Raw genomic sequence first — 226,742 nt, 5'->3', positions numbered from 1 at the left:
ACACCAAGTCGGCCAAGGACGACAAACTTGCCGGCGCCGCCAAGGACGCCGACGCCAAGGGCGCCGACCAGACCGACAGCAAGGACGCCAGCGCGACCCCGCCGGTGACGATCACGCCGAATGCGGCCGCGCTGATCACCGCCCAGGTCACGACCACCGCGACCACCCCGAACGCCGAGGGCGACGCCGCCGGAAGCGCGAACGGCACGCCACTGGCGATCGCCGCCGCCGCGGCGCTGAAGGCCAAGGCCGATGCCGGCACGACGACGACTCAGACCGCTCCCGCCGACCAGACGGGGACCGCCGAGGCGACCCAGACCGGCGTTGCGGCCGATCCGAAACTCGCCGCACTGGCAGCCCAGGCCAACGGCGCCAAGGCCGACGCCAAGGCGGGCGCCAAGACCGACGCGACCGCCAAGTCGGACACCAAGGGCGAGGCCACCACCCCGACGACCGCGCAGGCCGCGGCCGCTCAGGCTGCAACCGCCAATGCCACCACCGGAACGCCGGTGCCGCCGCAGCCCGGCCAGACCACACCCGATGGCCAGCCGGCCGGAGACGCGAAACTCGCCCACGCGCTCGCTGGCGCGGGCGACGATGCGCCGCCGAAGGCCGGCGCCTCGCACCTGAAGCCGGACGCGGCGCTGCCGCAAGCCCAGGCGCAGGCCGATGCCAACACCATGCTGCCGCAGACGCCGATCGCGGTGCCCCAGCATCTGCAGCCGGCGGCCACCACCGGCGTCAATGCGGCCGCCGCCTCGCAGCTCACCGCGACCAACGCCGCCAACGCGCCGGTGCCGGTCGAAGGGCTCGCCGTCGAGATCGCCACCCGCGCCAAGGGCGGCGCGACCCGCTTCGACATCCGTCTCGATCCGGCCGAACTCGGCCGCATCGACGTGCGGATCGATGTCGATCGTCACGGCCAGGTGACGTCGCATCTGACGGTGGAGAAGCCCGAGACGCTGCAGATGCTGCGCCAGGATCAGACCCAGTTGCAGCGCGCGCTCGACGACGCCGGTTTGAAGACCGGCGACGGCGGCCTGCAGTTCAGCCTGCGTGACCAGTCCTCGTCCGGTCAGCAGGGCCAGCAGCAGGAGAGCGGCCGCAGGTCGCAGCGGCTGGTGATTTCGCAGGACGAACTGCCGCCCACGCCGGTCGCGAGCCGCGGCTACGGCCGCATGCTCGGTACGAGCGGCGGCGTCGATATTCGAATCTGAGGAGCAACGCGCATGTCCGTCGATTACACAACCGCGACTACGCCGTACTCGGCCCCGAATCCGAACTACTCCGCCGACAGCGCCAAGTCCAAGACCAGCTCTACCCCGGGCATCGCGGACAATTTCCAGACCTTCCTGACGCTGCTGACGACGCAGCTCAAGAACCAGAACCCGACCGACCCGCTGGACACCAACCAGTTCACCCAGCAGCTGGTGCAGTTCGCCGGCATCGAACAGCAGCTCAAGTCCAACGAGTCGCTGAGCTCGCTGGTGCAGCTGCAGACCACCGCACAGGCGACACAAGCGATGAGCCTGGTCGGCGCCAACGCCATCGTCGATGGCAGCAAGGTGCAGATGACCAAAGGCAATGCGATCTGGTCGCTGTCGACCGACAAGCCGGTCAGCGCTCAGGTTTCGATCCAGAGCGACACCGGCCAGACGGTGTATTCCGGCAAGTTCACCATCAATGCCGGCAAGGATCAGGCGTTCAAGTGGGACGGCCGCGGCAACGACGGCGCCCAATGGCCGGACGGCAACTACAAGCTGTCGATCGTCGCCACCGATGCGTCGGGCAAGACCGCCACGGTCTCCACCCAGATCCAGGGCACGATCGACTCCGTCGATCTCACCCAGACGCCGCCAAAACTGTCGATCGGCGGCCAGAACTTCTCGCTCGATCAGATCAACAAGCTGGTCCGGGCCGCCACATCGAAGTGACGATGCCGCGCGCCCGGATCTGCCGGGCGCTTACTGCTCGATCAGCTTGTCGGCGAAGTAAGCGATCGTCTTGCGATACACCAGCGCGCGATTCCATTCGCGCATCGCTTCGAAATTCGCCGAGCCTTCCTCATAGGAGCCGCCGGCCTTCCAACCGGCGCTCTTCAGCAGATTGGCGGTCGAGGCCAGCACGTCCGGCACGCTGTGGCGCAGGTCGACGTGGCCGTTGCCGTCGTAGTCGACGCCATACTTGATGTAGGACGACGGCAGGAACTGGGTCTGGCCGATTTCGCCGGCGTAAGCACCGACCATATCGCGCAACGTCAGGTCGCCGCGCTGCAGGATCTGCAACGCCGCCAGCAGTTCGCCCTGAAACAGCTCGGTCCGGCGGCAGTCATGCGCCAGCGTCGCCAGTACGCGGAACACCGGCAGCTTGCCCATGTCGCCCTTGCCGTAATCGGTCTCCAGGCCCCAGATCGCCACCACGATCTGCGGCGGCACGCCGAACTGGCGCTCGATCCGCGACAGCAGCGAGGCGTGGCGCATCAGCATCGCGCGGCCGGCCTTGATGCGGCCGGCGCCGACCCGGGTCGAGACGTATTGCTCAAAGCTCTTGTTGAAGGTGCCACGCTGGCGGCGGTCGAACGCCAGCACGCCGGGGTCCTCGGTGACGCCGCCGAGCGCCTGCGAAATCACGCCCTGCGAAATTCCGGCCTGGGCTGCATCAGCAGAGAAGCTGGCAATGAAGCTATTGAAATCGCCGCCGCAGCGGGCGGCCTCCGCCGGCGCGGTGGACAGCAGCGCGCCGCCGAGGGCGCAGGTGACGAGAGCAAGGCGCAGCTTCAACATCTGAATCGTGTCTCCAAGCAAGGGAAATGGCGAGCGGAAAGGACGGCGTACCGAACCTGAATGCGTATTGATGCGTATTGCTATGACAACCGCGCGAATCTACCATTTCATACTTGCGGTTGCGAGGCGGGACCAACAGCGCCATATCTGACCCGACAAGTCGGCCCCGAATCCAGGGACGCTGGCGACAAGCTGGCGAACCATCGTTAGCGAAGGGAAGAACATCATGCCGCGCCGGAGTGCCTTGCTGGGCCAACCGCTGTTTCGCCTGCTGGCGATCAATCTGGCGATCGGTGTGATGATCGCGGCTTTGCTGCTCGGCGGGCTGCTGTATCTCAACCCCGGCCATCTGCGCGATCTGATCTTCGCCGACGACTCGCCCGGCACCGCGCTCGGCCTGCTGCTGTTCGGCTTCGTCGTGACCTTCGGGTCGGCGGCGATGGGCTCGGCCATCATGGCGATGGGCACCGATCTGCGCGGCGGCGGCAAGGGCGGCAAGAAGCTGGAATTGCCGATCGAACTGATCCCCGGCGCCAAGGCGATTCCGGTCCGCGCCGAGCATGGCGCCCGCGCAGTGCGCCGGCACGGCAGCCTCTGAGCCGGCAGCTTGCGGCGCCCTCCGGCGCCGCAGCGCTCCACCTCTCCCGATCCGCACGGCCCGCGCCATCGCGGCTCCTCTGGCATCAAAACCGCGCCGATGAGCCATCGGCGCGGTTTTTTATTGGCATCCCGGAACTGTTGCGGATCACCGTGGCGAAACGGCGGCTGAACGCCGCCGCCTCATCCCATTCCCAGCTCAGGCCGCGCGGCGCTGGTGTTTGCCTTCGCGGATCTCCTCGATGATCTTGGCCGAGAACGCCTCGAGGTCGCCCGGGTTGCGTGAGGTGATCAGGCCGTTGTCGGTGACGACCTGAGAATCCTCCCACTTGGCGCCGGCGTTGATCACGTCCTGCTTGATCGAGTGGTAAGACGTCATCCGCTTGCCCTTGGCGATGCCGGTTTCGATCAGGAGCCACGGCGCGTGACACACCGCCGCCACCGGCTTGCCGGCATCATAGAACGCCTTGATCAGCTTCAGCGCGTCCGGATTGACGCGCAGCAGGTCCGGATTGATCTGGCCGCCGGGCAGCACGATCGCGTCGTAATCGTCGGCCTTCACCGCGCCGAGCTGCTTGTCAACCTTCACCGGCCGGCCCCAATCCTTCATGTCCCAGCCTTTGATCTCGCCCTGTTCCGGCGAGACGATATCGACCTGCGCTCCGGCCGCCTTCAGCTTGTCGCGAGGGGTTTCCAGTTCCGACTGTTCGAAGCCGTTGGTAGCCAGAATAGCGACGCGCTTGCCATCGAGTTGGCCTGCCATATGTGCTCTCCATGTCGTTGATCAGCGCCCCGCTGAGTAATCGCAGGCACGGATGATCGTTCCGCGGGGAACACAACAGATGAGACGCTGTCAGGGAGCGGTGAAGAGCAAGGCCCCGGAATTGAGAGGGGCAGGCAGAACCCAGCAACGGGTATCCCTGCGGTTACGGCTTCTCCTACAAATCGAAGCGAGGAGCCTCGAAGTGCCAAGATACCAACTCGCCGGAATCGACCAGCGTTATCCGGCCCGATAACACCGCGGATTGCCGCGCCTCTTCCGAGAATGACGACGTCGTCACGATATAGCCGTGGTAGGCATTCTGCTCTTCGATGACCCCCTTGAACTGCTGCACGACGGGCCGCCCGACCCGATTGTCGGGCGCGTTCCGTTTGCACTGTGTGACGATGAGGCCTTTCGGGTGGACTGCAAATCCATCGACGCCGAGGTCGTTGGACCTCTGGGTGACCCATGACTTGCATCCCGCGCTCTCAAAGAAGCTCATGACGTGGCGTTCGAACTGGAAGGGATCCATCTTCAGCAGTGCGGCGTGGATGCCGACCCCTTCCTGGGGTGTCGCGAACCGGACCGGGTCCACCGGGCGTTCACGCATTGCGGCTTTCATTCTCCAGCTGGTCTCGCGCAGACGCTCATCCTTGATGATGATGTCGATGACCTCTGCGATCGCGGGCCGCGCCGCGGGATCCCTGATGATCGCCTCGATGATCGATGTGATCCCAGCAGCGCCGAGGAAGACCAGAAGGAGGACTGGAACGCCGATCGCACCGCCGAATGCAGCCAGTCCAGCGGCTTGACCTCCAACGAGAGGGACAGCGGCCAGGGTCGCCGGGATGGCAACTTTCACGGCGATAGGAAGATTCGAGTGCCTGTAATTCTGAACTGCCTCAGTGACGCGAGCCGCAACGAACTTCACCACGGAACGGGAGTCGACGAGACCGGAGAGACGCCTGATCTTGTCCGAAACACTCAGGTCGCTCGCAACGATATCTCGCGATTGCCCGAGCCACCGGATCGCCTGCAGGCGATCGTCGGCACTCCCCAGTCGCTTGACGGAACTTGCGAAGACATCGACAGCCCACTGCCTTACGGCATCTTTGACGAAATTGAACATCGAACCACATTTGAAATGAATTGAAATTTTGCGCAGATACTAATTAGTTCAAAAATGAAATGACGCCTGAGATCATAACGGCGGCCTCAGAGTTCCGCCAGCAGTCTCCATATGGATCGCGACAGACGCTGACGCTGCGATCCGCCTGAATCCCGGATCCGGTTCGCCGCATCCGGGCTACGAACTACGTGCTCTTCACCGCGGCCGGCCAGAACATCGTCAACCATACGCTCGGCTGGTCGGTCGCGGTGGCTTCGACGCGGTGGCGGCAGTGGGCCGGGATGTCGATCCAAGTGCCGGGGATGAGATCGACGGTGCGGTCGCCGTCTTCAAACCTCAGTACGGCCGAGCCCGCCAGCAGCACCACGAACTCGTCTTCGCTCTGATCGTACCAGAACCCATCCGGACTCGACTGGCCGAACGAGACGATGCGCTCGACGCGGATGCCGCCGCGCGCCAGCAGGGTGTCGAGCACTTCGTCGGGGCCGGCGGGCGGCAGCGCGCTCAGCAGATTTCCGTGGGGTGCGTCCATCGTTCTCAATCCTCGGCGCGGAATTTGGCGCCGATCGGCGCCGGCCGCCATCCGTCTTGCGATGGAGCTTGTGTTTCGCCGCGCGGCGTTTCATACCGCTTTTGCCCGCGCCGGCCGAGATGCCCGCGCGCCCCGCCCCGCCGGCCTCCCCGCTCCCGACCAACGGACGATGCGGCCGAGTTCCGCCTTTTGTCCGGCGTCAAAGCAGACGCAGGTGAAACGGCGTCGGATACCGGCAGGGCGCGGCGGATCGCTTGGCCGGCGGTCCTCTCACTCAGCCACTGAGCCTGGAGCTTTCCGTGCGCCCTGCCGTCATTGCCGCGACCGGCCTCTACACTCCGCCCGACAGCGTTTCGAATGCCGAGCTGGTGGAGGCGTTCAACACCTATGTGGCGAACTTCAACGCGGCGAACAAAGCGCGGATCGAAGCCGGCGAGATCGAGCCGCTGCAGCCGTCGTCCTCGGAATTCATCGAGAAGGCCTCGGGTATCAAGTCGCGCTACGTGGTGGCCAAGCCCGGCATCGTCGATCCGGAGATCATGCGCCCGATCATTCCGGAGCGCTCCAACGACGAACTGTCGATCCTCGCCGAGATGGCGGTGACCGCGGCCGAACAGGCGATCGAACGCTGGGGCAAGCCGCGCGAACGGATCGGCGCGGTGCTGTGCGCCTGCTCCAACATGCAGCGCGCTTATCCGGCGATGGCGATCGAGGTGCAGAACGCGCTCGGCCTCGGCGGCTTCGCGTTCGACATGAACGTCGCCTGCTCGTCGGCAACCTTCGGGCTGAAGACCGCGGCGGATTTCGTCGGCGGCGGCTCGGTCGATGCGGTGCTGATGGTCAATCCGGAGATCTGCTCCGGCCATCTCAACTTCCGCGACCGCGACAGCCACTTCATCTTCGGCGACGTTGCCACGGCGGCGATCGTCGAGCGCGCCGACGATGCAGAGGGCGGCTGGTCGATCCTCGGCACCAAGCTGAAGACGCAGTTCTCCAACAACATCCGCAACAACGCCGGCTTCCTCAACCGCGCCTGGCCCGAGGGCCGCGACAACGCCGACAAGCTGTTCGTGCAGCAGGGCCGCAAGGTGTTCAAGGAAGTGGTGCCGCTGGTCTCGGAGATGATCATCGAGCACGCCCGCGAGATCGGCATCGATCCGCACGGCCTGAAGCGGATGTGGCTGCACCAGGCCAACATCAACATGAACGAGATCATCGGCCGCAAGGTGCTGGGCCGCGATCCGACGCGGGACGAAAACGTCATCATTCTCGACGACTACGCCAACACCTCGTCGGCCGGCTCGATCATCGCCTTCCACAAGCACCAGGATGACATGGCGTCAGGTGACCTCGGCCTGATCTGCTCGTTCGGCGCTGGCTATTCGGCCGGCACGGTGTTCGTGCAGAAGCGGTAACAGTCTGGCGTCGCGCGCTCCCCGTCCTTGCGAGGCGCGAAGCGACGAAGCGATCAGAAGCCAGGTACACGGCGTCGCTGGATTACTTCGCTCGCAATGACGATGAAAGTCCGCGCGCCCCTCGGCTTGCGTCCTCAGCCGCTGCGCTTATCTCCCGAGCATCGCCATCCGTCTCGAGGAGACCACCATGCCGCATCCCGCCATCGCCAAGGATCAGGTCGCCGTGGTCACCGGCGGCGCATCGGGAATCGGCTTTGCGGCCGCCAAGCGGTTTCTGCAGGCCGGCATGAAGGTGGCGATCGCGGATCTGAACGCCGATCACCTCGCCCGCGCCGCCGAGCTGCTGGCGCATGTCGCCGGCGGCGGCGCCGACGACGTGCTGGCGAAGGAAACCGACGTCGCCAAACCCGACCAGCTGGAAGCGCTGCGCGCCGCCGTCACCGCGCGGTTCGGCGGTGTCGACGTGGTGATGAACAATGCCGGCATCGAGCCGCCGAGCACCGCGCTCGGCCCGCGCGAGGCCTATGAGCGCATCCTGGCCGTCAATCTGTGGGGCGTGATCCACGGCTCGCAGATCTTCGCGCCGGACATGATCGCGCGCGGCCGGCCGGGGCTGATCATCAACACCGGCTCCAAGCAGGGCATCACCACGCCGCCGGGCAACCCGGCCTACAATGTTTCCAAGGCCGGCGTGAAAGCCTACACCGAAGCGCTGGCGCACGAGCTGCGCACCACCGAGGGCTGCGCAGTGACGGCGCATCTCTTGATCCCCGGCTTCGTCTTCACCGCGCTGACCGCGCGCGGCCGCAGCGAGAAGCCAGCCGGCGCCTGGACCGCCGAGCAGACCGTCGACTTCATGCTGGCGCGGCTCGACGACGGTGACTTCTACATCCTGTGCCCGGACAACGACGTGCCCCGCAGCCTCGACGAACGCCGCATCGCCTGGGCGGCCGGCGATATCATCGACAACCGCCCCGCACTGTCGCGCTGGCACCCGGCCTGGGCCGACCGCTTCCGGGCGTTCGTCGAGGGCAAGTAACAAGCCACGACGCGAGCGTCGTCCTGAGCCGCATGCCGGCTCAGGCCTGCGCCGTCGCCACCGCGTCAGGCGCCGACCCGGCGCTCGAGTCGAACAGCACGAAGCGGTTGCGGCCGGCGCGCTTGGCGGCGTAGAGCGCCGCATCGGCCTCGGCAAAGGCGGCGTCGATCGAGCCGCCCGAGACCACCCGGCAGGCGCCGATCGAGACCGTCAGCGCGATGTCCTGCCCGTCGTCGGAGCGGATCGGCGCGGCGTTCATCGCGGCGACCATCCGCGCGCACAGCTCTCGCAGGGCGTCCGCATCGCGATCCTCGACCAGCACGACGAACTCGTCGCCGCCCCAGCGGCCGCAGCTGTCCCGCTCGGTGAGCAGCGGCGCCAGCCGCCGCGCGGTTTCGCACAGCAGCCGGTCGCCGGCCAGATGGCCGAACACATCGTTGACGTCCTTGAAGCCATCGAGATCGATCAGCAGCAGCCCGGCCGACCGCGGCGCCAGGGGCGAGGCGGCCAGCCACTGTTCGAACACCTGGGTGAAACCGCGGCGGTTGGGAATCTCGGTCAAGAGATCGATATTGGCGAGACGCCGCAGCTTCTCGGTCCGCTCGTCGACCAGATCCTCGAGCACGCGGGTATGGTCGCGCACGGCGTGCGCCATGCCCGACAAGGTGCGCGACAGCCGGCCGATCTCGTCGCTGCCTTGGTCGACGACGATATTGTCGAAGTCGCCGTCTTCGACCCGCCGCGCGCCCGCCTCGACGGTGGCGAGCCGATCGAGCACGACCCGGCGGAACAGAATGGTGACGAGCACGACTGCCGCCGTCATCATCACGATCAGCAACAACGCGATCGGGGTGAACAAGTGGCGATCGATGATGGCGTCGATGTCCATCAGCGTCACGTTGAACCAGCCGAGCTGGTCGAGATAGCCGACCCCGACCAGAAACTCGCGCCCCCCGATTTTCATGAAGCGGGATTCGACCGCCGCCGGGCCGGCGGAGACGCGGCGCATCATGGCAGCGAGTTCGGCAGCGTCGGCGGGACTGTCGACCTGCTGGAAGATCGTCTTTTTGGTCTTGGTGTCCTTGGTGAGACTGTGGAAATCGACCATCCGCGGATCGCGATGCGCCTGGATGGCGCCGGCATGATCGACGAACATGCTGGTGACGCCGGTCTGCGGCAGCGCCACCACTTCGCGGATGAATTCGGTGAGGTCGACGCCGGTGCCGATCACACCGAGAATCTTGCCCTGCTCGCTGATGACGCAGTTGATCCAGACCTTGGTGACGGCGAGGTTGTCGTCGCGGTCGACGTTGAGCTGGCAGGGCTGTCCGGCCGCGATCGTCTTGAAATACCAGCCGTCGCGCGGATTGTCGTGCTTGACCTGATAGCGAAGCTGGTTGCCGGAATAGTCGTTCTTGGCGTCGTTGAAGTAGTAATTGCCGGACTGGTCGACGACGAAGAAATAGCTCTTGTCGTGAAACGACAGCCGGTAATGCTCGAGCTCGGCCAGCCCGCGTTTGGCCTTCTCGGGATCGGCCTCGTCGCGAGCCCATTCGCGCACCGCCGGCGACCGGGCGACCGTCTCGGCCAGCGAGACCTCCCGGATCAGCGCCTCGAGGCCGCGGTAGCGGTCGAACAGCACCTGCTTCTCGGCGAACAACGTGCCGAGCGCCACCACGGTCTTACGGGTCAGAAATTCGAACGCCACATAGGCCGGCACGGCGACCAGCCCGAACACACAGACGGTGACGACCAGAAACCGCGTCTTGAGGCTGGTGGCAATCTGATTCCAGAGAAAGCGCATCGGGCTTGGTGTGATCTCCGCCGAAACAAGCCGCCGTTCCGAGCGACCGCCGAACGCGGCTGCGCCGACTGAACCACATACAAGTCAGATCTGAAGGCTTCACTAATGGTTCACGCTGTGGTGCCGATCGTATCGATCATCGATCGACGCCGCCTCCACCAGACATCTCTACCGGATGCGCCCTCGCCGCCGGTGCGCGAACGAACGGCACCGGCGCGGCGGTTCGGCTCTACCCCGCGTGGTCGAACTCGATCCGGGCGGTGGTGCCTGGGCCGACCTCATAGGTGATGCGGCCGCCGATCTGCGCGGCAAGGTTGTGGATGATCTTGAGGCCGAGGCTGTTACCAGCGCCGGGGGCCTCGGCCGGCGTCATGCCCTTGCCGTCGTCGGCGATGGTGAAGACGATGCGGTCGCCGTCCTGCACCAGCCGCAGCGCGATGGTGCCGTGGCCGTCGGGAAACGCGTGCTTCAGCGCGTTGGTGACGATCTCGACGGCGATCAGCGACAGCGGCGTCAGCTTGGTGAGATCGAACTGCACCGGCGGCATGTCGACCGTGAATCGCACCTCGCCGGCACCCGCCGCGTCGCCGAGATTGGCACACAGATCCTGAAAGAACTCGCCGACCGGCCTTGTGACGTTGGCCGGGTCGTACAGATGGCGGTGGATTCGCGACATGACGTCGAGCCGCACCCGGGCGTCGTCGAGCGCCGTCAGCATCGCGGCCGGATCGTCGCCGGCGCGCTTGGCGTACAGCCGCAGCATCGCCGAGACGAACTGCATGTTGTTGGCGACGCGGTGCTGCAGCTCCTGAAACATCGTGCGCTGCTGCTCGTACAGCCGCGCGGTCTCCTCGGCGTCGGCCCGCAGCCGCGCCGCGGCCAGGTGCATGATGTGGATCAGCGCGATGTCGACCGTGACGATGAACACGTAGAACGCCAGCGCGATCGTGGTCGGCGACGACAGGTCGAAGCTGAAGAACGGCGGGATGAAGATATACCACGCCGCCACCCCGCTCAGCACCGCACAGATGATGCCGGGCCGCAGCCCGAAGAAGAACGCGGTGAGAACGACGGCCGGAAAGAACGTCAGATACGGAAAGCCAGGCGGCAGCGCGGGATCGAGCGCGACCCGCAGCAGCAGCGCCGCCCCGGTGGCCGCCACCGCAGCCAGATCGCCGAGCAGCCCCAGCGACCGCAGCCGCCGGGTGGCATGAATGATGTCCCAGACTTTAAGTCGCGCCAAAGCAGGCTCTACGGATTCGGATCGTGTCGCGGCGAGTATGGCGGAAGCGGAACTGGAAGGACAGGCGGGTGCGGCGTGCAGCTTTGCATGATTCCGGCTGTCAGCGGAGATGCGTCGTCGCCCTGTGGTTTGGACGGCGCGGAGACCTCCTGCCTCGCGGCCCCTGCCGCCTTCCTCCGCGCCGACGCTGCCGCGTCCACCGCACCCCGCCCCGCGACTAGTGATGATCGCGAGCGGCTCCTCGGATTGGAATGAATAGGAATATTAACACAATTCACATACATTGGATGGATTGCTGAAGCAGATCCCAAGTCGCCGTCTAAGAGACCGATCGCCTCGGCCCATCGGCTCATTCGTCCAACAGCACTGAGAAGAAGGCCTGATTTCGCTTTTTCGCAAGGTCAACCAGCGTTTCGTATCCGAACGCTTGAATTAGAATCTCTTCGTTGTCTCGATAACGCACCCAAATCTTGGGATTCCAATCGTTTCGGAAGTCATGCTTCCGGAGCACTTGAACGAAGGTGGGCATTATGTCGGCAACGATAAATGCAAAGCGACGAACAACTGAAGTGAACGACACGTGCGATCCGTCCGTACGGGAGATTCCGCCAGCTGCAGTAGCTTTTTCCAAAGTTTCTATCACTTGGAGGACGGGGTCGGACTTGATATCGCCGAAGGCATAATCATTACGGCTGGGGCGCTTGAACTCGACAATCGTTATTGTCGAGCCGTCGGCGTCTCCTAGAATTAAGCTATCATCGTAAAAAATCAGGTCGGCGACTTTATCACCGGACTTCCTCCCTCTGCCGTGCATCGCGCGATCACTGGAGACATACGGCAAAAACGCTAGCGCATCGTCGATTAGCCAAAGGTTATGCTCAAAATATCCAGTATTTGCACCATCTCTAAAGCGTCGAAATACTAAATCATGAATAGTATCTTCGGGAGCTCGCTTTTCATCGACGCCGTACTTCCTCGCGGACTCTACAAGCTCAAGTATTCGCTTCCGGTGAATTACATATTCTGCAAGCGCCTCCTTCTTTTCTTTGTCCAACCTTCCGACTAGGTCTTTTATTGTCTTCTCATAATCGTCACGATTATTTGCCGCAGCTACGATCTGCTTCGTTAGGTCGTTTGTCGCCCTGTATCTTTCTATCGCCAAGTCCGAAATGAATTCTTCAGCCTTCCAATGATTCGGCTTGACGGCGACATATTCTTTCAGAGTCTTCCCACGTAACCCCAGACGCAATATTGGATTCTCTCTCAAAGCCACATTGAGCTGCGTCGATTGCTCCGTTTTTATCTTGTCAATCTGAACACTCTCTTTGCGTTGAACGACATCGCTCACCTTAGAAACAATGTCCTCAACGACTTTCGGCGCCAGATCGATACTGGTTCGAGCATCATTCAATCGACGTTCGAACGCGTCACCTCTAACTATCGCAATGACGATATATCGGGCGTCATTCTCATCCACAAAGGAAGGCACGCCGAGCTTTGTACTAAGATCACGCGGAGAACCAACGATCCGATCAGCAGCAGAGAAGAGTAAACAGTGACTTTTGAACCGCGAACTACGGGGAATTCGCGCCAAGGAATAATTGAGAGTCTCCAAGACCCCATCGATCGAGCACTCGAATGTCCCGTGATCGTACTCGACGAAGACGTTTCTGAAATGGCTAGTTATGTCCTCTGCAGCGCCTTCGCCCCACTGAATAGTAATCTTTGGAAGCCATCGATACAAGAAATAGGGAAGAAAGTGAGCTCCGATTTCATCGAGAGCTTCTGACGGTTTCATACCTCGGATAAGGTCATGCCATTCGGCAAGAGGTTGATTGTATTCGACGCACATCCCCGGACCTTCGAAATCAGGAGAACCGTCATTGAATTGAAATTCGCGATCCTGATTGATATCGAATCTAAAACACCTAATTGTCTCGGCTGCGAAAAACTCTGATCGGCTGGAATACAGTATTCTGGCGAAAACTTTGAAAGCGATAAATCGTCCGAATCCCCGGCCCTTCTCCTTCAGTTTGTGTCCTGTGAATGGAGTGCGAAAATTACTGTAATTGTCATCCGTTAAGCCAACTCCATTATCGGTCACGCTGACCAGAATTTTAGATGGCTCATTCGGATCTTTGATTCTGATTTTGACTTCCCCCTCTCTCGCGGCTTTCTCATCGTCCTGATCGAAGCGCGCGTGAATGCCATCCATCGCGTTAGAGATCGCCTCAAGAACTGGCAGTAGGAAGCCGTGCAAATCGTGCGCAAGATGAGTTCGACTAAGAACTGCGCGCATATCAGGCTTTATGAGAACGTCCGTCTTCAATGAATCCGCCATAATCCACTCCCGAAAACCCAAATATGACGCGCAGGCGGAAGTCACGCAACGGGGCACGCGGGGCTGATTGGCCGAAAGCATAATCCGTCGCGTTCGATTGGGCCTAACCCACCCTTGCGGCGCTACGGCGCTACGGCCAGCGAGCGTAGCCCGGATGGAGCGCAGCGTAATCCGGGACCTGTCGTAAATCCCGGATTTCGCTTCGCTGCATCCGGGCTACTAACTGCCGCGTCAGTGCTCACCTCGCCCTCACCCCGGCCCTCTCCCGCACGCGGGAGAGGGGGCGCGCTGCGGCTCGGGGTGGGCGCGGGGCGGATGGCGGTCGTTGGGCGGGGGGCCATCTTGCGCTGGTCGCTATCGCATCCCGTGCGGCTTGTTCCAGAAGTACTCGCGGTTGCCGAGCGCGCTTTCGGCGTATTGGTCGATCGACAGCATGATGGCCTGGACGTGGTGATAACACCAACCTTCGCGGGTCCCGAGACGCCGCACCTCGGCGAGCGCCTTGACGAAGTCGGAATGGTCGTCGGACTCCTCGAACCACTTGATCGGCGGAACGGCCATCACACTCTCCTCGCCAGCGGACCACGAATGAGCTTGTTGCGCCCGGCATAGGTCCGTCGCTGCTCCCCGGCCAGGCGGTCGCGATCGGCGCAGAGCTTGTCCAGCCGATCCTGCATCCTTCGCAGAATGGCCTCGGCGTCGTCGGTGCGGATGCCGGCGCGCTGCAGTTGGACAAGGTCGGCCTGCTTGCGGCGGATTTGATCGCGCAGCTGCGCAATCTCGGAACGGGTCTGTTCGAGGTCCATGAGGGCTCACCGTGTTGGGTGAAAGAACAAAAGCAGAACGCGGCGGAGAGTCAATGCCGCCTGACCGTCACGCCGAAACGCATGGTCTTCTCCTTGCGCCGGGAGGGAGGAAGACAAGCCGGTTGGCTCAGCGCTCGTGTCGCCCTCACCCCAGCCCTCTCCCGCAAGCGGGAGAGGGAGCGCGCTGCGGCTCTTCTCCCCTCCCCCTTGCGGGGAGGGGTCGGGGGTGGGGGTGCCACGGGCACGGTGCTCGCGTCGCCCTCACCCCAGCCCTCTCCCGCAAGCGAGACCTCTGCAAAACCTGACTGTTCTATCCAGATGTGATTCACTTGCGCTTAGTCGGAGGTGAACGGGATGGCGCAGGACAGTTTCATTGAGGCTTTGCTGCCGGCGGGCTTTGGGCGCAACGAGCGGCTGGAGCGCATTTCGGGCCTGCTCGATTGGGGCCGTCTTGCCGTCCTGATCCGGAAGGTGCGGCCGGGCGAGACCGGTCGGCCGCCCTACGAGCCGCTGACAATGTTCAAAGCCTTGTTGCTGCAGCAGTGGTACGGACTGTCCGACCCCGGTCTCGAAGAGGCCCTGCTCGACCGAGTTTCGTTCCGGCGCTTCTGCGGGTTCGCGCTGGATGCGCAGACACCCGACGAGACGACGCTTTGCCGGTTTCGCAATGCCTTGCAGCAGGCCGGCCTGGGAGACGCCCTGTTTCAGGAAGTTCTCCGGCAGCTCGAAGCGGCTGGATATGTCTTGAGGACAGGGACTTTGATCGACGCAACCCTGGTTCAAAGTTCAGGGCGGACGCCTGCCTCGGGATCGACCCCGCGCGAGGTCGAGAGCCGCTCGTCACACGATCCGGAAGCCAACTGGACAAGGCAGGGCCCCAAGCGCCAGCTGTTCTTCGGCTACAAGGCGCACATCGCAATCGATCAGGGATCGGGGCTGATCCGGGCCCGCAAACTGACCGGGGCGAAGACGTATGAGAGCCAAGTCGCCGACGATCTCGTCCTCGGCGACGAGAAGGCGGTCTATGCCGACAAGGCCTACGAGAAGCGTGCGCGCCGCCAAGCCCTCAAAGCTCGTGGCATCAAGGATCGCATCCAGCATCGTCGCAACAAACACCAGAAGACGCTGCCGCGATGGCAGGCCGTACGCAACAAGCTGATCGGGCGCGTGAGGCAGGCGATCGAACGGACCTTCTCGCAACTCAAAGGCCGCTACGGCTTCACCCGCATGCGCTACGCCGGCATCACCGCCAACGCATTCCACCTCGATCTAATCTCGATCGCCTACAACCTGCGAACCGCAGCCGCCATCCGCTGACCAATCTCCGGCCACGGCGGCCGAAACCGCCGCTCGCAGCCAAATCGCATCACGCCATCACCCCTCCAGCTGCCAACTCGCCAAATCAACAAGTTTCGCAGAGGTCTCGCAAGCGGGAGAGGGAGCGCGCTGCGGCTCTTCTCCCCTCCCCCTTGCGGGGAAGGGTCGGGGGTGGGGGTGCCACGGGCTCAGTGCTCGTGTCGCCCTCACCCCAGCCCTCTCCCGCAAGCGGGAGAGGGAGCGCGCTGCGGCTCTTCTCCCCTCCCCCTTGCGGGGAGGGGTCGGGGGTGGGGGTGCCACGGGCACGGTGCTCGGGGCGCCCTCACCCCAGCCCTCTCCCGCAGGCGGGAGAGGGAGCGGGCTGCGAATGGGCGGGCTTGGTACGGGAGTGGCGGGCGTAGCCGGGTTTAGCCCGGCAGGTCCCGGCGTAACGCGGATCGTATCTTTGCTCCGGAGTGTAAAGCGTCGCTTTACGGAAGACACCGCCGTCCTCTATCTTTCTGTCCATGAGAATTCGGAATGTCCTGCACAAGGGCTCCGGCGGCTCATCGACGAGGATGATGCTGGCGGGGTTCAAGCGGCTATCGCGGACAAGCTGCGCCGCATGATTTCGTTTCTGCAGGACATGGAGCGGGAGGACGAACTCCGAACAGTCCCGAGCTGGAAGGCGCACAGGCTGACCGGGGATCGCAAGGGGGCATGGAGTCTATTCGTCACCAAGAACTGGCGGCTAACCTTCCAGATCGACAAGGATGGGATCGAGATCATCGATCTCGACGACGAGGACTACCATTAGGACGCTTTGATGAGACCGACGATGCGGACAAAGACCGACCTGCGCATGAAAAGCCCGGTACACCCCGGCAGCTTCGTGAAGCACGAGATCATCGAACCGCTCCGGCTGTCCGTCACCGAAGCCGCGAAAGTCTTGGGCGTCACCCGGCCGGCGCTGTCCGCGGTTCTGAACGAGCGCGCCTCGCTGTCGTCCGAGATGGCGCTCCGCATCGAAAAGGCGTTCGGCGTATCGATGGACACTCTGATGCGCATGCAGAACAGCTTCGATATCGCCGAGGCGCGCAAGCGCGCCGGCGAGATCAAGATTGCGCGCTACGCGGGCGCGGCGGAATAGCAGCCCCGTAGGACACATACGCCGAAGGCGTCATGCGCCGCAGCGAAGATGATGGGTCGCGGCTTCGGCCAACTTATCCTGTGGCGCTTGCCGAGTCAGCGCTCGTGTCGCCCTCACCCCAGCCCTCTCCCGCAAGCGGGAGAGGGAGCGCGCTGCGGCTTGTGGTGACCTATGTGTCGCGCTGTTCGCGGCTGTGGAAGACGCGCAGGATGACGACGCCGTTGTCGCCGTGGGCATAACGGGGAACGTAGGTCCCACCCATGACCGGAAGGACCAGCTCGCGAAAATCCCTATCACGGATCGGGCGGCCAAATTCCGGGTAGTCGCTGAGGACTTCCGCCCGCTTTAAGATTTCGACGCCGATGCGCCGGGCCAAGGCGGGATGATGATCCTGAAGAAAAGCCGCGAAGCGGTTGAGGTCGGCAAGCGCAGGCAGCGACCACGAGAGCTTCATGGCGCCGGCGCTTCATTTCACCGGAAACGGCTTGTAGTCCGGCGTGCCCCAGGTCTCCAGCCATTGGGCGACCTGCTCGTGAGGGATCGTCGCCTCCTGGCCGGACTGAATCGCCGCCCATTGGCGGTCGAGGTCGGCGAGGTCTTCGGCGGAAATCTCGACAGGACTTTCCGACAGCGCCGTGAGGCTGGCGACCACTTCGGCGACCGAGATGCCCTGCGCATCGGCGCGTTCGCGCAGGCGGGTGGCGGTGGTCTCGTCGACCTCGATCAGCTGCCGCTTCGATGCCATCGGCTTGGCCTCGGCTTCATCAGGCGTGGAAGGTGGGCGCGGCGCAACTGCGCCTTTGCCCACCCTACTCTCGTTAGTTATCCAGGAAGCTCCGCAGCTTCCTCGACCGGCTCGGATGCTTCAGCTTGCGCAGCGCCTTGGCTTCGATCTGGCGGATGCGCTCGCGGGTCACCGAGAACTGCTGGCCGACTTCTTCCAGCGTGTGGTCGGTGTTCATGCCGATGCCGAAGCGCATGCGCAGCACGCGTTCTTCGCGCGGGGTCAGCGAGGCCAGCACGCGCGTGGTGGTCTCGCGCAGGTTCGACTGGATCGCGGCGTCGATCGGCAGCACCGCGTTCTTGTCCTCGATGAAATCGCCGAGATGGCTGTCCTCTTCGTCACCCACCGGGGTTTCGAGCGACAGCGGCTCCTTGGCGATCTTCAGGACCTTGCGGACCTTCTCCAGCGGCATGCCGAGCTTCTCGGCGAGCTCTTCGGGGGTCGGCTCGCGGCCGATCTCGTTGAGCATCTGCCGCGAGGTGCGGACGATCTTGTTGATCGTCTCGATCATGTGCACCGGGATGCGGATGGTGCGGGCTTGGTCCGCGATCGAGCGGGTGATCGCCTGCCGGATCCACCAGGTGGCGTAGGTCGAGAACTTGTAGCCGCGGCGGTACTCGAACTTGTCGACCGCCTTCATCAGGCCGATGTTGCCTTCCTGAATGAGATCGAGGAACTGCAGGCCGCGGTTGGTGTACTTCTTGGCGATCGAGATCACGAGGCGCAGGTTGGCCTCGACCATTTCCTTCTTGGCCTGACGGGCTTCGCGCTCGCCCTTCTGCACCGAGTGGACGATCTTGCGGAATTCGCCGATCTCGAGGCCGGTGAGCGCCGCCATCGACTGCACTTCCTGGCGCAGGTCCTTGATCCGGTCCTTCTCGTGGTGGACGAAGTTCTTCCAGCCCTTGGCCGAGAGCTTCGACACCCGGTTGAGCCAGCGCGGATCGAGCTCCGAGCCCTGATAGTTGCGCAGGAAGTCGTCGCGGGCGACGCCGTGGCTGTCGGCGAGCCGCATCAGGCGGCTCTCGAACGACACCAGCTTCTTGTTGATGTCGTAGAGCTGCTCGACGAGCGAGTCGATACGGGCCTGGTTGAGGCGCAGCGACTTCACCTCGACGATGATCTCGTCCTTCAGCTTCTTGTACTTGCGCTCCTGCGACGGCGACAGCTGCTCGTTCTGCAGCTGGTTGGCGATGTCCTGCTCCTGCAGCTTGCGCAGCTTCTTGTAGTTGTCGGCGATCTTGTCGAAGGTCTCGACCACCTTCGGCTTGAGCTCGGCCTCGATCGCGGCGAGCGACATCTGGTTCTCGAACTCGTCGTCGTCGCCATCGCCCTCGGGCGCGCCTTCGCCCTCGCCTTCGGCCGGCGCGGCGCCGCGCTGCTGCGCGGGACGGAACGGGGTGGCGGACGGCGGAGCCGCCGGCGGCGCGACGTGCGCGGGCGCACCGCCCTCGCCTTCGGCCGCGGCTTCCTCACCGGGCTCGCCGATGTTGTTCTTGCCCTCGGGGCCGGCGTAGGTCGCTTCGAGATCGATGATGTCGCGAAGGAAGATCTTTCCTTCGTTGAGTTCATCGCGCCAGATGATGATCGCCTGGAACGTCAGCGGGCTTTCGCACAGGCCGGCGATCATCGCCTCGCGGCCGGCTTCGATCCGCTTGGCGATCGCGATTTCGCCCTCGCGCGACAGCAGCTCGACGGTGCCCATCTCGCGCAGATACATGCGGACGGGATCGTCGGTGCGCTCGCCGGGCTCGGACTTCTTGGTCTCGGTGACGGCCTTGGCGGTGACTTCGACCAGATCGTTGTCGAGCTCCTCGTCGGCCTCTTCCTTGGCCTCTTCCTCTTCGGCCTCGGTGTCTTCCGCCTCGGACACATTGATGCCCATGTCGGACAGCATCGACATGATGTCTTCGATCTGCTCCGGCGACGTGGTGTCGGAGGGCAGCACTTCATTGAGCTGATCGAAGGTGACGAAGCCGCGCTTCTTCGCCTGCTTGATCATCTTCTTGACGGCCGCATCCGACAGGTCGAGGAGCGGCGAGGGAGCGTCGACGGAGTCCTTCTCCGGCGCGTCTACCTTGTCGTCCTTGTCCTTGTCCTGCACCTGAACCGTCTTCGCCTTGCTGGCCATCCACTGCTCCTGAACGCGCTCACGGACGAGGCGTCACCGCGCCGCCATGAAAACTTGCCTTATCGGGAGAGACGCACAAAGGGCGGCGCCCGCCTGCGCCACCCCGCACGATCCCGCTCGCTGGTTACCCAAATTGGTCGCCCGAAGGCCTTCTACCGGAATGCCGTTAAGCCCTTACTAACCCTGTTTTTGCAGCTAAATCCGGGGATTGGCGAGTCTTTTCGACTCGACACCCGCCCGGGGCCTTCCGCTGACCGCCTCACACGCTGCGCTGGAACCGGCCGGAGGATTCGCCGAATCCCTCGATCAGCGCCTCGGTCCCCTCGACCTGCGCCAGGCGCGCCTTGACGTCGTTCAACCACCGCATATTCGCCTCGCTGCCGTCTTCACCCAAAGCCAGCTCGGCATCCTTCAATTCCCTAAGTAAGGAGTGGGATTGTCGATGCAAGGCAACGAGTTGCTGCCACGTCGAAAGGACGTCCTCGCGCGCCGCCTTGGGGCCCGCCCCCCACACCGCCGAGGTCGTAATCGCCCGCTCAACCCGCTGCAATTGCTCGGATAATCCTGCCTTAACCAAATCTGCGCGGAGCTTCTCGGCCTGCTCGACCGGATCGTCGCCGCGGTGGTGATGCTGGGCGAAGGCGGCGATGATCGCCGCCCGCAGCCGGTGCGCCTCCGGATGGGCGAATTCCAGCGCGGCGATTTCCTCCAGATGGTCGTCGAGCAGCCAGGGGTGGTTGAGCAGCGAGATCAGGATCAGGGCCTCGCGGCGCGACATCGCCGAGCGCTGACCGCGCATGATCGGGCTGGCGATCAGGTCCGGGCTGGCAATCTGGTAGGGGCCGCGGCCCAGCATCGGCGTCGGTTGTCCCGGGCGCCCGCGCGGGGCAAACCCGCCGCCGCCCTGTGGAAAACCGCCGCGCGGGGCGAATCGCCGGCCCGAATCGCCCCCCCGCCGCCCCGGAAACCGCCCCCGAAGCCGCCGCCATAGCCCCCGCCAAATCCGCCCTGAGGGGCGAATGCGGCGCGCAGCCGGTCGGTGAGGTCCTGGCGATAGTGCTTGCGGACAATTTCGTCGCGGATTCCGTGGGATAGCTCGTTGATCCGGGCCTCCAGCGCCGCGCGCCGCTCCGGGGTGGCGAACATCCCGCCCTCCGCCTCGCGCGCCCACAACATATCGGCGAGCGGGCGCGCCGCACCGATCACCTCCTCGACCGCAAGCCGGCCGCCGGCGCGGGCGAGATCGTCGGGATCCTGTCCTTCAGGGAGCAGCGCAAAGCGCAGGCTCTTGCCGGGCTTCAGATGCGGGAGCGCGAGGTCGGCGGCGCGATACGCCGCCTTCTGGCCGGCGCGGTCGCCGTCGAAGCACAGGATCGGCTCGTCGGCCATCTTCCAGAGGTGCTGCAATTGCGCTTCGGTCAGCGCGGTGCCGAGCGGCGCGACGGTGGCCGGAAAACCCGCGGTGACCAGCGCGATGACGTCGACATAGCCCTCGACCACGATCACCGCGCCGCCGTCGTGCGCGGCTTTGCGCGCGGGCGCGTGGTTGTAGAGATTATCGCCCTTGTGAAACAGCGGCGTCTCCGGCGAGTTCAGGTACTTCGCCGCGACGTCCTTCTCCAGCGCACGGCCACCGAACGCGATCACACGGCCGCGCAGATCGGTGATCGGAAACATCACGCGGTCGCGGAATTTGTCGAACGGCACCGGAATATCAGGGCCCGCCGATAGTAGCCCGGCCTCGATCATGTCGGGCACCGGCACGCCGTGCTTGCCGAGATACTCCTTCAGCGCGTAGCGCTCGTTCGACGCGTAGCCGAGGCGGAACTTGACCTGCGTGCCCGGCATGATGGCGCGATCAGCGAGATAACCGCGGGCGCGCGCACCGGCGCGCGAGGCGAGATTGTCGGCGAAGTAATTCGCCGCCAGCTCCATCACGTCGTACAGCGATTTGCGGCGCTGCTCCTGGCGCGCGGATTCCTGCGTCTGCACCGGCAGCGCGACGCCTGCCATCGCGGCCAGCCGTTCGACCGCTTCCGGGAAATCGACACCCTCGGTCAGCATCACGAAGTCGAAGATCGAGCCGTTCTTGCCTGAGGAGAAGTCGAACCAGGCCTGCTTCTCGTCATTGACGAAGAACGAAGGCGTCTTCTCCTGCTGGAACGGCGACAGCCCCTTCCACTCCCGCCCGGCCTTCTTCAGCTTGACGCGACGGCCGACCACCTCCGACACCGACAGCCGGGCTTTCAGATCGTCGAGGAACTGCGGCGAGAAGCGCATGGGCTCGGGAGGTTTTAAGGGCTTCAGCAAACAGCGCTCAGCAGCGGCGCCAACCGACCATGGATATAGGCTGCCGGTCCCCATGGGTTAATGGGGCCGGAGTTGTCCAAGTTATCCACCGGTCGCTCCAGACGAAAAACTTCGTCCTTTCAGCCGGAAAGCCACGTGTGAGCCGCTCCGTCGTAGACCGATAGTTGTATTTGCGTGTAGTTGCGCGGTTGCACACGCATGTCATCACCTCGCAATATTTCGCATTGCGGCATGGGCGATACCCTTGTAAACCCGCGACAATTCGCAAGCGGAGCCGGTTTGATCCAGCTCATTGCTGCACCGCGCAAGCGGGATTGAACTGCCGCACCCTGCGCAATGCGGGGGAGTCGGGGGAGAACGATCAGCCAAGGCTTAAAGGGCTCACCCGCGTCGCTTCCGAAGTTCTGGGGCGTCGCGTTCGAACGATAAGGAGCCAGACCATGGCTAATTGTGCCCATTGCAATGCGCAGATGACGTCGCTCGGCGTAGAAGCCATCGACGGGGTGTACGAGATCCATTCCTGGAAATGCGACGACTGCGGCCACGTGCTCGATATCGCCACCGCTTCGGTCGAAGCCTATGACTTTCCGAGCTTCTGCCTCACCGAGCCTGGCGATCCGGATTGGCTGACCCTGCTGCCGCTGGCCGCCAATGCGCGGATCGAGCTGCACCTTACCGGCTAGAAGTCTTCAGGCCCTTTCAGCCGGAAAACGCTTCCGGCTGAAACCGCCCTGTTTCGATGCGCGGTAGCCGCGCCACATCCCAATTGAAATAGTACACGAACGCGTCGAGCTCGGTGCCGCCTGCCAGCGTCACGCGGGCGATCTCGCGCCGGTACTCCGCGCGCTGGTCGCGCGGGCCGCAGCCTTCGTAATCGTCGAGCTGCGCCAGCACCTCGTCCGGCCGATGCAGCCGGAACACTTCGCCGTGAACGCGATCGGCCGGATCATCCGACGGCACCAGGCCGGGATAATGCCGCACCAGATACAGCCGGCCCGGCATCGAAGCTGCCCCAAGAAACTCCGCATTCGACGATAGCAGCCGGGCCATCGGATGGTCGTAGCCGCGCATCAGCGTGCCATAAACGAACAGACGATCGGACATCATTCACCGCAACTTCAGCAAGTCGGGCCGAAGCTATCCAAACGTCGGCGGGATGTCATGCCCGGTTCGTGACGGCGAAGTTCAATCGTCTCGACGCGGCGCCGGCGAATCCGCTACCGATTCGGTGGGGCTCGGACGACAAAAGGCATAGGCAGGTTCGGTGATGGACGGCGTGCGCGATAATTTCCTCAGCCTCGATGCCGGAGAGCCTCCGGTGATCGAGCGCAATCAGAACGGACAATCGCCGTTCCTGCTGGTGTGTGACCATTACGGCCGCCGGATCCCGACGCAGCTCGGCGATCTCGGCCTGCCCGAAGCCGAACTGACGCGCCACATCGCCTGGGACGTCGGCATCGCAGGCGTCGCCGAACGGGTTTCCGATGCGCTCGGCGCACATCTAATCGCGCAGTGCTATTCGCGGCTGGTGATCGACTGTAATCGGCCGCCGAGCGCCGAGAGTTCGATCCCGCTGGTCAGCGAGGCGACGACGATCCCCGGCAACGACGGACTGACTCGCGAGCATGCCGCGGAGCGGCGGCGGCTGATCTTCGATCCGTACCACCAGCGGATCGAAGCGGCGATCGAAGATCGGCAATTGTCAGGCCAGCCGACCGTGCTGCTGGCGCTGCATTCGTTCACGCCGGTGTATCACGGCATGGCACGGCCCTGGCACATTGGCACGCTGTATCAGGACTGCACTGTGCTGCCGCCGCTGCTGCTCACCGAGCTGCGGCGCGAGCCGGACCTGGTTGTCGGCGACAACCAGCCTTACGCGGTCGCCGACGGCACCGACTACACCATCCCGGTGCACGGCACCGCACGCGGCCTGATCACCTCGGGCATCGAAATCCGCCAGGATCAGATCACCGACGAGGCTGGCCAGGTGGAATGGGCTAGCCGGCTCACACGCGTTCTGAGCGCGATCGGAGACACGCTGCGGCAACAGCAGGCGCTGCGATAGCGGGACCACCGCAAACCTCGCTGCGCCATTGCAAGCCGATGACGAAGCAATCCAGATGCGCCTAGCACTCGGGAGCCGGATTGCTTCGTCGGCTTAGCCTACCCACAACAAGGCAAAGGCCGCGCCTTATTTCGCCCGGCTGAGCGCAAGCCAGACGCCGCCGCCGATCATGAAGCCGCCGGAGATCCGCGACAGCAGCCGTGTGCGGTGCGCGGAGAACATCGTGCGGGCGCGGCCGGCGAGCAGCGCGTAGATCGCATCCGTCATCGCAGCGATCACCATGAAGGTGACGCCGAGCAGCGCCACCTGCGGCACCGTCTCGCGCTGCATGTCGACGAACTGCGGAATGAACGCGCCGAAGAACACCAGCACCTTCGGATTTGCCAGCAGCACCAAGAAGCCCTGCAGGAAGAAGCCGCCGCGCGGCGGAGGCGGCGGCTGATCGGTCGACAGACCTTCGATCGGCTTCCGGATCAGGCCGATGCCGAGCCAGACCAGATAGGCTGCGCCGAGAAACCGTACCCAGTCGAACCAATAGCCCATCGTCGCCATCAGCGTGGTGAGACCGGCGGCGACCAGCGCGATCACCAGACCAAGCCCGAGCTGCGCACCGGCGATGTTCAGCAATGCTGAGCGGGTGCCGTGACGCAGGCCGTTGGCGATCACCAGCGTCACCACCGGCCCCGGCAGCAGAGCGAGCACGATGCAGGCGGTGACGAAGGTCAGGTACATTTCGAGAGACATGGCATTCCCATTCACGCAACGATTCCAGCCGAGACGTTAGCAGCCCTGGGCGACTGCGACGACTGGCGAAAAGGCCGCGTCGCTGCTCGGTGTTGACATGCAACCTTTTGGTTGCCTATTATCGCCGCCATGGATGAGGTCTTCAAAGCGCTGGCGGACGGTTCGCGGCGCGCCCTTTTGGACCGGCTCCACGCCCGTAACGGGCAGACGCTGAGCGATCTCTGCGACGGCCTCGCGATGACGCGGCAGGCCGTGACCAAGCACCTTGCGATTCTCGAAGCGGCCAATCTGGTCGCCACGGTCAAACACGGCCGTGAGAAGCTTCACTACCTGAATCCGGTGCCGATCCACGAGATCGGCGACCGCTGGATCAGGAAATTCGAGCGCGGCCGGCTCGCCGCCCTCAGCGACCTGAAACGCAAATTGGAGACGCGCGATGAGTAAGCCGGAATTCGCCTACGTCACCTATATCCGCACCACGCCAGAGCGGCTCTGGCACGCGTTGACCGACGCCGATTTCACCCGGCGCTACTGGATGGACTGCACGCTGCGCTCGGACTGGACGGTCGGTTCGAAAATGACGATGGAGCGAGGCGGCGAGATCAAGAACCGCTGCACCATCGTCGAGTCCGATCCGCCGCGTCGGCTGGCCTACGATTGGGTCTCGGTGTGGGACCCGGCGATGCGCCAGGAGAAACCGTCGCGCGTCACCTACGAGATCGAGCCGCAAGGCGATCTCGTCAAGCTGACAGTCACCCACGAAGACTTCGACGAAGGCAGCGCGACATTGCCGAGCATCAGCTTCGGCTGGCCGATGGTGCTGGCCAGCCTGAAGAGCATTTTGGAGACGGGAGAGCCGCTGCCGTTCGCCGACCCGGCGCATGCCGCCGCGGAAGCCGCTCATGTGTCAGCGTAACCGCAGACGGAGCACAGCATGACCGATGTCAGCGGCTGGGTGCCCCACCGGGCCGGCCGGCGATCCTGTCGTCGCTGACAAGCCGGCTGGAAAGCGGTCGCGCCCCACAGACCACGAAGCAGCCGCCACTGAGGATGATCGCCGCGCTCCGGCCCGCTAGCGTCATCGTCCCCGGCGCGCCGGAGTGAGACCGGCGCGTGTCGATCTGGAGGCGTCAGCCTGTGGCGGCGCGCTTCGGCATCACCACAACGTTGCTGGTCTCGGACTCGCTCTCCGGCATCTCCGCGGCGACCGGCGCAACGATCTTTCGATACAGGTGCCAGGTGGCATGACCGAGCACAGGAAGCGTCACCACTAGACCGAGGAAATACGGCAGCGCCGAGAGTGCCAGCAGCACGACGATGGTGGCGGCCCAGCCGATCATCGGCAGCGGGCTCTTCACCACCGACCGAACGCTGGTCACCATCGCGGTGACGAAATCGACGTCGCGATCCAGCAGCAGCGGGAACGACACCACCGTCAGCGAGAACAGCACCAAGGCCAGACAAGCGCCGACGCAATTGCCGACCGCGAGGAATACCAGGCCCTCGTTGGTGGTGAGCACCGCGGAGATGAATTCCTGCAGGCTGCCGAACGACGCGCCGACCCCGAGGAACAGCGCGATCAGCAGCCGAACCTGGTACATCCAGATCACGAACAGGAACAGCGTGACGAACGCCATCCAGCCAAGTTCGCCGCGGCTGCGCATCAGGCCGATGATCTGCATCATCGACGGCCGCCTGCCTGCCTCGCGCTGCCGGCTGACTTCGTAAAGCCCGAGCGCGATGAACGGCCCAAGCAGCGCAAAGCCGGCGCCGAGCGGATAGGCCAGATACACCATATGGAAAGCCGTCAGACAGGCGAGAATCAGCAATCCGCCCGCTGCATAGAACGCGCCGAAAGCGAGGCCGTAGAGCGGCGCGGCCTGAAAGTCCCGCAGCCCCTGACCCAACGCTTCCGCAATGTCGCCGATCGTGATCGGCCGCACCACGGGATCAACCTTACCGGAGATCGACATGGTCGCTCCTCCCTGGTTCGTGGGCATCGTTCGTTATTAGTTGCATGTATTAAGGCGCGGAGTTCGACGACCGTCAATCAGCTTGGTAGCAAGCCGACCAATGCGAGCTATGCGCCTCGATTAGTTCCCGCCGCATCGCACAACTAATTCGCGTCGCAATAAGCGGGAAATTGGCCACTCACCGAGGCATTCGAACGGGTTTTGGCAATCTCGCCGACTCCCCCCGCTGCCAGCGCGGTCGCCGAACCTCCTTTCACACCGTCGTGAACACTCGGACGAGCGAATTTTGCGTCGAGATCGCTGCCTCTGATCGCGGGCATCCTCTGCAGTTTCCGAATGGAACCTGTTTTGCACTGCAGTGTTGCTTCGGCTGGCGCGGCGATGCCGCGCGCAAGAGCGTTTCCTCATGAGCACCCTGGACAGCCCCTCCTCCGCCAGTTCCGATTTCGCGGATCGCGACCGTCGTTCTGCAGATGCCCGGCCTGAAGCGACGCCTGCGCCGTCGCGATCGCCGGCTCTCCCTCCGACCGAACAGCGACGTCGCGACGACGACACCCGCGACCGCCCCGGCAGCGAATCGGACCGCCGCCCGAGCCCACCCGGCGGCCTTAAAGCGCTGATCGGTGGTCATCCAGTGGCGGCCAGCATCGGGGCGGTGCTGATCATCGCAGCGATCATCGGCGGCATTTTGTGGTGGCTGCATGCCCGCAACTACGAGAGCAGCGACGATGCTTTCATCGACACTCGCACGGTGCTGATCAGCCCGCAGGTGTCGGGCGCGATCACCGGCGTCAACGTCACCGACAATCAGATCGTCAAGGCAGGCGACCTGCTCGCGACGATCGATCCGCGCGACTACAAGGCCGCGGTCGATCAGGCGGCCGCGCAGATCCTGCAGGCGCAGGCTTCGATCACCGACATCGAGGCGCAGATCGGCGCGCAGCAGGCGCAGATCCAGCAGGCCAATCAGCAGGTGCAGGAAGCGCAAGCCGCGCTCACCTTCGCCACCGACGAGAACCAGCGCTATCAGGAGCTGGTGCAGAAGGGCGCCGGCACGGTGCAGCGCGCCCAGCAGGCGCAATCCGACTTCACCAGCAAGAAGGCCGCGCTCGACGCCGCCAACGCCGCCAAGCTCGCCGCCGACCGTCAGATCGACGTGCTGCGCGCCAAGGTCGAGCAGGCCAAGGCGCAGCTCAAGGCCGCGCAGGCGCAAAAGGAGCAGGCCGACGCCAATCTGCAGCGCACCGAGCTGCGCGCGCCGACCGACGGCCGCATCGCCAAGCTGACCGGGGCAGTCGGCGCCCTCGCCTCCCCCGGCCAGGCCATCATGGTGCTGGTGCCGCTCGATGTCTGGGTCACCGCCAATTTCAAGGAGACGCAGCTCGAGCTGATGCGGGTCGGCCAGAGCGTCGACATTCACATCGACGCCTACGGCAAATCGTATCCCGGCCACGTCAACTCCATCCAGGCCGGCAGCGGCACGGCGTTCAGCCTGCTGCCCGCCGAGAACGCCACCGGCAACTACGTCAAGGTGGTGCAGCGCGTGCCGGTGAAGATCACCTTCGATCAGCCGCCGGACGTCGAGCTCGGCCCGGGCATGTCGGTGGTGCCGCGCGTCACCGTCCGCCCGTAAGGCTCTCGCCATGGCCGACAGCGAAGGCGAATATGGCGGCGCCAATCCGTGGCTGATCGCGGTGCTGGTGTCGGTCGCGACCTTCATGGAAGTGCTCGACACCACCATCGCCAACGTCGCGCTGCGCTACATTGCCGGCGGCCTTGCGGTGTCGGGCGACGAGGCTTCGTGGGTGGTGACGACCTATCTGGTCGCCAACTCGATCGTGCTGTGCGCGTCGGGCTGGATCGCCCAGATGTTCGGCCGCAAGAACTTCTTTCTGGTGTGCATCGCGCTGTTCACGGTGAGCTCGCTGCTGTGCGGCTTTGCCTGGAATCTACAATCGCTGCTGCTGTTCCGGATCATGCAGGGGCTGGCCGGCGGCGGCATGACGCCGGTGGCGCAGTCGATCCTCGCGGCGGCGTTTCCGCCGGCCAAGCGCGGCCAGGGTTTTGCGCTGTACGGCATCGCCGTGGTGGTGGCGCCGGTGGTTGGCCCGACGCTCGGCGGGTGGCTCAGTGATAATCTGTCGTGGCACTGGTGCTTCCTGATCAACGTGCCGGTCGGCGTGATCACACTGGCGCTGATCTACCTGATCATTCCCTCCTCCGAAAAGCAGCGGCAGGAGCGCGCCAAGCTATGGGTGAAGGGGCTCAACTTCGACATCGTCGGCTTCGTGCTGGTCGCGACCTTCCTCGGTGCGCTCGAAGTCGTACTCGACCGTGGCCAGGTCGACGACTGGTTCGGCTCAACCTTCATCGTCACCTTCGCGATCATCTCGGCAGCGGCGCTGATCGCCTTCGTGCCGTGGGAGCTGTCGCGCGAGCGGCCGCTGATCGACGTCAGGATGCTGACCGGCCGGCAGTTCGGCACCTGCTTCGTGATCATGCTGGCGACCGGCGCGCTCCTGATCGCCACCACCCAGATCGTACCGCAACTGCTACAGGAGCGGTTCGGCTACACGGCGACGCTGGCCGGACTGGTGATCTCGCCCGGCGGCCTCGTCACCATGGTGATGATGGTGATCGTCGGCCGGCTCGGCGGCTCGGTGCAGCCGCGCTGGCTGATCGCGCTCGGCGCCACCATCGCCGGCGGCGCGATGATCGACCTGATGCGGATGTCGCCGGACGCCGACTACTGGTTCTTCGCGCTGTCGCGGATCTATCTCGGCATCGGCCTGCCGCTGATCTTCATCCCGATCACCACCGCGTCCTACGATGGCATCCCGCCTGACAAGACCGATCAGGCCTCGGCGATGATCAACCTCGCCCGCAATTTCGGCGGCTCGATCGGCGTCTCGATCAGCCAGACCGTGCTGGCGCGGCGCGAGCAGTTTCACCAGAGCCGGCTGAGCGAACACGTCGGATCATGGAATCCGGTGCTGCACGACACGCTCGCGCAGATCCAGGGCTATCTCGGCACCCAAAACGCCACCGGCAGCAAGTCCGGCAGTGCGATGGCAGTGGTCGGACAGATGGTCCAGACCCAGGCGGCGCTGCTGGCTTATCTGGACGTGTTCGTCGCGCTCGGGGTCATCGCCGCCCTGATGATCCCGCTCGCTTTGTCCCTACGCAGCGTCGACCGCAGCGCGAAGCCGGCGATGGGGCACTAACGAGTGCAGTGGCTACGATTCCGTCATTGCGAGGAGCGCAGCGACGAAGCAATCCAGCCCAGTACACTTGACTGGATTGCTTCGCTGCGCTCGCACTGACGGAGTCAGCAGCGTCAGCCACAAGCACCGTCATTCCGGGGCGCCGCGCAGCGGCGAATCCGGAATCTCGAAGAGTTCATCCGGGGTGGGTGCCGCGCACACTAACTACGGGATTCCGGGTTCGCTCGCTACGCGAGCGCCCCGGAATGACGTGCCCATGGTTAGGATCAACGAGCAATCGTCAGCGCCAACTAACCCGTCAGCGCCGCCTTCACCATTCCACTCGCCTTGCCAAAATCCATCTGGCCGGCGTACTTCGCCTTAAGGGCGCCGATCACCTTGCCCATGTCCTTGATGCCGGCGGCGCCGGTTTCGGAGATGGTGGCGGAGATCGCGGCTTTGACTTCGTCGTCGGACATCTGCTGCGGCAGGTAGGCCTGGATCACGGCGATCTCGGCACGCTCCTGGTCGGCAAGTTCGGCGCGGCCACCCTTGTCGTACAGCTCGACCGATTCCTGGCGCTGCTTGATCATCTTCTGCAGCAGGCTGAGCAGATCGCCGTCCGACAGCGGCGGCTTGCCCTGGCCGCGGGCTTCGATGTCGGCGTTCTTGATGGTCGAATTCACCATCCGCAGCGTCGACAGCTTGCGCTCGTCCTTGGCTTTCATCGCCTCTTTCACGGCGTTGTTGATGTCGTCGCGCAGCATGTCGGGCTCCTTCGTATCTTCGTCGGGACCGTCATTGCGAGCGAAGCGAAGCAATCCAGCGCTCCGCATGCGGGACTCTGGATTGCTTCGTCGCTGCGCTCCTCGCAATGACGAGGAGACGGTTTTCGCGCCTGATGTAGGCGGTTCAGCCGGCCGAAACAACTCTAGTTCCGCAGCCAGGCCGCCAGGGCGGCGGCGGTGGCGGCGGGCTGCTCGATCTGCGGCAGGTGACCGCAACCGGGGATGATCACCAGCCGGGCGCCGCTGATGCCTTCCGCCATTTCCTGCGACAGGCTGTTCGGAATGGTGGTGTCGGTGTCGCCGGAAACCACCAGGGTCGGACAGCCGATGGTCCCCAGCGTGGGCCGGGAATCGGCACGGGCGATGATTGCCCGCTGCTGGCGGACGAAGCCGGCGTCGCCGACGTCGTCGCCCATATCGTGGACGATCCTCTGCAGCGCAGCGTCCTCGCGGCGCGACGGGTGGACGAAGCCGGGATACAGCTCGTCCAGCACCGCGTGCAGCTGGCCGGCCTCGGCTTCCCCGATCTGCCGGGTGCGGCGCTCGGTGGCTTCCGGACTGTCGGGCCGGGCCTGGGTGTTGATCAGCGCCAGCTTGGCGACCCGGTCTGGCGCCTGACGCATGATCTCGAACGCGATGTAGCCGCCCATCGAGTGCCCGGCGAGCGCGAACCGCGCCGGCGCCTCGGCGAGGATTCGCCGGGCGATCGCCGCCATGCTGTCGTCGCGGATGTGGTTGGCGACCGTCACCGGCGAGCCGCAAGCCCATAGCGCGGGGAGGATTGGGGCGTAGATCCGCGGCGAGCCCGCCAAACCGGGCACCAGCACCACCGGCAATGATGTGTCCATTCAACCTCTCCCCGCGCACGATTCTGCCCCTGCGCCCGCCGCGAAGCCTAGGACAGCCAAATTCCCTGTCAAATCTCGTCCAAAAGCGGACAATTGGAGGGGGGCGGCGCTTTGACGTCGGCAACGCCCGCGACTATGTAGTGCGCTCATGACCAATTCAGCATCCCATCCCGCTTGGCCGGACCACAAGCCGACCGCGCTGCTCGTGCTCGCCGATGGCACCGTGTTCGAGGGCTTCGGCCTCGGCGCAGAAGGCCACGCCGTCGGCGAGGTCTGCTTCAACACCGCGATGACCGGCTACGAGGAGATCCTCACCGATCCGTCCTACGCCGGGCAGCTCATCACCTTCACTTTCCCGCATATCGGCAACGTCGGCACCAACGACGAGGATATCGAGACGGTGAACATGGCGGCGACGCCCGGCGCGCGCGGCGTGATCCTGCGCAGCGCCATCACCGATCCGTCGAACTATCGCTCGGCGCGCCATCTCGACGCCTGGCTGAAGGCGCGCGGCATCATCGGCCTGTCGGGCATCGACACCCGCGCGCTGACCGCGCTGATCCGCGAGAAGGGCATGCCCAACGCGGTGATCGCGCATTCGCCGAACGGCGAATTCGATCTGCACGCGCTGAAGGAAGAGGCCCGCGAGTGGCCCGGCCTGGAAGGCATGGACCTGGTGCCGATGGTCACCTCCGGCCAGCGCTTCACCTGGGACGAGACGCCGTGGGCATGGGGTGAAGGTTTCGGCCGGCAGGACAAGCCGGAGTTCAACGTCGTCGCGATCGACTACGGCATCAAGCGCAACATTCTGCGGCTGCTCGCCGGCGAAGGCTGCAAGGTCACCGTGGTGCCTGCCACCACCTCGGCCGAAGACATCCTGGCGATGAAGCCGGACGGCGTATTCCTATCGAACGGCCCGGGTGATCCGGCTGCCACCGGCAAATACGCGGTGCCGGTGATCCAGAAGGTGATCGAGACCGGCGTGCCGACCTTCGGCATCTGCCTCGGCCACCAGATGCTCGGCCTCGCGCTCGGCGGCAAGACCGTGAAGATGCATCAAGGCCACCACGGCGCCAATCATCCGGTCAAGGATCTGACCACCGGCAAGGTCGAGATCACCTCGATGAACCACGGCTTCGCGGTCGACAAATCGACGCTGCCGGCCAACGTGCAGCAGACCCACGTGTCGCTGTTCGACGACTCGAACTGCGGCATTGCGCTGGCCGACAAGCCGGTGTTCTCGGTGCAGTACCACCCCGAGGCCTCGCCCGGCCCGCAGGACTCGCACTACCTGTTCCGCCGCTTCACCGATCTGATGCGCGCGAAGAAAGCCGCCGCCTAACCGCGGCGGCCTTATTCATATCATCCTCTCAACTTGTCATTCCGGGGCGCGAGCGTAGCTCGCGAACCCGGAATTTGGTCCGGGCACAGTCACCGTTGGATTCCGGGTTCGCGCTTGTCCGCGCGTGGCGGAATGACGTGTATTAGGCGGGTGACGAAGGCGGGAACGCCCGGCGCTACGTCACGTTGTCTCAGCAAGCTGACGATCCTTCCCTGCACGCGCTGGAGACGCCATGTCGCTTGCCCGCGACCAGATCAAACCGCTTGCGCTGGTGTTCGATGACGACGGGCTGATCCCGAACAACCCGCTGCCGTTACTGCTCTACAAGCACGCGGTCGACATCGGCGGCCGCGATCCGGAGCAAGCGGTCGAGGATCTGTTCGAACGCAATGGCTGGGGCGATCGCTGGCGCAACGGGATTTTCGATTACCAGCATTATCACGCTACGGTGCATGAGGCGCTCGGCGTCGCGCGCGGCCGTGCGATGGTGCTGTTCGGCGGCGAACAAGGCGAAGCAATCGAGTTGACGCCGGGTGACGTCGCGGTGCTGCCGGCCGGCACCGGCCACAAATGCCTGTTCGCCAGCCACGACTTCTCGGTGGTTGGCGCCTATCCCCCCGGGCCCAAGATGCAGGTCACACGTCCTACCCCGGACAATTATCGCAAGGCGCTGCAGACAATTCCGAAGGTATCGCTACCGGAGACCGATCCGTTATACGGCAAGAACGGGCCGCTGCTGCGGCTGTGGGCGAAGTAAACGTCAGGGTTCCTCCTGCAGCGTCTCACAGAACGTTGGCACTTCTCTCCGCGAGCGGGGAGAGGTGGATCGGCGCAGCCGGTCAGGTGACGGAGCCTGTCCGCGAGGCCGAGAGTCGAAGATAAATTGAAGCTACAAGATCAGTGCGCGTGTCCCCCTCTCCCCGCAAGGGCGGGGTGAGGGAGTTTCGGTGCTGGGGGAAGGCTCTCTGGCAGCCTATTCAATGAGGGCCTGTTGTAACGGCCCTCGCCCCTTACGCCTCGTTGGCGCCTTCCTGGCGGGTGGCTTCGAACAGGAACCAGGTGCGCTTTTCGGTCTCGTCGATGAAGTTCTCGAGCAGGCCGGCGCTGGCCGCATCCTTGCACTCGTCGACGATCTCGTGCGCCTTGCGCATCGCGGCGGCGACCTTCTTGTTGTCGTTCATCAGCTCGCGCAGCATCTCGCGCGGCGGCACGTAGTCGTCGTTATTGTCCTGGATGGTCTGCAGCTTGGAGATATGGCTGATCGAGCGCAGCGTGGTGCCGCCGACCTTACGCACACGCTCGGCGAGCTCGTCGGTGGTGGCGAGAATCTGCGCCGACTGTTCGTCGAGCAACAGATGATAATCGCGGAAGTGACGGCCGCTGATGTGCCAGTGGAAATTCTTGGTCTTCAGATACAGCGCAAACGAGTCGGCGAGCAGGCCGTTGAGCGCAGTCGAGATCTTCTCCACCGATTGCGGCGGCAGGTCGGTCGGGGTGTCGAGTTCGGGGGCGACGGAGGCGGATTTGGCTTTGGTCACGATGAAGCGTCCTGCGGTGATGCGGTTGACGGAGGGTGAATGCAACGGTCAGGCGGGGCGGCCGCGGCCCGGTCGATCCAAGCCGGTTCCGAAATCTCGGTCTTGGATGTTTCGGCTGTGCATTGGTGTTTCCCGCGAAACACGTTAGACCCCTCGTCAACGCGCTGCGTCCGGTGGCGTTCCATTCATGGAACAGCCATGCGAAGACAGCGGCACTGCACCGATCGGCCGTGATTTGGCCGCGTTCGGCCTGGTTCGGCGGGTGTTTCGGGGTCACGGGATGGACGACTGGATCGACTATTACGACTCCACCCACACGATCTATGTCAGCAAACGCCATCGCGACGTGCATTTTGCCGAGATCGCCAGGGACATCATCGACTATATCCCCTCCCCCGGTGCAGTGGTGCTGGACTATTCCTGCGGCGAGGCGCTGTCAGCCCCCAGCGTCGCGGACGCCTGCGGCAAGCTGATCCTGGCGGAGCCCGCTCCCGGGGTGCGCGGCCGGCTGATTGCCCGCTACGCGCTCAACACCAAGATCCGGGTTCGCTCGCTCGACGACCTGCGCACCATGGCTGACGGGTCAGTGGACCTCGTGGTGATGAATTCGGTGGCGCAATACATGAAGCCGGCCGAACTCGACCAGGCCTTCGCGGTGATCCGGCGGCTGCTGTCGCCCCCCGGCAGCCTGGTGCTCGGCGATATCCTGCGGCCCGAAGTCGGGATGCCGCGGGATGTGCTGTCGCTGCTACTGATGGCGCGCCGCCACGGCTTCATGAAGGATGCGCTGTGGGGATTGGCGCGAACGGCGCTGTCCGACTACCGCGAGCTGCGCACCAAGATCGGCCTGCAGCGCTACAGCGAGGCCGAGATGCTGGCCAAACTCACCGCCGCCGGCTTCACCCCCCGCCGCGCCGACCGCAACATCGGCCACAATCCGTGGCGGATGACTTTTGTGGCGCGGAAGGCGGAGTAACTTCATCCGGCCCCGTCATTCCGGGGCGCTCGCAGCGCGAGCGAACCCGGAATCCCGACGTTGTTGGAAAACGAGTCGGTGCAAAACATCTCGGGATTCCGGGTTCACGCGCGAGAGCGCGTGCCCCGGAATGACGGAGCCTGTGGGCTACACCACCACGCTCAGCCGTTTCGCCGCCCTTGTGATGCCGGTGTAGAGCCAGCGGGCGCGGCTGTCCTGGAACGCAAAGCTCTCGTCGAACAGCACGACGTCATCCCATTGCGACCCCTGACTCTTGTGCACGGTGAGCACGTAGCCGTAGTCGAACTCGTCATAGGGCTTGCGCTGATCCCAGCTGATATCTTCGATGCCGCCGGAGAAACACTCCTGACGTACCGAGACTTTGGTAAGGCGGCCGCCGAACTCTTCATCGGGCGTCACCCGCATGGTGATGATCTTGGTCTTGATCGGCGAGCGCGACTTCACCCGCCACAGCCCGCCGTTAAACAGCGCCTTCTTGCGGTTGTTGCGAAGGCACACCAGCTTGTCGCCGCCGACCGGAAACGGATCTTCGATGTTCAGCCGCTGCCGGAAGCGCGCATTGTAGGCGCGGCGGGTGTTATTCCGGCCGACCAGCACCTGATCGGCATCCATCACCCGCTGCGGATCGAGCTGATCGCGCGTCACCACCTCGGTATCGCCATAGCGGCCGCGTTCGAGTCCCCTGCCCTCGCGCACGTCCATCGACAGCCGGACGATCGGATCGTCCTGCGCCTGGCGATGCACCTCAGTCAGCATCACGTCGGGCTCGGCATTGGTGAAAAAGCCGCCGCCCTGGATCGGCGGCAGTTGCGCCGGATCGCCGAGCACCAAGAGCGGACAGTCGAACGACATCAGGTCGCGGCCGAGCTCCTCGTCGACCATCGAGCATTCGTCGATCACGATCAGCTTGGCTTTGGAGGCCGGCGCGTCGTCCCACAGCTCGAAGCTCGGCTGTTCGACGCCGCTCTCCTTGGTGCGGTAGATCAGCGAATGGATGGTGGAGGCGTCGTCGCACCCCTTGTTGCGCATCACCAGGGCCGCCTTGCCGGTGAAGGCGGCGAACTTGACCTCGCCATCGACGCCTTCGGCAATTTCACGCGCCAGCGTGGTCTTGCCGGTACCGGCGAATCCGAACAGCCGGAACACCAGCGGCGTGCCGTTGCGGCCGGGCTTGGCTTTGAGCCAGGCGCCGACGGCTTTCAGTGCCTCGTCCTGGACAGGGGTGAAGGTGGTCATGGGCTTTCGGAACTGGCGCGGGGCGCCCCCGCGACTCGGCTGGCCGCAAGCTAGCGTCTGCGGGCGGCAGTGCAAGTCGGAGGGGCGTGCTGGTTCAGGGCTGGCAGCCCGTCCTGCTGCGCCGCAGCCGTTTGCCGCGGCCGTTCGGCTTTGGCCGCCTTGCCGCCGGCACGATCCTGCGCCAATGCTCGCACCTGCGGCCGCATGGCCGGTGACCCAAAAGGCGAGCGATGAAGCGGTTCGGGATGTTCATGTTCTACGTGGTCGGCGCGCTCGCCTGCGGCTACCTCGCGCTGTACGCCTACGCGATGCTGACAACGCCGAAGTTGACGCCCGGCGATCCGATCCGGATCTTCCGCAACCCCGACGCACCGAAATATTCGTGATCTGAATTGTCGTCATTCCGGAGCGCGCCACGCGCGAGCCCGGAATGACGCTGGACAGTAGCTGGTCTTTTGAGAGAGCGGCCCTCTCCGCCCCACCTCCTTTCAGGAGGAGGGGCGGAGGAGAGACCTTCCAGAGGGGGCCGGAGGGCTCTCTTCAGGGTCGCGGTAACATGAAGATGGCGCTCAACCCATCGACACGAAGGCGCGGGGCTCGCCGCCGCCGGCGGGCGGGATCGGCAGGCCGCCGTCGGCATATTCGTTGAGCTTGTTGCGCAGCGTGCGAATCGAGATGCCGAGGATGTTGGCCGCGTGGGTGCGGTTGCCCAGGCAGTGCTTCAGCGTCTCCAGGATCAGATCACGCTCGACGTCGGCCACGGTACGACCGACCAGCGCGCGAGTAACCTGCTCAGCCGCGAAGGTGGCATGCGCCACCGCCGGCGGGGTCTTGGCTTGATCCAGCCGGTCGCCGTCCGGCGTGATGATTGCTTCTGGGCCGATCTCATCGCCCTGCGCCATCAGCACCGCGCGGTGGATGGTGTTTTCCAGTTCGCGAACGTTGCCCGGCCAGCGATTGGTGGTGAGCACGCGGCGCGCTTCGGCCGACAGCGGCCGCAGCGGCACGCCATTGGCGTCGGCGTATTTCTTGGCGAAGTGCTGCGCGAGTTCGAGGATGTCCGCCGGCCGCTCGCGCAGCGGCGGGATCTTCAGATTGACGACGTTGAGCCGGAACAGCAGGTCCTCGCGGAAGGTACCCTCGCGGACCGCTTCCGACAGATTGCGGTTCGACGTGGCGAGGATGCGGATGTCGACCGGCACCGGGCTCTTGCCGCCGACGCGGTCGATCACCCGCTCCTGAATCGCGCGCAGCAGCTTGGACTGCAGCCGCACGTCCATCTCGGAGATTTCGTCGAGCAGCAGCGTGCCGCCGCTGGCTTCTTCGAACTTGCCGATACGGCGGGCCACGGCGCCGGTGAAGGCGCCCTTCTCGTGGCCGAACAGTTCGGATTCCAAAAGGTGTTCGGGGATCGCCGCGCAGTTGATGCTGATGAACGGCTTCTTGGCGCGATTGGAACGGCTGTGGACGTAGCGCGCGAGCACTTCCTTGCCGGTGCCGGACTCGCCGGTGATCATCACCGAGGCTTCGGAGCCGGCGATCTGCTGCGCCAGCTTCACCACCTTGGCCATAGCGTCGTCGCGGTACACCAATTCGCGGCTGTCGTTCGCCACCGCCGCCAGTACCGCGGCGATCAGCTCCGGATCCGGCGGCAGCGGGATGTACTCCTTGGCGCCGGCGTGGATTGCGGCAACCGCGGCCCGGGCATCGGAGGCGATGCCGCAGGCGACGATCGGCACGTGAATGTGCTCGGCCTCCAGCCGCATCACCAGGTCGCGAATATCGAGCGCGACATCGACCAGCAGCAGGTCGGCGCCCTTGCCGCCTCGCAACACCCGCATCGCCTGTTCGTTGTCGGCGGCGTGCGTGACCGACGCACCGTTATCGATCGCGATCTTGGTCGCGGTGGTGAGTTGGCCCTTCAGGGTGCCGACGATGAGAAGCCGCATGGATTGCTCCTAGATCTCCTGCCGCGCGAGTCTCGCGCGCTTCGCGTTTAAGTGTCCGCCTTGATGATTTCCGTCATGGTGACGCCGAGCTTGTCCTCGACCAGCACGACTTCGCCGCGTGCCACCAGGCGGTTATTCACATAGATGTCGATCGCCTCGCCGACGCGGCGATCGAGCTCCAGCACTGCGCCGGGTCCGAGCTTGAGCAGCTCGCCGACGTCCATCTTCGATCGGCCGAGCACGGCCGACACCTGCACCGGCACGTCGAACACCGCCTCGAGATCGGCGGCAACGCGCGAAATCTGTTCGTCTTCCTGGTAACCGACGTCGGCCAGCGGCGGCGCATCGGCACCGTTGAGGTCGGGAAGCGGCACCTGGCCGTCATTGTCGCCCATGTCTCACCTTCCTCTTGTCATCGGCCGCTGTTGCGCGACGCCATGTAGCGGCCCACCAATTCGTCGATCTTGGCCTCGACGGTGGCGCGCTCCAGCACCACGCCGCCGTCGGCCCATTCGATCTTGCAGTCGCCGCCGGCGATTTCCGGATCGGCCAGCAACACCAGACGCCCTGCGAAGCCGCTCTGCTTGGCGAGCAGCTCGATGCGCTCGCGCGCGGCCTCGTACACAGCATCATTGATCCGCACCACCAGATGCGGCGTCGCCACCAGATGGCGGAAGCATTCGCCGACCAGCGCAGTGATCTCGGCGAGCGGTTCGGCGGCGATCAGTTCGCCGCACAGTTTGCGCGCCGCGGCGATTGCGACTTCGACCGCTTCGGTCTCCATCCGGGTTTCGACACCGCCGATGCCGCTGGCGATCACGTGCATCGCCTGCGCGACCTGCTCCAGCGCCATCGCACTGCGCCGCTGCGCCTCGACTGAGGCTTCGTTCTGACCGGCGGCAAATCCGTTCTGATAGCCGCGCTGCTCAGCAGCAGCGACGGCCTGCGCCAGCTCGGCCGCGGCGATCGCCTTCTCGCGGGTCTTCTCCGGTGCCCCGAAATCGTCGTTGAACAGAAATTTCTGTGCGGGAGCGGCCATCAGTACACCAGTTCGTCGTCGGCGCGGTTCTTGGTCAGCACGATCTCACCCTTGGCGGCGAGATCCTTGGCGAGGTTGACGAGCAGCGCCTGCGCCTCGTCGACGTCGCGCAGCCGCACCGGACCGAGGGCGGCCATGTCGTCCATCAGCATCTTGCCGGCGCGCGACGACATATTGCCGAGGAAGAAGCCGCGGACCTCTTCGTTGGCGCTCTTGAGCGCGATCGCCAGCTTGTCCTTGTCGATGTTGCGCATCAGCGTCTGCGCCGAGCCGGCATCGAGCTTGACCAGGTCGTCGAAGGTGAACATCAGCGCCTTGATGCGCTCGGCGGACTCGCGGTTGTCCTCTTCCAGCGAGGTGATGAAGCGGGTCTCGGTCTGGCGGTCGAAATTGTTGAAGATTTCGGCCATCACCTCGTGGGCGTCGCGGCGGCGAGTCTGCGACAGGTTGGACATGAATTCGGAGCGCAGCGTCTTCTCGACGCTCTCGATCACTTCCTTCTGCACCGCCTCCATCCGCAGCATGCGGTTGATGACGTCGAGCGCCATGTCCTCCGGCAGGATCGCCAGCACCTTGGCGGCGTGCTCCGGCTTCAGCTTCGACAGCACCACGGCGGTGGTCTGCGGGTACTCGTTCTTCAGATAGTTGGCGAGCACCTCTTCGGAGACGTTGGAGAGCTTCTCCCACATGTTGCGGCCGGCGGGGCCGCGGATTTCTTCCATGATGCCGGTGACGCGATCGGCCGGCAGATATTTCTGCAGCAGCCGCTCGGTGGCGTCGTAGTTGCCCATCAGCGCGCCGGAGGCCGACATCCGCGACACGAATTCGAGCAGCAGATCTTCGACCGTTTCTGGCTCGATGGTGCCGAGCGTCGACATCGTCATCGACAGCTCGCGCACTTCTTCGTCGTCGAGCAGCGACCAGATCTTGCCGCCGTATTGTTCGCCGAGCGCGAGCATCAGGATGGCGGCGCGCTTCGGCCCGCTCAGCGGCTTGCTGGGCGCGCGGCCGCTCTGACGCTGCGCTAACGTCGCAACGACGGAGGCGATGTCATCCTGACTGGTTGCTGGGACGGGCGCGTCGGCCATGGCGGATTAGGTTGCGGGTTCGGCCAGCCATTGACGAATAATGGCGGCGGTTTCGTTGGGATTGCGTTCGGCGAGTTCGCCGACCCGGTGCACGGACTGGGCGTGAACCTGGCCTTGCACCTGGGCGATATCGATCATGCTGGGCACGCTGGCCGGTACCGGCTGACCATCGGCGCCGATCTGCGGCACGGTGCCGTCGGCCAGCGCCGGCAGGCCGCCGACGGCTTCCGGGGCCGGCTCGGCGGCGAGGATGCGCTTCACCAGCGGGCGGATCACCATGAACAGCACCACCAGGCCGAGCAGGAACATCACCCCAAGCTGGATCATGTTCATGATGTCGTCCTTGGTGAACTGGAACATCCCCATCAGCCCGGCCGGCTCCGGCAGCTTCTCGATCTGCGGCGCCTCGGCGAACTTCAGGTTGACCACTTCGATCTGGTCGCCGCGCTTCTGGTCGAAGCCGATCGCGGAGCGCACCAGCGCGGCGATGCGGTCGAGCTGCTCCTTCGGCCGTTCGGCATAGACCAGCTCGCCCTTGTCGTTCTTGGTGTAAGCGCCGTCGACCAGCACCGCGACCGACAGCCGGTTGACGCGACCGGCCTCGGTGACCTCGGTCTTGGTGACGCGCGAGATCTCGTAATTGTTGGTCTCTTCCGACTTCTTGCTGACGTCGCGGGCGCCGGCGCCCTGGCCCTGGTTGGCGCCGGGCAGCTCGTTATTGACGGTAACCTGGCCGTCCGCTGCCGAGGTCGCGGCGGATTCTTCGCGGGTCTGGCTCGACCGCAGCACGCGGCCTTCGGGGTCGAACTTGTCGGAAGTCTGGGTGATCTTGTTGTAGTCGAAATCGGCCGAGACCTGGACGCGGGCGCGGCCGGAGCCGACCACCGAGGACACGATGCCCTCGATCTGATTGCGCATTCGCTTTTCGAACGCGGCGCGGCGTTCGTCGCTGGTGGCGCCTTCGACCTGCTCGCCGCTGGCCGAGCCGTCAGCCAGCAGTTGGCCGGCTTCGTCAACGATCGACACCCGCTGCGGCTTCAGGCCGTTGACCGCGGACGCGACGAGGTGGCGGATGGCGCGCACCTGCTGCGGCTCCAGCGCGCCCCGCACGCGCAGCACGATCGACGCCGACGGCTCCGGCGCCTCCCGCGAAAACAACGGCCGCTCCGGGAGCACCAGATGCACCCGCGCAGCCTGCACCCGATCAATCGCCCGGATGGTGCGCGACAGTTCGCCTTCGAGCGCGCGCAGATGATTGATGTTCTGAACGAAGCTGGTGGTGCCGAGCGCGTCCGACTTGTCGAATATCTCGTAGCCGACGCCGCCGCCCTTCGGCAGGCCGCCTTCGGCGAGCTTCATCCGCAACCGCGTCACTTTGTCCTTCGGCACCATCAGAATCGCGCCGTCGTTGCGCATTTCGAACGGAATGCCCTGGCGCTCCAGCTCCTTGATGATGCTGGAGGAGTCCTCAACGCTGAGATCCGTATAGAGGGTCGTCATCTGCGGCTGCGACACCCGCATGATGACAAAGGCGAAGAATCCAACCAGCGCAACCGTGACGGCAATCATCGCCATCAGCCGGGCGGCTCCCAAGCCTTTGAGAAAACCCAACAGATTCTGCAAGAAACGCCCCTCGGATGCGCAGCACGACCGACCGGCGGGCTCAGCCTCCCCGCACGGCTAGGCAAATCTTGCCTATGGGATGGTTTCCATATGGTTAACGAGTCTTAACGGACTGCAAAAACCCTTGAAAATACTGAAAGCCGGCTTCCCGAAACGGGGCCGGCTTTCGTCAAATCGTCAAAACCTGGAAAGGATTTGTTTACTGGCGATACTGCTGGATTCGCGTGGTGCGCAGCCCGGCCAAACCGTGATGGTCGATCGAGAACTGCCAGGACAGGAATTCGTCCACGGTCAGCGTGTATCGGCTGCACGCCTCCTCAAGGGAGAGCAGACCGCCGCGGACGGCAGCGACGACTTCGGCCTTCCGGCGGATGACCCAGCGCTTGGTGCCGGGTGCAGGCAGGTCCGCGATCGTCAATGGGCTTCCATCGGGCCCGATCACGTATTTTACCCTCGGGCGGTGGGGCTCTGTCATGGCGTACTCACAACTCGCAAAGCACTCAACTCACACGATTAACCTAAGCGAGCCGGCTTAAAATTTGCCTAAGCGAGCTGCAGGATTGTTCAGGTTGGTGTTAGTAAAGCGGTAACGAATGGCCGCCGCCCAGAACGGCCCAAAACGCCCGGCCTGATGTGATTACGTGGTTGGCCGACAACCCGAAGGTTCGGCTTTCGAAGCAGCGATCGATCGTCTAGTGCTGACAGCATGAGTGACGACAGCGCGCCGGCAACGAAGCCAACCACCAACTCACCCGTGATTGCGAGCGACAGCTTGCATGCGGTCGCACTCGACGACTCCACACTCGCAGCAGTCGATCAGTGGGCCGCGAGCCGGTTGCTGTCGCGGGCTGAGGCACTGGGGCGGCTGGTGCAACTGGGGCTCAGCATCGCGCCGGGGGCGCGGCCGCCGCTGGCGATTGCGCCGGACCGCGCCGTCGAACTCGCCGCGTCACAGATTCATGCGCTGATCGATGCAGAAGCGCCGCCGGAAGAGCGCGACCGGCGGATCGCGCGGCTGGTCGAAGGCCCGCCGGAATTCGTCGAAGCGCGGGTCGACCTGCCGCGTCGCCGCGCCACCGATCTGCTGACGGACGACAACTCCGTGTTGCCGCCACCCGCGCCCGGGACGCCGCAGCGGCGCGCTACGGATCGATCAGCACTCCCGGATTGAGCATCGCCTGCGGATCGAGCTCGCGCTTGGCGGCGCGTAGCGCGGCGGCGAACAAGTCCGGCCGCTGACGGTCATACCATTTGCGATGATCGCGCCCGACCGCGTGGTGATGGGTGATGGTGCCACCTGCTGCGATCAGCGCATCGCTCGCCGCGTTCTTGATCGTCTGCCATTGCTCGAGCAGCTCGCCATGCCGGCCGAGCACATGAAACGAGAAGTACGGCGCCGGCCCGTCGGGATAGACGTGCGTGAAGCGGCAAGTGACTTCGCCCGTGATCCCGGTCGCATCAAGGATCGCCTGCTCGGTCGCCGACTTGACGCTGTCGTGGAAGCTCTCGAACCGCTCCCAGGTCATCGACGTCTCGAAAGTGTCGTTGATCAGCCCCGCGGGGGTCAGGAATTCGCGTGCATAAGGCATCCGGATGAAGGCGTTACGCCACAGCCCGGCGGCGCCTTCGAGATGCGCTGACGCGGCTTCCGCCTCCTCCTTGGTGCCGCCGTGATCGGCGCAACATTCCAGCGCACGCGCCATCCACGGCTCGACCGGATGATCGCCGCTCTCGAACGCCAGCACCATGATGGCAACGCTGCCGTCGGCGGCACCCGTGTTGTACGCCTCCTGCGGATCGAGGATGCGGCAGTTGGACGGATAGAGGCCAGCCTGCGCCACCGCGCGAACTGCGCGCGCCGCAGCGAAGAAGGTCGGGAAGCGCACGGACGCGCCGGCGCGAAACGTCGGGCGCGATTGCAGCCGCATCCATGCTGCCGAGATCACGCCGAGGATGCCTTCCGAGCCGACAAACATCCGGTCCGGGCTCGGACCTGCGCCGGAGCCTGGCAGCCGCCGCGTCTCGAGCACGCCGCGCGGCGTCACCACGCGAACGCTTTCGACGAAATCGTCGATGTGGGTGTAGAGGCTGGCGAAGTGGCCGCCGGAGCGGGTCGCGATCCAACCGCCGAGCGTCGAATACTCGAAGCTCTGCGGGAAGTGCCGCAGCGTGACACTGTGCGGCTTGAGCTGCGCCTCCAGCGCCGGGCCGTAAGCGCCGCCCTGGATCAGCGCCGCGCGCGAGGTGGCGTCGACCTCCAGCACCTTTCCAAGATGGCGCAAATCGAGCGTCACCGCCGCTTTGTAGCGGCTGCCATCGACCCGGCATTCGACGCCGCCGCACACCGAGGAGCCGCCGCCAAACGGCGTCAGCGCCGCACCGGCGCCGCCGGCCCAATCCATCACCGCAGCGATCTCGGCCTCGTCACGCGGATAGGCAACGACGTCGGGCGCCGCGTCGTAGTCGCCGACCATGCCACGGACGTAATCCGGATAGGATTTGCCGTAAGCATGGGCGGCGCGGTGATAGACGTCGACCGCGCAGATTTCCGACAGCGATTTCGGCGGCACAATCCGCGGCTCGCGCAGCTTGATGTCGTCGAGAGGTACCACACCAACAGTGTCGAAGCTGTCGCGGCCGAACTTCGCTTTGTAGCGGCCGAGCACGAAAGCCTGCTCGGCCTCGGTCATCCCCTCGCCTTCCCGACCCCAGCCGTAGTGCTTCAGCCGCGTGCCCATCGTCGACCTCCCGGTTGTTCGCCGGCGAGGTACCGATGCCGCGCCGATCGGCGGGGAGTGTGACGGGCAATGCCGAGGCCGGCAAGCCGGCTTGGCTCAGCTCGCAGCGTCGCGCACAGGTACCACCAGGATGTCGCGCTGCAGGCGGCGCAAGACCTCTTCGGTCACGCTGCTGAGCAATAGCCGCACTGCACCACGCCGCGCATGGGTCCCGATCACCACCAGATCCGGCCTCAATTCGGTGGCGGCTTCGATGATATCGGTGGCGGGGCCCGCCCCCTCCTTGACCACGGTCGAGTAGTCGACATCGTCGAGCTGCAGCGGCTCGAGGAAGCGCACCAGATCACGCACCGCATCGGTGCGAGTGTCGACGAGATAGTCATCGAGGCTGGTCTTGTCGACACCAGCGTAATTCAGCATGCCGGCGGCCGCGGCGTCGTAGACATGCATCACGATCAGCTTGGTTCGCTGCAGCAGACCGAGCCGTCGCGCGGTCTCCAGCGCCTGAGCCGAGCAATCGGTCAGGTCGACCGGCGCAAGGCTCTTGGCATAGGGGAGCGCCGGGTCGAGATTGGCCATCAGCACCGGCACGGTGCTGTTGCGGATCACCCGTTCGGCCGTAGTGCCGGCGAAGATGTCGCGCAGGAAGGCGCGGCGGTGGCTGCCGACGACGCACAGATCCGCACCATGCTGGTGAGCGGCACGGACGATGGCGTCGAAAGGCGTGCCGAGCAGCACCAGCGGCGTGCATTCGAGGCCAGCGAGATAAGTGTGTTCGCGGATCGCGTCGGCGAGCGCGGACTCGGCGAGTTCGACCTCGACGGCGACGATGTGCTCGGGCTGATCGTCATCGACCACATGGGCGATCACCAGCCGTGCGCCGCTCTGCCGGGCGAGAGCTGCGGCGCGGCGCACCGCACGATCGGAGCGCGCCGAGAAATCCGTGGCAGCGAGCACCACTTTCAGGCCGAACATCATATCGGGACGGGGCAGTTCGTTCATGATGAACCTCGTCGTTACTAAGGGCCGCGTGACCACACGCGATGGAAGCGGCGTGGCGGCATGGTGCCGTGCGCGCCGCGATGAAGCCGGTTACGGCTCGAGACTGCGTAGCGCGCCGATCCGGCGCATCACCCATTTCTCGAGTTCGAGCACGATCATCAGCGCCACGCCGGCGCCGATCACCACGGCGCCGTCGACCAGGGAGATCGGCGTGGTGGCGAATAGGCTGTGCATGAAGGGCGCGTAGGTGAAGGCGATCTGCGCGGCGATCACCACGACCAGCGCGGCCAGCACCGGCATGGTGCCGAGCGCACCGCGCAGCGAAATCGAGCTGGTGTGCAGATAGCGGACGTTGAACAGGTAGAAGATCTCGAACACCACCAGCACGTTCACCACCATGGTCCGGGCGGTGTCGAGCGACAGGCCCCTGCCGAGCGCGAAGAAGAAGATCGCCAGCGCGCCGACCGTGAACAGGAACGAGACGAAGAAGATCCGCCACACCAGGAAGCGCGACAGTAGCGGCGCGTGCGCCGGCCGCGGCGGCCGCTTCATCACGCCCGGCTCCGGCGGCTCGAACGCCAGCACCAGGCCGAGGGTGACGGTGAGGATCAGGTTGATCCACAGGATCTGCACCGGCGTCATCGGCATGGTGAAGCCGAACAGGATCGCGACGATGACGGTGAGGACCTCGCCGCCATTGGTCGGGATCGTCCAGGCGATCACTTTGCGGATGTTGTCGTAAACGGTCCTGCCTTCCTGCACCGCGGCGACGATCGAGACGAAATTGTCGTCGAGCAGCACCACCTGCGAGGCTTCCTTGGCGGTCTCGGTGCCCTTGTGGCCCATCGAGATGCCGACATCGGCCTGCTTCAGCGCCGGCGCGTCGTTCACGCCGTCGCCGGTCATCGCCACCACCGCGCCGGTCGATTGCAGCGCCTGGACAATGCGCAGTTTGTGCTCGGGATTGGTGCGGGCGAACACGTCGGTGCGACGCGCCAGTTCGACGAAGCCGGAATCCGGAGTGCGATCGAGATCGGCCCCTGTGACGACGTCGGGATGGTCGGTCAGATTGAGTTGCCGCGCGATCGCCTCTGCGGTCGCGGCGTGGTCGCCGGTGATCATCTTCACCACGATGCCGGCAGAGCGGCATTCGGCGATCGCTTGGATCACTTCGTCGCGCGGCGGATCGATGAAGCCGACCAGCCCCATGAATGCCAGCCCTTCGTCGAGATCGGCAAAACCGAGCTGGTCCGACGGCCGCGCCGGCGAACGCAGCGCAAAGCCGAGCACGCGCTCGCCTTCCGCCGCGGCACGCGCGATCTGCGCGGTCCAGAACTCCTGATCGATCGGATGCAACGCCCCGCCGGGGCCGACTTGCATTGCGCACATCGCCAGCAGCCGTTCCGGCGCGCCCTTCACGAAGATCACCTGCGCGCCGGAATCGGTGGCGTGGCGGGTCGCCATGAAGCGATGCTGTGCATCGAACGGAATTTCGTCGGAGCGCTTCCACGCCGTTCGTTCAGCGTCCGGATCGAGCCCCGCCTTGATCGCAAGCGCAACCAGCGCACCTTCCATCGGATCGCCATCGACGACGTGATGGCCATCGACGTAACGAAGTTGCGCGTCGTTGCACAGCAGCGCCGAGCGAACGAGCTGCATCGCCGACGCCACTGCTTCGGGGTTGTCCTTGCCATCGACGGTGAGATCCCCCTTCGGCACATAGCCGGAGCCGCTGACAAGGATGGTGTGATCAGCGGTGACGATCCGGCGCGCGGTCATCTCGTTGCGCGTCAGCGTGCCGGTCTTGTCGGAGCAGATCACCGAGGTGGCGCCGAGGGTTTCCACCGCCGGCAGGCGGCGGATGATGGCGTTGCGCTTGGCCATCCGCTGCACGCCGATCGCCAGCGTGATGGTGATCACTGCGGGCAGGCCTTCCGGCACAACGCCGACCGCGAGCGCCACCACGGCGATCAGCGCATCGGCCCAGGCATAGTCGCGCACCAGGGTGGCGAAGGCGAAGATCGCCGCCGCCGCCGAGATCGCCACCCAGGTGAACCGCTCGCCGAACTTGTTGATCTGCGCGAGCAGCGGCGTCGCCAGTTGCTCGACGCCCTGGATCATGGTGCTGATGCGGCCGATCTCGGTGCGCGCGCCGGTCGCGACCACGACGCCGAAGCCCTGCCCGGCCGACACCAGCGTGCCGGAGAATGCCATGCACAGCCGGTCGCCGAGCGGCGCATCCACCGCCGCGGGCTGGTCGTGCTTTTCCGAGGCCACCGACTCGCCGGTCAGCATCGCCTCGTCGATCAGCAGGCCGCGGGCGCGGGTGAGCCGCAGATCCGCCGGCACGCGGTCACCGGCCTCGATCATCACCACGTCACCGGGCACCAACTCTTCAGCCGGCACCACAACCCGGTGACCGTCGCGCCAGGCATGCGCGCGCGGCGAGATCATCTTCTTGATCGCGGCCAGTGCCTTCTCAGCCTTGTCTTCCTGGATGTAACCAACGATCGCGTTGATCGTCACCACCGCAACGATCACCGCGGCATCGATCTGGTGGCCGAGGAACCCTGCCGCGACCGCGGCCGCGAGCAGGAAGTAGATCAGCGTGTTGTTGAACTGCGACAGAAACCGCAGGATCGCCGAGCGGCGCGGCGGCTCCGGCAGCGCGTTGGGTCCGTAGCTCTGCAGTCGGCGTTTGGCCTCGTCGGTGCTCAGGCCGCCACGGTTGGTGGCGAGACCGGTGAGGACGCGATCGGCATCGATCGCGTGCCACATCTCGTCGGAGGCCTGATCGTTCGGGCCCTTGATGTCGGCTTGCAGCAGTTCGGTCATGGTGGGGATCTCGACGTCTTCGGCTCGACAGAAACGCTGCGGCCCCGAGTCGGAACGCCTCCCTTGAAGATGCGTCCATGGCCTCGGCTCCGTCCGGTCCCAGAGACGGGATCGGCCGCGCAACGCGATGTGCGGAATCGGAAAAATGCCGGACGGCGTTGCCGCTGCGATCAGGCGAGGAAAGGCTCAGCGCCTCGCGCCGTCAGACGACGGCTCGCTCGATCGGACTTGGCAACACACGGAATCGCGGCGTGGGACTAAGCGGCTATCGGCGGCCGCAGCTGCGGCGGCTCGCTGCGATCGAGCATCGGCTCGGCCAGCGGGAGATGCACGCGGGTGGTCTGATCGCAGCCGATGGTTCTGAACGACACCGGGCTCAGCGCATTGGCGCTGTCGGTAGTCATGATTTCCGGATCGTCGTTGAGATTGAGCGGCGGCACCGGCGGCGGCGTCTTGACGAAGACAAGCTCAGGCCGCGGCGCCTCGTGGGCCGAGGCGGCCGAGACGTTGCCAAGAACGAGCACAACGAAAGCGCAGACGCAGATCGCCGCCTCGAGCCACAGGCGCAATGCAGCGGACGTCGTCCGGCCGTCGCTATATCGTTCAAACTGCATCGTCAGGAAGCGTACCCCATCTGGATCAGGAGTGACAAAGGTTAGCTGCCGGCGATTGGCCGTCACATTGACCTCTATCAAGGGGTTAGCCGTTTGGATGCGGCGGGTGGTCACAGCCGGCAGAAGGTCGCGGCGGCTTTGGCCGGGTACTGCGGCACCGCGCGCCAGCCTGTCGACGGTGTACGCGGGCGCTTGACCGTAGCGGCTCGGGCGCGCAGTACGGCGGCTTCCGCAAAGGCAGATTCATGACCGACTCCCCTCAGATTTCGCGGCCGACGCCGACGCTGGCACAATTGCTCGACGCCGTGCGCTTCCTGACCATCCTGCCGGTGCCGAGCGCCGACCGCGCGCCGGAGCCGGACTGGCTGATGCGGGCGATGACATTCTTTCCGGTCGTCGGAGTCGGCATCGGTGTGGTGTCGGCGGCGGCGATGATCGTCGGCACCTCGCTGTTCGGGCCGACACTCGGGGCCCTCCTGGCGGTGACCGCCTCGATCGCGCTGACCGGCGCCTTTCACGAGGACGGCCTCGCCGACACTTTCGACGCGTTCGGCGGCGGCTGGACGGTCGAACGCCGGCTCGAGATCATGAAGGACAGCCGGATCGGCACCTATGGCGCGCTCGCACTCGGCATCGGTGTCGCTTTGCGGGTCGCGGCGCTGTCGCTGCTGCCGCTATGGGCGGCGCTGGCCGCGCTGGTCGCCTGTCATGCGGCATCGCGCGGTGCTTCATGCTTGGTCGCGCACCGGATGAACTACGCCGGCAACACCGCGGCGATGAAGGCGAGCTACGCCGACACCACGCTGCGCAAGGACGAACTGGTGCTTGGCGGGATCGCGGTCGCGCTCGGCGCGCTGCCATTGCTGCTGGTGTCGCCGATCGCGGTGGTGATCGGACTTGCCGCAGGCAGCGTCCTTGCCGCCGCCATGGCCGGCTGGGCCAAGCGGTTGATCGGCGGTTACACCGGCGACGTACTCGGCGCCAGCGAGCAACTATTCGAGATCGGCTTTCTGCTCGGCGTCGCGGCCGTCATTGCCGGATAGATCGGTCTTTCAAGTCCCCGCGTCATTGCGAGGAGTCAAGCGAACGAAATAATCCCGAAGCTCGGTGGACCCGACTCCTGGATTGCTTCGCTTCACTCGCAATGCCGGGGCCACAATCAGTGGCTGATCATCCAGGGCCGCGCGGTGGGGAAGCCCTTGGCGCCGCTCTTGGTGCGGGTCTGCAGCCGGGCCGGCTTTTTGATCCCCGAACAGCAGCTGCAGCCCGGCGCGTGTTTGGCTTTGTATTCGCCGACCGTCATTGGTGCGTTGCGGCTCTTCTCGTTGGTGGCGTGTGCGTTGCGCTGCGACGCCGGCATGCAGGAGAAGTTTGGCGCCGTGAGGATCACCCGCGGCGACGAGGTCTCGCAGGTCGGACAAAGCTGCGGATCGTCGCATTCGGCCATCGGCCGCAGATCGGTAAACGGCCCGCAGGCGTCGCACATATATTCATAAACAGGCATCGTCGTTTCCCTTGCGCTGACGATTTGTTCGGACCTGTGCGATGGGAGCGGGGCGGAAAGAACGCCCCGTCCCGCTCCCCGTCGCGCAGGGAAGTCTGTGAGCCTCGGCCGTACCCCTGCGTCATTGCGAGCGAAGCGAAGCAATCCAGTGCCTGGCACTGAGCTCATGGATTGCTTCGTCGGCTGCGCCTCCTCGCAATGACGTCAGGGGTGATCGGCCTGACTCGGAGTTCTTACTTATCCGGCGAGATCGGCATCTGGACGTCGCCCTTGATCGCCTTCACCGGACCGGCCGAGGTCGGCATCATGTCGAAGTCGAAGATCTCGGTCGGCAGCCATAGCGTGGCGCAGGCGTTGGGAACGTCGACGACGCCCGAGATGTGGCCCTGCACCGGAGCGGTGCCGAGAATCGAGTACGCCTGCGCGCCGGAGTAACCGAACTTCTTCAGGTACTCGATGGCGTTGAGACAGGCCTGACGATACGCCACGGTGACGTCGAGGTAGTGCTGCTGGCCCTGCTCGTCGACCGAGATGCCTTCGAAAATCAGATAGTCCTTGTAGTTCGGTGTCACCGGCGACGGCTTGAAGATCGGGTTCTTGATGCCGTACTTCGAGACGCCGTCCTTGATGATGTCGACCTTGATGTGCAGCCAGCCGGCCATCTCGATCGCGCCGCAGAAGGTGATCTCGCCGTCGCCCTGGCTGAAGTGCAGATCGCCCATCGAAAGACCGCCGCCCGGCACATAGACCGGGAAGTAGATCTTCGAACCGCGCGACAGGTCCTTGATGTCGCAGTTGCCGCCGTGTTCGCGCGGCGGCACGGTACGGGCGCCTTCGGCCGCAGCCTTGGCCTTGTCGTCACCCTTGAGCTTGCCCATGTGGGCGGTCGGCCCGAACGGCGGATTGGCGAGGCCAGGCACGCGGGTCGGGTTGGTGGCGATCAGCGCTGTCTCACGCTCGTTCCACGCCGACAGCAGCTTCGGATCCGGCAAGCAGCCGATCAGGCCGGGATGGATCAGGCCGGCGAAGTTCACGCCCGGGATGTGGCGCGAAGAGGTGTACATGCCCTTGAAGTCCCAGATCGACTTCTGCGCCAGCGGGAAGTGGTCGGTGAGGAAGCCGCCGCCGTTCTGCTTGGAGAAGAAGCCGTTGAAACCCCACATGCTCTCGGCCTTCGGGCCGATATCGAGCAGGTCGACGACCAGCAGGTCGCCGGGCTCGGCGCCCTTGACGCCGATCGGGCCTGACAGGAAGTGCACGATCGACAGGTCGATGTCGCGAACGTCGTCGGCCGAGTCGTTGTTCTTGATGAAACCGCCGGTCCAATCATAGGTCTCGACGATGAAGTCGTCGCCCGGATTGACCCACGCGGCCATCGGAATGTCCGGATGCCAACGGTTGTGGACCATCTCGTTGTCGTATGCGGACTGCGTGAGATCGACCTTAATCAATGTCTCTGGCATCGGAAGCTCCCCTTGTTACCAGTGGACGTGTGAAAACTAGACGGACAGATATTTCGCGACCTGCGCCTCATCGACGCTGGCGCGCGGCTCATCGCGAACGATTTCGCCGTTTTCGATCACCAGCACCCGATCGGCGACGTCGAGCGCAAAGCTCAGCACCTGTTCGGAGACAATGATCGAAAGACCTCGGCTGTCGCGGATGCGCTTCAAGGTGCGCGCCATCTCGCGAATGATCGACGGCTGGATGCCTTCGGTCGGCTCGTCGAGCAGCAGCACCTTCGGCTTGGTGGCGAGCGCGCGCGCGATCGCGAGTTGCTGCTGCTGGCCACCGGACAGATTGCCGCCGCGCCGCCCCTTCATCTCGAGCAGCACCGGGAACAATTCGTAGATGTCCGCCGGCACCTCGCTATCGCCGGAGGCCGCAAGCCCGGTTTCGATATTCTCCTTCACCGTCATGGTGGAGAAGATCATCCGGCCCTGCGGCACGTAAGCGAGCCCCTTTGCGACGCGCTCGTAGCTCTTCAGACCACCGAGCTCGATGCCGTTCATCGCGATCGAGCCCTTGCGCTGCGGGATGATGCCCATCAGCGACTTCATCAGTGTGGTCTTGCCCATGCCGTTGCGGCCCATGATCGCGACGATCTCATTCGGCGCGACATCGATATTGAGCCCGTGCAACACCTCGCTCTGGCCATAGGCGACGTGCAGATCGTTGATAGCGAGCATCGGGATCTCCTCTAATTGGCCGGAGCAACAAAGAACGGCGTCATTGCGAGGAGCGAAGCGACGAAGCAATCAAGCGCAGTGCACGGAGCTGGATTGCTTCGCTTCGCTCGCAATGACGGGGGAGAGGCGGTGCGCATCAGCAACCTCCTAGTGGCCGAGATAGACTTCGATGACCTTCGGATCGTTCTTCACCGTGTCCATCGAGCCCTCGGACAGGATCTGGCCCTGGTGCAGCACGGTGACCTTGTGGGCGATGTCTTCGACGAACTTCATGTCGTGCTCGATCACCAGCACCGAGCGGTCCTTGATGATGGTGTGGAGCAGTTCGGCGGTCTTGACGCGCTCGGACACGCTCATGCCGGCCACCGGCTCGTCGAGCATCAACAGGTCGGGGTCCTGGATCAGCAGCATGCCGATCTCGAGCCACTGCTTCTGGCCGTGACTGAGCAGATCGGCGCTCATGCCGAGCTTGTCCTTCAGGAAGATCGCTTCGGCGACCTCCTCAACGCGCTCGCGCACCGCAGCGGTGCGCTGGAACGCCAGCGCGCCGAACACCGAGCGGCCCTGCGGATAGGAGATCTCCAGATTTTCGAACACCGTGAGGTCTTCATAGATCGACGGCGTCTGGAATTTGCGGCCGACACCGGCCTGGACGATCTCGTTCTCCTTCATCTTGGTGAGATCCTTGCCGCGGAAGTGGATCGCACCGGCGGTCGCTTTGGTCTTGCCGCAGATCAGATCCAGTACCGTGGTCTTGCCGGCGCCGTTGGGGCCGATGATCACGCGGATTTCGTTCTCCTCGACGTAGAAGGACAGATCGTTGACCGCCTTGAAGCCGTCGAACGAAACCGTGAGCCCTTCCACGGCGAGCAGGAATTCAGGCGGTTGATGGCCGATCAGCATGGTGTCCTCCTCATTCCGCCGGGGCGCCGTCGGCCACCCGGCCGAACGACTTGCCGCCGGTAGGATCCGAACCGGGCTTTCGCTTGGAGATCAGCTTGCCGAACAGCGGCTGGACGTAATCGCGCCAGATGCCGGCAAGACCATTCGGGAAGATCAGCACCACCGTGATGAACAAGGCGCCGAGACCGAACAGCCAGAGCTGCGGGAAGGATTCCGAGAGCGAGGTCTTGGCGAAGTTGACCACCAGCGTTCCGTAGATCGCGCCGAAGATTGACAGCCGCCCGCCGACGGCGGTGTAGATCACCATCTCGATCGACGGCACGATGCCGACGAACGACGGCGACATGAAACCGACGTTGAGGGTGAACATCGCGCCGCCGACCGCCGCGAACATCGCCGCGAGGCAGAACGCGAAGATCTTGAAGTTGGCGACGCTGTAGCCCGAGAACCGAACCCGGTCCTCCTTCTCCCGCATCGCCACCAGGATGCGGCCGAGCTTGGAGTGGCGCACGAACAGCGCCAGCAGGATCGCGCCGAATAGGAACGCCACTTCGACGAAGTACAGCACCACCTTGGCGTGATCCGGACGGATGTCCCAGCCCTTCAGCGTCCGCAGGTCGGTGATGCCGTTGATGCCGCCGGTGTAGCCCTGCTGGCCGATGATCAGGATGGTCATGATCGCGGCGATCGCCTGGGTGATGATGGCGAAATACACGCCGCCGACCCGGCGCTTGAACATCGCCGCGCCGATCAGGAAGGCGAACACCGCCGGCACCACCAGGATGGCAATCACCGTGATGGTGAGGCTATGGAACGGCTGCCAGAACCAAGGCAGATGCGTGATCTGGTTCCAGTCCATGAAGTCCGGGATGCCCGGGGTCGACTGGATCTTGGTGTTCTCGACGCTGGAAGCTTCCAGCTTGAGATACATCGCCATGCAGTAGCCGCCGAGGCCGAAGAACACGCCCTGGCCGAGGCTGAGAATGCCGCCGAAGCCCCAGCACAGCACCAAGCCGATCGCCACAAAGGCGTAGGTCAGATACTTGGCGACCAGGTTGAGGCGGAAGACGTCCAGCGACAGCGGCAGGATCACCACCAGGAGCACGGCGAGGACGGCGAGACCGAGCAGATCGGCACGACTGAGAAAGCGCGGGCTTTCCATGACGGAGGCTCCTGTTACTTGCGGACCTTGAGGGCGAACAGACCTTGCGGCCGCACCATCAGGATCGCGACGATGGCGAGCAGCGTCAGCACCTTGGCCATCGAGCCGGACATGAAGAACTCCATGGTCGACTGCGCCTGGGAGATGCTGAAGGCCGAAGCGATGGTGCCGAACAGACTGGCGGCGCCGCCAAACACCACGACCAGGAAGGTGTCGACGATGTAGAGCTGGCCCGAGGTCGGCCCGGTCGAACCGATCATGGTGAAGGCACTGCCCGCGATGCCGGCGATGCCGCAGCCGAGGCCAAAGGTGAAGCGGTCGACCCGCTCGGTGTTGATGCCGACGGCGCCGGCCATCACGCGGTTCTGCACCACGGCGCGAACCTGGCGGCCCCAGCGCGACCAGAACAGCACATAGAAAACCGCGACGGTGATCAGCGCGGTCAGCGCCATCACGAACATGCCGTTGATCGGAATCTCGATTGAATCGGTGACCTGCTTGGAGCCGAGCATCCACTGCGGAAGCTCGACGCCGACCTCGCGCGCGCCGAAGATCGACCGGTAGGCCTGCTGCAGGATCAGCGACAGGCCCCAGGTCGCCAGCAGGGTGTCGAGCGGACGCTTGTAGAGATGGCGGATCAGCGCCCACTCCACCAGCATGCCGAGCGAGCCCGAGGCGATGAACGCCAGGATCATCGCGATGAAGAAGTATCCGGAGAACAGCGACGGCAAGTAGGCTTGGAAGAAGTTCGACGTCATCCAGGTGACGTAGGCGCCCAGGATCATGAACTCGCCGTGGGCCATGTTGATGACGCCCATCTGGCCGAAGATGATCGCGAGGCCAAGGGCCATCAGCACGTAGACGGAAAACAGAATGAGCCCCGCGAAGCCCTGCATCGCGAAGATCGCGCCGAGATCGCCAATCGAATATTCGCCGAACATGAGGCTGCCCCTGGATGGAATGGATCTGAACTCGGTGGTGGTCGGTGGCGCCCTCCCCGCTCTCGGCGTCATCGCCGGGCTCGACCCGGCGATCCATCTTCTGCGAGGGAAGATGGATGCGCGGGTCGAGCCCGCGCATGACGCGGAGTGCGTGGGAGCGCTCGCCGACGCTTACTGGTAGCCCTTCGGGAACGGATCGGGCTCGACCAGGTCGGCGGTTTCGTAGATCAGCTCGTACTGACCGTCCGCCTTGGCGCGACCGACGCGGGTCTTCGACCACAGATGGTGGTTTTCGTGGATCCGGACGTAACCTTCCGGCGCGCCCTTGAACTCGACACCCGGCGAGGCCGCGGCAACCTTGTCGATGTCGAACGAGCCAGCCTTCTCCACCGTCAACTTCCACAGCCACGGGCCGAGATAGGCAGCCTGGGTGACGTCTCCGATCACCGTCTTCGGACCCCACATCTTGTGGAATTCCTCGACGAACTTCTTGTTGTTCGGATTGTCGAGCGACTGGAAGTACTTCATGCAGGCGTAGGCGCCAGCGATGTTTTCGCCGCCGATGCCGTCGATTTCGTCCTCGGTCACCGAGATCGTCAGCAGCGTCTGCTTCGACAGATCGATGCCGGCCGCCTTGAGCTGCTTGTAGAACGCGACGTTCGAACCGCCGACGATGATCGCGTAGATCACGTCCGGCTTGGTCAGCTTGATCTTGTTGATCACCGAGTTGAACTGAGTGTGGCCGAGCGGGAAGTACTCTTCGCCGACGACCTTGCAGCCCTGCAGATGGTTCTCGATGTGCTTGCGGGCGATCTTGTTCGAGGTACGCGGCCAGATGTAGTCGGAGCCGAGCAGGTAGAAGCTCTTGGCCCCCTTGGTCTTGTTCACCCAATCGAGGCCGGCGATGATCTGCTGGGTGGCTTCCTGGCCGGTGTAGATGACGTTCTTGGACTGCTCCAGGCCTTCATAGAAGGTCGGGTAGTACAGCATGCCGTTGTACTGCTCGAACACCGGCAGCACCGCCTTGCGCGAGGCCGAGGTCCAGCAGCCCATCACCGCGGCGCACTTGTCGTTGACCAGGAGCTTCTTGGCCTTTTCGGCGAAGGTCGGCCAGTCGGAGGCGCCGTCTTCCTGGATGTACTTAATCTTGCGGCCGAGCACGCCGCCCGCGGCGTTGATCTGTTCGATCGCCAGCTTCTCGGCCTGCACCGAGCCGGTCTCGGAGATCGCCATGGTGCCGGTCACCGAATGCAGGATGCCGACCGTGACCTCAGTATCCGTCACCGCGAGTCCGGTCGTATTGACCGCAGAAGTTGCAGGCGCCTGCGCGAACGACGTCCGCGGCAACATCGTGAGGGCGGGAATCGCCGCCATCCCCATCAACAGTTTACGCCGGAGCGGCGAATTCAGGCCCGTCTTGTTTTCGTCTGACATTAACTACCCCTTCGTGGTTCGTGGGACGCGAGTGCAGTCGGGGAAACGATCGACGAATTCGGCGGCTGGACCGATACGCAAGATCACGTATGTTGCATCGCAAGATCGCGACGTAGGTTTTTCAGGCGGCGGGATCTTCGGTCCCAGTGCCGTAACAACGAGCGTGAGGCCGACAAATTACGCGCGCCGTGACGGCAAAACCGGCAACGTCGCCGGCGGATCGGCGCTAGTGTCGAGCAAACATGAGGAGAAGCGCGTGGCGGGGCGGCAGCGCATAGATCGCGTTCGGCGCCAGTACAATCAGTGGGTCGCCAACCAGACCCTCGAAGACTACGCGCTTCGCTTTACGGCCAAGAGTTCACGCCGTTGGTCGGCAGCCCGCGTCGCCAACACCGCGCTCGGCGCGATTTCGTTCCTGGCCCTGGAAGCCATCGGCGGCACCATCACGCTGAACTACGGCGTCACCAACGCCACCGCGGCGATCCTGGTGGTCAGCGTGATCATCTTCTGCTGCGGCTTGCCGATCGCGTACCACGCGGCCAAAGGCGGCGTCGATATCGACCTGCTGACGCGCGGCGCCGGCTTCGGCTACATCGGCTCGACGGTCACGTCGCTTATCTATGCCTCGTTCACCTTCCTGTTCTTCGCGATCGAGGCGGTGATCCTCGCCAACGCGTTGGAACTGTGCTTCGGCCTGCCGCTGCCGATCGGCTACTTCTTCAGCGCGGTGGTGATCATCCCGGTGGTGACCTATGGCATCACGCTGATCAGCCGGTTCCAGCTTTGGACCCAGCCGTTCTGGATTCTGCTGCACATCCTCCCGTTCGTCGCGATCGCAGTGAAGAGCCCGGAGTCGTTCGCCGCCTGGACACGCTTTGCCGGCGAGCAAGGCAGCCCGGATGGCAAGCTCGATCTGCTGCTGTTCGGCACCGCAGCCTCGGTGGTGTTCGCGCTGGTGGCGCAGATCGGCGAACAGGTGGACTTCCTGCGCTTCCTGCCCCGCGATCGCCGGGCCTCGCGGGGCGCTTGGTGGGTGGCGATGATCAGCGCTGGCCCGGGTTGGATCGTGCCCGGCGCGCTGAAGCTGCTGGCCGGATCGTTCCTGGCCTATTTCGCGCTCAGCCGCGGCGCGCCGCCGGATCAGGCGGCCGAGCCGGCGCACATGTATCTCGAGGCGTTCCGCACCGTGCTGGAGCAACCCGGCCTGGTGCTGGCGCTGACCGGCGCGTTCGTGATCCTGTCGCAGATCAAGATCAACGTCACCAACGCCTATGCGGGCTCGATCGCCTGGTCGAACTTCTTCTCGCGGTTGACCCACAGCCATCCCGGCCGCGTCGTCTGGCTGGTGTTCAACGTGCTGGTGGCGCTGCTCTTGATGGAGATCGGCGTCTATAAGGCTCTGGAGCACACGCTCGCGCTCTACTCCAACGTCGCGATCGCCTGGGTCGGCGCCCTGGTGTCCGATCTGGTCGTTAACCGGCCGCTCGGGCTGCGGCCGAAGCACATGGAGTTCAAGCGCGCGCACCTCTACGACATCAATCCGGTCGGCGTCGGCTCGATGACGATCGCGACCGTGGTGTCGATCAGCGCGTTCTATGGCGTGTTCGGCCCGACCGCGAAGGCGCTGGCGCCGTTCGTGGCGCTGGTGGTTGCGTTCGTCACCGCGCCGATGATCGCCTTCGTCACCGGCGGCCGGTTCTACATCGCGCGCAAGCCGAAGCGGGCTTGGCAGGGCGTCGAGTCGATCAAGTGCTGTATCTGCGAGCACTCGTTCGAAGCGGAGGATATGGCGTCCTGCCCGGCCTATGCGGGGCCGATCTGCTCGCTGTGCTGCTCGCTCGATGCCCGCTGCCATGACCTGTGCAAGCCGCACGCGCGGATCGACGCCCAGTTCACCGATGCGCTCGGCAAGATGCTGCCGCAGCGGGCTTACGCGCTGCTGAACTCGCAGGTCGGACACTATCTGACCGTGTTCGCGGTCTCGATCGGGTTGATCGGGCTGTCGCTGTTCCTGATCTATCTACAGGTCGCGACCGCCAACGAAACGCAGCAGATCGAGCTCGCCGAGATTCTGTGGAAGCTGTTCTTCGCGCTCACCATCATCGTCGGCGTGGTGAGCTGGCTGTTCGTGCTGGCGCGGCTGAGCCGACAGGCGGCCGAGGCCGAGACGCGGCGACAAACCCAGCTGCTGATGCAGGAGATCGACGCTCACCGCCAGACCGACGCCGAGCTGCAGCGCGCCAAGGAAGCGGCCGAGTCCGCCAACCTCGCCAAGAGCCGCTACGTCGTCGGCCTCAGCCACGAGCTGCGGTCGCCGCTCAACGCCATCAGCGGCTACGCGCAGCTCTTGGAGCAGGACAACACCCTGCCGCCGCGGCCGCGGGACCAGATCCGGCTGATGCGGCGCAGCGCCGATCATCTGTCCGGGCTGATCGACGGCCTGCTGGATATTTCCAAGATCGAGGCCGGACGGCTGTATCTGTCGCGCGACGAGGTGCGGTTCGGCGAATTCCTGGATCAACTCGTCGGCATGTTCCGGCTGCAGGCCGCCGCCAAGGACATCGAGTTCGTGTTCAAGCGGCCGCAATATCTGCCGCCGATGGTCTATGCCGACGAGAAGCGGCTACGTCAGGTGCTGATCAACCTGCTATCGAATGCCATCAAGTTTACCCAGGAAGGTAGCGTCCACTTCATCGTGCACTATCGCAACCCGGTGGCCGAACTCGAAGTGCGCGACACCGGCCCAGGCATTCATGCGGATGATCTGGAGCGCATCTTCGCGCCGTTCGAGCGCGGCGCGCTCGGTGCCGCGCAGCCACACACCGGCACCGGCCTCGGCCTCACCATCAGCAAGCTGCTCGCCGGCGTGATGGGCGGCGACCTTACTGTCACCTCGACGCCTGGCAAAGGATCGACCTTCCGGGTCAAGCTGCTGCTGTCCGAGGTCACCAATCCGACCCGCACCCGCTCGATCCGCGCCCCGGTGCTTGGCTATCACGGCGCCCGCAAAACCATCCTGGTGACCGACGACGATCCGGCGCAGCGCGGCCTACTGCAGGACACGCTGGCGCCGCTCGGCTTCATCGTGCTGGTGGCGACCGACGGTTATTCCTGTATCGACCTCGCCGAGCACTGCCAGCCCGACCTTTTCCTGCTCGACATCTCGATGCCCGGGATGGACGGCTGGACCGTGGCCGAAACGCTGCGAACCCACGGCCATCATAACGCGCGCATTCTGATGCTGTCCGCGAGTGCGCTGGAGGCGCACGGCACGCTGCTGTCGCAGCCGTTTCACGACGCCTATCTCATGAAGCCGGTCGACATTCCGCGACTACTCGAACTGATCGGCCAGTTGCTCAAGATCGACTGGATCTACAAGGGCGAGGCGAGCGCCGCGGCACAGAATGCCACCGAGATTCAACATCCGCCGATGCAGCACGTCGAGGAATTGATCGAGCTCGGCAAGATCGGCTACATCCGCGGAATCGAATCCAAGCTCGATCAGATCCACACCGATTATCCCGAGACTTGGGCGTTCGTGTCGCAGATGCGAACGATGGTGGAGCAGTTCGACCTCGATTCTTACATGAAGACGCTCAACACGCTGTATCGCCATGAACAATGATTTGAAAAAGCGCGATATCGCTCTGGTTGTCGATGACTCTCCCGAGACGCTGCGGATGCTGACCGACGCGCTCGACGGCGCCGGCATGACCGTGATGGTCGCGCTCGACGGCGCCGCGGCGATGCGGATCGTCGAACAGATTACGCCGGACATCATTCTGCTCGACGCGGTGATGCCCGGCATGGACGGCTTCGAGACCTGCCGAAGGCTGAAGCGCAGTCCCGGTCTGTCCGACGTGCCGGTGATCTTCATGACCGGACTGTCGGAGTCCGAGCACATCGTGCGCGGCCTGGAAGCCGGCGGCGTCGATTACGTCACCAAGCCGATCGCGATCGTCGAGATGCTGGCGCGAATCCGCGTGCATCTGAACAACGCCCGCGTCAGCCAGAGCGCGCGCGCAGCACTGGATGTTTCAGGACGTTTCCTGCTCGCGGTCGATCGGCTCGGCAAGGTGCTGTGGGCGACGCCGCAGGCCCAGAAACTGCTCGCCGCCGACGGCGCGCCGGAGGACGGCCTGCGGCTCGATCTGCCGAAGCCGTGGCTCGAATGGCTGGAGCAGGTGCACACCGGACTCGCCCAGCCGAAGATGCCGATGAAATCCTCGATGCTGCGCAACGACGAGCTGCGGCTGCAATATATGGGCAAGCTCGGCCCCAACGAATTCCTGCTGCGGCTGGGCCGAGACACTGCGACCGAAGCGCCGGCGCAGTTCTCCGCCGAATTCGGCCTCACCAGCCGGGAAAGCGAAGTGCTGGCATGGCTGAGCAAGGGCAAGACCAACCGCGACATCGCGCAGATCCTGGGGCTCAGTCCGCGCACCGTCGACAAGCACCTCGAGCAGATCTATGCCAAGCTCGGCGTCGAAAATCGCACCGCGGCGGCGGCGATCGCCACCAATGCGAGCCGGCGAGACTAACTGCTTAGCTCGGTGCGTCCGAGCCGGCCGGCGCGGGCTTCGATCTCGGCATTGAGTTCACCGCCGGCCAGCACCACGATCGCGGTCATCCACATCCAGATCATCAGGCCGATCGCGGCGCCGAGTGAGCCATAGGTCGCGTTGTAGTCGGCGAAATTGGCCAAGTAGTAGGACAGCGCAGCCGAGCCGGCGAGCCAGCTCAGCGTCGCGACTGCGCTGCCGGGCACCACCCAGCGCCACGGCGGCGCCGCGCGGTCAGCCGCGGTGCGATACAAAAGGCCGAGGCCACCGAAGGTCAACGCCGCCAGCACCGGCCAGCGCCCGACATCGACCACCACCGCAACCAGGCTGCCGAGCCCGATCCGCGCCAGCACGATCGGCGCCGCGATCACGAGGCCAATGGCGGCCAGCACCGCGCCAAGCGCGCCGAGCGTGAACAGCAGCGAGAACCCATTGAGCTTGAAGAAGCCGCGCTGCTCGTCGACGTCGTACACTGCATTCAGCGCGTCGATGATCGCCTTGACGCCGCCATTGGCGCTCCATAGCGCCAGCGACAGGCTGACCAGAAAGGCGAATCCGAGCTTGGTCTGGCCGTTCGCCAGCACCCGACCGACCTGATCCTCGATCACCGAGTAGGTGCCGGTGGGGACGACTGCGGCGAGCTGCGCGAGGTGGCCGCGGATCGTCCCCCCGTCGGTGAACAGCGCGTAGGACGACACGAGAGCTGTGATGGCGGGAAAAAGCGCAAGCAGCCAGTAGAACACCACTCCGGCGGCGACCAACGGCAGCCGGTCATCGCCGATCCGCCGGTAAGTGCCGAGCGCGATCGGCTTCCACTCGGCGCGCAGCACCTGCCATGGGGAGGTGAAGTCAGGACGCGGCTCTGCCGGGGCGCTCCTAGGAGTCGCGCGCCATCGTCGGCGCACAGCGAGGCTCGGCTCCGCGTTCATGTCGGATGCTTCAGGATGAGACTTGGATTGATAGACTAGGATTAGTGCGTATTGGACTCTTGCCAACGCTCCAGATCCGGCTTGTCGGGCGGGTTTTGGTCATCGACTTGCGAGCTTTGCCCCGGCTTTTTCCAAGGCTCGCGCGTGCCGCTCTTCATTGCGTCGCCGGGGCGATCGTCAGGCGCTTTGTCGTCGGCCATCGCCATCACTCCAGCCGGACGTTGTCTTCAGCTGCTTCGGCGACGCGCTTGGCCTTCTCGCCGACCTCGCGAACCGCTGCCATCGCGGCTTCCGGCGTCAGCCCCTGGCGGCGGGCTTCCTCAGCGGCAGCGCCGGCGACATCACGCGCCATCTCGCTGGCTCGTGCAGCCTGCTGCCGCGCGTAGTCGCGCGCCTGCGCCATCACTTCATCGCTGGTGTCGCCGAACAGTTCGCGCTCGGTCTCAGTCGCCGGCAGCGACGCGGCGATGCCAGCGCCGATCGCAACGCCGATTGCGCCAAGCAACAGCGGCTGTTCGTTGAACAGGTCGCCGAGTGTGCTCTTGGCGCTGTCGAAAAGACCGGCGCCGGTCTCAGGAATCGCACGTCCAAACTCGGCCGCCCGATCGAGCGCCTCGGCCCCGCGTTCCCGCGCCATCCGTGCCGTCTCGCTGGCGACACTCGCTGCACTGTCGCGCACATCCGAGAGTTTCTCCCCGACGTCGGCAAAGCGTTCGCCGACGCGGCCCATTGCGTCCGACGCGACGTCAGGCACGCGGTCGAGCCCGCTGCGCCGCACGATCCGCTCGGCGCTGGCCTTGGCCCGATCGCCGGTGAACAGCCACAGCAGCCCCATGCCGATCAGTGCGGTCGAGACGGGGTTGCGGCGCATCGCATCGCCAAGATCGCCGATCAAAGGCAAGCCATCCTTCTTAGTCATCGGATCATCTCCCCGGCCGCTTCCTTGTCGCGTTGCATTTGTTCGATGGTCATTTCAGGTTTCAACGTTTCGGGCGACAACCGGTTGGCGCCGAAGCCGATCAGCGCCGCCGCGATGCCGGTGGTGCAGCCGCCGACGATCAGATACGCGACCGAGCTGGAAAAACCGTGCTCGACCAGCGCCGCGGCAGCGGCCATCAGCAGCACCACCAACCCCGGAATCAAGATCACGGCGCCGGCGCCGATCATGGCGGCGGCGCGGCCGACTTGGCCAAGCTTGTCGGACATTTCCGCCCGTGCCAGCTCGAACTCGTTGCTGATCAGCTTGGCGAACTGCGTGAAAGCGTCGCCGAACAGGTCCGGAATCGAACGGTTGTTATTCGGCGCGGTCATCATCGAAGCTCCGGTTGGGCTCGGCATCGACGACGCGGCTGTCACGTCCGCCGCTCGAGCTCTTCAGGAAGCGGACCGCGCCGAAGCCGGCAAGCACCGCCAGACCGAGAAACACAGTCGGCTGCCGGCGGGCAAAATCCTGCACCCCATGGATCAGGTCAGATAAATCGCCGCGCTGCACGGTGTCGGAGATGTCTTCGACCTTGGAGGCTGCCTTGCGCATGTACACGCCGGCGATCGGCAGATCGTTGTCGAACTCGCGCGAGGCGCGGCGGATGGCATCCGCGATATTGGCGACATAGTCGGCGCCGGCCTGCTTCTCCTCGTATGCGCGACGCTTGAGCGATTCGCCGGCTTCGGCTGCGAAGTCCCGCGCGGTCTCGGCGAACTCCTCGGCCTTAGCGCGAGCGGCTTCCGCGGACTCGCTGGCGAGGCCGACGATCCGCTCCTTCAGATCCCGCTCCGGCTCGCCGCCGCTTCCCATTTCTCCGGCCATGTCCTGCGGATCCTTCTTTGCTGATTTCGGCGGCTGCTGGCGACCGCCATTGGCATTGCCAGTCGAGCCAGGAGTCTTGACGATCTGCTCAGCCATGTCCGATGTCTCCGATCAATGTTTGTTCTGCGAGGGCGACGGCGCTTCGAATGATGCAGCGGCCGCCTCGGCAACCTTGCGAACGCGCTGGCCGAGATCGCGAACATTCTCGGTGATGTCCTCGCCGGTCAATCCTTGCTGTTCGGCTTCCCGCGCGGTGCCTTCATAGGCGGCCCGGCCCTTCTCCATACCGCGCGTCATCGCATCCTTGGCGCGCTCGCCAACCTGCCGACCGACACGCTTGCCGCCGGCGCGGACACGCGGGAATGCGCTGGCGATGAGCCCGCCGATCAGCAGCCCGGCGCCAGCCACCAGCAGCGGATGGTCTGTCAGCGTCTGCTTTGCGGTCTTGGTCGCCCGGTTGCTGAAATCAGTCGCCTGGTCGCGCAGCCGCGCCGCCGCATCCATGCCGGCGTCGCGGGTGTCGTGCAGAGTCTCGCGCATCTTTGTTGCCGCATCGCCGGCGCGCTCGCGGACCTGCTCGGCAGCATCGCGCACAGTATCGGCAACGACACTGGCGAGCCCAGCGCCGCGTGCGGCGAGCTGATCAGCCTCCCCAGCAAATGCCTCACCGGCGGCGGTGGCGCGGCGGCGCAGATCGTCGCCGCTATGCGCGACGCTGCGGCTGAGGTCATCGCCCTTGAGCTTGAGATCGGCAGCCGTCGCGGTGGCAGCCTGGCGGAATTGTTCGGCCCGGGTGGTCACCACATCGCTCGCCGCATCGATCGCACCGGCAGCGTATTCGCGCGCCGCAACGGCAGTGTCCGCGGCATCGGCGGAGAATTGGCGGGCGCGGCGCTCGAGGTCACCAGCAAGATCGCGCGCCTTGTCGGATGCGCGCTGCGTCAGCTCGGTGCCGGAACGGGTCCCGGCGAGATACAGTCCGGCGCCGATCATCAGCACCGGCGCCGGGATCGCACGCGCCACCTTCCACAACGGATAGGCCAGCGTAGCGCCGACCGCGACCGCCTGCACCGGATTGTTGCGGATCGAGTCGCGAACGTTGTCGGCGATCTCTTCGCCGCGCGACTTGATGTAACTGCCGACCTCGGCCTTGATGGCCGCGGGCGAATACTTCTCGCGCACCTCATTAGCGGTGTCCGCGACGCTGGCGCGCAGCTGGCCCACGGTCTCGGTCAGGCCGGCCCGGGCGCGCTCGGTGTCGCGGCGAATCTCTTCCAGGCTGCGTGTGTCGTTGGCCATGAGATGCCTCCAATCCTTGTCTCGCGTCCCCAACTCGGGCGGGTCGGCTATGTTCCTTGCCGTCAATCCATTCATACAAATGGGGATTCGGGAACAACAGCGGAAGCGGCCCGGCACCTGCAAGTCCGAGATTCAGCGGTCGGCCGCCGCCCGATGCGGTGTTTAGCGGTAGCGAGGTCGGGGTAAGGTGGAGGACGCGCGATCATGCTTTCCGCCACCTGACGATGTTCGCTACAAAGCGAGGCGCGAACGGCCGGCGAACCGGCGGCGCAGCAATCCGGACCCGCCGCACACCTTTGGCCGCGGGGCGCATAGGGGGGACACGATGGCGCTTCACGACTTCACGCTGGCCGACGTCTATCGCCGCAACGCGGCGCTGTTTCCGGAGCGCACGGCCTTCGTCGTCGACGGCGTCCGCCTCAGCCACCGCGACTATCTGGCGCGGGCCGAGCGGCTGGCCAGCGGGCTGCTGCGCGACGGCGTGCAGCCCGGCGACCGCGTGGCGATCTTGTCACAGAACTGCATCGAGATGGTCGAACTGATCGGCGCGGTGGCGCTGATCGGCGCGATCCTGCTGCCAGTGAACTATCGATTGAATGCCGACGAGATCGCGTTCGTGCTCGGCGACGGCGCGCCCAGCGTGGTGGTGGCCGGCACCGATTATCGCGACATCGTTGCCGGGGTGCTGCCGTCGCTCGGCGGCGTCAAGAAGGCCTACGCGATCGGCGACGCCGGCGGGCCGTTCACGTCGTTCAAGGATCTCGCCTCGGACGCGCCGCTCAATGCGCCGGAGTTCGGTGCCGCCGACGGCTTCGTCATCATCCACACCGCTGCGGTCGGCGGCCGGCCGCGCGGCGCGTTGATCTCGCAAGGCAATCTCCTGATCGCGCAAAGCTCGTTGGTCGACGCCTGGCGACTGAGCGAAGCCGACGTCAATCTCGGCATGCTGCCGCTGTTTCATGTCACCGGGCTCGGCCTGATGCTGACGCTGCAACAGGCCGGCGGCGCGAGCGTGATCGCGGCGAAATTCGACCCCGCGCAGGCGGCGCGCGACATCGAAGCTCACAAGGTGACGGTGATGGCCGAGTTCGCCCCGATGCTCGGCAACATTCTCGATCAGGCGCAGCCGGGGCAACTCGCCAGCCTGCGCGCGGTGACCGGACTCGACACGCCGGAGACCATCGAACGGTTCGAAGCCACATGCCCCAACGCGACGTTCTGGGCCACGTTCGGCCAGTCCGAAACCTCGGGCCTGTCAACGTTCGCGCCGTATCGCGACCGGCCGAAATCCGCCGGGCGGCCGCTGTTCTGGCGCACCGTCGCAGTGGTCGACGCCGAGGACCGGCCGCTGCCGCCGGGCGAAGTCGGCGAGATCGTGCTCCGTGGCCCGACGGTGTTCAAAGGCTATTGGAATAACGCGGCCGCCACCCAGCACGCGTTCCGCAACGGCTGGCATCACACCGGCGACATGGGCCGGTTCGATGCCGACGGTTACTTGTTCTACGCCGGCCGCGCTCCCGAGAAGGAGCTGATCAAGACCGGTGGCGAGAACGTCTATCCGGCCGAGGTCGAAGGCGCGCTGAAGCAGCATCCGGCGATCGCCGAGGCGGTTGTGATCGGCGTGCCCGATCCGCAATGGAGCGAAGCCATCAAGGCGGTGTGTGTCTGCAAGCCGGGCGAGAGCATCGCCGCCGATGCCCTCGCCGAATTCGTCGCCTCGCTGATCGCGCGCTACAAGAAGCCCAAGCACGTGGTTTTCGTCGAAGCGCTGCCGAAGGATGCCAAGGGGGCCGTCGATCGGGTCGCGGTGAAGGCGGCGCACGGGCAAGCGTGACGCCGGCCGGCGCGCTCACTCACTGCAGCGAAAATCGCACCGGAACGGTGAAGCTCAGCGACGACTGGGTGATCTCGCTCGGAAACGGCGGCAGCGGCTGGGCGCGGCGGATCATCGCCATGGTTTCGGCATCGAGCGCCGAAAAGCCCGAGGTGCGGGCGAGCCGGCTGCCGAGCACCTGTCCGCCGCGGCCGACGGTGAACGACAGCATCGCCGTGCCCTGCTCGCGCGCCGCTCGCGACGCGGTCGGATATTGCTTGTAACGGGCGAGATGCGCAGCCAGCCGATCGCGATACGACGGCAGTGCCGCGGCGGCAGCAGCCTGCCCGGCGTTCGCCGCGGCAGCGAGCGCCGCCTGACGCTCGGCCTTCGGCGCCGCAGTGGTGCGCGGCGCCGGCGGATGCGCATGCGGCTTGGCCTTGGCCTCGTCGCGCTTGGTATCATCGCGCTTCGCCGGTTCGCGTCTGACCTCCTCGCGCTTTGGCTTGGCGTCGTCGCGCCGGGCAGGTTCGACCGCAGCGGGCGGCTGCGGCAGCACGACCTCAGATTGCGGCAACACCGGCGCGGGGGGCTCAGGCTGCTGCGCCGCGAACTGCTGCGGCGCTTCGGGTGCCGGTGCCGGCGGCGGCTGTTTGGCCTCGTCCTGTGGCTTCGGCGCTTCCTGCATCTCGGGTCCCGGCGCGAGATCCTGGGGCTGCAGCGTGGGCGCCGCGGAGCTCGGCGCCATGTCGACCAGGATCGCCGGCATCACCACGCCAGGCGACGGCGACTGCTGATACCAGGCAACCGCTGCGGCGATCAGACCGAAATGTGCCACGACGATCGCGGTCGCCGACAGCAGCCATTGGCTGCGGCCGCGGCCGGGCGTCTCGTGCAGCACGTAGTCGTTCATGGCTGATCCCGGCCGTCCAGTCCGACCAGCGCGACCTTGAGATAGCCGGCGTCGCGCAGCAGGTTCATCACCGCCATCAGCTCGCCGTAAGCCACCGCCTTGTCGGCGCGCACAAAGATCCGCTCGTCCTTGTTGCCGCCCGTCGCGCTCTGCAGCGCGGAGGAGAGCGCGTCACGCGCCACGATCGTCTCCCCGACCGCGAGCGTCAGATCCGGCTGCACCGACAGATACACCGGCTTGTCCGGGCGCGGCTGCGGCGCTGCGGTCGAGGCCGGTAGATCGACGCCGATATCGACGGTGGCGAGCGGTGCGGCGACCATGAAGATGATCAGCAGCACCAGCATCACATCGATGAACGGCGTGACGTTGATCTCGTGCGCGATCTCGAGGTCGTCCTCCGCCGCGAGTCGTCGTCCGCCGAGCCGCACGCCCATCGCCTCACCCTGCCCGCATCTGCCGCGCCGAGCGACCGCGATCACGGCTGACCAGCAGCAGCACCTGCGCCGAGGCGTCGCCGAGCAGCGCCCGATACGCCGCAATGGCCCGGACGAGGTAGTTGTAGATCACCACCGCCGGCACTGCGGCGACAAGGCCGAGCGCGGTGGCAAGCAGCGCCTCGGCAATGCCCGGCGCGACCACCGCCAGATTGGTGGTGTGCGCTTCGGAAATGCCGATGAAGGCATTCATGATACCCCACACCGTGCCGAACAGGCCGACGAACGGCGCCACCGCGCCGATGGTAGCAAGAATGCCGGTGCCGCCGGCGATCTTGCGCGCCATCGCCGCCTCGACGCGCTCGAGCCGCAGCGCGACGCGCTCCTTGAAGTCGGCATCGAAGGTCCAGCCCGACAGGCTGCCTTCGCGCGCGGCGGTCTGAATCAGTTGCGAGACCGCGTCATGCGCGCCCTCGCTGCTGCGGCCGAGTTCGGCCAGAGTCGTATCGGTTTCGAGTTTGGCAAGGCCGTCGCGGGCGCGTGCGGTTTCGCGTCGCAGCTCGACGGTCTTCGACAGCCACACCGTCCAGGTCGCCAGCGACGCCAGCGCGAGGCCGGCCATCACCACCTTCACCACGATGTCGGCGTTTTTGAACATGCCCCACGGTGACAGGTCGTGCGGCAGACTGGCGATGTCGGCGGCGGCGTGCGCGGCGCTGCCGAGCAGCAGCGCGGCCGCGGCACCCAGCGCGCCGGCACGGACGAGATTGCGGATCATCGGCGGGACGCGAAACGGCGGCATCATCCACTTTCGACAGGCAAAGACGTTCGGCGCAGGGCCGCGAGCTATCGCATGGATCGCCGGCTGCCCGAAATCAATTCTGGCCCCTCCGCTCCCGTGCCCGACGGCCATCGCATAATCGCGGCGGACGCGGTTTGTTCTGGCTCAAAGCGGCTGTCTTCGGAACTTCCGGCGCACACCGACGGTCGTCACGACAGCGCTCCGCGGCACGGAATTCCTCGGCAGATGCGGCAGAGAAGCCGTTTGCAGTCGCGCGCGCGACCTGCCACACTCGACGGAACACAACCGGCGCCATAAGCCGAGACAACAAGAAACGGGAGGAAGGATGAGCTCCTACGAGACGATCCTGGTCGAGAGACCGGATCCGGCGGTCGCACGAATCGTGATGAACCGTCCCGACGCGCGCAACGCGCAGAATCTGCAGATGACCTACGACCTCAACGCCGCGTTCGACGACGCGGTGCAGGACGACACCGTCAAGGTGATCATCCTGGCGGGCGCAGGTCCGCACTTCTCCGCCGGCCACGATCTGCGCGCCACCACCAAGAACGAAGCCGGTATCGACTTTCCGCCGGTCGGCGCCTGGGGCGGCTTTCGCGAGCCTGGCGCGCACGGACGGATGGCGCGCGAGCAGGAGATCTATCTGCAGATCACCCGGCGCTGGCGTAATCTCGCCAAGCCGATGATCGCCGAGGTGCACGGCAAGTGCATCGCCGGCGGGCTGATGCTGGCCTGGGCCTGCGACCTGATCGTCGCATCGGACAATGCGGAGTTCTGCGATCCGGTGGTGACGATGGGCGTGTGCGGCGTCGAATGGTTCGTGCATCCCTGGGAGCTCGGCCCGCGTAAGGCCAAGGAGCTCTTGTTCACCGCCGATAGCTGGAGCGCGCAAGAGGCGCATCAGCTCGGCATGGTCAATCACGTCGTGCCCGCCGCCGAACTATCCGTCTTCACCATGGCGCTTGCGAAGCGCATCGCCGCCAAGCCGAGCTTTGCGCTCAAGATGACCAAGGAAGCGGTCAACCGCTCGGTGGATATCCAGGGGCAGCCGGCCGCGATCGATCAGGCGTTCGCGCTGCATCAGCTTTGTCACGCTCACAATCTGCAGGAGTTTGGAATGATCGTCGATCCGTCGGGACTGCATCCGTCGGTGCGTAAACAGGTGAAGGTGTAAGCGATGGATCTCACGCCGAGTGACGAACAGCGGTTGCTGCGCGAAAGCGCCGACCGCTTCATCGCCGAGACCTACACGCCCAAGCTGCGCGAACAGAACGCCAAAGAGCCGTATGGCTTCAGCGAAGCGATCTGGAAGCAGTTCGCCGATCTCGGCTGGCTGGCGCTGCCGCTACCGGAAGCCCATGGCGGCATCGGCGGCGGCGCAATCGAAGTCGGCATCCTGATGGAAGCGTTCGGACGCGGCCTGGTCAGCGAGCCGTATCTGTCGACCGTGGTGCTCGGCGCCGGCCTCGTCGCCGAACACGGCCGCGACGAGCAGAAGGCGGCGCTGCTGCCGAAGGTCGCGGACGGCACGCTGCGGCTCGCCTTCGCGCATGCCGAACGCGCGGCGCGTGCGGATCTGTCGCGTGTCGATACCACGGCCCGCAAGGACGGCAACGCTTACGTGCTCGACGGCGCCAAGGTCGCGGTGCTGGACGGCGCATCGGCCGATCAGCTGATCGTTTCGGCGCGGCTGGCCAACAACGGCAGCGGCTCGCTGCGGCTGTTCCTGGTGCCGCGTGATGCGGCGGGGCTGACGCTCGCGGACTATCCGCGGCTCGGCGGCGGTCGCGCCTGCAATATCACGCTGCAAAGCGTGCGGGTGCCGGCCGATGCCATGCTCGGAGGCAATGTCGACGCCTATCCGGCGGTCGAGGCGGTGGTCGATCGCGCCCTTGCCGCGATGTCAGCCGAAGCGGTCGGCATGATGCAGACGCTGACCGACAAGACGCTCGACTATACCAAGGTTCGCAAGCAGTTCGGCCGTCCGCTCGCCGCCAATCAGGTGGTGCGGCATCGTCTCACCGACATGTCGGTGCAGGTCGATGAAGCCCGTTCGATGGCGCTGCGTGCCGCGCTGAAGGCCGAGGCGGACGCTGCCGACCGCGGCCGCGCCTGTTCCGGCGCCAAGGCCAAGATCGGCAAAGGTGCGCGCTTCGTCGCCGAGCAGTCGGTGCAGCTTCACGGCGGCATGGGCGTCACCGAGGAGCTCGACGTCGGCGCCTATTTCAAGCGCCTCTTGGCATTCGAGACGCTGTTCGGCGGCAGTACCCACCATTATCGCCGCCACGCCGCGCTCAGCGGCCGGCCGGTCTAACGCAAGCGAGGCATCGACATGGACATGACCTTCGGCGACGCCGAGCTCGCCTTTCAGCAAGAGGTCCGCGACTTCATCGCGGCCAATCTGACGCCCGACATGAAGCGGGCGGAATCACTCAACGCTTCGGTGTTCTCCGAGCCGGAGGCCGGCGTGCCGTGGCAGCGCGCCCTCAACGCCAAGGGCTGGGGCGCACCTGGCTGGCCGGTCGAATATGGCGGCCCCGGCTGGACGCCGGCGCAGCGCTGGATTTTCGAGACCGAATGCGCCCATGCCGGCGTGCCCACGCCGACGCCGATGGGCGTCAAGATGGTCGGGCCGGTGATCATCGGCTTCGGCTCGCCGGAGCAGAAGAACTACTTCCTGCCGCGAATCCTGTCCTGCGAGGATTATTGGTGCCAGGGCTATTCGGAGCCCGGCTCGGGCTCGGACCTGTCGTCGCTGAAGACCCGTGCGGTCCGCGACGGCGACGAGTACATCATCAACGGCACCAAGATCTGGACCACCCACGCGCACAACGCGAACATGATGTTCGCGCTGGTGCGCACCAGCGACGAGCCGCGGCAGCAGGACGGCATCAGCTTCGTGCTGATCGACATGAAGAGCCCCGGCATCACCATCCGGCCGATCCTGACGATCGGCGGCGACCACGAGGTGAACCAGGTGTTCTTCGACGACGTCCGGATTCCAGCGTCGAACCTCGTCGGCGAGGAAGGCAAGGGCTGGACCTACGGCAAGTATCTCTTGGAATTCGAACGCGGCTCGGGCATCGCCTCGGCAAAGCTGCGCAAGGCGCTGCACCGGGCGGCGGCGTTCGCCAAGTCGGAAGCGACCGGCCGGGCGATCGAAGATCCCGACATCGCGATCCGGATGTCGGAGGCCGAGGTCGATATCGACGCGCTGGAAATGACGGAGCTGCGCGTGCTCTCCGCGCTGCAGAACGGCCAGAACCCCGGCGCGGTGTCGTCGATCCTGAAGCTGCGCACCAGCGAGATCTACCAGGCGGTGAGCCGGCTCGCCGTCGACGTGATCGGCAACGACGGCCTCTATGTCGAACCGACCCGTCCGCTGCACCGCCTCAACGCCCCGCCGGCGATTCCAGAAGACGAACTCGCCGTGATGCCGACCCATCTCAACGGCCGCGCCTACACCATCTTCGGCGGCACCTCCGAGATCCAGCGCGACATCATCAGCAAGCTGGTGCTCGGGTTGTAGGGAACCACAACCGTCGTCGTTGCTAGCGAAGCGAAGCAATCCAGAGCTGCGTGCACGACGCTGGATGCTTCGTCGCTTCGCTCTTCGCAATGACGAGGAAAGCGATTGGTATCTGCCAATCCCCAAAGAAAAATGCCCGGCGCGAGCCGGGCATTTGCGTTTGAGGCGATGCGCCGAGATTATTTCTCGGTCTTGTAGGACTGGTTTTTGGCGATCGTCGTCCAGCGGCCGTCCTTGATCTGGCCGATCACCGCCGCCGAGACGCCGAGGTGGTTGTCCTTGGAGAAGCTGATCGGGGCGCCGCCGAAAATGTCATCGAAGGTCTCGCCGGATTCCAGCGCGGTCATCAGCGACTCGGTGGTGAGCGTCTTGCCCGCCTTCTTGGCGAAGTGCGCGAACACCATCACGCCGTTATAGCCGGCGGTCGACTGCTGGTTGGCGTCGATGCCGAACATCTTCTTGTAGTCCTCGATGAACTTCTTGACCTCGCCGGTGGCCGTGTCGGCATAGAAGATCTCGGTCTGGCCGACGCCATAGATGCCTTCGGTGGTTTCCTTGCCGAGTTGCGGAAAATCTGGAACGTAGCTCGGCGATGACACCACAAAGGTCGGCTTCCAGCCGAGCTTCTGCGCCGCCGTGGTGATGCCGACCGACTCGCGCACCACCGATCCGAGCGCCACCATGTCACAACCGTCGGCCTTCATCCGCGCGACCTGGGAATTGAAGTCGGTGGCGCCGCGCTTGAACGACACCATGGTGGCGCTCGGGATGTTCATCGCCTTGAGCTGGTCGGTGTAGGCATCGGTGAAATTCTTACCCATCTCGTCGTCCTGATAGACGATGCAGGGCTTCTTCGGTTTAGTGTTTTCGATGACGTATTTGATGCCGAGCCGCATCGTGTCGTAATACGGGCTGAACATGTTGAACTTCAGCCGGTCTTCAGGCTTCGCGGGGTCCATCTTGAAGGTGAACTCGGCGGCGGTGATCGGAAACAGGTGCAGCAGGCCCGCCGACTGCACCAGCGGCATCGGCGCCAGCGTCGTCGCAGAGCCCATCGCCGATACGATCGCGAACACCTTGTCGAGTTCGATCAGCTTCTGGGTGATCAGCACTGCCTTCTTCGGATCGTAGCCGTCGTCCTCGTTGACGAGGCGGATCTTGCGGCCGTTGATGCCGCCGGCGTCGTTGATCTGCGCGATCGCCAGCTTCATGCCGTTGGTGGCCGGCACGCCCCAGGCCTTCAGCGGCCCGCTGAGATCCATATGGGTGCCGATCACGATCTCGCTGTCCGTGACGCCTTGAGTCTTGAACTGCGCGAGGGCGGGCTGGGCGCCGAGGCCGATCAGCGCCGCAGCGGCGAGCATCGGCAGAGTGCTGGACTTCATGGTTTCGCTCCCTCTTTGTTGTTTCGTTGGTTGATGGCTAATGCGCGCTAGCGGCCGACCGTCGCTCTTCCACGAGGTCGTCATCACCTTTCAAAAGATGCCGCCGCAGCGTTCCCGATGGCGCCAGCTCGGCATCGCCCGGACGCAGCGCCCGCTCGATCAGCGTGAAGCGCTCGATCCGGATCGCGGCGTGGCGGCGATTGACGTCGGCAATCGCCGACCCCACCAGCGCGCGGATTTCGTCGGCCTGGCACAGGCTCTGGAAATGCGTGAACGGAATGCCGCGATCCTGGGCGTAGCGAACCGCGTGGTCGCCATCGAGCAGCACCTTCGCAACCGCGCGGCCGTCGCGGTCGAGATGCACGAAGGCGTCGGCGATATACGGCGAGGCGCTGAGCTCCTGCTCGGCGGCGAACGGTAGCACGCGTTCGCTGCCCCGCTGCAGCACGTCGTCGAGCCGGCCGACGATAGCGTAACGATCCGCGCTCTCACGGCGGGCGATGTCACCGGTGTGCCACCATCCGTCGCGATGTAGGACAGGCGTGGTGTCGCCCGCATAGCCGAGGAACAGTGCGTCGCCGCGCAGCCAGAGTTCGTCATGGTCGCCGAGCTTCCACTCCATCGCGTGATGATCGGCAATCCGCACGGCGCCGCCGGCTTCAGCATGGCCATAGATGTCCGTCAGCGGCCGGCCAAGCGCGGCGAACCAATCGGCAACATCGGGCCGCAGCGCCGCCCCGCTCGATAGGCACAACCGTGCGCGGCCAAGGCCGAGCCGCCGCCGGATCGGTGCGAGCACCAAGGGATCGGTGATCATGCGCAGCGGCGAGCCGTCGCCGCCATGGGCAAACGCGATGCGGCACGCCCAGCGCTGGAACTTCGTCGTTTCGCCGATCGCCAGCAGGATGCCGGCGTGCAGCCTGGCGTATAGCTGCGGCGAGGCCTGCACGATGGTCGGCTGTAGTTCGGCAAGATCGGCCAACGCCGTGTCTGGACTTTCCGGAAAATTGATCACCGTGCCGGCGAGCAGCGAGGCGTAGATGCCGATCACGCGCTCCAGCACGTGGTGTAGCGGCGTCAGCGACAGCCGCTCGTCGCTGGCACGCAATCCGAGCACCTGCTTCGCCCGTTCGGCCTGCGCGATCACCGCATCATGGCCGAGGATCGCGCCGCGAACCGGGCCAGTGCCGCCGGAGGTGTAGATAATCACAGCCTCGCGGCCCGCCGTTCCCGAGGCGCCGTTCCGTCCCGCCGCTTCGAGCGCCGACAGCGGAATCACGCAAGGATCACCGGCGCCGTCGTCCCACTGCTGATGCATCGCGACGATGCGCCGGAGCGAGGGGCAGCGTTCGCGGACGCGGAGCGCTTTGTGCAGTTGGTCGTCGCCGGCGACGAACAACACGCTGGCCTTACAGTCGCCGAGCACGCGCGCGAGATCATCGGCGTCGCCATGCGGATCGAGCCCGGCTGAGACACCGCCGGCCGCGCCGATCGCGAGATCCGCCAGCACCCACTCGTAACAATTGTCGCCGATCACCGCGCCGACCGAACCGGGGCCGACGCCTTGAGCGCACAGGCCGGCGGCGATCGCCTCGATGCGGTCCGCGAACTGGCGGCCGCCGACCGGCTGCCACAGCCCGTAGCGCTTCCAGCGCAGCACCGGGGCATCGCCGTGCTGGCGCAGCGCCGCGATGACGCGGCCCGCCAGCGTGGTCGTGTCAGTGCCGCTTGCCATGTCCGCCCTGTCCGTGGCCGAGATAGAATTCCCGGATCTGATCCGACTGCATCAGGTTGGTGCAGGTGTCGTGCTTCACCACCCGGCCGACCTCGAGCACATAGCCATAGTGTGCGGTCTCCAGCGCCATCCGCGCGTTCTGCTCGACCAGCAGGATCGAGACGCCCTCTTCGGCATTGAGTCGCCGGATGATCGCGAAGATCTCCTTGACCAACAGCGGCGACAGGCCGAGTGACGGTTCGTCGAGCAGCAGGACCTTAGGCCGCGCCATCAGCGCGCGGCTGATCGCCAGCATCTGCTGCTGGCCACCGGAAAGCTGCCCGGCGAGCTGATCCTGGCGCTCGCGCAGCACCGGGAAATAGTTGAACGCCTTCTCGATGTCGGCGGCGACCTCGTGCTGATCGGTGCGGATGTAGGCGCCCATCTTGAGGTTGTCGCGGACGCTGAGGAACGGGAAGATCTCGCGCCCCTCCGGCACGTGGCTGATGCCGAGCCGCACCACCTTGTCCGGCTCCATCGACTGGATCTTGCGGCCTTCGAACTCCACCGTGCCCTTCAGCGGATCGAGCACGCCGGAGATCGTCTTCAGGATGCTTGTCTTGCCGGCGCCGTTGGCGCCGAGCACGGTGACGATCTGGCCGCGCATCAAATCGAGGGTGATGCCGCGGATCGCGGTGATCGGGCCGTAGCAGCTTTCGATATTGGCAAGGCGCAGGATCGGCTGGGCGCTCATGCGATCAGGCTCCCAGATAGGCGGCGACGACGTCGGGATGGTTCTGCACCTCGTCGGAGGTACCGAGCGCCATCATCCGCCCGTAGTTCAGCGCCAGCACGCGGTCGGAGACACGGCTGACCAGCGACATGTCGTGCTCGACCATCAGCACGGTGATGCCGAGCCGGCTGTTGATCTCGAGGATCCACTCCGCCATCGCGTTGGTCTCCTCGACATTTAGGCCCGACGACGGCTCGTCGAGCAGCAGCAGCTTCGGCCCGACGCATAGCGCGCGGGCGACCTCGATCACCTTGCGCACGCCGTAAGGCAGACTGCCGATCGGTGTGTCGCGATAGCGCTGCAGGCGCAGCACGTCCATCACCTCCTCGGCGGCCCGCCGATGCGCGATCTCCTCGTCGCGGACTTTCTTGAGACGCAGGATGTCCTGCCAAGTGGAGGTGGTGGAATGGCGATGGCGGCCGACCAGCAGATTGTCGAGCGTGGAAGCACTCTCGAACAGCTCGATGTTCTGGAAGGTGCGGGCAATGCCGCGGCCGGCGATCTGCTGCGCCGACAGCCGCGTGACGTCCTCGTCGCGGAAGATGATGTGGCCGGCATAGGGCGTGTAGAGCCGACTGATCAGGTTGAACAGCGTGGTCTTGCCGGCGCCGTTAGGCCCGATGATGGTGAACACCTCGCCTTCGGCGATGTCGAACGAGACGTCGTCGACCGCGGTGAGGCCGCCGAACTTGACGGTGAGCTTGTCGACCTTGAAGAACGTGCTCACCGGTTACGCTCCGACTTCAGGAACATCCGCTGGGCTCGCGCGCTTGTCGGCCGATACAGCGGGAACTGCCGGAAGTACGACTTCACCCGCGCCCATCGTCCATCGAGGCCCATCGGCTCAAAGATGATGAACAGGATGATGATCAGACCGAAGATCAGCGACTTCAGCCCTGGCGCGCCGGCGACGCGGACGATTCCGGCCTGGATCGCGTCAGTGAGCTGATCCGACAAGCCAATCCCCTGCATCGCCGCCAGGGTCAGTTGCGGTACCTTGTCCTTCACCACGATCAGGATCGGATCGACCATAATCATGAAGATCGCGCCGAACACCGCGCCGCGCAGGCTGAGCACGCCGCCGATGATGATGATCATCACGAATTCGATCGACATCGACAGGCTGAACATTTCCGGGCTGATGAACGACAGCTTATGCGCGTACAGCACACCGGCGAGCCCGGTGAAGCCGGCCGAGATGGCGAACGCCCGGGTCTTGTAGCGCGCGGTGTCGATGCCCATGCTGCGCGCAGCAGTCTCGCTGTCGCGGATCGCCAGGAAGGCGCGGCCGGTCGGCGAGCGCAGGATGTTGATCGCGGCCAGGATTACCACCACGGTGACGCCGAGGCAGAGATAATAGAAGCCCTGCCCGCCGAGCTTGAGGCCGAACAGCGACGGTGCGCCGAGCATCAGGCCTTCGTTGCCGTTGGTGACGCTCTCCCAGCGGGTGACGATCTCCTCGACGATGAAAGCAAAAGCCAGCGTGGCGATTGCCAGGTAGATGCCGTGCAGCCGTAGCGCCGGCAGCCCCACCAGATAGCCGATTAGCCCGGTGAAACCGCCGGCCAGCACCAGATACACCGGCAGCGGCAAGCCATGCTTTTCGCAGACCGCCGCCGTATAGGCGCCGATCGCCATAAAGGCGGCGTGGCCGATCGAGACCTGCCCAGCCTGCCCCGACAGCACGTTCATGGCGATGCCGACGATGGCGTAGATCAGCACGAACACCAGCTGGCTGAGATAATAGGACTCCAGCACATAAGGCGCGGCGATCAGCGCCGCGACCAGGACGGCGTACCAGAACGCAGCATTCTTCGACGGGAACAGCTGCTCGCTTTGCGCGTAGCTGGTGCGGACATGCGCGCTCATCTCAGACCTTCTTCAGCGCGTTGCTGCCGAACAGGCCCTGTGGTCGCCACAGCAGCACCGCGAGCAGCACCACATAGGCGGCGACATCCTTGAAGCCCTCCGGCAGATAGAAGCCGGACAGCGACTCGACGATGCCGATCGTGATGCCGCCGGCGAGCGCGCCGGGGATGCTGCCGAATCCGCCGAGCACCGCGGCCGGGAACGCCTTGATGCCGAGGAAGCCGAGATTGGCATGGATGAAGGTGATCGGCGCCAGCAGCACGCCGGCACAACACGCCACGATCGCGCTCAGGCTCCAGATCAGCGAGAACATCCGCTTCACCGGAATGCCCATGTAGTAGGCGGCCAGCATGTTCTGCGACGTCGCCTGCATGGCGATGCCGATTTTGGTGAAGCGGAAGAAGGCGTAGAGCACGGCGCACAGCAGCGCGGTAGCGACGATGATAGACAGGCTGTCCTGCGACAGCACCAAGCCGCCGAGCTGGATCACGCCGCCGGTGAACGGCGTCTCGATCCGCAGATCGTCGGTTCCCCAGATAATGCCGACCAGCGAACGGATGACGAGGCCAAGGCCGATCGTCGCCATCACGATCGAGAATTGCGGATAGCCGAGGATCGGCCGCACCACCAGCCGCTCCATCGCGGCGCCGAGCACCGCCATACTGACGACACACAACAGAAACCCGAACCAGTAGTTCAGCCCGAGCGTGGCAATGAAGGTGAACGAAAGGAATGCGCCGAGCATCATGATTTCGCCCTGCGCAAAATTGACGACTTCGGTCGCCTTGTAGATCAGCACAAAGCCGAGGGCGATGAGGCCGTAGACGCAGCCGAGGGCAATCCCGCCGATCACCTGCTGGACGAAATCGAGCATTTCTTCCCCGTGTGGTTCTTTGGCGAACCACATTTTTGCGGCCGACATTGATTGCCGGTCCGGCGTGACTGAGCGTTCCGTTACGCGTTGACCGCGCATACGGCTTACTCAATCAGTTAATTAAAGTTAGATCATCGCGCGCCTGTCAAGGCGCGCGCCAATTACTTTTATGCTGCATCGCGAAGACGCGATTGCGGTCAGCAATCAGGCGATCAGATGTTCCGCTGATCTTTGACACGCACCGCCTTGCCCTGCGAGCGCGGAACTTCGCCTGGGGCTTTCACCGAGACCTTGCAGGTGACGCCGATCAGCGACTTGATGTGATGCGTCACTTCCGCCGCCTTCTTGGCGCAGGCCTCGTCGTCGAACGGCGCACCGGGCGCGACTTCGACTTCGACCGTCATGGCGTCGAGGGCCTTCTCGCGGGTCAGCACGATCTGATAGTGCGGCGCGATGCCGGGGAAGCCGATCAGCACCGACTCCACCTGCGACGGATAGACGTTGACGCCGCGAATGATCAGCATGTCGTCGTCGCGACCGGTGACACGCATGATACGCAGATGGGTGCGGCCGCAGGCGCAGGGCTCGGTGTTCAGGCTGGTGATGTCGCGGGTGCGATACCGGATCATCGGCAGCGCTTCCTTGGTGAGCGTGGTGATCACCAGCTCGCCGACGGAGCCCATCGGCAGCACCTGAAGCGTTTCCGGATCGATGGTCTCGAACAGGAAGTGGTCTTCCCAGCCGTGCAGACCATTTTGCGCAACGTGGCATTCGCAAGCGACACCGGGGCCCATGATTTCCGACAGGCCATAGACGTCGACAGCCTTGATGCCGAGGCGTGCTTCGAGATCGCGGCGCATCGCATCGCTCCACGGCTCGGCGCCGAACAGGCCGACCCGCAGCGGCGCATCGCGCAGGTTGATGCCCATCTGCTCGGCGACTTCCGCGATGTTGAGCGCATAGGACGGCGTGCAGCACAGCACATTGGCGGCGAAATCGACGATGAGCTGCACCTGGCGTTCGGTGCCACCGCCGGAGGCCGGCACCACGGTGCAGCCCAGCCGCTCGGCGCCATAGTGAGCACCGAGGCCACCGGTGAACAGGCCGTAGCCATAGGCGTTGTGGACAATGTCGTCCGGCGACGCGCCGGCACCGACCATCGAGCGCGCCATCAGGTTGGCCCAGTTGTCCAGGTCGGTCTTGGTGTAACCGACGACGGTCGGCTTGCCGGTGGTGCCGGACGAGGCATGGATGCGCGGCATCTGATTGCGCGGCACCGCGAACATCCCGAACGGATAGTTGTCGCGGAGGTCGGTCTTCTTGGTGAAGGGAAACTTCGCGAGGTCGGCCAGCGAGGTCAAATCCGCAGGCTTGACGCCGGCTTCATCGAAACTGTTGCGATAGTGCGGAACGTCGCGATACGCCCGCTCGACAATCTTGCGCAGGCGCTCGAACTGCAGCGCCGCCAGTTGCGGCCGGGGCATCGTCTCGATGGCGCGGTCGTGCATATAGACGGTCTGTTCGCGCAATGCAGGCTGGGCGCTCATCGAAGCAATCCTTTGTCAGAAAATCAGGAGGCCGCCGCGACGGCAGGCGCCTTGGCCAGCGCGTAGCCGGCGGCCAGCGCGTCCATGTTGAGATCGAGGAAGCCACGCGGCGAGGACGCGCGCACCACCTGCTCGACCGATTTATGCTTGCAGATGCCGGACAGTTCGATCAGCACGCCCAGCGCCACAATGTTGGTGACGCGTTCGCTGCCGAGTTCGATCGCTGTGCGGCTGAGCGGCAGCGGGTAGCGCTTGAAACGTCCACCCTCCGGCAGTTCCGGGCACAGCCGGACGTCCGAAATCACCAGCGCGCCGGCCTTGAGCTTCGGCCAGGACGGCTTGATCGCGATCTTGTCGAGTAGCACCAGATGATCAAATTCGATCGGCAGCGGATAATCGACCTCGCCATGGGTGACGACGAGGTCAGCATTGCAGAAGCCGCCGCGCGAGGTCGGCTCATAGGTCTGTGACTGCGCGACGTGACGGCCTTCCAGCGCCAGTGCGTCGGCGAGCAGCTTGGCGCTGAGCAGCAGGCCCTGGCCGCCGGTGCCGCCGAAGCGCAGTTCAATGCGGGATGTCGACATAGCTGGTCTCCCCGTCACTTGGCGGCGCGCGCTGCGGCGGCGGCACGCAGCGCCGCGCCGTATTCCGGCCGGTTGTTCTGGGCCAGAATGCCGGTCGGCAAATCGGTCGAACGGAACGGCTCATCGACGCTGTCGCGATACGCGCTCGGGCGCATCTCGCTCTTCTGCCGCAGCACCATCTCGGCCGAGGAGCCCATGTCGTTCTTGCGGCCGTAGACTTCGGTGCAGTCCGACACCACTTCGACGAAGGCAAAGCCCGGATGCTGCAGGCCGGCCTTGATCAGCTCTTTCAGCTTCGGCACGTGCCGGGTGACTTCGCGTCCGACGAAGCCCGCACCGGCGGCGGTCGCCAGCGCGCAGGCGTCGAAATTCGGCTCGGAATTGCCATGCGGCGTGGTGGTGGTCAGCCGCGTCTCCGACGTGGTCGGCGACACCTGACCGCCGGTCATGCCGTAGATCTCATTGTTGAGCATCAAGCAGGTGAGCTTGAGATTGCGGCGGCAGGCGTGGATCAGATGATTGCCGCCGATCGCCAGACAGTCGCCGTCGCCGGAGATCACCACGACGTGCAGGTCGGGCCGCGCTAGCGCGAGGCCGGTCGCATAGGCCAATGGGCGGCCGTGCGTGGTGTGGAAGGTGTTGGCGTCGATATAAGCCGACAGCCGTCCGGCACAGCCGATGCCCGACACCACCGCGAGCTTGTCGCGGTCGATATTCAGCTCGTGGATCGCCCACAGCAGCGCGCGCAGCGCCATGCCGTGGCCGCAGCCCGGGCAGAGAAAGTGCGGCATCATCTCCTTGCGAAGATAATCGCGGACGTCGAAATGCGGCGCGTCGCGGAACATCTCAGACCTCCGAAGCGAGCTTGGTAGCAGCGGCTGCGATCTGCGCCGGCGTAATCGGTTCACCGCTGATCAGATGCAGGCCTTCGACGCGGCGGTCGCGAAGCTGACGCTCGATCTCGAGCCGCAGCTGGCCGATGTTTAGTTCCGGCACCAGGATCGCCTTGGCGTTCCGGGTCGCCTCGCGCAGCGCGATCTCCGGGAACGGCCACAGCGTGATCGGGCGGAACAGCCCGACCTTCTTGCCTTCGGCGCGGCAGGCATCGACCGCGCGGCGAGCCGCACGGGCGCTGATGCCGATCGCAACGATCACCACCTCGGCGTCTTCGCAGCGCACGGCTTCGTAGCTGTCGATCAGATCGCGATGGCGGTCGAGCTTGGCATAGAGCCGGCCGAGATTCCGCGTCACCGTCTCCGGGTCCTGGCTCGGGAAGCCGGTCTCGCTATGCGTCAGCCCCGTGGTGTGGGTGCGATAGCCGTCACCCGGACGCGGCATCGGCGGCACCAGATCGGCATCGGCCGCGTACGGCTTGTAAGCCTCGCGCGGGCCGCTCGCCCATTTGCGGGTCGCGTGCACCGACGTGCGGCCGCCGAGCGCCACGGTCTCGGACGACTGCGCGATCACCTGGTCGTACAGCAGGATCACCGGCGTCCGGCACAGCTCGGCAAGATCGAAGGCGCGAATGGTCTCGTCGTAGATCTCGCGCGCCGAGGCCGGCGCCAGCACGATCATCGGATAGTCGCCGTGGCTGCCGTAGCGGGTCTGAAAGATGTCAGCCTGCGACGGCCGCGTCGGCATGCCGGTCGACGGACCGCCGCGCATCACGTTGACGATCACGCAGGGAATCTCGGCGCCGGCGGCGTAACCGATGTTCTCCTGCTTCAGCGAAAAGCCGGGGCCGGAGGTCGCGGTCAGCGATTTGACGCCGCCCATCGAAGCGCCGACCACCGCGGCCATCGCAGCGATCTCGTCTTCCATCTGGATAAACACACCGCCGGCTGCCGGCAGCATCGTCGACAGCCGTTCGGCGATTTCCGACGACGGGGTGATCGGATAGCCGGCGAAAAACTTGCAGCCGGCGTCGATTGCGCCCTGGGCACAGGCGGCGTTACCGGACAGCAGCTTGGCAGCGGCGGCTTTGGGGACGTGACGATCCGGCGCGTTCATTGCGCGGCCTCCATCGCGGGCGCTTCAGTGTCGAGATGGACGCGGATCGCGAAGTCCGGGCACAGCCATTCGCACAGCCGGCAGCCGGTGCATTTCTCCGGCGCCACCAGTTCGACGACGCGGTCGGCATTGAGCTTCAGGCAGCGCTCGGGACACAGCTTGACGCAGATCTCGCAGCTCTTGCACCAGGCATCGGTGATCTCGAGCCGCGGCTGATATGGCGTATGCGCCGGTGCCGCTGCAGGCGCGGCATCGGCGGACGGCGTCTCGCTCTTGGCGTCCGCAATCCAGTTACGGCCGAGTTCGAACGCGGCCGAATTCACCGCGATCGTCTTCTTCGGCACGAAGGCGGTGACGGTCTTTTCCCATTCCGGCAGCGCGAATTCGAGCACGGTCGACAGCGCACCGAGCAGCACGACGTTGGCGGCGCGCTCGTTGCCGAGCTCCTCCGCCATCTTGGTGGCGTCGATCGCGTAGGCTTCGGATACGTAGGCCGCGACTTGTTCGGCGGTCTCGGTCGAGTAGCGCATCGGCGCGCCGGGACGGCGGCTGAGGCAGGCGAACGGCGGCACGATCCGCTTGGTGTCGCAGATGAACACGCCGGTGTCGCGTTTCAGATGCGGCAGCCAGCGCAGGCCCTCGGCCCATTCCAGCGCAATCAGCACGTCGGCCTCGCCCTTGGCAATGGTCGGCGACCACACCCGCGGTCCGAACCGGACGTGGCTGAACACGGTGCCGCCACGCTTGGCCATGCCGTGCACTTCGCTCTGCTTGACCTCGTAGCCGTGCGCCTGCGCCAGAGACGCCAGCACCTTCGACACCATGATCACGCCCTGGCCGCCGACGCCGACGATCAGCACATTGGTGGGCTCCGCCAGCGCCGCGTTGAACGCCACCGGCTCACTCTCCGCATTCACTGCGATGTTGCTCTGCTCGTTCATTGCGTCACCGCCGGGCTCGCGATCTTGATGCAGTCGATGGTGCAGACCTGGGCGCACAGCGTGCAGCCGATGCACAGCGCCGGATCGATCTTCACCCGGTGCCGCCCCTCGAACCACTCGTCGCTCCACGTCAGAGCCGGGCAGCCGAGATTCATGCAGGACTGGCAGGCGGTGCACTGGCTGGTGATGACTTCCAGCGGCGGCCCCTTGATCTTGATCGGATCAAGCACGCACGGCCGGTTCGAGATCAGCACCGCGACACCGCGATAGTTGATTGCCTCGCGAAGCGCCTGATGGGTGGCGGCGAGATCGTAGGAGTCGACCTTCTTCACCCATTTGACGCCGCAAGCCTTGATCAGCGCCTCGTAGTCGACCTGCGGCGCGGGTTCGCCGCGCAGCGTCTTGCCCGTGCCGGGATGCTCCTGACCGCCGGTCATCGCTGTGATGTGATTGTCGAGCAGCACCACCGCGATATTGGCTTGGTTGTAGACCGCATCGATCAGCGCCGGCAGGCCGGCGTGCAGGAAGGTGGAGTCGCCGATGGTGGCCACCACCGGCTTGGTCTCGCCGGCCTTCGCCATGCCGATGGCATTGCCGATCGAAGAGCCCATCGCCACGCAGGTGTCGATGCCGCGCAGCGGATCGAGCACCGCCAGCGTGTAGCAGCCGATGTCGCCGGCGACTCGGGCGCCGGAGGCGCGCACCGCCATGAAGCTCGACGTATGTGGGCAGCCGGCGCACAGCACCGGCGGACGCACCACCGGCTCCGGCACCCATGCGTTGTAGGACGGCGGCGCCGGCAACAGGCCAGCCTGAACGAAGCCGGCGCGGACCACTTCGGGCGAGAACTCGCCGGCACGCGGAAACAGTCGCTTGCCTTCGACTTTGATGCCGAGCGAGGCGACTTCTTTCTCGATGATCGGCTCGAGCTCCTCGACCACGAACACCTGCTCGACCGAGGCGCAGAATTCGCGCAGCAGCGTGTCGGGCAACGGCCAAGAGGCGCCGAGCTTCAGCACGGTGGCGTTCGGCAGCACTTCACGGAGATAAGGATAGCAGGTGCCGGCGGTGATGACGCCGAACTTGGTATCGCCCCTCTCGATCCGGGTAATGTCCGCGGTGGCGAGATAATCCTTCAGCTTGGTTTCACGCTCGAGCACGAACAGATGACGGCCGCGGGCATGCGCCGGGATCATCACATTCTTCGACGGCCGCTCCAGGAAGACGCGCGCCGGCACTTCGACGCGCTCGCCCACCGACACCGTGCTGCGGGTGTGGGACAAACGCGTGGTGCTGCGCACAATCACCGGCGTATCGAACTGCTCGGAGATCTCGAACGCCAGCTTGGTGAAGTCGTAAGCTTCCTGGGCGTCGCTCGGCTCCAGCACCGGGATATTGGCGAGCTGGCCGTAGATCCGGCTGTCCTGTTCATTCTGCGAGGAGTGAATACCGGGGTCGTCGCAGACGATCAGCACCAGGCCGCCATTCACGCCGATATAAGTCGCGGTCATGAACGCGTCGGCAGCCACGTTGAGGCCGACATGCTTCATCGCGCACAGCGCTCGGCTGCCTGCGAACGACGCGCCCATCGCAACGTCGAGCGCGACCTTCTCGTTGGTCGACCACTGCGCGTGCAGATCCTCGACCGGATAGGTCGCAAGATTCTCGAGAACTTCGGTGCTGGGCGTACCAGGATAAGCAGCCGCGACACGCACACCGGCTTCCCACGCGGCCCGCGCGATCGCCTCGTTACCGGTGAGCGGGCGAAGCTCTTTGCTTTCGGTCTTTAGAGCGGTGGCGGCTTGCCAAGGTGTATGCATCACGAGCTCCCCCCAAGCGCACGCCGCTGCGGCGATTAGAACTGCTGTAAAGGGGCTCTCTTTCCCAAATTTACCTTCAGTCGTATTTGCGCTAAGTCAACGGGCTCGACAGTTATCGATCAGCATGATCACTACGCGTCCGCGTTTACGGCAGTGCTTTTGTGCTGAGTCAATTCTGTGCGGTGCAGCGACGATTACTGCTACGCAAGAGCGTGATTGCGACGGCGATCGCGCGCATAGTTGGACTTTAGACGAACAGTGAGGGCGGCATGACGACGACGGCTCCGGACAGCGTCCAGAACACCCCGGCTCCGAGCAAACCGGCGCCGGAGCGCGGACCGGACAAGCACGTCGAAGCGCGGATGGCACGGATCGAAGCGGCGGTACAGCGCATCCAGTTGGTCATCGTGATGGGCGTCGGTGTCGGCGCGATCCTGTGGTGCCTTGATCTTGCGACGCAATTGATGCCCTTCCCGCCGTCGGCCGCTTGGTACTACGGCGGTCAGACGGTCGCGGCGCTGATCGGCATGGGCATTGCGTATGCGGTGGCCAAGCTGATCGGCTACCCGTTGGAAGTTCTGAAGCGGGCCTGACCGACCGCCATCGCGGTGCGCGGATTTAGCACCCCTCGGCCTCGCCGCGACGCGGCGTCATCGGCGCGTAAATCTGCTAGGATACCGCGGGCGGTCAGCTTCTTTCGCCCGCGTGGGACACAATGCGTCGAGTTCTCAAGAAACCTGCGGCCAAGCCGAGCCCCGGCCAGGCCCATGACATCGTTCTGTCGCAAGACGCCGGCAGCGGCGAGGCATTTCGGGCCATTGCGACCGAATTGCTACGCCTAATCGCCGCGCAGCAACCCAAGGTGCGGCGGCGCGATCCGACCGGCGTTCACCAGATGCGGATCGGCTTGCGGCGGATGCGGGCTGCGATTTCGGTGTTCGGCGAGCTGATCGACGGCCGCGACACCCAGCGGATGAAGCGCGAGCTGAAATGGCTGGCCGGACGGCTGGCTCCGGCGCGCGACCTGCACCTCCTGGAAGTCAAAATTAAGAGCGCTCAGCTCGGCACCGGCTCGCCGGCCTTCCTGAAGCGGCTCGGCTCGGACCGCGGCGCCGCGTTCGACAGCGCCAGCGCCACCGTCGAACTGCAGCGCTTCCGCAAGCTCTTGGACGATCTCAAGCGCTGGATCGAGGCGGGTGAATGGACCAAGGCGGCGGCCGGCGCGGACCGCCCGTCGGCGGTCGCATTCGCCGAACAGGTGCTGGCCCGCCGCGCCCGCAAGCTCAACAAGCGCCTGGAGAAGCTGGAGCAGCTCGATGACGAGGAGCGGCATCGGGTCCGGATCGCCGCCAAAAAGCTGAACTACGCGATCGGCTTCTTCGAAAGCCTGTTCGACGGCAGGGCCGGCAAGCGGCTGGAGCGGTTCCGGAAACACCTGAAGAAGCTACTCGACGCGCTCGGCGCCCTCAACGACGTCGCCGTGCACCGCAAACTCGCCGGCAAATTTAACCGCCGCGCCAAGGACAAGCTCGCCCCCGACGCCGCCCGGCAGCTCGCCGACCTTGATGATGCCGAGATCAGACAGCAGATGAAGGCTGCCGCCAAGGCCGCCGCCAAGCTTGCGGAGGACCCGCTTTTCGGCGATTGACGGCGATCGAGCCGCGCTGAAGGACACGATGCAGCCAGATCCCCACCCTCTCGTCGAGGCGGCGACCAGCACCTCACGCTTCGCGGTGACGCGGCGCTGGCTGACGCGGGTGTCCGAATGGTCGGCCAAGGCGACGTTCCGGATCAAACGCGGCACGCCGGCGGTGACGATCGCCGAACTCGGCAAGAGCTGGGACCTGACCGAAACGCAGCGCACCGTCCTGTTGCAGCTCGGCGAGACCAAGCCGGGCGCCGCGTTCATCGACGAGAAGGTCGCCAACATCAACCGCGCCGCGTTCCACCGTTCGGCCTTCGTGCTGAACGCGGCGACGCATCTGATCTTCGTCGACCTCGCCGCACAGCTCTTGCTGTCGGTATGGGAATTGAAGGCGGTGCTGGTCGCGCTCAATCTGCTGCTGGCGCTGATTGCGCATTTTCAGATGCGCGAGAATTATCGGGCGCTGCTCGCCGGCCCGCGGCAACTGCCGAAGAAGCGCCGGCTGCTCGGGCTGCTGCGCAACCCCCGCTACAACAAGGCGGTGAAGAAGAGCTCCAGGCCCTATGCGCGTAGTGCCTGGAAAGAGCAGACTCTGTACCGCACCGCGTACTTCGCCAACGCGGTGATCATCTTCCTCGGCTCGCAATTCATTCTGCCTGCAGAGCGACTGATCTTCCCGTTCGGATTCCTGGTCGGCAAGATCACCGGACTGATCACCACCATCGTGGTGTTCTTCGACGGCTGGCGCGGCATCCGCGCCGGCGACGACGCCCGCCTCGCGCGGGAGCGCGAGGTCTCGGTGTACCGCAACCTCAAGATCTGAGAGCGCTACGCGTCCCCGCCGAGAGTGTGAAGAGCAAGGCGAACGAACGGCGCCTCAGCGATGCTCCGCTTCGCTCTTACCCCAGGTCAGGAACAGGCCGATGTCGCCTGGGATGCCGTCGGGGAAATCGACCACGCGGGCCTGCAGCACGAAGCCGTGCGGGCGCAGCTCCGACTTCCACCGTAAATAAATGTCGGCGGCCATGCCGCGCAGCGTGGACGGCCATTCCGGATCGGGCGCATTCACGGCGCGGCCGTGATCGGTGCACAGCTCTGCCGGAAACCGCAACAGCAGGCTTTCCTGCTCGCCCTTCTTGGCGGCGGATCGTGCGTTGCGCAGCAGCTTCTGCCAGGTCTCGTCGGTCAGATGCGAGGCCAGCATGTCGCTGGCGAGACGGTGATGCTTCTCGTCCGCCAGCTCCTTGGCGTGTTTTCGCTTCTCGTCTTCTTCGTGCTCATGCTCGAGCCCCAGCTCGCGGAACGCCGAGGCGGAGAGATCGTCAGCCGCCGGATCATGCGGCGGCGGAGCCGGCGGCGCGACGGGACGGCTCAGTGCCGCAAGCTTGTCGGACGGTGTCGGCCAGGCGCTCGGATCGTCGTGCACGGGATCAGCTCCGGTGTGATTGAGCCCAGTCATGGTCTTGAGCAGGTCGGCGCGGCTGACGATGCCGACGATGTGGCCAGCGCGCACCACCGGCACCCGCTTGATCCGCTTTTCGACCAACAGGTCGGCGATGTCGGCGAGCGCCGTGGTTTCTTCGACCGTCACCACCGGGCCGACCATGACATCCTTTGCGGTCCGGGTATCGGACTTCAGGAAGCGGACGTAGTCGGGATGCACCGCCTCGCCTTCCGACAGCATCTGCAGCCACCAATCGTGACGCGCTTCGCGATCGCTATCGGCGCGCGGCATCAGGTCGCCCTCGCTGACGATGCCGAGCGGCACCCCGGCGCCGTCGATCACCGGCACCGCGCTGATGCCGTGTTTGAGCAGCGTCTCGGCGATGGCGTGGACGGGCGTGTCGGGCTGCACCGTCACGATGGCGGTGGTCATCACGTCTGCTGCCTTCATGGGAATCTCTTCGAACGTTGCGGGCTATCGAATGATATGCGGCCTATATGGCGGTCTGATGCGCGATCTACGCGGGACGGCGTTGCCGCGTCACAGCTGTTTTTACGAATCTCCGTCAATCAACCGCCATATTCCGCTGTGCGCTCAGCTTCGGAAAGCTGCAGATAGGGCATTGATCGCGGTCGATCGACGCAGAGCCGACAGGCCGTACCGACATTGGACATTCGACCATAGAGAAAGCCGGGCCGCACTCGGCAAATGACGAGGTATTAATCGTCAACCCTAACAAATTGCGGCGCTTTCTGCCGCGATGACGTCACGCCCCCCGCCGTGCTACATCTCGACCGACGGCGCCTTAACGGTTTTGACATACCTCAACGCACCGTTGCATATGCGTGTTCATTTGATTTTCGACAATGCAGCTTGCGGCAGGCGAAACCTATACACCTCGCGCCGGCCTGCCCTGAATGGAAAGACGTAACATGGAGTATCTCTCCGCGCTCGGTCCACTGCTGATACTCATGTTGTTCGGTGGTGGCTTCGTGATCGCAGCGTATCTCACCTTCGACGATATGCGTTCCCGTGGCGGTTCGTTCGATGCCGCTTCCTTGGTCACCTCGATTCGCTCGACGATCGATCGGGTCCGCGCGCTGCCGACGACGACGCTGATCATGATCGGCGCGGTCGTGGTCGCGGCCCTGTTCGTCTATCTGGTGTCGGCGAGCGGCTACTATGCCCGCCCGGCCGCCGTGGAAACCAGCGCCGCCCCGGCTGCGGTCGAGACCGCTGCGACGCCGGCCACCGAGGCCGCTGCGCCGGCGGCGAAGGCTGCTCCGGCACCCGCACCTGCCACCAAGGCCCCTGCCGCCGACAAGCAGGCCGCTGCTGCGACCCCGGCGGCAATCGCCGCGGTGCGCAACGTCACCTCGACCAGCTGCGCCTCGGACGGCTGCCCGGTGACCTGCGCGACCAACGAGACCCTGACCTCGGCCTATTGCGTCAACGGCGGCGCCGCCAAGCTCGCCGACCAGCTCACGGTCAAGGACGGCTCGGTGACGGCGAAGTGCAGCCCGAGCGCCAGCGCCATCAAGGTCGCCTGCGCCCGCAAGTGATCGAGAGGCGCGCCCGATCGACATCGGGACAGCACCCAGCCAATCGAGCCCGGCTTCACGCCGGGCTTTTTGTTGTTCGGAGCTAGAGCGCTTGGTCGATTGATTGACGCGGATCTGGCCCTTGCCAACGGTCGTTGCGTTCTCCGGGCATCCACGTCTTTCAGCGGAAATAGCCAGCAAGGCGTGGATGGCCGGGGCGAGTGTTCAGCCCGGAGACATAGTCGACACGTGTTCGGAGACATGACCGACACTTTCCACGCCCGTCAAGTCGATGGTGGCGACTTGGTGGGCAGCGAAGAACACGCCGTATTTGCCGTCGGTGGAGAGCGGCCTGATGGCCAAGCGCTCTCCGGCGAAGGCTTGCGGCACCTTCCACAAACGACCTTTGAAGCTGACATAGGCCTTGGTTTTCGAGACGGATCGGACGATGTCGCGCTCATCGTATTCTGGAGCCGGCAGGCGGTCCGGCAGAGAACGCCGGCTCGGCTGGTAGCGATCAGCAGGCACCAGCTGGCCTAGCGACTCGTGAGGGCGCTCGAAGTTGTACACCTCGCGCCAGGAATCGAAGGCACGTTGCGCCTCGGCGAGGTCGCGCAAGGGCCGCAGTGCAAACACCTCGTCGTCCAGCGTGCGATGAAAACGCTCGTTCTTGCCGCGGCTCTGCGGGTGATAGGGACGACTACGGATCACCCTGATGCCGAGCTTGAGCAGCCACACCGAGAACCATGTCCAGCGCTCGCCGGAACTGTCCGACCACGGCGAGCCGTTGTCGACGAAGATCGTGTCGGGCAAGCCGTAGTGCCGGAACGTCGTTTGCAGCCTGTCCTGCACGGTTTCGCCGCGCTGATCGGCGCAAGCCTGGAGGCACAGATCGTAGCGTGAGTGATCGTCCACCACGGTCAGCGGATGGCAGCGGACGTCGTTGCCGAGCCGAACCCAGCCTTTGAAGTCCATCTGCCAAAGCATGTTCGGCGCCGGCATCTCGAACCGCAGCGTCGCCGGTGGACCGCCGGCGGCAGGCTTGATCCGGCCGTGCCGGCGCAGGATCTCGTGGATCGTCGACACCGCCGGAGCGTGCTGTCCGGACCGCTCCATCGAGCTGGCGATCTTGCGCGCGCCCCATGCCGGATGCGCATCACGAACCGCCAGCACCTGTGCCTCACACGCCGCCGAGGTCTGCCGCGGGCTGTCGTGCGGCCGCCGCGACAGGTCGGCGAGATCACCTCCGGCCGCCCATCGCTCCAACCATTTGTAGCCGGTCGTCCAATGAATGCCGAACCGCCGGCACAGCTCGCGCCGGTTCGCCCCCTCCTGCATCGCAAGCCGTACGAACTCGCGTCTCTGATCCACTGCCGACACCTCACGCCAGGGCATGGACTTGGCCTCCAACCGCCAAATCCAGCCACTATGATGCGTCGACTATGTCTCCGAACACCCGTAGGTCATGTCTCCGGGCTGAACAGCGAGCCCGGCCATAACGAAACTAATCGTCAATTGAACGGCTCATGAAAGCCTTTGAATTTTACTGCCCACATTTTCTCGCGCCCTTTCTGAAGAACGCGTAGGCCGGCATGGCGCGCGCCACAATCTGGATGATGTCGATCAGTCATCAAGCGGATGCCTGACGATCCTCCGCGAACTGTGCCAGCTCTGAATAGCACAGCGCCGCCCTGCTGGACGCAGGACGGCGCGATGATGATCTTGATGAATGATCCGGGCGAGGCGACCGCTCAGTCGCCCTGCTTGTCGATGTTCCAGAACACCGGGGTCGCCGGGCCGTAGACGACGCCGGTGAGTTCCTTGCGCCACACGCTCGGCGCGGTGTACTGGCCGAGCGGGATGTAGATCACCTGCTCATAGACTTCCTTCTGGATCTCTTCGGCGATCTTCTTCTGCTCCTCCGGCGAGTTCGCGCGCACGAACTTGTCGCGCAGCTCCTCGACCTTGGCGTCTTCCGCCCAGCCGAACCAGCCGCCCTTCTTGCCCTGACCGCCGACCGAGACATTGGCGACCGGATTGAGAATGTCGGGGCCGGCCCAGTTGGTGAAGAACATGTTCCAGCCGCCTTCGCTCGGCGGCTTCTGGCTGGCGCGGCGCGACACCACGGTCTGCCAATCGGTGGCCTGGACGTCGACCTTGAACCCGGCGTCACGCAGCAGCTGCGCGGCCACGATCGGCTGCGCCTTCAGCGTGACGACGTCACCGGGCGCCATCAAGGCGATCGGCGTGCCGTCATAGCCGGACTCCGCGAGCAGCTTCTTGGCCTCGGCCATACCGTTGCCCTTGACCAGCGTCTCGGAGCCGACGTCGGTCTCTAGCGGCGTGCCGCAACCGAATACGGCGCCACACACCTTGTAGTACTTGGGATTGCCGACCAGTGCGTCGAGCACCGGCTTCTGGCTCATCGCCAGGAAGGCCGCGCGACGGACCTTGGGATTGTCGAAAGGCGGATGCAGGAAGTTCATCCGGCCGAGGGTCTGGAAGCCGAGCGGGCTCAACGTATCGATCGTCAGCTCCTTGTCCTGCGCCAGCACCGGCAGCAGGTCGAACGACGGATTCTCGATGAAGTCGATGTCGCCCGACTGCAGCGCGTTCACCGCGGTCTGTGCGTCCGGCATGGTGATCCACTCGACGCGGTCGACCTTCACCATCTTGCCCCCCGAGGTCCAGTCGGGCGCTTCCTTGCGCGGAATGTAGTCGGGGTTCTTGACGTACACCGCCTTGACGCCGGGCTGGAACTCGGACGCAACGAACTTGAACGGGCCGGAGCCGATCTGCTCAGGGATCGGCTTGTCGGCCGGCGTCTCGGCGATCCGCTTCGGCATCATGAACGGCACCAGCGACGACGGCTTGCCGATCGACTCCAGCACCAGGGCGTAGGGCTCCTTCAGCTTCAGCGTGATGGTCTTTGGATCGGTGGCTTCGAGGCTGGCGGTGAACTGCATCAGCTTCTGGCCCATGCCGTCCTTCTGGCCCCAGCGCTTCAGCGAGGCGACACAGTCCTCCGCGGTGACCGGCGTGCCGTCGTGCCACTTCAGTCCGTCACGCAACGTGAAGGTGTAGGTCAGCTTATCGTCGGAGACTTTGTAGTCCGCCATCTGCGGCTGGACCTTGAACTTGGAGTCCATCGCCAGCAGCGTGTCGTAAACCATGTACCCGTGGTCGCGAGTAATGTAGGCGGTGGTCAGGCCGGGATCGATGATACGCAGGTCGGAATGCATGACGGCGCGGATCGTCTTGGCATCGACGGCCGCGGGCAGCGTCATCAATGCCGCGAGCGCGAACGCCGGCACAGCGAATTTCGACGCGACGGCCGAGCGCATCCAACGCGGTGGATGGAACATTCGATTTCTCCTGACTTGAAACTGATCAGTCACAGATGATTGCTTGTGCAGGGCAGTAAGTCTCCGGGCGCGGCGTCACGCGATCAGCGCATTGCCACATCCTGATAATCGAGACTTGCACCAAGTGTGCCAAGCGTCAATCATCCGGCTCGCCGCTGCCGGCGTTCGGCCGCGTAGTCGGCGGCGAAATCTTTCGCTTTACAAAGCCGCCGGTAATCAGTCTCGTAATGCCACCAACAGAGAGTGCGCAATGAACCCAGCAAATCTCCCATTCGATTCCGATACGATGTTGCAGGGCCTGCGCGCCTGGGTTGAATGTGAGAGCCCGACCTGGGACACCGCCGCGGTGGAGCGCATGCTCGATCTCGCAGCGCGGGAGATGGCGATCATGGGCGCGACAATCGAGCGCATCGCCGGTCGCCAGGGTTTCGCCGGCTGCGTGCGCGCGCGCTTTCCGCATCCCAAGCAAGGCGAACCCGGCATCCTGATCGCCGGTCATCTCGACACCGTGCATCCGGTCGGAACGCTGGCAAAGCTGCCGTTCCGCCGCGAAGGCAACAAGGCGTTCGGCCCCGGCATCTTCGACATGAAGGGCGGCAACTACCTGACGCTGGAAGCGATCAAACAGCTCGCCCGCGCCTCGTTCACGACGCCGCTGCCGATCACCATCCTGTTCACGCCGGACGAAGAAGTCGGTACGCCGTCGACCCGTGACATCATCGAAGCCGAGGCGGCGCGCAACAAATACGTGCTGGTGCCGGAGCCCGGACGCCCCGACAACGGCGTCGTCACCGGCCGCTACGCGATCGCGCGATTCACCCTGGAGGCGATCGGCAAGCCGAGCCACGCCGGCGCGACGTTGTCGTCGGGGCGTTCCGCCATACGGGAAATGGCCAAGCAGATCCTGGCGATCGATGCGATGACCACGGAAGATTGCACCTTCAGTGTCGGCATCGTCCACGGCGGCCAATGGGTGAACTGCGTCGCCACCACCTGCACCGGCGAAGCGCTGAGCATGGCCAAGCGCCAGGCAGATCTCGACCGCGGCGTCGAGCGTATGCTGGCGCTGCAAGGCAGCAGCAGCGACGTCACCTTCAACGTGACGCGCGGCGTGACCCGACCGGTGTGGGAGCCGGATGCCGGCACCCTGGCACTGTACGACAAGGCGCGCGCGGTCGCTGCGCAGCTCGGCGTCGGCCTGCCGCACGGCAGCGCCGGCGGCGGCTCCGACGGCAACTTCACCGGCGCAATGGGCATTCCCACCCTCGATGGTCTCGGCGTTCGCGGCGCCGACGCGCACACGCTGAACGAGCACATCGAGATCGACAGCCTCGCCGAGCGAGGCCGGCTGATGGCGGGACTGCTCGCGACGCTGGAGTGAGCGCGGACCTGTGCAAATCAGATCGCACCGGCTTGCAGCCCTGGCACGGGACTTGCTGAACTCCGAGGGTGATTTTGACGGCTTCAAGCGCAGGTGATGATGACGAACCGCATCTTCGGGATAAGTTTCGCTAATCGTCGATCCAAATCCATGATGGAGCGCCGATGATCGGCTATCTGATCCGTCGTTTGCTGGCGGCCATCCCGGTGATGGGTGTGGTCGCACTGTTCGTGTTCCTGCTGCTGCGCCTGACACCGGGCGATCCCGCCGCGATCATTGCCGGCGACAGCGCCACCCCTGAACAATTGATGCGCATCCGTACGTCGCTCGGGCTCAACGAGCCGCTCTACGTGCAGTTCTTCACCTGGGTCGGACGGCTGCTGCACGGCGACCTCGGCGTCTCGCTGATCTCGCAGGTGCCGGTACTGCAGATGATCGGCCAGCGCATCGAGCCGACCATCACGGTGGCGCTGTCGACCATCGTCCTGTCGGTCATCGTCGCGGTTCCGCTCGGCGTCGTCGCCGCGTGGAAACACGGCACCTGGGTCGACCGCTTCGTGATGGGCCTGTCGGTGATCGGCTTCTCGGTGCCGGTGTTCGTGATCGGCTATGTGCTGATCCAGATCTTCGCGATCGAGCTGCGCTGGCTGCCGGTGCAGGGCTTCCGCCCGATGGCGCGCGGCTTCGGCCCGTTCGCCGAGCGGCTGGTGCTGCCGACGCTGACGCTGTCCTTCATCTACATCGCGCTAATCGCGCGGATGACACGCGCAGCGATGCTCGACGTGCTCGGCGAGGATTATGTCCGCACCGCGCGCGCCAAGGGCATCACCGAGAGCCGCGTGCTGCTGCGCCACGCGCTACGCAATGCAGCGGTGCCGGTGATCACCGTGATCGGCACCGGCTTTGCGCTGTTGATCTCCGGCGTGGTCGTCACCGAGAGCGTGTTCAACCTGCCCGGCATCGGCCGTCTCACTGTCGATGCGGTGCTGGCGCGCGACTACCCGGTGATCCAGGGCATGATCCTGCTGACCAGCGGCATCTACGTCGCGGTCAATCTGTTGATCGATCTGGCCTACACGCTGCTCGATCCCCGTATCCGGTACTGAGGGCGCGCGCACCATGGCGATCGATACCATGTCCGAACCGACCCTTCCGGTGCCGCGCCCGATGCGTCCGCGGCTTGGCTTCCTGCTGTCGACGCCGATCATCGCCGTCGCCACCATTTGCCTGACGCTGGTCGTGCTGATGGCGATCTTCGCGCCGTGGCTGGCGCCGCACGATCCGGTGAAGCTGGCGCCGGCGCTACGGCTCAAGCCGCCGAGCGCCGAATTCCTGCTCGGCACCGATGCCTATGGCCGCGATCTGCTGTCGCGGATCATCTATGGCGGCCGGGTGTCGCTGCTGATCGGCGTCGGCTCGGCGATCGTCGCGATCGCGATCGGCCTCGTCATTGGCTTGGTCGCCGGCTTCTTCCGCTGGGTCGACGCGGTGATGATGCGGGTGATGGACGGCCTGATGGCGATCCCCAGCGTGCTGCTGGCGATCGCCGTGGTGTCGCTGTCCGGCGCCAGCCTGACCACGGTGCTGATCGCCATCACCATCCCGGAGATTCCGCGCGTCGCCCGGCTGGTGCGCTCGGTGGTGCTGACGGCGCGCGAGGAGCCCTATGTCGAAGCTGCGATCTCGCTGGGCTCCAGCCTGCCGAAGATCATGGCGCGGCACCTGATGCCCAACACGGTAGCACCGCTGATCGTACAGGGCACCTACATCGCCGCCTCGTCGATCCTCACCGAAGCGATCCTGTCGTTCCTCGGTGCCGGCATCAGCCCCGAGACGCCGACCTGGGGCAACATCATGGCCGAGGGCCGCGCCTACTTTCAGATCAAGCCGATGCTGATCTTCTGGCCGGGCCTGCTGCTGTCGATCGCGATCCTGTCCGTCAACCTGATCGGCGACGCCGCCCGCGATGCGCTCGACCCGCGGATGAAACAGCGCGAGGGTTCGCGATGAGAGCCGGTTCAAAGCTTAGTCCGTCATTACGGAACGCGAATCGACGAAGCAGTGACGTGGAGGCATCCCGATGACCGACAACGTCCTCGAAATCGACAATCTCGTCGTCCGCCTCGGCCGTAGCAATGACGGCGACAAGGTGATCGACGGCATCTCGCTCACCGTGCGGGCCGGCGAGACGATGTGCCTGGTCGGCGAAAGCGGCTCGGGCAAATCGGTGACGTCGCTCGCCACCATGGGGCTGCTGCCGAAGGGCGCGCTGCATGCCTCCGGCGGCGAGATCCGGCTCGCCGGCGAGAACGTGCTGGCCGCCAGCGAACGGCGGCTGCGCCAGCTTCGCGCGTCGCGGATGGCGATGATCTTCCAGGAGCCGATGACGGCGCTGAACCCGGTGGTGCCGGTCGGCAAGCAGATCGACGAGGTGCTGCGCTTTCACACCGACCTTCCCGCCCGCGAGCGCCGCCGCCGCATCCTCGACATGATGCAGCAGGTACGGCTGCCGGATGTCGAACGGATCTTCGCCTCTTATCCGCACCGGCTGTCGGGCGGCCAGCGCCAGCGCATCATGATCGCGATGGCGCTGGTGCTCGAACCCAAGCTGCTGATCGCCGACGAGCCGACCACTGCGCTCGACGTCACCACACAGAAGCAGATCCTGACGCTGATCCGCGAGCTGCAGCAGGCGCACGGCACCGCGGTGCTGTTCATCACCCACGACATGGGCGTGGTGGCGGAGATCGCCGATCGCGTCGCGGTGATGCGGCAAGGTCGTCTGGTCGAGACCGGCCCGCTCGAGACGGTGTTGCGCCGTCCGCAGATGGACTACACCCGCAACCTGTTGTCGGCGGTGCCGAGCCTGGTGCCGCGGCCGCCGCGCGGCGTCGCCAAGACGCCGGTGGTGCTGGAGGCCAACGAGCTCGGCAAGGTGTATCGCGAGCGCTCGCTGCTCGGCCGCCAGCGCGAGGTAGTCGCGGCACAGGACGTGACGCTGACGCTGCACAAGGGGCGCACCCTCGGCATCGTCGGCGAAAGCGGCTCGGGTAAATCCACCGTGGCGCGCTGCATCGTGCGGCTGATCGATCCGACCTCGGGCGGCATCCGGCTGGCCGGCCGCGAGATCTCCGATCTGTCGCGACGGCTGCTGCGGCCACACCGCAAGAAGATCCAGATCGTATTCCAGGACCCGTACCGCTCGCTCAATCCGCGCGTCAGCGTCGGTGAGAGCATTGCGGAAGGGCCGATCAATTACGGCGTGCCGCGGGCGCAAGCGCTCGCCAAGGCGCGGCAACTGCTCGAGCTGGTGCATCTGCCGGCGGACGCGATCTCGCGCTTTCCCCATCAGTTCTCCGGCGGCCAGCGCCAGCGCATCGCGATCGCCCGCGCGCTGGCGCTTGATCCCGACGTCCTGGTCGCCGACGAGGCGGTGTCGGCGCTCGACGTCTCGGTGCAGGCGCAGGTGCTGAATCTGCTCGACGAGATTCAGACCCGGCTCGGCATCGCGCTGCTGTTCATCACCCACGACCTGCGCGTCGCAGCGCAGATCTGCGACGATGTCGCGGTGATGGAGAAAGGCCGCGTCGTCGAACAAGGGCCGGCCGGCGAAGTGCTGACCCACCCCAAGCAAGCCTACACCCGCCAACTGCTCGAAGCCGCTCCCGGCCGGCATTGGGACTTCGCCAACTTCCGTCCCGTCCACGAGGCTCCGCAGGCAGCGGTGAGCTGAAACATCCTCCCAGTCATTCCGGGGCGCGAGCGCAAGCTCGCGAACCCGGAATCTCCTTCCTAACAATGTCGGGATTCCGGGTTCGCGCTTCGCGCGCCCCGGAATGACGCAGCAAGAGAAACAACCATGACCCGCATCGCCGTCGGTGGCTTCCTGCACGAGACCAACACCTTTGCGCCCACCAAGGCGACCTGGGAGGCGTTCGTGCATGGCGGTGGGTGGCCGGCGATGACGATCGGCGCCGACGTGCTCAAGGTGATGCGCGGCATCAATGTCGGCCTTGCCGGCTTCGTCGAAGAGGCCGACGCCAAAGGCTGGGAGCTGATCCCCACCGTCGCCTGCGGCGCCAGCCCATCGGCGCATGTCACCGAGGATGCGTTCGAGCGCGTCGTCAAAATCATGATCGACGGCATCAAGGCGGCCGGACAGCTCGACGCGGTGTATCTCGACCTGCACGGCGCGATGGTCACCGAACATCTCGACGACGGCGAAGGCGAGATTCTGGCCCGCGTCCGCGCAGTGATCGGGCCCGACCTGCCGCTGGTCGTCAGCATCGATCTGCACGCCAACGTCACGCCGCGGATGATCGAACATGCCGACGCGCTGATCGCCTATCGCACCTATCCGCATGTCGACATGGCCGACACCGGCCGCGCTTCGGCCAAGCATCTGGAGCTGCTGCTGCGCAGCGGTCAGAAGTTCGCCAAGGCGTTCCGGCAACTGCCGTTTCTTATTCCGATCTCGTGGCAGTGCACGTTCGATCAGCCGACCAAAGGCATCTACGACAAGCTTGCCGCGCTGGAGAGCGAGGCGGTGCCGACGCTGTCGTTTGCACCGGGCTTTCCGGCCGCCGACTTTCCGGACTGCGCACCGTCGGTGTTCGCCTATGGCCGCACCCAGGCCGATGCCGACGCGGCGGCGGATGCGGTGGCGGCGCTCGTGGCCGGTCACGAGGACGATTTCGACGGCAAGATCTATTCGCCCGACGAGGGCGTGAAGCATGCGATCGAATTGGCGCGCACCGCCGCCAAGCCGATCATCATTGCCGACACCCAGGACAATCCCGGCGCCGGCGGCGATTCCGACACCACCGGCATGCTCCGCGCCTTGGTGCGCAACAACGCACAGCGCGCCGCGATCGGCGTGATCTACGATCCGGACGCCGCGAAGGCCGCGCATGCCGCCGGTGTCGGCGCGATGATCTCGTTGTCGCTCGGCGGCAAGTCGGGCATTCCCGGCGACACGCCGTTCGAGGAGATCTTCGTCGTCGAGCAGCTGTCCGACGGCCGCTTTGTCGCACCCGGTCCGTATTTCGGTGGCCGCGAGATGGAGATGGGTCCGTCCGCCTGCCTGCGGATCGGCGGCGTGCGCGTGGTGGTCGCGTCGCACAAAGCACAGCTCGCCGATCAGGCGATGTACCGCTATGTCGGCATCGAGCCGACCGCGCAGGCGATCCTGGTGGTGAAAAGCTCGGTGCATTTCCGCGCCGACTTTCAGCCGATCGCCGAGCGGCTGCTGATCTGCGCCGCGCCCGGCGCGATGCCGGCCGATACCGCGGCGCTGCCGTGGCAGCGGCTACGACCGGGCATTCGTGTCAAGCCGAATGGACAGCCGTTCGTCGCGCCGAACTAACAACTCATCGCCATTACTGACGTCGATTCGCGCTGACGGTGTCCCTCGTGATCGCACCAGTCAGCAGCGGGACTATCATGCACGCACGAGTCGATTTTCGTGCGCGCCAATGTATGCAGATACCATTCTTGCTTTGAAGCAGCGTGAGGCGCGCGCGAATTGGAACCTTCCCGGTTTGACGCGATTGGCTCGACGGTTCGCTCAAAATGCAAGAGAGGTCGCAGATGCCGTCGCTCAGCGGGCAAGCAATCAATACAGGTAGCATCAAGCAGCATCATGCGCGGACGGGGCTCGCCAATCCGGTGGCGGGTGCGCGCACCGATATCACCAGCGTGGTCGGCCGGTTTGCGATCTATGCGGCGGGGGACGCGCAGCCGAATGGCAGCACCACGCCGCTGCTGCTGATCCACAGCATCAACGCCGCCGGCTCCGCTTACGAAGTCAAGCCGCTGTATGATTACTACGCGAAGCAGCGACCGGTGTACGCGATCGACCTGCCCGGCTTCGGCCAATCGGATCGCGACGACCGCGAATACACCGCGCGAATGATGACCGACGCGGTCCACGCCGCGGTCGAACAAATCCGCCGCATCCATGGCGAGCAGCCGATCGATGCGCTCGCGCTGTCGCTGGCAAGCGAGTTCCTGGCCCGCGCGGCGACCGAGACGCCGCAGGCGTTTCGCTCGCTCGGCTTCATCAGCCCGACCGGCTTCGAAGGCCGGGCCCGCGACGAACGCACGCCCGGCACCCGAGGCCGCTCCTGGATTATCGACGTGCTGCGCGTCAAGCTGTGGGACCGCGGCTTCTTCAAGATGCTCACCGCGCGGCCGGTGATCCGCAAGTTCCTGGAGAAGGCCTGGGGCTCGAAGGGTATCGACGAACCGATGGTCGATTACGACTACGCCACCACGCATCAGCCCGGCGCCCGCCATGCGCCGTACTACTTCGTGGCCGGCTTCATGTTCAGCACCGACATCCTGCACATCTACGAGCAGCTTCGGCTGCCGGTGTGGATGGCGCACGGCGTGCGCGGCGACTTCGTCGACTATCGCCACAAGAGCCGCGTCGCCGGCCGCTCGAACTGGACCATCGTACAATTCGACACCGGCGCGTTCCCGCACTTCGAGGTGCTGGATCAGGTGGTATCTTCGTACGATCAGTTCCTGACGAAGGTACTGCCGAACGAGGTCGGCAAGCCGACGCTGGTGCAATCGGCGTAATGGCTCTGCGAATGTCCGAGGCAACTCCAGCAACCATGCACGATCAACAATAGCGTGAGTTGCCTTCGCTTCGCAGTTGAAGAAACTAGACCTGACGCGATTGATTTGGACGCGTGAATCGCGGCGCAGCCGACCTCAAGGCTGCGCCGCCTAGGCTTCACTTGCGGAGGTTGCTGACGGTAATGAACTACGCACAGCTTCTGATCGGATCGGCAGGCAGCATTGAGACCACGCCGGTCCCGCCGTTCACCCATCACGAGATCCTCGGGCTTGTGCAGCCGTTCACCCGCCGCGGCTATCAGGTCGACCTTGCCGCCAGCGATCGCCTCGCGCGGCGGCTGCTGTTCAAGCCGGTCATGCATGATGAAGCCGGCCGCGGCGGCGTCAACGCGACCGAGTTGCTGCAACTCGACAATCCCCGCCCCGGCCTGCATCAGGTCACCCGCACGCTGACGCTGGACGACGGCCTGACCGCGACGTTAGAGACCCAGGGCGACGATCTCGACATCCTGCTGCGGCGGATCGAGCAGGTGCTGCCCCAGCAGCAGTTCCGCAGCGTCGAAGGCGCCCTGGTCGCGCTGAGCTATCGCCTCACCCCGGTGAGCACCCGGCACGCCCCAAGCGATGCAGTGCGACGGGTGCTACTACGCGGGGAGGCCGTGATTGCGGGGTTCCGCGTATTGTTGCGCGGGGCGCTGGTGCGCGGTTATCCGGCCGAGATCGACGTCACGCCAAGCACGCCAGGTGTGGCACTGCCCGAAGATCTGCTCGCCGTGATCGGCTGGGCGTGGTCGCCGCTGCGCAAGAGCAAGGCCGGCTTCACCGGCAAGATCAAGGTGCGCGGCCAGGAGCCTGAGCTCAGCCGGCGCGTCGAAGCCGCGCTGGAAAAGACGGTGGCGCATCTCGCCCGCACGCTGACGCGGCCGCCGGCGGCTTACTACGAGAAGCTGCGCGGCGCGCGCTGGACGGTGACCTTCCGCCGCGCGATCCCGGCGCTGTTTTTCGGCGGCCTGATCGCCGGCGCCGCGAGCCTGACGCTGATCGACGTGCCGCAGGATTCGATCTTCAACCTGCTGCTGATGGGCGCGCCGCCGCTGTTGATGTTCGGCGCCTTCGGGATGCGCGAGACGCCGTCGCTGGAAATTCCGCCGCTGCCGCGGCGCTGGAAGGCGACGTGGCTGCCGGAAGCCGAGGCGGCCCCGTCACAGATGGATGCACAGACGACCTGACGAGCGAGGACACGATCGATGCACGGCAACCCGATGAACATCCCCCCGGTCTCGATCGCCGCCGCCAAGGCCGCGCTGATCGAGCAATACGCCGATCCGACACTGCGCCGGCGGGCGTCGATGCTGTGGGGCACGCGCGGCGTCGGCAAGTCGTCGATCGTCCGCCAGGTCGCTGCGCATTATCGGGTGCCGCTGATCGATCTCAGGCTCACCACGATCGAGCCGGTCGATATCCGCGGCGCGATCTATGCGGATGAGAACCTGGCCAAGACGGTGTGGTTTCCGCCGGAGTTCCTGCCGTCGCGCGACCAGCCCGAAGGCGTGCTGTTTCTCGACGAACTCACCGCCGCCGATCAGCGGCTGCAGATTTCAGCTTATTCGCTGATCCTCGATCGCCGCGTCGGCAATTACCACCTGCCCGACGGCTGGCAGGTGGTGGCCGCCGGCAATGCCAGCTTCCACGGCGCGATCAGCCACGACATGGGCACCGCGCTCGCCGACCGTATGTTCCACTTCAACGTCCAGACCGCGATCGACGCCTTCCTCAGCCACGCCATCACCCACGACTTCGCGCCCGAAGTGATGGCGTATCTGAAGATCCGTCCCGACAAGCTCGACGATACCCAGGCGCAGCTCGCCGGCGACCACCTGATCGGCGCCAGCCCGCGCGGCTGGGAGGACATCTCCAACGTGCTGAAGTCGGGCTTGTCCGACCACGCCAAGCGGCTGTTCGTGCAGGGCCGGATCGGCGCCGCCAATGCGGCGGAGTTCTTCGGCGTGCTGCGCGAGATCCAGGCCGGCACTGACGTGCTCAAGTTGCTCGCGGCGCGCCCTGGCCCCGAGACCGCAGCGCTGCTGCCGAAGTCGCTCGATGCGCTGTACGGCATGCTGTACGGGCTGCTCGCCGCCAGCGCCGACAAGGACACCCTGGCGCGGGCGCTCGAGATCATCGAGCAGCTGCCGGACATCCGCAGCACCGTGCCGCTGCCGATCCGCGAAGCACAGACGCTGGCGATGGAGCTATTGATGCAGCGTGGGCTGGAGAACGGCCTCGAGGCCGCGATCCTCGACAGCCCGGCCTATGCCCGCTACGCCGACCGCCGGCAATTGGAAGCCGCCGATGCCTGATCCGGGCGCGCTCTACTGCCACCGCGGCACGCGCGCGATCCAGCGCATGGTGGAGTTCGCGCCCTCGACCGGCGGACTGGCGCTATGGGTTCAACATCGCGATCTGCCGGACGATACACCGGCTGAGACATCCGCCGCGGTGACCGACGGCACCACGGTGTACTACAGCGCCGCGTTCGATCGGTTGCCCCTGCCCGACCAGGTCGGACTGGTTGCGCACGAGGTATTGCACATCGCGCTGCGCCACTCGCAGCGTTTCGTCGAGCTGCAACGTACCCAGGGCGACGTCGACCTCGAACTGTTCAACATCTGCGCCGACGCCATCGTCAACACCACGCTGGCGCATCTGAGCTGGCTGCATCTGCCGGACAACGCGGTGATGCTGGAGCAGATCGTATTCAAAGCGCTCGGCCGCGAGCAGCAGCCGGAATCGGCGCTGCTCGAATGGGATGTCGAGAAGCTGTACCGCGCGATCGACGACCGAGACGATGGCACCAGCGGCAAGCAGCCATCCGGCCGGCAATCGCAACAGGGCTCCAAGGCGGACTCGTCGGGCTCCGGCGGCAAGGATCAGGCCCAATCCCAATCCGGCACGTCGGAGAGCGAGACCACCCAACGCAGCGACGGCGCTCGTTCGGCCAAGGTGCGGGCGCTCGGCGCCGGCGGCGCGCGCGATCTGGTGCCGAACCCGGAGGCGCAATCGGCCCCCGAACACGAGGCCGAGCTGGCCCGCGAATGGAGCGAGCGCATCCTGCGCGGCCATGCCGGCGACGGCGCATTCTCGATGCTGCGCGCGCTGATCGCCGATCTGCCGCACAGCCGCACGCCGTGGGCCCAGGTGTTGCGGGTGCAGCTTGCGCGCGGCCTGGCCCGCAAACCGGCGCTGACCTGGTCGCGCCCGACGCGCTCCTACATCGCCAACCAGGGCCGCGCCGGCAATCACCGGATGCCGTTCGAACCGGGCTTCAGCCCGACCAAGAACGAGCCGCGGCTGGCGCTGATCATCGACGTTTCCGGCTCGATCGACGATCAGCTGATGCAGCGCTTCGCCACCGAGATCGAAACCATCATCCGGCGCCAGGAGGCCGGCCTGGTGCTGATCATCGGCGACGAGCGGGTGCGGCAGGTCGAGTTCTTCGAGCCCGGACGCCGCTTCGTGCTCAGTGAGATCGAATTTGCCGGCGGCGGCGGCACCAACTTCACGCCGCTGCTCGCCGAGGCCGACCGGCACAAGCCCGATATCACCGTCGTGCTGACCGATCTCGAAGGCCCGGCGGAGTTCAAGCCGCGCTGGCCGGTGATCTGGGCGGTGCCGCAGGAGCATGCCCACGCGGTGCAGCCGTTTGGACGGCTGCTTCCACTCGACTAATACCTTGCGGCGACGACGAGGAGGCCGACGACATGCTGCAGGTGAGAGGCGTACCCCAGACCTGGGACAATATCGCGCCGATTCCGATGGAGTGCGACGCGCCGTTCCTCACCATCAAGGGCGAACTGCCGCGCGAGCTGAACGGCACGCTGTATCGCAACGGTGCCAACCCGCAATTTGCCTCGCCGAATGCGCACTGGTTCTTCGGCGACGGCATGCTGCACGCATTTCATCTCGAAAACGGCCGCGCGTCGTATCGCAATCGCTGGGTGCGGACGCCGAAATGGCTGGCCGAGCATGCCGCCGGACGGCCGCTGTACGGCGAATTCAATATGCGGCTGAAGGATGCGCCGGCCTCGACGCCGCGCGACGGCAACGTCGCCAACACCAACGTGGTGTATCACGCCGGACGGCTGCTGGCGCTGGAAGAAGCGCATCTGCCGATGCAGATCGAACGCGAGACGCTGGAGACCCGCGGCTATTGCGACTATGGCGGCGCGCTGCAGGGGCCGTTCACGGCGCATCCGAAGATCGATCCGGTCACCGGCGAGATGCTGTTCTTCGGCTACAATGTCGGCCGGCCGCTCGGCCGCGGCATGATGCACGGCGCGATCGATGCCTCTGGCCGGCTGACTCGGCTGGAGCGCTTCAAGGCGCCGTATTCGGCGATGGTGCACGACTTCATCGTCACCGCAAAGCACGTGCTGTTTCCGATCCTGCCGCTCACCGGCAGCATCTGGCGCGCGGTGCGCGGCAAGCCGCCTTATGCCTGGGAGCCGCGCAAGGGCTCGTATGTCGGCGTGATGCCGCGCAGCGGCAGCGTCCGCAACATCCGCTGGTTCCGCACCGAGCCGTGCTTCGTGTTCCACGTCATGAACGCCTGGGACGAGGGCAACACGATCATCGCCGACGTGATGCAGTCGGAAGCGCCGCCGTTCTTCACCGACACCGACGGCAGGTCGCTCGATCCGGATAAATCCCGCGCGCGGCTGTGCCGCTGGACGTTCGACCTTGCCGGCCGCAGCGACAGCTTTAAACGCGGCTACCTCGACGACATCAACGGAGAATTTCCGCGGATCGACGAGCGCCGCGCCGGCCTGCGCAGCCGCCATGGCTGGTACGCCTGCATGAATCCAGAAGCGCCCGACGTGCTGTCCGGCCTGGTGCATGTCGGCAGCGACGGCGAACGCCGCGCACGCTACTTCCTGCCGATCGGCGACACCATCGGTGAGCCGGTGTTCGTGCCGCGCAGCAAGGACTCAGGCGAAGCCGACGGCTGGCTGCTCGCGGTGGTGTGGCGCGGCTGCGAGAACCGCAGCGACCTCGCCGTCTTCAACGCCTCCGACATTGCCGCCGGTCCGATCGCTCTGGTCCAGCTCGGCCACCGCATTCCTGACGGTTTCCACGGCAACTGGGTGGCGGCGGACTGAACTCTCGTCAGCGGAATGCACCAGCGAGATGGTCGCAAGCCGCACGGCTCATCGGCCGCGATCCTTGTCCTTCAGCAGGCGGCGATAGTACGTACTTCGGTCGATGCCGAGCCGGCGTGCGGCGCGCGAGACGTTGCCGCCGCTGGCATCGAGCGCGGCCTGCAGCGCCGAGCGGGTGTGTTCGGCGAGCGACGTCGGCGGCGGCGCAACCGGCGCTTGGCTCTCCGCGGCGCTAACCGATGCACTGATTTCGGCGGGGAGCGCGGAGACCTCCACCGGATGCCCCGGCTCGCCGAGCACCAGCAGCGCGCGCAGCGTTCCGACCAGCTGCCGATAATTGCCCGGCCAATTGTAAGCCGCGAGCACGCGCTCGACATCAGTGGAGAGCTGAACGCCGGCCCGTTCGCCGCCGAGCTGGCGCCAGAGTTTTCGGACCAGCGCGAGGCGATCCGGGTGATGGCGCACCGGCGGCCGCTCGACGACATATTGGGCGATCCGGAAGTACAAATCCTGACGAAACGCGCCGGCGGCCAGCAAGGAGCCGAGCGGCTGATGCGTGGCGCAAATCAGCGCGAAATCGACCGGCACCGGCCGGCCGCCGCCGAGCGGCGAGATCTGCTTGTCCTGCAGCACGCGGAGCAGCCGGCTCTGCAGCGACAGCGGCATGTCGCCGATCTCGTCGAGAAACAGCACGCCGCCGTCGGCCTGGCGCAGCAGCCCGGGCGCGCCCTGCCGCCGCGCGCCGGTGAAGGCACCGGCCTCATAGCCGAACAGCTCCGACTCGATCAGCCCTTCCGGCAGCGCCGCGCAATTCACCGGAACGAACGGCTTGTTGCGCCGCGCACTCTCGGCATGAACGCGGCGCGCGAAGACATCCTTGCCCGATCCGGTCTCGCCGAGCAGCAGCACCGGGATTCCGGCCTCGACCAGCCGCACGGTGCGCGACAGCTGCGCCATCATCTCCGCATCGAGGATCGGCTCGACCTCGCCGGCCGGAGCAGCAGGCACTGGAGCAACGGCGGGTGCAGCAGGCGCGCGCGGGCTGCGGCGCGGCGGTTCAATCAGGCGGCCCCACAGCCGGGTGCCGCGAGGGCCGCGCAGCATCTGAATCTGCTCGGAGGGGCGGACACCCGGCAGCAGCGTTTCCAGCCGTGCGAGGTCGAGCGCCGGCCAATCCAAATTCATCAGCTCGAGGCCGTGCCGATTAGCACCGATCAGCACGCCATCGGCAAACGCCAGCACGCCCTCGCGCGGCGTGCCGAGCAGCGCGCGGTCGGTGTGCAGCCGCAGCATGGTGCAGTGCTCGAATCCTTCGGTGAAGAACCGATGCTCGATCTGCTCGGCAGCGAGCCGCATCAGCCCGAGCGCGTGGACATGGCGGATCGCGGCCGGCCCGGTCATGTCGAGCGCACCGGCCACCACGCCGCGCGGATCGATCAGCGGCGCAGCCGCGCAAGCCAGGATGCGATGACGTTCGAAGAAGTGCTCGGCGCCGTGCACCGCAATCGGCTGACGCTCGACCAGCGCAGTGCCGATCGCATTGGTGCCGGTGTCGGCCTCGCTCCACGACACGCCGGGCCGCAGCGCCACCTGCGCGGCGCGGCCTGCAAACTCGCCGGAGCCGATCATGTCGAGGACGACGCCGACCGCGTCGGTGAGAATGACGACGCTGTCGGTGAGGCGCGCATCGCCTTGCAGTGCGTTCAGCTCCGGCCGCGCGAGGCGGCCGAGCCTGTCATGGCGTTCCTGCAATTCGCGCAGTTCGCGGGCGGTGGGCGGTTCGACCAGCGGTGAGCGGCTGGCGTCCAGCCCCTGGCCTGCGCAGCGCTGCCACGAGCGCAGGATCGGTGCGGCGAGCATTCCGTCGACGGGACGCCCCTCCCCGAAGAAGCGGCGGCGCGCAGTGACGACGGCATCACGGCTTGATGCGATTGACATGAGCGGATCCTCGGAGTGTTGGATTCTGCAACAGGTGTGGCGTCCAACTGCTGCAAGTATCACACGCAGCCGGAGGTGCTGTCCAGACATCACCACCCGCAGCGCGCGCGCTCCGGTCTAGAATCCTCCCAGTCTTTTCAACGAACTGATCAGTTCGGAGGCCAATGGCCGCAGGCGTCCCGTACACCTGGCATGCGTCGTGCGTAGTTCCATCCGCTTCAAAACAAACGGGAGGAAGCCATGAACCTCATCACAACGATGCATCCGGACGCCAGCACGGTGTTCAAGACCCGCTACGGCAACTTCATCGGTGGCCACTGGGTGGAGCCGGTCGACGGCAGATACTTCGACAACACCACCCCGATCACCGGCGCAAAACTTACCGAAATCCCGCGCTCGCAGAAGGAAGATGTCGAACTCGCGCTTGATGCAGCGCACACGGCCAGCATCAACTGGGCCAAGACCACGACGACAGAACGGTCACTCATTCTCAATCGCATCGCCGATCGGATGGAAGCCAATCTCGATCTGCTGGCGATCGCCGAAACGCTCGACAATGGCAAGCCGATCCGCGAGACGCGCGCCGCCGACCTGCCGCTGGCGATCGATCACTTCCGCTATTTCGCAGGTGCACTCCGCGCGCAGGAAGGCTCGATCTCGGAGATCGATCACGACACCATCGCGTATCACTTCCACGAACCGCTCGGCGTTGTCGGCCAGATCATTCCGTGGAACTTTCCGCTGCTGATGGCGGCGTGGAAGCTGGCACCCGCGCTCGCCGCCGGCAACTGCGTGGTGCTGAAGCCGGCCGAACAGACACCGGCCTCGATCCTGGTGTGGGCCGAACTGGTCGGCGATCTGCTGCCGCCCGGCGTCGTCAACATCGTCAACGGCTTCGGCGTCGAAGCCGGCAAGCCGCTGGCGTCCAGCCCGCGCATCGCCAAGATAGCCTTCACCGGCGAGACCTCAACCGGCCGGCTGATCATGCAATACGCCAGCGAAAATCTGGTGCCGGTGTCGCTCGAACTCGGCGGCAAATCGCCCAACATTTTCTTCGGCGACGTTGCGGCCGAAGACGATCCGTTCTTCGACAAGGCGATCGAAGGCTTCGTGATGTTCGCGCTCAACCAGGGCGAAGTTTGCACCTGCCCCAGCCGCGCGCTGGTGCAGGAATCGATCTACGAGCGATTCATGGAGCGCGCGCTCGCCCGCGTCGCGGCGATCCGGCAAGGCGACCCGCGCGATCCAGCAACGATGATCGGCGCGCAAGCCTCACAGGAACAGCTCGACAAGATCCTGTCCTATATCGAGATCGGCCGCCACGAAGGCGCCGAACTCCTGGCTGGCGGCGCACGCGCACAGCTCCCCGGCGATCTCGCCGGCGGCTACTACGTGCATCCGACCGTGTTCCGCGGTCACAACCAGATGCGGATCTTCCAGGAGGAAATCTTCGGCCCGGTGGTGTCGGTCACCACCTTCAAGGACGAGGCCGAAGCGGTCGCAATCGCCAACGACACCCAGTATGGGCTCGGCGCCGGCGTCTGGACGCGGGATGGCACCCGTGCCTATCGGTTCGGACGCGCCATCGCCGCAGGCCGGGTGTGGACCAACTGCTACCACGCCTATCCGGCGCACGCGGCGTTCGGCGGCTACAAGCAATCCGGCATCGGGCGGGAGACGCACAAGATGATGCTCGATCACTATCAGCACACCAAGAATTTGCTGGTGAGCTACGGCACCGGACCGCTCGGCTTCTTCTAAGACGACAACTCATCTCGCCGGCGTGCGCACAGCACCCGGCCGCAGCAATGCCGGGCGGCGTATCGCGCCGCCCGCGTCGCGGGGCTTTGCCCTGCAAACGGAGCGCGTCCGGCTCCACGGCAACAGCCCGGCCGGACAGCTCATCGACCACCGATCAACAACAAACTCAATGGAAGGAAGCACCAATGACGGCGACTACATTCTTCATCCCCTCCCTCAACCTGTTCGGCGCCGGCTGCGTGTCGAGCGCGGCCGACCAGGCCAAGGCGCGCGGCTTCAAGCGGGCGCTGATCGTGACCGACAGCGGGCTGCACAAGCTCGGCGTGGCCGATCAGATCGCCTCGATGCTGATCGAGCGCAACGTCAGCAGCGTCGTGTTCCCGGGCGCCAAGCCGAACCCGACGATCAAGAACGTCGAGGACGGGCTGGCGCTGCTGAAGCAGGAGAACTGCGACTGCGTGATCTCGCTCGGCGGCGGTTCGGCGCACGACTGCGCGAAGGGGATCGCGCTCACCGCCACCAATGGCGGCAGCATCAAGGACTATGAAGGCGTCGACCGGTCGGCGCACGCCCAGCTTCCGCTGATCGCCGTCAACACCACGGCCGGCACGGCAAGCGAGATGACGCGGTTCTGCATCATCACCGACGAAGAGCGGCAGGTGAAGATGGCGATCGTCGACCGCCACACCACGCCGCTGCTGTCGGTCAACGATCCGGTGCTGATGCTCGGCAAGCCGCCGGCCCTGACCGCTGCGACCGGCATGGACGCGCTGACGCACGCGATCGAAGCCTATGTGTCGATCGCCGCGACGCCGATCACCGACTCTTGCGCGTTGAAGGCGGTGTCGATCATCTCCAACAGCCTGCGCACCGTCGTCGCCGAGGGGCAGAATCTGGCCGCCCGCGAAGCGATGTCGTATGCGGGATTCCTCGCCGGGATGGCGTTCAACAACGCCTCGCTCGGCTATGTGCACGCGATGGCGCACCAGCTCGGCGGCTTCTACGACCTGCCGCACGGCGTCTGCAACGCGGTGCTGCTGCCGCACGTGCAGGCCTATAACGCGCAGGTCGCGGCGGGCCGGCTGAAGGACGTCGCCCATGCGCTCGGCGTCGACACCACCGGCATGACCGACGCCCAGGGCGCCGACGCCGCGATTCACGCCATCCAGCGGCTGTCCGCCGACGTCGGCATTCCGTCCGGACTCGGCGGGCTCGGCATGAAGGAGGCGGACGTGCCGGTGCTCGCCGCCAACGCGCTGAAGGATGCGTGCGGCTTCACCAATCCGAAGCAGGCGACGCAGACCGAGATCGAAACCATCTTCCGCGCGGCGGCCTGACCGCCTTTGCGTCGCGGTCGGACACAAACGTCTCCGACCACACCTCGGAGCGGGATGGCTTCTCACCTAACCGCAAGTCATCCCGCTTCGATCAACCGCGTGGACGCACCAGATGCGTCCACGCCCTCACCGCCCCCACCGGTCCTGCCAGACCTTCTCGCCGATCAGGCACGATACTCGCGCCGGACGGTGTTCATCGGCGATCGGGACGATGCGCGCGGGCGGGGTGTGGCCCGCGACTTCCATCACCAGCTTGGTGTGGATCGCCTCTTTGAACTTGGCGCGATCCTTGATGCCGACCACGAAGGCGCCGGGACCGCCGATCACGCAATCCTCGTAGTAATAATCCAGATTCTCGATGTCCATCATCGAGTAGGACGGCTCTTTCACCATGATCGGCAGGCCGTTGATGACGACACCCTTGGCGACCGCGGCATCGCGCGCGATCGTCACCGGCTCGCCGTTATTGTTCGGGCCATCGCCGGAGATATCGATCACCCGGCGCAGTCCGTGATACGGGTTCTGCTCGAACAGCGGCAGGGCGAAATTGATCGCGCCGGAGATCGAGGTCCGCGAAGCACGGCGCAGCGGCGCTTTCAGGATCTCGGCCGCGACCGCATCTGCCGATTCCGGCCCGTCGATAATATGCCAGGGCAGAATGATTTTCTGATCTGAGGACGCGGCCCACTCGAAATACGTCACCGCGATGCGGCCGGTTGGACCGCTCTTCAGAGTCTTGAGGAATTCGCCGGAGATCAGCGCCTGCGCGTAGCCTTCGCGCTGCACCGCGAGTTCATCGACATCCATCGAGTAGGAGACATCGACGGCCAGTACCAGTTCGACGTCGACCTGTTTGGCGTCGTCGCCCGCTGCTGATTGCGGCGCCTGGTTGGGCGCAGCAACCGCGGCCACACCGGCCGCCATCGCAGCGGCGAGCATTCCGATCGAGACCCACCAGCGCATTGCAGCCCTCCGGTCGACCAACCGCGATGGTGACATGCAAAACAGATGACGGAAAGCGGCCCAGCCGGTTCCATTCCGATCACTTTCCAGTCACTGATGATGATTGATCGTGAGCGTGCGATGCGAAGGGCGGCGCTACGCGGCGCAACGGCAGGCTGGTTTTCGTCGGGCGGGCGACGCTATAGGATAGGACCCGCATTGCAGGCATTTCAGCATTTCACGCGGGTCGGCACCTGATGAGCAACATCGACCTGAAGCCGAAGACCAAGGCCAAAATCAAGGTCGAGCGGCCGAAGCTACACAAGGTGATCCTGGTCAACGACGACTACACGCCGCGCGAATTCGTGGTGTCGGTGCTGAAGGCCGAGTTCCGGATGACCGAGGACCAAGCCTATAAGGTGATGCTCACCGCGCATCAGCGCGGCGTCTGCGTCGTCGGCGTGTTCACCAAGGACGTCGCCGAAACCAAAGCCACCCGCGCCACCGACGCCGGCCGCGCCAAGGGCTATCCGCTGCTGTTTACCACGGAGCCGGAGGAGTAGTTCCGGCGGCGTAGTACCAAAATCGGCGCGCCTGTTACCGGAAAAGAGCGTCATCGCCGGGCTCGACCCGGCGATCCATCTCTCGCAAGAGGCCGTTCTAGAGCGCGCTTCATCGATTGTGTGAAGCGGATTTGGCCTTTGCCAAGCGTCCGAAGTCCTCATCCTGAGGAGCCCGGCAAAGCCGGGCGTCTCGAAGGATGAGGAGCCACATCGCCTGCGGTGCATGGTTCGAGACGGCGCTGCGCGCCTCCTCACCATGAGGCTCTACGAGCTGCGACCGCTAGGAAGTTCGGTCCTGATTCTGTCAAAAGCAGAGATGCTCTAGACGCGCGCTGGCGCGCGCGATGGATCCGCGGGTCGAGCCCGCGGATGACGCTCGGCACTTGAGGGTTCAGTGTCTCACAGCCCTTCGGCAGCGAGCGGGGTCTCGTCGGTCAGGCCGTGGACGCGCTCGGCGTGGGAGAAGCCGGCCATCGGGAATTCGCCGAGGTCGCTCCAGCCTTCCGAGCACAGCCCGACGAAATCGCTGGAGGCGACCACGGTGCGGCCGAGCCGGGCTGCGAGCCGCTCCAGCCTTGCGGCGAGATTCACCGCCGGGCCGATGCAGGTGAAGTCGAGCCGGTTGCCGCCGCCGATATTGCCGTACAACACCTGCCCGACATGCAGCGCGACGCCGAAGCGGAAGCTCTCGATGACGTGGGCGCCCTCGACGAAATTCAGATCCGCGATGCTGGCGCGGCATTCATTGGCCGCGGCCAGCATCCGGCCGCAGACCTCGGCGGCGTCGCTGCCGTCATCGGCGATCGGAAACACCGCGAGCAGGCCGTCGCCCATGAACTTCAGCACCTCGCCGCCATGGCCCGCGATCGCCGCGACCTGGCAGTCGAAATACGCGTTCAGCACCTTGACCATGATCTCCGGCGGCAGGCCGTCGGACAGCGCCGAAAAGCCGCGCAGATCGGACAGCCAGATCGCGGCGCGGAGATGATCCGCATGGCCGCGGCGGATCTGTCCGGCCAGAATGCGGGCGCCGGCGCGGTTGCCCACATAGGTGTCGAGCAGATTGGTGGCGATATCACGCAGGCTGATCACCTCGACCAGCCGCGACAGCGGCGGCATCATTGCCCGCAACGCGCTGAGCTGGGAGTCGGTGAAGCCGCCCGGCTGCTTGGTGGCGAAGCTCGCCGCGTGATAGGTGCCGTCGAGAAACCGCAGCGGCAGCGCGGTGTAATCGGTGACGGCTTCGGCGCGCAGATCCTCCAGGAACGGGAAGTTCTTGCTCTCCGGGTCGTCGAGCCGAAAGCGGACCTCGACGCCGTAATCGTACAGGATCTTCAGCGGGCTGCGCTTGTACTCCTCGGACATCTCGACGTCCTGGGTGGTCGAACCGACCTCGACCTCGCCGTCGGCGCGCCAGATGAAGCGGTGGCCGTAGATATCGGGGTGCAGGGTTTCGACGAAGACGCCGACCCGGTGCAGCGGGATGCCGGCCGCGACAAGCTGCTCGCAGGTCAGCTTCATCTTCATGGCCGGGTCCGGCTCGGACCGTGCGCCGTCGCTCAGCCAGTCGAGAATGCCGCGGATCTGCTCAGAATGCATGGCTGCATCTTAGCCGCCCCGCGTGGCGTTTTGTAGCAGGACTGGACTCATGGCAGTCATCCAGCGGTCCGGCGCGGATGCTGAAGCGAGACAGGCGAACGGCTGGTCAGCCGCCGACCTGCCCACGGTGCCGCAGCAGATGATCGGCCAGCACGCAGGCGACCATCGCCTCGCCGACCGGCACGGCGCGGATACCGACGCAAGGGTCGTGGCGGCCCTTGGTCAGGATCTCGGTGTCGTGGCCGGTGCGATCGACGGTCTTGCGCGGGGTCAGGATCGACGAGGTCGGCTTGACGGCGAACCGCGCCACCACCGGCTGGCCGGTGGAGATGCCGCCGAGGATGCCGCCGGCGTGGTTGGACAGGAACGCCGGACCGTGATTGCCGGTGCGCATCTCGTCGGCGTTCTGCTCGCCGGTCAGCTCGGCGCTGGCAAAGCCGTCGCCGATCTCGACGCCCTTCACCGCATTGATGCTCATCAGCGCCGCGGCGAGGTCGCCGTCGAGCTTGGCATAAATCGGCGCCCCGAGCCCGGCCGGCACGCCTTCGGCGACGATCTCAACCACCGCGCCGATCGACGAGCCGGATTTGCGGATGCCGTCGAGATAGTCGGCGTAGAACGCCGCCTTGTCCTTGTCCGGGCAGAAGAACGGGTTGTTGCCGATCTCGTCCCAATCCCATTTGTCGCGATCGATCTTGTGCGGACCGATCTGCACCAGCGCGCCGCGCACCGTCATGCCGGCGATCACCTTGCGGGCGATCGCACCGGCCGCGACCCGGCTCGCGGTCTCGCGCGCCGACGACCGGCCACCACCGCGATAGTCGCGGATGCCGTACTTCGCCTCATAGGTGAAGTCGGCGTGGCCGGGGCGGTACTTGTTCTGGATGTCCGAATAGTCCTTGGAGCGCTGGTCGGTATTCTCGATCAACAGCGCGATCGGCGTGCCGGTCGTCACCTGCACCCCGTTCTCGGGATGCACCATCACGCCGGACAGGATCTTCACCTGATCGGCTTCCTGGCGCTGGGTGGTGAAGCGCGACTGGCCGGGCCGGCGGCGGTCGAGATCGCCCTGAATATCGGCCTCGGTCAGCGGGATCAGCGGCGGACAGCCGTCGACCACGCAGCCGATCGCCACTCCATGGCTTTCGCCGAAGGTGGTGACACGAAACAGATGGCCGAAAGTGTTGAACGACATGGCGCGGGCTGCCTTTGAGAACTGCGCCGGTGTGGTAACGCGCCGGCCGGACAGGGTCAAACGGACGGCACACCGGCCGCCCTGCCCGCTGGCGCGACTGGCTCTACGGCGCGGCCTCCCTGTGCTCGCTTCGCGCCGCCGAGAACACCTCGCGGGCCGCGTCGATGTTCATGGCAGCAATCGCCACGCCGACGATCAGGTCCGGCCAAATCGACAGCGTTGTGGCCGTCACCAGGCCAGCGCCGATGATCCCGATATTGGCCAGCGCATCGTTGCGCGCCGACAGGAACGCCGCCCGGGTAAGGCTGCCGCCGTGCGAGCGAAATCCGGCCAGCAAATAGGCGCACCCCAGATTCACCGCCAGCGCCCCCAGCCCGGCGAGCGTCAGCGGGGTCGGCGCAGGCGCGATCGGGGACGCGATCTTAGTGGCGACGGCCCAGAGTGTGCCGACGGCGGGCACCAGAATCAGCAGTGCGAGCCCCATTCCAAGTTTCGCTCGCGCCCGTGCCGACCAGCTCAGCCCGACCAGGATCAGGGTGTTGACGGAAGCATCTTCCAGGAAGTCCACGCTGTCCGCGAACAACGACACCGATCCGATCCGCGCCGCAACGGCGAACTCGACGCCGAAGTAAGCGAGATTCGCCAGCGCGACCACTGCGATGGCGCGACGCAGACTCAAGACGTCACCATTCGCACGGCGGACATTCCGAGAAATAGCCCTGCGATTGCAACGGTCACGGAGCCCGCCACATAAACAAGCGACAGGCCGAGCTGACCGCGCTCGTAAAGCAGCGCCGCATCCAGCGAAAACGTCGAGAAGGTGGTGTAGCCGCCGAGGATTCCGGTGGTGATGAACAGCCGGACCTCCTGCGGCGCGTTGATACGCAGGGCGAGCAACTCGACGATCACGCCCATGACGATCGAGCCGGTGACATTGATGATGAAAATCCCCCACGGAAACGCCGTGCCGAACAGAGCGGCGACGAACGAATTCAGATAGTGCCGGATCAATCCTCCAATTCCGGCACCGACGAACACGGCCAACGCACTCATCAAGATCCGCCTCCTTTCAATTTCAACTCTCTGCTCTCGCGCATCCAGGCGAGTACGTCGCCGGCCTTGCCGCTGAGCATCCGCAGCGATTTCGATGTCCGCGGCTCCGCCCTCACGTCCTTGAAGCGCCAGAGTTCACTAATCACCACGAGGCGCCAGCGCCGACGCGCAGCCCCGTGGTGGAGCTGCATCACGTCGAACTGGAACGCATAGTCCTGTCCACCATAGCGATGCCGATCGCGCTGACAGGACACGCCGAACGCACTCCAGGTGGCGAAATCTGCGGCCTGGCTCGGAGGCTCGATGACGTATTCAATGTCGGCGATGACGCGGGCGTTGTTCAGACGCATGGGTTGCCACCACGCTTGGCTTTCGCCTCGCCGCTCGGCGCGCTGCACCTCACGACCGCCTCCCGGCCCGCAGACGAGCCTCCAGCACGGCCGTGACTAGGCCAAGCGCCAGAAGCAGCCGCACGACCTCTGCTCCCGCGTCGAAGACGAAAGCGAGAAAACAGACCGACACCACAGCGCCGAGCAGCGCCGGTGTGAAATCGAGCGCCCAACCACCCGAAAGAAGCGACAACGCTTTGAGGAAAGTCATTCGTGCTGCCCTCGTTGAAACTCAGGGCAACAAAAAACCCGCCGGTGGCGGGCTCAACTTATGCTCCCGCCGCGACGGGGCTTTGCAGCCCCCTCTCAGCAGGAGTCATCAGCCCACGACGGGCGGTTTCGGGGAACTCCATCCCCATTGCTGGCGCGAGATTATCAGAACCTAGCTGGCGAGGTCAAAGCCAAACGCACGCGTTCGCCGCCGCTCAGCTCACGATCTCCATGCCGCCATCGCGAAACACGTAGACGGCGCCCTGCTGGATCGGGCCTTCCAGCGCCTCGCGCGGGGTTTTCAGGCCGAGCGCGACGAACAGGGTACGGCCGGTGCCGACGTGGCCGACCGCGACGGTGTCGCGCTTCAGCGAGGAAACCCAGTCGGTGATGAACGGCAGCCGCTGGGCGTAGCTCTCGCCGCGCAGCGGCGCGACGTTCCAGCGGTCGGCTTGGCGCGCGGCATACAGCGCCGGATCCGACTGCTCCATGTCCTGGAGGGTGAAGCCTTCCCAGGCGCCGTAGGTGATCTCGCGCAGCCGGTCGTCGACCGTGTAGTCCTGCGCCGGCAGACCCAGCGCACCGCGCACCAGCTCCATGGTAACCCGGGCGCGGCCGAGCGGGCTGGCGCGATAGTCGAGCTCCGCCGGCTGCTGGCCGCTCCGCGCGAGCAGACCGCCGAGCACGCCGCCGGCCGAAACCGCCTGCCCCCGCCCCTTGTCGTTCAGCGGAATGTCCCGCGTGCCCTGATATCGCCCGGTGGCGTTCCAGTCGGTCTCGCCGTGGCGGATGAAGTAGATGGTGGGCATGATCTCGTTCGTCGATGCAAGGCCAACTCTATTGGCCCGTCATGGCCGGGCTCGTCCCGGCCATCCACGTCTTCCTATCAGCCCTCGCCCGAAGGCGTGGATGCCCGGGACAAGCCCGGGCATGACGAGTTTCGCTGAACCGTCGGACCGAATGATCAGTCCTTGCCGCCGAGTGAGATGTCCGGCGCGTCGGGGTTCTTCATACCGACGACATGGTAGCCGGAATCGACGTGGTGGACTTCGCCGGTGACGCCGCGCGACAGGTCGGACAGGAAGTACAGCGCGCTGTCGCCGACCTCTTCGATCGTCACGGTGCGGCGCAGCGGCGCGTTGTATTCGTTCCACTTCAGAATGTAGCGGAAGTCGCCGATGCCGGAGGCGGCCAGCGTCTTGATCGGGCCGGCCGAGATCGCATTGACGCGAATGTTCTTCTCGCCGAGGTCGGCGGCGAGATAGCGCACGCTGGCCTCCAGCGCCGCCTTGGCGACACCCATCACGTTGTAATGCGGCATCCACTTCTCGGCGCCGTAATAGGTCAGGGTGATGATCGAGCCGCCGTCGGTCATCAGCTTCTCGGCGCGCTGGGCGATCGCGGTCAGCGAGTAGCACGAGATCAGCATCGACTTGGAGAAGTTCTCCGGCGAGGTGTCGACATAACGGCCGTCGAGCTCGTCCTTGTCGGCGAACGCGATGGCGTGGACCACGAAGTCGATCTTGCCCCACTTCTCCTTCACCACGTCGAACACCGCATCGATGGTGGCGCCGTCGGTGACATCGCAGTGCCCGAGAACGAGGCCGCCGAGCTCGGCGGCAAGCGGCTCGACCCGCTTCTTCAGCGCGTCACCCTGATAGGTCAGCGCGATCTCGGCGCCCTGGGCGCGGCAGGCTTTCGCGATGCCGTAAGCAATCGAACGGTTGTTGGCGACGCCGAGAATAACGCCGCGTTTGCCTTGCATCAGGCCGGAAGCTGTCGACATGGACTATCCTATCGTCTTGCAATCGGCCTTCGACCTACACCAGCGGCCCGGCCGGGTACAGCCCCATGTCCCCGTGCAAATTCAACCATTTGGGCAAGCCTGGGCTGCTCCAGGCGGCATCGGTCGACGCCGCGCAGAAGCGCTCTCGGCAATTAGTTGGAAAATCGTGCGCTATTCGAAATCGCGCAGCATTTTCAATGCGTGCTAACCGCGCGATCCCATTTTCGACATCGATTATCGCCAATCGGAACACCGACGCGCCGCAGAATCGCACCGGCCACTCAGCATCTTGTGAGTCGCGTCCGATCCGCCGGTCGACGCAAGCGGCCTCGGGCGGGGTTGCGCGCTGATCCCCCGCACCGAGGCCGCACCTGCGTCAAACGGGCGCCGATCGCGGCGTTAGCCGAGATCGGTCCGCGGATTGTAAGGGTGGTCATCCCGCCACTTCTGCATCAGCTTCTCCAGCTCGGCATCGTGGCCGTCCGGCAGGATGATGCGGGTGGTGACGAACAGATCGCCGGTCGCGCCGCCTTTCGGCAGCCCCTTGCCCTTGAGCCGGAAGATCCGGCCGCTGGACGTATTTTTCGGGATCGACAGCTCGATCGCACCCGTGAGCGTCGGCACCCGGACCTTGGCGCCGAGCACCGCCTCATACAGCGTCAGCGGCAGCTCGAGCTTCAGATCGTTGCCGTCGACCTTGAAGTAAGGGTGCGGGGCGATGTTCACGGTGATCAGCAGGTCGCCGGCACGGTGACCGGGCGCGCTTTCGCCCTGCCCCTTCAGCCGGATCTGCTGACCGGCGCCGACGCCAGCCGGAATCTTGACGTTGAGCTCTTTGCCGCTCGGCAGCCGCACCCGCTTTTCGGTGCCGCGCGTCGCTTCTTCGAGCGTCACCGTCATCGACACCGACTGATCGAGGTCGGGTGCGAAGCCAGTGTCGAAGTCGAAGCCCTGGGTGCGACCACGCGCACCCGCGCCGCGCGCGCCGGCCGCGCCGCCGAACATCGAATTCAGGATGTCCTCGAACCCGGCCGCGCCGCCGAACCCGCCACCGGGGGCTCCGCCGCCACTGCGGAAGGAATATTGCTCGAACCCGCCGGCGCCGCCCGCACGGCCACCGCCGCCAGGGAAACCCTGGAAGCGCGGCTTGCCTTCGGCATCGATCTCGCCGCGGTCGTATTGCTTGCGCTTGGTCTCGTCGCCGAGGATTTCGTTGGCGGAATTGATTTCAGCGAAACGCGCGGCGGCTTTGGGATCGTTCTTGTTGCTGTCGGGGTGATGCTTCTTCGCCAGCTTGCGATAGGCGCTTTTGATCGCCGCAGCGCTGGCGTCCCGCTGCACCCCCAGGACCTCATAGGGGTCGCGCATCCGTCTCGTCTCCTTCAGGAATTTCAACTGTGGGCGAACGCCCGTCGCCAGTCATCTGGGGGTTTCATGTCTTTTTTGCAACCGGAATCGGCCCGGTGGCGGGCGCAATTCGATCGGAATCAGCTCTTGCGCCACGGCCGCAGCGAGCGGATTTCCCAATGCCCTTGCGAGGTTCGGCAGGCTGCGCCCTGCATCCAGCTCTCGGTCCGCTCTTTCACATAGGAGGCGAGAAAGTCGCGGCAGGTGCGGCCTTCGTTGCTATAGGCCGCGGCCAACGGCGTCACCGAGCCGCGTGCGCCGGTGGTCGGATTTTCCCACGGCTGGCTGGAATCCTTGTCGCCCTTGGTCAGCACATCCGATGCAGCGATCCGCGCCAGCGCCATATCGGCGTCGGTCGGGCCCTCCTCGCGGGCGGGCAGCACAGCGCCGATCGAGCCGGTGAAATCGCTGCTGTCCATCTGGGCGAAGGCGCCGTCGCGGCTATTCATGCCGCAGCCACCGAGCGAGGCGCCGATTAGAATCGCTATCATCGCTGGCGCGCCCTGCGAGATGGCCGATAGGCCAATGCGTTGCCGTGCCCTATATAGGTTGGACCTATACAGGACCCGCAGCGCGTTCCGGACCGCGGTGAAGCACAAGTCGGATTTCCTCGCATGAGCGACCTCTCGATCAGACCACAGAGTGAGTTAACGCCCGGTGATTTCACCGCGGCAGAGAATCCGTTTGCGCTGTTCGCTGAATGGCTTGCGGAAGCCGACAAATCCGAGCCCAACGATCCGAACGCGATGGCGCTGGCGACGGTCGATCCGGACGGGCTGCCCGACGTGCGCATGGTTCTAATGAAGGGCTATGACGAGCACGGCTTCGTGTTCTACAGCCACATCGCCAGTCAGAAGGGCCGCGAGCTGGCCGCCAATCCGAAAGCCGCGCTGCTGTTTCACTGGAAATCGCTACGCCGGCAGATTCGGATTCGCGGCACTGTGACCCCGGTGACCGACACCGAGGCCGATGCCTATTTCGCCACCCGGCCGAAGCAGGCGCAGATCGGCGCCTGGGCGAGCAAGCAGTCGCAGCCGCTGGAAAGCAGGTTCGCGTTCGAGCAGGCGATCGCCAAGGTGGCGGCGCGCCATCTGGTCGGCGACGTTCCGCGGCCGCCCGGCTGGAGCGGCTGGCGGATCACGCCGTCCCGAATCGAGTTCTGGCACGACCGCCCGTTCCGCCTGCACGACCGCATCGAATTCCGCCGGGACACCCCGGATCACCCCTGGACCAAGACAAGGCTGTATCCATGAGCCCCGACTCCCAAAAGCCGCGCCCGCCCGAGAGCAACGCGCCGCGCCGGACCATGCTCCTGACCGGCGCCAGTCGCGGCATCGGCCATGCGACGGTGATCCGTTTCTCCAGCGCGGGCTGGCGAGTGATCACTTGCTCCCGGCATCCGTTTCCGGAGCAGTGCCCGTGGGGTGCCGGCCCCGAAGACCACATCCAGGTCGACCTCGGCGACCGTGCCGACACCCTGCGAGCGATCGACGAGATCCGCGAGCGGCTCGATGGCGGCGCCCTGCATGCGCTGGTGAACAATGCCGCGATCTCGCCGAAGGCTCCCGGCGGTGCCCGGCTCGGCTCGATCGACACCGAACTCGACACCTGGGAGCACGTGTTCCGGGTCAATTTCTTCGCGCCGATCATGATGGCGCGCGGGCTGATCGAGGAACTCAAGGCGGTCAAAGGCTCGGTGGTGAACGTCACCTCGATCGCCGGATCGCGCGTGCACCCGTTCGCCGGCGCCGCCTATGCGACCTCGAAGGCGGCGCTTGCGGCGCTGACCCGGGAAATGGCAGCGGACTTCGGCCCGGTCGGCGTGCGCGTGAACTCGATCGCGCCCGGCGAGATCGACACCTCGATCCTGTCGCCCGGCACCGAGAAGATCGTCGAAGAGCAGATCCCGATGCGCCGGCTCGGCACCCCGGATGAGGTCGCCAAGATCATCTACGTGCTGTGCACAGAGACCTCGTCCTACGTGAACGGCGCCGAAATCCACATCAACGGCGGCCAGCACGTCTGACCCTTTGACGGCGGCAAAGCCCGCTCTCTTCCCTCCCGAAAGACCAACGCCCCGCTTCCGATGATCGGAAACGGGGCGTTGCAGACGATCGCATCGAATGGGTGCGTGCGGCGTGGCGCTTGGCGGCCACGCCGGTCGTCGTCAAATCAGTCGGCGCGGAACACGCGCGTCGGTCGTCGGCGGGCCGGCGATTGCAGGGCAATGCCGGCACTCGAGCAATCATCCTCCAACTCGTCATCGAGCAGCGCCGCGCCGCAATGCCTGCACCGACGGCCTTCGGCCCCGGCGCCGCGCAGGCCGATCGGCTTGGCGCGGTAGCTGTCGAGGTCGACGACGTTTCGGAGATCCGGGTTTACGACTTTTTCAACCATGCTGTCCTCGTGGCGTAGGCCGACGTTATCGCAGCAAACTGATCTGCCAAGTCTTCAGCCGAAAGCTCAAATTTTACCGGGCTACTGCCGTCAGGAGAGATGCTTTCCAAAGAACTGCATCGCTCGCGACCACGCGAGTTCCGCCGCTTCGCGGTCGTGAACGGCCGCGCGCTGCTCGTTGACGAAGGCGTGGTCGGCCTCATAGCGGAAGAACTCGGCCTGCTTGCCGGCGGCCTTCAGGCCGGCCTCGAACGCATCCACCACCTGCGGGGTGCACCAATCGTCGCGGTTGGCGAAATGGCCTTGCATCGGCACCCGCACCTCGGACGGCTTGGCCGCCTGCTCCGGCGGAATGCCGTAGAACACCACGGCTGCGCTCAGTTCCGGAATCTTGCAGGCGCCGATCACCGTCACGGCGCCGCCGAGGCAGAAGCCGGTCAGGCCGACCTTGGCGCCGTTGCGCGACAGATAGTTCACAGCGCCGCACACCGTCTGGGTGGTGGCGTCCATGAAGTCGAGCGAGCTCATCTCTTTATTGGCCGCGTCCGTGTCGTGATACGGCACCACCGTGCCGTTGTAGAGATCGGGGGCGAGCGCATCGAAGCCGGCCAGCGCGAGGCGATCGGTCAGTCCCTTGATCTGCTCGGACAGGCCCCACCATTCCTGGATCACCACCACGCCCGGCGCTTTGCCGCTGGCGGCGTTGGCGAGATAGCCGCTCGCTTCCTTGCCGTCCGGACGTTTGAAAGTGATCAGCGTGCCCATGGGTCCTCCTCGCGGGTTACATGCAATTGCTTTTGATTATTTTGTCCGGAGCAGCCGCCGGATGCAATCGCTGCCAAGCAGCGAACGCAGGAATGCAGACAACAAAAAAGCCCCCGAAGGGGCTTTCCTGTCTCGTTTGTTGGTTTCGTCCGCCGCTTAGTGGACGTTCGACCACACCTTGCGCTTCACGAAGTACAGCAGGCTGGAAAGGATGACCAAGAAGATCATCACCTGCAGACCGAGGCGCTTGCGGGCCTCCATGTGCGGCTCGGCAGCCCACACCAGGAACGTCGAGACGTCCTTGGCATACTGCTCGAGGGTCTCCGGCGTGCCATCGTCGTAGCTCACCATGCCAGCCTGGATCGGCGGCGGCATCTTGATCGAATGGCCCGGATACCACTTGTTGTAGAACGAGCCGTCCGGGAGACTGAAGCCTTCCGGCGGGGTGTCTTCGTAGCCCTGCAGCAGCGCGGCGATGTAGTTCGGGCCCTGCTCCTGGAACTGGGTGAAGAAGTCGAAGATGAACTGCGGGAAGCCACGCGGATAGGTGCGCGCCTTGGCCAGCAGCGACATGTCCGGCGGAGCCGCACCACCGTTGGCCGCACGGGCAGCCTGCTCGTTCGGGAACGGCGAGTGGAAGGTGTCGGCGAGCCGGCCGGGACGCTCGAACATCTCACCCTGATCGTTCGGGCCGTCCTTGATCTGCGCAGCGGCTGCGATCTCCTTGGCCTGCTCCACGGTGAAGCCCGGACCACCCGGCTCGGCGAGGTTGCGATACTGCAACAGCTTCAGCGAGTGGCAGTTGGAGCAGACTTCCTTGTAGATCTTGAAGCCACGCTGCAGCTGGGCGCGATCGTAGGTGCCGAACGGACCTGCGAAGCTCCACTGCAGCGACGGCGGATTCTCGCCACCTTCGTTGGCCTTGGCCGGCTGCACGCCGCCGACCATCAGGCCGCCTGCGAACAGCACCGCCACCAGGCCGGCAACGGCCTTGGCGACCTTGCCCTTGTTGAGCACGTCTTCGGCGATCGAGTTCGGCAGCGGCAGAGTCTTTTCCATACGACCCAGCACCGGGAGCACGATCAGGAAGTAGGCGAAGTAGAAGAAGGTGAACACCTGACCGAGCGTGGTGTAGATGCCTTCCGCCGGCTTCGAGCCGAGCCAGCCGAGCACCAGACAGGTCGCCACGAACGCCCAGAAGAAGCGCTTGGCCATCGGCCGATAGCGGGACGAGCGCACCTTGCAGCTGTCGAGCCAGGGCAGGAACAGCAGCACGATGATCGCACCGAACATCGCGATGACGCCCAGCAGCTTGTTCGGGATCGAACGCAGGATCGCGTAGAACGGCAGGTAGTACCATTCCGGCACGATGTGCGGCGGGGTCACGCCCGGGTTGGCCGGAACGTAGTTCTCGGCGTCGCCGAGGTAGTTCGGCATGTAGAAGATGAACCAGGAGTAGAACACCAGGAAGCACGACATGCCGAACACGTCCTTGAGGGTCGCGTAAGGCGTGAACGGAACGGTGTCCTTCTCGGTCTTCGGCTCGACGCCGGCCGGGTTGTTCTGGCCGGTGACGTGCAGCGCCCAGACGTGCAGCACGACCACGCCGGCGATCACGAACGGCAGCAGGTAGTGCAGCGAGAAGAAGCGATTCAGGGTCGGGTTGCCGACCGAATAGCCACCCCACAGCAGCGTCACGATGCTGTCGCCGACGACCGGGAACGCCGAGAACAGGTTGGTGATCACAGTGGCGCCCCAGAAGCTCATCTGGCCCCACGGCAGCACGTAACCCATGAAGCCGGTCGCCATCATCAGCAGGTAGATGATGACGCCGAGGATCCACAACACTTCGCGCGGCGCCTTGTACGAGCCGTAGTACAGGCCGCGGAGCATGTGGACGTAGACGGCGATGAAGAACATCGACGCGCCGGCAGCGTGCATGTTGCGCAGCAGCCAGCCGTAGTTCACGTCGCGGACGATCCGCTCGACCGAGTCGAAGGCGAGATCGACGTGAGGGGTATAGTGCATCGCCAGCACGATGCCGGTGACGATCTGCACCGCCAGCATCATCGACAGGATGGCGCCGAACGTCCACCAGTAGTTGAGGTTACGCGGCGTCGGGTAGGCGATGAAAGAGGAATGAACGAGGCCCGCGATCGGCAGGCGCTGCTCCAGCCACTTCATCAAGGGGCTTTGTGGCTGATAGGTCGAGGGTCCGCTCATGATGCGATCCTAGTAAGCATTGGTACGGCGCACGGGAACGTCAGCCGATCTGGACTTTGGTGTCGGAGACGAATTGGTAGGGGGAATCGGCAGGTTGAGCGGCGCCGGCCCCTGGCGGATACGACCGGAGCTGTCGTACTGCGAACCATGGCACGGGCAGAAGAACCCGTCGTATTTGCCCTCGTGCGCGATCGGAATGCAGCCCAGGTGGGTGCAGATGCCGACCACGACCAGCCAGTTCTCGTGGCCTTCCTTGGTCCGCGCCTGATCGGTCTGCGGATCCTTGAGGTCGGACAGCGGCGTGTTGCGCGCTTCTTCGACCTGCTTCTTGGTGCGGTTCATGATGTAGATCGGCTGACCGCGCCAGAACACCTTGATGTCCTGACCTTCAGCGATCGGGGTCAGATCGACTTCGATCGGCGCGCCGGCGGCGATGGTCGACGCGTCGGGGTTCATCTGCGAGATGAACGGCCAAACCGCGGCCGCCGCACCGACGGCGGCAACCGCGCCGGTTGCGATATAGAGAAAATCACGGCGTGTCGGTTCCGCCGAAGCCTCTGTCGTCACGATCCAAAGCCCTTTCATCTCTGCGACCGGCACAGCGCTCTCGGCAAAGCTTGCGAGACGATCGCCCGGGGAGGTCGCGAGATCGGCGGCCTTCAACATGCCCCGGGCCGCTTGTCATGGCCGGTCGGGTAGAACAGACAGTCCAGAATCGTTCTATTGGCACCCTTGCCGGTAGAGCGCAAGCCCGCGAACGGCTAATTGGCGCGCCTCGATCGATTCCAAGATGTGCCATGACACACGGCACGTTATCGTTCAGTTGATAGGGAGCATTACGGGATGCGGATCGCGCTGTTTCAACCCGACATCCCACAAAACACCGGGACTATTCTTCGGTTTTGCGCCTGTTTGAACGTGGAAGCGCACATCATCGAGCCGGCCGGCTTTCCGACCTCCGATCGGCATTTCCGCCGCTCTGGGATGGACTACCTGGATCAGGTGAGCATAGTCCGGCACGATTCCTGGCTAAAATTCGAGCAATGGCGGAAAAACGCGGGTTGCCGGCTGATTTTACTTACGACCAAAGGTGAAAGGCCTTATTTCGAACAGCGTTACCAAGCGACTGACGTACTGATGCTCGGCCGGGAAAGTGCCGGGGTGCCGGACGAGGTCGCAGCCGCCGCCGATGCCAGGGTGGTAATTCCTATGCAGCCCGGCCTGCGCTCGCTGAACGTCGCGATGGCGGCGGCGATGGTGACCGGCGAGGCGCTGCGGCAAGTCCAATTCGCACAGTGAGGACCGACGCGGGTGAGCTACGCGGTTAAGGAGATATTTCTAACCCTGCAGGGCGAAGGCGCCCATGCGGGCCGTGCAGCGGTGTTCTGCCGTTTCGCCGGATGTAATCTGTGGACGGGCCGCGAGCAGGACCGCGATCAGGCGACCTGCAAATTCTGCGATACGGACTTCATCGGCACCGACGGCACGCTCGGCGGCCGCTACGCCAGCGCCGAGCTGCTCGCCGACACCATCAGCGAGCAGTGGATCGGCGAGATGCGCGATCGCTACGTGGTGATCACCGGCGGCGAGCCGCTGCTGCAGCTCGACGGCGAACTGATCGCCGCACTGCACGCGCGCGGCTTTGCGATCGGCGTCGAGACCAACGGCACCATCGAGCCGCCGGCCGGCATCGACTGGCTCTGCGTCAGTCCGAAAGCCGGTGCCGAGCTGCGCATCCGCCGCGGCGATGAGTTGAAGCTGGTGTACCCGCAGCCGGATGCGATGCCGGAAGACTTCGCGGCGCTCCAATTCGAGCGGTTTTCGCTGCAACCGATGGATGGCCCCGACCGCGACGACAACACCACGCGGGCGATCGCTTACTGCCTGAAGCACCCGCAATGGCGGCTCAGCCTGCAGACTCACAAGATCACCGGCATCAGGTAGCTCGCGCCGGCGTGATCCGGCTGTCATGACGAATCGCTAGGCTCCTATGCGAGGTCAACAACCGAGCAGGAGCCGACCATGGACTTGAAACCGGGCGATATCGTCATGCTGAAATCCGGCGGCCAGGCGATGACGGTGGCGGAAGCCAACGACGACAGCGCCACCTGCCTGTGGATGGGCGAAGACGGCGACCTGTTCCGCGAGACCCTGCCGCTTGCCGTGCTCGATTCCATCGCGGTCGAAGTCGACGATGATGAGGACGAAGACGACGATCTCGACGACGACGACGAGCAGACCAAGGTCGCCTGAACGAGCAGGCTGTCTTCGCCATCACTGACGCGGCCGCGGATCACCAAGCGGCCGTGTATTTTCCGGACCAGCTCAACGCTTAGCGTTACTTGGCTCCGGCGCGTTCGTGCCTGCTCATCGCCGCTTCCGTTACAGCAGATGATCGCGCGCGAATCTTGCTGCGGTCTGATCCGCGATGGTGCGGAGCGCGGCCGGGTCGAGCGGGAAATCGGCCGCCAGCCAGGCATCCTCGGCCAGCGTCAGCACGTGGCCGAGCGCAGGCCCCGCGGCGAAGCCGCGAGCCAGGAAATCAGCAGCCTTCAGCGGGAATGTCGGCGCCTGCCAGCGCTGCGGCAGCGCGATCAGTTGGCGCCACGGCGCCGGATCGGCCCCGAGGCCCGCGCGGGCCCAGGCCAGCATCATGCGATCGTGAAACCGCGCTTCACCAAGCCGGTACAGCCGGCGCCGCGCGGTCGCTTCGTCCATCCCGGCAAGACGCCACCAGCGATGCCCCATCGAGTCGAGCCGCTTGGCTTCGACGTTGGAGAGCCGCAGCCGCGATGCGAGCCGCTTGGCATCCTCAGTGACGGCGACCGCCAGCGCACCGAGCCGCCGCACCGCATCGGGTTCAAGACCAAGGTCGCGTTCGGCGACGATCATCGCCGCGAAAGCGCCGAGATAGGCGACACCGCCGAGAACCGCGAGCAGCAGCCCGCCATCGGCCATCGCCACCACCGAAGCCTCCGCGCCATCGGCGATCATCAGCTTCAGCATCTCCATCCGCAGCCTTTCGGCCGACAGCGTCGCAAGCCCGCTGCGGCCGCGGATGCAGGCGAGATACGCCTCGCGGTCCGGTGCCCCGGCGCCATAGGCGGCGTGGATGCGGAAGAACCGCAGGATGCGTAAGTAATCCTCGGCGATGCGCTGGTCCGGATCGCCGATAAAGCGCACTCGCCGCGTCGCGATGTCAGCGAGCCCGCCGACATAGTCGTGCACGGTGCCGTCGGCCGACATCGACAGTGCATTGATGGTGAAGTCGCGGCGCTGTGCGTCGCGGTCCCAGTCGCGGCCGAACGCCACCTTGGCCTTGCGGCCGAAGGTCTCGACGTCCTCGCGCAGCGTGGTGATTTCGAAGCCGTGCCCGTCGAGCACCAGCGTTACGGTGCCATGCTCGATCCCGGTCGGGACCGCCTTGATACCGCTCGCCTTGGCACGGCGGACCACTTCATCCGGAACCGCGGTGGTGGCGATGTCGACATCGCCGATCGGCTCGCCCAGCAATGCGTTGCGGACGGCGCCGCCGACCACCCGCGCCTCTTCGCCGTCGCCGTTCAGCAGCGCGAGCACCCGCGCCGCCGGTCCCGTGTGCAGCCACGGCGCATCGCTGCGCACCGGCACGTCGGTCATTTCTCCACCCCAGGCACCAGCCTGCCGTTCTCCATATGCGCCGGAACGTAAGTCGATCCCGGCGGTGCGCCCGAATAGTGCACAAGCAGCAGCAAGCTCAAGATCACCAGCACCAGGGCCGTTGCCACCAGCCATCCGACCACGCGAAGCGGCCAGGATGAATGATGCAGCATTGCCGACCGCGTGGCGATCAGGAAGACCGCGTAGAGCACGAAAGGTATGAGGAAAATTCCGACCTCAGTGAGCACCACGCGGATCATGGCAGGCAGACCCGTTCATACAGCGCGCGCAGGATGCCGGCCGTCGCGCCCCAGATGTAGCGCTCGGCGAACGGCATTGCGTAGTAGGACCGCTGCGCGCCGCGGAATTCCTTGCTGTGCAATTGATGATTGCCGGGGTCCATCAGGAACGCCAGCGGCACTTCGAAGGCGTCGTCGACCTCGGATTTGTTGATGGTGAGTTCGAACCCCGGCCGCACCCGCGCCACCGTCGGCAAAATCCGGAAACCGAAACTGGTGCCATAGACATCGAGATAGCCGATCGGCTCGACATAGGAGCGGTCGAGCCCGATCTCCTCCTCGGCCTCGCGCAAGGCGGCATCGAGCGGCGAATTGTCGGTGGCGTCGATCTTGCCGCCGGGAAACGCGATCTGGCCGGCATGATCGTTGAGATGCGCGGCCCGCATCGTCAGCAGCACGGTCGGCTCGGCGTGTTCGACCACCGGAATCAGCACCGCGGCGGGACGGATCGGCCGTTCCTGCGCGATGGTGCGCAGCATCTGATCGTTGCCCGCATCGCCGGTGGCGGGAATCACCCCGGCGTCGGTGAGCGCCGCAGGCACGTCAAACCGCAGCCGGCGCTGGGCCCGATCGAAGAATTCCGCCGAACTGATGCTACCGCTGGCAGACTGCGTTCCCGTCATCGGTCCGGTCAATGCGCTTCCCTCATCAGCTCGGCATCGGCCATGGCGAAGAACGCGCCGCCGGACGCAATGCCGAACATCGGGTGACCATCGACCACTCGCTCCTCGCCGATGTCAACCAGATCGTAATACACCGCCCGCGTCACCTTGGCCCACAGATCGGCGCGCACGTGAAGGTACGGTGTCACTCCGCCATCGTCGGCGACCTCGAACCGCAGGCGGTGGGCGGCGTCACACGTCACCCAATCGTCGACATTGGTGCGGAAGCGCAGCAGCGCTCCGCGCTCGTCCGTGTCCTTGACCATTTCGACGGCCAGAAACGGCGCATCGTCGACCTTGATGCCGACCTTCTCGACCGGCGTCACCAGGAAGTGTTTGTCGCCCTCGCGCTTCAGAATGGTCGAGAACAGCCGCACCAAGGCGGGACGACCGATCGGCGTGCCGAGATAGAACCAGGTTCCGTCCGAAGCGATGCGCATGTCGAGATCGCCGCAGAACGGCGGGTTCCAAAGATGCACGGGCGGCAAGCCCTTGCCCTTGGCGGCGCTCGCCGCGGCCTCGCGCGCGGCCTCGGTGAGGCCGTCGAGATTGTGCGGTGAACTCTGCCCTTGCTTCGCCATTGTTTACCCTGACCCTCGATTTCCAACCCGGCACCCGAGCTGCCCTGTTTCGCCACGCGCGGCTTGTTTTAACTCTCCACAACGTGATCCGCGCCAATCCCGCGATGCTCATAATGTGGGGAAAGATTTGGTGAATGAAACCAGGGCCTTCGCTGTCTCGCGGCGAACAGCCTAACATGCTCCCGGTGAAAACAACCGGCCCGGCGGCGGCCGGTGTGGACAGGAGAGACGATATGGCCGGCGCAGACAGTGTCGAGAAGCTCGAAGACGTCATCGTCCGCTCGGCCGAGCAGGTCGCCGGCGAAGTGCGCGCCGCCAAGGAAGCGATCTCGACCGTGATCTTCGGCCAGGACCGCGTGGTCGAAAATACGCTGGTGACGATTCTGTCCGGCGGCCACGCGCTGCTGATCGGCGTCCCCGGCCTCGCCAAGACCAAGCTGGTGGAAACCCTGGGTGTGACGCTCGGGCTCGACGCCAAGCGCGTGCAGTTCACGCCCGACCTGATGCCGTCCGACATCCTCGGCGCCGAAGTGCTCGACGAGACCGCGGCGGGCAAGCGCTCGTTCCGCTTCATCGCCGGCCCGGTGTTTGCGCAGCTGTTGATGGCCGACGAAATCAACCGCGCCAGCCCGCGTACCCAGTCGGCGCTGCTGCAGGCGATGCAGGAGCAGCACATCACCGTTGCGGGCGCCCGGCACGATCTGCCGAAGCCGTTTCATGTGCTCGCCACGCAGAACCCGCTGGAGCAGGAAGGCACCTACCCGCTGCCGGAAGCCCAGCTCGACCGCTTCTTGATGGAGATCGACGTCGACTATCCGGATCGCGACGCCGAGCGCCGTATCCTGTTCGACACCACCGGCGCCGAGCAGGCGGCGCCGAGAGCAACGATGAGCGGCGAAACGCTGCTGGCGGCACAGCGGCTGGTGCGGCGGCTCCCGGTCGGCGACTCGGTCGTTGAAGCGATCCTGTCGCTGGTGCGCTCGGCGCGTCCCGGCCCCGACGCCGGCGACCTCGGCAAGCTGATTGCCTGGGGCCCCGGCCCGCGCGCCAGCCAGTCGCTGATGATGGCGGTGCGTGCCCGCGCGCTGCTCGACGGCCGGCTGGCACCTTCGATCGACGACGTGCTCGACCTCGCCGAGCCGATCCTGAAGCATCGTATGGCGCTGACGTTCTCGGCCCGCGCCGAAGGCCGCACCATTCCGGACGTGATCCAGAAGCTCAAGAGCCGGATCGGCTGATGGCGCAGGCCGACGAGCATCGCACCCAGGAGACGCTGGCGGTTCGCCGCGCGGACGGAGAAAGCCGTTCGCTGGCTGCGACGTTGCCGCGCCTGATGCTCGAGGCCCGCAAGATCGCCAACAACGTCACGCACGGTTTGCACGGCCGCCGCCGTGCCGGCGCCGGCGAGAATTTCTGGCAGTATCGCCGCTTCGTCTCCGGTGAGCCGGCGCAAAACGTCGATTGGCGACGCTCCGCGCGCGACGATCATCTCTATGTCCGCGAGCTGGAGTGGGAAGCCGCGCACACCGTCTGGCTGTGGCCGGACCGTTCGCTGTCGATGGCCTTCGCTTCCAAAACCGCGCGCGACAGCAAGCTCGAGCGCGGCCTGATCGTCGCGTTCGCGCTGGCCGACCTGCTGGTCGCCGGCGGCGAACGGATCGGCATTCCCGGCCTGATGAACCCGACCTCGAGTAACAACGTCATCGACAAGATGGCGCAGGCGATCCTGCACGACACCTTAACGCGCAGCAGCCTGCCCCCGTCGTTCGTGCCGTCGTCGCGGGCCGAGATCGTGGTGCTGTCCGACTTCTGGTCGCCGGTCGGTGAAATCCGGCAAATGCTCGCCGGCCTGTCGGCTTCCGGCGCGCACGGCACGCTGGTACAGATCGTCGATCCGGCCGAAGAGAGCTTTCCCTATGCCGGCCGAGTCGAATTCGTCGAGCCCGAAGGTGGCGGTGCGATTACCGCCGGCCGCGCGGAGAAATGGGCCAGCGACTACGTCGCTCTGGTCGCCGCGCATCGTGACGCGATCCGTGCCGAGACCTCCAAGCTCGACTGGCTGTTCTCGACCCACACCACCTCGCGCTCGGCCGCCGAGCTGCTGTTATTCCTGCACGCCGGCATGACCACCGCCAAGGACGCCGGCGGCAAAGCAGGACGTGGCGCATGATCGGCGCCCTCCCCCTTTCGTTCGCACAGCCGCTGCTGCTGATCGGTCTGCTGGCGCTGCCGGCGCTGTGGTGGTTGCTACGGGTGATGCCGCCGCGGCCGCGCCGGGTGGATTTCCCGCCGACCCGGCTGCTGTTCGACATCGCCCCGAAGGAAGAGACGCCGTCGCGTACGCCGTGGTGGCTGACCGCGCTGCGCATGCTCGCGGCTGCGCTGGTGATCATCGCGCTTGCCGGCCCAATCTGGAATCCGCAGACCGCTGCCGGCGGCAGTCAGGCGCCACTGCTGATCCTGCTCGATGACGGCTGGAGCGCAGCGGCGAGCTGGGAGGCGCGGATCAAGGCCGCCGACGAACTGATCGCCGAAGCCGACAGCGCCCGCCGCGCGGTGGCGCTGGCGCCGCTGTCGGAGACGGCGCGCGATCCCGCACTGATGCCGGCCGGCACCGCACGAGTGTCGCTGCGCCAGCTCGCGCCCAAGCCCTATGCGGTCGAGCGGATCGAGGCGCTGCCCGGCATCGAACGTTTCCTGAAGACCGCCGGTGATGCCGAACTGGTGTGGCTGACGGACGGTGTCGATACCGGCCGCGGCAATGATTTCGTCACCGGGCTGAACAAGCTGGTGCAGAACCGCAGCGTCACGATCGTCGAAGGCGGCGCCCCACCGGCACACGCACTGGCTGCTGCCGAAAACGCCGCGGCGAAGATGACCGTGAAGGTGCTGCGCGCCCAAAGCGGCGGCGTCGACGCCGGAGTCGTCCGCGCGCTCGATGCCAAGAGCGCGCCGATCGGCGAAGCCCGCTTCAGCCTCGCGCCCGGCACCACCGAAACCGAGGCCGCATTCGACCTGCCGGTCGAGCTGCGCAACGACATCGCCCGGCTGGAGATCGCCGGAGAGCGCTCCGCGGGCGCCGTGCAACTGCTCGACAAGCGCTGGCGCCGCCGCGCGGTCGGGATCGTGTCAGGCGCGAGCGCCGACACGGCGCAGCCGCTGCTCGCGGCGACGTTCTATCTCACCCGTGCGCTGTCGCCGTTCGCCGATCTGCGCCAGGGCGAACGCGCCGCCCCGCAGCAGGTGATCGCGCAATTCCTCGACCAGAAGCTGCCGATGATCGTGCTCGCCGACGTCGGCGCGCTGTCCCCCGAAATCCGCCAGCGGCTCGATGCCTGGATCGAACAGGGCGGCGTGCTGGTGCGGTTTGCCGGGCCTCGCCTCGCCCGTCAGGACGATGATGATCTGGTGCCGGTGAAGCTTCGCAAAGGCGGCCGCAGTCTCGGCGGCAGCCTGACGTGGGAGAAGCCGCAGCAGCTCGCCGCGTTCTCCGGCGACGGCCCGTTCGCGGGGCTGGCGGTGCCGAGCGACGTGACCGTCAATCGCCAGGTGCTGGCCGAGCCGGACGCGACGCTGCCCGGCAAAAGCTGGGCGTCGCTCGCCGACGGCACGCCGCTGGTCACCGGCGAGCATCGCGGCAAAGGGCTGGTGACGCTGTTCCACGTCAGCGCCGACATGCGTTGGTCGAACCTGCCGATGTCCGGCACCTTCGTCGAGATGCTGCGGCGACTGGTCGATATGTCCGGTTACACCTCGACGCCCGGCGCCGGCGTTGCCGCCGATCCCAACGCCGCCGAGACGGTGTCGCCGTTGCGCACGCTCGACGGCTTCGGCGCGTTCGGCCCGCCGCCGGCCTCGGCCAAGCCGATCCCGGCTGATTATCGCGAGCGCGGCAGCGCCGAGCATCCACCCGGCTTCTATGGTCCCGCCGATGGACCGATCGCCGTCAACGCGCTGGCCACTGCTGACCGGATTGCGCCGCTGGATACGTCGGCAATCAACGCCCGCCGCGCCGCCTACAGCAACGCCGAACCACGCGATCTGCGCGGCATGCTGCTGGCGTCATCGCTCGGCCTGTTCTTGCTCGATGCGCTGATCGTCGCCGTGCTCGGCGGAGGGCTGGCTGCGCTGTTGATGCGCCGCCGCCGCGCCGCGACCGCCGCGCTGGCGCTGATTATCGCACTGCCGCTGGCGTCGATGCCGCTGCCGCTGCGCGCGCAGGGCGCCAAGGACGACTTCGCCATCAAGGCGACTGCCCAGACCCACCTCGCTTATGTGATCACCGGCAATGCCGACGTCGATGCCATCGTCAAAGCCGGGATGAGCGGACTGACGTTGTTCCTGGCGCAGCGAACGGCGCTCGAAGCCGGCGAGCCGATCGGCGTCGATCCGGCGCGCGATGAGCTGTCGTTCTTCCCGCTGATCTATTGGCCGATCGTCGCCGGCGGGCCGAAGCCGCCGCAGGACGCGCTCAACAAGATCGACGCCTACATGAAGCAGGGCGGCACCGTGATCTTCGACACCCGCGACGCGATCGAAGCGCCGCCGGATCCGAACGGCGCGTCGCAGACGCCGGGTATGATCACGCTGCGCGACGTGCTGTCGTCGCTCGACGTGCCGGAGCTGGAGCCGGTGCCGCGCGAGCACGTGTTGACCAAGACATTCTATCTCCTGCGCGACTTCCCCGGCCGCTTCACCGCCGGCCAGACCTGGGTCGAGGCGCTGCCGCGCGAGACCGACGATGACGACACCACCCGCCCGGCGCGCGGCGGCGACGGCGTGTCGCCGATCATCATCACCTCCAACGATCTCGCCGGCGCCTGGGCGATGCGGCCCGACGGCCAGCCGATGCTGCCGCTGACACCGGGCGAGCCGCGCCAGCGCGAATTCGCCTTCCGCGCCGGCGTCAACATCGTGATGTACACCCTGACCGGCAACTACAAAGCCGACCAGGTCCACGCGCCGGCGCTGATCGAGCGGCTGGGGCAGTGATGCAACATCGACAACAATTGAGCGAGGCATCCTTCACCTCTCCCATGGGGAGAGGTCGGCGCGCAGCGCCGGGTGAGGGGTTTCGCCCTCTCAATAGGTCGTACCCCCTCACCCCAACCCTCTCCCCATGGGAGAGGGAGCAGGCAGCATCCGGAGCTAGCACCTGATGCACTACGGCATCGCCTTTGCGCCTCTTGTTCCGACCGCCGTGCTGTGGGTCGCGATTGCCGCCGTGGCGGTCATCGCCCTCGTGCTGCTGATCGGGCGCTTGCGGGGCGCGTGGGTGCGGATCGCGGCGCTGGCGCTGATCGTGCTGGCACTGGCCAATCCGTCGTTCACCCGCGAGGAGCGCGAGCCGCTGTCCTCGGTCGCCGCCGTGGTGGTCGACAAAAGCCCGAGCCAGAATTTCGGCAAGCGCACCGAAGAGGCCGAGCAGGCCAAGGAGGCGCTGGTCGACCGGCTGAAGCAGATCAAGGGCCTGGAGGTTCGCGTCGTTGAAGCAGGCCAGGCGGACGGCGAGACCGACGGCACCAAGCTGTTCGGCGCGGTGACCTCGGCGCTGTCCGACGTGCCGACCGACCGCGTCGCCGGCGCGTTCCTGATCACCGACGGCCGCGTCCACGATATCCCGGCGAACGCGCAGGCACTTGGCTTCCAGGCGCCGGTGCAGGCGCTGATCACCGGCCGCAAGGACGAGCGCGACCGCCGCATCGCAATCCTGGCGGCGCCGCGGTTCGGCATCGTCGGCCAGACCCAGACCATCACCTACCGGCTCGACGATCAGGGCATCACCGGCGACCGTGCCCGCGTCGTGGTGCGGCGCGACGGCGAAGTGCTGAGCCAGCGCACCGTGTTGAGCGGCCAGACCGTCAACGTCGATGTCGAGATCAAGCACGCCGGCCAGAACATCGTCGAGATCGAAGCCTCGCCGGTCGAGAACGAGCTGACGCTGGTCAACAATCGCGCCGTGGTGTCGATCGACGGCGTCCGCGACAAGCTGCGGGTGCTGCTGGTGTCCGGCGAGCCGCATTCCGGCGAGCGCACCTGGCGCAATCTGCTCAAGTCCGACGCCAGCGTCGATCTCGTGCACTTCACCATCCTGCGGCCGCCGGAGAAGCAGGACGGCACGCCGATCAACGAATTGTCGCTGATCGCCTTCCCGACCCGCGAGCTGTTCCAGCAGAAGATCAACGAGTTTCAACTGATCATCTTCGACCGCTACGCCCGCCAGGGCGTGCTGCCGATGGCGTATTTCGACAACATCTCGCGCTACGTGAAAAATGGCGGCGCGGTACTGGTGTCGGCCGGGCCGGACTACGCGTCGACCACCTCGATCTGGCGTACGCCGCTCGACACGTTGCTGCCGGCCGAGCCGGTCGGCGTTACCGAGAAGCCGTATCACGCGCGGCTGTCGGACGCGGGCAAGCGCCATCCGGTGACGCGCGGCCTCGAAGGCTCGGCGTCCGAGCCGCCGCATTGGAGCCGGTTCTTCCGCACGGTCGACACCCGCAACGCGACAGCGGCGCCGCTGATGACTGGCGCCGACAATATGCCGCTGCTGCTGCTGTCGCATTTCGGCGAGGGCCGCGTCGCGCTGCTGCTCTCCGACCACATCTGGCTGTGGGCGCGTGGCTACGAGGGCGGCGGACCGCATCTCGATCTGCTGCGGCGGATGTCGCACTGGCTGATGAAGCAGCCCGACCTCGATGAAGAAGCGCTGCGGCTGAAGGCCGAGGGCAAGAACCTCGAAGTGCTGCGACAGACCATGGGCGACAGCGTGCCGCCCGTCACCGTCACCTCGCCGTCCGGCAAGACCCGCGAACTCACGCTCGCGGCGGGCGATCCCGGCACCTGGCGGGCGACGCTGCCGGCCGACGAGCTCGGGCTGTGGTCGGCGACCGACGGCACGCTGAAGGCGCTGATCAATGTCGGCCCGGTCAACCCGAAGGAATTTGCGGAAGTCACCTCGACCACGGAGACGCTGCGGCCGCTGGCGCAGGCCACCGGCGGCGACGCCCGCCGGATCGCCGAGAACGGCAGCGTCGAGCTGCCGCGGATCGTGCCGGTGACCTCGGCGACGATCTTCCGCGGCGACGGTTGGCTCGGGGTGCGGATGCGCGATGCCAGCGTCGTCACCGGCGTCGGCGTGCTGCCGGTGTTCACCGGCCTGATCGGCTTGCTGTTGCTGCTCGGCGCGTTCGCGGCGACCTGGCTGCGCGAAGGCCGCTGATCATTCTCGAAAGGTAGAAGTCGAGCTGCGCTTACCAGCGCAGCTCGCGGGTCAGTGCCAGCGGCGGATGGCCGAACAGTTCAGTCACCGCGGCGGTGTCGAGCCGATCGATGCCCTCGAATGCGTCGGCATGGATGCCGCGGGTGACGAACAAGAGATCGATGCCGTAGCCCTGCGCGCCGGCCAGATCGGTCCGCACCGAGTCGCCGATCGCCAGCACCCGCTGAGCGGGCGTGTCGGTCCCGCGGATCTGGCGGGCGAGCGCCATCGCGCGATCATAGATCGGCCGGTGCGGCTTGCCGTAGAAGATCACCTCGCCGCCGAGCTCGCGATACAACTCAGCGATCGCGCCGGCGCAGTAGATCAGCCGGTCGCCGCGCTCGACCACGATGTCCGGATTGGCGCAGACCAGCGTCAGCTTGCGCTCCAGCGCCTGCCCCATCATTTCGCGATAGTCTTCGGCCGACTCGGTCTCGTCGTCGAACGGGCCGGTGCAGATGATGTAGTCGGCCTTGTCGAGCGGCGTCAGCACCGCATCGAGGCCGCGATAGATCGAGTTGTCGCGATCCGGCCCGAGCCAGTAGATCGACTGGCCGGGATGCTCGGCCACATAGATCCGGGTGAGATCGCCCGACGACACGATCGCGTCGTAGCAATCGTCCGGCACATCGAGCTTGCGCAGCTGGCGCTGCACCGAATCCGCCGGCCGCGGCGCGTTGGTGATCAGCACCACGGTGCGGCCCTGGTCACGCGCGGTCTTCAGCGCCGCGCAGGCGTCCGGAAACGACTCCAGGCCGTTATGCACCACGCCCCAGATGTCGCTGAGCACGACGTCGACCGAGCCGACGAGCTCATGCAGATGCTCGACGAAACGCAGCTTTGTCATCGGCTGAAACGATCAGAACGGGCCGGCGGCGCGGCGAACCAGTGCGGCATTGCCGGTGACGCGTGCCGGCTCGATGCGAGCGAGCGGGCTCTGCGGTAGCTTGCCTGGATCAAGATTGATGTCCTGCTGGGCCGGGGCGTTGGAAGCCGGCGCGGCCGCGTTGGTGGCGGTCTCTGGCCGCAGCGGACGGGGCGCTGCGAACAAGAACCCCTGCCCAAACCGCACATCGTAGTCAAGCAGGTCGACCACGGCGCGTTCCCCCTCGATCCGCTCGGCGACCAGATCGATGCCGAACCGGCCGAGCAGATCGGACAGATCCACCGGATGGATGTCGGCGGACGCCGTGTCATGCGCGGCGAGCAGGAGCGCCGCCGGCACCTTGATGAAGCGGACGCCGCGATCGGCCAGCTCGCGCGGCTCGAACCGCAGATCGGTGACGTGGTCGATCGAGAACCGGTAGCCGCGCTGCGCCAACGCCGCGAGGTGTTCGGTTTCGATCGGGCCGAGGCCACGCAGCGTGCTCTGCTTGAATTCGAGGATCAGCGACGGCGCCAGCGCCCGGTTGGCTTCCAGGAAGTCGAGGCACTGGGCGAAGGCGGCGGTGTCGGCCAGCGTCGCACCGGCGATGTTGACGAACAGACCGACGTCCTTGTTGCGCACCAGCAGGCGCCGGACCACCTGCACGGCGCGCAGCAGGATGGCGTTGTCGATCCGCCCCATCAGCCCGGCGGTCTCGGCGATCGGCAAATAAGTTTCGGCAGGGATCGCCTGATCGGCGGTATCGCGCAGCCGCGTCACCACCTCGTAGGCCCGCACCTTGCGCTGCGGCAGCGAGACCATCGGCTGCAGATAGAGATCGAAGCGGCCGCCCTCGACCGCGCTCGCCACCGCTTCCGCCATGTTGGGACCGGTAGGAGCTGAAACGACCGCGGGCGGCGGGACCACAGCCGGGACTGAGGCAGCGTCCGGCACCAGAGTCGTGGGAGCGGCAGCGGCCGGTGGCGGCGCGGCGGGAGCCACGGGACTCGGCGTTTCGGGCTGAAGCGCCGAAACGGGCGCCGCAGCGGCAGCCGCCGGTACGGCCGCGGACGGGATCACGGGCGGAGCCAGAGCAGCCGGTGCCGGCGCCGCGCTCGCCTCCGGGCGCACCTCGCTATGGGCAGCGGAGGCCAGAAGGTCTTCGTGGGCGGCGACCGAGGCAGCCAACTGCTGCACCAGGGTACCAAGCTCGGTGATTTCGTCGGAGACGTGCTGGACCCGGTCCTGCTGGGAGGACTGGGCGGAAACCAGCTTGGCCTCGACCACCGCCAGCCGACGGCCGAATTCGCCGACCTGGCGGGCGAGATCGGCGGTGCCGCGCGACAGGTCGGCGATCTGATCGCCGGCCTCGGCGCGGTCGCGCATCCGCATCGAAACCGCCTGGTACAGCACGAACAATGTCAGGGCGGTCAGGCCGACCAGCGACGCCTGGGCGAAGTTAAACCCGGCGACCGCATACACCACCATGCCGAGCGAGGTGGCGATCAGCACCATGCAGACGGCGATGAAAATGGTCGAGATGCGGATCATTTAAGCCGGTGGTTGCCTGCCGATCCGCCATCTTTGTCGATTCGGCGGACGAGTCCACTGGATTCGTCCGCCGTCCCAAGGGGATATCGGGCAGAATCAGGCGACCGCGCGGATCACCTTGCCGACCTTGTCGACGATCTCGCCGATGTGGTCCTCGCTGAGGATCAGCGGCGGGGTCAGCGCCAGGGTGTCGCCGGCGATCCGCAGCATCAGCTCGTGGTCGTGGAAGCCCGCATTCATCGCTTCGAAGCCGCGCTTGCCGACCGCATCCGTGATCGGGGCGAGGTCGATACCGGCGGTCAGGCCGACGGTGCGGATGTCGACTACATTCGGGGCCGACTTCAGCGACATCACCGCCTCGGCGAACTTCGGCTCCAGCGCCTTGGCGCGCTCGAACAGCTTCTCGTCGCGGTAGATGTCGAGGGTGGCGATGCCGGCCGCGCAGGCCAGCGGGTGCGCCGAATAGGTATAGCCGTGAGCCAGCTCGACCGCGTGCTCGGGACCGGTCATGAACGCATCGTGGATCTCGGCCGAGGTGATCACGCCGCCCATCGGCACCGCACCATTGGTGACGCCCTTAGCGAAGGTGATCATGTCCGGGGTGACGCCGTAGCGTTCGGACGCGAAGGCGTAGCCGAGGCGGCCGTAGCCGGTGATGACCTCGTCGAAGATCAGCAGGATGCCGTGCTTCTTGGTGATTTCGCGCAGGCGCTTGAGATAGCCCTTCGGCGCCGGCAGCACGCCGGTGGAGCCGGCCATCGGCTCGACGATCACCGCCGCGATGGTGTTGGCGCCGTGCAAGTTGACGAGGCCTTCGAGCGCATCGGCGAAATGCGCGCCGTATTCCGGCTCGCCGATGGTGAAGGCCTGCTTGTCGCGATCATAGGTCGCAGGCAGATGGTCGACGCCGTTGAGCAGCGGGCCGAACATCTTGCGGTTGTTGCCGATGCCGCCGACCGCGGTGCCGCCGAAGCCGACGCCATGATAGCCGCGCTCGCGGCCGATCAGGCGGGTACGCGAGCCCTGGCCCTTGATCTGCTGATAGGCGACCGCGATCTTCAGCGCGGTGTCGCCGGCTTCCGAGCCCGAATTGCAGAAGAACACGTGGTCGAGGCCTTCCGGCGCCAGATCGGCGATCCGGCTGGCGAGCTCGAATGCCTTCGGCTGGCCGAACTGGAACGGCGGCGAGAAGTCGAGTTCGTCGGCCTGCGCCTTGATGGCTTCGGCGATTTCCTTGCGGCCATGGCCCGCATTGGTGCACCACATGCCCGAAGCGGCGTCGATGATCTTGCGGCCATCGGCGGTGATGTAGTGCATGCCCTCGGCACCCACGACCATTTTCGGCGCGCGCTTGAAGGCCCGGTTCGCGGTGAACGGCATCCAGAACGCGTTGAGATCGTTCGGCGCGTTGACGGCGGACGTGGGCTTGATCTTGTCTAACATGGCGCTCCTCATGCACTGCGCGGCCGGGGGTGAAAGGCGCGGCACGGTATCAGCTTCACGCCCCTACGGGAACGCCGCGAGCCAGCAAATTTCCGTGGGGCATCCATCTGTTAATGGACCCCGGCGGCGAGGGATTTGCGCTGGATCACACAACCCAACCTTGCTGCAAAGGGCACCGGCTGGTACCAACCCGGCCCTGAGTTGAAAGGCGATCATGGCTGAGAAACCGAAAAAACCCTCGAAACTGCGCGCCCGGCTGCCGCGCGGCCTCGCCGATCGCGGGCCTGCCGAAATCGCGGCGACGCGCGCGATGGTGGAGAAGATCCGCGAGGTGTACGAACGCTACGGCTTCGAGCCGGTGGAGACTCCGGCGTTCGAATACACTGACGCGCTCGGCAAGTTCCTGCCCGATCAGGACCGCCCCAACGAGGGCGTGTTCTCGCTGCAGGACGACGACGAGCAGTGGATCAGCCTGCGCTACGACCTCACCGCGCCGCTGGCGCGCTACGTCGCCGAGAACTTTGATAGCTTGCCGAAGCCGTATCGCAGCTACCGGTTCGGCTGGGTGTTCCGCAACGAAAAGCCCGGCCCCGGCCGCTTCCGCCAGTTCATGCAGTTCGACGCCGACACCGTCGGCGCACCGACCGCCGCGGCCGACGCCGAAATGTGCATGATGGCCGCCGACACCATGGAAGCGCTCGGCATCCCGCGCGGCAGCTACGTGGTGAAGGTGAATAATCGCAAGATTTTTGACGGCGTCTTAGAAAACATCGGCTTAGGCGGTGATGCAAATCTCGGCCGTCGGCTCACCGTGCTTCGGGCAATTGACAAGCTAGATAAGTTCCCGATCCCGGAGATCCGCAAGCTCCTCGGGGAGGGGCGTTGGGACGGGGGTGAAGAAGGGAAAGGCGACTTTACGAAAGGAGCCCATCTCACCGAGTATCAGCAAGACGCCATCCTCGGATATTTCACGACCGAAGCAAATGTTCGAACGGTGCATCCGACTCCCAGCTACCATAAGGATGGAGACCACTACCTCGTTCAAGACTATCGAATGTTCTTGGATTTATTGGATTTACCACAGGGACGAAATCCAACTTCGTCGTCAGGAATTGAAGAACTTCGTCAAATGGCTTCGCTGTTTGAAAGCGAAGGCTACAATGATCGTATCGAGCTATCCGGCTCTGTTGTCCGCGGCCTCGAGTACTACACCGGCCCTGTGTTCGAGGTCGAACTGCTGCTCGAGACCAAGGACGAGAAGGGTCGCCCAATTCGGTTCGGCTCGGTCGGCGGCGGCGGGCGCTATGACGGCTTGGTATCGCGCTTCCGCGGCGAGCCGGTGCCGGCGACCGGATTCTCGATCGGCGTGTCGCGGCTGCAGGCGGCGCTGACGCTGATCGGCCAGCTCGATAACAAACCGCAGCCCGGCCCCGTCGTGGTCACCGTGTTCGGCGGCGAGATCGCCGGCTACCAGAAGATGGTCGCCACGCTTCGCAAAGCCGGCATCCGGGCGGAATTGTACTTGGGCAATCCCAAGCACTCGCTCGGCCAGCAGATGAAATACGCCGACAAGCGCAACTCGCCCTGCGCCATCATCCAAGGCTCGGACGAGAAGCAGCAGGGCATCGTGCAGATCAAGGACCTCATTCTGGGCGCCGAGCTGGCGTCGCTGGAAAAGGACCGCGACGAGTATTTGAAGAAGCAGGCCGAGGCGCAGTTCTCCTGCAAGGAAGACGAACTGGTCGTCAAGGTGCAGGAGCTGCTGCAGCGCCGCGGGGTGAGCTGGAGTTAGTCGTCATTCCGGGGCGCTCGCGCAGCGAGCGAACCCGGAACCCCGAGGTTTGGACCGCTGCGAGATTCCGGGTTCGCGCTTCGCGCGCCCCGGAATGACGAGAAGAAAAACATTGTAGCAAAGGGAGAAACCACCGATGCCTGAGATCACCGTCAACATGGCCGCTGGCCGCACCGACGAGCAGAAGGCCGGGATGATGCGCGACATCACCCAGGCGCTGGTGACGCATCTTGGCGTCGCCGCCGAAGACGTGGTGATTCAGATCAACGAAGCCCCGCTCACCAACAAGATGAAGGGCGGCAAGACCTTCGTCGAGCGCAAGGCGGCGCAGGGCAAGTAGGTCATCCTGTCCCATCCATCGTCATTCCGGGGCGCTCACGACGTGAGCGAACCCGGAATCTCGCGCTGTTGAATGGTCGGCTGATCACTTCTGGATTCCGGGTTCGCCGCTCACGCGGCGCCCCGGAATGACGAGAGTGCGGCGGGGCAATTAGCAAGGAAGACTGCGAATGGACGCACGCGACTTCATCACCGTCGGCTTGAGCGCCGAGCGGCTCACCACGGTGACGCAGGACATCACCGTGCAGCATTTCGTGCCGTCGATGCCGGCGGTGTTCGCGACCCCGATGATGATCCTGGTGATGGAAATGACCTCGGGCGACGCGATCGCGCCGAAGCTTCCCCAAGGCTGGGTGACGGTCGGCAGCGAGGTCGACATCCGCCATTTGGCGCCGGCCTTCGTCGGCCAGACGGTGCGGACCACGGCGGTGGTGAGTGCGGTGGAGCGCCGGGTGATCCGGTTCGACGTCGCCTCGTTCCTCGGCGACCGCAAGGTCGGCGACGGCCGCCACGCCCGCGGTCTGGTCGACGTCGCGCTGTTCACCAAGCGCTTCGCCGAAGGCTGAGCCTCGCCTGCTGCAAAAAAACAAACGCGCCCCTCGATGAGGAGCGCGTCGGAAAGCTGTGCGGAAGACGAAGGGTTGGTCGGCTTACGCCGCGACGTGATCCGGGAACACCGCCTCGATCTTGGTCTTCAGCGTCGCCGCGTTGAACGGCTTGACGATGTAGTTGTTGACGCCCGCCTTCTTGGCCGCGATCACGTTCTCGGTCTTCGATTCCGCCGTGATCATGATGAACGGGGTCTGCGACAGGTTCGGATCGGCGCGGACTTCCTTCAGCAGGTCGTAGCCGGTCATCGGCTCCATGTTCCAGTCGGAGATCACCAGGCCGTACTTCTTGGTGCGCATCTTGGCGAGCGCTGCCGAGCCGTCGCTGGCGTCATCGATATTCTCAAAACCAAGCTGCTTGAGAAGATTACGAATGATCCGGATCATGGTGCTGTAATCGTCCACCACCAAAACCGACATCGACAAATCAACCGCCATCTTCAACTCCCCAAGGCGCCGCAGGGTGGCTCGACCACCGCCCGACCGGCCGGCTAACGCAGGTTCTCTTGAAAGCCCTGGCGTACAACCGCCGGTCTTTCGCAAAGCAAGAACTAGCATCGGGGGTTAAACAGCGCGTTAATTGGGCTTCTGCGGCCAAATCGCCCAGCGCGGCCAAACTACTTGAAAAGTCGCAGGATTTGGAACCGGGCCGGCCTCGTAGTCGTACGGGGCTGGCGTCCGGGTCGCCAAACCATGGCGGCGCAGGCCGCGCCCTGCTAGGGGACGGGCCATGAATTATCGCCACGCTTTCCACGCCGGAAATTTCGCCGACGTCATCAAACACCTCGTGCTGGTCCGCATCCTGACGTACCTGCACGACAAGCCGGCCGCCTTCCGGGTGATCGATACCCACGCCGGCGCCGGCCTGTACGACCTAACCAGCGAAGAGGCCCGCCGCGGCGGCGAATGGGCGACCGGGATCGCCCGGGTGCTGCAGGCGCGGTTTTCCGACGAGGCCTACGCGCTGATCGCGCCCTATCTCGATATCGTCCGGGCGTTCAACCCGCAGCGCGAGCTCACCGCCTATCCGGGCTCGCCGCTGATCGCCCGCGCCCTGCTCCGCCCCCAGGACAGCCTGGTGGCCTGCGAGCTCGAACCGGTGGCGCGCAAGCACCTGATCGCGGCGCTGCGCCACGACCCGCAGGGCCGGGTGGTCGATCTCGACGGCTGGACCGGACTCACCGCTTACGTGCCGCCAAAGGAGCGGCGCGGGCTGGTGCTGATCGACCCGCCATTCGAGCGCAAGGACGAGTTCGAGCAGATGGCCGCCAAGTTCGCCGCCGCCCACGCCAAGTGGCCGACCGGCGTGTATCTGCTGTGGTACCCGGTCAAGAACCGCCGCGCCACCGAGGCGCTGGCGGCTGCCGTGGCCGAGACCGCCGCCGCGGGCGGCGAAGGCAAGTGCCTGCGGCTTGAGTTCAGCGTGGCGCCGCAGCAGTCCGATGGACCGCTGACGTCGACCGGCCTGCTGATCGTCAACCCGCCCTGGACGCTGGCCGATGAGCTGAGAACCGTTCTCCCCGAGCTGGAGCGTCCGCTCGGCCTTGGTGGGGTCGGTCGTTACCGTCTCGAATTCCCGAAGTCTTGATTACTCATTGGCTGCCCCCAACAGCTTGCGAAAAGTCGCAACTCGACCGTAGGCAATCCGCTAAATTCCGTATTATGCTAGTTTCATTGGACTGGCTTTACGTTCCGCTTCCGCGAATGGGGGCGGCGGAGTGACAAGGCCTCAAAGCGTATTTTGATTGGACCCGCAGTCAGTAGCAGGTCCCGCTCTCGGCCAAGCTATCCGGCAGCGAAATGCCAGGTCGCACCGATGCGCCGGCGCGCGTCGGAAAGCATGCTGGGAGGAGTTTCCGGAATGGCAATGACGGGAACGGTGAAGTTCTTCAACGGCGAGCGCGGCTACGGCTTCATCAAGCCCGATGACGGTGGCCGCGATGTGTTCGTGCACATTACCGCAGTCGAACGGGCCGGCTTGAAAGACTTGACCGAGGGACAGCGTATTTCATTCGAAGTGGAGCCTGACAAGAAGGGCAAAGGCCCCAAGGCGGTCAACTTGGTGATCTCGCCGTAATCGGCTCGGAAAGCTGCAGCGTCGCGGCGGCGCTGCACGGGTTGGGACGGGGCGCAACGACGCTGGCGCGTGCCGTTAGGTAGCGCGCAGTGAGTTCGGGCATGGGCGACGCGGGCATCACGCGGACGCTCCTTCCCGAAGCGATGGCGTTTCGCTTGCTGCCGACTTGCAGCATTTTACAAAGCGCGGCCTTCGCAACAGCTCCTTTCGCAAACCACATCACGCGACGCTTAGGCGGCAGAGCCTGCCGGCGGCGCACTGCGTCTGCAGATAAGCCGGCGCTGCGACCACGAATGCGGCCACTGATAAAGAAAATCCCGGCCGGAAAACCGGCCGGGAGTGGATGATCCAAGTTTCTTGGTCTCGAAGGCTGCTTCGCGAACCTTGTTCGCAAAGGTTTTGGTCGCGACGATGAGGCGCGGCTTAGAAGTGATAGTTGATGCCGGCGCGGACCAACCCGGCGTTGTAGCCGTTCGGCATGCCGGTGATGAAGAAGTTGCTGGTCGACAGGCTCATGTACAGGTACTCGACCTTGGCGCTCAGCTTCGGCGCGAAGGCGAATTCGGCGCCGGCACCGACCGTCCAGCCCGCAGAGCTGTGGCTTTCCGAGGCGAACACGTTCTGGCCCTTGAGCTGGCCGAACGCCAGACCGCCGGTGGCATAGATCAGCACGTCGTTCATCGCGTAGCCGATGCGGCCACGGCCGGTGCCGAACCACGGGTTCGAGAACTTGTACTGCGCGAAAGTGTCGTCCGCGGTCGAGAACTGGATATCGCCCTCGAGACCGAACACGATGTTGCCGGACTGCCAGTTGTAGCCGCCCTGCACGCCGCCGGAGAAGCCCGACGGCTTGGTGATGTTGTTGGTGACGTTGCCCCAGGAGTAGCCGAGGTTGCCGCCGAGATAGGGGCCGGCCCAACTGAAAGCGTTGAGCGGCTGGTTGACCGTATAGGGCGCATTCGACCGGTAGTAGCCCATGTCGGCCGCCTGAGCCGTCGACACGCTTGCGGCGATCACGGCCGCCGCTGCCAGTGTAACTTTACGCATCTTACTCTCCTCGACGACCCGCCCGCGCCAGCGGCGGCGCAGTCTGCGTCCGGTCATCGGCCTCCCGCGGCCGATGGGAAAATGTCCCGAATGGTTACGGCTTTCCTCTCTTTTCCCGTCGAATTTATCGAGAGTTTTAAGTTAAACGGTTCTTAACCCGCGGACCGATCCGGCGCGCATTGTTAACAAAATCTTACTTCCCGGCCTTCGCGGCAACACCATGGCAAGACAGCGGAATTTCCCGCGGCCCCGGTTCCGCCGAGGCCCTGTGCTGGCAACCGCGGAAGCGAGCGCATAGGTTGGGGCCGCCATGATTCATGATCCCGCCGAGCCGCCTGCGGCCGCGGCCGAACCACCGCTCGATACCGCCTCTCCCGTGGCCCCGGCGCCCGCCGCCGGCGCGCGCCCGGATGCCGGCCCCCAGGACATCGACACCGCCACTGCGGAGCTGGCGGTCGAGGAAGACGACGAGGCACGCCTGCCGGAGGCCGAAGACGAGACCGAGGCCGACGCAGCCGCGCAGCCCGGTGCTGGCCCGATGGCGGTGGGCCGCTCGGCGATCGCGCGCGCGGTGCGGCTCGCCCCGACCTCGCCGGGCGTCTACCGGATGCTGAACGCCGAGCGCGACGTGCTCTATGTCGGCAAGGCCAAGAACGTGAAGAAGCGGCTGGCGTCCTACGCCCGGCCGACCGGCCAGGTGCTGCGGATCGCCCGGATGATCGCCCTCACCGTCGAGGTCGAGGTGATCTCGACCACGACCGAGACCGAGGCGCTGCTGCTCGAAGCCAATCTGATCAAGCAGCTGCGGCCGCGCTTCAACGTCCAGCTCCGCGACGACAAGTCGTTTCCCTACATCCTGATCACCGGCGACCACTGGGCGCCGCAGATCCTCAAGCATCGCGGCGCGCAGAGCCGGCCGGGACGGTATTTCGGTCCGTTCGCCTCCGCCGGCGCGGTCAACCGCACCATCACGGCGCTGCAGCGGGCGTTCCTGGTGCGATCCTGCACCGACTCGTTCTTCGAAAGCCGGACCCGGCCCTGCCTGCTGTATCAAATCCGGCGTTGCGCCGGCCCGTGCACCGGAGAGGTCGACTTCCCCGGCTACAGCGAGCTGGTGCGCGAGGCGACCGACTTCCTGTCCGGCCGCAGCCGGGCGGTGAAGCAGCTGCTGGCGGCCGAGATGGAGAAGGCCTCGGAGGAGCTGGAGTTCGAGACGGCGGCGCTGTACCGCGACCGTCTCGCTGCGCTGTCGGCGATCCAGTCCCAGCAGGGCATCAATCCGCGCACCGTCGAGGAAGCCGACGTGTTCGCCATCCACCAGGACGGCGGCTACTCCTGCGTCGAGGTGTTCTTCTTCCGCACCGGCCAGAACTGGGGCAACCGCGCCTACTTCCCGCGCGCCGAGAAGTCGTTCACGCCGGCCGAAGTGCTCGGCGCGTTCGTGGCTCAGTTCTACGACGACAAGCCGCCGCCGAAGCTGATCCTGCTGTCGCACGAGATCGAAGAGGCCGAGTTGCTGGCCGACGCGCTGTGCGTCAAGGCCGGCCACAAGGTCGAGATCACGGTGCCGAAGCGCGGCGAGAAGAAGGAACTGGTCGCCCACGCCCAGACCAACGCGCGCGAAGCGCTCGGCCGCAAGCTTGCCGACACCGCGACCCAGGCGCGGCTGCTCGAAAATCTCGCCGCCACGCTCGGCCTGCCAAAGGTGCCGCAGCGGATCGAGGTGTACGACAACAGCCATATTCAGGGCACCAACGCGGTCGGCGCGATGATCGTCGCCGGCCCGGACGGCTTTATCAAGAACCAGTACCGCAAGTTCAACATCCGCTCCGAGGGCCTGACGCCGGGCGACGACTACGCGATGATGCGCGAGGTGCTGCAGCGACGGTTCAAGCGGCTGGTGAGCTCACAGACCGAAGGCGACGCCGCCAAGCCGAAGGACGACGACGTCCCGCAGTGGCCGGACCTTGTGATCATCGACGGCGGCCGCGGCCAGCTCAACGCCGCGCGCGAAGCGCTGTCCGGCATCGGCCTGACCGACCAGGTCACCCTGCTCGGCGTCGCCAAGGGACCGGACCGGGACGCCGGACGTGAGACGCTGTTCCTGCCGGACCGCGACGCCATCAAGCTCGAGCCGCGCGACCCGGTGCTGTATTTCATCCAGCGACTGCGCGACGAGGCGCATCGCTTCGTGATCGGGTCGCATCGCACGCTGCGCAAGAAGGACATCCGCGAAGCCGGCCTGCAGGAAATCCCCGGCATCGGCCCGACCCGCAAGCGCGCGCTGCTGCTGCATTTCGGAACGCTGAAGGAAATCGAACGGGCCTCGATCGCCGACCTCGGCAAGGTTCCCGGCATCAGCGCCGAAAGCGCCAAGCGAATCTTCGAGTTTTTCCATGCCCGTCCGGACTGACACACCGGCAGCCCCCGACCAAAGTCGGCGGCGCCGAAGGCGGCTGCGCCCAATGCGGATTTCACCTTTTCCTGATACGGAACGAGAGCAGCCGGGTCGGAGGTTGACCTTCCGTCGCGGGCAGTATTGGTAAGTCACGATGAACAACGTCTCGACGAGAGCGCCGGTGCGGGGAACGAAGACGTCGCTGACGCTTCCGAACATCCTCACCTATGCCCGCATCGCGGCGATCCCGGTGGTTGTCGGCTGCATCTTCGCGCAGTCGATCCTCGGCGGTCCGCTGGCGCTGCGCTGGGTGGCCCTGGCGGTGTTCATCGCCGCGGCGATCACCGATTTTCTCGACGGCCATTTCGCCCGGATCTGGGATCAGCAGTCCGCCTTCGGCCGGATGCTCGATCCGATCGCCGATAAGCTGCTGGTAGCATCCTGCCTGCTGATGCTCGCCGCCGACAGCATCATCCACGGCTGGACGCTGTGGGCCGCCATCGTGATTCTGTGCCGCGAGATCCTGGTGTCGGGGCTGCGCGAATATCTCGCCGCGCTCCGCGTCAGCGTGCCGGTGACGCGGCTGGCGAAGTGGAAGACCACGGCTCAGCTGGTCGCGATCGGCTTCCTGCTCGCAGGCGAAGCCGGCGACGAGGTGCTGCCGTTCACCACCGAGATCGGCGTCTCGCTGCTGTGGCTGTCGGCGCTGCTGACGATGTACACCGGCTACGACTATTTCCGCGCCGGCATCCACCATCTGATCGAAGAGGATCAGGCATGAAGGTGAAGTATTTCGCCTGGGTGCGCGAGCGGATCGGCGTCGACGAAGAGACCGTCGAACCGCCGCCGGCGGTGGCGACGGTCGCCGACCTGATCGGCTGGCTGGCGGCGCGCGGCGACGGCTATGCGCTGGCATTCGAAAAGCCCGGCGTGATCCGCGCCGCGATCGATCGCGCCCATGTCCGCGCCGAGACGCCGATCCAGGGCGCGCGCGAGGTCGCATTCTTCCCGCCGATGACCGGCGGCTGAGCCGGCGCAACGCACGGGATGATCCAATGACCGTTCCGGTGACCATCCGTATTCAGGATGCCGATTTCGATCTCGCCGCCGAGACTGCGGCGATGACGAAGGGCCGCACCGACATCGGCGCGGTGGTGTCGTTCACCGGCCTTTGCCGCGGCGTCGAAGGCGACGACACCGTCGCGGCGCTGACGCTGGAGCACTATCCCGGCATGGCCGAGGAGGAGATCCAGCGCCGCGCCGATGAGGCGATCAAACGCTGGCCGATCACCGCGCTGACGATCATCCACCGCGTCGGCCGGCTGGTGCCGGGCGACAACATCGTGCTGGTGCTGACCGCCTCGACGCATCGCCAGGCGGCGTTCGCGGCGGCGGAATTTCTGATGGACTATCTCAAGGCCAACGCGCCGTTCTGGAAGCGCGAGGAGCGCTCCGGCGAGTCGCGTTGGGTCGAGGCGCACAGCCGCGACGACGCCGCGCTGGCGCGATGGAGCAAGGATTGATGGCGAAGAAGGCGACCGCGAAAACCAAGAAGGCGGGCAAACCGAAAGCACCGACGGCGAACCCCGCCAAGGCCAAGCCGGCCAGGCGCGGCGCCGCCCTGTCCAAGGCCGCGGCCGCCAAGCCGCCGAAGGTGGCGCCGGGCGAATTGGTGACGCTGCTCGATTTCGTCCGCTACGCGGTCAGCCGCTTCGCCGAAGCTGGCGTGGTGTTCGCGCACGGCACCACCGATCCGATCGCCGAAGCCGTATTCCTGATCGGCGAGACGCTGCATCTGCATCCCGATCAGTTCGAGATGTTCGCCTCCGCCCGCGTCACTGCGCGTGAAGCTGCCGCGATCCTCGGCCTGATCGAGCGCCGGATCGCCGCGCGGCTGCCGGCGGCGTATCTGGTGAACAAGATCTACATGCGCGGCGTGCCGTTCTATGTCGACGAGCGGGTGATCGTGCCACGCTCCTACATCGGCGAACTGCTGGACTCGCATTTCGACGGCGGCGACACCTCGCTGATCGATACGCCGGAGGCGGTCGAGCGCGTGCTCGACCTCTGCACCGGTTCGGGCTGCCTTGCAATCCTCGCCGCCTACGCCTTCCCGAACGCGACGGTCGACGCCGTCGACCTGTCGAAGGACGCGCTCGCGGTCGCGACCCGCAATGTCGCCGAACACCGGCTCGACGATCGCGTCAGCCTGTATCACGGCGACCTGTTCGGCCCGCTCGGCGACGAGCGTTACGACCTGATCATCACCAACCCGCCTTACGTCGACGCCGACGGAATGGCGAGCCTGCCTGCCGAGTGCCGCGCCGAACCGGCGATGGCGTTCGACGGCGGCGACGATGGTCTGACGATCATCCGCCGCATCCTCGCCGAGGCGAAGGATCATTTGACACCGGACGGCGGCCTGCTGTGCGAAGTCGGCCGCTGCCGGCCGCAGATCGAAGACGAATTCCCGCAGCTCCCGCTGCTGTGGCTCGACAGCGAAGACTCCGAAGCCGAAGTGTTCTGGATCGCCGCGGCGGATTTGTAACTCTTGCCCATCGCAACATCTCTCCACGTCATTCCGGGGCACGCGCGTAGCGCGTGAACCCGGCGACTGTCTCATGTGTCAAGGGTCTTACCTTGATATGGCGTGTCGGCTTTGACGAGTGCGTTGGCTGTGACGAGCAGTTTTCGGGCGATTGCGATGAGCGCGACCTTTCCGGGTTTTCCTTGCAGGCGAAGGGCGTTGTAGTCGTCGCGGAGCTTGGGGTGGTGGCGGGCGGCGACCAGGGCGGCCATGTAGAGGGCGGCGCGAACGCAAGGACGTCCGCCGGCGATGGCGGCGCGAGGCGGCGCTGCGCCGGATTGGCTGACGTGGGGCGCGAGCCCTGCGAGGCTGGCGATGGCCTTGCGATCGCGCTGGCCGAGTTCGGGTAGGTCGGTGATGAGGAGCGTAGCCACCCGTTCGCCGATGCCGGGGATCGATTTGAGGATGTGAAGGACGCGGCGGAGTTCGGCGTCGTCGCCGATGCGCCTGGCGAGTTCGGCCTCGATGGCTTGGCACTGCGCCGACAACGCGGCGATCGCGGCCCGATGACTATCGAGCAGGAGCGTGCCGCGGACCTGCTTCATCCGGGTCTTCTCCATCGCGATCATCTCGGTGAGCTGGCGGCGTCGGAGCGACAACGCCTTCAGCTCGAGTTGGGTGTCGGTCGGCAGGGGGCGCAGGGTCTCGGGCATAGTGAGAGCGAAGCGCGCAATCAGTCGCGCGTCCAGCCTGTCGGTCTTGGCGCGACCGCCTTCGGCCTCGCGGAACGCCTTGATCCGGCGCGGATTGACGATGCCGACTTCGAAGCCGGCGACCGAAAGCGCTTTGACCAGCGGTTCGGCATAGGGACCGATCGCCTCCAGAACCACCCGCCTGACGCCGGAGCGTTCGAGGCGGGCGATGATCTCGGCGATGCCATCGGCCAGATTAGGCATCCGGAAGGTCTGGCCCGACGGAGCCAGCGCGACATCGAGGAAACGTTGGCCGGCATCGACGCCGGCCGCAACCGCAAGCGGCACTGCAATCGTCATGGGCATCGGTCCTGTATGCGGGCGATCACCGCAACGGCAATGCCCGTGCGACTGTTCGATCAAGCAACACCGACAGAGGCGCCCGCACCGGGTTACGGCGAGATGATCGGCCGGGAATCTACCGAGCGGCCTCCGTCGTGCTGACTATGCACCAGCACCTCGCAGATACAGGAATCCATAGCCCCTGGACTCGCAGTAGGGCCGAGCGTGGCGACGCTTGGTTGCACCAACAAGCACAGGGGTTATGGATTCCGGATTCGCGCTGCGCGCGCCCCGGAATGACGAGAGAGACGCTTGCTCAATACAAGCGGCATTACTACGCGTCCGTCCCGAACCGCAGGAACGTGAACTCGGTGTCGTCATAGCCGCGGCGGTCGAGTTCGGTGTAGCCGGCTGGCGCGGTGAAGCCGGCATCCTTGGCTTCCTCGACGATCACCAGCGCGCCCGGCAGCAGCCAGCCGCCGTCGCGCAGCGACGCCAGTGAAGCCTCCGCAAGCTGCTTGCGGTACGGCGGATCGAGGAACGCGACGCCGAACGGTTCGACCGGATGCGCCGGCCCGAGATTGGCGGCGTCGCGGCGATATACTTTGCTGACACCGCCGAGCCCGAGCGCCTCGACATTGGCGCGCAGCAATGCGCGCGCCTCGGCGCCGTTGTCGACGAACAGCACGAATTTGGCGCCGCGCGACGATGCCTCGATGCCGAGCGCGCCGGTGCCGGCGAACAGGTCGAGCACCCGCGCATCGAGCAGCGGATTCTCGTAGGCGTGCATCAGGATGTTGAACACCGACTCGCGCAACCGGTCCGCCGTCGGCCGAATATCCTGCGACGTCGGCGCCACCAGATTGCGCCCCCGCAGCCGTCCGCCGATCACGCGCATGAAGCGGCTCCGCTGCGGCATAGACTTTCGCGTTCGTCATTCCGGGATGCGCCCCTTTGGGGCGCAGGCCCGTAATCCATAATCCCGGCGGTGTTTATGGATTCCGGGCTCGCGAGCTGCGCTCGCGCCCCGGAATGACGGCTGTTGTTGAAGATCCGCATCGGGCAATAACTAACTCGTTCGAACTCACTCGTCCCGCGGCGCGGCGTCGCGTTTGCCGTGGTAACGGCGGGCGGGGCCGCGCGACAGCGGGCGATTGCCGCCTTCGCTGGCGGTGCGTTCGACCTTGACCTTGCGGCCTTTGCGATCTTCGACCGCGCCGCGCTTGGTAATCATCTTCTTCGGCGCGGGTGCAGCCTCAGCCACCGCCCACTCCTCGGCGGACACGACCTTGCCGGCGCGCGGCTTCGGCTTGGTCTCGCTCGGCGACGGGCCGGCGAAGTCGCAGCCGGCGAGCGCAATCACCTTCTCGCCGAGCTGATCGCGCAGTACGCGGGTCTTGACCTCGTCGACCTCGCCTTCGCCCAGTTCGAGCAGTTGGAACGGGCCGTAGGAGACGCGGATCAGCCGGTTCACTTCGAGGCCGAGATGCGCCAGCACGTTGCGGACTTCGCGGTTCTTGCCCTCGCGGATCGCGAACACCAGCCAGACATTGGCGCCCTGATCGCGCTCCAGCTTGGCCTCGATCGGGCCATACTGCACGCCGTCGACCTCGATGCCGTTCTGCAATTCATCGAGCTGGGCCTGGGTGATTTCGCCGTGGGCGCGGACGCGGTAGCGCCGCAGCCAGCCGGTCTCGGGCAGTTCGAGCGCGCGCGCCAGGCCGCCGTCATTGGTGAGCAGCAGCAGGCCCTCGGTGTTGAAGTCGAGGCGGCCGATCGAGATCAGCCGCGGCAGGCCTTCGGGCAGATTATCGAACACCGTCGGCCGGCCTTCCGGATCGCTGTGCGTCGTCATCAGCCCGCGCGGCTTGTGATACAGGAACAGCCGCGTGCGCTCGCGCTCCGGCAACGGCTTGCCGTCGATGGTGATGACGTCGCTGGCTTTGACGTCGAGCGCCGGTGAATCGATCACCTTGCCATTGACGGTGACACGGCCTTCCGTGATCCACGTCTCGGCATCACGGCGCGAGCACAGCCCGGCGCGCGCCACCACCTTGGCGATGCGCTCGCCGGCCTTGTCGGACTTCGCGGGAGCTGCCGGCTTACGCTTGGCCGCTGCCGGATCCTGCTTGCGGAACGCGCCGCGGCCGCCGAACGCCGGACGCTTGGCGAAGACCCTGCTGTCGTCCTCATTGTCGCGGCGCGGACGATCGAAGCCGCGCTCCTCGTCCCGCCCCTTGCGGGGACGATCGAAGCCGCGGCCTTCGCTGCGCGGATGCTCATGCCAGTCGCCGTGCTTGGCGGCGCGGTCGCGCTGCGGGCGATCCTCACGCGGACGGTCGCTGCGGGGACGGTCACTCCGCGGACGATCCTCGCGCGGACGATCGAAGCTGCGCTCGCGGAACGGACGCTGCTCGCCGCGCTCGCCGTCGCGGGGGCGCGAGAATTTCGGCCGGTCGCCGCCGCGTTCCGGACGATCCGAGCGCTCACCACGATCGAACCTGGGCTTGTCGCCGCGAGCCTTGTCGAGCCGCGGCTTGTCTTCCCGATCCCGATCGAAGCGCGGCTTGTCGTCCCGCGATTTCGAGAACCGCGGCTTGTCGAAGCCGCCCTTGTCGAACTTGCGGTCCCGATCGCCGCCGGCACGCGCCGGCCGATCCTCGCGGGCCCGCCACGACTTCTCGTCACCGCGGTCGCGGCCGGCCTCGCCGTCACGCTGGAATGGCCGCTTCGGTCGATCAGCAAAATCGCGCTTGGGGCGATCACTGAAGTCGCGCTTCGGCCGATCACCGAAATCCCGCTTCGGGCGATCGCTGAAGTCGCGCTTGGGGCGGTCACCGAACTCCTTGCGCGGCCCCCGCTCGGCACGATCGCCGCCGCTGCGCGCGGGCCTATCGTCGCGGCTGAAGCGGGGACGCGGCGCATCACCGTCTTCGCGGCGCGGGCGGTCGGAAAAGTCGCGGCGCGGCGCGGCACCGTCGCGATTGGCATAGGGCCGCTTGCCCTCGCCGCCAAACGACGAGCGCTTGGCATCGCCGCCGAACGACTTCTTGGCGTAGCTCTTCTCGCCACGGGCCTCGCCGGCGCCTTCGGCGGCGCGCTTGGCGAACTTCTTCTCGGGTCCCCGGGCCGCGCCCGAGCGGCCCTTGCCGCCGAACGCTCCCTTGCCACCGGGTCCGGCTTTGCCGCCGAAACCGCCTTTGCTGCCCTGCCGGTCGCGGCGGCCGCGCGCAGAATCGTTGTCTTTACGGGTGTCGCGGGGCATGACTGGTCTTTCTATCGAAACACGAAATGGGGCTCAGGCAGTCGGGAACGGCTCGCAGGCCGCGCGCTCCGATTGAAACGCGCATGGTCACGCAAAACAGCCATCCACTTTTGCTGAAGTCGGTCTCCTAGCAGAGTTTTCGGGTCGAGACGAGCCAAGAACGACGATGACGGCTTCCACTTTCATGGAATTGGCGCTGGCCGAGGCGGCCGCGGCCGGAGCCGCCGGCGAGGTGCCGATCGGCTGCGTGATCGTCCGCGACGGCGTGGTGATCGCCAAAGCCGGCAACCGCACCCTGACCGACCGCGACCCCACCGCCCATGCCGAATTGCTGGCAATCCGGGAGGCTGCGGCCAAGGTCGGCAGCGAGCGGCTGGTCGATTGCGACCTCTACGTCACGCTGGAGCCGTGCACGATGTGCGCCGGTGCGATCTCGTTCGCCCGAATTCGGCGGCTGTATTTCGGCGCATTCGATCCGAAGGGCGGCGCGGTGGAGTCCGGCGTGCGGTTCTACGGCCAGCCGACCTGCCATCATGCGCCGGAAGTGTATTCCGCCGTCGGCGAGCGCGAAGCCGCAACGATGCTGCGGGAGTTCTTCAGGGCGCGGCGCTGAAGAACGTCACCAGCGCCTCGGCGGTCTGGTCCGGCGCTTCCTCGGGCAGGAAATGCCCGGATTCGATCGGCGCGCCCTCCACGTCGGACGCCCACTTTCTCCAGACATCGAGCGGCGTCGCGGCCGACTGAGCGATGCCGGAAGCGCCCCACAGCGCCAGCATCGGCACCGGGATCTTGTTGCCGGCTTCGACATCGGCCTTGTCGTGCTCGAAATCCGCATAGGCACCGGCGCGGTAGTCTTCGCACATCACGTGCCGCCGCATCGGGTCGGCAAACGCGATGCGGTAGTGCTCGATGGCCTGCGGATCGAACGCGGAGAGATCACCCGCCCGCGTCCAGCTCGCCAGCTTGGCCTTCACGTAAAAATCGGGATCGCCACCGAGCAGGGTTTCCGGCAGCGGCGCCGGCTGCGCCAGGAAGCTCCAGTGATAGATCTTCAGCGCATAGGCGCGGTTCATCCGCTGCCAGTATTCGTAGGTCGGCAGGATATCGAGCACCGCGAGCTTCGACAGCCGACCCGGCGAATCCAGCGCCATCCGATAGCTGACGCGGGCGCCGCGGTCGTGTCCGGCGAGTGCGAAATGCACGTGGCCGAGCTGCTCCATCGCCTCGATCAGCTGCTTGGCCATCGCCCGCTTGGTGTAGGGCGTGTGCTGATCGTCGCTCTCCGGCATGTCGGACCAGCCGTAGCCGGGCAGATCGGCGACGATCACCCTGAACCGCTCGGCCAGCTTCGGCGCGATGCGGTGCCACATCACATGGGTCTGCGGAAAGCCGTGCAGCAACAACAGCGGCGACCCGTCGCCGCCGACGCGCGCGAAGATCCGGCCCGACGAGGTGTTGATCCATTCCGAGCCGAAGCCCGGAAACAAGTCGGCGAGATCGGGCATCGGCGGTTCTCCCTCAGTTAGTTATCCGTCATTGCGAGCGGAGCGAAACAATCCAGAGGCCCTATGCACGGAGCTGGATTGCTTCGTCGCTTCGCTCCTCGCAATGACGGCGCGAGGTCAACAACGCAACTACTTCCCTCGCCGTTCCCGCGCCACCGCCTGCCAGCCGATATCGCGGCGGCAGAAGCCTTCGGGCCAGTTGATCACGCCGATCGCCTCGTAGGCGCGGCGCTGCGCTTCGGCGACGGTCTTGGCCGACGCGGTTACGGCAAGCACCCGACCACCATTGGCGAGCACCCAGTCGCCCGACGCGACGGTGCCGGCGTGGAAGATCTGCACGCCCGGAATCGTCTCGGCGCGGTCGAGCCCGGCGATGCGGGTGCCCTTTTCGTAGTGGCCCGGATAGCCCTTGGCTGCCATCACCACGGTCAGCGCCGGCTCGTCGTGCCAGCGCAGGCTGATATGCGAGAGCTGGCCGTCGGCACAGGCGAGCAGCGCCGGCACGATATCGTCCTTCATTCGGATCATCAGCACCTGACATTCCGGATCGCCGAACCGGACGTTGTATTCGATCAGCTGCGGACCATCCTCGGTGATCATCAGCCCGGCGAACAGCACGCCCTTGAACGGCGCCCCCATCGCCTTCATGGCCTTCAGCGTCGGATAGATGATCTGCTGCATCGCCTGCTGACAGATCGCATCGGTCATCACCGGCGCCGGCGAATACGCCCCCATGCCGCCGGTGTTCGGCCCCTTGTCGCCGTCATAGGCGCGCTTGTGGTCCTGCGCGGTGGCCAGCGGCAGCGCGTGCTCGCCGTCGCACAGCACGAAGAACGACGCCTCTTCGCCGACCAGGAAATCCTCGACCACCACTTCGACGCCGGCATTGCCGAGGCCGCCGCCGAACATCATGTCGATCGCGGCCTCCGCCTCGCCAAGCGTGCTCGCCACCACGACACCCTTGCCGGCGGCAAGACCGTCGGCCTTGATCACGATCGGCGCGCCCTGGGCACGGATATAGGCCTTGGCTTCGTTCGGATCGCCGAACCGTTCATAGGCAGCGGTCGGAATGTTGTGCGCCTTGCACAGATCCTTGGTGAAGCCCTTGGAGCTTTCGAGCTGCGACGCCTTGCGGCTCGGTCCGAACGCCTTGATGCCGGCCGCTTCCAGATCGTCGACGATCCCAGCGGCGAGCGGCGCTTCCGGCCCAACCACCACGAAGTCGACCTGATTGGCCTTGCAGAACTCGACCACGGCCTGGTGGTTGCCGACGTCCAGCGCCACGCAGGTCGCCTCGCGGGCGATCCCGGCATTGCCCGGCGCACACCATAGCTTGGTGACCAGCGGCGAGGCCGCGATCTTCCAGGCCAGCGCATGTTCGCGCCCGCCCGAGCCGAGAAGGAGAATATTCATGAAAGCCTGACCGTGCGCCCCGTGGATGGTCCGCGAGGTGTAACACGCGGCACACGCCCGGCAACGCGCGCTGGCGCGGATGTGGATATGTCCGGATGACGGACCGGCGACTTCCGCGGGTTGGCGGCAGGGCCGAAAGTCCCTACCTTCCGCCGCACCCGCAAACCTCCGATCGAATCGCATGGCCCGACTGCAGTCCCCCCAAACCCTCGCCAATGTCGGCGAATTCACCGTTTCCGAGCTGTCGCAAGCGCTGAAGCGGACGGTCGAGGACACCTATGGGCATGTCCGGGTGCGCGGCGAGATCACCGGGTTTCGCGGGCCGCATTCGTCGGGCCACTGCTATTTCGCGCTGAAGGACGAGGGCGCCAAGATCGAGGCGGTGATCTGGAAGGGCGTGGCCGGGCGGATGCGGTTCAAGCCGCAGGAAGGCCTCGAGGTCATCGCCACCGGCAAGCTGACCACCTACCCCGGCTCGTCGAAATATCAGATCGTGATCGAGGCGCTCGAGCCCGCCGGCGTCGGCGCGCTGATGGCGCTGATGGAAGAGCGCAAGAAGAAGCTCGCCGCCGAGGGCTTGTTCGACGAGGCGCGCAAGCAGCTGCTGCCGTGGCTGCCGGAGGTGATCGGCGTCGTCACCTCGCCGACCGGCGCGGTGATCCGTGACATCCTGCACCGCCTGGAAGACCGTTTCCCGCGCCGCGTGCTGGTGTGGCCGGTGCGGGTGCAGGGCGAAGGCTCGGCCGAACAGATCGCCGCCGCGATCCGCGGCTTCAACGAACTCAGCCCGGATGGGCCGATCCCGCAGCCGGATCTGCTGATCGTCGCGCGCGGTGGCGGCTCGCTGGAAGATCTGTGGTCGTTCAACGAAGAGATCGTGGTCCGGGCCGCGGCCGACAGCATGATCCCGCTGATCTCGGCGGTCGGCCACGAGACCGACGTCACTCTGATCGATTTTGCCGCCGACAAGCGTGCGCCGACCCCGACGGCGGCTGCCGAAATGGCCGTCCCGGTGCGCGCCGAACTGTTCGTCGAAGTCGGCGGGCTGGCGCGGCGGATGCTGTCGAGCTGGCAGCGCTGCCAGGATTTCCGCCGCAACGAACTTCGCGCCGCTGCACGTGCCCTGCCCGGCGCCTCCGACCTGCTGGCGATCCCGCGGCAGCGGCTCGACAACGCAGCCGCCTCGCTGCCGCGCGCGCTGCGCGCCAACACCCATGCGCATCACCGCCGCTTCGCCGCTGCGGCGGCCGGCATGACGCTCAAGGTGCTGCGAGCGCAGGTGGCGCACAGCGCCCACCGGCTCGATAGCGCCGGCACGCAATTGCAGCGCTGTGCCCGCGCCACGCTGCGGCACCGCCGGGAGCGGTTCGAGGGGCTGGCGGTGCGGCTGCAGGCCTCGAAGCTCGCCAATCAGCAGGCGCAGCGGATGCGGATCGCCCGCGAGCAGGAGCGGCTGGAGCGCCTAGCCGAGCGGGCCCGGCGGGCGTTGATCACCCTGCTGGAACGCCGGCAGGCGCGGGTCGACGCCACCGGCAAGCTACTAACCGCATTATCGTACCGCGGAGTGCTGGCGCGCGGGTTCGCGCTGGTGCGGGACGCCGACGGCCGCTCGGTGCACGCCGCCGCATCGGTCGCCGCGGGCGCCCGGCTCAGTGTCGAATTCGCCGACGGCCGGGTCGCCGTCACCGCCGATGGCGACAGCGGATCGCCGGCCGAGGCCACCAAGCCGGCGGCAGCGCCGGCCAAACCGGCCAAGCGGCCGGCAAGTCCGGCGGGCCAGGGGTCGCTGTTCTAGCCGACCACCGCTGGCCGCGGGGGAAACGACGCCGCCATGACAGGACGGCGGTTTGCAATGCGGCGCTTCCGTTCTATCTGTCAGGTGTATCGACCCGCAGCGTTGCCCCGTTCCGCAACCTGCGGTTTTCCAGGAGATCAGCCGTGCTGAATAAATTTGGCTTCTCGGGTTCTGGCGAAGCCCAGGTGCAGTATCTCGATGGCGACTTCCGCGTGATCTCGCCCGGCACCTATGTGCGCTGCGCCGTCACCGGGGTGCAGATCCCGCTCGACGAGCTGAAATATTGGAGCGTCGATCTCAAGGAGCCCTACGCCACGGCCGAAGCCGTGCTGAAGCGGCATTATCCGGACGCGTTTCAGCCCAAGGGTTGAGGCCGCGATTCAGCGCCGCCCGGAGAGCCTCTCGGCGCGCGCACCGTTGAGCCGGTCGAGCAGGAACAGCCGCAGCTTCGACTCGTCGCCGAACGCCAGCGTCACGGCAAACGGCACGATCTCTACGTCGAGCGACGGCTGCATGCTGCCGATCCGCGCCAGATCTTTTTCGGTGGTGACCAAGGTCAGGCCATCGCGCTTGGCGATAGCGGCGAGTTCGGCCAGTTCCTCGGCCGTAAATGGGTGGTGATCGGGATACGCGCGCTGCTCCGCCACCTCGACGCCACTGGTCTGAAGCGTTGCGACGAACCGACCCGGATCGCCGATGCCGGCGAACGCCAGCACCCGTAGCCCCCGCAGCGCCTCGACCGACGCCGGCTCCGGCACCAGCCGGGCCCGCAGCACCACGCCGCCCTTCTTCGTAATCTGCTGCGCGAGGCCGTCCGCGGCGGTACCGTCGCCGACTACGACCAGCGCATCCGTGCGCGCGATCTGCAGCGCAAGCGGCGCGCGCAGCGGCCCGGCCGGAAACACGCTGCCATTGCCGATGCCGCGATGGCTATCGACCACGATCAGCGCGGCGTCCTTGGTCAGCGCCGGATTCTGAAAGCCGTCGTCCATCAGGATCACGCTGGCGCCGAGTGCACAGGCCAGCGCCGCGCCGTCGGTGCGGTCGCGCGCCACCACCACCGGGACCCGGCGCGCCATCATCAGCGGCTCGTCGCCGATATCGGCCGCGCTATGGCGCGTCGGATCGACCTGGATCGGCCCGTGCAACCGCCCGCCATAGCCGCGGCTCAGGACGACAGGGGTTTCGCCGAATTCACGTAGCAGGGCCACCAGCGCAAGCGTCGTCGGCGTCTTGCCGGCACCGCCCATGTGATAGTTGCCAACGCACAGCACCGGCACACCAACGGTCGTCCCGGTCTTCTGCATCCGCGCCGCGGCGATGTTGCCGTAGATCGCGGCGATCGGCAGCAGCAGGCGCGACACCAGCGAAGGAGGCCGGTGCCAGAAGCCCGGCTCACGCATTCCCGGCGCCCTGTTCGATCTGCAATTGCAGCAGATAGGGCTCGAGCGCCGCGATGGTGCGGTCGAGCGCGCCGCCAAGGCGGTCGACCACCTTGGTGGCCGCGGTGATCGAGATCTGCCGCGCGTCGTGGTTCGACAGCAGCGATGAGATCCGCAGCACCAGCGCGTCGACGTCGGGCACGGCGAACGCGCCGCCTTCATCGTCGAGCGCGCGATAGACTTCGGTGAAGTTTGAGACGTGCGGGCCATGCACGATCGCGGCGCCCAGCTTGACCGCCTCGATCGGATTCTGGCCGCCATGCTCGATCAGCGAGCCGCCCATGAATACGATCGGCGCCAGCCGATAGAACAGCCCGAGTTCGCCCATGGTGTCGGCGACGTAGATCGCGGTCGCGGCCATCGGCTGCTGCTCGCGCGAGCGCAGCGCCACCGGCAGCCCTGCGGTCTCGACCAGGCCGGCGACCTGCTCGCCGCGATGTGGATGCCGCGGCACGATCACGGTCAGCAGCGTCGGGAAACTCGCCGACAGCCGGCGATGCGCTTCCACCAGCAGTTCTTCCTCGCCCGGATGAGTCGAGGCGGCGACGATCACCGGGCGGCCGCGGGTGACCGCGAGCAACCGCTCCAGCCGGCCCGGATCGGCCGGCGGCGGCGCCACGTCCATCTTCAGGTTGCCTGTGGTGATCACGCTCGGGCTGCCGAGCGCGCTGAAGCGTTCGGCATCGACCCGCGACTGCGCCAGACAAATATCGAACCGGCCGAGCAGCGCGCCGATGGTTGCGGACGCGCGCTGCCAGCGCGGGAACGAGCGCTGCGACATCCGGCCGTTGATCAGCACCATCGGCACCCGCCGCGCCGAGGCAGCGAGGATCAGGTTCGGCCACAAATCGGATTCGATGAACAGCGCCAGACTCGGACGCCAGTGATCAAGGAAGCGGTCCACGAAGCGCGGCGCGTCGTAAGGAATGAACTGGTGAATAATGTCCGGCGGAAACCGGCTGGCCACCACCTGGGCCGACGTCAGCGTGCCGGAGGTGAGCAGGATGCGCAGGTTGAGCGCGCGCAGCCGTTCGATCAGTCCGGCCGCAGCCAACACCTCGCCGACGCTGGCGCCGTGGATCCACACCACCGGCCCGCGCGGCCGTGCATCATTGCTGAGACCGCGACGCTCGCCGACCCGCGACGGATCTTCCTTGCCCTGCTTCAGCCGCCGGCCGATCCACAGCGACGCCAGCGGCGCCGCGGCAGCGGTCAGCTTGCGATAGACGCGGAGCGTCATCGGCACCGGATCAACCATCAACGGCCCCGTCTGTCACCGCGAAGGTGACGCGCATCATCGCCGAGCAGCATCGTCAGTCCCGCGCGATCAGTGCTGCGCGGACCGGGCTTCTTTTTCTGGATCGAGCAAGCGATGCAGATGAACGATGAAGTACCGCATGTGCGCATTATCGACCGTCTGATGCGCCCGGGCCTTCCATGCCGCATAGGCCGTTGCGTAGTTCGGGTACACCCCGACGACGTCGACCTTGTCGAGATCGCGAAACGTCACGTTCTCGAGGTCCGTCAATTCTCCCCCGATTACGAGGTGGAGCAATTGCTGCGCATTGTCCGACATCAAACTTCCTCATTGCGGCGAACAGGCATGCGCGCGCTCAGCCTCGCGGAGAAACGCGAAAATGCTCGACGATGTGAGCATGACGTTCGCGCCCCGCAGCCACCAGCACGCCATGTGTGACCTCGGGACGGTTGTAGACGATGGTCTCGCCCGCGAGAGTTGTCATTGTACCATCCGCTTCGTGCACGATCAAATCGGCCGCGGCAAGGTCCCAATCGCGGCTCTGCCCTCCGGCGAACGCAACGTCGACCTGACGATCAGCAACCCGGCACAGCCGCAGCGCCAGCGAGCCGATCCGCGGCAGGATGTGCGCGGTCGACGGCAAGGCCAGCCGTTCGATCAGCGGCTTCGGGCCGGCGACCTTGGCGCCTTCCAGCGTGGTGCCGACGCTGGCGTGCAGCGACGCGCCGTTGAGCGACGCACCCAAGCCACGCGTGGCAAAGAAGAACTCACCAGATACCGGCGCGAACACCGCGGCCAGCATCGGCTTGGCGTTCGCGACCAGCGCAACAGAAACGCACCAATCCTCTCGGCCGGCCAGATAGGCGCGAGTGCCGTCGATCGGATCGACGATCCACACCCAATCCTTGTCGAGCCGTGTGAGATCGTCGGCGCTTTCCTCCGACAACCAGCCGTAGTGCGGCGTGGCGTCCTGCAGCCGCTGTCGAATCAGCTCGTCGACGGCGATATCGGCTTCCGACACCGGCGAGGATGCGCCCTTGGTCCAGGTCCGCAGCTCGGTACGGAACATCGACAGCGCCAGAGCGCCGGCCTCGCGCACGGTGTCGGCGAGCAGCGATGCGTCGCTTTCAGATGTTTCGATGTGTCGCGTATCTGGATTAGCGTCCGGCAATCGTCAGCCCCTCGATCCGCAGCGTCGGCGCGTTGACGCCGTAGCGGAAGGTCAGGTCGCTGGCCGGCGTCAACGTCTTGTACATGTCGATCAGGTGTCCGGCGATGGTGACTTCGCTGACCGCGTAGGTGCGCTGGCCGTTTTCAATCCAGAACCCGGCGGCGCCACGGCTGTAGTCGCCGGTGACACCGTTGACGCCGGAGCCGATCAGATCGGTGACGTAGAAGCCTTGCTTGATGTCGCCGATCAGTTCGGCCGGGCTGAGCGGCCCGGCTTCGAGATGCAGATTGTACGGCCCCGGCGACGGCGACGACGATACGCCGCGATGCGCGTGGCCGGTGGTGGTCAGGCCGAGCTCGCGCGCGGTGGCGCAATCCAAAAGCCACGACGTCAGCACGCCGTCGTCGACGATCGACAGCGGCTTGACCGCAACGCCTTCGGCATCGAACGCCTGCGAGCGCAGGCCGCGCTTGCGCAGCGGATCATCGACAATGCGGATGCCGTCCTTGAACAGCTTCTGGCCGAGACGATCCTTCAGGAATGAGGTCTTGCGCGCGATCGACGCGCCATTCGCGGCACCGACCAGATGGCCGACCAGCGAGCCGGCGACGCGCGGATCGAACACCACCGGCACCTTGCAGGTCTCGACCTTGCGCGGCCCGACCCGCGCAGAGGTGCGCTCACCGGCGACGCGCCCGACCTTCTCAGGCGACATCAGGTCCGCGGCGTGCGGCGCGGTCGTATATTCATAATCGCGTTCCATCCCGGTGCCCTCGCCCGCGATCGCGGTCATCGAGATGCTGTGGCTGGAGCGCAGGAACGAGCCTTGGAAACCGGTCGACGTCACCAGCACCATGCCGCCGATCCCCGACGACGCCGAGGCGCCGCCCGATTTGGTGATGCCGGGAACTGCGAGCGCTGCGGCCTCCGCGGCGCGGGCGCGCTGCTCCAGTTCGGCGGTCGAGGGCGTGTTCGGATCGAGCAGATCGAGCTCGGGAAAATCGCGCGCCAGCAGATCCGGATCGGCGAGGCCGACATATTTGTCGTCCGGCGCGACGCGGGCCATCGCCACCGCGCGCTCGGCCAGCTTGGTGACCGCGTCCCCGCTGATGTCGTTGGTCGAGACCACCGCCTGACGGCGACCGACGATCACCCGCAGGCCGACATCGTCACCTTCCGAACGCTCTGATTCCTGCATACGCCCGTCGCGCACTTCGACGCCGTGCGAGACCCCGCGGACCGCCACCGCGTCGGCCTGATCGGCGCCGGCGCGACGCGCCGCCTCGACCAGCCGTTGTGCCAAATCGCTCAGCGCCGACTGATCGAACAAAGCGGAATCCACAGAGGAGGAAGCCGACGAACGTGCGCTTGGTGAAGAGTTCACAAATACAATTCCTAAGGCTGGAAGTAACGACGCGGAAGCAGCGGACGCGCGCTGTGTACATCACAGATGTGCCTGTTCGGTGCGGACTTCAAGCACTTTGCTCCCAGCCGGAACAATTCATTGCCGTCGCCGGTGCAAGATTGCGTCAATCATGCTGGCCAAGGTTCTGTCAATCATGAGCGGCGAAGCAGCCGGGGTCAGTTTCGATTAACCAGCCTTATTAAGCGAATTCGGACCGGGCTCTGGCAAGCTCTCACCCATCGACCGGGAACATAATTCCGGCGGGGAGATCAAAGCCGTGAGGCGTCAAACAGCAACAGGCGGGGCTAACCTCGCCGGGTCGAGCCGCGACTTGCGGCTCGACCCTCTCTCACTGCCGATCCGCTTCGACGCGCACGATGTGCGGGCCGACGGTGGCATCCGGCAAATCGAACTACACCGCGAGCGGGTGGTGCTACGCCGCGCCGTCGCCGGCATGAGAATGGCGGTGAACGTCAGCGTCAGCGACTTCCGCGGCATCGGCTGCCGAGGTCTCGACGACGGCCGCATGCTGATGCTGGTGCACCGCGATCCGTCGCTGTCGATCCCGCTCGGGATCAGCGACGATCCCGAGGAGATCGAACGCATGTGGGCGCTCTGGAGTGAAATCTTCGGACTGCCGCAGCTGCCCGAAGACAAGCAGCGCGAACCCGCGCAGCGCCGCCGCCGTCATCACGTGATCAGCAAGCGTCGTCCGCGCTTCCTGATGCGCCGACGGGTCGGCCGCCTGCTCGACGCGCCGAAGTGCTTCGGCGGCGAACGCGAGATCATCGCGCGCAACTAATCAGAAATCGGATGAGAGCGCCGGGCTTGCCCGGCCTCACGCCATCGTGCGCGAGACGGCGTCGGCCACCAGGCCGCCGAACAGCAGCAGGCCGGCGTCGCGGTTCGACTTGAACAGCTTCAGGCACAGCGGGCTGTCGTGAATATCGACCCGCACGATCTGCTGCACCAGATGCGCCGCGAACGCGGCAAGGCCGATCCAGGCGAACCAGCCGGCATCGGCGAGCTTCAGCGCCACGCCGATCAGGCTCACCGCCAGACTGAACAGCAGCACCAGCGCCAGCTTGGTGTTCTCGCCGAACAGCAGCGCGGTCGACTTGATACCAACCATCAGATCGTCTTCGGCATCCTGATGCGCATAGATAGTGTCGTAGCCGATCACCCAGGCGATCGAGCCGGCGTACAGCGCGAACGCGACCAGATCGAGCCGCTCGAACGTGCCGGCAAAGCCCATCAGCGCGCCCCATGAGAACGCGAGGCCGAGCACGAATTGCGGCCAATAGGTGATCCGCTTCATGAACGGATAGGCCGCGACGATGATCAGCGACGCGATGCCGGTGAGAATCGCGAAACTGTTGAACTGCAGCAGCACGACGAGGCCGATCAGGCACAGCAGCACCATGAACACGGCGGCCTGCTTGGCGGTGACCTGCCCGGCCGGGATCGGCCGCGACCGGGTACGCTCGACCTTGTCGTCGAGATCGCGGTCGGTGATGTCGTTCCAGGTGCAGCCGGCGCCGCGCATCACGAACGAGCCGATGAAGAACAGCGCGCAGAACAGCGGCAGGCGGCTGAGGTCGTGGGCCATGCCGGCGGCCAGCGCCGCCGACCACAGGCACGGCATCAGCAGCAGCCAGGAGCCGATCGGGCGATCGAACCGCGCCAGCCTCAGATAAGGCCGCGTCCACAGCGGCGCATGGTTATCGACCCAGTTGCCGGTGGAGTCGGCGACCCGCCCGGCCGCGCCGCTGGCCGGAATTCCGCTCATCGCGCCAGCACGTTGCCGTTGAGGGTATCGAAGGTGGTGCCGCCGAACTTCTTGGCGGAGGTGTTGGCCTCAGGCGTGGCGCTGGAGGAACCGAGCACGTCGGCAAAGCTCGGACCCGCCGGCCCGCGCTGCTGCTGCTCGGCGATGTTGCAGACCTGCTTCTGCATCTGCTCGGTGCGCTTGTGGCCGGTCTTGAGCTGCTCGGCGATGTCGTCCGGGATGCCGCAGCGCTTTGAGTTGCTGACGACGTATTTGATCATCGCCACTTCGGAGCTGGAGAACGCGCCGATCAGCTTGCAGGCCTCGGAGGCCGGCGCCTTACGCTTGCCGGCGGCTTGAATCGCCTGGCCGCGCTTCTCGGCTTCTTTCCGCAGCTTGAGGAAGTCGTTCATGCAGGCTTCGCCGCCGGCCTGCTGCCCCATCGGCGCGGCACCGGGAGGCGGACCAAACGCGCCGCCGCCACCGGCGATCGGAGCTGCGCCCGCGGCCGGGAACGATCCGCCCGAGCTGTTCACCGGCGGAAACACCGAATTGTTGCTCGATGCAGCCGGCGATGACGACGACTGGTTCGGCAGCGGCGCAGGAAATGCCGAGGAAGATGAAGACTGGTTCGGCAACGGCGCCGGGAACGCGCCCTGGGCCAGCGCCGGGACGGCTTGAACGGCAAATGCGGCGGCTAACGCCGGTACAATCAAACGTCGGATGATCAAGGCTGCTCCTCCGGCAAGGTTCGATGGTCCCCGTTGGCCCGATGACGCGTCGAAAAACGACGTTGGGGCCTTTTACGATTCCGGATCGCCCTTAACAACCCGCCGATTGGGGCGGTAGCGCGGCGCTTCGCCCCACAGGCGGCTGATATTCTTGAAAAATTGGGTTAGAAGCGGCGCGTGAGACCCAGCCGATGAGCCGATACGACTTCCGCAGCCCCCGCCTTTTCGTCGATGCCGCCCTCGCGCCCGGTGCGCAGGTGCCGCTCGAGCGCGACCAGAGCAATTATCTCGGCAATGTGCTGCGGCTCGGTGCCGGCGCCGCCGTACTGGCCTTCAACGGCCGCGACGGCGAGTGGCGCGCCACCATCGCGGGCCGCAAGCGGCCGGAAGCGCTGGAAGTGGCGGAGCAGACTCGGCCGCAGGACCGACTGCCCGATGTCGCCTATGTGTTCGCCCCGCTGAAGCACGCCCGGCTCGACTATATGGCTCAAAAGGCAGTGGAAATGGGCGCCGGCCGGCTGCAGCCGGTGCTCACCCAGCACACCCAGGTGCACCGCCTGAACACCGACCGGATGCGCGCCAACGTGATCGAGGCCGCCGAGCAATGCGGTATCCTGAGCCTGGCGGAGGTCAACGAACCGATCGGGCTCGATCGGTTCCTGACCGGCCGGGCAAACGGCGAGCGGCTGCTGGTGTTCTGCGACGAGGACGCCGAAATCGCCGATCCGGTCGCGGCGCTGCAGGCCGCGCGGGATGCGGCGGCGAAGGGCGTCGACCTGCTGGTCGGGCCCGAGGGCGGGTTTTCCACCGAAGAGCGCGCCCTGCTGCTGAAACAGCCCAACATCCTGCGCCTGGCGCTCGGCCCGCGGATCATGCGGGCCGATACCGCAGCGGTCGCCGCCCTGACGCTGGTTCAGACGGTGATGGGCGATTGGAAGGGTAATTAGGTAATATTCGACCATTGGCGCCCCCGCCTCACCCGGCGCCCGGCGGATGACGGTCGAATCTGTCATTCACCCGTGTTAAGGGCTGCGCCGACTAGCGTTTTCTGTTTCACCCTCCCTGCCCGGGACCGCAGGACTGACCGATCATGACAAAGACCGCCGCCACTCGCGCGACCGGATCCGCCGCGTGGGCGGAGGCGCTGCTGCAATCCTTCGCGGAGGCCGGCTATGCCCAGGCCACACCGCCGATCCTGCAGCCCGCCGAACCGTTCCTTGACCTGTCGGGCGAGGACATCCGCAAAAGCCTGTACCTGACCACCGACGCCAGCGGCGAGGAACTGTGCCTGCGCCCGGACCTGACGATCCCGGTGGCGCGCGACTACCTCGCCTCCAAGGCCGCGGGGCAGCCGGAAGGGTTCTGCTACCTCGGCCCGGTGTTCCGCCAGCGTGGCGGCAAGCCGAGTGAATTCCTGCAAGCCGGGATCGAGTCGTTCGGCCGCCAGGACCGCGCCGCGGCCGATGCCGAGATGCTGGCGCTGGCGCTCGGCGCCACCACCGCGCTCGGGGTCAGCGCGGTCGAGGTCCGCACCGGCGACGTCGCGCTGTTCGCCGCGCTGATCGATGCGCTCGACCTGATGCCGGTGTGGCGACGCCGTCTGATGAAGGATTTCCATCGCAAGGCCAGCCTGGCGCAGGACCTGGAGCGGCTGACGCTCGCACCCTCGACCAGCAACGAATACGAAGGCGTGCTCGCCGCGCTCGCCGGCTCCGACCGCAAGGCGGCGCTGGCGCTGGTCACCGACCTGATGTCGATCGCCGGCGCCACCACGCTCGGCGGCCGCTCGGTGGCGGAGATCGCCGACCGCTTCCTCGAACAATCGACGCTGAAGAGCGGCGCGCTGCCGCGCGACGCGCTCGACAAGATCAAGCGCTTCCTGGCGATCGCCGGCGCGCCGAACGACGCGCTGACGGCGCTGCGCGCACTTGCCGCCGACGCCAAGCTGTCGATCGACGCGGCGATCGATCAGTTCGAGGCGCGGATCGGCTTCATGGCCGGCCGCGGCATCGATCTGTCGAAGGTGCGGTTCTCCACCGCGTTCGGCCGCGGCGTCGATTACTACACCGGCTTCGAATTCGAGTTGCACCATGCCGGCAATGGCGACGAGCCGCTGGTCGCCGGCGGCCGCTATGACGGGCTGATGAGCCAGCTCGGCGCAGCCTCGCCGATCCCCGCGGTCGGCTTCTCGATCTGGATCGAGGCGATGAAACAGACCAGCGCCGGAGGTGCCGCATGAGCGCGCCGTTCGTTCTCGCGGTTCCGTCCAAGGGCCGCCTGCAGGAAAACGCCGAAGCGTTCTTCGCCCGCGCCGGGCTGACGCTCAGCAAGCCCGGCGGCGCCCGCGACTATCGCGGCACGATCGCCGGCCTCGACAATGTCGAGGTCGCGTATCTGTCGGCGAGCGAGATCGCCGCCAACCTCGCCCGCGGCTCGGTGCATTTCGGCGTCACCGGCGAGGATCTGGTGCGCGAAAGCATCACCGATGCCGACAAGCGCGTGCTGCTGATCGACGGGCTCGGCTTCGGCTATGCCAATGTCGTGGTGGCGGTGCCGCAGGCGTGGATCGACGTCCGCACCATGGCCGATCTCGACGACGTCACCACCGGCTTTCGCGCCCAGCACAACCGGCGGATGCGGGTTGCGACCAAGTACATCAATCTGACCCGCGGCTTCTTCGCCCAGCACAACGTCGTCGACTATCGGATCGTCGAGAGCGCCGGCGCCACCGAGGGGGCGCCCGCAGTGGGCACCGCCGAGATGATCGTCGACATCACCACCACCGGTGCGACGCTGGCCGCCAACGGCCTCAAGGTGCTCGACGACGGCGTGATGCTGCGCAGCCAGGCCAACCTCGTCGCCTCGCGCGAAGCCGACTGGTCGGACACTGCGCGCGAAACCGCGCGCGTGATCCTCGATCACATCGCCTCGCGGGCCCGCGCCGGCAAGTACAAGGAAGTCCGCACCCGGTTCAAAGGCTGCAACGACGCGCTGCTCGCCGAGGCGCACAGCCGGTTCGGTGTGGTGTCGCCGTTCGGCGGACCGACCTCGTCGGGAATGCTGACGCTGCACTGTCCGCCGGCGCAGATTTACGCGCTCGGCAGCTTCCTGCGGCAGCATGGCGCAGACACCGTGTCGGTGGCCGCGCTGGACTACGTGTTCGACAAGGAAAACCCGATGTTCAGCAAGCTTGCGGCGTTCCTGCCGCAATAATGCCGAGCAGACCGGCGCCGGTGGCGCCGGCGGGTGGAACCACCATATAGTCACGAGACAAACAAGGCCGCGTGCAAGCCGGAAGTCGATCGATGATGCTTGGGAGTGACGTCTCGGGTCTGTCCACCGAAGCGGGTAGCGCCGCGGCGCTGGGCCTGTCCATCGTGGTGCCGGCCTTCAACGAAGCCGGCGGCCTGCAGGCGCTGCACGGCCGGCTGATCACGCTGGCCGCAACGCTGCGCCAGCGCTACGGCCTCGCCTGCGAAGTGGTGTATGTCGACGACGGCAGCTCGGATGCGACGCTGAGCATCGCCCGCAATCTGCCGGCCACCATGCTCGACGTCCAGGTGGTGTCGCTGTCGCGCAATTTCGGCAAGGAAGCCGCGCTGATGGCGGGGCTCGACCACGCCAGCCGCGGCGCCGTGCTGTTCATGGACGGCGACGGCCAGCACGCGCCGGAACTGGTCGAGACGCTGGTGGGGCATTGGATCGAAGACGGCTTCGACGTCGTCTATACGGCCAAGGCGCATCGTGACAACGAGCCGGCGCTGCGCCGCACCGCGGTGCGCGGCTTTTATGCGCTGATCAATTGGGGCGCACGGCAGAAGATCCCGGAAGACGCCGGCGACTTCCGCCTGCTGTCGCCGCGCGCCGCCCAGGCGCTGCGGCAGCTTCCCGAACGCAACCGCTTCTTCAAAGGCCTGGCGAGCTGGATCGGCTTCCGCCAGAAGCGGGTCGATTACGAGCCTGAGCCGCGCTCGCACGGCTTTTCAACGTTCTCGACCGCGCGGCTGATCGGATTGTCGATCGAAGGACTGACGTCATTCTCGGTGGCGCCGCTGCGGATCGCCAGCCTGCTCGGCGTGGTGCTGGCGATCAGCGCGTTCCTGTTCGGTCTGTCGATCCTGTGGGAGACCTGGATCGACGGCAAATCGGTGCCCGGCTATCCGTCGATCATCGTCGGGATGATGACGATCGGCGGCGTGCAGCTGCTGATGATCGGCATCGTCGGCGAGTATATCGGCAAGATCCTGTCGGAGATGAAAGCGCGGCCGATCTACTTCGTGGCCGAGCACAGCGTGAAGCGCGCCGACACCGATGCCGGCGGTCCGGCCAAGCGGTCCGCCGCAGAATGAGCGAAGCTGGCCAGCGCCGGATCTGGCTGGTCGCCGACGATTACGGCATCAGCCCCGGGGTCAATCGCGCGATCCGCGATCTGATCGAACGCGGCCGCATCAACGCCACCTCAGTGATGATGGTCGGCCCGGCGATCGGACGCGACGATGCGGCCGAGCTGCTCAACGCCGCCGCGGCTAATCCACATGCGGCGATCGGGCTGCACGCGACCCTGACGGCACCGTTCGCACCGCTGACGATGCACTATCACCCGCTGCATGGCGGCCAGTTTCTGCCGCTCGGGCGCAAGCTGCGCGGCACGCTGCTGCGCCGCCACGACAGCGCGGTGATCGCCACCGAACTCAGCGCCCAGATCGAAGCCTTCACCGATCGGTTCGGCCGTCCGCCGGACTACATCGACGGCCATCAGCACGTGCAGCTGTTTCCGCAGGTCCGCGACGCATTCCTCGGCGTGGTGAAGACGCTGGCGCCGCATGCCTGGGTCCGGCAATGCGGCCGCAGCGTGCCGCTGGCGCGGCGGCTCGGCAATCCCAAGCCTCTTCTGCTCGACGCGCTCAGTGCGCCGTTCCGCAGCCGCGCGGCGCGCTTCGGCATCGCGTTCAATTCCGGTTTCGCCGGCGCCTACGACTTCCTGCGCGAGACCGACTTCGACACGCTGATGGGCTCGTTCCTCGACGGCCTGCCCGATGGCGGCTTGGTGATGTGCCATCCGGGCGAGGTCGACGACATCCTGATCAGCCTCGATCCGTTCACCGATCAGCGCGCGCGCGAATACGCGTATCTCGGCGGGGAGCGCTTCCCGGAACTACTTGCAAAACACAACGTCAGCCTCGCTGCGATGCCGCCCCAGGCGCCGGGTCAGGCCGTTTTGTCGCATACAGAAATTTAATCCAGGGCCGGACTTACGGCCGCCTCAAGGTTCCTTAGATTTGACGACACCCGCGCCTGCGATCGCCGCCGGCGAGCGCCGCGGCGCAGGTTTGAGCGATGCTCAGGGAGATCATCATGACGCCGCAGGAACGCCAGCTTGTCGACGATCTGTTCGAACGGCTCGCCCGCCTGGAAGCCACCCCACGCGACCCCGACGCCGCCGCTGCGATTTCGCAAGGACTGCGGATCGCGCCGAATGCGATCTACGGGCTGGTGCAGACCGTGCTGGTCCAGGACGAAGCGCTGAAGCGGGCGCACGAACGCATCCAGGAACTGGAGTCCGATCACGGCCCGCAGTCGCAGGAGCGCGGCGGTTTTCTCGATTCGATGCGCGACGCGATTTTCGGCCAGGGCCAGGCGCCGCAACGCGGCTCGGTGCCGAACGTCCCGCCGCCCGGCGCCGGTAGCCGTCCAGCCTGGAACACCGGGCAGGTGCTCGGCCAGCAATCTGCCGCGCCGCCTTACGGACAGCCGCAGCAGGCACCCTATGGTCAGCCGCAGGGCCAGTATGGCGGCCCGTTCGGCGGCCAGGGCGCCTCGCCGTTCGGCGGTGGAGGTGGCGGCGGCGGCTCGTTCCTTGGCACCGCAGCGGCGGCTGCAGCGGGCGTGGTCGGTGGCTCGCTGCTGCTCTCCAGCATCCGCGGCATGATGGGCGGCGGCTCGCACCAGAGCCTCGCCGACCAGGGCGGCCTCGGCAGCGGCCTGCAGAGCCCATGGGGCGGCAGCGACTCCTCGGGCGGCAACCTCGCGCAGCAGGCCGGGCTTGGTGACATCGGCTCACAGCGCGGCGGCGTCGACGACAGCTCGCGCTACGGCATGACGGATCAGAACAACAACGATTACGACCAGGTCGCCGACGCCGGCTACGACCGCGACGACATGGACATGGACTCCGACGATTTCGACGGCGGCGGCGACAGCGACTTCGCTTAAAGCTCTCCAGCGCCCGCCGACGTGCAACGGCCGCCCACTCGGGCGGCCGTTGTCGTGAGCAGGCTCAGTCTTGGCGTCGACCGATCAGATCACCACCACCTTGGTGCCGACGCCGACGCGGCCATACAGATCGATGACGTCCTCGTTGCGCATGCGGATGCAGCCGGAGGAGACGTTGGTGCCGATCGTCCACGGCTCGTTGGAGCCATGGATGCGGTACAGGGAGGAGCCGAGATACATCGCCCGTGCCCCGAGCGGATTCGCCGGTCCGCCTTCCATGTGACGCGGCAGATCGGGACGGCGCGCCAGCATTTCCTTCGGCGGAGTCCACGCCGGCCATTCGCGCTTGGCGGTGATCGTCTTCACACCCGACCAGGTGAAGCCGGGACGGCCGACGCCGACGCCGTAGCGCAGCGCCTTGCCCTCGCCCTGCACCAGGTAGAGGAACTTGTTCGGGGTATCGATCACGATCGTGCCGGCTTTTTCGCCGCCATGGTAATCAACAAGTTGCTTTTCGTAGCGCGGATCGAACTCGGGATGGGCCGGCTCGATCGCCGCTTCCTGCTCCTGCATCAGCTGCGGAGCGGTCGGCGCGATGTACTCACGGCGTTGTTCATAGGCCGGCTCACGCTGATAATACCGCGAGGACGGCGGCGGAGCGCCATCGCTGAACAGGAATTCGATGAAGCCACCGCCGAGATTCGGGCGGTCGGCATAGGCGGTGCGCACCCGCGCCGGAGGGGCGGGCTGCGGCTCGGCATAGACCACCGTCGGCTCCGGGCTCGATGAAAATTCGTAAGCGACGGCGGGATGATAGCCAGCGGCGAGACAGGACACGCTGGTCAGCAACGCGAGGGTAGTTTTGTTGAACATCGACGTACTCTGCACCGTTTCGTCGTGGACTCGCCGGAATTTGCGGCGGTGAACGCAACGGATCAGAAACCAAAACCGGATCGGTTTGGTAAACGCGGGCGGCAAACGGATTCACCATGACGCTCTGGAACGCCCATTCCTGAGATCAGCGTTTATTTTCGATGAATGTCGCTGCGCCATGGTTAACAGTGCGTTCGCTCGTCCTATTACTTAGCGAAAATGCAGGTTCCGATCCGCAACGCACCGTTAAACAGATGCCGCTACGACAAGCCGGTGCCTTGAACTGGGATCAACCGACCGATGTCCTTCCAACGCAAGCGTTTCCGCATTGAAGAACTTACGCTCGGCGCAGCGCCGATGCTCGCACCGATCGAATTCGAAGCGGGTCCGACTAATCGCGACCTGATGGCGGAGCTACGCGCGATCCGAGCCCAGATCGTCAACGGCGTCCATCCTGCGCCCGCCACCGGCGAGTCAGGTACCAACAAAGAAATCGACGCTTCGCTCGCGGCGGAAGCCGCCGAGACCAAAGCACTGCTGGCGAGTTACAAGGCTCAGGTCGAGCAGTGCGAGAAGCTGAAGATCGAACTCGATCTGATCCACAACGCGATCGACCAGACCAAGCGCGAAATCGCCGTGCTGCACTCCAAGAGCTTCAGCGGCGAGGAGATGGCCAAGGTCAATGGTGAGCTCGGCGCGGTCGTCGGCGGCACCGAGGAAGCCACGCAGCAGATTCTCGAAGCTGCGGAAGCGATCGATCAGGCCGCCACCGCGCTAGGCAAGGTCAACTCGGCCGATCAGCAGCAGGCGCTCAGCGAAGAAATCCAGGAGCGGGTGATCTCGATCTTCGAGGCCTGCAACTTCCAGGACCTCACCGGCCAGCGCATCAGCAAGGTGATGAACACGATGAAATTCATCGAGCATCACATCGTGCAGATGATGGAGATCTGGGGCGGCGTCGACGAGATCAAGTCGCACGCGCCCGCGGTGGTCGACAATCGCGACGACGACGCCAAACTGCTCAACGGCCCGCGTGCGCTCGGCGAAGACGGCCACGCCTCGCAGGACGACATCGACGCGATGTTCAACTGATCGCCGGCTGCCGCCTCAACGCCGCTCGGCGGCGCGTGGCGGCTGCAGCGCCAGGAAACATCCCAGCGTCGCCAAGGCGCACACCATCCCGACCTCGATCACGGTGGCGTCGGAAAACCGCTCCACCGCCGCCGCTACGATGAACGGCGCCGACGCCTGCACGAACAGCGCAGGCCGCGCGATCCGGCCGATCACCCGGCCATAGCCCTGCGCTCCGAACATCAGCAGCGGCAGGCTGCCCCGCGCGATCGTCATCACGCCATTGGCGGCGCCGAACGCCACACAGAACACGCCGGCGACCAGCACCGACGGGCCGGCAAACGCCAGCATCGCGAACGAACAGGCCATCAGCGTCACCGCCCCGCGCGCGATCCAGAGCGGATGTGTCCGGCCGGCGAGCAGAAAGTCCGCTAGCCGGGCCGCCACCTGCGACGGGCCGAACAGCGCGCCGAGCGTCACCACGGTGCCGGCATCAAGGCCGCCGCGCTGAAACATCGCCAGCAGGTTCGACGTCACCCCGGACAGCATCAAGGCGTAGATCGCGAAGGCGGTCGCGATCAGCACGAACGGGCGCCCCTCCGGGCGCAGCGGCTCCGCAGGCATCAGATGCGGGTTCGGGCTGGGCGCAACAACCGATGGCGCAGCCTTGCGCGGCAGCACCAAGCCATGCAACGGCGCGACCACACAGGCCAGCACCGCCGCGAAGGCGAAATAGGTGCCGCGCCAGCCGACGGCGTCGAGCAGCAGATGGGTCGCCGGCCAGCCGACGGTGGAGGCGAAGCCGCCCGCGAAGGTGACGAAAGTGATCTGCCGCCGGGCGGTGGTGCCGAACAGCCGCGCCAGCGTGGCGAACGCCGGATCGTACAGCGTCGAGGCCATCGCGACACCGAGCAGCGCCCAGCCGACGAAATACACCGGCCACAGGTCGATGCCGGCAATCAGCACCATGCCGAGCGCGCCGACCAGCGCTCCCGGCGCCATCACCACATTGCCGCCGTGGCGGTCGATCAGACCGCCAATCACCGGCGACAGGATGCCGGAGATCACCAGGGCCAGCGAAAACCCGGACATCCCGAAGGCCAGCGACCAGCCATGCGCCGCGGCGAGATGCGGCATGGTCAAGACCGGCGGATAGATCAGCATGCCCCAGCACAGAATCTGGGTGACCGCCAAAACGCCGACCGCGCGCTCCGGTCCGGACACCAGTCTGCGCAGTCCGCTCATCGGGTCATGGAATCAGATCGGCCCTGGATGTTTGGCAGAGGTCAGGCGCGCGGGGCGCAGCGGACATAGACCATGTTGCCGTAGCGGGTGGCGGCATCCTTGTCGACGAAGCGGGTGATCATCACGCGGCCGTCGAACGACACGATCTCGCGGTCCTGCTCGCCGATTGGACCGGCCGGCCCGATATAGTTCTTGCCGCTTTGCGAACCCTTCAGCCGCAGCTCCTGCGGGGTGGCCTGGTCGGCCAGATGCATGATCACGCCGCCGGTCGGACCGGCACCGATCACGTAAGGATTCTTGCACTGCGCGACCGCGGCCTTTTCGGTGCGGGCCCGGTCGGACGGATTGAGATACGACGCGAGGCCCCAGCGGCCGACGATTTCTTCCGAGCGGATGGTGGCGGGCAGTTCCGGCGGCGCCGCCGGCTCCTGCACTGCAGCCGGCTGCGAACCGCCAAGGCTGAAGCCACCGATGCTGCCGCACGCGCCGAGCCCCAGCGCCATCAGCGACGCCATGCCCAGATTGAGCGACGCGCGTGCGTTGCGTGAATTGACCATGATTTCTCCCCGAGCAAACGCCCCGTTCGCCCCGACCCCACACAACCGCAAAATGCCGCAGCAGGCAATGCGGTCGCGCCGATGAACAGTGTCCCGTCCGGCGGACGGAGCATCTTACACCGGCATCACCAAGCCCTTAAGCCCGTCAGCTTGACAGGAACTGCAGCAGGCCATATTCCCGGGCGCACAATTAGCACTCTTGCAGTACGACTGCCAACACGCGGACACGAATACGAGCCGCGATCACGAACCGGCACTCGAACGCCAAAGCCCCTCCAGCAACACACAGGATAGCCCATGGCTAAAATCAATTTTCGTCCTCTCCATGACCGCGTCGTCGTGAAGCGGATCGATGCCGAGACCAAGACCAAGGGCGGCATCATCATCCCGGACTCCGCCAAGGAGAAGCCGCAGGAAGGTCAGGTGATCGCCGTCGGCCCGGGCGGCCGCGACGAGACCGGCAAGCTGACCCCGATCGACGTCAAGGTCGGCGATCGCGTGCTGTTCGGCAAGTGGTCGGGCACCGAGATCAAGCTGGACGGCGAAGAACTCCTGATCATGAAGGAGTCGGACATCATGGGCGTGGTCGGCTAAGCCGCATCGCGACAGCATCGAGACATCAGGAGCGAATGAATGGCAGCCAAGGACGTCAAGTTTTCCGGTGAGGCCCGCGACCGCATGCTGCGCGGCGTGGACGTGCTCGCCAACGCCGTGAAGGTCACGCTCGGTCCGAAGGGCCGGAACGTGCTGATCGAGAAGAGCTTCGGTGCCCCGCGCATCACCAAGGACGGCGTCACCGTCGCCAAGGAAGTGGAGCTCGAGGACAAGTTCGAGAACATGGGCGCGCAGATGGTGCGCGAGGTGGCCTCGAAGACCAACGACCTCGCCGGCGACGGCACCACCACCGCCACCGTGCTGGCCCAGGCGATCGTCCGTGAAGGCGCCAAGGCCGTTGCGGCCGGCATGAACCCGATGGACCTGAAGCGCGGCATCGAGATCGCGGTCGCGGCCGTGGTCAAGGACATCCAGAAGCGCGCCAAGCCGGTCGCCTCCTCGGCTGAGATCGCCCAGGTCGGCACCATCTCGGCCAACGGCGACGCGCCGATCGGCAAGATGATCGCCCAGGCGATGCAGAAGGTCGGCAACGAGGGCGTCATCACGGTCGAAGAGAACAAGTCGCTCGAGACCGAAGTCGACATCGTCGAAGGCATGAAGTTCGACCGCGGCTATCTGTCGCCGTACTTCGTGACCAACGCCGAGAAGATGACCGTCGAACTCGACGACGCCTACATCCTGCTGCACGAGAAGAAGCTCTCGGGCCTGCAGTCGATGCTGCCGGTGCTCGAAGCGGTGGTGCAGTCGGGCAAGCCGCTGCTGATCATCGCCGAGGACGTCGAAGGCGAAGCGCTGGCGACCCTGGTGGTCAACCGCCTGCGCGGCGGCCTCAAGGTTTCGGCCGTGAAGGCGCCGGGCTTCGGCGATCGCCGCAAGGCGATGCTGGAAGACATCGCGATCCTGACCGGCGGTCAGCTGATCTCGGAAGACCTCGGCATCAAGCTCGAGACCGTGACGCTGAAGATGCTCGGCCGCGCCAAGAAGGTGGTGATCGACAAGGAGAACACCACGATCGTCGGCGGCGCCGGCAAGAAGCCGGAGATCGAAGCCCGCGTTTCGCAGATCAAGGCGCAGATCGAGGAGACCTCCTCGGACTACGACCGTGAGAAGCTGCAGGAGCGTCTGGCCAAGCTCGCCGGCGGCGTCGCGGTGATCCGCGTCGGCGGCGCGACCGAGGTCGAGGTCAAGGAGAAGAAGGACCGTGTCGAGGACGCGCTGAACGCGACCCGCGCTGCGGTTCAGGAAGGCATCGTGCCGGGCGGCGGCGTCGCCCTGCTGCGCGCCAAGAAGGCCGTCGGCCGCATCAACAACGACAATGCCGACGTTCAGGCCGGCATCAACATCGTGTTGAAGGCGCTGGAAGCTCCGATCCGCCAGATCTCCGAGAACGCCGGTGTCGAAGGCTCGATCGTGGTCGGCAAGATCCTCGAGAACAAGTCCGAGACCTTCGGTTTCGACGCCCAGAGCGAGGACTATGTCGACATGCTCGCCAAGGGCATCGTCGATCCGGCCAAGGTCGTGCGCACCGCGCTGCAGGACGCCTCGTCGGTGGCCTCGCTGCTGGTCACCACCGAAGCGATGGTCGCCGAGCTGCCGAAGGCCGATGCCCCGGCGATGCCGGCCGGCGGTGGCATGGGCGGTATGGGCGGCATGGGCTTCTAAGCCCGCGCCTGTCGCACGGAAGATCGATCACGCAAGGCCGCCTCCGGGCGGCCTTGTTTTTTGGCGCCGCGCCTCGCGCGCCTTGGTTCGGATTCAATTCGAATCGACTAGAGCATTTCCGGTTCTGACGCGTTGTGTCCCGGCGAACCGTTGTCCACTCGGCTCCCAAAAAGCTTTAGGTTCGATGCAGCCTGATTCTCGCGAGGTTCACGTGATGCGCGCATTCCTGTTCAGCCTGCTGGCGCTGCTGCCGGCGACCGATGTCGCCCTGGCTCAGAGCAAGTCCGCCACGAAATCGGCAGCGCCGCCGGCCAACGAGACGCGCTATTTCACCGCCATCGACGGCTTCATGGACGGCGCCGACGTCATCCTGAAAGAGAAGCGTCAGGGCAAGACGGTCACCTCTGCCGAGCTCGACGTCTGCTTTTCGCCGTCGAAGACGTCCGACCGCCGCGACCGCTTCGTCGTCACCCTGACCCCGAACGGCCAGGCCCTGACCGGAACGACGCAGACGCTTGGCGGCAAGGCGCCGGTGTCGGTCAGCCTGCAGCAGCGGCCGAATGGCGAGACGTTCGACTTCAAAGGCGTGATCGGGATCGGAACCGCCACGCACGAGATCACCTCGACCGACAATGCCGATCTCAGCGAAAAGGAATTCCAGGAGAACCAGTCGGTCGACGACAGCATCGCGCAGGCGCCGAAGGACTTCACCGCGGTGTCGCCGGAAGCCGTCGGGGTCCGCGTCGCGCTCGAAGGCGCTTCGGATTTCCTGAAGACACTGAAGACCGAGAATGTCGAAGTGTCGCTGTCGAGCCTCAGCATCGGCTGCGATGCGCTGCGCGCCGGCAAGCTGGTGATCAACCTCACGGTCGATCCGGAGCGCGCCGCCGCGGTGATCGCCAAGGCCAAGGCGTTCCCCGGCGTCGCCGCGGCCGGCTGGACCAACGGCATCGTCGACATGGACCGCACCATCCTGTTCCCGGCCGCGGGCTGGCGCGACGGTGGCAAGCTCAATCGCGAGAAGATCGCCAATACCGTCACCGCCATCCTGTCGCAGACGCTGGAGGCCAAGCTTGCCTCGGCGGTGTGGGATGACGCGAGCGGCAAGCTGAAGATGACCTTCAAGCGGCCGAGCGAGACCTTCCCGGCGCTGCAGCTCACCGAGGTGATCACGGTCGAGGCACTGGTCAGCGCGGATAAGCCGGGCGGCACCGACAAGCTGATGCTGTGGCTCGGCAATGCCAGCGACACCACGGTCGACGAGAATGCGCCGCCGCGGCTCGGCCTCAACGACGACGCTCCCGGCGAAGAGGAAGGCGAACCGCGCCCCGACGGCGGCGCCGTCGCAGCCCTCGCCAAGGAGCTCAAGGGCCAGCGCTGGGATTCCGAAAGCTCGACCTGGCAATAGCGCGCCGCAAGCGCCCAGGATCGGCCGTCGCCAGATCATGGAACCGCGATTTGACATGCCGCTGCAATGCGGCAATGAAGCGCTTCCCTTGGATGGCAGGATGATCGGCTGAATGACGCGCTTTGATGCAGTGGTAATTGGCGCCGGGCTCGGCGGCCTGACTGCGGGCGCGATCCTGGCCCGCGAAGGCCGCAAGGTGCTGGTGATCGAGCGCGGTAATTCGGTCGGCGGCGCGGCCTCGAGCTACAAGGTCGGCGAACTGTTCGTCGAAGGCTCGCTGCATATCACCGGCAATCCGCAGCACGTCCGCGATCCGAAACACCGCGCCTTGAGCCGCGCCGGCGTGCTCGACGCGGTGCAGTGGATTCCCGCGGGGGCGCTGTATCAGATGCGCGGCGGTCCGGTTGGCGAACCGTTCACGCTCCCGGACGAATTCGCCGCCGCGCGCGACGCGCTCAACAAGCGCTTTCCCCACGCCAGCGCCGGGATCGCGCAATGGCTCGGCGAGCTCGAGCGCCTCGCCGGAACGATTGGCGATGGCGGCCTCGACGCGGTGCTGGCGCTGGCGCCGGAATATCCCGATTGGCACGCCTCGCTCGGCGACAAGCTGCAGGCGCTGTTCGGCGACGACGAAGCGGTGAAGTGCGCGGTCGCCGGCAACCTGTCTTACGTTCACGATGATCCTGCCGCGCTGTGGTGGGTGCCGTTCGCGATGGTGCAGGGCAGCTTCCTGCTCAGCGGAGCGCGCTTCATCCAGGGCGGCTCGCAGCGGCTGTCGAGCGCGCTGGCCCGCGCGGTGCGCAAGGCCGGCGGCGAGGTACTGCTCCGCCGCGTCGTCTCCGGCGTGGTGATGGGCGATCACGGCGGGCCGCATCAGGTCACCCATATGGCCCGCGACGGCGGCGATCCGCAGACCGTTGAAGCCTCGACTGTGATCGGCAATGCAGCGCCTTCCACGCTGGCAAGTCTGCTTCCGGCCGACCAGGCGAAGCTGCTGACCGACAGCTACGCCGATCGGACGCCGTCGCTGTCGCTGTTCGCGCTGACGCTCGGCCTGTCCAAACCGCCGCGCGAATTCGGGGTCAGCAGCTACGCCACCCAGCTGCTGCCGGACTGGATGACGACGCTGGCGTCCTACGCCGAAGCCAAGACCCTGATGGCGGACGAGCCCGGGGAGCGGATGCCGCCGCTGGCGATCGCCGATTACACTGCGATCGACTCCGGCGTGCCGTCGCCGCCCTTCGTGCTGTCGGTGGTCGGACCGGACCGGGTGTCGAACTGGGATGGGCTCGATCAGGACACGTATCGGGCCAAGCGCGCCCGCTGGCAGCAGGCGCTGCTCGCCCATCTCGATCGCAACTATCCAGGCCTGGCTGGCGCAGTAACGGCGGCGGCGTTCAACACCGCGTTCTCGGTGCAGCAATATCTCGGCGCGCCGCAGGGCGCGGTCTACGGCTTTGCGCCGCTGCTGCCGAATTCAAACGCGCCCTATCGCACGCCGCGCACAGCCCTGCCGGACCTGTATCTGTCGTCGGCTTATGCGGGCATCGGCGGCTACAGCGGCGTCGTGCAGGCGGCCGAAGGTTGCGCCGAGTTGATCCTGCAGGATCGGAAATAGCGTCAGTTCGTATTGAGGTGGAACCGCAGCGGCTGCGGACCACCGGTGAAGCTGACGAAATCGCCTTGTCGGCTCCAGTTGGTCGACGCGGCAAGCGCCGCGACCAGCGCATCATCCGCCTGAGCGCGGTCCGCCGGACAATTGCGATCCTCGATCGCACCCGGCATGAAGATCACGGTGCTGCCGGCGACCGAAAACTGCCCAACGCCGCCCTTGCACCACAGCTCCAGCCGCACGCTGCCCTGATCGCCGATTTCCAAATTGGGAATCCGCTTCGAGCCGGGCTTCGGCGGCGCGTCCAGGGTCAGTTCCAGACCGAACGGAAATTCCTGGTCGGATTGCGCAAGCGACGGCGTCGCGAAGCCGGCTGCCAGCACCACGGCGATGGCGGCAAAACGAAAGATCGACTGACGGTGCATGGTGCCTCGGCCGTTGTTCAGGACGGTCCGCTGTTTATCGCGAACCGCACCGGCTTGCCAGACCGCGGCGCGAGAGAAGCCTCGCAACGAAAAGCCCCGCGGCCGAGACCGCGGGGCTTTGGCGCAATTCAGCGATAACTTGCGTTACTTCAAGACCATCGCGGTGAACGGATAGACATAGGCCTGCAGCATCACCAGCACGCCGACCAAACACGCCAGCGTAATCGAGTGCAGGAAGACGTAGCGCAGGATCGTGCCTTCGTGGCCGTACCAGTTGGTCGCCGTCGAAGCGACGACGATCGACTGAGCGTCGATCATCTTGCCCATCACGCCGCCGGATGAGTTAGCGGCGCCCATCAGGATCGGGGACAGGCCGAGCTGTTCGGAGGTGATCTTCTGCAGATTGCCGAACAGCACGTTGGAGGCGGTGTCCGATCCGGTCAGCGCCACGCCGAGCCAACCGAGCAGCGTGCCGAAGAACGGATACAACACGCCGGTCGCAGCAAACGCCAGGCCCAGCGTCGCGTCGACGCCGGACAGCCGCGTCAACGTCCCGATCGCCAGCATCGCCGAGATGGTGATCAGCGAGATCGCGCAGACCTTGATGGTGCGGCCGTACTCGGTCGCCATCTTGCCGGGCGACACGCCCATCAACAGCCCGGAGATAATCGCCGCGATCAGCATGCCGGTGCCGGTGAACGACAGATAGGTGAAGGAGAACACCGCGGCCTCAGGCGTCGGCTTGGCGGCGACCGGCGGCACCTTCTGAATCAGGTTGTGCAGCTCGGGCACCGGGTAGTTCCAGACGAAGATCGAGTTCGCCCAGGCCTTGAAGGCACCGTTGCCCCAGATCAGCATCACGATGCAGACGATGATCCACGGCAGCAACGCGCCCCACAATTGTGCCTGCGTCAGCGGAGCCCGGCTCAGCTCTTTCGGCGGGGCCATGGTTTCGGTGGAGGGATCGTGGCTGCGCAGCTTCGGCGACAGCCAGAGCTCTTTCGGCTGCCACACTTTCAGGAACAGGATCAGGCAGCCCATCGAGATCAGCGAGGCACCGATGTCGACGATCCAAGGATTGATGTAGTTCGAGATCACGAATTGCGGGACCGCGAACGACACGCCTGTCACCAGGATCGCCGGCCAGATTTGCATCATGCCGCGGAAGCCCGCGAACGCCCAGATCAGCCAGAACGGCACCAGCAGCGAGAAAAACGGCAGTTGCCGGCCGACCATCGCGCCGAGGGTGTAAGGATCGAGGCCGGTGACCGACGCGAGGCCCTGGATCGGCGTGCCCAGCGCCCCGTAGGCGACCGGTGCGGTGTTGGCGATCAGTGACAGGCCCGAGGCGGCGAGCGGCGAGAAGCCGAGGCCGATCAGCACCGCGCCGGTGATCGCCACCGGCGTGCCGAACCCGGATGCACCTTCGAAGAAGGCGCCGAACGCAAACGCGATCAGCAGCAGCTGCAGCCGGCGGTCGGTCGTCACGCCGCCAATCGCACGCTGCAGCAGCTCGAACCGGCCGGTGGCCACAGTGACCCGATAAAGAAAGATGACGTTGAGAACGATCCAGCCGATCGGGAAGAAGCCGGTGACGACACCGAGTAGCGAGGCACGGACCGACATGTTGGCCGGCATCGTGAAGACGAAGATCGCCACCGCGTTGGCGAGCACCAGAGCGATGATCGCAGCGAGGTGAGCTTTCACCTTGCCGCTCGCGATCAGCACCAGCAGCGTGACCACGGGAACGGCCGCCGCCAGGGTCGACAAAGCGGCGCTGCCAAGTGGATTATAGATTTGATTCCACACGCATTTCTCTCCCTTTAGGTTATGTTTTTTGGCCGCGTCGGTGCGAGCCGGTCCGACACGGAGATCAATCGGGAGGCAGACGCCTCCTCAAAGTACGGCCGAGCGAGCGTGCCTGCTCACAAACGCGCGAAGCAGCTGACCGCCGAGCTTGCCGCCGGCACGATCATGCTAGGGTGCGACAACTGGGTGCGACAAGCCGCCGTAGGTTAATTTACCTACAACTTTCGTCTAATCACCTAACTCCCCGAGAGCCCGCACCGGAGACCTCATCCGTGAGCAACATCAAAGGAACGCTGGCGACCGCCTGGCGGATCGCCGCGCCGTATTTCAGTGCCGAAGACAAATGGATGGGCCGCGGGCTGCTCGCGGCCGTCGTGGTCATCGAGCTCGCCGTGGTCGGGCTCTCGGTGCTGTTCAACCGCTGGAACAACGTGTTCTACAACGCGCTGCAGGAGCGGAACTACGACGTCTTCACCTATCAGATCATCTACTTCTGCGTGCTGGCGGCGATCTGGATCGCCCTCAAAGTTTACCAGCTCTACCTCAATCAGTGGCTGCAAATCCGCTGGCGCAAGTGGATGACCGAGCGCTATCTCGGCGGCTGGCTGCACGACGCCAACCATTACCAGATGCAGCTCACCGGCGACGCCGCCGACAACCCCGATCAGCGCATCGCCGAGGACACGCAGTTGTTCGTCGAGCGCACGCTGGCTCTGGGCATCGGCCTGCTCAACGCCGTGGTGACGCTGGCCTCGTTCGTGGTGATCCTGTGGGGGCTGTCGAACGAAGCGCCGCTACATCTGTTCGGCCAGGACGTCCCGATCCCCGGCTATCTCGTCTGGGGCGCGCTGATCTATGCCGCGCTGGGCACCGCCCTCACCCATTGGATCGGCTCGCCGCTGGTCGATCTCAACTTCCGCCAGCAGCGTTATGAAGCCGACTTCCGCTTCAATCTGGTGCGCGCCCGCGAGAACGCCGAACAGATCGCCCTGCTCCGCGGCGAGCCGGCCGAGCGCGACAAGCTGGCATCGCGCTTCAGCTACGTGGCCGAGAACTTCATGCGGATCATGAGCCGGACCAAACGGCTGACCGCCTTCACCGCCAGCTACTCGCAGGCGTCGATCATCTTCCCCTACATCCTCGTCGCCCCGGCCTTTTTCGCCCAGAAGGTGCAGCTCGGCGGCATGATGCAGACCGCCTCCGCCTTCAGCAGCGTCCAGGACTCGCTGTCGTTCTTCATCACCGCCTACCGGACGCTGGCGGAATGGCAGTCAGTGCTGCAGCGGCTCGACGGATTCGAACGCGCGATCGAAGGTGCCGCCGCCCGGCGCGACAATCCCGGCGTGATGCGCGTGCCGGCCCCAGCCGGCGGAATCGAACTGAAGGATCTCAACCTAACGCTGCCGGCCGGGGCGCCGCTGATCAGCGCCGACGGTTTCAAGATCGGCGACAACGAGCGGACCCTGATCGTTGGCCCATCGGGTGCGGGCAAGTCGACGCTATTCCGCGCGATCGCGGGGATCTGGCCGTTCGGCTCTGGCTCGATCGCAATCCCTGCGGATGCGACGCTGATGATGCTGCCACAGCGCCCGTATTTCCCGGTCGGCGAGCTGCGTGCCGCAATCGTCTATCCGGCCGAATCCGGTGCGTTCAGCGATACTCAGGTCGCCGAGGTGCTGCGCGAGGTCGGGCTGCCGACGCTGGCGGAGCGGCTCGATCAGCATGGCCATTGGAACAGGACGTTGTCGCTCGGCGAGCAGCAGCGGCTCGGCATCGCGCGGGCGCTGCTCCATGCACCGCAATACCTGTTCCTCGACGAAGCCACCGCGTCGCTGGACGAGCCGTCCGAAGCGGCGCTGTACAAGCTGCTGGACCGCAAGCTGCCAGGCACCACGATCGTCTCGATCGGCCACCGCTCGACGCTCGAAGCCTTCCATCAGCGCGACGCGGTGCTGTCACGCACCGGCAACGGCTTCACCCTGCAGGACCGGGCCAAAGCGGCGGCTCCCGAAGTGGGGCTGGCGGGCAGCTGATCCACCATCTGCTCGATCCAACGCGGCAGTAAGCTAGAGATCGAAACGACGTGCGGCGGCCGATCGGCCGCCGTTGCTGCTCGGTGAGAGATTAGCGCGAAATCCAGCCGGCTCGCTGGCCCCCACACCAAGCCAAGCCCAGGAGTGGGGAAAGCCAGCAGGCTCGCGAAGGCCGTCAAAAGCCGGCCCCCTCAAAATGAGCCACAAAGAAAAAGGGCGGCAGATTGCTCTGCCGCCCTCAGTCCCCCAGAAGGGATGTCGTCTTACTTGAGAGCGCCCAGCGTCACGTCAGCCGACAGCTTGGCGATGAAGGTCGAACCGCACCACTTCGAACCAACGCCGGTCTGATTGATCGACGAAAAGCTTCCATTGGCAGAGGCGGTGAAGTCGCTGGTGAACGCGTTGCAGTTCGCCTGGGACAGATCGGTGTCCGAGTAGCGCAGGTCGAGGGTGAACACCTTGTAGGTGAAGCCCACGCCGACGTTCCAGGTATTGTAATCGGCCAGCTTGATGTTGCCATAGAAGGCGTCAGTCGTACCAAACCACTGACGGCCGTACTCACCCGACACGTACATGCCGACGCCGCTCGCACCGAACAAGGTGGTCGGCGCGGTATACTTGCCGGTCACCGACGCGTAGTTGCCCCAGGCACCGGTGTTCAGGAAGTTCGGCGAATACCATTCGTTGCCGCCGAGCGCGAAGCTGTCGTTGATGGTCCACAGAACCTTGGCGTAACCCTCGTAGAAGCTCACGTCCTTCTTCATGACGTTGCCGTTGACGAGCGAGATCGCGTTGGTGTCGCCCGCGCACAAGGTGCCAAGACCAGCCGCAGCGGTATCAACGCACGACCCACCCGGATACAGGTAGCCCCAGACACCGAAGTCGAACGCGAAGGCGCCGAAGGTCGGGCGGATACCGCCGTAGATGTCGACTTCAGCCGCAGCGCGGTTGGCGAACGAGATGCTCTCGAACGAGGTACCGACGTAGAGCTGCAGGTCCTTGGTGACGTTGTAGCGCGGCTCGAAATAGGCAGTGACCGAGGGCTTGTGGTTCGACTGGGTGACACCACGGAAGACGTAGTCGTTCATGACGGCCGCGCCGAACGCGATGTCCCACGGATCGAACGCCACGATCGGCGGAGCCTTGGTGTACACCTTGGCGGGCAGATCAGCCGCCGAGGCCGAGCCCACGCCGACTGCGAGCAAAGCCGCGACCGACAAGATTGTCTTCTTCATTTTGATCCCCATCGTTTCCAAGCCAGCCGGACCCGAAGTTCAAGGACGCGACATCGACCTGCACAAAACCAATTGTGACATCACTGTGCGGTGCCTCACGAAAACCGTGAAGCAAAAAACACATGCAGATGCCGACTTTTTGTGCAATCCCGCACACTCAACCATTCGTTGTTGAGGAGTGTTGCAAGAAAATCACTGCTTTGCGAACGGCTCGTAGGCCAAATTCACGAGACAGGGCGGTTAGAGCAACACCTTTGGCTAAGTAACAAGTAACAGGCCCAGGACCGAATCAATGCGATACCCACGACCAAGGGGCACCCGTGGCGTGCTGGTTGTAGCTCTCGCTGGTAGCCGCAATGACGAAGGCCGCGGTCCACGACCGCGGCCTCTGCAAAACAAGGATCGGATTACCGTCTCAATTACATCGGGTCTGCGGCCGGCTTAGCCGGCTCGGCGTGGTCAAACTCCTCGTCGGGAGCTTCCTCCTCTCCGGCCGCCTCGGTGGCGTGCGACTGGGGATCACCCGAGGTCTCGATCGAATCGGTCTCTGCAGCGGATTCGACCGGCTCGTTGTCCGCGGCCGATGTGGTCTCGTCGGCCGGAAACGGCTCAGCCGGCGCAACATCCTCGGTCTCCGGCGTCGCCTCGACCTGCTCGGACACTGCCTCGTGCTGGGTCTCGTCCGGCTCGACGGCAACCGGCACCGGCTTCTTCGCACGTGGCTTGCGCGGTTTCTTGGGAGCAGCAGGCGGCGGAGCAACCGGCTCGGCCGCCGCGCTGGGCGCAACCTCGGTGGGTTCGCGCACTTTGCGGGACACAGGCTTTGGCTTGGGAGCTGCCGGCTTAGCGGCAGGAGCCTTCGCCGCGGTCTTGGCGGCGGGTGCCTTGGTCGCCTTCTTCCTGGCCGCAGGGGCCTTCGTAGCCGGCGCCTTCGGCGCAGCGGACTTGGCCTTGGCCGGCTTACCCGAAGCCGACTTGGCAGCGCTCGTCTTCGGGCGCTTAGCTAGCGACTTAGCGGCGGACTTGGCGGTCGGCTTTGCCGCCTTCTTGCCGGGTTTAGCTGCGGCCTTCTTCACCGCCTTCTTGGCGGACTTGCCGGCGGCAGCCTTGGACTTGGAGGCTGACTTAGTCTGGGGGCCGGCTTGGCCTTCGATTTAGCCTTCGGCTTCGACTTGTCCTTCTTGGCCGCCTTGTCGGCGGATTTGCTCTTCTTCTTGGTCTTGCCTGCCTTGGCGGCCAGCAGCAGCTTGGACTTCTTCTTGGCCTTGGACTTCTCAGCCTTCTTGTCGGCCTTGTCCTTCTTCTTCGACTTCTTGTCTTTCGCCATGGTCGTCCTCCAGTTGTGCGGATTGCGGCTCGGCCAGCAATCACGCGCCCCGCGACCGGCGTTCCAAGCTCCGATCAGTGCGGAGCAGGACGGGGCCCGCCTGTCGCCCAATCGAGAAGTTCAATCGTGTGCACAACAGGGACTTCCGTTCCGCTGGCGATCTGCACCATGCAGCCGATATTGCCCGCGGCGATCATATCCGGCTTGACGGAAGCGATGTTGGCGACCTTCCGATCGCGCAATCTGGTCGCGATGTCAGGCTGGAGAATGTTGTACGTGCCCGCCGAACCACAACACAAATGACTCTCCGGGATATCTTTCACCACGAATCCAGTCTTGGAAAGCAGTTCTTTGGGGATCTGCGTGATTTTCTGGCCGTGCTGCAACGAACATGCGGAGTGATAAGCGACGACGACATCGTCATGAGGACGTGGCGATGACAGTTCGAGGCCGCTGACATATTCGCTGATGTCTTTGGCGAGCGCCGAAACCTTTGCGGCCGCGGCCGCATACTCCGGGTCTTCTCGCAGCATGTAACCGTAATCCTTGATCACCGTACCGCAGCCGGAGGTGGTCACCAGGATTGCGTCGAGCCCGCCGCGCTCGATTTCGGCCAGCCAGGCCCTGATGTTGGTGCGGGCGTAGTCGAGCGTGCGGGTGTCGCGGCCGAGATGATGGATCAGGGCGCCGCAGCAGGCTTCATCGGCGGCGAGCACCACTTCGATGCCGTGCCGGGTGAGCAGATTGATCGCGGCCCGATTGATCCGCGGGGCCAGAACCTGCTGGGCGCAGCCGTGCAGCAGCGCGACCCGGCCCCGTTTCGGCCCGACAGCCGGAAACGTCGTGCCGGAGTCAGGGCCCGGCTCCGGCAGATGCTTTGGCGCCAGCGCCAGCATCGCCTTGATCCGACTGAGCAGTGTCGGGTGCGTCAGGTCGTGCGAGCCTGGCAACAGCGCCGCAACCGGCCGCACGATCCGCGCCGCCCACATCCCGAGCCTGAACATGCCCGGATGCGGCATCATCCACGACAGCGCCTCGCGGACGACGCGATCCCAAAACGGCCGCTGGTACTGTTTCTCGATCCGGACGCGGGCCTGATCGACCAGATGCATGTAGTTCACGCCCGACGGACAGGTGGTCATGCAGGCGAGGCACGACAGGCAGCGGTCGATATGCTTGACGACATCCGCGGTCGGCGGCTTGTCGCTCTCCAGCATCTCCTTGATCAGGTAGATACGCCCGCGCGGACTATCTAGCTCGTCGCCGAGCAGCACATAGGTCGGACACGTCGCTGTGCAAAAACCGCAATGCACGCAAGCGCGCAGGATCTTGTCGGCCTCGGCGATATCGGGATCGGCGAGCTGGGTCAGGCTGAAATCTGTCTTCATGTCGCGGATCCTCGCGACATCCGGCCGCGATTGAGAATGTTAGTGGGATCGAAGCTGCGCTTGACGCGGCTTCCGAGCGCCGCGAGGCCGGCCGGCTGCGGATGGAACACGTCGATCCCAGCCCGCACCGCGTCGCTGCCGCGGATCAAGGTGGCATGGCCGGCGATCTTCTCGACCCGCTGGCGCAACGCTTTGGCGTGGCCGTCGGTTGCCGGCGGCAAGGCAGCCCAGATCAGGCCTCCGCCCCAGTCGTAGATCACTTCACCGCCGCTCTCACGGCTGAGCTGCTCGCCGAGAGCGCCTCCGGCCGCCGGCGGGCACACGATCCGCCACACCGGCCACAGCGCTCGCGGACCTGCGGCGGCGAACGGCTCGACATCGCGCACCGCACGCCACAGCGCAGCGGAAGCATCGTCCTCGATCAGCTCGGCCTCGCCAAAACTCTTCAGCGCCGTGCGCAGCGACTGCGCGCGATGACTCGCCGACGAGGTGATGCCTTCGAGCCTCAGCAGAGTCAGCGACTGATCGGGCTGGGCGATCTCTGCCAGCGCACCGGCGGTGGTGCGCAGCGCCGAGCCGGGCAGATGCGCGGCGCCGGTGACGTCGTAAGGCGAGCCTAGCGCCGCGGTCATGGCCTTGTTGGCGACGACGTCGCCGAGCCCGCGCAGCACCAGCGTCCGCTCGCTCTCGGGCCGGGGCGTCACTTTCAGGGTGACCTCGGTCATCACCGCCAGCGTGCCCCAGGAGCCGGCAAGCAGCTTGCAAAGGTCGTAACCGGTGACGTTCTTCACCACCTTGCCGCCGGCCTTGAAGCTCTCGCCGAAGCCGGACACGGCATTGGCACCAAGCAAATGATCGCGCGCGCCACCGGCCTTGATCCGCCGCGGACCGGCGAGACCTGCCGCAATCATCCCCGCCACGGTCCCTGCTCCCGGCGCGGTGCCGAGCAGCGCCGCGGTGTCCATCGGCTCAAAGGCGAATTGCTGGTTTTTGGAATCGATCAGCGACAGCACATCGGCCATCGGCGCGCCGGCCTGCACGGTGATGATCAGTTCGTTCGGCTCGTAAGCGGTGACGGCGTTGAGCGCCGACAGCTCCAGCACCGCATTGGTCGCCATCAATTGGCCGACGGTGCGTTTGCTGCCATGACCGACGATCTCGATCGGCTGCTCATTGGCGATCGCGGCGCGCACTGCGTCCTCGACCTCCTGGGCGTCGCGTACTTTCAGCGTGTCCACGGGCGAACGTCGTCCTTCAGAATGCGATGCACTACCCCTCCCCCGTCATTGCGAGGAGCGAAGCGACGAAGCAATCCAGGAGCGCCGTGCACCGAGGCCCTGGATTGCTTCGCTTCGCTCGCAATGACGGTGAAAGGCTCTTCTTCGTGCATCGGAGGTTACATTACCCGGTCAGAACCGCGGAATATCAGGGAACGGCAATTGGCCCTTGTGAACATGCATGCGTCCTAGCTCGGCGCAGCGATGCAGCGTCGGAAAAACCTTGCCGGGGTTGAGCAGACCTTCGGAGTCGAACGCGCATTTCAGCCGCTGCTGCTGGTTGAGGTCGATGTCCGAAAACATCTCCGGCATCAGATCGCGCTTCTCGATCCCGACGCCGTGCTCGCCGGTCAGCACGCCGCCGACCTCGACACACAGCTTGAGGATGTCGGCGCCGAAAGCCTCGGCGGCATCCTGCTCGCCGGGCTTGTTGGCGTCATACAGAATCAGCGGATGCAGATTGCCGTCGCCGGCGTGGAACACGTTGGCGACGCGCAGGCCGTATTTCTCCGACATCTCGTTCATTCGCCGCAGCACCAGCGGCAGCTGTGCCCGCGGGATCGTGCCGTCCATGCACAGATAGTCCGGCGAGATCCGGCCCACCGCCGGGAACGCCGCCTTGCGGCCGGACCAGAACAGCAGCCGCTGCTGCTCGCTGGTGGAGATCTGGCAGGTGGTCGAGCCGCAGCGTAGCGCGATCGCCTCGACGCGGCCGATCAGTTCGTCGACCTCGACCTGCGGCCCGTCGAGCTCGATGATCAGCAGCGCTTCGACGTCGAGCGGATAGCCGGCATGAACGAAGGCCTCGGCGGCGTGGATCGCCGGCTTGTCCATCATCTCCATGCCGCCCGGAATGATGCCGGCGCTGATCACATCGGCGACACACTGGCCTGCGGCCTCGACGCTCTGGAAGCCGATCATCAGGGCTCGCGCCGTTTCCGGCTTGCGCAGGATACGCACGGTGACTTCGGTGATCACGCCGAGCAGTCCCTCGGAGCCGGTGATGACGCCCATCAGATCGTAGCCGGCGCATTCGGCCGCCTTGCCGCCGATCTTGAGGATCTCGCCGGTCATCAGCACGATTTCGCAGCCGAGGACGTTGTTCGTGGTCATGCCGTATTTCAGGCAGTGCACGCCGCCGGAGTTCTCGGCGATGTTGCCGCCGATCGAACAGGCGATTTGCGACGACGGATCGGGCGCGTAGTAGAAGCCGGCGAGATCGACCGCCTGGCTGATCGCCAGGTTGGTGACTCCGGGCTCGACCACCACGGCACGGTTGTCGAAATCGATCTCGCGGATCCGCTTGAACTTGCCGAGGCCCAGCAGCACGCCATCGGCGAGCGGCAACGCGCCGCCGGACAGCGAGGTGCCGGAGCCGCGCGGCACCACCTTGATGCCATTCTGGTGGCAATAGCGCAGCACCTCCGAAACCTGTTTGGTCGTGCTCGGCAGCACCACCACCATCGGCGGCTGCCGATACGCCATCAGGCCGTCGGACTCATAGGGTTTCATCTCGGCGGCGCTGGAGATCACGCCCTCGCCCGGCACGATCTTGCGCAGGGCCGCGATGATCTCGTCGCGGCGGGCCAGCACGGACTGATCCGGCTCCGGCATCAGAATGGTCATGCGAGATACTCCTGCGCAGGCTGCTGTGCGCGAGGCGATTGTAGCGCCGCGGGCGGAAACGGTCGGATCAGGATACGCTGATTGTCATATCCAGCACACTCGCTCAGAGCAAACTGGAACTGATCAGGCTCCGACCAGACTACGCGGCGGCACCACCGCCTGGACCACGAGGCCTCGGGCCCGGGCGTCCATCACACCGACTGCACGGAGTGCCAGCAGCGTGACGGTTTGCACCGCATCACGGAGTTTGGCCGGGTCGTCGAGATTATCCGGCGCCAGCGGCCCCACCAAAGACTCGTGCACCGCGCCGAGCAGCGCGGTCGAGGCGAGCGCAGTGTCTTGCGCGGGCAGATGGCCGGCGCGCACCGCGGCAGCGATCCGCAGTTCAATCTCGCCAGCGATCTCGCGGCGACTGGCGAGCCGTGAGGCGGACACATCGACATCAACCGGTTCCGCCAAGATGCCCCATGCCAGCTTGCGATGGGACAGCACGTGCACCGCGACCGTGGTGACCGCCGCCGCCAGCGCTGATGACGGGCCGGGCGCTGCGTCGGCCGCACGGCGGATCGCAGCGAGCTCGTCACGGGAAACGTCGGCGATGAGTTCCGAGATCAGATCCGCTTTGGACGGAAAGTAACGGTACACCGTGCCGGCGGCGACCTTGGCACGCGCGGCCACCGGCGCGATCTGCACCGCGGCCATCCCGCCTTCGGCGGCAGTCTCACGCGCTGCAGCAAGGATAGCGCTGCGGCGCGCTGCTAAGCGCTTAACCACCTGATGGGTTCGCCGGTAAACCATGGCGCGTTCGTCCTGGAAAAAGCGCGCCCGCGGTCTGCGACAAAATGCACCGGCGCGCTCATCAAGTTGCTGGAGAAGCGAGGGAAAACGGACGGAACACCCTCACCAAATCAGTGAAAAAAGTGAACACTTATTCAGAACCGAAGGCAAGCCCTTACGGCAATGAAATGAATAGCATTCCTGCAAACTAGCCCGGCAATCCCAGCGCGCGCGCCAACGCCGCTACTAACATACCGGTTATCACGGCCAGAAAATCATTGCGTCGCAGCACACTCACTGCGATCGCAGCCCCCAGCGCGAGCATCACGATCGGCCCGCCATTGACCGCGACGGGCAGCGCCGCCGCGACGATAATGGAGCCGGGCAACGCATCGAGCATCCGCCTGACCCGCGGCGTGACCTCGACGTAGCGCATCATGAAGTAGCCGCCGAGCCGGGACGCGACCGTGACCAAAGTCATGATCGCGAAGGCGAGCATCACATCGCTGCGGAGCATGTCGGTCATGACGAATGTCCCGCGTGGGACGTCGCCGCTGGCGGCTCATCCATCAGCCCCGCGGTAATCGCACCTGACAGCGCGCCAGCGATGATGAACCAATAGCCTGGGAGCAGCCAATGCACCGTCAGGGCCACGATCCCCGACACCAGCCAAGGGATTGCGCGGCGCGGCCCCTTCCATGCTGGTACCAACAGCGCGGCGAAGAAAGCCGGCATCGCGATATCGACGCCGAACTTCTTTGGGTCGGCGAGCTGTTCGGCGAGCAGGAAGCCCGGAACGGCAGAGACCAGCCACACCAGATACAGCACCAACGCGCCACCGAGGTAGAACCAGGCATTGGCGCCTCCATGCTCGCGATAGCGCATCGCGGCGAGCCAGCCACCGTCGGTGACCAGGAGCAACGGCGGATAAGCCTGCCACGCCGGCAGCGTGCCAAACCACGGCCGCATCGACGCCGTCATCAGGAAGAAGCGGATGTTGACCGTGGTGGTGAGCAGCGCCAGCGCGGCAATCGATGACGGCGTCAGGACATCTGGCCACGCCTGCACGGCCACGAATTGCGACAACCCGCCATACACGGTCGCCATCATCACTTCGACTTCGGCAAGCGTGAAGTTCTTCTGCGCACACAGCGCGCCGAACGCCATGCCGAAAGCCAGCGTGCCGGGCAGCATCGGCCCGACCGCGACGATGCCGGGCCAGATTGCGTCGCGCGACCAATAGGCCGGCGCCTTGGGGACGTGAGTTGTCATTGCAGGATCCGTGTCGACACCCTCTGCGTGCGGGCTTTGCGTGATCAGGTCAAGCGCTGCGGCAGCGGACGACACGCAACAAAAAACGCGGCGTTGCCGCCGCGTTTTCAAAGTCAGTTTTGCCGGTCGGCTTACGCCTGCGGCTGGGGCTCCAGGCCCGGATCGGGCCGCGGCCGCGGCTTGCCGGCCGGCGGCACTGCCGAGGTGCGGGGGCCCGACGGTTCGAGCACCGATTCGCGGTTCGGCTTTTTGCCGTTGATCAGATCGGTGATCTCGTCACCGGTCAGGGTCTCGTATTCGAGCAGACCCTTGGCGAGCGCTTCGAGGTCGGCGCGGCGCTCGGTGAGGATGCGCTTGGCCTCGTTGTAACCCTCTTCGACGAGCCGCTTGATCTCGGCGTCGATCTTCTGGATCGTCGCTTCGGAAGCGTTCTGGGTGCGCGACACCGACATGCCGAGGAACACTTCGTCCTGGTTCTCGCCGTAAGCGACGGTGCCGAGCTCTTCCGAAAGGCCCCAACGGGTCACCATCATCCGCGCCAGCTTGGTCGCCTGCTCGATGTCGGATGCAGCACCCGAAGTCACCTTCTCGCGGCCGAACACCATCTCCTCGGCGACGCGGCCGCCCATCATGATGGCCAAACGCGAGGTCATCTGCTCGAGCGACATCGACAGCTTGTCGCGCTCGGGGAGCTGCATCACCATGCCGAGCGCACGGCCGCGCGGAATGATCGTCGCCTTGTGGATCGGGTCGGTCGCCGGGACGTTGAGGCCGACGATCGCGTGGCCGCCTTCGTGATACGCGGTGAGGAGCTTCTCCTCTTCCGTCATCACCAGCGACTTGCGCTCGGCGCCCATCATCACCTTGTCCTTGGCGTCTTCGAACTCGGACTGAGTGACCATGCGCTTGTTGCGCCGCGCCGCCATCAGCGCCGCTTCGTTGACGAGGTTCATCAGGTCGGCGCCGGAGAAGCCCGGAGTGCCACGCGCGATGTTCTTCAAGTTGATATCGGGCGCCAGCGGCACCTTGCGAACGTGGACCTTGAGAATCTGCTCGCGGCCGACGACGTCCGGATTCGGCACCACGACCTGACGGTCGAAGCGGCCGGGACGCAGCAGCGCCGGGTCGAGCACGTCGGGCCGGTTGGTGGCGGCGATCAGGATCACGCCCTCATTGGCCTCGAAGCCGTCCATCTCGACCAGCAGCTGGTTGAGGGTCTGCTCGCGCTCGTCATTGCCGCCGCCGAGACCGGCGCCACGATGACGACCGACCGCGTCAATTTCGTCGATAAAGATGATGCACGGCGCGTTCTTCTTGGCCTGTTCGAACATGTCGCGGACGCGGCTGGCGCCGACGCCGACGAACATTTCGACGAAGTCCGAACCCGAGATGGTGAAGAACGGCACGTTGGCTTCGCCCGCGACGGCACGCGCGATCAGCGTCTTACCGGTGCCGGGCGGGCCGACCAGCAGCACGCCGCGCGGAATGCGGCCGCCGAGGCGCTGGAACTTGCCCGGGTCGCGCAGGAATTCGACGATCTCCTGCAGGTCCTGCTTGGCCTCGTCGACGCCGGCGACGTCTTCAAAGGTCACGCGGCCATGCGCTTCAGTCAGCATCTTGGCGCGCGACTTGCCGAAGCCCATCGCCTTGCCGGCACCGCCCTGCATCTGCCGCGACAGGAAGATCCACACGCCGATCAGCGCGATGAACGGCAGCCACGAGACGAGCAGCGACACGAACCACGGCACGTTGTCACCCGGCGGCTTGGCGGTGATCGACACCTTGCCGTTGTACAGGCGGGTCACGAGCGACGGATCGTTCGGCGCGTAGGTCTGGAAGGTCGAGCCGTTGGTGAAGGTGCCGCGGATTTCCTGGCCCTGGATCACCACGTCCCGAACGTGATTTTGGTCGATCTCGCTGAGAAGCTGCGAGAACGGAATTTCCTGCGACGCAGTGCGCTGGCCCGGATTCTGGAAGAGCGTGAACAGCGCCAACAGCAGCAGCACGATGATGACCCAGAGGGCGAAATTGCGCAGATTGGCGTTCATCGGTCTTCCTTATGGGTCGCGCGGATCGCGACCGGGTGGGCCCTGCGGCGCCGAAACGAATGGCTCTTCGGGAGCTTCCCGAGAGCCGGCCCGCCTAATCTAGGTGTGAGCCGAGCCCCTGCCAAGAGAACCACACAGGACTATTTGGCGCATTCTAACCGGTTTCTCGCTCAAATCGTGGCGATCAACGGCCTCTGCGGCGAGGTGGTTAAACGTACGTGGAGACGCCTTCAGCCGCCCCGCGCCCGACGCGGTGGGGCTGGGGCAATCACCAGGCGGTCGCTGGTGAGCGTGATCACGGCCCCTGCGAGGGTCTGCTTGAGCCGGATTTTGCCGGCTGGCGGCGCCCTCCCGGCCGCGGCCTGCTTCAGCGTCTCGGAGAGTGCCTCGACTTTCCCGAGCTCCGCCGGCCCCTCGTGACCATGGCGCGCCAGCGCACGCAGCAACAAGCGAATCTGGATTTCTGCAGCTAGAGCCAGAAATGCCCGGGCATCTACACCGGGACGTCCCGCCCCCGCATCGAGGGTTTCCAAGAATTGCTCGGCGCCGTCGGTCATCAGTTCCAGCGCAGCATCCGCCCGCCCCGCCCGCGCCGCCAGCCGAACCAGCGCACGGGCATCGCAGCCTTCGGCCGCCAGTTGCGGCATCAACGCGCGCAGCCGCGGCCGGGTGAAGCGCGGATCGGCATTGCTCGGGTCGGTGGCGAACGCGATTCGGGCTTTGGTCAGCGTAGCGACCAGCCGGGCCTTCGGAACATCGAGAAGCGGCCGCGCCAGCACCACCCCGTCCCGCTCGATCTCTCGCGCCATCGCGGCAAGGCCGGCGATCCCGCTGCCGCGCGACAGACGCATCAGCACGGTCTCGGCCTGGTCGTCGCGGGTATGGGCGGTCATCACATGCGAGGCGCCGAGGGTTTTGGCGGCCTGCGCCAGCAGCCGATAACGTGCCTCGCGGGCGGCCGCCTGAATCCCGGTCCTGGGCTTGTCACCGTTCCAGCGCAGCGTCCGGTGCGGCAGGTCGAGCGAGGCCGCCAATCGCTTCACCGCGCGCGCCTCGGCGGCCGCCTCGGGACGCAGGCCGTGATCGATGGTGACGACCGCCAATGCCGGGCCCTGCTTCAATGCCTTCCGCCAGCGGGCGGCGAGCCACATCAGCGCCAGCGAATCGGGGCCGCCGGACACCGCCAGCACGATCGCCGGCGCCGCCTTCCAGTCGGCAAACAGACGCCGCGCCTCGGCTACGGATACTACCTCGTCGTTGGTTCCGGACATCGGCCGTCTGCCTGCCGGTTGTCAGGCCCCGCTATCGGCCGGGCCTGCTGGGTTCAGCACTTCAGCTTCTTCTGCTCGCGATCGACCGCCTTCTTCACGCTCGACGACGCCTGCGGATATTTGCGGCCGATCTCGCCGAGCGCGGCGCAGGCCGCTTCCTTTTCCTTCAGTGCCGACAGCGACTGGCCGAGCCGCAGCAACGCGTCCGGCGCCTTGCCGGACTTCTCGTGTTTGCTGGTCACGGCTAGAAATGACTCGGCGGCCTCGCGATACATCTGGCGCTGGAAGAAGCTCTCGCCGAGCCAATACTGCGCATCGGCCGTCAACGGATTGTCCGGGTACTTCTGCGCAAAGTTGCGCATGGTCTCTTCGGCCAGCGCGTAGTCGCGGCGCTGCATGTAGCCGATGCCGAGATCGAACTCGTCGCGCGGCGTCTGCGACGGCGGCTGCGTCGTCAAGGCGCCGCCAGCTGCGGCGGCGGGCGCTTGCTGAGCCGCGGACGGCGCACCGCCTTGCGGATAACCGCCCTGGACGTAACCGCCATTGCCGTTCGACAGGTCCATCGGGGCGCCTGCGGCCCGGCCGGCCGGCATGCCGCCGCCCTGCTCCATGGGCAGTTGGCCGCCGCCAAGCGCGCGCGGCACGCCGGGCGCGTTGGGATCGCGCGACGGATCGAAGGCGTCGCCGCGGCGGCCGCCGCTCTGGGGCGCGGTGGGTTGCGGCTGGACCATCGGCGCCTGCGGCTGACCGTAACCCGGCTGCTGGCCGTAAGCCGGTTGCTGCGCGGGCTGACCATAAGGCTGCTGCGGAGCGGCCGGCGGGGTCGCCGCCTGATTGGGGGCGGGCTGCTGCGCCCCGGGCGCCCCGGCGCCGCTCTGCAACTGCCGGACCTGATCTTCAAGCCGCCGGTTGCGGTATTGCAGCTCTTCGTTCTGGCCGGTCAGCGTCCGCAGCCGATCCTCGAGCTGCTGGATACGAATCTCGGGATCGACCTCGCCGCCGTATTGCTGGGCCAGCGCGGGAGCGGCGAAAGCGAGCGTCGCCACCAGAGCGAGGCTGCGCGCGGAGACGGCAAAACCTGATGACATGACAGTCCGACGAGTTCGAGGGCGGCCAAACGAGTGGCGCTGGATTGATCGCCGTACTACGCCAAAAATGTGACTGAGGCGACGGCCAAAGCCCCCGCCGAAAACAAAAACGGCGCCCTGCGGCGCCGTTTTACGACTTCGGTGCGTCCGGACGATCAGGCGCCGGCGTTCAGCACCGTGACGGCGCGGCGATTCTGCGACCAGCACGAGATGTCGTTGCAGACCGCGACCGGGCGTTCCTTGCCGTAGGAGATGGTGCGCATCCGCTGCGCGTCGATACCACGCGACACCAGATAGTTGCGGACCGACTGCGCACGACGCGCGCCGAGCGCGATGTTGTACTCGCGGGTGCCGCGCTCGTCGGCGTGTCCTTCGATGGTGAAGGTGTAGCGGCTGTAGGTCTGCAGCCACTGCACCTGCTTGTCGAGGGTCGCAACCGCCTGCGGCGACAGATCCGACTGATCGCTCTCGAAGAACACACGGTCGCCGACGTTGACGACGAAATCCTGCTGGCTGCCCGGGGTGGCCGCACCAGCCATCGCGCCATCGGCACCGCCGAGCCCATTCTTGTTCGCGCATGCCCCCATCGACAGGGCCACCGCGAGCACCGCGGCCACCTTCAATCCCTGGAGGATTCGCTTGTGATTGGTCATTCCGGAGCCTCCACGCTCGCGATATTCCGACTGTGTTTTCGGTCTACAGGGCGATGGTTAAGCGAACGTTCCGTCAACCTTGACGAGGTGTTGCCGAACTCGATCAATTGCCCCCGGTCGGCCAAAAGCAAACGCGATGGTTAATGAGGTGCAAATGTGGCGCCAGAGTGAAGCCGTGGCGTTCCATTCTGGATACGCGCCGACAGCGCGGAGACCGCGCCGGCAAGAAGGCCAATGCTGCAATCATTGACGATCGTCGGTCGATGACGACGATCGATCTGAAAACGAGTTCGATCTAATTGGCCGCAAGACCGCGCGTTATCAGAGGTGCGTCCGACCGAGGGAGAGCGGCACGAGATTTGGGGCCTCGGCCAGGGTCAAATTCGGAACCCTTCTGGTGTTTTCGAACAAGCTGCGCCGCTCGGATTCAGTCGAGCGCAAGAACGGATAACGGGCGTACAGCTTGTCGCGCATCGCAGGGAAATCGATCTCCATCAGGCTGATAGGCTTTTTCAGCCCCGGATACGGCCGAGCCTCACAGATCAAGCGCATCATCACCCGACGATAAAACGCCTGATGCTCGGATCTTACCGAAGCCAGGCCAATGTCTGCGTTAAAGTACTCGCAGGACACATTAGCCAGACGCAGAGTGAGATACGGCAGTTCAGGCAGTCGATTGGCGCTCGTCGGGTCCGCTACGAATCTCGTCGGGTCGACGATGACTTTGCCCTGAGCCAGCCAGGGCTGAAGGAAGTCCGGGAAGACGTCCATCGACGGGCAGTCATGATAATCCGGGGATGCCACTGTGATCCGCAGTGAACTGCTGAGCTCCCCCTCATAGAACACGCCGAAGATCCATGAATTCGGCAGATCGTCGTACCGGTCAGTCACAATGCCGCTGCTATTGGCATCGATCGCCCCTTCTTTGAGGTAGGCGCGATATCGCAACCGGTAGATCGCCTCGCGTTCTGCGGGAGTTTCGGCGAGTCGATAATCGACCTTCTCAAGCAACGCGAGCCTTCGGGCCGCGATCCGGTTTTGCTGTTCTACTGGACGTACGACTCCCATCACTCTCACCCCACCCACATGTCCGGATAACGCACCGACCGTACGAAAACGTTAACGAATCCTTAACGGCCCAGCAAAGCATTAGAATTATTAGGGTTAATTCTTATAATTCCACTATGATGAATTTCCAGCGACAACGAGGGAATTGGAGGAAAATTTGCCCTGAGGTCGGGCCCCGGAAAGGGGCTCAGGCGATCGAGCGAGTCGGCAAAGATAGGACTTTGCCGTCCTTCTGGCGTGCACCCTGCGAGGCGTTCAGCAATTGCCGAATGCGCTGGGCGGGCACCGGACGGCTGAACAAATAGCCCTGCGCCTCGGTGACGGTGCCGTCGGCGCTGATCAATTCGAGCTGCTCGTTGGTTTCGATGCCTTCCACCACCACCGACATACCAAGATCGCTGCTGAGGCGGGCGACGCCGCGCAGCAGAGTCAACGGCCGGTCACTGTCGATCCCCTCGAGGAACGAGCGGTCGATCTTCACCTTCTGCAGGGGGAAGCTGTGGAGATAGCTGAGCGACGAATAGCCGGTGCCGAAATCGTCGAGCGAGATCCGGACGCCTTCGGCGTGAAGCTGCTGCAACGCGTCGTGCGTCCACTGCGTATTCCGAAGTAGCGAGGATTCGGTGATTTCGATCTCCAGCCGGCTGGCAGGCAGACCGGAGACTTCAAGCGCGTAGCGCACCTCCGTCAGCACATCACGCTGATGGAACTGCTGCGGCGAGAAGTTGATCGCGACACTCACCGGCTCCGGCCACAGCATGCATTCCATGCAGGCTTTGCGCAGGATCCAGCGACCGAGATCGACGATCAGCCCCATGTCCTCGGCGACCGGAATAATATCGACCGGTGATACCGTCCCGCGCACCGGGTGATTCCAGCGCAGCAGCGCTTCGCACGTGGTGATCTTGCCCGATTTGAGATTTACGAGCGGCTGGTAGTACAGCTCGAATTCTTCGTTGGCGAGCGCCTTGCGCAGGTCGAGCTCGAGAATACGGCGAGCCTCGACGGTTTGCGCCATTTCCTCGCGGAAGAAGCAGTAATTGCCGCGGCCGTCGGCCTTGGCGCGATACAGCGCCATGTCGGCATTCTTGAGCAGGATGTCAGCCTTGGCACCCGGGGACGTCATCGCAATGCCGATCGACGCACCGATCTCGACAACATGATGATCGATCAGATAGCGGTCGCTCAGCCGGTCGACGATTCGGCGGGCCAGCGCAGCTGCATCTTCGTTCGACGCGATGTTCTGTTGGAAGACGACGAATTCGTCGCCACCAAATCGCGCCACAAGATCGTCCGGCCGCAGCATGTCACGCAGCCGTTCGGCGACCGAGCACAGCAGCCGATCGCCGCAGGGATGGCCGAGCGTGTCGTTGATCTGCTTGAACTGGTCGAGGTCGATGAACAACAGCGCCGACAGCCGGGTCTTGCCCCGGCCGTGCTCGGCCTCGAGAATGCGCTCGATTTCGTCGCGGAAGCTGACCCGGTTCGGCAGCGCCGTGAGCTCGTCGTAACGCGCCAGATGAACGATCCGCGCTTCGGCATTGCGACGCTCGGTGATATCTTCGATCAGCACCACCGCGCCGCCATGTGCCATCGGCTGGAACGTCCAGCACAGCGAGCGAGGAACAGTTTCGTCGCCGACGGTGACGATTTCTCCCGCCAGGGAGTTTTCAATTTCGGCCAGGATCAAACGCCCGTTGGCAGCCGAAATTGCACCAATTGCCACGCAGGCGGACACGATCTCGGTCGCGGTCGGCGATCCTTTGACCAGTTCGTCGCGAAGCCGCATCATCTCCGCAAAACGATGGTTCATGACCGCGAGACGACCATCGGCGCGGAACATGCACAACCCGTGCGGCATATTGTTGAGCGCGGTGTCGAACTGATTGGCGAGCGCAGCTTCGCGCTCGCGGCCGATCCAGGCGTCGAGGTAGATCCGTTGCAGGCTGGATGTCAGATGACGGATCGAGATGAAGAATACCGCACTGAGCAAGGCGAGCGTGAGATAGTAGACACCTCCCACCCTCACCATCGCGAAGATCAATGGGCCGCAGCTGAGCAGCACCTGGAGGTGAAAAATCTGGGGCCGACCGAAAGTCCGCCCGACCCCAGCCGAGGTGTATGCCACCACGGTCGCAACGCAGAGCATATGCGCCGCCGAGTCGTCGGTGCCGAGCAACACCACGAGCGACCAGGCGCCAAGCGAGATGCCATGTGCAATGGCTCCCAGCCGATAGCGTCGCTCCCATATACCGGCTTCCTCCACCGTGAGTGGGGCATTGCGCTGCCGATAGCGATGCATCTGCAGCGCGCGCGCAAAGCCGATCAGGACGAATAAGGGGACACACAGCCAATTCAGGATGCTTCCGGTAACCATCCCGATCACGGCGCCAGCAATCGCGGGCCCAAATGCCCCAACGATCATCGGCGCCGGATTCATGAACAACGAGTCGACCAAGCCCGCGCGAATCGCAGGCGACGTTTGCTCAGAATCCCGTTTGTGACTGGCGAGCAGCATCAAGCGCGAGCGTGTCCTTTCGGACTCCGTTGTATCCCTGGCAGATGAAGTCTTTCTGAGCGAACATGCTTAGCGGATCATTGCAACGTTCGCGGACACTTAGAGCCTTCAAACGCGACCCGAGAGGTTCCGGGAAGGGAACCCCTACGGCTGCTACCCGCTTAGGACAGCAGCGGCGACCACGCCGGATCAGAGGCGTAACCCGGGGTCGGAACCCGCAGTTCGTTACGTCCCGAAACGTCGACGGTGAACAGCGACGGGCCAGCGTTTCCGCCCGGATCGCGGAAGAACATCAGCACCCGGCCATTGGGCGCAAAGGTGGGCCCTTCGTTGTGGAACCCGGACGTCAGGATGCGCTCGCCGGAGCCGTCCGGCTTCATGATGCCGATCGCGAACTGGCCGCCGCCCTGCTTGGTGAAGGCGATGTAGTCACCGCGCGGCGACCACACCGGAGTCGAGTAGCTGCCGTCGCCGAACGAGATCCGCTGCGCCTGACCGCCGCTCGCCGGCATGATGTAGATCTGCGGCTTGCCGCCGCGATCGCTCTCGAAGCAGATCCGGCTGCCGTCGGGGGCGTAAGACGGCGAGGTGTCGATCGCGGGCGTATCGGTCAGCCGCGTCGTCGCCTTGGAGCGCAGGTCCATCACGAACAGGTTGGAGTTGCCGCCCTGCTGCAGGCTCATGATGATGCGCTGACCGTCCGGCGAGAACCGCGGCGCGAACGACATGCCCGGGAAGTTGCCGACAATCTCGCGCTGGCCGGTCTCGACGTTGAACAGGTACACCCGCGGCTCACCCTGGCCGAATTCCATATAGGTGATTTCCTGGGTGGTCGGCGAAAACCGCGGCGTCAGCACGAGGTCGCTGCCGCGGGTGAGATAGCGCACATTGGCGCCGTCTTGATCCATCAGCGCCAACCGCTTGACGCGCCGGTCGGCCGGGCCGCTTTCGTCGATGAACACCACGCGGCTGTCGAAATACCCCTTCTCGCCGGTCAGACGCTCATAGATCTGATCCGAGATGATGTGGGCGATACGGCGCCAATATTCCGGCGAGGTGAAATACTGCTGACCCGCCAGTTGCTGGCCGGTGGCGACGTCCCACAGCCGGAATTCGGCCTTGAGCCGACCGTCGCCCTGCCGGGTCATCCGCCCGGTCACCAGCGCCTGAGCGTTGATGCTCGCCCAGCTCTTGAACTGCGGCGGCACGTCGATGTTGGTGATCTTTTCGAGATACGCGGCCTGGTCGATCGGCGCGAACAGTCCCGAGCGCTTCAGGTTGTTGGTGATCACCTGCGACACACCGACGCCGACCTCGTTGTCCGACGGCGTGCCGGCGACGAAATTCGGAATCGCGATCGGCAGCGGCGCGACGTTGCCTTCGGTGATCTGCACCCGGGCCTGACCGAACGCATCGCGGGCGGGGCCGAGGGCGAGTGCGCCTGCGGCCGTCGCGGCGGAGATCATCAATTGGCGGCGATTGAGGTCAAACGACATAGCGGCAATCCATCGGTCGGTCAGGTGATCCGCGCCGGGCGGCGCGAGCAATGGTGAGCGGAGGTTCGCATTACGGACGTCGATCGGTGAACACGGGCGCGAAGAACTTCCATTCGTCGAAGAACTGCGCCGGCAGATTGTACGGCTGGCATTCGATGATCGCGCGCAGCGCACTCTCCTGATACACGCGCAAATACGGCGTCGCCGGATGGCCTTCCGGCTGCGGCAGAGTTTCGAGAGTTCCGTCGCGCTTCAAGCGGATCACGAAGGACGCCTCGGCGCGCTGCGCTTCGATGCCGCCATACGGCTTCTTCCAGCAGCGCTCGACCTGCGACTGGAACATCGCGCCCCAGGTCGCCGAATTGTCGGCGGACTTGCCCTTCGACAATCCGAGCGCCGCGTTGGAGTTCAACACGTCGCCGGTCACCGCGTTGCGAGTCGGGTCGCGCTTGTCGAGCAGCGCCGCGATCTTCGACTGATCGAACACCCGCTCAGCCTTCGGCTTGGTCGGCTCCGGCGGCTTGGCGGCGGTCTCGGTCGGCTTCGGCGGCGGCTTTTTCTTCTCTTCCTTCTTCAGCGCCTCGGCGATCGGATCGACCTTCGGCTCCGGTTTCTTTTCCGCTTCCTTGGCCTCTTCCTTCGCCGGCTCCGGCTTCTTTTCCGCCTTCTTGGGCTCTTCCTTCTTCGGCTCTTCCTTCACCACCGGCTTCGGCGGATCAGGCTTCTTCTCGACCGGCTTTTCTTCTGGCTTCGGCTTGGGCTGGGGCGGCGGCGATGTGTCGGTGACAACAGGCGCCTTCTCGCTGATCTTGCCGACGGTGTCGTCGACCTGCTTGGCCTCGGCGACCTTCTCGACCAGCGGCTTGGGATTTTCCCTCTTGCCGGTGCGCATGCCGGCCATCACTTTGGCGAGCTGATCTTCGGAGATGGTATCGACCGCAACCGAATCCTGCGGCTCGAGCTCGAAAGCCTTGGAGGTGAAAGACAGCATGGCCCAGCCGAGCACGAGGACGTGCAACGCCACCGACGCAGCCCATGTCTTGTCGATCTTCACCTTCAGAATTCCTGCTCCACCTTCGCGGCCGACGCCGGCGCGGTGCCGGCTCAACTCCCCTGTTCGGGAACGATGACGATGTTTGCCTTGAAGCCGGCGGTCCGGATATTGCCGAGCAGCTTCATCATGTCCGTGTAGCAGACGTCCTTGTCGCCCCGCAGATACACCACGTTGTCGGTTTCCGACCGGGTCTCGCGGATCGCCTTCATCTTGGCTTCGAGCTCGGACGCTGCGATCGGGCTGTCGCCCAGATACAATTCGACCTGAGAGTTGCAGGTACCGCCGGTGCGCTTCACCGACAGTGTCAGCGGCGGCGAGTTCGATTGGATCTGATTGCCGCCACGGGCGACCGGCAGATCGATGTCGATCGAGGTGGTGAGCAGCGGCGCCGCGACCATGAAGATGATCAGCAGCACCAGCATCACGTCGACCATCGGGGTGACGTTGATTTCCGCCATCACCGGTCGCCGCCCGCCGCGACGCCGGCCGCCTCCGCCGCCAGTGGCTACGTTCATTCCCATGATCGAATGCCCGCTGTGCTCACCTGGCCTCCGTTCACGTGCGCTCGTCGATCTGCCGCGACAGGATTGCCGAGAACTCGTCGGCGAAGCCTTCCAGCCGCTGCGTCTGCCGGTTCACTTCCGACGTGAACTTATTGTAGAAAATTGTCGCCGGAATTGCGGCGATCAGGCCGATCGCAGTGGCGAACAGCGCTTCGGCGATGCCGGGCGCGACCACCGCCAGCGAGGTGTTCTTCGACGCGGCGATCGACTGGAAGCTCGACATGATGCCCCAGACGGTGCCGAACAGGCCGACGAACGGGCCGGCCGAGCCGACCGTCGCCAGCACCAGCAGGCGGCGCTCCAACCGTTCGACCTCGCGGGCGATCGAGACGTTCATCACCTTCTCGATCCGCATCTGCAGGCCGGCAAACGAGCGCGAATGACTTTCGAACGATCGCTTCCACTCGCGCATCGCGGCGACGAAACACGCCGCCATCGAATGCGTCGGCTTGGCCGACAGCGCGCGGTATAGTTCGTCGATCGACTCGCCGGACCAGAACGCCTGCTCGAAGCGATCCATCGCGCGCTTAGTGCGCGAGAACAGCAGCAGCTTGTCGATCGCGATCGCCCAGACCCAGATCGAACAGCCGAGCAGACCCAGCATGATCGACTTCACGACCCAGTGTGCGTGCCAGAACAACGACAGCAGCGACACGTCGGTCGAGACCGCCGGAGCAAGCTGTGTCACGTCGGCCGGGTTCATCGTCGCAATCCTCTCACACGTTTCGGCATCAGCCGATTCCGCCAAAGGCTCCGGCTGTCCGCGGCCACGCGCCGCGATCTGGCCCAAGCGCCACCGTGGGAGCCTTCAGTTGTCGCAGGGGATGGCCTGTCCGAAGCCGGCCCCTCAATCCCCTGTCAACGTGTCAAAACAAGGGCTGATGCCGCATTTTGACGTACCTCACCAAACCCTCATCAGGGTTAATAAGGGGTTACTATAACAGGGAAAATACCAGTGATCGGGAGCCGGGCGGCCGCTGGCGGGCCGAAGCGGGACGGCCGGATGCGGTCAGTGCAGACCGCCAGAGGGCGGCCCGAGGACCAGATGTCGGAGCTTGTCGGGGTTCCGAACCACATAGATCGCGACGATCCGACCGCCTGAGATTTCTAGCGCCGTGGTCTGGATCAGGCCGTCCGGCTCCCGCGAGACAAAGCCAGGCAGGCCGTCGATCACCCGGACGGCAAGCAGCGAACTCGCCCCCGCAGCCGTCTTGCGCGCGATTCCCTCCAGCAGGCGCATCACCCGATCGTGGCCGCGCACCGGATTGAGTGCGGCCGGCCGCTTGCCGCCGCCATCGCTGACGAACACCACCTCGTCCGCGAGTAAGGACGTCAGCGCGCCAAGATCGCCGCTCCGCGAGGCCTGGAAGAACGCCGCCGCGATCGCCTGCCCCTGCTCTGCCGAGACGGGAAAGCGCGGCCGCTCGGAACGGACATGCGCCCTCGCTCGCGCGGCAAGCTGGCGGCAGGCGGCCGCGTCACGTCCAAGGGTCGTCGCGATCTCATCGAAGCCGACACCGAACACGTCGTGCAGCAGGAACGCGGCCCGCTCCAATGGCGACAGCCGCTCGAGCGCCAACATCAAAGTGAGGGTGATATCGTCGCCATCAGGCTCAGGCTCCGGGGCAATGATCGGCTCCGGCAGCCACGGGCCTACATAAGTCTCGCGCCGCTGCCGCGCCGACTTCAGCACGTCGAGACACAGACGGGTGACGGTGCGCGTGAGAAAGCCAGCTGCGTCACGAACCTCGCTGCGATCAGCCCGGTGCCAACGCAAGTAAGCATCCTGCACGACGTCTTCGGCTTCGCTGATCGAGCCCAGCATCCGATAGGCGACGCGCAACAGCCGCGGCCGCAGCGGCGCGAAGCTCGCTGCGGCATCTTCGGATGGAGCTGGATCAGGAGGCCTTGGCATGCGCTACGGCCGGGGTCGGATGCAGCATCCGGAAGCCGATCGCGAACCTGTTCCAGGTGTTGATCGCACCGATCAGCAACGTCAGATTGACCTGCTCGGCGTCGTTGAAATGCGACTTCACGGCCGCGTAGTCCTGATCCGGCGCCTGGGTTTGCGCCACCAGTGTCAGCGCTTCAGTCCAGCCGAGCGCGGCACGCTCACGATCGGTGTAGAGCGGCGATTCCCGCCAGGCGTTGAGCAGATACAGCCGCTGCTCGGTTTCGCCATGAGCACGGGCATCCTTGCTATGCATGTCGAGGCAGAACGCACAGCCGTTGATCTGCGAGGCGCGCATCTTGACCAGTTCGATCAAGCTGGATTCGAGGCCGCTGCCCTGGATGTACTTCTCCAGCGCGGCCATCGCCTTGTAGGCGTCGGGCGCGGCAGTGGCGGGGTTGAGGCGCGGTGTCATGGTCGTCTCCCTTGGTTAACGAGCATAGGACGAGACAGCGGCGCGCGGTGTGACATTGCCGCGAGCGAACCCGCGACAAAAAAGAAGCCGCCCGCCTGGGGGCTCAGGCGGGCGGCGGTTGGCGCTGGAGGGTCAGATCAGGGCGCTGATCAGCCCTGCGCCGAATTGTCGGGAGACGGGTTCGGCTTGGTCCGATGCTGGGCCATGAAGGCGTCGAACTCTTCCTTGTCCTTGGCGTGGCGCAGGCGATCGAGGAATTCCTTGAACTGGACCTGCTCCTCTTCGAGCCGGCGCAGCGTCTCCATCCGATACTCGTCGAAGGCGCGGTTGCCGCTCGACGGCGGGCCGAAGCCGAAGCCGCCGCGATCCATGCGATTGCGCATCCGCTCCATCTTCCACTGCATCCGCTCCATCTTGTTGGCGAAGCGATCGCGATCCCAGCAACCCATGTTTCTGCTCCAGAGTGTGTAGAAGAGAAGTGCAAGGCCGATCGGCCACCAGACGATGAAGCCGGCGACCGTCAGCAGGATCCAGCCCGGATGCCAGGACGGCCGAAGCATCGGCTGATAGCGCGGCTCGGTCGGGCCCCATCGATTGTAGTCAGCGGCGTTGGCCATTTGCTTCTCCATCGGCTCGGTGCCGTTGTGAATGTAAATAACATTTACATACTTGGAGCATTCCAGCAGTTTGTCAAGCAACAGCGGTCGGAGGTTTGGCGGATTTTTCGCCGCAGGGCTCACCTTGCGGTGAGCACGGCCCTCAAGCGGCCGGGCCCCACGGGCCGGAGCGCTTTGGTTCTGCAGGCTTTTCGGCAGCAGCGGCGGCATCGGTCGAAAACCCGAGGCCCCGCAGATAGATCAGCACGCCGGCCTCGAGCAGGTCTTCGGCGGCCATCGGCAGCTTGCGGCGGGCACCATCACCCCGGCCGAATAGCGAGGCGATGCCGTGCGACATCGACCAAATGTGCAGCGCCATCATCAGGGCCGGCGGCCGGGTGACGCCCGGCGGGGTCAATGCCGCCAGCCGTTCGGCGGCGGCACGGATGACGTTGAAGGCACGCTCCGAAGCGGTCAGCAGCATCGGATTGACGTCGATCGGAACGCCGGATTCGAACATCGCCGAGTAATAAGCCGGCTCGTTGCGGGCGAATGCCAGATAGGCCCGTCCGACCCGCATGAACGCCGTGACGGTGTCGGGACGGCCGTCGTCCCACGCTTTCGCCAGCACCTGCTCGAACAGTTCGAAACCACGCTGGGCTATGTTTGACAGCAATTCGTCGCGGTCGCGGAAGTGGCGGTACGGCGCCGCCGGGCTGACGCCGGCCATCCGCGCGGCATCGGCGAAGGTAAAGCCGCCGGGGCCTTTCTCCGCGATCAGCCCAAGCGCCGCCTGCAGCAGCGCTTCCTTCAGATTGCCGTGATGATAGCCGCGCTCGGCGCGGCCCTGTTCCTTGCGCCAGCTCATGTGAAGGGGTCTTACATGAGGGCGGTGTAAAGGTCACTAACCCAGTTGCCCGGGTGGGAGCGAGGCGCCGCCAATGGCAGGGCAGCGGCGGATCGATCAACCCGCCGCCACGAGGTGCGGCCTCAACGCCGCGCGGCCGCCTGCATGGCTTCGAATCCGGCGGCTTCGGCCTGCACGTCGGCCGGGAAATCGGCCATCTCCTGCACTTGCCGGATCTCGACGATCTCGTTCGGTCCGGCCGGGCAGCGCGTCGCCCAGGCGATCGCCTCCTCCCGCGACGCAACTTCGATCATCCAGTAGCCGCCGAGAACTTCCTTGACCTCGGCGAACGGGCCGTCGGTCACGACCGGTTTGCCGGTATCAAAGCTGACGCGAGCGCCCATTGAGGGCGGATGCAGACCGTCGCAAGTAATGAGTGCTCCCGACTGCTGCAGCGCTTCGTTGTACTTCATCATCGCGGCGACGGCGGCGGCATCCGGCATCACGCCCGGCTGCGCCGCCTCGTACCCCTTCGGGATCATCAGCATCATGAAACGCATCATCACTCTCCCTGCTCGATTGGATTGGCAGCTTGAAGACGATCGGTAACAGTACACGCCGACATGCGATGCGAGAGATTTGCAGTGCAACGCACGTCAGCACACCAAACCGCCGACAAATTGCCGCCGCATTGAGCCACCAGCCTGTCGAACGTCACTATTCGCAGAGTGGGGACTCTAAGTGCGAATGGTCGTCGCGGGGTGTTCAGCGTATCTCATCAACGATCAGGTCTGGCGCATCGTCGCCGGGCTGTGCCTGCGCGGTGCAGGTCCATCTCCGATCGTGATGCCCGCGGGCCGCAGCAACGGCTCTGCAGACTGGGGAGAGAACCGCATGAACGACGCTACCAAACTCGCTGCTTCGCGGGCGATGGCTCATCTGCTCGCCGCCGCAGCGCTGCTGACGATTGCCGGCGTGGTGTTCTACGTGCGTTGACGCAACGCGAGGTGCCGACAAACGAAGCGCCGCCGGCACAACAACCGGGCGGCGCTTCGGAGTCGTAAAGATCAGCTATTGGTCGTGATGCTGGGGTCCGACTTCAGCCGATCGTAGGTTTCTTTCTCACCACGGACTTCCTGCTCCGCCTGCAGCCAGAATTCGTCGCTGCGCCCCTCCGGCTGGCCCTGGGCCTCCCACAGCTCACGCGCGCGATGGCGGATCCGCTCTTCGAGTTCGTCTTGCATACAAAACCTCCCAAACCTCAAAGGCGGTGTCGTGCCCGCCTGGACACAAAGTTGTATTTCAGTTCGATGTAAACCAGATGTCGTCGACTTGTTCCCAAGCGCGATCGCCCGCGACGGCGCGCCGCGCTGGACAGCGATGGCACGCCGCTGGCATGTGAAGCCTCGACCTTCCACGTCTGACCTCCCCGCTTTCGCATGATTGGAACGCCCATGACCGCATCCTCGCCCCATGTCGCGCTGGTGACCGGAGCCGCTCGCGGCATTGGACTCGCTGCAGCCAAGCGCTTTCTCGCCGACGGCTGGTCGGTGGCGCTGCTCGACCGCGACGATGACGGGCTGCGCGCCGCAATGCAGGCACTGGCCCTGCCCGAGCGCACCATCGCGCTGCATTGTGACGTCGCCGATCGCGAGTCGGTGGCGCGCGATATCGCGGCGGTCACCGAGCGGTTTGGCCGCCTCGATGCGCTCGTCAACAACGCCGGGATCGCGGTGTTCAAGCCGCTGATGGAGACGACCCCGGACGAATGGCAGCGGGTGATGGATGTGAATCTCACCGGTCCGTTCCTGATGACCCAGGCTGCGGTGCCGCTGATGCGCGATTCCGGCGGCGGCGCCATCGTCAACATCACGTCGATTTCATCGCTGCGTGCCTCGACGTTGCGCGTCGCCTACGGATCGAGCAAAGCGGGGTTGGCCCACTTCACCAAGCAATGCGCGGTCGAACTTGCGGCGCTCGGCATCCGCGTCAACGGCGTCGCGCCCGGCCCGGTCGACACCGCAATGGCCAAACAGGTCCACACGCAGGACATCCGGTCGGACTATCGCGACGCAATTCCGATGGCGCGCTACGGCCTCGAGGAAGAACTGGCGGAGGCGATTTTCTTCCTGTGCAGCGATCGCTCCAGCTACATCACCGGGCAGATCCTGGCGGTCGACGGCGGCTTCGACGCCGCCGGCATCGGCCTGCCGTCGCTACGCGGCGAACGCAAGACCAGTTAGTCGTCGGGCCGACACGAAGCCTACGCGCTCGCACGCCCGGCGGCTTCGCTCTCCTGCATCAGCCGATCGAGATGCATCCGGATGTGCGAGGCCTCGGCGGGAGTGCGGGCGAGCGCAATCGCGCGATCGAAGGCGACGCGGGCTTCATCACCGCGTCCCTGCTGTAGCAGCAGCGCACCCTTGGCACCGAAATAGTGAAAGTAGCTGCCGAGCCGCGCTTCGAGCGGCTCGATCATCGCCAGCGCCGCTTCCGGTCCGCGCAGCTTGGCCACCGCCACCGCGCGATTGAGCGTGATCACCGGTGATGGCTGCAGGATTTCGAGCGAGCCGTACAGCAGATCGATCTGCGCCCAGTCGGTGTCTTCGTAACGCGGGGCGCGGGCGTGCAGAGCCGCGATCGCGGCTTGGATCTGATACGCACCGGTGCGGCGGTGGCGCATCGCCTTGTCGATCAGTGCCAGCCCCTCGGCGATCATGGTGACGTTCCACAGGCTGCGGTTCTGATCTTCCAGCAGCACGATTTCGCCGGCGGCATCGAACCGTGCTGGCGCTCGGGCATGCTGCAGCAGCATCAGTGCCGTCAGCCCCATGATCTCCGGCTCGGACGGAAATAGCCGAAGCAGCAGCCGCGCCAGCCGGATCGCTTCCTCGCACAGCGGCGCGCGGACGCCAGCAGTCTCGCCCGCGGCCGAATAGCCCTCGTTGAAGACGAGGTAGATCATCGCCGCCACCGCGCCGAGGCGCTCGGCGCGTTCGACCGCGCCGGGGGTCTCGAACGGCACGCCGGCCCGCGCGACCTTGGCTTTGGCACGGGTGATACGCTGCTCCATCGCCGCATCGGACACCAGGAACGCCCGCGCGATCTGCGGCACCGTCAGTCCCGAGACGATGCGCAGCGCCAGCGCGATCTGCTGGGTCGGCGGCAGCTCCGGGTGACAGCAGATGAACAGCAGCCGCAAAATGTCGTCGCGATAATGCGAGCCGTCGAGCCGCTCGGCGAGCGCGTCCTCGGCATCGTCGAGATCGGAAATCGCCGCGTCATCGGGAAGCGGCTGTTGCTTCTTGCCGCGGCGCAGATCGTCGATCGCAACATTGCGGCCGACCATGATCAGCCAAGCAGCAGCATCACGCGGGGGCCCATTCTGCGGCCAGGATTTCAGCGCCCGCAGGCAGGCGTTCTGGAATGCCTCCTCGGCGGTGCCGAGATCGCGGAAGTAGCGCAGCAGCGCGCCGATCGCCTGGGGCCGCGCGGCGGTGATCGCGGTCTCGATCCAGGCGAGATCGGTCATGGCTGCGTGGTCCCCGGCATGAACAATCCGATCGGACGGATTTCATAAGCCCCACCCGGGTTGGCGCGGCCGAGATCGCGCGCAACGTCGAGCGCGCCATCGAGGTCCTCGCATTCGACCACGTAGAAGCCGAGCAATTGCTCCTTGGTCTCGGCGAACGGACCGTCGATCACCACCGGCGGCTCCGAATCCTTGCGCAGCGTTGTCGCCGCCGTGGTCGGCAGCAGCCGCGCCACCGGCCCGAGCCGCCCAGCCTCGGCGAGCTTGCCATGCACGGCCTTGAGCTTCTCCATCACGGCGGCATCTTCTTCGCGGCTCCAGGAACCGACGAAGTTCTCGTCATGATAGCAGAGGATGGCGTAGAGCATGGCGTGCGTCTCCCTCGGCTGTAAGACGATCAGCGTCGTCCTTGGCCGACAGCATGGCGGAGAAGTTTGCGCCGACCAAGACGCATCTCGGTTCCATTCAGCGGCAGCGGTTGGGCCGTGCGCCGGGAGAGTGGTCGAGTGAAGCCATCAGCGAACCAAAGGTCACTGCGCGCTCCCACTCTCGCTTGCGGGAGAGGGCTGGGGTGAGGGCGTCCCGAGCACTGGCTCAGCGCCTCGCTGAGCGGAGTGCCCTCCCCCGTTGCTCAGTGCGCAGGGAGAGAGAGTCGAGGGCTACGCCAGCAGTCGCGCCTTCAATTCGGACAACGCACGGGTGAATACGGCCGCATCATTGCGTGCACGCGCCAGCACAAGGGCCCCCTGGATCGACAGCACCGCATCCTCAGCGCGGCGCCGGGCGGCGGCGGCCGAGAGGCCGCAGCGGCGCAGCGACGCCGCCAGCGCATCCTGCCAGCGGGCGAAATAGTCGTTCACCGGCGCGGCGAACTCATCGCGCGCATGGCCGAGCGCAATCACGCCGACCAGACAGACGCGACGCCCCGAACGGAAATACTCGTCCACGCCCGAGAGCATCGCCGCGATGGCGGCGCCAGGATCGCCCGGATCACGCAACGGCGCGAAGATGTTGGCCTCGAACCAGCCGTCGATCTCGGCCAGCACCTCTTCGGCCATCTGTTTTTTGCCGCCGGGGAAGAAATGATACAGGCTGCCCTTGCCGAGCCCCGTCGCCTCCGTGATCAGCGCCAGCGAAGCCCCTTCGTAGCCGTGGGTCCGAAATACTTCGCCGAGCAGCGGCAGCAGGGTGGCGCGGTCTTTCATGTCTCTCCCGACACGGTCTCAGAACGGCTCTGCGGCGAGCCCCGGTACATCGTCGGGACGCGGACCGGGCGCCGGCCAATGGAAGCGGCGGTCGCTCTCGCTGATCGCGACGTCGTTGATGCTGGCCTCGCGCCGCCGCATCAGCCCATCGTCGTCGAACTCCCACTGCTCGTTGCCATAGGAGCGATACCAAAGCCCGTTGTCATCGCGCCACTCGTATTGAAAGCGCACAGCGATGAACCGGCCGTCGAACGCCCAGAGGTCCTTGATCAACCGGTACTCGTGCTCCTTCGCCCATTTGCGGGTCAGGAATTCGACGATCGCGTCACGTCCTTGCAGAAACTCGGCGCGATTCCGCCAGCGGCTGTCGGGCGTATAGGCGAGCGACACTCGCGCGGGATCCCGCGAGTTCCAGGCGTCTTCGGCCATCCGCACCTTCTGGGCGGCGGTCTCGCGGGTGAACGGCGGCAACGGCGGACGCGACATGACGGCTTCTCCACTGCGAAAGGAACGCAGCGAGATTGTACCGATCGGTACAGCGAGTCAAGCACGCTCGGTCGTCGATGGCTCCGTTTCGGCGGCAGCAGTGTTGTGCGTGTGGTCTGTCCGCTCTTCGCCGGGGTGATCGACCGGCACGGTAGGAGGAACCGTCACCAGCGTCGGCAGGGTCCGGTACCAGGTCGCAACCCAGGCCACGCCGGTCATCAGACCGATGCCGCCGACGCTGACCAGGATCTGCATCGCGATGCTGCTCGACACCTGGACCAGGATCCAATGCGCCGTGAAAGCCAGGATCACACCGAAGCAGAACACCGGCAGCGAGCGCTGGCCGCACAGGATGATCGGGCGCAGATGCTCCGAGCGTAGCGCCGGCAAATCCGGCGGCAGCAGCTTTATGACGATCGCCAGCAGCGCCAGGAAGTGGATCAGCCGCACCGGCGCCAGACTGGTCTTGTCGATCGGGTACAAGATCTTGCCGATCGATTCCGGCACCAGGCCGTACAGCGCTTCGAAATTCCAAGACAGCGCGATCACCAGCGCAACCAGCACGATCGTCCAGCTCAGCAACTGATTGGGCAGAGACTTCACCCAGGGGCGGATCTGCGGGCCATTGCCGAAACCGCACCAGATGCCGAACACGAACAGGAACTGCCAGGCGAACGGGTTGAAGTACCAATGCCCGTCCGGGAACGACGGCAGATTCCAGCCGAAGTGGCGGGAGACGAAATATAGCAGGCCGGAGCATACCAGCGTCAGATGCGGCCGGCGCAGCAGGCCCCACAGGATCAGCGGTGCGGCAACCACCAGCACGATGTACAGCGGCAGCACGTCGAGATTGACGGGCTTGTACTTCAGCAGCAGCGCCTGCTGGATCATCACGTCGGGATTTTCGAGGAATTGCGCGACGTTGAACTCGTCCTTGTACATCGGATTGTCGAACCGACGCGCCGCGCGGGAGATCTGCGCGGTGAAGAACAAGAATAGAAAGATGTGCGCGACGTAGAGCTGCGCCGCGCGGGTCCACAGCCGCTTGGTCGCCGCGACCATTTCGCCGGCACGTACCGCCGGCCCATAGGCGAACCCGATCGAGTAGCCGGAGATGAAGACGAAGAACTCGGCCGCGTCGCAGAAGCCGTAATTGCGCAGCGTGAACCAGTTTAGGAAATTGTACGGGATATGATCGACGAAGATCATCCACTGGCCGACGCCGCGCAGGAAATCGAGCCGCAAATCGCGCTCGCCCTGCCCCATCAGCGGCACCTCGCGAGACTGCACTCCTCTGGTCACGCCTCGCCTCCCTGTGCGCCCGAATCAGCCGTTACGCCGCCAATCTAACCGACGGCGGACGCACAAGCTGTCCGGGAGACACCGGGGCGACCCACAGGCCGCTGGGCAGGCTAATGCAGCTTGACCGTAGGCGTGGGACGCGTCGAGCCGGACAGCACGCTGAGCAGCGTGCGACCGCGGCCGTACAGCGCGGCTTCGTGCATCTTGTACAGCGAGCGATACATGAAGCGGGCGAAATAGCCCTCGATCAGGAAGCTCTTACCGACCAGCGACCCCATCAGATTGCCGACCGCCGAGTACTTGCCGAGCGACACCAGCGAGCCGAGATCGCGGTAGCGGAACTCTCCCAGTGGCTCGCCGTTCAGCCGCTTCTCGATCTGCTCCAGCATGAATTCGGCTTCCTGGTGCGCGGCCTGCGCCCGCGGCGGCACGCCATTCTCGTAGCCGGGAATTGCGCAGGCGGCACAGTCGCCCATTCCGAACACATTATCGTCGCGGGTGGTCTGCAGCGTCGGACGGACCACCAGCTGGTTGATGCGGTTGGTCTCCAGGCCGTCGATGCCTTCGAGGAAATCCGGCGCACGCACGCCGGCGGCCCACACCACCAGCTCCGACGGGATCACTTCGCCGTCGGCCAGACGGACCGCATGATCCAGCACTTCTGCCACGCGGGCGCCGGTGCGCACCTCGACGCCGAGATCGAGCAGCAGCTTCAGCGTCGCTTCCGAGATCCGCGGCGGCAGCGCCGGCAGAATGCGCGGCGCGGCTTCGATCAGCACGATCTTGAGATCGTGCTCCGGATCGATCTTGTCGAGACCGTAAGCGATGATCTCGCGCGCGGTGTGGTGCAGCTCGGCGGCGAGCTCGGTGCCGGTGGCGCCGGCGCCGATGATCGCAACGTGGAGCTGGCCGGGCTCGATCGGCGTGTGCTGATGCTGGGCGCGCAGGCAGGCATTGACCATCCGCTTATTGAATCGGGACGCCTGCTCCGGCGTCTCCAGCGGCACCGCGTGCTCACGGGCGCCGGGGGTGCCGAAATCGTTAGTGACGCTGCCGATCGCAATCACCAGCGTGTCGTAACCGAGCTCGCTCTCCGGATTGATCTCGCGGCCCTCGTCGTCGATCACCGGGGCCAGCTTGATGACCTTGCGGTCGCGGTCGAGACCATTCATCTCGCCGAGGCGGTAGTGAAAGCCGTGCCAGTGCGCCTGGGCCAGATAGTTCAACTCGTGCTGAGAGCGACGCAGCGAGCCGGCGGCGATCGCGTGCAACAGCGGCTTCCAGATGTGGGTGCGGCTGCGGTCGACCAAGGTGACGCGGACAGCGTCCGACTTGCCGTATTTGTTGCCGAGCGCCGTGGCGAGTTCCAGGCCACCGGCGCCGCCGCCGACGATAACAATCCTATGGGGCGTATCACTCATCAAGATGTCCGAGGGGTTCGAGCTTCCGGCTCGCCCCCTGTAACACCAAATTCCGGAGCGCCCTAGCTCGGGAAACAGGCAACCGCCGCCCGGGCGGGATCAGGCGACGTCCGCCTTCATGGCGACCCGAAGCGGTATCGGGATAGGCCTCGCCCGCCCGCCCGAGACGAACGCGACCTTGACCTTGGCCTCTATCAGCACGAGGTCGCCGCGCTTGATCTGCTGCTGCATGGTGATCGACGCGCCGCGGACTTCGACCGGCCGGGTGATCACCTCGAGCAGGTCGTCCATCTTGGCCGACTTGAGGAAGTCGAGCTGCATCGACCGCACCACGAAGGCAAAGCCCGGGGTTTCGCTTTCGGCTTCCGCGAACAACTCGCTCTGCGCCGCCCCAAGCAGCCGCAGATAATTGGTCCGCCCCCGTTCCATGAAGCGCAGATAGTTGGCGTGATAGACGATGCCGGAGAAGTCGGTGTCTTCGTAATAGACCCGGACGTGCATGTGATGAGCGCCATCGATGATGGCTCCGTCGAGGGAATGATGATGCAAGCGAGCGTCGGTCATCGTTGATGCTACTCTTGGTCCCCGGCATCGCCAAACAGCCCGAACTGCGCGGGATCGCGCGAGGGGGCGGCGAGGCCGAGGTGGCGGAAGGCGTGGTCGGTCAGCAGGCGACCGCGTGGGGTGCGCTGCAGGTAGCCGCACTGGATCAGATAGGGCTCGATAATGTCCTCGATGGCGTCGCGCGGCTCGGACAAAGCCGCCGCCATCGTCTCGACGCCGACCGGACCGCCGCCATAGTTGAGCGCAATCGTGGTGAGGTAACGCCGATCCATCGCGTCGAGGCCGGCGCTATCGACTTCCAGCGCGCCAAGCGCGTGGTCGGCGATGGCGCGGTCGATCGCTTCGGCATCCGCGGCCGACGCAAAGTCGCGGACCCGGCGCAGCAGCCGACCGGCGATCCGCGGCGTGCCGCGGGCGCGGCGGGCGATTTCGTTGGCGCCGTCAGCCGTGATCGGCGTGCCGAGCACGCGGGCACCTCGAGTGACGATGCTTTCAAGCTCTTCGATGGTATAGAAATTCAGCCGGATCGGAATGCCGAAGCGGTCGCGCAGCGGATTGGTAAGCAGGCCTGCGCGCGTGGTGGCGCCGACCAGGGTGAACTTCGACAGGTCGATCTTCACCGAGCGCGCCGCCGGGCCCTCGCCGATGATCAGGTCGAGCTGAAAATCCTCCATCGCCGGATACAGCACCTCCTCGACCGACGGGCTGAGGCGGTGGATCTCGTCGATGAAGAGCACGTCGCGCTCTTCGAGATTGGTCAGCAAGGCTGCGAGATCGCCGGCCTTGGCGATCACCGGGCCAGACGTCGCGCGAAACCCGACGCCGAGCTCGCGCGCCACGATCTGCGCCAGCGTGGTCTTGCCGAGCCCCGGGGACCTACGAACAGCACGTGGTCAAGCGCCTCTTTGCGCTTGCGCGCGGCGTCGATGAACACCTGCAAATTCGCACGCGCCTGCTGCTGGCCGACGAACTCGGACAGATTCTGCGGCCGCAGCGCCGCATCGCCGAGGTCATCACCGCGACGCTCGGGTGTGACGAGACGGGAAGGTTCAGTCATGGGGGAAGTGTACCATGCCGCCGAACACTGAGCGCTCCCCTCCCCCTTGCGGGGAGGGGTCGGGGGTGGGGGTCCACGAGCACTGTGCCCGCGTCGCCCTCACCCCAGCCCTCTCCCGCAGGCGGGAGAGGGAGTGCGCTGTGCCGGGAGCGATCTCATCGGGCAACACACTCACAACACCCGCTCCCGGCTGTATTTGTTCGGCAGCAGATCGCTGATCCCGACCGCTTCGACACCATCCGGCCCAGGCACCAGCACACGGGCGTTGCGGTCGTAGTCCCAGATCAGTTCACGGCAGGCGCCGCAGGGCGAGACGACGCGGACTTCGCGGTCGGCCTCGTGCGGCTTGGGATGACGGACCGCCACGATGGTGTCGATCCCGGCCTCCCCAAGCTCGGTGATCACTTGGCCGAGCGCGACCGCTTCGGCGCACACCGCCATCCGGCCGAGATACGCATCGAGATTGACCGCCACATAACGCTTGCCGGTACGGGTCAGCAGCGCGGCACCGACCTCCTGCCAATCATTGCGATAGCGCTTGGTGATCGCCGCAATCGCGGCATCGATCAGCGCGCGGTCGGCGTCGGTGATACTCACTTCGACAGCTCCTTCAGGCCGAGCTTGATTAGCTGCGCCGTCTCGGCATCCTCACCGGCCGTGCGGGACGCTGCGGCAACGGCGGCCGCCGCCTGCGGCTGGCCGTAGCCGAGATTGACCAGCGCCGAGATCGCATCGGCCACTGCGCGCGGCGCGCGATTGTCGTCGATCGCGCCGGAAAGTTTCACCACCGCCGGATCGACCGCCCCGAGCGCCGGCACCTTGTCCTTCAGCTCAGTGACGATGCGCTCGGCGACCTTCGGCCCGACGCCAGGCGTGCGCGCCACCGCGGCCTTGTCGCGCAGCGCAATCGCGTTGGCGAGATCGTTCGGCGGCAACGTCGACAGCACCGCCAGCGCCACCTTGGCGCCGACGCTCTGCACGGTCTGCAGCAGGCGAAACCACTCGCGCTCGTGATCGGTGCGGAAGCCGAACAGCTTGATCTGGTCTTCGCGCACATAGGTTTCGATCGACAGCGTCGCCGCCTCGCCGGGCGACGGCAGCGCCTGCAAGGTGCGGCTGGC

215 protein-coding genes, 3 pseudogenes and 1 riboswitch (2 of these 219 only partly in view) are annotated in these 226,742 nt (G+C 65.5%); of the genes and pseudogenes, 80 read left to right on the top strand and 138 right to left on the bottom strand.

What is annotated here, in order from left to right; all coding sequences use genetic code 11:
• On the top strand, window positions 1-1,217 hold the 3' portion of the coding sequence (locus tag LRC39_RS06940; protein WP_346296757.1) for a flagellar hook-length control protein FliK. The gene continues 379 nt to the left of window position 1, outside the view; only the last 1,217 of its 1,596 coding nucleotides appear in the window; the start codon falls outside the window, past its left edge; it ends in the stop codon at window positions 1,215-1,217.
• 12 nt (window positions 1,218-1,229) lie between these two features.
• Entirely contained in the window at window positions 1,230-1,934 is a 705-nt protein-coding gene (locus tag LRC39_RS06935) for a flagellar hook capping FlgD N-terminal domain-containing protein (protein ID WP_346296756.1), read from the top strand.
• Between the two features lie 30 nt (window positions 1,935-1,964).
• Here the strand turns inward: LRC39_RS06935 and LRC39_RS06930 are convergent, their stop codons facing one another.
• Window positions 1,965-2,783, bottom strand: a complete 819-nt coding sequence (locus tag LRC39_RS06930) for a lytic murein transglycosylase (RefSeq protein WP_011156867.1) — start codon at window positions 2,781-2,783, stop codon at window positions 1,965-1,967.
• A 226-nt stretch (window positions 2,784-3,009) separates the two neighbouring features.
• On the opposite strand from LRC39_RS06930, the gene LRC39_RS06925 reads away from it, so the two are divergent.
• Window positions 3,010-3,381: a hypothetical protein gene (locus LRC39_RS06925; RefSeq protein ID WP_107354619.1), complete on the top strand. Its 372-nt coding sequence runs from the start codon at window positions 3,010-3,012 to the stop codon at window positions 3,379-3,381.
• A 198-nt stretch (window positions 3,382-3,579) separates the two neighbouring features.
• Here the strand turns inward: LRC39_RS06925 and LRC39_RS06920 are convergent, their stop codons facing one another.
• The 3 genes from LRC39_RS06920 to LRC39_RS06910 all read right to left on the bottom strand — a co-directional run bounded on the left by LRC39_RS06920 (window position 3,580) and on the right by LRC39_RS06910 (window position 5,804).
• A complete protein-coding gene (locus LRC39_RS06920; RefSeq protein WP_107343438.1) occupies window positions 3,580-4,143 on the bottom strand; it encodes a type 1 glutamine amidotransferase domain-containing protein in 564 nt (187 codons plus the stop codon).
• A gap of 175 nt (window positions 4,144-4,318) precedes the next feature.
• Window positions 4,319-5,272, bottom strand: coding sequence for a restriction endonuclease (locus tag LRC39_RS06915; protein ID WP_346296755.1), 954 nt, complete (start codon window positions 5,270-5,272; stop codon window positions 4,319-4,321).
• A 184-nt stretch (window positions 5,273-5,456) separates the two neighbouring features.
• A complete protein-coding gene (locus LRC39_RS06910) occupies window positions 5,457-5,804 on the bottom strand; it encodes a cupin (RefSeq protein WP_107354615.1) in 348 nt (115 codons plus the stop codon).
• A 299-nt stretch (window positions 5,805-6,103) separates the two neighbouring features.
• On the opposite strand from LRC39_RS06910, the gene LRC39_RS06905 reads away from it, so the two are divergent.
• Window positions 6,104-7,219, top strand: coding sequence for a beta-ketoacyl-ACP synthase III (locus tag LRC39_RS06905; RefSeq protein WP_346296754.1), 1,116 nt, complete (start codon window positions 6,104-6,106; stop codon window positions 7,217-7,219).
• 187 nt (window positions 7,220-7,406) lie between these two features.
• Window positions 7,407-8,258 (top strand): SDR family NAD(P)-dependent oxidoreductase, encoded by an 852-nt coding sequence (locus tag LRC39_RS06900; protein ID WP_264075860.1) that lies wholly within the window; start codon window positions 7,407-7,409, stop codon window positions 8,256-8,258.
• A gap of 40 nt (window positions 8,259-8,298) precedes the next feature.
• On the opposite strand, the gene LRC39_RS06895 is transcribed toward LRC39_RS06900, so the two are convergent.
• The 5 genes from LRC39_RS06895 to LRC39_RS06875 form a co-directional block, all read right to left on the bottom strand.
• Window positions 8,299-10,062, bottom strand: coding sequence for a sensor domain-containing diguanylate cyclase (locus LRC39_RS06895; RefSeq protein ID WP_346296753.1), 1,764 nt, complete (start codon window positions 10,060-10,062; stop codon window positions 8,299-8,301).
• Window positions 10,063-10,291: 229 nt separating this feature from the next.
• Window positions 10,292-11,305 (bottom strand): sensor histidine kinase, encoded by a 1,014-nt coding sequence (locus tag LRC39_RS06890; protein WP_346296752.1) that lies wholly within the window; start codon window positions 11,303-11,305, stop codon window positions 10,292-10,294.
• Window positions 11,306-11,654: 349 nt separating this feature from the next.
• Entirely contained in the window at window positions 11,655-13,646 is a 1,992-nt protein-coding gene (locus tag LRC39_RS06885; protein WP_346296751.1) for an ATP-binding protein, read from the bottom strand.
• Window positions 13,647-14,000: 354 nt separating this feature from the next.
• Entirely contained in the window at window positions 14,001-14,207 is a 207-nt protein-coding gene (locus LRC39_RS06880; protein WP_346296750.1) for a hypothetical protein, read from the bottom strand.
• A complete protein-coding gene (locus LRC39_RS06875) occupies window positions 14,207-14,452 on the bottom strand; it encodes a hypothetical protein (protein ID WP_346296749.1) in 246 nt (81 codons plus the stop codon). Before LRC39_RS06875 ends, LRC39_RS06880 begins: the two co-directional genes overlap by 1 nt.
• 354 nt (window positions 14,453-14,806) lie before the next feature.
• Here LRC39_RS06875 and LRC39_RS06870 point away from each other — a divergent pair, with 354 nt between their 5' ends.
• From LRC39_RS06870 to LRC39_RS06860, 3 genes are all read left to right on the top strand, one after another.
• On the top strand, window positions 14,807-15,769 hold the full coding sequence (locus LRC39_RS06870) for an IS5 family transposase (RefSeq protein ID WP_264074900.1): 963 nt from the start codon (window positions 14,807-14,809) through the stop codon (window positions 15,767-15,769).
• A gap of 367 nt (window positions 15,770-16,136) precedes the next feature.
• Window positions 16,137-16,565, top strand: a complete 429-nt coding sequence (locus tag LRC39_RS06865) for a type II toxin-antitoxin system RelE/ParE family toxin (RefSeq protein ID WP_346296748.1) — start codon at window positions 16,137-16,139, stop codon at window positions 16,563-16,565.
• Between the two features lie 9 nt (window positions 16,566-16,574).
• Window positions 16,575-16,898 carry a HigA family addiction module antitoxin gene (locus LRC39_RS06860; protein ID WP_011156854.1) on the top strand — a complete coding sequence of 108 codons (324 nt, stop codon included), beginning with the start codon at window positions 16,575-16,577 and terminating at the stop codon, window positions 16,896-16,898.
• A gap of 169 nt (window positions 16,899-17,067) precedes the next feature.
• Here LRC39_RS06860 and LRC39_RS06855 read toward each other — a convergent pair whose 3' ends face one another.
• The 4 genes and pseudogenes from LRC39_RS06855 to dnaG all read right to left on the bottom strand — a co-directional run bounded on the left by LRC39_RS06855 (window position 17,068) and on the right by dnaG (window position 22,093).
• Window positions 17,068-17,352 (bottom strand): type II toxin-antitoxin system RelE/ParE family toxin, encoded by a 285-nt coding sequence (locus tag LRC39_RS06855; protein ID WP_346296747.1) that lies wholly within the window; start codon window positions 17,350-17,352, stop codon window positions 17,068-17,070.
• 12 nt (window positions 17,353-17,364) lie between these two features.
• A complete protein-coding gene (locus LRC39_RS06850) occupies window positions 17,365-17,643 on the bottom strand; it encodes a hypothetical protein (RefSeq protein WP_346296746.1) in 279 nt (92 codons plus the stop codon).
• Between the two features lie 73 nt (window positions 17,644-17,716).
• Window positions 17,717-19,813 carry an RNA polymerase sigma factor RpoD gene (rpoD, locus tag LRC39_RS06845; RefSeq protein WP_047307036.1) on the bottom strand — a complete coding sequence of 699 codons (2,097 nt, stop codon included), beginning with the start codon at window positions 19,811-19,813 and terminating at the stop codon, window positions 17,717-17,719.
• A 259-nt stretch (window positions 19,814-20,072) separates the two neighbouring features.
• Window positions 20,073-22,093 (bottom strand): annotated as a pseudogene (dnaG, locus tag LRC39_RS06840) (DNA primase).
• A gap of 470 nt (window positions 22,094-22,563) precedes the next feature.
• Between dnaG and LRC39_RS06835 the strand changes: the two are divergent.
• Window positions 22,564-22,806 carry a hypothetical protein gene (locus LRC39_RS06835; RefSeq protein ID WP_011156850.1) on the top strand — a complete coding sequence of 81 codons (243 nt, stop codon included), beginning with the start codon at window positions 22,564-22,566 and terminating at the stop codon, window positions 22,804-22,806.
• Window positions 22,807-22,822: 16 nt separating this feature from the next.
• Here LRC39_RS06835 and LRC39_RS06830 read toward each other — a convergent pair whose 3' ends face one another.
• Entirely contained in the window at window positions 22,823-23,230 is a 408-nt protein-coding gene (locus tag LRC39_RS06830; RefSeq protein WP_346296745.1) for a gamma-glutamylcyclotransferase family protein, read from the bottom strand.
• A gap of 160 nt (window positions 23,231-23,390) precedes the next feature.
• Between LRC39_RS06830 and LRC39_RS06825 the strand changes: the two genes are divergently transcribed.
• Window positions 23,391-24,188: an N-formylglutamate amidohydrolase gene (locus LRC39_RS06825; protein ID WP_346296744.1), complete on the top strand. Its 798-nt coding sequence runs from the start codon at window positions 23,391-23,393 to the stop codon at window positions 24,186-24,188.
• Between the two features lie 126 nt (window positions 24,189-24,314).
• Here LRC39_RS06825 and LRC39_RS06820 read toward each other — a convergent pair whose 3' ends face one another.
• Complete coding sequence (locus LRC39_RS06820) at window positions 24,315-24,932, bottom strand: LysE family translocator (protein ID WP_346296743.1); 618 nt, start codon at window positions 24,930-24,932, stop codon at window positions 24,315-24,317.
• Between the two features lie 129 nt (window positions 24,933-25,061).
• Between LRC39_RS06820 and LRC39_RS06815 the strand changes: the two genes are divergently transcribed.
• A complete protein-coding gene (locus LRC39_RS06815; protein ID WP_107343422.1) occupies window positions 25,062-25,376 on the top strand; it encodes an ArsR/SmtB family transcription factor in 315 nt (104 codons plus the stop codon).
• Complete coding sequence (locus LRC39_RS06810; protein ID WP_346296742.1) at window positions 25,369-25,848, top strand: SRPBCC family protein; 480 nt, start codon at window positions 25,369-25,371, stop codon at window positions 25,846-25,848. Before LRC39_RS06815 ends, LRC39_RS06810 begins: the two co-directional genes overlap by 8 nt.
• Before the next feature lie 214 nt (window positions 25,849-26,062).
• Here the strand turns inward: LRC39_RS06810 and LRC39_RS06805 are convergent, their stop codons facing one another.
• Window positions 26,063-26,905 carry a DUF2189 domain-containing protein gene (locus tag LRC39_RS06805; protein ID WP_346296741.1) on the bottom strand — a complete coding sequence of 281 codons (843 nt, stop codon included), beginning with the start codon at window positions 26,903-26,905 and terminating at the stop codon, window positions 26,063-26,065.
• 634 nt (window positions 26,906-27,539) lie between these two features.
• Here LRC39_RS06805 and LRC39_RS06800 point away from each other — a divergent pair.
• A complete protein-coding gene (locus tag LRC39_RS06800; RefSeq protein ID WP_346296740.1) occupies window positions 27,540-28,538 on the top strand; it encodes an HlyD family secretion protein in 999 nt (332 codons plus the stop codon).
• Window positions 28,539-28,548: 10 nt separating this feature from the next.
• Window positions 28,549-30,129 carry a DHA2 family efflux MFS transporter permease subunit gene (locus LRC39_RS06795; protein ID WP_346296739.1) on the top strand — a complete coding sequence of 527 codons (1,581 nt, stop codon included), beginning with the start codon at window positions 28,549-28,551 and terminating at the stop codon, window positions 30,127-30,129.
• Window positions 30,130-30,419: 290 nt separating this feature from the next.
• Here LRC39_RS06795 and LRC39_RS06790 read toward each other — a convergent pair whose 3' ends face one another.
• Together LRC39_RS06790 and LRC39_RS06785 are read right to left on the bottom strand one after the other, a co-directional pair.
• A complete protein-coding gene (locus LRC39_RS06790) occupies window positions 30,420-30,875 on the bottom strand; it encodes a GatB/YqeY domain-containing protein (RefSeq protein ID WP_346296738.1) in 456 nt (151 codons plus the stop codon).
• A gap of 164 nt (window positions 30,876-31,039) precedes the next feature.
• Window positions 31,040-31,744, bottom strand: coding sequence for an alpha/beta fold hydrolase (locus tag LRC39_RS06785; RefSeq protein ID WP_346296737.1), 705 nt, complete (start codon window positions 31,742-31,744; stop codon window positions 31,040-31,042).
• Between the two features lie 148 nt (window positions 31,745-31,892).
• Here LRC39_RS06785 and carA point away from each other — a divergent pair, with 148 nt between their 5' ends.
• Window positions 31,893-33,086 (top strand): glutamine-hydrolyzing carbamoyl-phosphate synthase small subunit, encoded by a 1,194-nt coding sequence (gene carA / locus LRC39_RS06780; protein WP_346296736.1) that lies wholly within the window; start codon window positions 31,893-31,895, stop codon window positions 33,084-33,086.
• Between the two features lie 232 nt (window positions 33,087-33,318).
• A complete protein-coding gene (locus LRC39_RS06775; RefSeq protein WP_346296735.1) occupies window positions 33,319-33,843 on the top strand; it encodes a hypothetical protein in 525 nt (174 codons plus the stop codon).
• Window positions 33,844-34,096: 253 nt separating this feature from the next.
• Here the strand turns inward: LRC39_RS06775 and LRC39_RS06770 are convergent, their stop codons facing one another.
• Complete coding sequence (locus tag LRC39_RS06770; protein ID WP_107346473.1) at window positions 34,097-34,624, bottom strand: Dps family protein; 528 nt, start codon at window positions 34,622-34,624, stop codon at window positions 34,097-34,099.
• A gap of 280 nt (window positions 34,625-34,904) precedes the next feature.
• On the opposite strand from LRC39_RS06770, the gene LRC39_RS06765 reads away from it, so the two are divergent.
• A complete protein-coding gene (locus LRC39_RS06765) occupies window positions 34,905-35,600 on the top strand; it encodes a class I SAM-dependent methyltransferase (protein WP_107357420.1) in 696 nt (231 codons plus the stop codon).
• A gap of 147 nt (window positions 35,601-35,747) precedes the next feature.
• Here LRC39_RS06765 and LRC39_RS06760 read toward each other — a convergent pair whose 3' ends face one another.
• Window positions 35,748-36,857 carry an ATP-dependent DNA helicase gene (locus LRC39_RS06760; RefSeq protein WP_164634330.1) on the bottom strand — a complete coding sequence of 370 codons (1,110 nt, stop codon included), beginning with the start codon at window positions 36,855-36,857 and terminating at the stop codon, window positions 35,748-35,750.
• Window positions 36,858-37,087: 230 nt separating this feature from the next.
• On the opposite strand from LRC39_RS06760, the gene LRC39_RS06755 reads away from it, so the two are divergent.
• A complete protein-coding gene (locus LRC39_RS06755; protein WP_199852195.1) occupies window positions 37,088-37,243 on the top strand; it encodes a hypothetical protein in 156 nt (51 codons plus the stop codon).
• A 183-nt stretch (window positions 37,244-37,426) separates the two neighbouring features.
• Here LRC39_RS06755 and LRC39_RS06750 read toward each other — a convergent pair whose 3' ends face one another.
• From LRC39_RS06750 to LRC39_RS06725, 6 genes are all read right to left on the bottom strand, one after another.
• A complete protein-coding gene (locus tag LRC39_RS06750) occupies window positions 37,427-38,806 on the bottom strand; it encodes a sigma-54-dependent transcriptional regulator FlbD (RefSeq protein ID WP_107343410.1) in 1,380 nt (459 codons plus the stop codon).
• 47 nt (window positions 38,807-38,853) lie between these two features.
• Window positions 38,854-39,201, bottom strand: coding sequence for a flagellar motor switch protein FliN (gene fliN, locus LRC39_RS06745; protein ID WP_011156831.1), 348 nt, complete (start codon window positions 39,199-39,201; stop codon window positions 38,854-38,856).
• Window positions 39,202-39,218: 17 nt separating this feature from the next.
• A complete protein-coding gene (locus tag LRC39_RS06740) occupies window positions 39,219-39,845 on the bottom strand; it encodes a FliH/SctL family protein (protein WP_107343409.1) in 627 nt (208 codons plus the stop codon).
• Entirely contained in the window at window positions 39,845-40,933 is a 1,089-nt protein-coding gene (fliG, locus tag LRC39_RS06735) for a flagellar motor switch protein FliG (RefSeq protein ID WP_011156829.1), read from the bottom strand. Before fliG ends, LRC39_RS06740 begins: the two co-directional genes overlap by 1 nt.
• A gap of 6 nt (window positions 40,934-40,939) precedes the next feature.
• The gene (gene fliF / locus LRC39_RS06730; RefSeq protein ID WP_107343408.1) at window positions 40,940-42,556 is read right to left on the bottom strand and encodes a flagellar basal-body MS-ring/collar protein FliF; all 1,617 of its coding nucleotides are present in this window, start codon (window positions 42,554-42,556) and stop codon (window positions 40,940-40,942) included.
• Window positions 42,557-42,755: 199 nt separating this feature from the next.
• The gene (locus LRC39_RS06725) at window positions 42,756-43,031 is read right to left on the bottom strand and encodes a DUF1153 domain-containing protein (protein WP_011156827.1); all 276 of its coding nucleotides are present in this window, start codon (window positions 43,029-43,031) and stop codon (window positions 42,756-42,758) included.
• A gap of 231 nt (window positions 43,032-43,262) precedes the next feature.
• Here LRC39_RS06725 and LRC39_RS06720 point away from each other — a divergent pair, with 231 nt between their 5' ends.
• A complete protein-coding gene (locus LRC39_RS06720) occupies window positions 43,263-43,727 on the top strand; it encodes a hypothetical protein (RefSeq protein ID WP_346296734.1) in 465 nt (154 codons plus the stop codon).
• Here LRC39_RS06720 and LRC39_RS06715 read toward each other — a convergent pair.
• The 4 genes from LRC39_RS06715 to LRC39_RS06700 form a co-directional block, all read right to left on the bottom strand.
• Window positions 43,699-45,294 carry an FAD-binding oxidoreductase gene (locus LRC39_RS06715; protein ID WP_346296733.1) on the bottom strand — a complete coding sequence of 532 codons (1,596 nt, stop codon included), beginning with the start codon at window positions 45,292-45,294 and terminating at the stop codon, window positions 43,699-43,701. The genes LRC39_RS06720 and LRC39_RS06715 overlap by 29 nt on opposite strands.
• A gap of 96 nt (window positions 45,295-45,390) precedes the next feature.
• A complete protein-coding gene (locus tag LRC39_RS06710) occupies window positions 45,391-46,296 on the bottom strand; it encodes a universal stress protein (RefSeq protein WP_107343405.1) in 906 nt (301 codons plus the stop codon).
• A gap of 90 nt (window positions 46,297-46,386) precedes the next feature.
• A complete protein-coding gene (locus tag LRC39_RS06705; RefSeq protein WP_346296732.1) occupies window positions 46,387-49,131 on the bottom strand; it encodes a cation-transporting P-type ATPase in 2,745 nt (914 codons plus the stop codon).
• 257 nt (window positions 49,132-49,388) lie between these two features.
• A complete protein-coding gene (locus LRC39_RS06700; protein ID WP_346296731.1) occupies window positions 49,389-49,811 on the bottom strand; it encodes a hypothetical protein in 423 nt (140 codons plus the stop codon).
• 179 nt (window positions 49,812-49,990) lie between these two features.
• On the opposite strand from LRC39_RS06700, the gene cobS reads away from it, so the two are divergent.
• The gene (cobS, locus tag LRC39_RS06695; RefSeq protein ID WP_164572161.1) at window positions 49,991-50,788 is read left to right on the top strand and encodes an adenosylcobinamide-GDP ribazoletransferase; all 798 of its coding nucleotides are present in this window, start codon (window positions 49,991-49,993) and stop codon (window positions 50,786-50,788) included.
• 116 nt (window positions 50,789-50,904) lie between these two features.
• Here the strand turns inward: cobS and LRC39_RS06690 are convergent, their stop codons facing one another.
• The 6 genes from LRC39_RS06690 to urtB form a co-directional block, all read right to left on the bottom strand.
• Window positions 50,905-51,249 carry an FmdB family zinc ribbon protein gene (locus LRC39_RS06690; RefSeq protein ID WP_011156820.1) on the bottom strand — a complete coding sequence of 115 codons (345 nt, stop codon included), beginning with the start codon at window positions 51,247-51,249 and terminating at the stop codon, window positions 50,905-50,907.
• Between the two features lie 233 nt (window positions 51,250-51,482).
• Window positions 51,483-52,712 carry a formamidase gene (gene fmdA, locus LRC39_RS06685; protein WP_107343401.1) on the bottom strand — a complete coding sequence of 410 codons (1,230 nt, stop codon included), beginning with the start codon at window positions 52,710-52,712 and terminating at the stop codon, window positions 51,483-51,485.
• A 36-nt stretch (window positions 52,713-52,748) separates the two neighbouring features.
• Window positions 52,749-53,438: an urea ABC transporter ATP-binding subunit UrtE gene (gene urtE / locus LRC39_RS06680; RefSeq protein ID WP_011156818.1), complete on the bottom strand. Its 690-nt coding sequence runs from the start codon at window positions 53,436-53,438 to the stop codon at window positions 52,749-52,751.
• 147 nt (window positions 53,439-53,585) lie between these two features.
• Window positions 53,586-54,341, bottom strand: coding sequence for an urea ABC transporter ATP-binding protein UrtD (urtD, locus tag LRC39_RS06675; protein WP_346296730.1), 756 nt, complete (start codon window positions 54,339-54,341; stop codon window positions 53,586-53,588).
• Between the two features lie 10 nt (window positions 54,342-54,351).
• A complete protein-coding gene (gene urtC, locus LRC39_RS06670; protein ID WP_107354585.1) occupies window positions 54,352-55,503 on the bottom strand; it encodes an urea ABC transporter permease subunit UrtC in 1,152 nt (383 codons plus the stop codon).
• A gap of 14 nt (window positions 55,504-55,517) precedes the next feature.
• A complete protein-coding gene (urtB, locus tag LRC39_RS06665; protein ID WP_107343399.1) occupies window positions 55,518-56,444 on the bottom strand; it encodes an urea ABC transporter permease subunit UrtB in 927 nt (308 codons plus the stop codon).
• 19 nt (window positions 56,445-56,463) lie between these two features.
• On the opposite strand from urtB, the gene LRC39_RS06660 reads away from it, so the two are divergent.
• A complete protein-coding gene (locus LRC39_RS06660; protein WP_346296729.1) occupies window positions 56,464-56,625 on the top strand; it encodes a hypothetical protein in 162 nt (53 codons plus the stop codon).
• On the opposite strand, the gene urtA is transcribed toward LRC39_RS06660, so the two are convergent.
• Complete coding sequence (gene urtA, locus LRC39_RS06655) at window positions 56,616-57,878, bottom strand: urea ABC transporter substrate-binding protein (RefSeq protein ID WP_011156814.1); 1,263 nt, start codon at window positions 57,876-57,878, stop codon at window positions 56,616-56,618. The two genes, LRC39_RS06660 and urtA, sit on opposite strands and share 10 nt — an antisense overlap.
• Before the next feature lie 256 nt (window positions 57,879-58,134).
• Between urtA and LRC39_RS06650 the strand changes: the two genes are divergently transcribed.
• Together LRC39_RS06650 and LRC39_RS06645 are read left to right on the top strand one after the other, a co-directional pair.
• The gene (locus tag LRC39_RS06650) at window positions 58,135-61,503 is read left to right on the top strand and encodes a hybrid sensor histidine kinase/response regulator (RefSeq protein ID WP_164634341.1); all 3,369 of its coding nucleotides are present in this window, start codon (window positions 58,135-58,137) and stop codon (window positions 61,501-61,503) included.
• Window positions 61,493-62,419 carry a response regulator transcription factor gene (locus LRC39_RS06645; RefSeq protein WP_107354584.1) on the top strand — a complete coding sequence of 309 codons (927 nt, stop codon included), beginning with the start codon at window positions 61,493-61,495 and terminating at the stop codon, window positions 62,417-62,419. The genes LRC39_RS06650 and LRC39_RS06645 overlap by 11 nt, the downstream gene beginning before the upstream one ends.
• Here the strand turns inward: LRC39_RS06645 and LRC39_RS06640 are convergent.
• The 6 genes from LRC39_RS06640 to LRC39_RS06615 are packed head-to-tail and all read right to left on the bottom strand — an operon-like array spanning window position 62,416 to window position 66,475.
• Window positions 62,416-63,369 carry a YihY/virulence factor BrkB family protein gene (locus LRC39_RS06640; RefSeq protein WP_346296728.1) on the bottom strand — a complete coding sequence of 318 codons (954 nt, stop codon included), beginning with the start codon at window positions 63,367-63,369 and terminating at the stop codon, window positions 62,416-62,418. The genes LRC39_RS06645 and LRC39_RS06640 overlap by 4 nt on opposite strands.
• 41 nt (window positions 63,370-63,410) lie before the next feature.
• Window positions 63,411-63,569 carry a hypothetical protein gene (locus LRC39_RS06635; RefSeq protein WP_159059317.1) on the bottom strand — a complete coding sequence of 53 codons (159 nt, stop codon included), beginning with the start codon at window positions 63,567-63,569 and terminating at the stop codon, window positions 63,411-63,413.
• A 5-nt stretch (window positions 63,570-63,574) separates the two neighbouring features.
• Entirely contained in the window at window positions 63,575-64,288 is a 714-nt protein-coding gene (locus LRC39_RS06630; RefSeq protein ID WP_346296727.1) for a hypothetical protein, read from the bottom strand.
• A complete protein-coding gene (locus tag LRC39_RS06625; RefSeq protein ID WP_346296726.1) occupies window positions 64,285-64,680 on the bottom strand; it encodes a phage holin family protein in 396 nt (131 codons plus the stop codon). Before LRC39_RS06625 ends, LRC39_RS06630 begins: the two co-directional genes overlap by 4 nt.
• Window positions 64,664-65,272, bottom strand: coding sequence for a hypothetical protein (locus LRC39_RS06620; protein ID WP_107343394.1), 609 nt, complete (start codon window positions 65,270-65,272; stop codon window positions 64,664-64,666). The genes LRC39_RS06625 and LRC39_RS06620 overlap by 17 nt, the downstream gene beginning before the upstream one ends.
• Before the next feature lie 15 nt (window positions 65,273-65,287).
• Window positions 65,288-66,475 (bottom strand): hypothetical protein, encoded by a 1,188-nt coding sequence (locus LRC39_RS06615; protein WP_346296725.1) that lies wholly within the window; start codon window positions 66,473-66,475, stop codon window positions 65,288-65,290.
• A 325-nt stretch (window positions 66,476-66,800) separates the two neighbouring features.
• Here LRC39_RS06615 and LRC39_RS06610 point away from each other — a divergent pair, with 325 nt between their 5' ends.
• Entirely contained in the window at window positions 66,801-68,309 is a 1,509-nt protein-coding gene (locus tag LRC39_RS06610; RefSeq protein ID WP_346296724.1) for an AMP-binding protein, read from the top strand.
• Between the two features lie 19 nt (window positions 68,310-68,328).
• Here the strand turns inward: LRC39_RS06610 and LRC39_RS06605 are convergent, their stop codons facing one another.
• From LRC39_RS06605 to exbB, 3 genes are read right to left on the bottom strand one after another with little or no spacing between them, the layout of a single operon-like run.
• On the bottom strand, window positions 68,329-69,201 hold the full coding sequence (locus tag LRC39_RS06605; RefSeq protein WP_346296723.1) for an energy transducer TonB family protein: 873 nt from the start codon (window positions 69,199-69,201) through the stop codon (window positions 68,329-68,331).
• Window positions 69,198-69,635, bottom strand: coding sequence for a TonB system transport protein ExbD (gene exbD, locus LRC39_RS06600; RefSeq protein ID WP_107354577.1), 438 nt, complete (start codon window positions 69,633-69,635; stop codon window positions 69,198-69,200). Before exbD ends, LRC39_RS06605 begins: the two co-directional genes overlap by 4 nt.
• Window positions 69,636-69,639: 4 nt before the next feature.
• Window positions 69,640-70,440 carry a tonB-system energizer ExbB gene (gene exbB / locus LRC39_RS06595; RefSeq protein WP_346296722.1) on the bottom strand — a complete coding sequence of 267 codons (801 nt, stop codon included), beginning with the start codon at window positions 70,438-70,440 and terminating at the stop codon, window positions 69,640-69,642.
• Between the two features lie 322 nt (window positions 70,441-70,762).
• Between exbB and LRC39_RS06590 the strand changes: the two genes are divergently transcribed.
• From LRC39_RS06590 to LRC39_RS06580, 3 genes are read left to right on the top strand one after another with little or no spacing between them, the layout of a single operon-like run.
• Window positions 70,763-71,611 carry an enoyl-CoA hydratase gene (locus tag LRC39_RS06590; RefSeq protein WP_346296721.1) on the top strand — a complete coding sequence of 283 codons (849 nt, stop codon included), beginning with the start codon at window positions 70,763-70,765 and terminating at the stop codon, window positions 71,609-71,611.
• Between the two features lie 3 nt (window positions 71,612-71,614).
• Window positions 71,615-72,751 carry an acyl-CoA dehydrogenase family protein gene (locus LRC39_RS06585; RefSeq protein WP_346296720.1) on the top strand — a complete coding sequence of 379 codons (1,137 nt, stop codon included), beginning with the start codon at window positions 71,615-71,617 and terminating at the stop codon, window positions 72,749-72,751.
• Window positions 72,752-72,769: 18 nt separating this feature from the next.
• On the top strand, window positions 72,770-73,966 hold the full coding sequence (locus tag LRC39_RS06580) for an acyl-CoA dehydrogenase family protein (RefSeq protein ID WP_346296719.1): 1,197 nt from the start codon (window positions 72,770-72,772) through the stop codon (window positions 73,964-73,966).
• A gap of 179 nt (window positions 73,967-74,145) precedes the next feature.
• On the opposite strand, the gene LRC39_RS06575 is transcribed toward LRC39_RS06580, so the two are convergent.
• From LRC39_RS06575 to iorA, 12 genes are all read right to left on the bottom strand, one after another.
• Window positions 74,146-75,351 (bottom strand): ABC transporter substrate-binding protein, encoded by a 1,206-nt coding sequence (locus LRC39_RS06575; protein ID WP_107354573.1) that lies wholly within the window; start codon window positions 75,349-75,351, stop codon window positions 74,146-74,148.
• A gap of 37 nt (window positions 75,352-75,388) precedes the next feature.
• Window positions 75,389-77,086 (bottom strand): AMP-binding protein, encoded by a 1,698-nt coding sequence (locus tag LRC39_RS06570; protein WP_346296718.1) that lies wholly within the window; start codon window positions 77,084-77,086, stop codon window positions 75,389-75,391.
• On the bottom strand, window positions 77,070-77,819 hold the full coding sequence (locus LRC39_RS06565; protein ID WP_346296717.1) for an ABC transporter ATP-binding protein: 750 nt from the start codon (window positions 77,817-77,819) through the stop codon (window positions 77,070-77,072). Before LRC39_RS06565 ends, LRC39_RS06570 begins: the two co-directional genes overlap by 17 nt.
• Window positions 77,820-77,823: 4 nt before the next feature.
• Window positions 77,824-78,585 (bottom strand): ABC transporter ATP-binding protein, encoded by a 762-nt coding sequence (locus LRC39_RS06560; protein ID WP_264054568.1) that lies wholly within the window; start codon window positions 78,583-78,585, stop codon window positions 77,824-77,826.
• Complete coding sequence (locus LRC39_RS06555) at window positions 78,582-79,727, bottom strand: branched-chain amino acid ABC transporter permease (RefSeq protein WP_346296716.1); 1,146 nt, start codon at window positions 79,725-79,727, stop codon at window positions 78,582-78,584. The genes LRC39_RS06560 and LRC39_RS06555 overlap by 4 nt, the downstream gene beginning before the upstream one ends.
• A gap of 1 nt (window position 79,728) precedes the next feature.
• Entirely contained in the window at window positions 79,729-80,601 is an 873-nt protein-coding gene (locus LRC39_RS06550; protein ID WP_107343381.1) for a branched-chain amino acid ABC transporter permease, read from the bottom strand.
• Between the two features lie 212 nt (window positions 80,602-80,813).
• Window positions 80,814-82,148, bottom strand: coding sequence for a phenylacetate--CoA ligase family protein (locus tag LRC39_RS06545; RefSeq protein ID WP_264075819.1), 1,335 nt, complete (start codon window positions 82,146-82,148; stop codon window positions 80,814-80,816).
• A gap of 23 nt (window positions 82,149-82,171) precedes the next feature.
• A complete protein-coding gene (locus LRC39_RS06540) occupies window positions 82,172-82,732 on the bottom strand; it encodes a 2-oxoacid:acceptor oxidoreductase family protein (protein ID WP_107354568.1) in 561 nt (186 codons plus the stop codon).
• Window positions 82,733-82,746: 14 nt separating this feature from the next.
• Entirely contained in the window at window positions 82,747-83,577 is an 831-nt protein-coding gene (locus LRC39_RS06535; protein ID WP_107343378.1) for a thiamine pyrophosphate-dependent enzyme, read from the bottom strand.
• Between the two features lies 1 nt (window position 83,578).
• Window positions 83,579-84,742, bottom strand: a complete 1,164-nt coding sequence (locus tag LRC39_RS06530) for a 2-oxoacid:acceptor oxidoreductase subunit alpha (protein WP_346296715.1) — start codon at window positions 84,740-84,742, stop codon at window positions 83,579-83,581.
• Window positions 84,739-85,683, bottom strand: coding sequence for a 2-oxoacid:acceptor oxidoreductase family protein (locus LRC39_RS06525; protein ID WP_346296714.1), 945 nt, complete (start codon window positions 85,681-85,683; stop codon window positions 84,739-84,741). Before LRC39_RS06525 ends, LRC39_RS06530 begins: the two co-directional genes overlap by 4 nt.
• Complete coding sequence (gene iorA / locus LRC39_RS06520) at window positions 85,680-87,503, bottom strand: indolepyruvate ferredoxin oxidoreductase subunit alpha (RefSeq protein ID WP_346296713.1); 1,824 nt, start codon at window positions 87,501-87,503, stop codon at window positions 85,680-85,682. The genes LRC39_RS06525 and iorA overlap by 4 nt, the downstream gene beginning before the upstream one ends.
• Before the next feature lie 269 nt (window positions 87,504-87,772).
• Between iorA and LRC39_RS06515 the strand changes: the two genes are divergently transcribed.
• From LRC39_RS06515 to LRC39_RS06505, 3 genes are all read left to right on the top strand, one after another.
• On the top strand, window positions 87,773-88,096 hold the full coding sequence (locus LRC39_RS06515; protein WP_346296712.1) for a hypothetical protein: 324 nt from the start codon (window positions 87,773-87,775) through the stop codon (window positions 88,094-88,096).
• Between the two features lie 122 nt (window positions 88,097-88,218).
• Window positions 88,219-89,151: a CHAD domain-containing protein gene (locus LRC39_RS06510; RefSeq protein WP_346296711.1), complete on the top strand. Its 933-nt coding sequence runs from the start codon at window positions 88,219-88,221 to the stop codon at window positions 89,149-89,151.
• Between the two features lie 28 nt (window positions 89,152-89,179).
• A complete protein-coding gene (locus LRC39_RS06505; RefSeq protein ID WP_346296710.1) occupies window positions 89,180-89,971 on the top strand; it encodes a hypothetical protein in 792 nt (263 codons plus the stop codon).
• Between the two features lie 54 nt (window positions 89,972-90,025).
• Here LRC39_RS06505 and LRC39_RS06500 read toward each other — a convergent pair whose 3' ends face one another.
• The gene (locus tag LRC39_RS06500; protein ID WP_346296709.1) at window positions 90,026-91,042 is read right to left on the bottom strand and encodes a CBS domain-containing protein; all 1,017 of its coding nucleotides are present in this window, start codon (window positions 91,040-91,042) and stop codon (window positions 90,026-90,028) included.
• A gap of 482 nt (window positions 91,043-91,524) precedes the next feature.
• On the opposite strand from LRC39_RS06500, the gene LRC39_RS06495 reads away from it, so the two are divergent.
• Complete coding sequence (locus LRC39_RS06495) at window positions 91,525-92,154, top strand: hypothetical protein (RefSeq protein WP_346296708.1); 630 nt, start codon at window positions 91,525-91,527, stop codon at window positions 92,152-92,154.
• A 204-nt stretch (window positions 92,155-92,358) separates the two neighbouring features.
• Here LRC39_RS06495 and LRC39_RS06490 read toward each other — a convergent pair whose 3' ends face one another.
• On the bottom strand, window positions 92,359-93,528 hold the full coding sequence (locus tag LRC39_RS06490) for an IS481 family transposase (RefSeq protein ID WP_346295641.1): 1,170 nt from the start codon (window positions 93,526-93,528) through the stop codon (window positions 92,359-92,361).
• Window positions 93,529-93,884: 356 nt separating this feature from the next.
• Window positions 93,885-95,498 (bottom strand): ABC transporter substrate-binding protein, encoded by a 1,614-nt coding sequence (locus LRC39_RS06485; RefSeq protein WP_346296707.1) that lies wholly within the window; start codon window positions 95,496-95,498, stop codon window positions 93,885-93,887.
• Between the two features lie 250 nt (window positions 95,499-95,748).
• Between LRC39_RS06485 and LRC39_RS06480 the strand changes: the two genes are divergently transcribed.
• The 10 genes from LRC39_RS06480 (at window position 95,749) to LRC39_RS06435 (ending at window position 108,620) form a co-directional block, all read left to right on the top strand.
• Window positions 95,749-96,879, top strand: coding sequence for a M20/M25/M40 family metallo-hydrolase (locus tag LRC39_RS06480; protein WP_346296706.1), 1,131 nt, complete (start codon window positions 95,749-95,751; stop codon window positions 96,877-96,879).
• 164 nt (window positions 96,880-97,043) lie between these two features.
• The gene (locus LRC39_RS06475; protein ID WP_346296705.1) at window positions 97,044-97,985 is read left to right on the top strand and encodes an ABC transporter permease; all 942 of its coding nucleotides are present in this window, start codon (window positions 97,044-97,046) and stop codon (window positions 97,983-97,985) included.
• 13 nt (window positions 97,986-97,998) lie between these two features.
• A complete protein-coding gene (locus LRC39_RS06470) occupies window positions 97,999-98,889 on the top strand; it encodes an ABC transporter permease (RefSeq protein WP_346296704.1) in 891 nt (296 codons plus the stop codon).
• A 70-nt stretch (window positions 98,890-98,959) separates the two neighbouring features.
• Window positions 98,960-100,612 (top strand): ABC transporter ATP-binding protein, encoded by a 1,653-nt coding sequence (locus LRC39_RS06465; RefSeq protein WP_107354557.1) that lies wholly within the window; start codon window positions 98,960-98,962, stop codon window positions 100,610-100,612.
• Between the two features lie 126 nt (window positions 100,613-100,738).
• The gene (locus tag LRC39_RS06460) at window positions 100,739-102,244 is read left to right on the top strand and encodes a M81 family metallopeptidase (RefSeq protein ID WP_346296703.1); all 1,506 of its coding nucleotides are present in this window, start codon (window positions 100,739-100,741) and stop codon (window positions 102,242-102,244) included.
• A 224-nt stretch (window positions 102,245-102,468) separates the two neighbouring features.
• A complete protein-coding gene (locus LRC39_RS06455; RefSeq protein WP_346296702.1) occupies window positions 102,469-103,464 on the top strand; it encodes an alpha/beta fold hydrolase in 996 nt (331 codons plus the stop codon).
• 182 nt (window positions 103,465-103,646) lie between these two features.
• The gene (locus LRC39_RS06450) at window positions 103,647-104,693 is read left to right on the top strand and encodes a hypothetical protein (RefSeq protein WP_346296701.1); all 1,047 of its coding nucleotides are present in this window, start codon (window positions 103,647-103,649) and stop codon (window positions 104,691-104,693) included.
• Between the two features lie 18 nt (window positions 104,694-104,711).
• Window positions 104,712-105,821 carry an AAA family ATPase gene (locus LRC39_RS06445; RefSeq protein ID WP_164571709.1) on the top strand — a complete coding sequence of 370 codons (1,110 nt, stop codon included), beginning with the start codon at window positions 104,712-104,714 and terminating at the stop codon, window positions 105,819-105,821.
• Window positions 105,814-107,190 (top strand): vWA domain-containing protein, encoded by a 1,377-nt coding sequence (locus LRC39_RS06440; RefSeq protein ID WP_346296700.1) that lies wholly within the window; start codon window positions 105,814-105,816, stop codon window positions 107,188-107,190. Before LRC39_RS06445 ends, LRC39_RS06440 begins: the two co-directional genes overlap by 8 nt.
• 32 nt (window positions 107,191-107,222) lie before the next feature.
• Window positions 107,223-108,620, top strand: a complete 1,398-nt coding sequence (locus LRC39_RS06435) for a carotenoid oxygenase family protein (protein ID WP_346296699.1) — start codon at window positions 107,223-107,225, stop codon at window positions 108,618-108,620.
• A gap of 48 nt (window positions 108,621-108,668) precedes the next feature.
• Here the strand turns inward: LRC39_RS06435 and LRC39_RS06430 are convergent, their stop codons facing one another.
• Window positions 108,669-110,558, bottom strand: a complete 1,890-nt coding sequence (locus tag LRC39_RS06430; protein WP_346296698.1) for a sigma-54-dependent Fis family transcriptional regulator — start codon at window positions 110,556-110,558, stop codon at window positions 108,669-108,671.
• Window positions 110,559-110,816: 258 nt separating this feature from the next.
• Between LRC39_RS06430 and adh the strand changes: the two genes are divergently transcribed.
• Window positions 110,817-112,319, top strand: coding sequence for an aldehyde dehydrogenase (gene adh, locus LRC39_RS06425; RefSeq protein ID WP_346297478.1), 1,503 nt, complete (start codon window positions 110,817-110,819; stop codon window positions 112,317-112,319).
• A gap of 185 nt (window positions 112,320-112,504) precedes the next feature.
• Window positions 112,505-113,656 (top strand): L-threonine dehydrogenase, encoded by a 1,152-nt coding sequence (gene yiaY / locus LRC39_RS06420; RefSeq protein ID WP_346296697.1) that lies wholly within the window; start codon window positions 112,505-112,507, stop codon window positions 113,654-113,656.
• A gap of 126 nt (window positions 113,657-113,782) precedes the next feature.
• On the opposite strand, the gene LRC39_RS06415 is transcribed toward yiaY, so the two are convergent.
• The gene (locus tag LRC39_RS06415) at window positions 113,783-114,619 is read right to left on the bottom strand and encodes a DUF1194 domain-containing protein (RefSeq protein WP_346296696.1); all 837 of its coding nucleotides are present in this window, start codon (window positions 114,617-114,619) and stop codon (window positions 113,783-113,785) included.
• Between the two features lie 236 nt (window positions 114,620-114,855).
• Here LRC39_RS06415 and clpS point away from each other — a divergent pair, with 236 nt between their 5' ends.
• Window positions 114,856-115,161, top strand: a complete 306-nt coding sequence (gene clpS, locus LRC39_RS06410; RefSeq protein ID WP_047309913.1) for an ATP-dependent Clp protease adapter ClpS — start codon at window positions 114,856-114,858, stop codon at window positions 115,159-115,161.
• A 399-nt stretch (window positions 115,162-115,560) separates the two neighbouring features.
• Here clpS and LRC39_RS06405 read toward each other — a convergent pair whose 3' ends face one another.
• From LRC39_RS06405 to LRC39_RS06360, 10 genes are all read right to left on the bottom strand, one after another.
• Window positions 115,561-116,760, bottom strand: a complete 1,200-nt coding sequence (locus tag LRC39_RS06405) for an adenylate/guanylate cyclase domain-containing protein (protein ID WP_263990858.1) — start codon at window positions 116,758-116,760, stop codon at window positions 115,561-115,563.
• Between the two features lie 106 nt (window positions 116,761-116,866).
• Entirely contained in the window at window positions 116,867-117,955 is a 1,089-nt protein-coding gene (gene aroC / locus LRC39_RS06400) for a chorismate synthase (RefSeq protein ID WP_346296695.1), read from the bottom strand.
• Between the two features lie 103 nt (window positions 117,956-118,058).
• A complete protein-coding gene (locus LRC39_RS06395) occupies window positions 118,059-118,610 on the bottom strand; it encodes a cation transporter (RefSeq protein WP_346296694.1) in 552 nt (183 codons plus the stop codon).
• A 20-nt stretch (window positions 118,611-118,630) separates the two neighbouring features.
• Complete coding sequence (gene crcB / locus LRC39_RS06390) at window positions 118,631-119,008, bottom strand: fluoride efflux transporter CrcB (RefSeq protein ID WP_346296693.1); 378 nt, start codon at window positions 119,006-119,008, stop codon at window positions 118,631-118,633.
• A complete protein-coding gene (locus LRC39_RS06385) occupies window positions 119,008-119,358 on the bottom strand; it encodes a hypothetical protein (RefSeq protein ID WP_346296692.1) in 351 nt (116 codons plus the stop codon). Before LRC39_RS06385 ends, crcB begins: the two co-directional genes overlap by 1 nt.
• Window positions 119,359-119,407: 49 nt before the next feature.
• Window positions 119,408-119,608, bottom strand: a complete 201-nt coding sequence (locus LRC39_RS06380) for a hypothetical protein (RefSeq protein ID WP_346296691.1) — start codon at window positions 119,606-119,608, stop codon at window positions 119,408-119,410.
• Window positions 119,609-119,700: 92 nt separating this feature from the next.
• A riboswitch (Fluoride riboswitch) is annotated at window positions 119,701-119,763 on the bottom strand.
• 59 nt (window positions 119,764-119,822) lie between these two features.
• Window positions 119,823-120,416: a histidine phosphatase family protein gene (locus LRC39_RS06375; RefSeq protein ID WP_346296690.1), complete on the bottom strand. Its 594-nt coding sequence runs from the start codon at window positions 120,414-120,416 to the stop codon at window positions 119,823-119,825.
• Between the two features lie 155 nt (window positions 120,417-120,571).
• Window positions 120,572-121,393, bottom strand: coding sequence for an enoyl-ACP reductase FabI (fabI, locus tag LRC39_RS06370; RefSeq protein WP_107343349.1), 822 nt, complete (start codon window positions 121,391-121,393; stop codon window positions 120,572-120,574).
• A 399-nt stretch (window positions 121,394-121,792) separates the two neighbouring features.
• Window positions 121,793-122,761, bottom strand: coding sequence for a DnaJ C-terminal domain-containing protein (locus LRC39_RS06365; RefSeq protein ID WP_346296689.1), 969 nt, complete (start codon window positions 122,759-122,761; stop codon window positions 121,793-121,795).
• 119 nt (window positions 122,762-122,880) lie between these two features.
• Window positions 122,881-123,291, bottom strand: a complete 411-nt coding sequence (locus LRC39_RS06360; RefSeq protein WP_107343347.1) for an RT0821/Lpp0805 family surface protein — start codon at window positions 123,289-123,291, stop codon at window positions 122,881-122,883.
• 123 nt (window positions 123,292-123,414) lie between these two features.
• Here LRC39_RS06360 and pdxH point away from each other — a divergent pair, with 123 nt between their 5' ends.
• Together pdxH and LRC39_RS06350 are read left to right on the top strand one after the other, a co-directional pair.
• Complete coding sequence (gene pdxH / locus LRC39_RS06355) at window positions 123,415-124,053, top strand: pyridoxamine 5'-phosphate oxidase (RefSeq protein WP_107354543.1); 639 nt, start codon at window positions 123,415-123,417, stop codon at window positions 124,051-124,053.
• Entirely contained in the window at window positions 124,050-124,826 is a 777-nt protein-coding gene (locus tag LRC39_RS06350) for an SDR family NAD(P)-dependent oxidoreductase (protein ID WP_107343345.1), read from the top strand. The genes pdxH and LRC39_RS06350 overlap by 4 nt, the downstream gene beginning before the upstream one ends.
• Window positions 124,827-124,972: 146 nt before the next feature.
• Here the strand turns inward: LRC39_RS06350 and LRC39_RS06345 are convergent, their stop codons facing one another.
• The 4 genes and pseudogenes from LRC39_RS06345 to petA form a co-directional block, all read right to left on the bottom strand.
• Window positions 124,973-125,197: a hypothetical protein gene (locus LRC39_RS06345; protein WP_107343344.1), complete on the bottom strand. Its 225-nt coding sequence runs from the start codon at window positions 125,195-125,197 to the stop codon at window positions 124,973-124,975.
• Window positions 125,198-125,287: 90 nt separating this feature from the next.
• On the bottom strand, window positions 125,288-125,962 hold the full coding sequence (locus tag LRC39_RS06340) for a dienelactone hydrolase family protein (protein ID WP_346296688.1): 675 nt from the start codon (window positions 125,960-125,962) through the stop codon (window positions 125,288-125,290).
• A 156-nt stretch (window positions 125,963-126,118) separates the two neighbouring features.
• Window positions 126,119-128,185, bottom strand: coding sequence for a cytochrome c1 (locus tag LRC39_RS06335; RefSeq protein WP_346296687.1), 2,067 nt, complete (start codon window positions 128,183-128,185; stop codon window positions 126,119-126,121).
• A 40-nt stretch (window positions 128,186-128,225) separates the two neighbouring features.
• Window positions 128,226-128,752: pseudogene (petA, locus tag LRC39_RS06330) on the bottom strand (ubiquinol-cytochrome c reductase iron-sulfur subunit).
• Between the two features lie 276 nt (window positions 128,753-129,028).
• Here petA and LRC39_RS06325 point away from each other — a divergent pair.
• The 3 genes from LRC39_RS06325 (at window position 129,029) to LRC39_RS06315 (ending at window position 130,438) form a co-directional block, all read left to right on the top strand.
• Complete coding sequence (locus tag LRC39_RS06325; RefSeq protein ID WP_107343341.1) at window positions 129,029-129,484, top strand: tRNA (cytidine(34)-2'-O)-methyltransferase; 456 nt, start codon at window positions 129,029-129,031, stop codon at window positions 129,482-129,484.
• 12 nt (window positions 129,485-129,496) lie between these two features.
• Window positions 129,497-130,129, top strand: a complete 633-nt coding sequence (gene queE, locus LRC39_RS06320; RefSeq protein ID WP_346296686.1) for a 7-carboxy-7-deazaguanine synthase — start codon at window positions 129,497-129,499, stop codon at window positions 130,127-130,129.
• A gap of 78 nt (window positions 130,130-130,207) precedes the next feature.
• Entirely contained in the window at window positions 130,208-130,438 is a 231-nt protein-coding gene (locus LRC39_RS06315) for a YodC family protein (RefSeq protein ID WP_346296685.1), read from the top strand.
• Window positions 130,439-130,567: 129 nt separating this feature from the next.
• Here LRC39_RS06315 and LRC39_RS06310 read toward each other — a convergent pair whose 3' ends face one another.
• From LRC39_RS06310 to LRC39_RS06295, 4 genes are read right to left on the bottom strand one after another with little or no spacing between them, the layout of a single operon-like run.
• Window positions 130,568-131,824 carry a CCA tRNA nucleotidyltransferase gene (locus LRC39_RS06310; protein ID WP_346296684.1) on the bottom strand — a complete coding sequence of 419 codons (1,257 nt, stop codon included), beginning with the start codon at window positions 131,822-131,824 and terminating at the stop codon, window positions 130,568-130,570.
• Window positions 131,821-132,084, bottom strand: a complete 264-nt coding sequence (locus LRC39_RS06305) for a DUF6111 family protein (RefSeq protein ID WP_107343337.1) — start codon at window positions 132,082-132,084, stop codon at window positions 131,821-131,823. The genes LRC39_RS06310 and LRC39_RS06305 overlap by 4 nt, the downstream gene beginning before the upstream one ends.
• On the bottom strand, window positions 132,081-132,746 hold the full coding sequence (locus LRC39_RS06300; RefSeq protein WP_199851795.1) for a CoA pyrophosphatase: 666 nt from the start codon (window positions 132,744-132,746) through the stop codon (window positions 132,081-132,083). Before LRC39_RS06300 ends, LRC39_RS06305 begins: the two co-directional genes overlap by 4 nt.
• 8 nt (window positions 132,747-132,754) lie before the next feature.
• Complete coding sequence (locus LRC39_RS06295; RefSeq protein ID WP_346296683.1) at window positions 132,755-133,366, bottom strand: DUF1285 domain-containing protein; 612 nt, start codon at window positions 133,364-133,366, stop codon at window positions 132,755-132,757.
• 233 nt (window positions 133,367-133,599) lie between these two features.
• On the opposite strand from LRC39_RS06295, the gene LRC39_RS06290 reads away from it, so the two are divergent.
• From LRC39_RS06290 to LRC39_RS06275, 4 genes are all read left to right on the top strand, one after another.
• A complete protein-coding gene (locus LRC39_RS06290) occupies window positions 133,600-134,604 on the top strand; it encodes an AAA family ATPase (RefSeq protein ID WP_012494880.1) in 1,005 nt (334 codons plus the stop codon).
• Window positions 134,604-135,536: a DUF58 domain-containing protein gene (locus tag LRC39_RS06285; RefSeq protein WP_346296682.1), complete on the top strand. Its 933-nt coding sequence runs from the start codon at window positions 134,604-134,606 to the stop codon at window positions 135,534-135,536. Before LRC39_RS06290 ends, LRC39_RS06285 begins: the two co-directional genes overlap by 1 nt.
• Window positions 135,533-138,358, top strand: a complete 2,826-nt coding sequence (locus LRC39_RS06280; RefSeq protein ID WP_346296681.1) for a DUF4159 domain-containing protein — start codon at window positions 135,533-135,535, stop codon at window positions 138,356-138,358. The genes LRC39_RS06285 and LRC39_RS06280 overlap by 4 nt, the downstream gene beginning before the upstream one ends.
• A gap of 166 nt (window positions 138,359-138,524) precedes the next feature.
• Complete coding sequence (locus LRC39_RS06275) at window positions 138,525-140,588, top strand: hypothetical protein (RefSeq protein WP_346296680.1); 2,064 nt, start codon at window positions 138,525-138,527, stop codon at window positions 140,586-140,588.
• 31 nt (window positions 140,589-140,619) lie between these two features.
• Here the strand turns inward: LRC39_RS06275 and LRC39_RS06270 are convergent, their stop codons facing one another.
• From LRC39_RS06270 to LRC39_RS06260, 3 genes are all read right to left on the bottom strand, one after another.
• Complete coding sequence (locus LRC39_RS06270) at window positions 140,620-141,474, bottom strand: TIGR01459 family HAD-type hydrolase (protein WP_107343332.1); 855 nt, start codon at window positions 141,472-141,474, stop codon at window positions 140,620-140,622.
• Between the two features lie 12 nt (window positions 141,475-141,486).
• Window positions 141,487-143,043, bottom strand: a complete 1,557-nt coding sequence (locus LRC39_RS06265) for an EAL domain-containing protein (RefSeq protein ID WP_346296679.1) — start codon at window positions 143,041-143,043, stop codon at window positions 141,487-141,489.
• Between the two features lie 96 nt (window positions 143,044-143,139).
• Window positions 143,140-144,486 (bottom strand): aspartate aminotransferase family protein, encoded by a 1,347-nt coding sequence (locus LRC39_RS06260; protein WP_107354530.1) that lies wholly within the window; start codon window positions 144,484-144,486, stop codon window positions 143,140-143,142.
• A 214-nt stretch (window positions 144,487-144,700) separates the two neighbouring features.
• Between LRC39_RS06260 and hisS the strand changes: the two genes are divergently transcribed.
• From hisS to LRC39_RS06245, 3 genes are all read left to right on the top strand, one after another.
• Complete coding sequence (gene hisS / locus LRC39_RS06255; protein WP_346296678.1) at window positions 144,701-146,278, top strand: histidine--tRNA ligase; 1,578 nt, start codon at window positions 144,701-144,703, stop codon at window positions 146,276-146,278.
• 136 nt (window positions 146,279-146,414) lie between these two features.
• Window positions 146,415-146,618, top strand: coding sequence for a tautomerase family protein (locus LRC39_RS06250; RefSeq protein WP_011156741.1), 204 nt, complete (start codon window positions 146,415-146,417; stop codon window positions 146,616-146,618).
• A 169-nt stretch (window positions 146,619-146,787) separates the two neighbouring features.
• Entirely contained in the window at window positions 146,788-147,183 is a 396-nt protein-coding gene (locus LRC39_RS06245; RefSeq protein WP_346296677.1) for a thioesterase family protein, read from the top strand.
• 84 nt (window positions 147,184-147,267) lie between these two features.
• Here LRC39_RS06245 and LRC39_RS06240 read toward each other — a convergent pair whose 3' ends face one another.
• A complete protein-coding gene (locus LRC39_RS06240; RefSeq protein WP_011156739.1) occupies window positions 147,268-147,663 on the bottom strand; it encodes a response regulator in 396 nt (131 codons plus the stop codon).
• Window positions 147,664-147,955: 292 nt separating this feature from the next.
• On the opposite strand from LRC39_RS06240, the gene LRC39_RS06235 reads away from it, so the two are divergent.
• Window positions 147,956-148,813 carry a 23S rRNA (adenine(2030)-N(6))-methyltransferase RlmJ gene (locus tag LRC39_RS06235; RefSeq protein ID WP_107343326.1) on the top strand — a complete coding sequence of 286 codons (858 nt, stop codon included), beginning with the start codon at window positions 147,956-147,958 and terminating at the stop codon, window positions 148,811-148,813.
• A 273-nt stretch (window positions 148,814-149,086) separates the two neighbouring features.
• Complete coding sequence (locus LRC39_RS06230) at window positions 149,087-149,302, top strand: cold-shock protein (RefSeq protein ID WP_012494873.1); 216 nt, start codon at window positions 149,087-149,089, stop codon at window positions 149,300-149,302.
• A gap of 423 nt (window positions 149,303-149,725) precedes the next feature.
• Here LRC39_RS06230 and LRC39_RS06225 read toward each other — a convergent pair whose 3' ends face one another.
• Window positions 149,726-150,349 carry an outer membrane protein gene (locus LRC39_RS06225; protein WP_012494872.1) on the bottom strand — a complete coding sequence of 208 codons (624 nt, stop codon included), beginning with the start codon at window positions 150,347-150,349 and terminating at the stop codon, window positions 149,726-149,728.
• 310 nt (window positions 150,350-150,659) lie between these two features.
• Here LRC39_RS06225 and uvrC point away from each other — a divergent pair, with 310 nt between their 5' ends.
• The 5 genes from uvrC (at window position 150,660) to prmB (ending at window position 155,295) form a co-directional block, all read left to right on the top strand.
• On the top strand, window positions 150,660-152,762 hold the full coding sequence (gene uvrC, locus LRC39_RS06220) for an excinuclease ABC subunit UvrC (RefSeq protein ID WP_346296676.1): 2,103 nt from the start codon (window positions 150,660-150,662) through the stop codon (window positions 152,760-152,762).
• A 139-nt stretch (window positions 152,763-152,901) separates the two neighbouring features.
• A complete protein-coding gene (gene pgsA / locus LRC39_RS06215; protein WP_011156734.1) occupies window positions 152,902-153,528 on the top strand; it encodes a CDP-diacylglycerol--glycerol-3-phosphate 3-phosphatidyltransferase in 627 nt (208 codons plus the stop codon).
• The gene (gene moaD / locus LRC39_RS06210; protein ID WP_263990846.1) at window positions 153,525-153,776 is read left to right on the top strand and encodes a molybdopterin converting factor subunit 1; all 252 of its coding nucleotides are present in this window, start codon (window positions 153,525-153,527) and stop codon (window positions 153,774-153,776) included. The genes pgsA and moaD overlap by 4 nt, the downstream gene beginning before the upstream one ends.
• 26 nt (window positions 153,777-153,802) lie before the next feature.
• On the top strand, window positions 153,803-154,270 hold the full coding sequence (locus LRC39_RS06205; protein ID WP_346296675.1) for a molybdenum cofactor biosynthesis protein MoaE: 468 nt from the start codon (window positions 153,803-153,805) through the stop codon (window positions 154,268-154,270).
• Complete coding sequence (gene prmB, locus LRC39_RS06200; RefSeq protein ID WP_346296674.1) at window positions 154,270-155,295, top strand: 50S ribosomal protein L3 N(5)-glutamine methyltransferase; 1,026 nt, start codon at window positions 154,270-154,272, stop codon at window positions 155,293-155,295. Before LRC39_RS06205 ends, prmB begins: the two co-directional genes overlap by 1 nt.
• A gap of 71 nt (window positions 155,296-155,366) precedes the next feature.
• Here prmB and LRC39_RS06195 read toward each other — a convergent pair whose 3' ends face one another.
• The 3 genes from LRC39_RS06195 to LRC39_RS06185 all read right to left on the bottom strand — a co-directional run bounded on the left by LRC39_RS06195 (window position 155,367) and on the right by LRC39_RS06185 (window position 159,573).
• Window positions 155,367-156,326 (bottom strand): IS110 family transposase, encoded by a 960-nt coding sequence (locus LRC39_RS06195; RefSeq protein WP_346295168.1) that lies wholly within the window; start codon window positions 156,324-156,326, stop codon window positions 155,367-155,369.
• A 316-nt stretch (window positions 156,327-156,642) separates the two neighbouring features.
• Window positions 156,643-157,227, bottom strand: coding sequence for a 16S rRNA (guanine(966)-N(2))-methyltransferase RsmD (gene rsmD, locus LRC39_RS06190; RefSeq protein WP_346296673.1), 585 nt, complete (start codon window positions 157,225-157,227; stop codon window positions 156,643-156,645).
• Window positions 157,228-157,392: 165 nt separating this feature from the next.
• Window positions 157,393-159,573 (bottom strand): pseudouridine synthase, encoded by a 2,181-nt coding sequence (locus LRC39_RS06185; RefSeq protein ID WP_346296672.1) that lies wholly within the window; start codon window positions 159,571-159,573, stop codon window positions 157,393-157,395.
• Between the two features lie 166 nt (window positions 159,574-159,739).
• On the opposite strand from LRC39_RS06185, the gene LRC39_RS06180 reads away from it, so the two are divergent.
• On the top strand, window positions 159,740-160,186 hold the full coding sequence (locus LRC39_RS06180; protein WP_346296671.1) for a nucleoside deaminase: 447 nt from the start codon (window positions 159,740-159,742) through the stop codon (window positions 160,184-160,186).
• On the opposite strand, the gene LRC39_RS06175 is transcribed toward LRC39_RS06180, so the two are convergent.
• Window positions 160,170-161,078 (bottom strand): alpha/beta fold hydrolase, encoded by a 909-nt coding sequence (locus tag LRC39_RS06175; RefSeq protein WP_346296670.1) that lies wholly within the window; start codon window positions 161,076-161,078, stop codon window positions 160,170-160,172. The genes LRC39_RS06180 and LRC39_RS06175 overlap by 17 nt on opposite strands.
• Window positions 161,079-161,207: 129 nt before the next feature.
• Window positions 161,208-162,491, bottom strand: coding sequence for a phosphoribosylamine--glycine ligase (purD, locus tag LRC39_RS06170; RefSeq protein ID WP_346296669.1), 1,284 nt, complete (start codon window positions 162,489-162,491; stop codon window positions 161,208-161,210).
• A 181-nt stretch (window positions 162,492-162,672) separates the two neighbouring features.
• On the opposite strand from purD, the gene xseA reads away from it, so the two are divergent.
• On the top strand, window positions 162,673-164,286 hold the full coding sequence (gene xseA, locus LRC39_RS06165) for an exodeoxyribonuclease VII large subunit (protein ID WP_346296668.1): 1,614 nt from the start codon (window positions 162,673-162,675) through the stop codon (window positions 164,284-164,286).
• A gap of 143 nt (window positions 164,287-164,429) precedes the next feature.
• Complete coding sequence (locus LRC39_RS06160) at window positions 164,430-164,657, top strand: DUF2093 domain-containing protein (RefSeq protein ID WP_107343313.1); 228 nt, start codon at window positions 164,430-164,432, stop codon at window positions 164,655-164,657.
• Between the two features lie 9 nt (window positions 164,658-164,666).
• On the opposite strand, the gene lpxK is transcribed toward LRC39_RS06160, so the two are convergent.
• From lpxK to LRC39_RS06135, 5 genes are all read right to left on the bottom strand, one after another.
• Entirely contained in the window at window positions 164,667-165,689 is a 1,023-nt protein-coding gene (lpxK, locus tag LRC39_RS06155) for a tetraacyldisaccharide 4'-kinase (protein ID WP_346296667.1), read from the bottom strand.
• On the bottom strand, window positions 165,682-166,986 hold the full coding sequence (locus LRC39_RS06150) for a 3-deoxy-D-manno-octulosonic acid transferase (protein ID WP_346296666.1): 1,305 nt from the start codon (window positions 166,984-166,986) through the stop codon (window positions 165,682-165,684). Before LRC39_RS06150 ends, lpxK begins: the two co-directional genes overlap by 8 nt.
• 69 nt (window positions 166,987-167,055) lie before the next feature.
• Window positions 167,056-167,304, bottom strand: a complete 249-nt coding sequence (locus LRC39_RS06145; RefSeq protein ID WP_107343310.1) for a DUF4170 domain-containing protein — start codon at window positions 167,302-167,304, stop codon at window positions 167,056-167,058.
• 37 nt (window positions 167,305-167,341) lie between these two features.
• Window positions 167,342-168,157, bottom strand: a complete 816-nt coding sequence (locus LRC39_RS06140) for a 3'(2'),5'-bisphosphate nucleotidase CysQ (RefSeq protein WP_346296665.1) — start codon at window positions 168,155-168,157, stop codon at window positions 167,342-167,344.
• Window positions 168,144-169,541, bottom strand: coding sequence for a TldD/PmbA family protein (locus tag LRC39_RS06135; protein ID WP_346296664.1), 1,398 nt, complete (start codon window positions 169,539-169,541; stop codon window positions 168,144-168,146). Before LRC39_RS06135 ends, LRC39_RS06140 begins: the two co-directional genes overlap by 14 nt.
• Before the next feature lie 298 nt (window positions 169,542-169,839).
• Here LRC39_RS06135 and LRC39_RS06130 point away from each other — a divergent pair, with 298 nt between their 5' ends.
• On the top strand, window positions 169,840-170,364 hold the full coding sequence (locus tag LRC39_RS06130) for a DUF6101 family protein (protein ID WP_107343307.1): 525 nt from the start codon (window positions 169,840-169,842) through the stop codon (window positions 170,362-170,364).
• A 36-nt stretch (window positions 170,365-170,400) separates the two neighbouring features.
• Here the strand turns inward: LRC39_RS06130 and ubiA are convergent, their stop codons facing one another.
• Window positions 170,401-171,351 carry a 4-hydroxybenzoate octaprenyltransferase gene (gene ubiA / locus LRC39_RS06125; protein WP_346296663.1) on the bottom strand — a complete coding sequence of 317 codons (951 nt, stop codon included), beginning with the start codon at window positions 171,349-171,351 and terminating at the stop codon, window positions 170,401-170,403.
• Entirely contained in the window at window positions 171,348-172,061 is a 714-nt protein-coding gene (locus LRC39_RS06120; RefSeq protein ID WP_107354512.1) for a hypothetical protein, read from the bottom strand. Before LRC39_RS06120 ends, ubiA begins: the two co-directional genes overlap by 4 nt.
• Window positions 172,062-172,252: 191 nt before the next feature.
• Between LRC39_RS06120 and LRC39_RS06115 the strand changes: the two genes are divergently transcribed.
• The 6 genes from LRC39_RS06115 to LRC39_RS06090 all read left to right on the top strand — a co-directional run bounded on the left by LRC39_RS06115 (window position 172,253) and on the right by LRC39_RS06090 (window position 178,274).
• A complete protein-coding gene (locus tag LRC39_RS06115; RefSeq protein WP_346296662.1) occupies window positions 172,253-173,008 on the top strand; it encodes a 16S rRNA (uracil(1498)-N(3))-methyltransferase in 756 nt (251 codons plus the stop codon).
• Window positions 173,009-173,151: 143 nt separating this feature from the next.
• Window positions 173,152-174,300, top strand: a complete 1,149-nt coding sequence (locus LRC39_RS06110) for an ATP phosphoribosyltransferase regulatory subunit (protein ID WP_346296661.1) — start codon at window positions 173,152-173,154, stop codon at window positions 174,298-174,300.
• Window positions 174,297-175,274, top strand: a complete 978-nt coding sequence (gene hisG, locus LRC39_RS06105; RefSeq protein ID WP_346296660.1) for an ATP phosphoribosyltransferase — start codon at window positions 174,297-174,299, stop codon at window positions 175,272-175,274. The genes LRC39_RS06110 and hisG overlap by 4 nt, the downstream gene beginning before the upstream one ends.
• 92 nt (window positions 175,275-175,366) lie before the next feature.
• On the top strand, window positions 175,367-176,410 hold the full coding sequence (locus LRC39_RS06100) for a glycosyltransferase family 2 protein (RefSeq protein WP_346296659.1): 1,044 nt from the start codon (window positions 175,367-175,369) through the stop codon (window positions 176,408-176,410).
• Window positions 176,407-177,300, top strand: coding sequence for a ChbG/HpnK family deacetylase (locus tag LRC39_RS06095; RefSeq protein ID WP_164634472.1), 894 nt, complete (start codon window positions 176,407-176,409; stop codon window positions 177,298-177,300). The genes LRC39_RS06100 and LRC39_RS06095 overlap by 4 nt, the downstream gene beginning before the upstream one ends.
• Before the next feature lie 116 nt (window positions 177,301-177,416).
• Window positions 177,417-178,274 (top strand): DUF2076 domain-containing protein, encoded by an 858-nt coding sequence (locus LRC39_RS06090; protein ID WP_264054514.1) that lies wholly within the window; start codon window positions 177,417-177,419, stop codon window positions 178,272-178,274.
• Between the two features lie 84 nt (window positions 178,275-178,358).
• Here the strand turns inward: LRC39_RS06090 and LRC39_RS06085 are convergent, their stop codons facing one another.
• Window positions 178,359-179,147 (bottom strand): L,D-transpeptidase, encoded by a 789-nt coding sequence (locus LRC39_RS06085; protein WP_107354507.1) that lies wholly within the window; start codon window positions 179,145-179,147, stop codon window positions 178,359-178,361.
• A gap of 300 nt (window positions 179,148-179,447) precedes the next feature.
• On the opposite strand from LRC39_RS06085, the gene LRC39_RS06080 reads away from it, so the two are divergent.
• On the top strand, window positions 179,448-180,239 hold the full coding sequence (locus tag LRC39_RS06080) for a protein phosphatase CheZ (protein ID WP_107343297.1): 792 nt from the start codon (window positions 179,448-179,450) through the stop codon (window positions 180,237-180,239).
• Window positions 180,240-180,254: 15 nt separating this feature from the next.
• On the opposite strand, the gene LRC39_RS06075 is transcribed toward LRC39_RS06080, so the two are convergent.
• Together LRC39_RS06075 and LRC39_RS06070 are read right to left on the bottom strand one after the other, a co-directional pair.
• The gene (locus LRC39_RS06075) at window positions 180,255-181,463 is read right to left on the bottom strand and encodes an MFS transporter (protein ID WP_263990827.1); all 1,209 of its coding nucleotides are present in this window, start codon (window positions 181,461-181,463) and stop codon (window positions 180,255-180,257) included.
• 41 nt (window positions 181,464-181,504) lie between these two features.
• Window positions 181,505-182,020, bottom strand: a complete 516-nt coding sequence (locus tag LRC39_RS06070) for a hypothetical protein (RefSeq protein WP_107343295.1) — start codon at window positions 182,018-182,020, stop codon at window positions 181,505-181,507.
• Between the two features lie 297 nt (window positions 182,021-182,317).
• On the opposite strand from LRC39_RS06070, the gene groES reads away from it, so the two are divergent.
• The 4 genes from groES to LRC39_RS06050 all read left to right on the top strand — a co-directional run bounded on the left by groES (window position 182,318) and on the right by LRC39_RS06050 (window position 187,323).
• The gene (gene groES, locus LRC39_RS06065; RefSeq protein WP_011156705.1) at window positions 182,318-182,614 is read left to right on the top strand and encodes a co-chaperone GroES; all 297 of its coding nucleotides are present in this window, start codon (window positions 182,318-182,320) and stop codon (window positions 182,612-182,614) included.
• A gap of 39 nt (window positions 182,615-182,653) precedes the next feature.
• Complete coding sequence (gene groL, locus LRC39_RS06060) at window positions 182,654-184,297, top strand: chaperonin GroEL (protein ID WP_107343293.1); 1,644 nt, start codon at window positions 182,654-182,656, stop codon at window positions 184,295-184,297.
• Between the two features lie 214 nt (window positions 184,298-184,511).
• The gene (locus LRC39_RS06055; protein WP_346296658.1) at window positions 184,512-185,705 is read left to right on the top strand and encodes a hypothetical protein; all 1,194 of its coding nucleotides are present in this window, start codon (window positions 184,512-184,514) and stop codon (window positions 185,703-185,705) included.
• Window positions 185,706-185,817: 112 nt separating this feature from the next.
• Window positions 185,818-187,323 carry a phytoene desaturase family protein gene (locus LRC39_RS06050; protein ID WP_346296657.1) on the top strand — a complete coding sequence of 502 codons (1,506 nt, stop codon included), beginning with the start codon at window positions 185,818-185,820 and terminating at the stop codon, window positions 187,321-187,323.
• Window positions 187,324-187,325: 2 nt separating this feature from the next.
• Here LRC39_RS06050 and LRC39_RS06045 read toward each other — a convergent pair whose 3' ends face one another.
• Both LRC39_RS06045 and LRC39_RS06040 read right to left on the bottom strand, forming a co-directional pair.
• Window positions 187,326-187,742, bottom strand: coding sequence for an META domain-containing protein (locus LRC39_RS06045; protein WP_346296656.1), 417 nt, complete (start codon window positions 187,740-187,742; stop codon window positions 187,326-187,328).
• 144 nt (window positions 187,743-187,886) lie between these two features.
• A complete protein-coding gene (locus LRC39_RS06040; protein ID WP_346296655.1) occupies window positions 187,887-189,551 on the bottom strand; it encodes an L-lactate permease in 1,665 nt (554 codons plus the stop codon).
• Window positions 189,552-189,823: 272 nt separating this feature from the next.
• Between LRC39_RS06040 and LRC39_RS06035 the strand changes: the two genes are divergently transcribed.
• Window positions 189,824-191,584: an ABC transporter ATP-binding protein/permease gene (locus LRC39_RS06035; RefSeq protein WP_346296654.1), complete on the top strand. Its 1,761-nt coding sequence runs from the start codon at window positions 189,824-189,826 to the stop codon at window positions 191,582-191,584.
• A 263-nt stretch (window positions 191,585-191,847) separates the two neighbouring features.
• Here the strand turns inward: LRC39_RS06035 and LRC39_RS06030 are convergent, their stop codons facing one another.
• From LRC39_RS06030 to LRC39_RS05910, 25 genes are all read right to left on the bottom strand, one after another.
• On the bottom strand, window positions 191,848-192,819 hold the full coding sequence (locus tag LRC39_RS06030) for a TorF family putative porin (RefSeq protein WP_164634486.1): 972 nt from the start codon (window positions 192,817-192,819) through the stop codon (window positions 191,848-191,850).
• Window positions 192,820-193,238: 419 nt separating this feature from the next.
• On the bottom strand, window positions 193,239-193,895 hold the full coding sequence (locus tag LRC39_RS06025; protein ID WP_346296653.1) for a hypothetical protein: 657 nt from the start codon (window positions 193,893-193,895) through the stop codon (window positions 193,239-193,241).
• A complete protein-coding gene (locus LRC39_RS06020; protein ID WP_346296652.1) occupies window positions 193,892-194,146 on the bottom strand; it encodes a hypothetical protein in 255 nt (84 codons plus the stop codon). Before LRC39_RS06020 ends, LRC39_RS06025 begins: the two co-directional genes overlap by 4 nt.
• 74 nt (window positions 194,147-194,220) lie before the next feature.
• A complete protein-coding gene (gene glcF, locus LRC39_RS06015; RefSeq protein ID WP_346296651.1) occupies window positions 194,221-195,534 on the bottom strand; it encodes a glycolate oxidase subunit GlcF in 1,314 nt (437 codons plus the stop codon).
• The gene (locus tag LRC39_RS06010) at window positions 195,531-196,772 is read right to left on the bottom strand and encodes an FAD-binding protein (protein ID WP_346296650.1); all 1,242 of its coding nucleotides are present in this window, start codon (window positions 196,770-196,772) and stop codon (window positions 195,531-195,533) included. The genes glcF and LRC39_RS06010 overlap by 4 nt, the downstream gene beginning before the upstream one ends.
• Before the next feature lie 171 nt (window positions 196,773-196,943).
• Window positions 196,944-198,437, bottom strand: coding sequence for an FAD-linked oxidase C-terminal domain-containing protein (locus tag LRC39_RS06005; RefSeq protein ID WP_346296649.1), 1,494 nt, complete (start codon window positions 198,435-198,437; stop codon window positions 196,944-196,946).
• A 123-nt stretch (window positions 198,438-198,560) separates the two neighbouring features.
• On the bottom strand, window positions 198,561-199,235 hold the full coding sequence (locus LRC39_RS06000; protein ID WP_107343282.1) for a TetR/AcrR family transcriptional regulator: 675 nt from the start codon (window positions 199,233-199,235) through the stop codon (window positions 198,561-198,563).
• A gap of 187 nt (window positions 199,236-199,422) precedes the next feature.
• On the bottom strand, window positions 199,423-199,740 hold the full coding sequence (locus tag LRC39_RS05995) for an AzlD family protein (protein WP_263990813.1): 318 nt from the start codon (window positions 199,738-199,740) through the stop codon (window positions 199,423-199,425).
• On the bottom strand, window positions 199,737-200,486 hold the full coding sequence (locus LRC39_RS05990) for an AzlC family ABC transporter permease (RefSeq protein ID WP_346296648.1): 750 nt from the start codon (window positions 200,484-200,486) through the stop codon (window positions 199,737-199,739). Before LRC39_RS05990 ends, LRC39_RS05995 begins: the two co-directional genes overlap by 4 nt.
• A gap of 131 nt (window positions 200,487-200,617) precedes the next feature.
• Window positions 200,618-202,534: an ATP-dependent zinc metalloprotease FtsH gene (ftsH, locus tag LRC39_RS05985; protein ID WP_011156690.1), complete on the bottom strand. Its 1,917-nt coding sequence runs from the start codon at window positions 202,532-202,534 to the stop codon at window positions 200,618-200,620.
• A 230-nt stretch (window positions 202,535-202,764) separates the two neighbouring features.
• Window positions 202,765-203,805: a tRNA lysidine(34) synthetase TilS gene (tilS, locus tag LRC39_RS05980; RefSeq protein WP_346296647.1), complete on the bottom strand. Its 1,041-nt coding sequence runs from the start codon at window positions 203,803-203,805 to the stop codon at window positions 202,765-202,767.
• Between the two features lie 53 nt (window positions 203,806-203,858).
• Complete coding sequence (ybgF, locus tag LRC39_RS05975) at window positions 203,859-204,893, bottom strand: tol-pal system protein YbgF (protein ID WP_346296646.1); 1,035 nt, start codon at window positions 204,891-204,893, stop codon at window positions 203,859-203,861.
• Between the two features lie 155 nt (window positions 204,894-205,048).
• Window positions 205,049-205,546: a peptidoglycan-associated lipoprotein Pal gene (gene pal / locus LRC39_RS05970; protein ID WP_107354490.1), complete on the bottom strand. Its 498-nt coding sequence runs from the start codon at window positions 205,544-205,546 to the stop codon at window positions 205,049-205,051.
• 321 nt (window positions 205,547-205,867) lie between these two features.
• Window positions 205,868-206,614, bottom strand: coding sequence for an N-acyl amino acid synthase FeeM domain-containing protein (locus tag LRC39_RS05965; protein ID WP_346296645.1), 747 nt, complete (start codon window positions 206,612-206,614; stop codon window positions 205,868-205,870).
• Between the two features lie 187 nt (window positions 206,615-206,801).
• A complete protein-coding gene (locus tag LRC39_RS05960; protein ID WP_346296644.1) occupies window positions 206,802-209,132 on the bottom strand; it encodes a putative bifunctional diguanylate cyclase/phosphodiesterase in 2,331 nt (776 codons plus the stop codon).
• 161 nt (window positions 209,133-209,293) lie between these two features.
• On the bottom strand, window positions 209,294-210,628 hold the full coding sequence (gene tolB / locus LRC39_RS05955) for a Tol-Pal system beta propeller repeat protein TolB (protein ID WP_164634504.1): 1,335 nt from the start codon (window positions 210,626-210,628) through the stop codon (window positions 209,294-209,296).
• Window positions 210,629-210,698: 70 nt separating this feature from the next.
• On the bottom strand, window positions 210,699-211,682 hold the full coding sequence (locus tag LRC39_RS05950; protein ID WP_346297477.1) for a protein TolA: 984 nt from the start codon (window positions 211,680-211,682) through the stop codon (window positions 210,699-210,701).
• 50 nt (window positions 211,683-211,732) lie between these two features.
• Window positions 211,733-212,203 carry a biopolymer transporter ExbD gene (locus LRC39_RS05945; RefSeq protein ID WP_011156682.1) on the bottom strand — a complete coding sequence of 157 codons (471 nt, stop codon included), beginning with the start codon at window positions 212,201-212,203 and terminating at the stop codon, window positions 211,733-211,735.
• Window positions 212,204-212,237: 34 nt separating this feature from the next.
• Entirely contained in the window at window positions 212,238-212,948 is a 711-nt protein-coding gene (tolQ, locus tag LRC39_RS05940; protein ID WP_107343274.1) for a protein TolQ, read from the bottom strand.
• Window positions 212,949-213,254: 306 nt separating this feature from the next.
• Window positions 213,255-214,160: a sigma-70 family RNA polymerase sigma factor gene (locus LRC39_RS05935; protein WP_346296643.1), complete on the bottom strand. Its 906-nt coding sequence runs from the start codon at window positions 214,158-214,160 to the stop codon at window positions 213,255-213,257.
• Window positions 214,144-214,611: a carboxymuconolactone decarboxylase family protein gene (locus LRC39_RS05930; protein ID WP_346296642.1), complete on the bottom strand. Its 468-nt coding sequence runs from the start codon at window positions 214,609-214,611 to the stop codon at window positions 214,144-214,146. Before LRC39_RS05930 ends, LRC39_RS05935 begins: the two co-directional genes overlap by 17 nt.
• A 149-nt stretch (window positions 214,612-214,760) precedes the next feature.
• Window positions 214,761-215,228, bottom strand: coding sequence for a DUF2852 domain-containing protein (locus LRC39_RS05925; protein WP_107357410.1), 468 nt, complete (start codon window positions 215,226-215,228; stop codon window positions 214,761-214,763).
• A 142-nt stretch (window positions 215,229-215,370) separates the two neighbouring features.
• Complete coding sequence (locus LRC39_RS05920) at window positions 215,371-216,075, bottom strand: TetR/AcrR family transcriptional regulator (RefSeq protein WP_346296641.1); 705 nt, start codon at window positions 216,073-216,075, stop codon at window positions 215,371-215,373.
• Between the two features lie 122 nt (window positions 216,076-216,197).
• On the bottom strand, window positions 216,198-216,614 hold the full coding sequence (locus LRC39_RS05915; RefSeq protein ID WP_346296640.1) for a YciI family protein: 417 nt from the start codon (window positions 216,612-216,614) through the stop codon (window positions 216,198-216,200).
• Between the two features lie 507 nt (window positions 216,615-217,121).
• Window positions 217,122-217,298 carry a DUF2934 domain-containing protein gene (locus LRC39_RS05910; RefSeq protein ID WP_107343270.1) on the bottom strand — a complete coding sequence of 59 codons (177 nt, stop codon included), beginning with the start codon at window positions 217,296-217,298 and terminating at the stop codon, window positions 217,122-217,124.
• Window positions 217,299-217,508: 210 nt separating this feature from the next.
• On the opposite strand from LRC39_RS05910, the gene LRC39_RS05905 reads away from it, so the two are divergent.
• Window positions 217,509-218,297 carry an SDR family NAD(P)-dependent oxidoreductase gene (locus tag LRC39_RS05905; RefSeq protein ID WP_107354485.1) on the top strand — a complete coding sequence of 263 codons (789 nt, stop codon included), beginning with the start codon at window positions 217,509-217,511 and terminating at the stop codon, window positions 218,295-218,297.
• A 20-nt stretch (window positions 218,298-218,317) separates the two neighbouring features.
• On the opposite strand, the gene LRC39_RS05900 is transcribed toward LRC39_RS05905, so the two are convergent.
• The 10 genes and pseudogenes from LRC39_RS05900 to ruvA form a co-directional block, all read right to left on the bottom strand.
• A complete protein-coding gene (locus LRC39_RS05900; RefSeq protein ID WP_346296639.1) occupies window positions 218,318-219,586 on the bottom strand; it encodes an RNA polymerase sigma factor in 1,269 nt (422 codons plus the stop codon).
• Window positions 219,583-219,954 (bottom strand): YciI family protein, encoded by a 372-nt coding sequence (locus LRC39_RS05895; protein ID WP_346296638.1) that lies wholly within the window; start codon window positions 219,952-219,954, stop codon window positions 219,583-219,585. The genes LRC39_RS05900 and LRC39_RS05895 overlap by 4 nt, the downstream gene beginning before the upstream one ends.
• Before the next feature lie 291 nt (window positions 219,955-220,245).
• Window positions 220,246-220,791: a TetR/AcrR family transcriptional regulator gene (locus tag LRC39_RS05890; protein WP_346296637.1), complete on the bottom strand. Its 546-nt coding sequence runs from the start codon at window positions 220,789-220,791 to the stop codon at window positions 220,246-220,248.
• A gap of 18 nt (window positions 220,792-220,809) precedes the next feature.
• The gene (locus LRC39_RS05885; RefSeq protein WP_346296636.1) at window positions 220,810-221,277 is read right to left on the bottom strand and encodes a nuclear transport factor 2 family protein; all 468 of its coding nucleotides are present in this window, start codon (window positions 221,275-221,277) and stop codon (window positions 220,810-220,812) included.
• A 57-nt stretch (window positions 221,278-221,334) separates the two neighbouring features.
• Window positions 221,335-222,543, bottom strand: a complete 1,209-nt coding sequence (locus LRC39_RS05880) for an OpgC domain-containing protein (protein WP_430624938.1) — start codon at window positions 222,541-222,543, stop codon at window positions 221,335-221,337.
• Between the two features lie 146 nt (window positions 222,544-222,689).
• Window positions 222,690-224,000 (bottom strand): NAD(P)/FAD-dependent oxidoreductase, encoded by a 1,311-nt coding sequence (locus tag LRC39_RS05875; protein WP_263990799.1) that lies wholly within the window; start codon window positions 223,998-224,000, stop codon window positions 222,690-222,692.
• A 99-nt stretch (window positions 224,001-224,099) separates the two neighbouring features.
• Window positions 224,100-224,564 carry a tol-pal system-associated acyl-CoA thioesterase gene (gene ybgC, locus LRC39_RS05870; protein ID WP_346296634.1) on the bottom strand — a complete coding sequence of 155 codons (465 nt, stop codon included), beginning with the start codon at window positions 224,562-224,564 and terminating at the stop codon, window positions 224,100-224,102.
• An 8-nt stretch (window positions 224,565-224,572) separates the two neighbouring features.
• A pseudogene (ruvB, locus tag LRC39_RS05865) lies at window positions 224,573-225,621 on the bottom strand (Holliday junction branch migration DNA helicase RuvB).
• Between the two features lie 171 nt (window positions 225,622-225,792).
• Window positions 225,793-226,218 carry a cytidine deaminase gene (locus LRC39_RS05860; protein ID WP_346296633.1) on the bottom strand — a complete coding sequence of 142 codons (426 nt, stop codon included), beginning with the start codon at window positions 226,216-226,218 and terminating at the stop codon, window positions 225,793-225,795.
• Window positions 226,215-226,742, bottom strand: partial view of a Holliday junction branch migration protein RuvA gene (ruvA, locus tag LRC39_RS05855; RefSeq protein ID WP_107354477.1) — the 3' portion only. 90 nt of this gene lie beyond the right edge of the window; 528 of the gene's 618 nt are visible here — the last part of the coding sequence; its start codon lies beyond the right edge, outside the window — the gene reads right to left on this strand; its stop codon occupies window positions 226,215-226,217. Before ruvA ends, LRC39_RS05860 begins: the two co-directional genes overlap by 4 nt.

This window comes from Rhodopseudomonas sp. P1, from assembly GCF_039642825.1.
Lineage (GTDB): Bacteria > Pseudomonadota > Alphaproteobacteria > Rhizobiales > Xanthobacteraceae > Rhodopseudomonas > Rhodopseudomonas palustris_H.
Note: the sequence above shows the minus strand (reverse complement) of the source record. Positions and strands in the feature narration are given on the sequence as shown.

Bases quoted from the DNA above. Each gene is read 5' to 3' on its own strand.
- yiaY (WP_346296697.1), top strand. From the start codon at position 112,505: ATGACGGCGACTACATTCTTCATCCCCTCCCTCAACCTGTTCGGCGCC.
- LRC39_RS06020 (WP_346296652.1), bottom strand. From the start codon at position 194,146: ATGGCGAAAGACAAGAAGTCGAAGAAGAAGGACAAGGCCGACAAGAAG.
- LRC39_RS06430 (WP_346296698.1), bottom strand. From the start codon at position 110,558: ATGTCAATCGCATCAAGCCGTGATGCCGTCGTCACTGCGCGCCGCCGC.
- pdxH (WP_107354543.1), top strand. From the start codon at position 123,415: ATGAGCGACCTCTCGATCAGACCACAGAGTGAGTTAACGCCCGGTGAT.
- clpS (WP_047309913.1), top strand. From the start codon at position 114,856: ATGAGCAACATCGACCTGAAGCCGAAGACCAAGGCCAAAATCAAGGTC.
- adh (WP_346297478.1), top strand. From the start codon at position 110,817: ATGCATCCGGACGCCAGCACGGTGTTCAAGACCCGCTACGGCAACTTC.
- LRC39_RS06285 (WP_346296682.1), top strand. From the start codon at position 134,604: ATGGCGCAGGCCGACGAGCATCGCACCCAGGAGACGCTGGCGGTTCGC.
- LRC39_RS06690 (WP_011156820.1), bottom strand. From the start codon at position 51,249: ATGCCTGTTTATGAATATATGTGCGACGCCTGCGGGCCGTTTACCGAT.
- LRC39_RS06720 (WP_346296734.1), top strand. From the start codon at position 43,263: ATGAGTGACGACAGCGCGCCGGCAACGAAGCCAACCACCAACTCACCC.
- LRC39_RS06590 (WP_346296721.1), top strand. From the start codon at position 70,763: ATGAGCTCCTACGAGACGATCCTGGTCGAGAGACCGGATCCGGCGGTC.
- LRC39_RS05945 (WP_011156682.1), bottom strand. From the start codon at position 212,203: ATGGGAATGAACGTAGCCACTGGCGGCGGAGGCGGCCGGCGTCGCGGC.
- LRC39_RS06480 (WP_346296706.1), top strand. From the start codon at position 95,749: ATGAACCCAGCAAATCTCCCATTCGATTCCGATACGATGTTGCAGGGC.
- LRC39_RS06810 (WP_346296742.1), top strand. From the start codon at position 25,369: ATGAGTAAGCCGGAATTCGCCTACGTCACCTATATCCGCACCACGCCA.
- LRC39_RS06340 (WP_346296688.1), bottom strand. From the start codon at position 125,962: ATGGGCACGCTGATCACTTTCAAACGTCCGGACGGCAAGGAAGCGAGC.
- lpxK (WP_346296667.1), bottom strand. From the start codon at position 165,689: ATGCGTGAGCCGGGCTTCTGGCACCGGCCTCCTTCGCTGGTGTCGCGC.
- LRC39_RS06475 (WP_346296705.1), top strand. From the start codon at position 97,044: ATGATCGGCTATCTGATCCGTCGTTTGCTGGCGGCCATCCCGGTGATG.
- LRC39_RS05965 (WP_346296645.1), bottom strand. From the start codon at position 206,614: ATGGGAGTCGTACGTCCAGTAGAACAGCAAAACCGGATCGCGGCCCGA.
- pal (WP_107354490.1), bottom strand. From the start codon at position 205,546: ATGACCAATCACAAGCGAATCCTCCAGGGATTGAAGGTGGCCGCGGTG.
- LRC39_RS05895 (WP_346296638.1), bottom strand. From the start codon at position 219,954: ATGCTCTACGCCATCCTCTGCTATCATGACGAGAACTTCGTCGGTTCC.
- LRC39_RS06265 (WP_346296679.1), bottom strand. From the start codon at position 143,043: ATGATCCGCATCTCGACCATTTTCATCGCCGTCTGCATGGTGCTGATC.
- LRC39_RS06470 (WP_346296704.1), top strand. From the start codon at position 97,999: ATGGCGATCGATACCATGTCCGAACCGACCCTTCCGGTGCCGCGCCCG.
- LRC39_RS06185 (WP_346296672.1), bottom strand. From the start codon at position 159,573: ATGCCCCGCGACACCCGTAAAGACAACGATTCTGCGCGCGGCCGCCGC.
- LRC39_RS06310 (WP_346296684.1), bottom strand. From the start codon at position 131,824: ATGACCGACGTGCCGGTGCGCAGCGATGCGCCGTGGCTGCACACGGGA.
- purD (WP_346296669.1), bottom strand. From the start codon at position 162,491: ATGAATATTCTCCTTCTCGGCTCGGGCGGGCGCGAACATGCGCTGGCC.
- LRC39_RS06180 (WP_346296671.1), top strand. From the start codon at position 159,740: ATGACGGCTTCCACTTTCATGGAATTGGCGCTGGCCGAGGCGGCCGCG.
- tolB (WP_164634504.1), bottom strand. From the start codon at position 210,628: ATGTCGTTTGACCTCAATCGCCGCCAATTGATGATCTCCGCCGCGACG.
- LRC39_RS06305 (WP_107343337.1), bottom strand. From the start codon at position 132,084: ATGATCCGCGTGGTGCTCACTGAGGTCGGAATTTTCCTCATACCTTTC.
- groL (WP_107343293.1), top strand. From the start codon at position 182,654: ATGGCAGCCAAGGACGTCAAGTTTTCCGGTGAGGCCCGCGACCGCATG.
- LRC39_RS06350 (WP_107343345.1), top strand. From the start codon at position 124,050: ATGAGCCCCGACTCCCAAAAGCCGCGCCCGCCCGAGAGCAACGCGCCG.
- LRC39_RS06830 (WP_346296745.1), bottom strand. From the start codon at position 23,230: ATGATGTCCGATCGTCTGTTCGTTTATGGCACGCTGATGCGCGGCTAC.
- LRC39_RS06725 (WP_011156827.1), bottom strand. From the start codon at position 43,031: ATGACAGAGCCCCACCGCCCGAGGGTAAAATACGTGATCGGGCCCGAT.
- LRC39_RS05875 (WP_263990799.1), bottom strand. From the start codon at position 224,000: ATGAGTGATACGCCCCATAGGATTGTTATCGTCGGCGGCGGCGCCGGT.
- LRC39_RS06260 (WP_107354530.1), bottom strand. From the start codon at position 144,486: ATGTTAGACAAGATCAAGCCCACGTCCGCCGTCAACGCGCCGAACGAT.
- LRC39_RS06660 (WP_346296729.1), top strand. From the start codon at position 56,464: ATGGATCTGAACTCGGTGGTGGTCGGTGGCGCCCTCCCCGCTCTCGGC.
- LRC39_RS05925 (WP_107357410.1), bottom strand. From the start codon at position 215,228: ATGGCCAACGCCGCTGACTACAATCGATGGGGCCCGACCGAGCCGCGC.
- LRC39_RS06605 (WP_346296723.1), bottom strand. From the start codon at position 69,201: ATGAACGACTACGTGCTGCACGAGACGCCCGGCCGCGGCCGCAGCCAA.
- LRC39_RS06465 (WP_107354557.1), top strand. From the start codon at position 98,960: ATGACCGACAACGTCCTCGAAATCGACAATCTCGTCGTCCGCCTCGGC.
- uvrC (WP_346296676.1), top strand. From the start codon at position 150,660: ATGATTCATGATCCCGCCGAGCCGCCTGCGGCCGCGGCCGAACCACCG.
- urtE (WP_011156818.1), bottom strand. From the start codon at position 53,438: ATGCTCGCTATCAACGATCTGCACGTCGCCTATGGCCAGAGCGAGGTG.
- LRC39_RS06075 (WP_263990827.1), bottom strand. From the start codon at position 181,463: ATGAGCGGACTGCGCAGACTGGTGTCCGGACCGGAGCGCGCGGTCGGC.
- LRC39_RS06705 (WP_346296732.1), bottom strand. From the start codon at position 49,131: ATGACCGAACTGCTGCAAGCCGACATCAAGGGCCCGAACGATCAGGCC.
- LRC39_RS06050 (WP_346296657.1), top strand. From the start codon at position 185,818: ATGACGCGCTTTGATGCAGTGGTAATTGGCGCCGGGCTCGGCGGCCTG.
- LRC39_RS06795 (WP_346296739.1), top strand. From the start codon at position 28,549: ATGGCCGACAGCGAAGGCGAATATGGCGGCGCCAATCCGTGGCTGATC.
- LRC39_RS06045 (WP_346296656.1), bottom strand. From the start codon at position 187,742: ATGCACCGTCAGTCGATCTTTCGTTTTGCCGCCATCGCCGTGGTGCTG.
- fliN (WP_011156831.1), bottom strand. From the start codon at position 39,201: ATGGGCGACAATGACGGCCAGGTGCCGCTTCCCGACCTCAACGGTGCC.
- LRC39_RS06870 (WP_264074900.1), top strand. From the start codon at position 14,807: ATGGCGCAGGACAGTTTCATTGAGGCTTTGCTGCCGGCGGGCTTTGGG.
- LRC39_RS06580 (WP_346296719.1), top strand. From the start codon at position 72,770: ATGGACATGACCTTCGGCGACGCCGAGCTCGCCTTTCAGCAAGAGGTC.
- ybgF (WP_346296646.1), bottom strand. From the start codon at position 204,893: ATGTCATCAGGTTTTGCCGTCTCCGCGCGCAGCCTCGCTCTGGTGGCG.
- LRC39_RS06115 (WP_346296662.1), top strand. From the start codon at position 172,253: ATGAGCCGATACGACTTCCGCAGCCCCCGCCTTTTCGTCGATGCCGCC.
- LRC39_RS06885 (WP_346296751.1), bottom strand. From the start codon at position 13,646: ATGGCGGATTCATTGAAGACGGACGTTCTCATAAAGCCTGATATGCGC.
- LRC39_RS06275 (WP_346296680.1), top strand. From the start codon at position 138,525: ATGCACTACGGCATCGCCTTTGCGCCTCTTGTTCCGACCGCCGTGCTG.
- LRC39_RS05915 (WP_346296640.1), bottom strand. From the start codon at position 216,614: ATGCGTTTCATGATGCTGATGATCCCGAAGGGGTACGAGGCGGCGCAG.
- LRC39_RS06925 (WP_107354619.1), top strand. From the start codon at position 3,010: ATGCCGCGCCGGAGTGCCTTGCTGGGCCAACCGCTGTTTCGCCTGCTG.
- LRC39_RS06750 (WP_107343410.1), bottom strand. From the start codon at position 38,806: ATGCGGCTTCTCATCGTCGGCACCCTGAAGGGCCAACTCACCACCGCG.
- LRC39_RS06505 (WP_346296710.1), top strand. From the start codon at position 89,180: ATGCAGCCAGATCCCCACCCTCTCGTCGAGGCGGCGACCAGCACCTCA.
- LRC39_RS06525 (WP_346296714.1), bottom strand. From the start codon at position 85,683: ATGAACGAGCAGAGCAACATCGCAGTGAATGCGGAGAGTGAGCCGGTG.
- tolQ (WP_107343274.1), bottom strand. From the start codon at position 212,948: ATGAACCCGGCCGACGTGACACAGCTTGCTCCGGCGGTCTCGACCGAC.
- LRC39_RS06445 (WP_164571709.1), top strand. From the start codon at position 104,712: ATGCACGGCAACCCGATGAACATCCCCCCGGTCTCGATCGCCGCCGCC.
- LRC39_RS05930 (WP_346296642.1), bottom strand. From the start codon at position 214,611: ATGACACCGCGCCTCAACCCCGCCACTGCCGCGCCCGACGCCTACAAG.
- LRC39_RS06280 (WP_346296681.1), top strand. From the start codon at position 135,533: ATGATCGGCGCCCTCCCCCTTTCGTTCGCACAGCCGCTGCTGCTGATC.
- LRC39_RS06775 (WP_346296735.1), top strand. From the start codon at position 33,319: ATGTCGCTTGCCCGCGACCAGATCAAACCGCTTGCGCTGGTGTTCGAT.
- urtD (WP_346296730.1), bottom strand. From the start codon at position 54,341: ATGCTGATCGGCCATCAACCGCCTGAATTCCTGCTCGCCGTGGAAGGG.
- LRC39_RS06315 (WP_346296685.1), top strand. From the start codon at position 130,208: ATGGACTTGAAACCGGGCGATATCGTCATGCTGAAATCCGGCGGCCAG.
- rsmD (WP_346296673.1), bottom strand. From the start codon at position 157,227: ATGCCGCAGCGGAGCCGCTTCATGCGCGTGATCGGCGGACGGCTGCGG.
- LRC39_RS06490 (WP_346295641.1), bottom strand. From the start codon at position 93,528: ATGCCCTGGCGTGAGGTGTCGGCAGTGGATCAGAGACGCGAGTTCGTA.
- LRC39_RS06495 (WP_346296708.1), top strand. From the start codon at position 91,525: ATGGAGTATCTCTCCGCGCTCGGTCCACTGCTGATACTCATGTTGTTC.
- LRC39_RS06090 (WP_264054514.1), top strand. From the start codon at position 177,417: ATGACGCCGCAGGAACGCCAGCTTGTCGACGATCTGTTCGAACGGCTC.
- groES (WP_011156705.1), top strand. From the start codon at position 182,318: ATGGCTAAAATCAATTTTCGTCCTCTCCATGACCGCGTCGTCGTGAAG.
- LRC39_RS06710 (WP_107343405.1), bottom strand. From the start codon at position 46,296: ATGAACGAACTGCCCCGTCCCGATATGATGTTCGGCCTGAAAGTGGTG.
- LRC39_RS06635 (WP_159059317.1), bottom strand. From the start codon at position 63,569: ATGGCCGACGACAAAGCGCCTGACGATCGCCCCGGCGACGCAATGAAG.
- LRC39_RS06030 (WP_164634486.1), bottom strand. From the start codon at position 192,819: ATGAAGAAGACAATCTTGTCGGTCGCGGCTTTGCTCGCAGTCGGCGTG.
- LRC39_RS06440 (WP_346296700.1), top strand. From the start codon at position 105,814: ATGCCTGATCCGGGCGCGCTCTACTGCCACCGCGGCACGCGCGCGATC.
- LRC39_RS06270 (WP_107343332.1), bottom strand. From the start codon at position 141,474: ATGACAAAGCTGCGTTTCGTCGAGCATCTGCATGAGCTCGTCGGCTCG.
- LRC39_RS06550 (WP_107343381.1), bottom strand. From the start codon at position 80,601: ATGCTCGATTTCGTCCAGCAGGTGATCGGCGGGATTGCCCTCGGCTGC.
- LRC39_RS06910 (WP_107354615.1), bottom strand. From the start codon at position 5,804: ATGGACGCACCCCACGGAAATCTGCTGAGCGCGCTGCCGCCCGCCGGC.
- LRC39_RS06070 (WP_107343295.1), bottom strand. From the start codon at position 182,020: ATGGTCAATTCACGCAACGCACGCGCGTCGCTCAATCTGGGCATGGCG.
- LRC39_RS06345 (WP_107343344.1), bottom strand. From the start codon at position 125,197: ATGGTTGAAAAAGTCGTAAACCCGGATCTCCGAAACGTCGTCGACCTC.
- LRC39_RS06715 (WP_346296733.1), bottom strand. From the start codon at position 45,294: ATGGGCACGCGGCTGAAGCACTACGGCTGGGGTCGGGAAGGCGAGGGG.
- LRC39_RS06535 (WP_107343378.1), bottom strand. From the start codon at position 83,577: ATGTTCCGCGACGCGCCGCATTTCGACGTCCGCGATTATCTTCGCAAG.
- carA (WP_346296736.1), top strand. From the start codon at position 31,893: ATGACCAATTCAGCATCCCATCCCGCTTGGCCGGACCACAAGCCGACC.
- moaD (WP_263990846.1), top strand. From the start codon at position 153,525: ATGAAGGTGAAGTATTTCGCCTGGGTGCGCGAGCGGATCGGCGTCGAC.
- ybgC (WP_346296634.1), bottom strand. From the start codon at position 224,564: ATGACCGACGCTCGCTTGCATCATCATTCCCTCGACGGAGCCATCATC.
- iorA (WP_346296713.1), bottom strand. From the start codon at position 87,503: ATGCATACACCTTGGCAAGCCGCCACCGCTCTAAAGACCGAAAGCAAA.
- LRC39_RS06235 (WP_107343326.1), top strand. From the start codon at position 147,956: ATGAATTATCGCCACGCTTTCCACGCCGGAAATTTCGCCGACGTCATC.
- LRC39_RS06850 (WP_346296746.1), bottom strand. From the start codon at position 17,643: ATGGCATCGAAGCGGCAGCTGATCGAGGTCGACGAGACCACCGCCACC.
- LRC39_RS06645 (WP_107354584.1), top strand. From the start codon at position 61,493: ATGAACAATGATTTGAAAAAGCGCGATATCGCTCTGGTTGTCGATGAC.
- LRC39_RS06570 (WP_346296718.1), bottom strand. From the start codon at position 77,086: ATGGCAAGCGGCACTGACACGACCACGCTGGCGGGCCGCGTCATCGCG.
- LRC39_RS06530 (WP_346296715.1), bottom strand. From the start codon at position 84,742: ATGAACGCGCCGGATCGTCACGTCCCCAAAGCCGCCGCTGCCAAGCTG.
- LRC39_RS05900 (WP_346296639.1), bottom strand. From the start codon at position 219,586: ATGACCGATCTCGCCTGGATCGAGACCGCGATCACCGCCGCGCGGCCC.
- ftsH (WP_011156690.1), bottom strand. From the start codon at position 202,534: ATGAACGCCAATCTGCGCAATTTCGCCCTCTGGGTCATCATCGTGCTG.
- LRC39_RS06110 (WP_346296661.1), top strand. From the start codon at position 173,152: ATGACAAAGACCGCCGCCACTCGCGCGACCGGATCCGCCGCGTGGGCG.
- LRC39_RS06740 (WP_107343409.1), bottom strand. From the start codon at position 39,845: ATGGCCGCTCCCGCACAGAAATTTCTGTTCAACGACGATTTCGGGGCA.
- rpoD (WP_047307036.1), bottom strand. From the start codon at position 19,813: ATGGCCAGCAAGGCGAAGACGGTTCAGGTGCAGGACAAGGACAAGGAC.
- LRC39_RS06100 (WP_346296659.1), top strand. From the start codon at position 175,367: ATGATGCTTGGGAGTGACGTCTCGGGTCTGTCCACCGAAGCGGGTAGC.
- LRC39_RS06455 (WP_346296702.1), top strand. From the start codon at position 102,469: ATGCCGTCGCTCAGCGGGCAAGCAATCAATACAGGTAGCATCAAGCAG.
- LRC39_RS05890 (WP_346296637.1), bottom strand. From the start codon at position 220,791: ATGAAAGACCGCGCCACCCTGCTGCCGCTGCTCGGCGAAGTATTTCGG.
- LRC39_RS06240 (WP_011156739.1), bottom strand. From the start codon at position 147,663: ATGGCGGTTGATTTGTCGATGTCGGTTTTGGTGGTGGACGATTACAGC.
- urtC (WP_107354585.1), bottom strand. From the start codon at position 55,503: ATGGAAAGCCCGCGCTTTCTCAGTCGTGCCGATCTGCTCGGTCTCGCC.
- LRC39_RS06875 (WP_346296749.1), bottom strand. From the start codon at position 14,452: ATGGACCTCGAACAGACCCGTTCCGAGATTGCGCAGCTGCGCGATCAA.
- LRC39_RS06625 (WP_346296726.1), bottom strand. From the start codon at position 64,680: ATGACCGCGCCGAATAACAACCGTTCGATTCCGGACCTGTTCGGCGAC.
- LRC39_RS06785 (WP_346296737.1), bottom strand. From the start codon at position 31,744: ATGGACACATCATTGCCGGTGGTGCTGGTGCCCGGTTTGGCGGGCTCG.
- LRC39_RS06575 (WP_107354573.1), bottom strand. From the start codon at position 75,351: ATGAAGTCCAGCACTCTGCCGATGCTCGCCGCTGCGGCGCTGATCGGC.
- LRC39_RS06565 (WP_346296717.1), bottom strand. From the start codon at position 77,819: ATGAGCGCCCAGCCGATCCTGCGCCTTGCCAATATCGAAAGCTGCTAC.
- prmB (WP_346296674.1), top strand. From the start codon at position 154,270: ATGGCGAAGAAGGCGACCGCGAAAACCAAGAAGGCGGGCAAACCGAAA.
- LRC39_RS06435 (WP_346296699.1), top strand. From the start codon at position 107,223: ATGCTGCAGGTGAGAGGCGTACCCCAGACCTGGGACAATATCGCGCCG.
- LRC39_RS06500 (WP_346296709.1), bottom strand. From the start codon at position 91,042: ATGAAGGCAGCAGACGTGATGACCACCGCCATCGTGACGGTGCAGCCC.
- LRC39_RS06415 (WP_346296696.1), bottom strand. From the start codon at position 114,619: ATGCGCTGGTGGGTCTCGATCGGAATGCTCGCCGCTGCGATGGCGGCC.
- LRC39_RS06385 (WP_346296692.1), bottom strand. From the start codon at position 119,358: ATGCGTCTGAACAACGCCCGCGTCATCGCCGACATTGAATACGTCATC.
- LRC39_RS05885 (WP_346296636.1), bottom strand. From the start codon at position 221,277: ATGTCGCGTCCGCCGTTGCCGCCGTTCACCCGCGAGACCGCCGCCCAG.
- LRC39_RS06450 (WP_346296701.1), top strand. From the start codon at position 103,647: ATGAACTACGCACAGCTTCTGATCGGATCGGCAGGCAGCATTGAGACC.
- LRC39_RS06295 (WP_346296683.1), bottom strand. From the start codon at position 133,366: ATGGCGAAGCAAGGGCAGAGTTCACCGCACAATCTCGACGGCCTCACC.
- LRC39_RS06055 (WP_346296658.1), top strand. From the start codon at position 184,512: ATGCGCGCATTCCTGTTCAGCCTGCTGGCGCTGCTGCCGGCGACCGAT.
- LRC39_RS06205 (WP_346296675.1), top strand. From the start codon at position 153,803: ATGACCGTTCCGGTGACCATCCGTATTCAGGATGCCGATTTCGATCTC.
- LRC39_RS05905 (WP_107354485.1), top strand. From the start codon at position 217,509: ATGACCGCATCCTCGCCCCATGTCGCGCTGGTGACCGGAGCCGCTCGC.
- LRC39_RS06380 (WP_346296691.1), bottom strand. From the start codon at position 119,608: ATGACTTTCCTCAAAGCGTTGTCGCTTCTTTCGGGTGGTTGGGCGCTC.
- LRC39_RS06865 (WP_346296748.1), top strand. From the start codon at position 16,137: ATGGGCGGGCTTGGTACGGGAGTGGCGGGCGTAGCCGGGTTTAGCCCG.
- pgsA (WP_011156734.1), top strand. From the start codon at position 152,902: ATGAACAACGTCTCGACGAGAGCGCCGGTGCGGGGAACGAAGACGTCG.
- LRC39_RS05995 (WP_263990813.1), bottom strand. From the start codon at position 199,740: ATGACCGACATGCTCCGCAGCGATGTGATGCTCGCCTTCGCGATCATG.
- LRC39_RS06815 (WP_107343422.1), top strand. From the start codon at position 25,062: ATGGATGAGGTCTTCAAAGCGCTGGCGGACGGTTCGCGGCGCGCCCTT.
- LRC39_RS06895 (WP_346296753.1), bottom strand. From the start codon at position 10,062: ATGCGCTTTCTCTGGAATCAGATTGCCACCAGCCTCAAGACGCGGTTT.
- LRC39_RS05880 (WP_430624938.1), bottom strand. From the start codon at position 222,543: ATGGGGCAGGGCGAGCGCGATTTGCGGCTCGATTTCCTGCGCGGCGTC.
- LRC39_RS06860 (WP_011156854.1), top strand. From the start codon at position 16,575: ATGAGACCGACGATGCGGACAAAGACCGACCTGCGCATGAAAAGCCCG.
- LRC39_RS06540 (WP_107354568.1), bottom strand. From the start codon at position 82,732: ATGTCGACATCCCGCATTGAACTGCGCTTCGGCGGCACCGGCGGCCAG.
- LRC39_RS06375 (WP_346296690.1), bottom strand. From the start codon at position 120,416: ATGCCCACCATCTACTTCATCCGCCACGGCGAGACCGACTGGAACGCC.
- LRC39_RS06145 (WP_107343310.1), bottom strand. From the start codon at position 167,304: ATGTCGGACAATGCGCAGCAATTGCTCCACCTCGTAATCGGGGGAGAA.
- LRC39_RS06765 (WP_107357420.1), top strand. From the start codon at position 34,905: ATGGACGACTGGATCGACTATTACGACTCCACCCACACGATCTATGTC.
- LRC39_RS05960 (WP_346296644.1), bottom strand. From the start codon at position 209,132: ATGCTGCTCGCCAGTCACAAACGGGATTCTGAGCAAACGTCGCCTGCG.
- LRC39_RS06515 (WP_346296712.1), top strand. From the start codon at position 87,773: ATGACGACGACGGCTCCGGACAGCGTCCAGAACACCCCGGCTCCGAGC.
- LRC39_RS06000 (WP_107343282.1), bottom strand. From the start codon at position 199,235: ATGGTTTACCGGCGAACCCATCAGGTGGTTAAGCGCTTAGCAGCGCGC.
- LRC39_RS06920 (WP_107343438.1), bottom strand. From the start codon at position 4,143: ATGGCAGGCCAACTCGATGGCAAGCGCGTCGCTATTCTGGCTACCAAC.
- LRC39_RS06245 (WP_346296677.1), top strand. From the start codon at position 146,788: ATGGACGCACGCGACTTCATCACCGTCGGCTTGAGCGCCGAGCGGCTC.
- LRC39_RS06250 (WP_011156741.1), top strand. From the start codon at position 146,415: ATGCCTGAGATCACCGTCAACATGGCCGCTGGCCGCACCGACGAGCAG.
- LRC39_RS06405 (WP_263990858.1), bottom strand. From the start codon at position 116,760: ATGCATTCTGAGCAGATCCGCGGCATTCTCGACTGGCTGAGCGACGGC.
- LRC39_RS06930 (WP_011156867.1), bottom strand. From the start codon at position 2,783: ATGTTGAAGCTGCGCCTTGCTCTCGTCACCTGCGCCCTCGGCGGCGCG.
- ubiA (WP_346296663.1), bottom strand. From the start codon at position 171,351: ATGAGCGGAATTCCGGCCAGCGGCGCGGCCGGGCGGGTCGCCGACTCC.
- exbD (WP_107354577.1), bottom strand. From the start codon at position 69,635: ATGGGCGTGCGGCTCGGCGGACGACGACTCGCGGCGGAGGACGACCTC.
- LRC39_RS06325 (WP_107343341.1), top strand. From the start codon at position 129,029: ATGCGGATCGCGCTGTTTCAACCCGACATCCCACAAAACACCGGGACT.
- LRC39_RS06460 (WP_346296703.1), top strand. From the start codon at position 100,739: ATGACCCGCATCGCCGTCGGTGGCTTCCTGCACGAGACCAACACCTTT.
- LRC39_RS05990 (WP_346296648.1), bottom strand. From the start codon at position 200,486: ATGACAACTCACGTCCCCAAGGCGCCGGCCTATTGGTCGCGCGACGCA.
- urtA (WP_011156814.1), bottom strand. From the start codon at position 57,878: ATGTCAGACGAAAACAAGACGGGCCTGAATTCGCCGCTCCGGCGTAAA.
- LRC39_RS06915 (WP_346296755.1), bottom strand. From the start codon at position 5,272: ATGTTCAATTTCGTCAAAGATGCCGTAAGGCAGTGGGCTGTCGATGTC.
- LRC39_RS06335 (WP_346296687.1), bottom strand. From the start codon at position 128,185: ATGAGCGGACCCTCGACCTATCAGCCACAAAGCCCCTTGATGAAGTGG.
- fmdA (WP_107343401.1), bottom strand. From the start codon at position 52,712: ATGCCAGAGACATTGATTAAGGTCGATCTCACGCAGTCCGCATACGAC.
- LRC39_RS06825 (WP_346296744.1), top strand. From the start codon at position 23,391: ATGGACGGCGTGCGCGATAATTTCCTCAGCCTCGATGCCGGAGAGCCT.
- LRC39_RS06640 (WP_346296728.1), bottom strand. From the start codon at position 63,369: ATGAACGCGGAGCCGAGCCTCGCTGTGCGCCGACGATGGCGCGCGACT.
- LRC39_RS06805 (WP_346296741.1), bottom strand. From the start codon at position 26,905: ATGTCGATCTCCGGTAAGGTTGATCCCGTGGTGCGGCCGATCACGATC.
- LRC39_RS06555 (WP_346296716.1), bottom strand. From the start codon at position 79,727: ATGAGCGCGCATGTCCGCACCAGCTACGCGCAAAGCGAGCAGCTGTTC.
- LRC39_RS06300 (WP_199851795.1), bottom strand. From the start codon at position 132,746: ATGACGGGAACGCAGTCTGCCAGCGGTAGCATCAGTTCGGCGGAATTC.
- fliG (WP_011156829.1), bottom strand. From the start codon at position 40,933: ATGGCCGACGCGCCCGTCCCAGCAACCAGTCAGGATGACATCGCCTCC.
- LRC39_RS06545 (WP_264075819.1), bottom strand. From the start codon at position 82,148: ATGAGCGCCCAGCCTGCATTGCGCGAACAGACCGTCTATATGCACGAC.
- LRC39_RS06230 (WP_012494873.1), top strand. From the start codon at position 149,087: ATGGCAATGACGGGAACGGTGAAGTTCTTCAACGGCGAGCGCGGCTAC.
- LRC39_RS06610 (WP_346296724.1), top strand. From the start codon at position 66,801: ATGGCGCTTCACGACTTCACGCTGGCCGACGTCTATCGCCGCAACGCG.
- LRC39_RS06225 (WP_012494872.1), bottom strand. From the start codon at position 150,349: ATGCGTAAAGTTACACTGGCAGCGGCGGCCGTGATCGCCGCAAGCGTG.
- LRC39_RS06880 (WP_346296750.1), bottom strand. From the start codon at position 14,207: ATGGCCGTTCCGCCGATCAAGTGGTTCGAGGAGTCCGACGACCATTCC.
- LRC39_RS05935 (WP_346296643.1), bottom strand. From the start codon at position 214,160: ATGCCAAGGCCTCCTGATCCAGCTCCATCCGAAGATGCCGCAGCGAGC.
- LRC39_RS06005 (WP_346296649.1), bottom strand. From the start codon at position 198,437: ATGACCATTCTGATGCCGGAGCCGGATCAGTCCGTGCTGGCCCGCCGC.
- LRC39_RS06835 (WP_011156850.1), top strand. From the start codon at position 22,564: ATGGCTAATTGTGCCCATTGCAATGCGCAGATGACGTCGCTCGGCGTA.
- cobS (WP_164572161.1), top strand. From the start codon at position 49,991: ATGACCGACTCCCCTCAGATTTCGCGGCCGACGCCGACGCTGGCACAA.
- crcB (WP_346296693.1), bottom strand. From the start codon at position 119,008: ATGAGTGCGTTGGCCGTGTTCGTCGGTGCCGGAATTGGAGGATTGATC.
- LRC39_RS06360 (WP_107343347.1), bottom strand. From the start codon at position 123,291: ATGATAGCGATTCTAATCGGCGCCTCGCTCGGTGGCTGCGGCATGAAT.
- hisG (WP_346296660.1), top strand. From the start codon at position 174,297: ATGAGCGCGCCGTTCGTTCTCGCGGTTCCGTCCAAGGGCCGCCTGCAG.
- LRC39_RS06080 (WP_107343297.1), top strand. From the start codon at position 179,448: ATGTCCTTCCAACGCAAGCGTTTCCGCATTGAAGAACTTACGCTCGGC.
- tilS (WP_346296647.1), bottom strand. From the start codon at position 203,805: ATGTCCGGAACCAACGACGAGGTAGTATCCGTAGCCGAGGCGCGGCGT.
- LRC39_RS06935 (WP_346296756.1), top strand. From the start codon at position 1,230: ATGTCCGTCGATTACACAACCGCGACTACGCCGTACTCGGCCCCGAAT.
- xseA (WP_346296668.1), top strand. From the start codon at position 162,673: ATGGCCCGACTGCAGTCCCCCCAAACCCTCGCCAATGTCGGCGAATTC.
- LRC39_RS06755 (WP_199852195.1), top strand. From the start codon at position 37,088: ATGAAGCGGTTCGGGATGTTCATGTTCTACGTGGTCGGCGCGCTCGCC.
- LRC39_RS05920 (WP_346296641.1), bottom strand. From the start codon at position 216,075: ATGAGCTGGCGCAAGGAACAGGGCCGCGCCGAGCGCGGCTATCATCAC.
- LRC39_RS06150 (WP_346296666.1), bottom strand. From the start codon at position 166,986: ATGGTTGATCCGGTGCCGATGACGCTCCGCGTCTATCGCAAGCTGACC.
- LRC39_RS06585 (WP_346296720.1), top strand. From the start codon at position 71,615: ATGGATCTCACGCCGAGTGACGAACAGCGGTTGCTGCGCGAAAGCGCC.
- hisS (WP_346296678.1), top strand. From the start codon at position 144,701: ATGGCTGAGAAACCGAAAAAACCCTCGAAACTGCGCGCCCGGCTGCCG.
- LRC39_RS06900 (WP_264075860.1), top strand. From the start codon at position 7,407: ATGCCGCATCCCGCCATCGCCAAGGATCAGGTCGCCGTGGTCACCGGC.
- LRC39_RS06760 (WP_164634330.1), bottom strand. From the start codon at position 36,857: ATGACCACCTTCACCCCTGTCCAGGACGAGGCACTGAAAGCCGTCGGC.
- LRC39_RS06195 (WP_346295168.1), bottom strand. From the start codon at position 156,326: ATGACGATTGCAGTGCCGCTTGCGGTTGCGGCCGGCGTCGATGCCGGC.
- LRC39_RS06820 (WP_346296743.1), bottom strand. From the start codon at position 24,932: ATGTCTCTCGAAATGTACCTGACCTTCGTCACCGCCTGCATCGTGCTC.
- LRC39_RS06620 (WP_107343394.1), bottom strand. From the start codon at position 65,272: ATGGCTGAGCAGATCGTCAAGACTCCTGGCTCGACTGGCAATGCCAAT.
- LRC39_RS06095 (WP_164634472.1), top strand. From the start codon at position 176,407: ATGAGCGAAGCTGGCCAGCGCCGGATCTGGCTGGTCGCCGACGATTAC.
- LRC39_RS06485 (WP_346296707.1), bottom strand. From the start codon at position 95,498: ATGTTCCATCCACCGCGTTGGATGCGCTCGGCCGTCGCGTCGAAATTC.
- LRC39_RS05910 (WP_107343270.1), bottom strand. From the start codon at position 217,298: ATGCAAGACGAACTCGAAGAGCGGATCCGCCATCGCGCGCGTGAGCTG.
- LRC39_RS06855 (WP_346296747.1), bottom strand. From the start codon at position 17,352: ATGAAGCTCTCGTGGTCGCTGCCTGCGCTTGCCGACCTCAACCGCTTC.
- LRC39_RS06085 (WP_107354507.1), bottom strand. From the start codon at position 179,147: ATGTTCAACAAAACTACCCTCGCGTTGCTGACCAGCGTGTCCTGTCTC.
- LRC39_RS06290 (WP_012494880.1), top strand. From the start codon at position 133,600: ATGGCCGGCGCAGACAGTGTCGAGAAGCTCGAAGACGTCATCGTCCGC.
- aroC (WP_346296695.1), bottom strand. From the start codon at position 117,955: ATGTCGTTCAACACTTTCGGCCATCTGTTTCGTGTCACCACCTTCGGC.
- LRC39_RS06510 (WP_346296711.1), top strand. From the start codon at position 88,219: ATGCGTCGAGTTCTCAAGAAACCTGCGGCCAAGCCGAGCCCCGGCCAG.
- fabI (WP_107343349.1), bottom strand. From the start codon at position 121,393: ATGTCGACAGCTTCCGGCCTGATGCAAGGCAAACGCGGCGTTATTCTC.
- LRC39_RS06365 (WP_346296689.1), bottom strand. From the start codon at position 122,761: ATGCGCGACCCCTATGAGGTCCTGGGGGTGCAGCGGGACGCCAGCGCT.
- glcF (WP_346296651.1), bottom strand. From the start codon at position 195,534: ATGAAGACAGATTTCAGCCTGACCCAGCTCGCCGATCCCGATATCGCC.
- LRC39_RS06175 (WP_346296670.1), bottom strand. From the start codon at position 161,078: ATGCCCGATCTCGCCGACTTGTTTCCGGGCTTCGGCTCGGAATGGATC.
- LRC39_RS06615 (WP_346296725.1), bottom strand. From the start codon at position 66,475: ATGGCCAACGACACACGCAGCCTGGAAGAGATTCGCCGCGACACCGAG.
- LRC39_RS06630 (WP_346296727.1), bottom strand. From the start codon at position 64,288: ATGACTAAGAAGGATGGCTTGCCTTTGATCGGCGATCTTGGCGATGCG.
- urtB (WP_107343399.1), bottom strand. From the start codon at position 56,444: ATGTTCGGCGAATATTCGATTGGCGATCTCGGCGCGATCTTCGCGATG.
- exbB (WP_346296722.1), bottom strand. From the start codon at position 70,440: ATGATGCCGCCGTTTCGCGTCCCGCCGATGATCCGCAATCTCGTCCGT.
- LRC39_RS06790 (WP_346296738.1), bottom strand. From the start codon at position 30,875: ATGCTGCGCGACGACATCAACAACGCCGTGAAAGAGGCGATGAAAGCC.